The organism is Acidilobus sp. 7A (genome assembly GCF_003431325.1).
Lineage (GTDB): Archaea > Thermoproteota > Thermoprotei_A > Sulfolobales > Acidilobaceae > Acidilobus.
Map to the genome: position 1 here is coordinate 920,333 of NZ_CP010515.1, position 230,686 is coordinate 1,151,018.

The window sequence follows — 230,686 nt, forward strand, 5'->3', positions numbered from 1 at the left end:
CAGCTTATGATCACCCTCGCGCCCAGGGACCTCCGCCTCGCCCGCAGGGCCCCATTTATGGCGCTCCCCATGCGTAAGATTCCTGGCACTTCTGTCTCTGCGGGCTGAGGCCGAGGTTTAGAGGCTCATGCCGAAAAGCGAAGAAAAAGGGTTTCACTAAGGCGCTTAGGCGCCCCTTTGGCCTTCAGGCTATGAGGTCACGTTTATAAGTATCAGCGCCTTGGGCAGGGTGAAGCTCTGGCCGCCGATGGTATACACGGGTGTCAGGTTGCTGAAGTATACGTAAACGTAATAATTCGGGAGGGAGTTGGTTATTGTAATAGTGTTTACGGTCACTGCCACCGAGTTGCTCTGGTACTGGAAGGCGCCGAGGAGCGCCCCTATCACCTCTAAGACAGCGCCTGCCGCCTGTCCCCCTGGCAGCACCATAAGGCCCGTACCTATAATCGACGCTATGGCAGAGCCCAGGTCAAGGCCTATGCCCAGGGGCGACTCGCCCCCGTTAACGGAGAGGTCCACGTAGGATTTATAGAGTGACGTGTTAGGGTTCACCGTAGCGTAATACGTCAGCTTCGTGGCGTAGTCCTCCCATATGACTGGCGCTGGCGTGTTGGGGAGCGGGCACGTGGCGCCACCCCCACCACCCCCAGGGGGGTGCGCAATGAGGTCGCCTGAGAGCCCAGGGGGGTCGCCTGGGTCCTGCATGAGGGCCTGCTGCTCGATGGCCCACTCGCTCAGGTTAACGCACGGGTCGTAGGCCATCCAATAATAGATCACGGGGGCCACTGCGCTGCTGTTCTCCACCGCCTTAAACTCCGTCAGCTGGAGGCCGAGGTACCAGCTCACTGGCGTGTTGGAAAGAATCAGAGGCAGCAAGTACGCCGTCCAGTTGACCAGCGCCACCTGGCCAACCATGTAGAGCTGGATTATGTCAGGCCCTTTCTCATTTTGCAATGGGATATAGGCCGTTGTGCCGTTACCTTCTGCGACCTCTCCTTCAGTCGTGAACGTGAACGTGGTCCCCAGCTGCGGGGAAAGCTGGCTGACGGCCTGGAACAGGTTCCCCGTCTCCTCATAATCGTCCGTAGCGGCGTCGAACGCGCTGCCAGCTATCATGAGGCCGTTTATAGTGAACTGCTTGATCTTTTCAGAGGCCACCGTTATATCTATGGTCACAGTTGGACTGGTATAGCCTTCGCTAACACTGCTGGGCTGCCCCAGGGCCACTGCGAGGCTTATGGGGGCCATGCTCTCGTTGTTGGGGTACCAAGCAATGACGTGGGGTACCAGTAAGAGATCGATAGGCATATAGCAGATGGGGCAAGCGTATGGCGGGCGCGTGGATGAGGTTGTGGTTATATTAGTTAGCGTGGTGGTGACCGTCGTCGTTGTGGTCTGCTCTGGCGACGCCTTAGCGAGGCCCCTCACGGCCACCCCAGCGCCCCGCCGCTGGCCTTCACGAGGGTCCTGAAGGGGCTGCCCACCACCACGTCTATCACTGCCCCGCTGCCGCTGAGCGGGAGGCTCAGGTTAAGGGGCTGGAAGGAGGGCTGTGTCAAAAGCTCAACGCTGCCGTTGGGCAGGGCTATGGGGTATGAGACCCAAATTGTTATCGAGGGCTCAAAGGAGAATATGGCCGCTTTGCCGTATGTGCTTATCCAGTCCTCGGCCCAGCCGACCAGCCCGCTCAGGTCTATCACGGCCTGGGCCCCAGTCCCGTTGAAGACAGGGATGAACTCAGTCCCGCTAGGCGTCGGGGCCCAGGCCCACACTGAGAACGAGGCGTTGGTGAGCTGGGTCGAATCCCCGTCGCTCCCTATAACGTATGCCCTTATTATGATTCTCCCCCTGTGGAACAGGCCAGGCACCAGGTAGGACAGCCCAGCGAGCAGGGAGGCCGATACAACGATGACGAGGACGAGGGCCAGGGCCCTGGCCGCCCTCAAGAATGCCGCACCTCGAGCTAGTTTCTGTGCGAAAAGGGTTAATTATAGTTTTGCGGCCCTCTAAGTCAAGGCGCGTCCTGGCCTTCAACTGGCAAGGCGCCTCGAGCGAGCAGCCATCGTTTTCCACAAGCTTGTGGAAAACGGCGCCCCAGCCCCTTAGGCCAGCCAGGACCTCCTCAGCGAGCCTGACCTCTGTGTAGTGAAGGATGTAGTCGAGGGACCTGTGGCCAGTTATCTTGGCGACTATTGAGGGCGACACGCCCCTCTTCAGAAGGTACGAAACGAAGGCGTACCTCAGGCGTGAGTGTTAAAGCCGTAGGCCCTGCAGCAGTACACCTTGACGGCTGCCTTTGGGTTCCTGAGGGCTGAGAGCGCGGCGCAGGCCTAGTGGATCGCACGAGCAACGACGCCAGGGCCTCAGCAGCCTCTCCAAGAGGGCCCTCCACAATTAGTTGATAATATAATACTATAAAAGAACTTCATTGATGTGAAAATGATTCAGCCCAGTTCCTGCCGCTCATGTGGCCTACCAGGAGGGTCACGAAGCCCGCCATGCCGTTGTCGCCGAGCCTGTCGAGCAGCCATCTCAGCCTCTCGAGCTGCTGACTTAAGTCGCCGCTGGCGCTCACGAAGTCCTGGCCAGCGAACAGCCTCACCGCCCTCGCCCCTATGGACTTCACGGCTCTTATGTCCAGTACGGCCCCCTCGTCCCAGCCCCTCCACATCCTCACGTTAGTCTTCCTTGGCCAGCATTTGACCCCGAGGGGGAACTTGAAGGAGCCGTCAGTAAGCGCCAGGCCTCCCCTGGCCTCAGTCCTCAAGGCCTTCCCCAGGGACGTGGGAGCCCCAGCGTAAAACACCTCCTTGGGCTACGCGTAGCGAATGCCAAGCTCGTCTACAACGGCGTCGAGCTCCCTGGTGAAGCCGCTGAGCTGCAGCACGGGCACCACTGCGGCCCCGTTGACGGCCCTGGGCAGGTCCTCCCTGAGCACCACAAGAGCCGGCAGGAGCCTCCTGGGTGGCCTTGGAAGGCCCAGGGAGCCCCACAGGGCCATGAGCCTCCTGACCCTCTCCGCGTGCCTTGAGGCGGCCTCGGCTACCCTTGAGGGGGAGCTGGACCTGTATGACCACCTCTTGCAGTCAACTACAACGCCGTAGTCGCTGGCCAGGCCAAGGACGTCGACCTCCAGCCCTCCCCTGCCCGGCACCCTCAGGTTCCTCCACACCCTGAGACCTGCCTCCCCCAGGGCCTCGGCCACCAGGCCCTCGAAGTCCCTCCAGCTCAGCAGCCTCGAGACGACCTCCGGGTCTGCCCCGAGCCTTATGGCGGAGGCCGCCAGCAGTGCCCTGTTGGTGGGGCACGCCAGGCCGCCCTCGAGCCTAAGGCCCCCCAGGGCCTCAAGGCCATCAATGTAGCCCCTGGCGACCTCGACCCCTAGGCCCGCGCCTGAAAGAAGCTCCTGGAGGGTCACGCAGCCGTTGGAGTTGAGCAGGGCAACAGCGAGGTCAGTGGCAGGCCCCAGCAAGCATCAGCCCCGCGACGCCGTTAAAGTCCAGCCCTTATAGCCATAGCCCTCGCTGGGGCATCAGCTCGTTGCAAGGCGATGCCTTCATGGGAGGCCCCCCACCAGCTTTTCCAGTGCCTCAGGCCCCATGGCCCTCAGGGTCGCCCTTATCACAGCCCTCAGGGCCTCGACCGGCCTCTTCATGGAGAAGTCCCTGAGGCCACCCTCGTACCACTCATAGCTTAAGCCCCTGACCAAGACCACGGGTATTGACTCGCTTGTCTGTCTGGCCAGGAGGGCCGCGGAGGCGCAGACCTCGTTAGCTATGTGGTCAACGCCGCCGTACTTCGGCACCCCGTTCCTGTCGGGCTTTCCGAAGCCCCTGTCCACAGGCCTTATGCCGTAGGAGCCTATGGCCCTGTCCATTGAGGCGCCGGCTATGCTGACCTCCGTGTCGCAGAGCACCACGGCCACTCTGACGCCGCACCTGGAGGCTATGTTACTGGAGAGCTCCCTGGCCTCGGCGTCTGGGTCAGGGGGCGGCACGGCGTAGAGGCCCCCAGGCACGTTGGAGGCGTCGATGCCGGCGTCTGTCCATATCATTCCAGACCGCCTCACTATGAAGAGGTACGGGAACCTCTCGAGGGCCATCCTGGCGGCCTCAGCATCATAAGCTACGTCCTCAAGCCTCAGCGTCCCAGTGTCGTAGAGCTCCTTCACAGGTAGAACCCCTAGGACCTCGTCGCTCTGGCTGAGCACCAGCTCAACCCACCTTGGATCCATGCCTAGGGCCGAGGCCACCCTGAGGGACCTCTCGGTCGGCCTCACGGAGCTTATGTCGACCAGGTAGCCCTTTGCCTTTGAGACCACCTTGCTGGCCACAGCCACGACGTCGCGCTCCTGTAGCCTCGCGGAGGAGCATATGAGCGACGCCAGGTCGTCGCCCCTCCTTACCTCGGGCAGCTCGACCCCTATGAGGGAGACCTCCCTCAACCAGGCCACCGGGCCCGCAGTCCCTGGGAACAATTAAGGCGTTCAGCGTTCGGCTGAGGCGTTGCAATTTTAGGAGCAGCGCAGGCCGAGCGCTACGAGCCCAGCGGCCCAGCGCAGACAAATCATGGCGGCGTTATTATGGCGCAGCCAAAGCCGTGTCCGAGCAGTGTAAGTATGGTGCTTCAGGCCATGAGTCTGCCTATTAGTGCTGCAATCCTTATTACTCTAGCGACCCCCGTTTGCCCAGGTGAGAGGTTGAGCTTCGCCGAGGGCGACATAATAATTACCACAGCTAATGATATACCTGGCCGCAGGGTCGTTAAGGTCCTCGGCGTGGCCCTGGGCATAACTGTGAGGTCAAGGGGGCTCGGGGGCAACCTGCTCGCAAGCCTGAGGTCGCTGGTGGGGGGCGAGATCAAGGAGTACACGGAGATGTCGGAGCAGGCCAGGGTGCAGGCAATACAGAGGATGGCCGAGCACGCAAAGAAGCTCGGCGCCAACGCAGTCATAGCCTTTAGGCTGGACTCCAACGAGATAGGCGAGACCATGGACGAGATAATAGCCTACGGCACCGCTGTGCTGACGGCTCCCAGCCCTGAAGGGTGAAGCCTCCTCCTTGGGGTGAAGTCCTTAGGCTTTCTTTCTCTTTACCCTGGCTTTCTTACCTGAGCCTCCTCGCGGCCTCCCTGTACACAGGGTCGAGGAACTCGTAGCCCTTAACTATGCTCAGCCTCTCAAGGGTCCTCAGGACGTTGTCGAGGACGCTCGATGACACCGTGGCCCCCTCGCCCTCCTCAAAGCACCTCTTAAGCGACGACCACGAGTCCCTGCCCTCCGCTATGCATTTGAGGGCCAGCCTGTACCTCCTGCCGGCTGAGGGCGAGGCCCTAGACTTCTCCTCTACTAGGTTCTCCAGCTCCCTCAGGGCGACCCCTATGGCCCTCTCCCTGACCTCCTCAAGGCTCCTCGCGGCCAGGTACTGGTTGCCAGCGAAGGTGAGCCAGCCAGGGATGCCGTCGAAGAGCCTCACCATCTCGTCAATAACTTCCTCGTCGACCTTGAGCTTGGCCTCCTCGAAGCCCCTCCTGAGGAACTCTGCTGACTGCTCCTCGCTGAACCTGCCCAGCTGGACCTCGTGGTAGTACCTGCCGTAGAGGGGGGAGGACGGGTCGTCAACGCCTATGAGCTCGTGGAGGAGCCCGACCTCCGAGCCTGTGAGCACGAAGGTGAGGTTCCTGTCGTAGTCGTAGGCGTGGGCCAGGGCCTCCCTGAGCTCAGCCCCCATGGGACCCCTAAGCCTCTGGGCCTCGTCTATGGCCACTATCAGCCTCCTCCTGTTGAGGGCGTCAAATAGCTCTGCCAGGCTTATGTAGTCCCTTCCCCTCCAGCTTATCTCTACGTAGTTGCCCATTATGTTAACGCCCCTGATCCCCTTAAGGACGTCGGCGAGCCTAGACAGCCTTGAGGAGAGGGCCTTGGACAGGAGGGAGTAGAGATCCCTCCTGCCGTAGTTGGCCTTGAGCTCCCTCGCGTCAATTAAAATGTAGTCGTGCCCCAGCTCGTTAAGGGCCACGAGGAGGAGCGAGGTCTTGCCTATCCTCCTCACGCCGCTCAGCACTAAGAGCGGCCTGTTGACGTTGTCCATTATTGCCGCCAGCTCGGCCTCCCTGTCGAAGAGGTCCTCCCTCCTCTCCTTGGGTCTCTCGTCAAAGAGCATGCTTCTGCCCCAGAAGTTAACTTCTGCCCCAGAACCTTAAATACGCTTAGACATCAAAAGTCTCGGTATGAGGGGAGGGCCCTTGGAGGTCAGCTCGGAGTCCCTCCCAAAGGGCCTGTCGGTTGGGAGCCCGTAGATGAACCCATTTTGCGGGCACCCGCAAAACTAAGGCTTTCCGGCCGCCACTCATAAACGGCCTTCATGGAGGTGCTTTGTTAACTCCCCGGTTAACGCCTGACAGGCAGCTCAGCGCAGCAGGTCACCTTTAATTCCGCCCTTGCACTCGCCACTTGATGTAACTTGTTGAGCGGCGAGCTCGCTGCCCTGGGGGCCGCGGTGATATGGGCCTACGCCAGCGTCGCCTACAGGCCGTTCGTGGAGCGCCACGGGGCCGTCAGGGTTAACGTGATGAGGACGCTCTACGCCGCCATAGCTTCGGCGGTGCCTGCCGTGATACTTGGCATAATGAGGCCGGCCTCCCTCTGGGCCCTGGCGAGCGGGGCCCTGAGCCTCGGCGCGGGCGACACCATGTACCTGGCCTCCATAGGCTCCGTTGGGGTCTCCGTGGCCGCCCCGGTCTCCTACACCTTCATAATAATGGCCGAGGTCATGGCGTTAGCGGTGGGCGAGAGGCCGACCCTCCCGCTGCTCCTCGGCGGCATACTGGTGGTTGTAGGCGTCGCGCTCATCAGCAGGGGGCCCATGGGGAGGCTGAGGCCCTCAGGCGTCGCCCTGGCGCTTGGCGCCGCTGTGGCCTGGGCCTCCGGCTGGGTCATGATAAGGGTCGCTGACGTGGGCGGCCTGAGCCCCGTCTCAACAGCCTTCCTCAGGGTGAGCGCCGCCCTTGCAATACTTGCAGCTGTTAGTGCCGTCAGGGGAGGAGGGCTGAGGGGCACCCTAAAGGGCACCGTGAGGACCAGGCTGCCCATAGTGGCGGCCGCCGACCTCGCGGGCGGCTCCGCGCTGTTCGCCCTTGCAATAGGCGTGACGGGCGTCGACAGATCCATGGTCATAGTGGGCTCCATGCCCCTAATAGCGCAGGCGATAGCCTGGGCCTCAGGCTCTGAGAGGCCGTCGGCCTTTGAGGTGGCGGGGGCCGCCCTCGTGACGTTAGCGGTGGCCCTGGCCTTTGCATGAGAGCATCGAGGTCAAAGTCCTGGTCGACCCTAAGGGCACCACTGACTCAGAGGAACACGACAGGGTCATTAGGGAGAGAGGGCTTACAGGCGCACGGTGTCGGCATGCCTGGTGGCGCTAAGGGGATTAGAGGTTATCAGAGGTGCACGGTTAGACGTGCAGAGGCGCTACGGCGATCCAACGGCGCTGTTAACATGGCAGCTTCTCGGCCCTGGGCCTCTTTCATTTAAATATAAATACCACTATTTTACCTCCCCTCTAGTGGTCCTCATTTGAATATGCCTGGAAGGAAACTTGTGGGCCTGGCGGCCCTCGCCCTGGCACTCATCGTCGTCCTGTCCTTCGCGGCGTCGCCTACAGGCGGGCTCCGTCCTACGCGGTCTTCCCGCCGGTTCACGGCAAGCACGTGGCTAAGGGCGCTTACATAGACCCATACCTCTGCTACACATCGCCGCCAGCCCCGACTGGCATAGATGACTTCGGCCTCTACAACTACACCTCTGCACCCCTACGGGGGAAGATCTTACTATATTAACCATGCGTCCTTAAAGGCTTCCGCAGGTCACCTCGCCGTCAACTATCGACGCCACAACCTTCAGCTCCTTGTCAAGGACTATCACGTCGCCTCTCATGTTAGCCCTCAGCTCCCCGACCCTCTCCCTCACGTGGGCCCCTATGGATATAGCTGGGTTCTGGGTCGCAGCCCCCACGGCATCAGATAGGTTGATTCCAACCCTATACAAGTTGGCCATACCTATTTCCAGCGTGGAGGCGCTTCCGGCCAGCGTGCCAGAGCCCCTAATCCATACAGCCCCGCCTTTCGAAACCACGTCGATGCCCCAGAACGAGTACTCGCCCTCGGGCAGCCCAGCGGCTGGCGTGGCGTCTGAAACTAGGACTAGCCTGCGAGGTCCAATAACCCTGTACGCTAGGAGCACCGCCTCAGGAGAGACGTGAATCAAGTCGCCTATGAGCTCGACGTAGGCGTCGCTGAGAAGCGCGGCGCCCACGGCCCCCGGCTCCCTGTGGTGGAAGGGCCTCATGGCGTCAAAGAGGTGCGTGAACTTGGTGGCCCCGGCCCTGAGGGCCTCCATGGCCTGAGAGAATGTGGCATCAGTGTGACCCAGCTGTACGGTGACCCCACTTGACGACAACAGCCTTACGGCGTCCATGGCTCCTGGCAGCTCAGGCGCTATAGTAACCTCCCTTATCACGTCCCCGCATGCGGCCAACAGCCCCCTGAGCTCCTCAAGCTTTGGAGTCCTAAGGTTTTCCGCGAGGTGGGCGCCGCGCCTTAGAGGGCTTATGTAAGGCCCCTCAAGGTGAATCCCCAGGGCCCTCGCCGTACCCCTTGACCTGGACTTCATGAAGCTGGCCAGGGCCCTGCAGGCCCTCTTTATGTCCTCAGGCGGAAGGCTCACGGTGGTCGGCACAAAGGACGTTACGCCCCTGCACGCGAGAAACCTGGCCATCCCCTCTAGGTCCCTTGAGGTCAGGCTCATAACGTCGTAGCCGCCGGCGCCATGTATATGTACGTCCACAAGGCCTGGGGACACCAGGCGGCCCCTTACATTAATGTCGTCAGGTCCCTGCTCCGTTGGCTCAGGGCCAACATCAATTATCACGCCGTCGACTATCCTCACAAAGCCATCAGGTATCACCTCGCGCGGAGCTATTACTACTGCGTGCCTCAGGGTTAAGCTGCCCATGGATGAGGCCTCCTTATGGTTTCCACGGGCTATAAATACCCTTTATAGTTTCCACGGGCTATAATATTTGGTGGAAGCTTGGGAGGAATATTTGCATTCGCCTGCAGGTCCCAGAGGGACGGCTCAGCGATATTTGAGGGGCTGAGGAGGTTAACCTACAGGGGCTATGATAGCGTCGGTGTTGCGTTTCTTGATGGTAAGATTGAAGTTAAGAAAGCTATGGGCTCCGCTGACAGGAACCCTGGGCTCTTCTCGTTCACCTCACGCGTGGCCGTGGGCCATACAAGGTATGCCACCAGGGGATGGCCAACACTTGAGAACGCCCACCCGATACTTGACTGCACGGGCAGCGTGGCCGTAGTGATGGACGGGGTCATAGATAACTATGAGCAGCTCCGTTCCTCCTTGATCTCCAGGGGGCACAAGCTCGTCACCACCACTGACACAGAGGTCATATCCCACCTACTTGAGGAGGGCAAGGGGCCCAGAGATCTCCTGGCCACGCTTCGCGGCACGTTCTCGGCAGCCTATGTGAGGTCAGGTGACGAGAGGGTTTGGTTCATACAGGACGGCCAGCCCCTGGTGATAGGCAAGGGACAGGAGTGCCTATACCTGGCCAGCGACCTTCCCAGCCTCTACGGCTTCGCCGACGAGGCTGTAATAGTGCCTGAGGGCTCCTACGGCTACATCTCGGCCTCAGGTGAGTTCTCCATCTTCAGCGCGGAGGGAAGCCCATTACAGCAGCTCACCTCCAAGAGGGTTAAGTACGAGCCAGGATCCCTTGACAGGGCCGGCTACCCGCACTACATGCTTAAGGAGATCTATGAGATACCTGAGGCCCTCGAGAGGACCACGCACTCGCTGATGGATAAGTACCTAAGGCTCTCAGGCATGATACTTTACGGCGCCAGGAGAACCTTCATAATAGGCAACGGCACCAGCCTTCACGCAGGCATGGTGTCGGCCTACTACTTCTCGTCGCTCGGGGGCATGAGTATAGAGGTTGTCAGCGCCGCGGAGTTCCCCTACTACGCCCTTGACAACGTCGGCACGGGCACGGTTGTGCTGGCCGTCAGCCAGAGCGGCGAGACCAGCGACGTCATAAGGAGCATTAAGATGGCTAAGCAGAGGGGGGCCGTAATAGTTGGAGTTACTAACGTTTTGGGCTCAAGGCTTGCGCTAGAGTCCAACGTCTACCTTCCAATAGGCGCCGGACCGGAGCTCGCGGTGCCGGCCACCAAGACATTCACGTCAACACTAGCAGCCCTTATGCTTCTGGCAGCACATGTCGGTCTCACCGCAGGCAAGCTTTCTCAGGCAGAGCTTAACGAGCTTTACGACGACATAAGGTCCTTCTCCAAGTCCCTCGCCGAGAGCCTGCCAACGGTGGACGCGGCCGCATCAAAAATAGCAGGGGAGCTCAGGGACTCCAGGGACGCCTATGTTGTGAGCAGCGGCATAACTTACCCTGTGGCCCTGGAGGGGGCGCTTAAGCTCAAGGAGGCAGCCATGCTTCACGCCGAAGGGGTTCAGCTCGGTGAGCTCAGGCATGGCCCTATGGTACTGACAAGGGACAACTACCCAATAATAGTAATTAAGCCCAGGGAGGAGGCGGCTGAGGAGCTCTACTCAAGGGTCATGTCAGAGCTGAGGGCTAGAGAGGCCAAGGTAATAGAAGTCTCGGACTCACCGCAGGCGTCACTGCAAGCTACCCGCGCAACTAGGCCAGAGCTTTACCCAATAGCCGCAGTCGTGCCGCTTCAGCTCCTCGCGTACAGGGTGGGCTTTGAGAGGGGACTGCCGATAGACTTGCCGCCCGGCTTAGCCAAGGCCATAACCACGTGAACAGCCAGCTGTACACATCTTATTGTCAATCTATGGCCGGGTGCAGGTTCCCGTCGCCTATGTGGCCGCCTAGCGACGACGTTATGCCGTACTTTGAGTCAAGCGACCTCAGGGCCCTTATTGCATCAGGCACCCTGGAGGGCGGCACCACTATGTCCTCGATGAAGAGCTGGAAGGCGCGTTCAATGGCTTTCCCGCGCGCCATGGTCATTAGGGCGTTTTAACTACGCCTTTGTCCTGCCAAAGCTACGGCATATATAATATAAATATACGTGCGTGTATACATGTCAGGCTTTTTAGCTCAAGTCTGTGGTTCAGAGGTGTGACTAAGATGGGTTCAAGGTCTTTGAGCTCGGCGACCTTAGCGGCCATAGTTATAGTTATAGTGGTTGTCGCTGCTGTCGGGGGTTACTTGGCATTCGTGTCGACGAGACGCCACGTGACTACGACCACGCCTACCGTGACCACACCTATCACAACCACGTCATCTAACACAACGACAACCTCGATCACTACCATAAACTTCTACACGTGGTGGGCCACAGCGGGGAAGATAGCGTTGAATCACGTCATCAACGCCTTCGAGGCGGCCTACCCGCAGTACGTGATAAGCCCCGAGATCATACCTGGTGCTTCAGGCACCAACGCTAAGTTCGTCGTGCTCGGCATGATGGCCGCTGGTAAGCCGCCTGCAGCCTTTCAGACTGACACGGGCCCCACGATAGTCTCCTACGTGCTAGCCGCCCCCAACGGGGTCAGGAGCTTCGTTAACTTCACGCCAATAATGATGAGCATGCACGGCCTCTGGGACAACGTGATACCTGCGCTCGTTGAGGCCAGCGCCTACAACGGGACCATGCCCTCCGCGCCCATAGACCTCGAGAGGGGGGCCCTGCTGTTCATTAACATAAAGGTGCTCAGGGAGTACAACCTGCCGCTGCCAACCAACATGAGCACGCTGGTCTACGACACGGTTCAGCTGGCGCAGCACGGAGTGACGCCCTGGATGGTCCCAGGCGCTGACGGCGGCTGGGACCAGCTGGAGCTGTGGAACTGCATATACCTCTCGCTGCTGGCCCAGAGCTTCGGGCCCGTGGGAGGGGCCAGGGTATACCTTGAGACAATGTACGGCGTGGTCAACCTTAACAACTCAACCATACAGAGCATAATAAATGAGACGGACAACATGTTCCTCAACTTCACCTCATATGACTACACAGGCTGGCAGAGCCTCACGTGGACCCAGGGCCTCAGCGACCTGATAGAGGGCAAGGCGGCCTTCCAGGCCAACGGTAACTGGGTGCCGCCCTACGCCTACGACTATGACAACACTACCATATACCCTGCGGTTGAGCCATACATAAGCTGGCCAAACGTTACTGTGGTGGCTGAGCCCTTCCCAGGCACGCAGGAAGTCTACGCGATAGCCATAGGGTCCATAGGTGTGCCCGCGGGCTTCCCGACGACTCAGACGGGGATGACGTTCGCCGAGTTCTTCATGTCATACCAGGGGCAGGTGACCTGGGGCACCTGGAAGGCAGCGCCCATGTATAAGAATGCCACCTCACCAGAGTGGTGGTCTTTTGCACCCTCCAGGTACGTCGACTGGGAGCAGGCAATATCAACGCCGTCGGACCAGTTCGTCTGGTGGATGCCAGACGGGGGAACCTTCGCAGACGTCTTCGGCACCTGGATATCGCAGCTCCTGGCCCTCCAGGAGGTGGGGAAGTCCTACATACCAGTCTACAACAGCCAGTTCGCCTCAATGATGCACGAGGAGTGCAGCGAGTGGTACGCCGCAGCGAAGGTAGGCCTCGGCTACCTTGGCCTCTCGGGCAGGCCGCTCGACGGCTACTACCCACCCTGGGTCATAGCGTCCACAAACTCGGTAAACATGAGCTACGTGTGTCCAGCGTACTCCTTGCCGTGAGGAAGCATAATTTCGAGACCCCTTCTCTTTTATTTTTTAATATTATCTTCTATTACCTTTCATCTTTTTTTCCTCCATTATTACTACCTTCCCCTAGGGCTCCACGTCGCTGCCCCTGCCCATAAAATGATGGGCCTGGCCCTCGGCACGGCTGACCCTGAGGTCTATTATGAGCACGTCGACCTGGCCCAAGGCTTCCAGGGCCAGTGAGCCGGCTAAAAGGCCCAGGCCCATAACCTAGCTGGAGCTGGGAGCCTTGCAGGAGGCCGACGAGAAGCAGATGCTCAGGCAGAGAATATGGGACCTCATGGAGAGGACCAACGTGGCCTCGTTTCCAAGACCTGTCCACGGCAGGATACCAAACTTCGTAGGCGCCAGGAGGGCCGCGGAGCGCCTTGCGTCCACAGAGGAGTTCGCGAGGGCCAGGGTCGTCAAGGTTAACCCAGACTCCCCTCAGAGGCCTGTCAGGGAGCTGGCCCTGAGGGCCGGCAAGCTAGTGCTCGTGCCCACGCCGAGGCTCAGGGGCCAGTTCTACCTTCTTGACCCATCCATAGTGGACCCAGAGTACGCTTCCTCAATAAGCGGCTTCACCAGGGTAGGCGAGAGGGTAGATGTGGAGTCCGCGCCTAACATAGACCTCGTGGTCGTCGGCTCTGTGGCCGTCTCGCCCAGCGGCTTCAGGGTGGGCAAGGGCGAGGGCTACAGCGAGCTCGAGTACGCAATGCTGAGGGAGATGGGGAAGATAGGTGACTCCACGCCCGTGGCCACGACAGTGCACGACGTCCAGGTGGTCAGCGAGGTCCCCCATATACCCTACGACGTGCCAGTAGATATAATTGCTACGCCCACGAGGCTGATAAGGGTCTCACCCAGGCAGCAAAAGCCTCAAGGGCTGCTCATGGAGTACCTCAGCGACAAAAAGGTGCAGGAGACCCCCTACCTCATGGCCTACCTCCAGAGGACAGGAAGGTGGCCAAGGACATAGTTGGTAGGGAATAAGGAGCTGGCTGCCGCTGGTGGCGGCCGCGGACCTGGCGGCGGGTCAGCCCTCTTCGCCTTGGCCATAGGGGTGGCCGGCGTCTACAGGTCCATGGTAGTTGTAGGCTCTATGCCGCTCATGGCGCAGGGAATCGCCTGGGCCGCCGGCTCCGAGAGGCCATCAGCCCTCGAGGTGGCCGGGGCCGTGCTCGTGACCGCTGGCGTGGCGATGGCGTTCGCCTGAGCCCACCCTAGGGCGAGGGGGTGCCAGGGGGCAGCGCCTAGGCCAAAGAGCTTAGGAGACTCGCGGGATCAGTGCCTTCTCAGGGCCACTATGACGACGGCAACTATGGCGACTACAGCTACCACAGCGTCAACCCCAACAGCGAGGAGGAAGAGGGAGCCGACCACAGCGCAGCCAACTCTATGCAAGCTCTCGCCACCGTTCAGCCCACTAAACAACTGTATACATTTAGCTAGACATTATTGACAGAAAAGGTTACTAGGCTGGCCACGCGCTTGTCTAAGGCACGGTCAACGGCGCCAGCCCCCGGGCGCTTAACCCCTGGGGCTGAGCAGCTGCTCGAGGGCTGCCTCAGCCGGCGGCTTCCTAGGGCTAACCCTTGGCAGCGGGAGCTCCAGCATCCTGTTGACGTAGTAGGCCGCAGTAAGCATGTCCCTGGCCCACACAGTGAAGGCGGCCCCAGGGCTGAGCCAGGAGAAGCCGTAGGGGTGGAGGACCCTCGAGAGGTTTGAGTAGAGCTCCATGGGCCCGGTCGGCTCGAGGCCAGCCAGGTGGCTTGCCAGGAAGACCAGGGCGCTGGCCTTTATCATTGGCAGCGTGAAGTACCTCGCCTCCCTGTTGCAGAGGGCGCACCTTATCGCTGACCCCCTCTTCCTCCTCCTGCTGTCAAGCGTGGCCCTCAGGTACTTCTTAGCCAGGGGCAGCTCCTCTATTGGCTTCGAGTACTGGGGCCACCTGAGGTGCTGCTCGCACACAGGCCTGCCGGCCAGAAAGATGGCGTCGCCCTCAAGGCTCTTCCTGCCGGTGTACTTCTTGACCCTGCCCAGGGCCTCCGGGCCGCTCCTAACAATGTAGCCCTCGTCCACCATGACGTGCCAGGCCCTCTCCCTCACGGCCCTCAGGTAGAGGTCAGTGGTCCTGGACGCTATGACGCACAGGGACCCCCTCTCGAGGAAGAACCTGACGGCGACCTCAGCCGGGTAGAGGGCCCCCTTCTCAGCGTTGGTTAGGCCCACGTCTATGGCGAACCTCATGTCGTCACCAAGCCTCAGGCCCGACGCCAGCTCCCCCTCCCTGCCCATGGCCTCCCTCACGGCCTGCCTGAAGGCGTCGTCTGCTGGCGGCGCCCTGTCGGCGACCTCGACCGTGCCCTCCTTGAGCCTGAGGAACTCCAGGAGCTCCTGGCTGAGCTGGAGCGCCGTCATACCTTGAGCACCCGTTTGTCCCTAGGCGCTCACCCTCATTAGTTTATGATCACTCGTCGCGCCCAGGGACCTCCGCCTCGCCCGCAGGGCCCTTGGGCGTCGACGGCCCTCCTCTGGTAGTCCCTCAGGGGCAGTGATGTCCTAGCCGGCTGGGGGAAGGGGAGGGGCCTGAGGACCCTGTCCTCTACCCTGAGGCCCGATGACCTGAGGTACTCTAGAATCTCCCTGTGTACTTGTAGGGGAGGCCCACGTAGAGGCCCAGCCTCTGGCTCAGAGGTAGGGGTCCTCGAGGGCGTCCTGGGCGACCCAGGCTCGCCCCTCTACGGCAGGGCCTACGCCGAGGTCAAAACCAGGAGGCTGAGCGACCGGGAGTCCCTGGAGTTCCTCAGGAGGGGGTTCAGGGAGGTTGGCGTGAGCGTCCCAGAGGCTGAGCTTGAGGAGGCAGTGAGGGAGCTAGACGGGGTCGTGGGGTGGCTGACGTACTACGGCTACGAGAGGTCAATGGGGGGAAGGACCTTGAAGAAGTCGTCGGGGAGGCCGTGGCCCTCTCGCGGGGCGCAGCTAACAAAATTATCGTTGAGGCGAGGCCCAGCCGGGCCGGAAAAAGGTGTGAGGTGAGGGTCCCAGGCGAGACCCTTGAGCTCAGCCGCTTACTAGGTACGCGCTGAAGTTGTTGGCCAGGGCGCCCAGCCGCTCGCCCCCAGCGTCGGCGTGGGCACCCCGTTGACCAGGGCGTCGTGGACTTTGTAGTCCTCTCAGAGGTGTCGGGGCCGAAGGCGTAGAGATGGCATCGGCGTCAGCTTGCCGGGGGATCTCACGTAGTAGAGGCGAAGTCAGTTATGCCAGTCGGGGCGGGCGGCGAGGTTTGGTGGCTATATGAATTGACGTAAGCGCCTTGGCCACGTGCTTTCCGTGAACCGGCGGGAAGGCAGCGTGGGCGGCGCCTGGCCCGCGGCCGTCACGGCGAAGGAAAGGACGACGAGGAGGCCAGGGCGATGACCGCCAGTCCCACTAGTGACCTTCCGACATTATTCATACAAAGACCACTATGAGGAGAAGCAAAGAGAATGGTATTTAACTATAGTGGGCCGTGGGGACCAGGGAGCGACAACATCAACTAACAGGCCCGTTGGACCGCTAGACCCTTCAAGGCGTCTAAGCCTAGGTCGCTTGGCGATGGCCCTTTAGTTCTGGCTCTGCGAGCTGCCTAGGCCGTTTTTTGGCCGGCCCCCTACTGAGGGCCGGGAATCAGCTTGAGGCTCAGGACCGCCGAGACGCTGTCGCTCGCCGCCAGGTTCTACAGGAGGTACCTCTGGAACTGGGACGTCACGGCTGGCTTCCTGGCCGCCCTGGTGGCGTTCGCCCTCAGGGCATACGCCTCGGGCTCGCTGATACCGCTCTCAATAACTGACATAGTGAATTACCTCGAGCAGGGCAATGGCCACGGGCTGAGGAGGGCCATACTCATGCTAGCGGCCTCTGCTGTCATATTTAGCTCAACGGAGTGGCTCTTCAGGCCCTTCTGGGCCTCAATAGCGAGGGGCATAGCTAACATAAAGGCCAGGCTCATATCAGGCGCGCCCAGGGGCCAGGACCCCTCCGACCTCGTGGGCAGGCTGGCCAGTGACGTTGACTTCGTCATGTGGAACGTAGGGGGAATGTACACCACCTTCGTGCCCAACCTGCTCACGGCCCTAGTGGCGACTGCCACGGTCTGGCAGTTCTCCGAGCCCATGGGCGTGGTCACCGTGGCAACCCTCCCGCTCTCCCTGCTCATACTTGAGCCCTACCTGGCTGGAGTTGAGAGGGCCAGGACTGTTGAGAGGAGGTACTACAGCGAGCTGGTGCACAGGCTAGAGGAGAGGCTGAGGGGCACGGCATCAGACGAGGACTTCGTCAGGTCAGTCAGGATGTGGGAGAAGGGCATGGTAGGGCAGGTCCACTACGACAGGTTCTACTGGTCCCTCTCCCTGCTCTACGGCTACGCCCTCCCCGCCGCCCTGGCGGTTATGGGCGTCAGCGAGGTGAGGGCTGGGAGGCTCTCAATAGGCGCCCTGGCGGCGCCCTCTACGCCCTCTTCAACGTCTTCCCGCCCCTGGTCAACGCCCTGTGGGGCCTGTGCGTGTTGGGCCAGAGCGTGGTGCCCATGAGGAGGATAATGGAGATGTCCGAGGGGCGGCAGGAGGTAAAGGCGGCCGTCCTCTGAAGGCCTTTACGTTTAGGTGTATATCCACGGCGCAGTGGTGTTAGCATAAGTATCTTATACCGCCCGAAAAGGTAAAAGCTGATACTAAAAGATAAATATCTCTATATCTCTATCAATGATATATCTGGGACATTAGCTATGTACAGGGCCGTGAGGAGGACGCCATACGCGGTAATAGTGATAGTGCTCGTAATTGCCCTAGTTATGGTACCCTTCGCCGCCAGGATAAACAAGGCCGTGAACACGAGCGAGACCAGCCTGCTGCCTAAGAACGTGGAGAGCATAGAGGTCATGAACATAGTCGACAGCTCCACGAACGCCAGCAGGCAGACGAACGTCATATATATAATATCGGGGGTCCCCGTGAACGCCACGACCTTCTACAGGCTCAACTCGACGCTTGTGAACGTCCTTGACAAGCACAACGCCTCTAACGCCATCTCCTGGATCGGCGTGCTGAACTCGGCCTACTACGTTATACTCAACAGGTCAGGGTACATGCTCAACTCAAGCCTGGAGCTGGCGAACGGCATAAAGGGGATGTGGGAGGGCGTCGAGAACCTCTCAGCTAAGCTTAGCGGCCTGCAGGGGGGCATATTCAGGCTCTCGCAGCTGCTGAGGAACGCCGACTACGTGTACTCTAATTACTACGCGATGGGCAGCAACCTTTCTGTTACCATGGCGGGGGCCAGGCAGCAGCTCACGGAGCTTGGCAACGCCACTGCCGGCCTCTCTAACTACTACGCCGCGCTCTACTTCAACGTCATGAGGACGGAGTTCCTCCTCCAGAACGCCACGAGCGCCTACGAGACCCATAACCTGACCCCAGCTGACATTGAGGTAGTGATAGAGGGCTCGCCGCAGATAGACAACATAAGCTCCCCGACCCCCCAACTTGTCGAGTTCGTGTACTACAGCGTCCTCAGGAGCGGCGGGCCGGGAAGCTTTGACAACGTGCTGGCCTCTAACTTGACCTACGAGCTGCTCTCAAGGGAGCTCAACGGCACCAGCTCGATGACGGCCCTGCTTAACCTCTACCGCGCGGCCTTCAACAACGTGAGCTCCAGGTACCCCGACCTGATCTATGTCCTCTACAGGAGCCCCGGCATACAGGGCCAGTACCAGCTGCTTGGCTACGTTGTCAACATCTCCAGGGGGGCGGCTGAGCTGACCTTTGTGGACGCAGTGAGGGGCCAGGTCACGAGCCAGAGGGAGCTTGAGCTGCTGCTGCCGGTGGCATACGCCTACGCGAGTAGCGGCTTCAACTCCTCAGCGCTGGTCGCCGCCATGTATAACGTCACGGCTGAGGCGCTGGCATCGTACAGGGTCCCGGAGCCTGTGGCAGAGAACCTGTCCTACTACATAGTGAGCGGCAGCCTCAGCAGGGAGGTCGCAGCGGTCGACGCTGTGAAGACCCTGCTCCTCTACGCGCCAGAGGGCGCGCTGGCCAACTACTCGCAGGTCCTGAGGGGCCTGCCTGAAGTGCTGTTGGAGTACGACCCCAGCGCGGACGGCTCCCTCTACAGCAACTCCACCTACGCCAACGTTGTAGCGTCAGGCGTCCTCGGCTCTGCCCTGAACGTGACTGACAGGCAGGTGCTGCTGGAGCTCGCTGAGAACCGCAGCCCCACCTCCGTCGCAGTCCAGGTCATAAATGGGACCCTGAACTCAACCGTCGCGAGGGAGCTCCTTAATGAGGTGGCAATGCATGAGCCGATAGACAACTACAGCCAGCTGCTGTCCCTCATGCCTTCAATGCTCTCAGACCTGCTGGGCAGGTACGGGCTGCCCTCAAACCTGACGGGGCTGGTGGTCAACTCCACCATGAATGTGCTCACAGGTACCTCAAGCTACTCGACTCAGCTTAGCTACGTCAGCGGGAGGCTGCTCAACGACTCCATCAATAACATAACTGACAAGGTCGTCGGGACGCTGGTTCAGAACAACAGGGAAGGCTTCCTCATCATGGTGCCAAACAACCTCTCGTACGCTGAGGTGAAAGGCCTCGAGGGGGACCTGTCCAGCGCCCTCGCCGCCCTGGGCTACAGCGACGCCAAGGTTATGGCTACGGGCGACCAGGTGCTTAACTACGAGCTCTCCAACTCCTCAATGAGAAGCATATCGGAGAGCGACACTATAAGCACCGTGCTGATCCTGGTGATACTGGCCATAGTGCTTGAGAGCCTCGTAGCGGTGCTCCTGCCCTTCACAGGCATAGGCCTCGGCCTCGTCATAGCGCTCGGGACGGCCTACCTGCTGGCCAGGGGGGACGTGATAACCCTGAACTCCATAAGCAGGACCATAATGTACGAGGCGGGCCTGGGCCTCGGCGTTGACTACTCAACGCTCATATCAAGGAGGTTCAGGGAGGAGTTCCAGAGGCTCAGGGACTCAAGGGCTGCCGCCGAGGCCGCCCTCAGGAGGAGCTGGAGGGCAGTCCTGAGCGGCGGCCTGACGGCCGCTATAGGCTTCGGGGCCATGTCAATTGCCCACAACTTCCCGTTCCTGGCGAGCCTCGGCGAGGCCATACCCATAGCCATACTTATAACGATGACAGTCAGCCTGACCGTGATCCCAGCCCTCCTTGCAATGGTGGGCGGCAGCAGGGTTGTCTGGTGGCCCTCAAGGCTGGTCAAGGCAAACGGGAACAGCAGCAGGCCGGCGGGCAGGCGCTATGAGGGCCTCGTGAGGCGCGGCGCCGTGGCCCTGGCGATAGTCGTAGTCCTCCTCGTGCCGGCGGCCTACGTCTATGCAACCTTCAGGGGCAGCTACGACTTCACCCTTATGATGCCGCAGAGCGCGCAGGGCGTCACAGCGCTTCACTACATCACGAACAACTACAAGGCCGGCCTCATGTACCCTGACTACGTTGTAGCTCCAAACGTGACAACCCTTGAGCAGATAAATCAGTCAATATCAAGGTTGAGCTGCGTCGCCTCAACACAGCTGCTTAACAGCTCAAAGCCTATACTCGAGGTGACACTCTCGGTCTACCCGCTGGGCAGGCAGGCCATAGCGTGCACGGAGGCCATAAGGGGCGCCGCCAAGAGCGTCTCGCCCCAGGCCATGGTGGGCGGCATGCCAGCCATCAACCTTGACCTGAAAAACCTGGTCTACCACGACTTCTACGACCTTGTCTACCCAATAGCCATAGTCCTCATGTTCGTCGTGCTGGCGGCCTTCTACGAGAGCATACCGATGGCCTTAACGGCGCTGGCGAGCGTCGTGTTCTCGGCAATATTTGGGACAGCGCTGACCGTTACAGCCTATGAGGCCATGGGCATAACCCTGCCCTGGTACCTGCCCATAGTGGTGTTCACGGCAATCCTTGGCGTTGGCATGGACTACAACAGCTTCATGGTAAACAGGATGAGGGAGGAGTGCGAGAGGAGCTGCAGCAGGGAGGCGGTGCTCAACGCCATGGGCAGCACGAGCGTGCTCGTGGTGGGCCTGTCTGTAATAATGACAGGCGCCTTCTCAGGCCTGCTGGCCTTCTCGGCCCCAGGCTTCAGGGGGATGGGGCTGGCGCTGATGTTCGGCGTCCTGCTGGCGGGCCTAATGGCCTCCCTGATATTCACGCCGCTTGTGGTTGCACTGATGGGCAGGTACGCCTGGTGGCCCAAGAGGATGAGGAGCAGCGGCCAGTGACTCGTCCTTACCCTGCTTTACCTCATTTTACTTTATCTCACACGTTCTGTCCCTAGGTACTTTTTGACGCCTTTCGCGGCGGCTTTGCAGAGGGCTCTCGAGGTAATAGTGGCGGGCTTCACCGTTCTTTCGAGGCCTGCTGGCCTGCGAGCTTTTAGACTCCAGCCTACGTTATGCTAAAGCGTGCAGAGGTACCAGGACGGCAGAGGCAGGCCGAGAGGAGCCGTGAACGCCGCCAATAACCTGTTCGGAGGAGGCTTCCACCAGCACGAGGGAAGGCCTACAAGCGTCTCCAGGAACATGCCTCCAGGAAGGCGGCTGACGTCACAAGGCTCCTCTACGAGGCGGGCCTCAGAATATCGGCTGACGTAATGACTGAGACGCCAATAATGGTCGGCTGTGGACTGATGTGACGCCCCTGACCCCAGGCTCAGAGGGGCTGGCATCCGCTACTGCAGAGACGCTTAAGGCGAGCGGCCGCAGGCCGCCGTCCTAAGAAGGCACGGCGTCGTGACCTACCCCGCCCACGTGGTCGAGAGACTTGGCAGAGACTCCCGACAACCTCCCTTGCCGCTATGAACATGGTCAGCTATGTGACCCTGTGAGAGGCGGCGCTCAAAGCCTTGGGGGTCAGCCGATGGGCGCCTCGTCAAGGAGATCGCCGCAAGGAGGCTTGAGGTCTATGTAGTCGCGCCCAAGTATCAGGTCAGCGACGCTGGTAAGTCCAACTCCCGTACGGTCAGGGCTAAAAGGGTCGAAGTTGAGGGCGCGAGGCTTGTGCTAAGGGACTGAATGCGACGGCTGCCTCTCTGAGCTGGCCAGGGGTCCCCTGCCTAAGGCCATGTTATAGTGCAGGTGGCAGTGACGCCGTCGGTAGTTGAGACGACAACAGCCACGGGGGTCCCGGGCGCTGGCGCCTGGGAGGGGCTGCAGCCGCTGAAGCTCAAGTCCTTTACGCCGCCTGGCGGTATCGATATGGGCGCCGGAGGCGAGTATGAGCATATGACTGAGGCGTTTGAGGCGAACTCGACTGCTATGTAGTTAATTGAGGCCGAGACGTCGCCTATGTTCTCGACAGCGGCGCCGACCCTGTAAGGCCCGGCACCGGTGACGTTGGCCTCCAGGACCTCAACCCTTGTGTGAAGGGCACCCGAAGTGGTGTGAAGCCTCCCTATGAGGCCCACGAGCCAGGCGTAGATGAGGGCGGCGATCGCTATGGCCACTATTATCAGTATGAGGACTGCCACCACCTCCGCCACTGACCTCCTTGAGCCCCTCAAGCGCCTCATCTCACTTAATAAATTAAATACCTAAGTTAATAAGTTGATGCTTCCAGTGCTAAGGGTGCGAGGCCTCCTAGGTCGACAGTCATAGCGCCTCTGCACGGCTAACAGCGGTCTCTAGTCGCGTCTAGTCCTTTAACGTAGGAAGGCCTAGGCAAAAACATGAGCTTTTGAGCCGACTACCTCCTCAGTGAGCAGCCGCGAGGAGGGGGACGCCTGGCGAGGCCCCCGCGCCGTGGCTGGGAGGCATGCTCCCTAACCTAGGCGCAGGGAGAAAGCAGGGGCGTGAGGCCCTCGCGAGGCCCTTAGGTCCTATCGTCTGGAGAGCGGAGCGCGTAAAGCTCTTCTGTAACCACACTAGCTTGGTGGAGCTGTTGGAGGCTGAGAGGAGGGAGAGGGAGCCTTTCTACTTTAAGTCCTATGACAGGGTCATAGGGGTCGCCCACGACGTCAAGGAGCTGGCTAGCGAGATGGAGAGGCTCGCTAAGGAGGACCCAGCCGCGCTGGAGTACCACCTCAGGGAGGGCCACATAGTGGCGTGGCTAAACTACATAGGTGAGGCGAGGCTCGCCGAGGCCCTGAAGGGGGTCAGCGAGCCAAGGGAGGCGCTGAGCAGGGTCAAGGACTTCCTGACGCCGGGGGGCCAGGGGCCCTCGGGGGAGGGAGGGCAGGCGCAGGGGCCTCAGGCGTTCATGGGGCCTGGGCCCCGCGGCCGGAAAGGCCGCAGGGCGCGGAGGCAGGGCTAAGCTTAGCAGCCCTGAAGCGCTAAAGGGCCTCGAAGACGCACTATGGGAGGGCCCTTAGCGTAAATAATAGGGGAACCCGGCCCTGCACAGGCGACGCCTGAAGCCAGCTCACAGCCCGTCGTAGCTAATTCCTTTAGCATGGTGTTAGCCACCTCGTAGATCCCCCTCTAACCACGGACTTCAGGGAGGCCTCCTCTAGTTCCTGCCCTCAGGGAGGTGCCTGAAAGTCCTCGGCCATTATCTTCCTGCCCTCCCTCCACAGTTAATGAGGTGGAGGACTCGAAGTTCATCCCCTCACAGAGCGGGGTTTCAGAAGAGGCTGGCCTGAAGGTCTATGACTTCCCAAGGCCTTGGAGTTGCCTCTTTTACGGATGCCATTACGTTATAGGGCCGAACGAGCAGAGCGCGTCCTTATTATACAGGGTGTTATTTCTATACGCCCTAGCTGGACAGCCTCCCTGACATAACGAGGAGATCCTGCACGCGCTGCACTCCCTTATCTTTTCCCACCTCCTTTCCCTGAAAATCTTAAAGCCGTTTTCCCATATGTCCTTTAGGCTGTCCCTTCTCACGTTGCCTTCCCTAAAGCTTTCCAACATCAGTAGCTCACAGCCGTAGACGTCGCCATTTGAGTCTATAACCAGTCTTGACCTCCCCGCAGGACAAGAGTAATAGTTATCGCCGTTTACCCCCTTCCTTATAAGCGACCCGTAAACACCCTTTAAGTCATCTAGGTAAAACCTGAAGCCGTTAACTGTTATGGTTATGTCTTTCTCGTTCATACTTAATTTCTTTAATTCTTTATAAACAGCTACTGCTGAGCTCCTTGACAGCATTACGCTGTTTACCTTCGCCCTTCCAAACTCCTGCACGGGGCTGAAGTTTATAGTCTTCACGCCGAGGCTCTTGGCTAGCTTGACCATGTCACCTATGTAGTCCTTGTTGAGCTCCGTTATTACATAACTTATAGTGGTTTTAACCCCTTCCTCTAAGAGGCTTCTGACCCCGTTGATGGCCTTTTGAAATGACCCAGCGCCCCTTATCGCGCTGTTTATCCTCTCGTTCGGGCCGTCAACGCTCACCTGGACCTCGTTGATCCCTGACTCCTTCAGCTTCCCTGCAACCTCCTGATTTACTAAGGTGCCATTGGTACTCATGGCGGTGTAGACGTTTAATGACGCGGAGTGCGAGATGATGTCGAACACGTCACTTCTTAACAGGGGCTCACCGCCCAGGATGTAAATTACCTCAATGCCTAACGACTTTAGCTGGTCTATGACGTTAAGCCACTCATGGGTCCTAAGCTCGTCCTTTAGGGGCTTGCCCGCGGAGATGTAGCAGTGGATGCAGCTGAGGTTACATGCCCTGGTGACGTACAGCGTCGCCTGAATTAGCTTTTTACTAATGATCTTATTGCTGTCAGTAGATAAATGGGTTAAGGGCGTCGCTGGGCATTCCATTAGGAAGGCCAGCTCGTCAAACGTTAGTCTCAGCACAGTATACGCCAAAGGAGAAAGCTGGTCTAATGGAGGGCTTTATCCATTTCTTTAGTACCTTCTTGCCGTGCCGTCCAAGTCCGCCCGTAACATCGATCTCCAAGCCGAGGTCCTTGGGGATGAGCTTGTGGCTCTACTAGCCTACGAAGAACCGCTGCTCTCTCATAGTTAATCTCGTTTAGAGGACTTGGCAGAGGCGTCTGCCAGCCCTCTGGGCTTCCTTTCGATGCCTAAAGGGGGCCTTCCTCAGCTAGGCGCTTCCGTGAATCGATTATCTCATCGGCGTTGCCCACCATTTCAAGCCCCTTCATGCTGGGCCCACAGGAGGCGATCTCGGGCCCACCGACCCGGGGGCTGGGCCTAGCTTCGCGCGCTCCCAGAGCGTGAGCAGTAGGAGGAAGAGCACCGCCGGTATCGTGTAGAGCATCAGGGCCCTGAACCCTGTGTACCTAAGGGCAAGGCCCCCGACGAGCGGCATGGCTATCTGCATGGCCATCATTGTTGACGTGAAGTAGCTGTTCGCCCTGTTCCTCTCCTCCTCAGGGAAGGAGCGGCTTATGGAGATCATGGCCAGCGGCATGCCCAGCCCATGAGGTACGCCCAGCACGGAGAATGCGACCACGTAGAGCAGCAGGCTCCTGCTGATTGCTACGAGCGTCAGCCCGGCCAGCGAGATCGACATCATCGTGATCACGTAAGGGATCAGCCTGCCTATGGGCCTGGTCAGCAGGAGGACCCTCGTCAGGAACGACGCAGTGAAGAAGGCAGCGAATATCAGCGTTACGAGCCAGTAGGGCGCGTGGAACGCCTCCCTGACGAATATCCCGCCGAAGGTGAGCAGCACGGCCGTCGGCGCGCTGTACACGAGGAACGTGTAAATTCCGATCCTGAAGCCCACCCTTGACCACACAGAGGGACCCTTTCCCCTGTCCTCCCTGCGTTTACCAGGCTCCCTCGGGAACCTCACAAGGGGGGACAGCGCCGCCACAATTATGCCGAGCGGCGTGAAGAAGAGGAAAGACAGCCTCAGGGGGAAGTGCGCCAGGACCAGGGACTCCAGGGCAGGGCCCGCTATCAGGCTGATGGCCAGTGCGAGCGTGTAGGCCGCTATGACCCTCTCCCTGAGCCTCTGGTCAGGGAAGAGCTGGGCAGCCGTCATTATGTTCGGGAAGATGAACCCATAGCTGACCCCCGCAAGCGAGACGTAGGCCAGGACAGACACCCTGTTTGAGAAGGTGAAAGTGAAGAGGCTGAGCGCGTAAAGTGCGCTGAACAGGATGAAGAGGCGCCTGCGGGCTGTGACGCTCACCCTGCTGTTAACGAGCGCGGCCATGAGGGCGGAGGCGGACATGGTGGCCATGAGCAGGCCGACCTCGAGCTGTGTGTACGTCAGGTCGAACTTCGCGAGGAGCGGGACAGTGGTCTGCAGCACGTTGTTACTTGCCCTCACCGAAAACGTCAAAGTGACTATGATGGCCACTGCCTGTGCCAGGCCCGCGGCGGAGCTGACCTTTTCCCTGTCCATCAACAAAAAAACACCTCAGGTCCTAGGGCGGAGGGCCCTCACGCTGACTTTACTGCTTTACTCAGCTCGCGCTGTGGCCTCAGCGGCAGCTCTGCCAGGAGGAAGGCGACGGTGACCACCTCGAGCATCAGGAACGCGCCAGCGAACCCAAACCCTCCGTCAGAGGCCAGCAGCCCAACGGCGGGCATCACGGCTGACATTATCATCATGGCTGAGCTGAAGAACGACGTGGCTGAGGCTATCTGGCCGGACTTGAAGGCGGTGTTGGCGACCTGGAGGCCGAGGGGCCACACTATCCCGTCAGGTATGCCAGCCAGCGCGAAAGCCAGGTAGTAGAGCGCGTGCACGTAGTAGCTGAGGTACAGGAACAGGCCAGCCGCCGCGGCGAAGGCAAGCGCAGCCACGAAGTACGGGTACTTGTTCTGTATAGGGGACCTCAGCCTTACGTAGAGCCTGGTCACCACGTCACCCACGAACATGGCTGCCAGCAGGTAGAAGACCGTGGTGGGAGAGAAGCCTATGCTCGACCCATACTTCACGGCGAACGACATCAGGGCGAAGAAGGGCATCGTGTAGCCCAGCGCCGCCACGAAGGCCCAGTTGAACTGCCTGTTCCTGAAGAGCGATGATATGGACCCCCTCTCCTCGCCCTTCCTCTCCATGTACTTGAGGGCATACCTGCCCCTGAGGGCCAGCACAAACGGCACAGCCGCGAAGGCCAGTATGGCGAACATCGTGAACAGCCTGATTATGCCAAGCCCGAGCAGCAGCCCCGTCGTGAAGGGTGCCACTATAAGGGCCAGCGCTACCCAGAAGGAGAACGCCGCCTGCTCTATCTGCCTCCTGCCGGGCTCAAGTGATGCCATCCCTGCCATTGTCATGAAGGAGTCCATCACAACCCCAGTGATGAAGCCGTCAACTGTCATGAGGGCGTACGCGGGCCCCACGCCCCTTATTATCGCGTAGAGCGGCATGGTTGAGCCCAGGGCCACAAGGGCTATCACCTCGGCCGTCCTGAGCTGGCTGGGCCTGAGCCTGTGCATTAGGAACGCCGACGCTGCAAAGGCCAAAGTGAACAGCGCGAACCCTACTCCCACCTCAAATGGGTCCATGCCAAAGGCAGCGCCTATCTCCTCTATGGTGGTCTGGTAGAACTGCAGCAGGAACCTGCCCAGGAACGCCGCGACTATTATGAGCCACTCGGCCCCGCTTATCAGGCCGAAGTCCAGCCCCAGCTTCCTCAGCCCCTGGGGCTGGGCCGGTGACCCAACCTCACGACCCACTCTCACTCACCGCCTGCGCTGGTGCGGCCAGAGTGTATAAACTTACCGACTGGTCAGTCAGTCCAACCAGTCGGTCAGTCTGACTGGTCAGTGTCTTTATAAGGCCCTGTGGTAACTTCAGGCTGGGTGGCCGAGGACGCCCAGGGACACGGAGAAGAAGATACTTGAAGCCGCCATGAGGGTCTTCGCCGAGAAGGGCTACGACGCGGCCAGCGTCGACGAGATAGCGGCGGAGAGCGGGGTGAGCAAGGGGACCGTATTCATGTACTTCAGGAGGAAGGACGCCCTGGTGGAGCGAGTGGCCCTTGCCTCCCTGCCCTTCAGCGAGGTCGAGAGGGTCCTCAGGAAGGAATATAACAACCCTGAGGACCTGCTTTGCGAGGTGGGGATGGCCTTCCTCAACAAGTACAGGTCTAAGGAGCTCAGGTCCCTGCTTATCATGACCATGGCGAAGAAGGACCAGTATAGCGTGGTGGGCAGGCGGCTCAGGGAGCTCTGCCTCACCACTATGGACAGGCTCTTCGAGAGGGTCGAGGCCATGATAGGGAGGAAAATACCTCAGCCCCTGAGGAGGGCCTTCTTCGGCTCGCTCCTCTGCTACGTGATGTGGTGGAACTACAACGAGGTGTCCCCGGAGGCCTACTGCCGTGAGCTGGTGAAGGGCCTCCTGGCGGCCGCGAGGGCCTGAAGGGTTTTTGACGCCTCCCCTCTTCGCAGAAGCCTAGCGTAGGAATGTTTAGGGCCAGGTCATTGTGCTGAGGCCCCTCCAGGGCCTTCTAAGGAGCAACCGCTTAGGCCTGACGACATAGCTGCAGGCGGCCTTGAAGGCCTGGGCTATTGACGCCCCTAGCGCTTGGCGCTGTAAAGGTCGACAGTCAGCGCTGTAGTTGAGTTGCGATCCTGCTGCAGATGATGTGGACAGAGACCACCGCCTTAGCCTTATGACCTCCTCAAGCGGCCTCAGGGTCCTCGCTACCCTCCTCATCGTCTATGTCGCCTCAGACGCCTGCTCACGCCAGGCCCTCGCCTCAGGTCGTTGAGGGCCCTTAGGCAAGCGTAAAGCTAACCTACACCTCCTCAGCCTCCTCCCCTGCTGCCTGCGAGGGCCTTCCCAGCCAGCGAAGTCGTGGAGTCCTTTAAGCCTCCCTAAGGGCCTTTAGGGGGTTTAGGCTTCATTGGGCTTGATATAGCTTGATATCAAGCCCTCCTCCCTTGGCTTCACAGCCCTCAGGGCCCCTTTCATCGGGGCCCATATCACAGGGCTCCGCCCCCTCAGGGCAACCCCGACCCACAGCTCCCCCTTCGTCTCATCAGGGTCATAGCTGTGGGGAAATCCCCGCATCCTGAGGTACCTCCTGTATATGCTGATTGCGGTGACAACTTATAAACTCATATGAAAGTTGAAACAGCTACGTAGGGCGCCCTCCGTTAAGGAGCTGCCTCACGCGTCAGGCGCTGGCCTGACCTGAGCTAGTTTTGTAAAAGATCCTGATAAAGAGAATTTAATTTTAGACTCACCTAAAACTCGGGTGATGGATGGCGTGAGGTACCTCAGGGGCCTTTGGCCCCTCCTCCTGGTGGCCGTCCTCCTGGCCCCAGCGGTTGCCCTGGCCCAGTACGGCTACGGCTCCTCCGGCACGTCCCAGGTGATAGTTAACGAGACAAACGTCACGCTGCCTCCCGGCGGCTCCATAACCCTCTCGTTCGAGGTCAAGCTGGTGAGCGGCACCACGTGGGGGACGCAGGTGCAGGTATCAACGTCGTCAAGCTACATAAGCGCCTCGGCGTCGCCGTCCTCAGGGGACCCGACGTTCAGCGGCAAGCTGACGATAAAGGTCTCGCCGTCAGCCCCGCCCGGCACCTATGAGGTCAACGTGAGTGCCACCGGCGACGACCCCTCAGAGGCCCCGGCCGTGATATACGTTGTCGTGGAGTCCACCACAACTACGACGACAACGAGCACGCCTACGACCGCGACGACTACCGCTACTACAGCAACGCCCGTTAGCACCACTACCTCTCAGCCGCCCTCAACAGTTACAACGACAGTAACTAAGACAACAACGACTACCGTCAGCTCGGGCGTCGGCGCCGCGCCGCTGGCAGCCTTCATGGCTGTCGTCATAATATCAGTTGCCCTGGTGGTTGGCCTAGGGGCCCTGGGCGTCAGGAGGGCAGGCCCTGCCGTCGCCATAGCTACCGTGGTGCCCTCAGCCTACCTGCTCGCCTACGACGGGGCCCTCAGGACGATGGCCCCGCTGCACTACTACATGCTGGCCGCCTACGCAGCCTTTAACGTCGTGGTGGGCGCGGCGGCCCTCCTGAGGCCCGTGAAGCCCATCCACATTGCCATAGCCGCTATCTCAGGGCTCATGGTCCTGGCGATGATACTCGACGCCGTCCTCGGCCTGCCCCTGAGCTCCGTCCACCTCTCCGCCGTAGGCGCCATAGACTACTTCTTCGGGATGGGCGCCGCGCCCCTCTCCTCCCTTGGCATAACCCTGTCCTTCACCTCGCTGATGCTGCTCTCGGCGGGCGCCTCCGGGGCCTCAATTAAGGCGCTGAGGGGCTGAGGGAGACCTTCTAACATCAACTGCTTTTTTGTCCTGTGGCAGCCCTTAAGGGCCTTCCTGCTAGGCGCCTCCGTGAATTGAGATTATCTCGTCGGCGTTGCCCACCATCTCCAGCTCCCTCCCCTCAACGTACAGCCTGTGGTACTGCTTGGCGACGGTGTCGTAGAGCGCGTCCCCGGTCCTCGAGGCGAGGACCTCAAGCATTATTGCCGCGGTCATGTGGCCGAGGAGCCTCAGGAACTCCTTGGAGTTGAACTCCGCCTCGCCCGGGGACAGCGCAGCGGGCCTAGGCCCTTCCCAGCGCCTGGTCTATTGCCTTAGTCCTGAAGGCGCTGAGGACTGCCCAGTAGTGGAAGGCAAGCGTCACGACTACTGCTATCACTGTGTCCCACGGGAACGGTATGAGGCCGCGCGGCCCGAACACCCCGTAGTAGGAGAGCGCCGTTATCACTATGACGTAGGCCGGCAGCCACAGGCCCGCCCTGAGCTCTGTCCTCAGGGGTTCCGCGCCCAGCCCGTAAGCAATGGCCACGCTGCCGTAGGCCGTGGCGGCGGTCACGGCGACGTAGGCCCAGAGGGCCGCGTCGTCAGGCCTGCCGAGGCCCCCCGTGGCGGCGTAGAGGTACGCGAAGGCCAGGGAGGCCGCTGCCGCCTCGCCCAGGCCTGCCAGGAACGAGGGCCCCAGGCCCGCCTTAAGCCTCCTGTGGGCGTAGTAGCCGAAGTAGATGGGCAGCCCGGCGAGGACGACGATGGAGAGCTCTGAGACCACGCGGAAGCCTGACCAGTAGACTATCAGTGAGGCGGCCGCCGTGGCCGCTGGGGCCAGCACCGACATGGCGCTTAGCCTGAAGGGCCTGTTGAGGTCAGGGGCCACCCGCCTCAGCGCGTGCGCCGTGACGCCCCCGACCACAACGTAGGAGAGCACCCTGGCGGCCGTCGAGAAGGCCACTATGGACTGCCACGTGGGGAAGGGCAGCAGGTAGAGGGCGCCAACTAAGAACATCATGAGGAGCGACCACTTAGGCACCCTCGTATCGCTCAGCTCGAGGAACCGCCCCGGCAGGTAGCCGTTGGCAGCCATGCCGTAGAGGGCCCTCACCGCGCCGCCCGTCGACACGAAGCCGGCGCCGGCCTGCGAGAGGACCGCGCCGACCATTATGACGGCAAGCCACGTAGTTATGAAGGCGACCATGCCCGGGACTACGTACTTAAGGGACTCGAAGAGCTGGAGCAGGGGCGCCTTCGAGATGGACTTCCTAAGGGCAGACCAGGCGCCCTCGTTAACTCCTATGACGTTCCAGTGTATGGCCCCTATGAAGGCCACCTGGAGCAGGACGTACATGGACATGGCTATCAGTATGGCCATGATAACGGCGAAGGGCACGTCCCTGCTTGGGTCCTTGCCCTCACCCCCGTACTCTATGGCCTGCCTGAAGCCCAGGTAGGCGAACGCGACCCCAGCGGAGGGTATCGCGTAGAAGACGGCCGCCCAGCCTGTGTAGGGGGCGGTGCCGCCCGTGGGCACGAAGCCCCCTCCAGCCGTGAAGTTGGAGGGGACGAAGGCGAGGGCTATCATGGCCGCGGCCGTAAGCGTGAGTACTGCGAGCTTCAGCCAGCCGATCCAGTAGACTGTCTCACCCACGACGGCAACGCCCACGTAGTTGATGTAGACGAAGAGCGCCAGGAACAGGTAGGCCACGAGGTAGCCCAGGGGGGTTAGCTTGCCGGTAGTAGCGTTGTAAAGCTGCGGGAAGAAGAAGGAGAGGTACCGCGTGGCTGTAAGGGCCCCAGCTGAGGGCACGGCGACCTTGGAGAGCAGGTAGGCCCACGCCGTGATGAAGCCGACGAACCCGCCGAAGGCGTAGTGTGGGTACCTAACGAGGCCCCCTGACTTAGGTATTGCCGAGGCTACCTCAGCGTTGGTGAAGGCTATGAGTAGCACGAGGGCGCCCGCTATTAGCCACGCCAGCAGGGCAGCGCCCCCTGCGTATGAGGCGGCGTAGAGGGGGGCGAAGAGCCAGCTGGCCCCTATGGCCTCGCCCATTGAGATGAAGAGGAGGTGCCTCCTGTCCAGCGCCCTCCTCAGCTCCCCGTCAGCCTTAAGGCCCAGGTCCTCAGCCATGGGTTAGGCCCCGCTGACAGCCATAACAGTAAACTAAAATATCATGTTTAATAATTATCTGATAATTACATAATTATCGTGTAATTATGTATTATTATAAGACGCGTCCCCCAAGGGGGCTGACGGTGTCCCAAACTATTAGTGGCGCTCGCGATGTAAACCCCCAGTTTACAGCGCGGGCATTGCCGTAGTTATCCGTCGCGGCCAGCGCTCACTGCCAAGGACCCTCTAACTAACTTAAAGCGAGGCAAGTAAATTTAAAAGTGGCAAGGATCACCACCACTTAATGGTTGTGGAGAAAGGTGGACCCTATGAGCGACGGTGCCCTTGAGAGGGTCCGCGCCTGGGCTAACGTTATAAGGGTCAAGTTCTTTGCGGCCGGCATACCGCCCGTGATCCTCGGCTTCGCCCTGGCCTACTACCTTGAAGGGTTGTTCAGCCCGCTCCTCTTCGCGCTCACAATGCTTGGCATAATAGCAGCCATGATAGGGTCCTACACCTTCAACGAGTACTTTGACTTCAGGAGCGGCGTCGACCTCGTAGTTGATGAGATGCACGTGACCCCCTTCAACTCCGGCAGCAGGGTCCTGCCATCAGGTCTGCTGAACCCGGAGAGGGTCTTCCAGGCGGGCCTGGCCGCCGCAGCGGCAACGGCCGCCGTGGGGCTCTACCTGGCCTTGGCCAGGGGGTCGCTGGTACTCCTCCTAACGGCCGTGGGGCTCGTGGCGGCCCTCGGCTATACGGCGCCTCCCCTCAAGTTCGCCTACCGGGGCCTCGGCGAGCTCATGATAGGGCTGAGCTTCGGCCCCCTGATAACGCTGGGCAGCTACCTCGTCCAGACGGGGCGCTTGGGGGTTACTGCAGTCCTGGCGTCGCTGGTCCCGGGCCTCCTGATCACGGCGGTCATCTGGATAAACGAGTTCCCTGACTACGAGGCCGACAGGGCCGTGGGCAAGAGGAACATGGTGGCGAGGCTCGGCAAGAGGAGGGCCTTGCTGGTCTATCCCTGGCTCTTCGCCCTGGGCTACGCTGTCGTCGTGGCAGGGGTCGCCCTGAGGCTCTTCCCCGTCTACGCCCTGCTCGCCCTGCTCACGACCCCCATGGCTGTGAGGGCGGTCGCGAACGCCAGGAGGAACATGGACAGCCCTAAGGGGCTGGTCCCGTCAATGAGCGGAACTATAGCGGTCTTCGTGCTGTCAACGCTCCTCCTGTCTCTCGGCCTCGCGATGGCGAGGTGGATCTAATGGGGGTTAAGGAGCCCCACGTGAGGCCCTTCTACGATCCCCCCTCGCTTGTGCTGAGGCAGGTAGCGAGCCTCATGGCCTTTAAGAGGCTGACCGGCTGGCCTGGCCTTGACAGGTGGCTCCCTAAGGCAGGGCTCATGCTGAGGACCGCTGCTGGGGCCCTCGGCTTCGGCTGCTTCGGCATGCCAATTCACCCGGTCTACGAGGTGACCGCCGCCTGCAACCTGAGGTGCATACACTGTCACGCCAGGGGAGGAAGGCCCCTCCCTGACGAGCTCGACACGGAGGGGGCGAAGGACGTCATAAGGAAGCTCGCTGAGGTGCCGGAGTTCCGCACCCTCGTCTTCAGTGGAGGGGAGCCCCTGGTGAGGCCTGACATATATGAGCTCATAGCCTACGCCAAGAGGCTCGGCTTCAGCGTCCTAATAGCCACCAACGCCACGCTCATAACTAAGGCCGTCGCGAGGAGGCTGAGGGACCTCGGGGTAGAGGGGATAGCGGCGAGCATTGACTTTGTGGACCCCAGGCAGCACGACCAGTACCGCGGCGTCCCGGGGGCCTTCAAAAGGGCCCTGGAGGGGATAGAGAACGCGGCCGACGAGGGGCTCTACATTCACATAAACATAACGCTCTCGAAGCTTAACCTCAACCAGCTGGAGGACCTGATAAGGCTCGCCGACAGGCTCGGCGCCTACGTGGTCTTCCTCTACCAGCTGCTGCCAGCGGGGAGGGGCGAGGCCCTGAGGAAGCTGCTGCTCAGCCGCGAGGAGCTCCTCCAGGTGATGGAGAGGGTTAAGAGGATACAGAGGGAGGTAAAGCCGGTCATCATACCGGTGGGGCTGCCGGAGTACTTTGCCTACCTGGTGAAGGACTCCCCAGCGCTGAGGGTGTACTCCAACTTCCTCAGGGGGTGCAGCGCGGGCGGCGGGATGTTCTACGTAAAGCCGAACGGCGACGTCTGGCCGTGCGCTTTCGTGCCCATAAAGGCGGGGAACCTGCGCAGCCAGTCAGCACTGGAGATATGGAGGAATAGCCCCGTCTTCAGGGCGCTCAGGGACAGGGACAACCTGAAGGGGCCCTGCTCCACCTGCAGGTTCAGGGACGTCTGCGGCGGCTGCAGGGCGAGGGCGTTTGCGCTGACCGGCGACCTGTTCGCCTCAGACCCCATGTGCCCCCTCGTGAACGTCAGGGCTGAGGAGGCCGCGCAGGGCAGAGCGGCTGCCGCCATCGGCCCATAGCAAGGCGAGTCCATGGCCGTGTCAGGTGCGCCAGCTGAGGGGTGGGCTCTGGGCCGACGTCCTCCGTCGCTCGCCCATGAAGAGGCCTACCAGCTGCCTAAGGGGGCCGCGCCTGCGAAGCCCTGGGCGAGGCTCAGCGCCCTGTCCATAACTTTAAGGGGCCCCCAATACCTTCCCCTAATACCTTTGCCCTGGTGCAGACCTCCATTTGAATACCGTGGATATATGGTTATGTATGGATAAGGGAACAAAGGCACTTTAGGTACTCAGGGGTTTAGGCACTTAGGGGGATTCGGGGGAAATAGGAGTCCGAGGGGAAAAGCCCTGGCATAGATGTGGAAGTGAGCGCACATGGTAGTCCTTTCTCAACAGCTGCTGGCCGCGCCGCTCTCACAGCCGAAGTCAGCTACTGCCAGCTTGGGCCAGCTGCCTGACCCTCTCAGGCGGTATGTAGATGAGGTCCTTGGGGCACCTGACCGCGCCAGGGACGTTGCCGCGAAGATGCTGGCCGACGAGGAGACCATGCTGTACTTGTCAGTGGTCTCTATGGCGGCCGTGGCCCTGACCCCCGAAGAGCTGTCAGAACAGCTTAGGCTTTACCAGGAGAGGTTCAGGGACTTGGGGGTTGACGTAACCGAGTCCCTGGAGGTCATAGAGGAGCACGATATGTGGAAGCTCAAGCAGTTCAGGGAGAACCTAGCGAGGTACGCCTCCGCCATGGCTTACTTTGTGCGGGAGTACCCTGAGGACGCTCATGAGTACCTGGTGACCTACCTATCCACTTTCCTCCTCCTCATGGCTGCCCTTGAGGCCAGGTCGCCCGAGGAGCTAGTGAGCGTCGGCAGGGCCCTTAACAAGGTGGCCGAGGACCTGGAGGCCTTCACGCTGACCTTCAGGCTCATTGTTGAGGGCTCTGAGAGCGAGCGGCAGGGCGTTGTAGGCGTCATAAGGGGCCCCGATGACCTGAAGAGGGTCCTGAGTTGAGCGCATATAAGCACGAGGCGGTAGTGCGTGAAAGCTTCGAGAAGACCTTCAGGAAGCTTGAGGACGAGGTCAAGGAGAGGGTAAGGAAGAGGGTCGAGGAGCTCCTGCAGGGGCAGGCCTTCTGGAAGCCCCTCAGGGGACCATTGAGGGGGCTTAAGGCGACGAGGGTAGGGAAGTGGAGGATCATATTCTCTGACAAGAAGCCCTGCGTGATAGACCTACTTTACCTAAGTCCCAGGGAGACGGCCTATGAGCGACTGTGACCAGTGAGGGGGCCAGCCAATGAGGGGAGCCCTCCGCTCAAGTTTAAGTGGGAACCTGTTGACAGGGCTGACTATGACAGGTACGCAGGAGGGCTAACGCTGACCGCTATGGTAGGCGCCCTCTCACGGCAGCTGGCCAGGGCGAAGGGCATAAACCGGACCTCTAGGGGTTCAAGGACTCCCTGCGGAGGACGCCTCGGCGCTCCTCAGAGGGCCCTGTCAACCTCACAGCCTTGAGGCCGCCAGCCTGTAGACGGGGTCAGCTATTGTGTACTCGCCGTTCACCTCCTCAACAACTCCAAGCTTTACAAGGGTCCCTATGAGCTGGGACACCGTGGCTGGGTTCAGGCCCCTGCCCTCGTGGTCCTCAAGCCTCCTCCTTATGGCCGCCCAGGGGCCCTGCCCTCCGCGAGGGCCCTCAGTATCACCGCGTACCTCGGGCTCCTGAGCGATGAGATGAGGTTCCTGAGCTCCTCCAGGGCGAGCGATGAGGCCGCCCTAATAACGTCATCGAGGTCCCTCAGGCCGCCGGTTACGTAGAGGTGCCCGAAGTAGGTGAGCCAGCCTATTATGCCGTCGAAGGCGTCAACCGCTTTCTCCATGAGGTCCCCTGGGCACCTCACGCCTGCCTCGCTGAACCCCCTCTCAAGGAAGTCGAGGGCCTCGTCAGGGCTCAGCCTCCTGGTTCTCACCTCCCGGAACGCCCTGCCGAAGAGGGGGGCCCGCGGGTCCTCGAGGCCAAGGAAGTCGTAGAGGAGGCCGAACTGGGAGCCTGTGAGGACAAGCCTTACGTTGGGCAGGCCGTCGTAGGCGTAGGCGAACAGCCTGTCGAACCTCAGCCAGTTAGCCTTCCTGAGCTCCTGGGCCTCGTCAACTGCTACCACTATGGGCTCGCCCAGGTCGTTAAGCCTGGTGAAGAGGTCCGGGAGGCTCAGCCTCCCCCTCCCCCTGAAGGTCACCCTGACGCTTGGTGGGCCCAGGGAGACCTCGAGGCCGCCCAGGCCCCTGAGGGCCTCCCTCAGCCTGTCGGCAAGGGAGGGCTCCCTCCTGAGTAGGTCCTCGAGGGACCTGGCGAAGACCTCAGCTATGTCCCTGTAGCCCGCGTAGAGGCTTAGCCTAACGTCAACGTAGAGGTGGGTAATGCCGGCCTCGCCCAGGGCCACCCTTAGGAGGGACGTCTTGCCGGTCCTCCTGAGGCCGGTGACCAGGGTGAGCCTCTCGGCCCTCAGGGCGCTTACCAGCACTGAGAGCTCGCAGTCAAGTCGTAGAGGTCCTCCCTCCTCGTCTTTGGCTCAGGACTGAATAACATTAGGGTACCCCAAACATTTTGGGGTACCCCAAGCGTGACAGGCTTTCGCCTCCTCTGCCGCGTGTAAGGCCAGCTAATGTTGACGTGTAGATCACAGGCTTTAGGAAGGACCTAACTTAGGGCTCAGGCGCTAGGGGAAGTGATGAAGGCCCTCACCTTAAAGTCCTTTGGGCTCCAGGCCGACGCCTCAGGTCTTCCACGCAAATTTGCGTAGAAAAGCTGATATCGCTGAGGTCATAGTTCTCAGGGCCACATAGTCTCACTCCATAAGCTTACTCGTCAAGGTTCACGGCCTCACGCCCGCAGCCCCTGCTGCGGAAAACGTGTCTGCCCTCCCTCTCCGCGTTAACGTCATGGACCCTTTTCCACCTCTTCTCGAACTCGTCGGGCGTCACGCAGTTCACCTCGCGCTGGCCCTCGTCGCCTATGTATACTATGCAGATAATGTGCCGGTACCGTCTGCTATCAAGGTACTGCACCTCATTCTCAGTGAACGATATGCTCATGCACAGCCTCTCGTCCCACCTGCCCTTTGGCACCCTCCTGCCCTTCACCTCCACCGTATATCGCTCGCAGTCCTTGGAGACGACCATGTCGTAGGGCCCGGGCCCCCTCCTGTACTTCATAACTACAGAATAGCCCATCTTCACTAGGTATTCCGTTGCGAGCCGCGCAGCCGTCATCTCCACCTCTTCACTTAAGGGTGAACGCTCGCCGCGGCCCAGCTGGGGCTCGCTGCGCAGGGCTTCAGCTCGGGCGACTGCCCCTGCCCGCAGACCTTGTAGACGGCCTCCGCCAGCTCCTTGGCGTAGGGCGCCGCCTCCTTGAACTCTGGGGAACCCCTTATCACGGCCTCAAGGGCCACCTTGTCAGCGATGTCAAACCTGCCATGATCACGCAGGTACCTGCAGGCGTACCTCATGACAGCCACTAACTGAGGCCAGGGGACCTTTGAGTCCTTGAGCAGGCACTCAACCTGCGTGGCGACCTCGTAGGCCTCTTCTGAGGGAGAACGCTCATAGTCTGCCACAGGCGGTCATACTTTACAGGGGCTGAGCGCGTCTAAAACGTTAAAGTAAGGCAAGATAATTCCTTAGAGCGTCCCTATCACATTATGAGGCAGGGGCTGAAGGCCGCGGACGTCAATCTCTAGAGTTTTGAGAGCGGAAGAAATAATAGGGCCCTTGGCCGCCAATTTAACGTGGAGACGTTGACTAGCAGAAGGAAGCGCTCCCCCTTTGATAACTACAGGCTTAAGATCTCTACGAGAATCTATGAGCCTGAGCTCCTCAGGGACTTCAAGGAGATAGTGGACAGCACTGTGAGCAGTCCTGATGAGTATAAGAAGCTTCTGGAGTTCTACACCGAGTACAGGCTAGAGGGGCGCCCGGAAGACCAGGCTATTTCAGAGGCGCTCCGCAGACTTGAAAGGTACAGGGAGCGGACCTCAAGCCTCAGGGGCTCCTGGAGGTCCCCGCTCTACGAGCGCGTTGAGGAGCGCCTCAGGTCCTACCTTGAGTGGGTGGGCTTTCTAGGGCTGATAGCGAGCCCAACTGCAAAGCTGGCCAGACATATAGCTAAGTACGGGCTAGGGGGCGACTGCGACGCCATAGCCAAGCTGGCCATAGCCAAGGGGCTTGAAGGCTTCGCAATCACTATAAGGACCCAGGACGGCAGGGAGGTCAAGGTCCCCCTGTCGGCCGCCTTCGTTAAGTTCTTCTGCCGCGACAAGGCCCGTGAGGCCTATGAGAAGGCGCTGAAGGACGTCTACGGCAAGGAGGTCGACGCCTCTGAAATCTTCGCTGCCCTGCCTAACCCCTGGTGAGCCCAGCATAATCGACGAGGTCGCCAGGGCTAAGGGCTGGGCAAAGGCCTCAGGGGTTGAGAGCGCGGCCCTAGGTCACCAGGCCTCGTCCTCATAGCCACTACAGGCCTTTGACAGGTCCTTTAACACGACATCCAGGCACTGCTCAAGCTGCTGCTTGAGAATATCATTCAGACGCGTCTCTGCCAGCTTAACTGCTTGTGACAGGCACTTCTGCACCTCACCTGGATCAGCTTTGGATCTCTGCCCTAAGCAACTCTCGCACGCCTTCACCACGTACTCCTTCAAATCATCGGGGAGGTCTACGCAGGCCTTAGACTCCGTCAGGATCTTCATTGCCTTCTCTTTGATCTTCTTCATCATTTCCTCCTCCCAATTCTCAAACTCTACAGCCATCCTCTTTCCCACAGGCCTTTTAACGTCCAGAGTTTTTAAGACGTAACGCTACCACCAGGTCATTTTTAGGTAGCGCAGATGGACGCTCTCTCCATCACCTCATCCCCTTATCCTTGTCCTAAGTCCGTCATAGGAGACCCCTCTATGCCGCTGAACTTCACCGTGCGCCATAGGTTCAAATGCTAGGACCTCCGTCAGCTTCGTACTCTTTATGGTAAAGGAGCGTCATCTCGTCATTTACATTAGGCTACCTGCCCCTTTTAAAGAAAGGGCCTCTCAACGCGAGTTCGCGTTAGCGCATGCTCTCGGGATTTTGCCTATGAGCGTCATGAAGCCATCCTAAAGCTTAAGTTAAAATGTATGGGGCTAGGTATTAACTACGCCAAGAGGGTTACAAGTGCAGAGTTTTCAGAGTATTACCCCCTGTAGGAGAGGAGCGCAAGAGCGTAGCACTTGATAAGGTCTAAATAAGATATATTAAACGTTTTAAAGAGCATAAAGAGGAGGTACAAATTTTGTGAAAGTGACCAGCCAAAGCCTTAAAAAGCTTGGCCAAAGAATTTATAGATACATTGTAAATCAAAAGAAAGCGTTTATCGCTCTTGTTATTGCTCTTGCTTTTATTATATGTTTTATTATATGTTCTTCTTACTTATTCTATGCAGCGTGGTACCTTTACTTAATATTTAAGTACTTAATATTCAAGGTCTTTCCCTTATTATGGCATCAGCAGCTTGGCTTGGCTTTGGTTATTTTAGTAACTTTTGTAGCATTAATATCATATCCGCTTGTACCGCCATCACAAGAGTCACAGCCATCTAAGCGTAAAGAAGGATCAAATTATTGAAAATATCTTAAAAATTGCACTTATTTCGATTTTAATACTTCTTTTATTATTTTTAATAGATTTTTACATTATTCCTCTGATAGAAGGGGGATCAATATCAGCAGTCCCTAAGCCTCCGTATTGCCAAGGCCTAATTTATAAAAATGCCTCTAATGGCAGCGCTTCGGTCAGTTTACATGCGGCTGCAAAATCTGGTGAAAATGCGTCGCTAGGAACCGCGATACTAGCATTCTACGCATCATCTGCCGTCTTTGCAGCAGGAATCGGTACAACTATAGTTCTGTTCCTCTTATATTTCTGGTCTTCAGCATTAGCTTCATTAAATAATTCCATAGATTTCGCCTGTCATAGAGAAGCAATACTAGGAATTAAAGACTTTCTAAAAACCTCCTTATACATTATCGGTTCCTTTGGTGTCAACTTTATGCTGTCGTACCCTGTTGTATTGTTTGCTCTCGCAACATCAATTATAAGTTCTAACCTGCAGTTCGTGACCCTTTATCTAACAATAGTCGCTGCGCTTCTTACCTTCATAACAGAAATGCCGCTGCGAAGATATAGCTATGAAGATGATAAGAACTTATGGAATGCAGTATATAGTGGCCTCTTTTATATAAGCATATTTTCATTATTAGTGTTCGTAGCTATGGCCTCTAGCACGCAATACCTTTTATGTCTTCCTGGATTTAGTTCAAGGAGCTTCGAGATTTTATTGACCCTTGCTTCAATAGTTGGCGCGATACCGTTTGCTTATGCATTATCGACAGCATACCACTACTATCTGTGTCAGCTGGCTAAGCATAAAGAAGAGTTCTTCAGGCTACAATTAATTGTGGCGATTCTAACGATGATACCATTCTTCCTCCTCTTGTCATTCTTCCGATAATATGATTCCTCCCCCTGCCATAAGTGATATGTCTTCACAACAGTTGTCTCAATAGCCTTTCAGCTCTATTGATCATGACAATATGAGCAGACTCAAGATAGCGTAGACTTTCTATGATCAATGGCCTTAAAGACCCCTTACAAAACGCTCTTTTCCATAGGCCAGTTTATTGTGAGATCACCACATACAAAGGCGTCATTAACGTCATCAGGTAAAAGCTTACTTGTTGCACTCGTTTTGAGATCCAACTATTGATAATGAGAACAGGCTAGCCAGGATCTCATGGTGACCTTTGCGCTTTCCCTCAACCAATGCTGACCTCAGGTGATGTCATTATTAACTCTTCCAATCAAATCAAGGCTGCAATCGCGTAAGACCTTAACACCAAACTGACGACTGACCTCATTAACCGTCTTCTCAGGTCTTCAATTTGGGCTCTATCTTACTTAGGTGCTTTCGATAGCCAGCGGTACACACTTTCCATAACGTTAATAGCCTGAAGCTTAGCTCTAGCTGTAAATGTGACGGACGTTAACGGTAATACAGAGAAGGGCGTGGAAAATGAGCTAAAGAAGCTATCAGATAATTTCTACAAGGCTGGAAGACAGCGCCTTCACACGCTGATACTAGCGATCGTTAGCTTAACAGTATCAGCTCTGTCCAGTTCTTCTCCATCCCGTGCGCTTAATGCGCTTACACAATTTACGTCGTTCGTCTTACTTTTCTATGCCTTTCTACATGGGCTCAATGTTGACACTAGTTTGATCTCTATTCTTCACGACGCAGTGCTCCTTAACTTGAAGAGGGGCGTTACTGTAAAAGCCCTAGGGAGCTCCAATGAGCAAACGTCAACCCCTTCACGCCAGCCCGGTAGCACTTTATCAAACAGGCTTGCGAGGCTGACCAGGGACCCGGATTTAATCTTACGATTATTTTTGGCCTCTTACATAATAGAGTTTATCGGACTCTTTAACATAATATTCAACTTAATAACTAGAGTTTCAGGTCTCTCCATACAATTACAGCCTCTCTTGAGCGCCTTCTCTATGATCGTACCGATCTCTGCATCAATACTTCTGGGCCTGAGCCAGTGGAGCGTGAGCACGGCGGTCAGAGGCTCGCTGGAATCCAGCTGCACATCTGCATGGCTTGAGATGCTTAAGGAAGTTAGAGTGCTCCTATTCGCGACCTTTATGAGCATTCTATTTATATATGTATATTCATTTTACCTGATACCTATGTCGCTAACCCCCAGCACGAGAGCTAGCTATATATTAGGAGACTCGTTTTACTTTGGTTCAGGACTAGGCTTACTGGCGTCTCTCGCGTTTCTGCTGATGTTACTAACGTTAATTAGAGACTTTATACACCTCGTATGCTCACGGGAACAAACACAGGAAAATAAAGGGTAAATTAGGGGAACGGCGACATTTATAACACACGGTGAGGGATCATACGCCGCATAAGGCAGAGGGGAGGCGTGAGCCCAAGCCGTGGGCCGCAGGCCTGCTTAAGCTCAGCATAATCCTCTTCGCAATGATACCCTTCTACTTCTTCATGAGCGGCTTCTTCACAACCTATATGGCTACGGGCGCCGCGCGGGAGATAGGCGTCTGCATGCCCGATGTGCTCCTAGTCCTGCTAGTGCTCACTGTCGTGGCCCTTGGAAGCCTAGGCGGCGGCCTCAGGGGCTTTCATGAGAGGGGCTGGCTTGGTCTGGCTGGCGGAGGGCTCATAGCTACTGCCATGTCGCTTATCCTCCTTGACGCCTCGGAGGGCAGGGCTGCGACGTAACGCTCTTCAAGGTCGCCCTCCTGGTGGCCGCCCTGGGCTTCACGCTCCTGGGCCTGAGCCTCTTCAGGCTCGGCGTCCTCCTCCTAAGCCCTCTCCTCATAGCCGGGGGCCTCATGATGACCGTGCCCTTCCTGGTGACCTTCATACCCGCCGTCTACGATGGCTTCGCTAAGGCGCCGGGGCACCCCCTGGCGGCAATAGCTGGGCTCCTGCTCAGCTCCACGAATATAGCTGCAACGGGCTTTCTGATGTTCCTGTGGGACTCGCTAGGCCTCGTCTTCAGCTACACGGGCCTCACGAGGCTTAGGAGGAGAAGGGTCCTGGTCAAGGTTGTGGTCAAGAAGTGATAGCTGTCATAAGGCACTTCTCCTAAGCGAATCCTTAAGCGCTGGCTTAGGACGTAAGCAGGGCCCTTCGCACGGGACAGGTCATCTTAGCTCTGATCTTTGACAACTGATGAGCGCTCCTTCCTCGGCCTGAGGGGTCACTAGATAGGACTAAGCCCTTAATGGCGAAAGGGCTAAAAATCGCGGGAAGCTCATAAAGTTCGGTAAGACCTTGGCCTTAGGCCAACCCTCAGGCTGGTTCATCTACAGGCCTCCCTTCAACGGATTCGATGACCTCAGGAAGGTCGTGGACTGGCTTAAGGGCCTTAAGGGGACGCCGTACATCTGCGTCTTCCCAGGGTCCCCTGAGCACTGGTACTGGTCCCTGAGGTACTCGCTTGAGGGGGAGCCCGGCTACGTCCTGTGGGGCGACAAGGCTACCGAGGGGAAAGGGTCCCTAGACGACGTTTTCGGCTTTCCCTTCAAGAACCTTGTTCAAGCTTACGAGGAAGGTCACCTCAAAATAGAGAAGAGTGTCATCAAAGGTCTGAAGGAGGACCTAGGCCAGGTGAAGCCTGCGATAGGCCTCTTCTATGCGGCGGATATCTCTCAGTACCTCGGCTTTGGCCTTGTAACCGACGTAACGCTTGACGCCTACAGGAACTTCAGGGGCTGGAGCGAGGACAAGGGCGCCTGGCTCCTGAGGTGGAGGACGAGGGTCCTCTGGCTCGATAGCGTTGTTGAGGACCTGCTCAGGAGGACCAGCAACTATAAGGACTTTGAGAATGGGCTAAAGGACAGGCTAAAGAAAGACAACCTTAAGCTCGCTGAGGACCTTAGCAACTTGCGTTTCAAGAGGGAAAATCTGTGCTTCAAAAAAGAGGAAATCAGCGAGGAGGCATGGGGTAAGCTCAGACAAATAATCAGTGATAGCAGAGAGGTTGAGAGGATCGTTAAGCTTTACAGCGAGGTAGTGCAGTCGCCTCCTATTGTACGGGTCCCTGGGCCTGCTGTTAAGCGTGAGGGGTGCACCCCAAGGGCCCTGGACGCCAGCTCATACAACAAGGCCATGGATGAGGTCAGGAAGGAGCTTTACCTCGATGATGGCACTGCCAAGAGGTTCGTTGCGGCCGCCTCGCTTGGCAACGTGCTCCTGGTGGGCCCGCCCGGCGTCGGCAAGACCAGCCTGGCCATCCGCTTCGCCAAGGCGCTCACGGGCTGCGACCCCATGGTTAAGGTCGCCAACGCCCTCTGGTTCAGGAGGGACGTGATAGGCGGCGAGACGTTAGAGAACGGCAATGTAGGGTGGAGGTCAGGCTTCATAATAGAGGCCTACAACAGGACCGCGGAGGCCCTTGAGAGGCTGGGCAACAGGGACTTCCTGGTGTTCCTTGTAATTGATGAGCTCAACAGGGCTGACGTGGACAAGGCCTTCGGCGACTTCTTCGCCATGTTCCTATCGCCGTACCCTGAGGAGTGGCACGTACCTGAGGAGCTGGTCGATGAGGTAAGGGCGTACAGCCACAGGGACAAGGAGGCTGAGGACTTCCTAAACCACTATGGAAAGCACGGGGATGAGCCCCTCAGGCACATAAGGATAGTGGCAACCATGAACCTAGCCGACGTCAGGAACCTCTTCATGGTCGGCGAGGCCCTCACCAGGAGGTTCACGGTGATAGAGGTGCTCTGCCCAGGAGGCGATAAGGACCTGGACAAACTGTTGAGTGATGGCCTAGAGGAGCTGGGCAAGGCCCTGCCAGGCCTTAAGGACAGAATAAAGTCGCTAGTGTCCTGCGTCCGCGGGAAGGTTAATGATAAGGGGCTCTGCATACCGCCAAGCGCTGTCAAGGCGGCCCTGAAGCTCCTCTCGAAGGACTACAGCATGAACCCAGGAGGAGTCAGCTCGGACTCCGTCCTAAAGGACTTCGCTGGCTACCTGCAGCTCTCCATGGGCCTAGTGATCGGTGAGGAGAGGAAGAATACGCTTAGGAACACCGTAAATGAGTGCCTTGGGCAGGGCAGGCAACAGATATGAAGTCCAGGGATCTGAAGAAGAGGATAAGGTACATGGCCAGGATGGTGGCCAGGAGCTACCTTAGAGGCCTGCCGAGCTCTGAGGCCGTCCTTGACAGGCTACTTAAAAAGGCCGGCAAGACATATGAGGTGGAAGAGCTTACAAGGGCCTACCTCACGGCGTGGCTTGCCAGGGTCGCGGCCAGCGACCTGAAGAGTGTTGTTGAGGACGCCAGGAGGGACAGGCTGCTCTACAGACAGTTCCAGGTGGTCTATGACAGCACCTCCTGGGGACCCATTGATGTGGCCAGGACCATAGCAGTTTACCCAGGGGGCCTCCAGGCCTCCATGACTTACGTGCCGGCCTTCAGTTCCCCTGAGCTGATACTGCTCGGGGAGATAGTCAGCAGGTCCCTGAGGGTCCTTGACGAAGTGATGCAGGGGCTGAGGGTGCTGGCTCAGGCTGAAGGAGAGGACCCCCTCCTGAAGGAGCTAAACGGCGCCGTGAGGAGGCTTGAAGGAGCGGTTGACAGGCTGAGGGCGGAGGCTGAGGGCCTCCAGGGGTATCCGGTGCCGCTGAGCGATGAAGAGCTCAGGGCAGAGTGGGAGAGGCTGAGCCCCTACGCCCCCCGCTGGCTCTCAAGGGCCTGGGACGCCTACAGGCTGCTTAAGTACTTGAGGGAGGGCATACGGGTGGCCCAGCCGCCGCTCAGGGGCGGCAGGTACCTCCTGGTGATGCTTGCCTGGAGGCTCTACGAGCTCTACGTGGCCGGGATAGTGCTTGAGGCCCTTGGAGAGCTGGGCTACAGCGTGAAGAAGGTTGAAGTCAACAGGTTCGTACTTACGAGGGACAATGAAGCGGTTGAGCTCCTGCTCAACAGCGACATGGAGGGGTCAAGGCTGTTAAGCGTTGACAGCGATAAGGAGACGGCCAAGAAGGCGAGGGGGAGGCCTGACATAAGCCTGTGGAAGATTAAGGACAGGGAGCGCGAGAGGCTGCTTGTCATCGAGTGCAAGTTCTCGGACAGCCCCCCTTACCTCACGGCGGGCAGGTTCAAGGCCATGGCCTACCTATACGAGTACGGCGCCCAGGCGGGCGCCCTCGTCTTCCCTGAGCTTAACGAGAACAGAGCCTATGACAATGAGGACGAGGGGACCAGGGGCCTCTGGAGGAGCTTAACGAAGGAGGGCGGGCTTCTCTGTATGAGCCTCAGGGATGGCACGGGCCAGGCCCTTTACCTCCTTAGGGTTGACCCGGCCGAGGGAAATGATGCCGAGGAGGCCTGGGAGGAGGCGAAGAGGAGGGTCATGACGGTCCTTGGGGGGTTCCTCAGGCCAGCGTCTAAGCCTTGTACGGGCCAAACCGCCTTTGAGGAGGCTCTGGGCCTCACTGGCTAGACCCTACCAACCTGGACCTCGTTAACTCCCCAGTTAACAACAACTTAGGCCTCTGGCAGCACGAGGCCACAGGACCTTGAGGCCGAGAGCAAGGGAAAGAGGTCGGAGTTCGTGATAAGGGTCAGGCCGAGGCCGAAGGCCAAGGCCCCTCAGACCTGATGCCCTACCTAAACCTTTGACGTAGGTTGCCCTATTGCTCTCAGCGGGCCGGTTGAGCCCTACAGCTTCATATTTCCACGCAAATTTGTGTGGAAGCAACTGGCACGTAGCTTTGCAATAGGGTCTATAAGGCAAAGGTCGTCGTGAATCAGCTGTACGAGCTGGATTAATTAAAATGTGTGAGCAGCCAAGGATACGAAGGGTGTCCTTGGGTAAATCTCTCATCGCAACAACGCTAGGTCTAACTGCTGTGACGTCACGAGCTTTTTAGTTTCAGCCTTCAGAACTTAAGGACCGTCCTCGATTGCTTAGTAATTTTAATTTACTAAAACTTTAACATTTCTTAGGCTTACATCGAGAACATCGTGACCGAGAACAGCACATATAGTTACTTTGAGTAGGCCTTTTCAAAAGGCTTGGCCAATCGCGCCAGGTAGTCAATCACCGCCGCGGTCTGTCTGCATAAATATATGGCGTCTGCCATGGTTGGGTTAAATGCAGCGGATGGTTCTTCTCCAGTGTGCGGCTGTTCATGAATGAACTTACTCATAATACAGTACAGTTTTTCAACGATATTATAAACTTTTTCTAGGATCTCAGCATAGACTTTCTTTGTATCTTCATCATACTTGTTGAGTATGTAGTCCCTTATATGTTCCTCATGCTCCTTACTCTTGTTAGCGTCTTCGGGATTGCTGGTCTCCTTCCATCTCTTCTTGATGACATCCAATGCCTTTCTGCAATTCATCACAGCGCCATCAGGATTTAATCGTTCAAGCTCCTCAAAAGCGTTCTTGAGGTCTTTAACCGCGGTCTCTAGCGGCCCTGCGCTCTCCAAGGCGTTAATCTCGAGCGCTATTCTAATTTCCTCAAAATATTTGGCTTCTTTAAGTATTTTTGCAACATCATCAGGTTTCAAAACTATGTATGGAGAGCCTTTTTCTGCTTTGATAACAATGGGTTGAGTTTCTAGCAATAAAGGTGTTATCATTTGTGAATGAAACGCTATGGCGTGAGGCATCGGTTGTGGGATCCTATCAGAGGTCATAAGTTCTACATGCAGAGCCGGCTGGGCCTGCTCCTTCCTGTTTGTAGCTATTTCCATAAGTGCGTCAAGGATCCTCTTATTAATGGGTATCTGAAGTTCGACTCCTTTGTAGTCACAATGGGCCCTAGAAATATCGGGAGAATATTCAGGACAACAATCTTTTGGCACCATTAGCCAGTAAAGCTCACCTTTATAGACATTACTCAAGAAAGGATCGCACCTCCTATCTTCGAGATACTTACAGAGCGACACGTTATAGACGAGCTTAGGTATTACTATAAACTGTAGCTGTTGATAGTCAGATGGTGATAGCCTAACGTCGATGCTCAGATCGAAGGTCAAAACAAGGGTATCATCCATAACATGGTGGCTCTTGTACGTAGCTACGATCATTGCTTGCTCTGAGCCCGGCATAAAGCCAACCAATTATTATAGATTTTAGCCTTTTAATAAAGTTTTCGCTTTAACGGAATTGAGAGCGTGCTTGGTGAGGATATCCTATAAGGCCTTTACATACATCCTTTACACGACTTTATCTCAGGTCCTTAAGTGAAGCGTATCGGTTACATAGCAAAGGTCCTCTAAACTATGGTTAAAGGTGTGAATAGAGGTGGCTAGGCTTCTTAAAGACGCAGCAAGCCCTCCTTTGCTGATAGAATTCCATCAAGTTTCCAGGATCCCATAGCTATTAAATTTCCAGAGCCGTTGTTTATTCCTTAGCCCTCAATACGTCTCTCGCGACTTTGTCCACCAGCGAGGCTACAGCATCTACGTCCTTTTCCTCTATGGTGTTGTCCCACAGCCTTATGAACATGCCTTTGCCAAGGCACCTTATCCATGATAATATACGGTAGGGATAGGCACGGCGTCTGCTCAAGGGGAGGCGAGACGTGGCACAGGGATTTAGCTGCCTGCTACAACCTCCTCCTGAGGGCCCTAGGGCGCCTGGGGGCGTCAGCCCTGGCCTGGGCCCTCCTCCCTCGCCTTCCTCTCCGCGTACTCCCTGAGCTTGGGGTAGAGGGCGCAGAGCTTTGAGATGGCCTCAGCCAGGGCGTAGGCCTTCCTTGAGGGCAGGCTGCCGCCCCCCATCTGCTCCTCTATGGCCCTGGCTATTTCCACTATGTAATTAGCTGCCCTCGCCCCCTCAAGCTCACTTATAAGGCCCTTGAGCTGCAGGCCCAGGTCAGCGTGCTGGCCCACAACATAGGTGTACTCCTTGGCGCCTAAGTAGCACTGCTTTGTCCTTTTCCTGCCGTTCTCCTCAATTTCGTGGACGGCGTAGTAGTAGACGTGGCCCCTTATCACGCGCTGCCCAACCCAGTCTATGGGCCTCCCGCACCTTGGGCACCTGTCCCCAGGCCTGAGGCCCTCCACACCCACGGCCCGCCCACCCCACGCCACGGGGGCCAGCCCTGCCTTTTATGACTTCTTGAAAATTTACAAGATGGCTTGGGACAGCCGTGGCGTGGTCGTAGGGGTAGCGCGAGGGCGTGGCAATCGGCTGGGCTCGGGGCTGGCTGACGTGGCAGGTAAGATTACAGCGCTTGGGGGGCACCTTGAGGGGGCGCCGCGCACAATACTAGTAATAGGATACACAGGGGCGGGCAACCCACGGCATCAGCTTGACCATCTTGTAAATTTACGAGACTGACGTTAGGGCGCACGGCCGCGGGGGGTGCGAGGAGGGAGCCTGCCTGCAGGGCGTGGGTGGACTAGGTAGATGAAAAAGACATGGAAAAGGACCGGCCCAGAGGCCCCTAGGGGCCTCACTGGCCTGACTGCTGGCCCGTGAGCTTCTGGAGCATGAGGTAGATCTTGTTGCCTATCACCGACGAGCTCGGTATCAGCACCACCGTGCCGTCCTGCTTCCTCACCTTGGTGAACAGGGAAGTTACGTCCTCAACTATGCCGTCCTCTCCCAGTATGTTGACGTGGTCGCCTACCTTGAAGGGCCTTGCGCCCATCAGGAATATGCCGGCCACCGCCTGCCCCGCGACCTGCTGCATGGCGAAGCCCACCACTATGCCCAGGAAGCCGCCTATGGTCAGGCCGCCAATGCCTCCGACCGCCGCTCCGACCACTGCCGCTATTATTGCAATTATGCCTATGATCCTCATCATGTTCTTGAAGGCAACAGCCGTCGGATGGTCGTACTTGCCCCTCATGGTCCAGTATATGAAGTCGGCGAATGAGTTAACTATGTACCAGCCGAAGGCCAGGACCAGTATGGCGTTGACGTACTTTAAGTAGGCAATGACGTGAAACCGCGACATGAGGAACTGCAGGGCTGCAGCGACGATGACGTAGACGACTATGTAGACGATCATCTTAGTTAGGGCCCCTCCTGCCCTCTTGCCCGCCTCAAGAGGGGTCACTGCCCCCTCCTGCTGCTGTTGCTGCGCCGCCATAGCTCATCATATAATGTAAATGCTGGGGCTAAATTTAAATGTTGCTATTTTATTACAAAAATAATTATTAGAAGGCGCGATCACTTAACATTTTTAATAATTAAAAGTTTCTAAACACTAAGGCGAAGGGGGACGCGGTGCCCTTATACGCCCTGCCGTGGAACTCTATTGGGAGCACTGTAAGGCCTGAGGCAAGCGCGAGCCAGCTGAGGCCAGAGGAGGGTCAGCCCCCACGGGCCCCTGGGCTTGGACCTCTGTGGAGGGCGGCGTGGCCTCAGCCGCTCCCTCGCCAACGCAGGTCACGTCGCAGCACGGACGTGGACGTAAGTTCCCTGACCTAGCAAAGACTTATTAGTGTAGAATGTGGAAAGCGATGTATACAGGGACGACGCCTTGCTGGAGGCCATAGACCTCGTTAAGTCCTTCGGCAGGATGAGGGCCGTCGACGGCTTCTCCATGAACATAGAGCCTGGGACAGTTAAGGCCCTTATAGGCCCCAACGGGGCCGGGAAGACCACTTTCATTAACCTGGTAACCGGCGTGCTGAGCCCTGACTCGGGCAGGATCAGGGTGGACAGGAGGTGCCTGCTCAGGCTGGCCCCCTACGAGAGGGCCAGGGCCGGGGTGGCCAGGACCTACCAGATACCGAAGCCCTACCCCAACCTGACGGTGCTGGAGAACGTGCTGGTCTCAGCCTACTTCGCAGGGGGCCTGAGGGGCGAGGAGGCCGTCAGCGCGGCCGAGGAGGCGCTGAGGTTCGTCGGGATATCATCATTGGCTGACAAGCTGGCGTCCGAGCTCAACGCGGAGCAGCAGAAGCTCGTGGACTTCGCGAGGGCCCTGGCCTCAAGGCCCAAGTACGTGCTAATTGACGAGATAGGCGCCGGCCTCGGCCCCGAGGAGCTTGAGGGCCTGGCCTCCAGGATCAGGAACCTGGCCAAGCAGGGGATGGGGGTCCTCTACGTTGGACACATAATGAAGATGGTCAGTTCCGTGGCGGACTGGGTTGTCGTCATGAACGAGGGCAGGAAGGTCGCCGAGGGGACCTATGATGATATAGCCTCAAATGAGGAGGTCATAAAGATCTACCTCGGTGAGAGGCATGCCTGACCCGCTCCTCGAGGTTAAGGGCCTCTACGCGGGCTACGGCAGCCTAATAGTAGTCAGGGACGTCAGCTTCAGCGTCAATGAGGGCTCCACGACGCTGATACTGGGACTTAACGGCGCCGGCAAGACCACTACGCTTAAGGCCATAGCTGGCATAGTGAGGCCCGCGAGGGGCTCGGTGCTCTTCAGCGGAAAGAACATAACTAGCTGGCCGCCTCACGCGAGGGCGAGGGAGGGCATAGTCATGATCACTGACAGCCCCGTCTTCTTCAACATGAGCGTGGCCGATAACATAAAGCTGGCCGCCTCGCCTAGGCACTACAGGGACCCGGGGGAGGCGGTGAAGGAGGCCCTTAGCTACTTCCCCGACCTGGCTAGGCTGGTCAACCTGAAGGCCTCGGCCCTCTCAGGGGGGCAGAGGAAGATGCTGGCGATGGCTATGGCCATGGTGGCGAGGCCGAGGCTCCTGCTGCTGGACGAGCCCTCCACGGGCCTCTCGCCGGTCATGGTCATGAAGGTGATATCATATGTGAGGAAGCTCAAGGAGATGGGCATAACCATCCTCCTGGCGGAGCAGAACCCGTCATTTATAGAGCTGGCGGACCACGTGATGGTTATGGAGATGGGGAGGGTCAAGCTCTACGGCGCCGCCGAGGAGGTAGGAAAGCTGGAGGAGGTCAGGAGGACCTTCTTCCAGGTGACCTAGGGCAGCCTGGCCTTGGCCCTCCTGTTCAAAAGGTCCACCAGGCCGTTGGGCATCAACAGTATGAGCGCTATCAGTATCGCCCCGAAGACCAAGGGGAGGTAGTTAGAGTAGACCGACACGTTTATGAAGTTATATATCACGTTGAGGACGAGGGTCCCGATGAGGGGGCCCGTGAGGGTCCCCGCCCCGCCAAATATGGCGTAAGCTATGACATATACGTTGAAGGAGACGGAGAACACGGTGTCGGGGTAGAAGAAGGTCACGTACCAGCCGTTCATGGCCCCCGCCAGGGCCGCCATGAGCGCGCTCAGGACCCACGCGATGCCCCTCAGCCGCGGCACGTTAACCCCGTCGAGGGCGGCCGTTATCACGCTGCCCCTTATGGCCCTGAGGCCCAGCCCATACCTGCTGAACTTTATCGCCGCCGTGACAGCGACAAAGGCCAGGAGAAGGGCGAGCGTGATGTAGTACGTCAGAGTCGGGTCGTAGATGGGGGCCAGCGACGCCCCCTCGCCCGCGCCCGTCCAGTGGGCCAGGAGCGAGGAGTCCACAAGGTAGTAGACCCCCATGAGGGCCGCCAGGGTCGCTATGGCGAAGTAGTGCGACCTCAGCCTGAAGAGGGGCAGGAGGACCACGGCGAGGCCAAGGGTTATCGCTACTGCGAAGAGGAAGCTCAGGGCCTCCCCCATCCCCAGCCTCAGGCCTATGTAGACGCCGTAGGCCCCGAGGCCGTAGAAGACGCTGTAGCCGAAGGGCAGGTAGCCAGTCATCCCATATATGAGGTTAATGCCGTAGGCTAACAGCATGAAGATCATGGTCGTGAAGAAGAAGGGCCTGTTCGGGTAAGCCAGGGGGCCCAGGAGGAAGATCGCCGCCGTGACCGCCAGCAGCACGGCCAGCTGTATGAGCCTCCTCGTGCTGAGGCCCACAGGGGGCTCCCTCGACATGACTTTACACCTCCCTCTCCGGCTTGCCCAGGATGCCGCCAGGCTTGGCGACTATTATAGCGAGGAGGGCGAAGAACACTATGGGGTAGGCCAGGTAGGGAAGGAAGACCTGCAGCAGCTGGTAGGCGACGCCGAAGACCAGCCCGCCCACCACTGAGCTGAGGGGGTCGCCGAGGGCGCCTATTATGACTATAACGAAGGCCAGGACTGTGATGAACGTGCCCTCTGCAGGGTAGATGTAGCCGATCACGTAGGGAGCGAGCACGCCGGCCATGCCGGCCAGGGCGAAGCCGAAGGCGAAGGCCATGAGGGTCACGAGCCTTGAGTTGATGCCGAGGGCCAGGGCCTGCTCCTTGTTCTGCATTATCGCCCTGGTGGCCCTGCCCATCCTAGTCATCTGCAGGTAATAGTAAGTTACGCCGAGCATGGCCGCTGACAGGGCCGTCATAACCAAGAAGGCCTTCGGCACTCCGTGGCCAAGCACGTAGAAGGTCCCTGAGACGAGGGCGGAGAAGGGCAGCGACGTCGGGTAGTAGCCAAAGGCCAGCGTGGCGGCGGACTCTATTATCATGGAGAGCCCAAAGAAGGCGATGAAGGAGAACATCTCTGGGTCGGAGCTGACCTCCAGCTTAGGCACGAACAGGTAGTAGACGCCTACCCCGAGCACGAAGAAGAGGGGAAAGGCCACGACGAAGGCCGCCAGGGCGCTCAGGTGGGCTGAGGAGAACATGGTGAGGGCGAGGTAGCCGCCGAGGACTATCAGGTCGCCGTGCGCTATGTTAATCATCCTGACCACGCCGAAGACCATGTTGAGCCCCAGCGCCATGAAGGCGTAGAAGACCCCCTCCAGGAGGCCCACGACGAGGGCGTAAACTGTAAGTGAAAGGGCAGCGCTCAGCCCCTCACACCTCCACTTTTCGGCCACCAAGCCTCCGCGCTAGTATTTTAACCCTTAATAACTTTGCCTACATTATGTTGCTCTATTATGGCTGCAGCATTATATACAGTTTTGCATTCCACATTTTTAGACTCCACTTATAGTAGGACTATCCGCGAGGTCTAAGGCTTGAGGGCTAGGAGGTCTATCTCAACTGTTGCCCTGGCGACCATCATAATTGTGGTGGTAGTGGTAGCGGCGGTCGGAGGCTACATGGCTTACGTCTCGACAAGGCATCACGTTACTACCACGACTACAACCACGCCCACGACGACTACTACAACAACGTCTACAACTACGTCTACATCAACAATCACTCCCACGACAACGACGTCTGCACCTACGTATATAACGATCGGCGTGGTCTACGACTCCACAGGCTCCTACGCTACATCCTCTATGCCTGAGTACGAAGGGTTAGAGCTCTGGGCCAACTGGGTCAACAGCCACGGAGGGATCTACGTTAAGGAGTACGGCAAGAACCTAACAGTTAAGATCATAGCCCTCGACGCCGGGAGCAACTCGCAGACGGCCCTCAGCGACTACGAGCAGCTGGTAGATGTTGACCACGTCGATATACTTGTGGCCGACTTCGGCTCGGTCATGACGGCGCCGGGCGTGAGCTTCACCAACTCCAGCCACGTGCTGTTCTGGGACGTGACGGGCAGCTCCTTCGCCTTCTTCGTTAACAACAACTACATAGTGCTCACGAGCCTGCCCGTCTCGCCCTACTTCATCCTCTACGTGCCTGGCTTCCTGCACACGCTCGGCATACACAACGTGGCCGTCATATATGACGAAAACGACTTCAACGCCTACCAGTCATACTTCCTGGCGCCTGGCCTTAAGTCGTATGGGATCAACGTGATCTACAACACCAGCGTACCGACCTCGACGTCTGACTACTCGAGCATAATCGCGACCCTTGAGACCCTTCACCCGCAGGCAGTCTTAGAGCTCGGCTACCCGACCAACGACATAGCCTTCCTGAACCAGCTGGCCAGCGCGCACGCCTGCTTCCCGCTGGTCCTGACGAACTTCCCAGGCCAGCTGCTGCCGACCTTCCTCAGCCAGGTGGGAGCTAACATGAACGGCACGTTCACCCTGGCCTACCCGCCCATAGTTAGCTACACGCCGCAGCTCGCGGCGAAGCTCGGGCTCAAGTGGTGGGGGCCGACCTATGAGGAGTTCGCCTCCCTTTGGGAGAGCACCTACCACACCCCGCCGAACTTCCTGGCCATAGCGGGCTTCAACGCAGGGCTCATAATAGAGGGCGCCATAATTAACGCCGGCTCGCTCAGCCCGTCAGCGCTGAAGGCCGCGGTCCTTAGCAACTTAAGCGGGAAGGTCATGACCATTGACGGCATATTCAACGTGACCTCCAACGGGATGCAGGTCGGCGAGAACCCGATACCGGCGCAGGTCTGGGTCTGGCCCAACGGCACCACCACCGTCAACCTGCTCTACCCGTCATCGTATAAGAATGGGACAGCTGTATACCCCGCCCCATGTCCGCCTTAATATAACTTAAGATCTTAATTTCTTTTTAATTTTTTATTTTATTTCTTTATAATACATACTCGACTACCTTCTCAACGACCTCTATTAGTTCCCAGCAATCCCAGCAGTGCGTCTAAGGGGTTCAGCTCTCATACAGGTTCACGTTGCCTTACGGTCATAGCCTCATCCCTGTTCCCCCGCGCCCCGCTCGGGATTTCATCGGGCTTGGGGGCGCTCAGGGCCACCCCAGGGGCCCCACATCTTGAGTGCTCGGTTACGTACCTCCTGTTGTATATGCTGATTGCGGTGACAACTTATAAAACTATATGAAAGTTGAAACAGTTACGTAGGGCGCTGAGCGCAGGTTCTCAGGAGGGTGAGAGCCGAAGTCAGGAGGCCCCTGAGGGGTTGACGTCATAAGCGATGCCCACGACGCCCGTAGAGGCTCCCAGGGTAAGGTCGACTTTGAACTGCCAACAACCAGCTTTCACCGATGGCTGTGCTCCCGGCCATAGAGGTCGTCAGGCCGGGCTTCAGAGAGGGCGTTAGTTGCCCTCTCTGGTAGTAACACTTTACAATTAGTATTTAGATGCTATTAAAGTCTATTTTATTTAAGAATATATTAAATTAATATCGACCCTTAAAAGCGACTTCACAATACTGTTCATTAGACCCTTTTAGATGGGTGGGACGTCTATGGGAAGTGATCAGGGACCTGAGGAGAGGGGTTCTAGGTTCAGGGACGCCTTCAAGGACCTGGGCGAAGTATTCCGCATGTTCTACATAGAGACGGTGCCCTCCTACGGCAACAGCTTCTGGTTCCAGATAGGCTTCTACGTAATGGTGCTGGCCATAGTGCTCGCCGTCACGGGGGCAATAATGATGTTCTTCGGCCCCTACTGGTGGAACTACAGCGTGGCCGGCATGTACGTGAGCCAGATACACTTCTGGGCAGCTGAGATACTGGTCACGCTGCTCTTCGTTCACGCGTTTGTCAACTTCTCGACCAAGGCATACGCTAAGAGGAAGGACATGTGGGTCCTCGGCGTTATAATGCTCTTCTTAGTTTTGCTGGAGTACGCCTTCGGCATAGGCCTCAACAACAACATAGTGTCCCAGTACAACGACAAGAGCGGGGCCGGCCTCTGGAACGCCCTCGGCGTGGGCTGGTTCGTCAACCCTGAGAACTTCGGGGCCGTCCTGGGCTGGCACACCATAATCGTGCCCGGCGTGCTGATGCTCCTGGCAGGGGCCCACTTCATGCTCACCTGGAGGAGGGGCCTTGCGAGGCCCCACAGGCCTGAGATAAGGTACTCCATGGTTAAGGCTAACCACAGGAAGATGTTCATAGGGGCCGGCGTCCTGGTGGTAGTAGTGGTCGCCATGGGCCTCGTCCTTGGGCCCCTGTGGGCCTACCCCTTCATACCGGCGCTCAACGCCCAGTGGGCAGCCCAGCACTACCCTGACCTCTTCGCGGCCACGCTGTTGCAGGAGTACAACTACACCTCCGGCACCGCGACCTACGCTAAGTACACGGTGTTCGGCTACGTAAACCCCTACAGCTACAAATGGGACAACATAACCTACGTCAACACGAGGGAGGTCTACGTCGTGAAGCCTTACGAGATGCTGATCAACATGACCAACGGCACCAACTACCTGGCCGAGTTCCAGGCCGAGCCAAGCTCCGTGCAGTTGGCTCAGCTGAATGCCGCCTACAAATACTTCAGTAACAACGGCTCCATAACGGCCGCGCTCCACAACGCCTCAAACCCAATAGAGGTCGTGGCCGCCCAGCTGACCCTCATGGCCCAGTCAGGGCTCTACGACGGGGCCCTCACCCAGGAGACCTGGGACCACAGCAGCCTTAACCAGCTCTACGAGATAAGGCTCATCACCGACACTGGGCTACTGCACACTATAGAGGGCTTCAAGTACCACCTGCACGAGTACTTCATGGGCATGATAAAGTTCAACGTGGAGCCGTGGCAGATAGGCAGCTACTGGCTGGCCCCCTACGACGCCCTGGAGGCCTGGGGAGATCACATACCGTGGTGGCACACGCTCTACAACGCGTCCGTGGCCCTAGCGTTCTTCATAATAGTTCTGTTGCTGCCATGGATACCTGGCCTGAGGAACCTGCCTGACTACCTGAGGCTCTACAAGATATTCTGGAACAGGTACACCATACCTGAGATGAGGAAGCAGGAGGCCAGGAAGGGCAGGTAACTCCTTAGCGGTGTGAGCTTTTTTCTTTCCCATGTTATCACTATTATGGGCTCCTCCTAGGCTGCAGGAGGGCCCTAGGGAGGCCCTGCCGCTGCTCGTGACGGGAAATTCAAATAAGGCCTCATCACAACACGCGGCGTAGGTGCGGTCCTGTGAAGGTACACCGCGAGTGAGGACGTACGTGCCTGGCCTTGACGAGATACTCTACGGCGGCATACCGGAGAGGAGCGCGGTGCTGATCTCAGGCGGCCCCGGCACGGGGAAGTCGATACTGGGCAAGCAGTTCCTCTACAACGGGCTCACCAGGGGCGAGCCCTGCGTCTTCGTGGCCCTGGAGGAGCACCCCGCTGCTACAAGGAGGAGCTTCAGGCACTTCGGCTGGGACGTAGACAGGTACGAGAGGGAGGGCAGGTGCGCCATAGTTGACGCCTTCACCGCCGGCGTGGGGGGCGGCGGCCCAGAGGGAGAGGTACCTGGTGAAGGACGCCGACAACGTCCACGAGCTGATAGACGTCCTGAGGCAGGCCATAAAAGACACGGGGGCGCAGAGGATAACATTGACTCGATGAGCACCCTCTACCTGACCAAGCCGGCGGTGGCCAGGTCAATAGTCATGATGCTCAAGAGGGTCATAGCGGGCCTCGGGGCCACGGCCATGTTCGTCAGCCAGGTCTCTGTGGGCGAGAGGGGCTTCGGGGGGCCAGGGGTTGAGCACGCCGTTGACGGCATAATAAGGCTCGACCTGGACGAGGTTGAGGGGAAGCTCTACAGGTCCATAGTCGTCTGGAAGATGAGGGACGCCAAGATAAGCATGGTGAGGCACCCCATGGACGTAACGGACGAGGGGGTCGTGGTCCAGTGGGACAAGTACCTCAGGGTCACGGGCGTCTCGGTTAGCGTGCAGCCGCTGCCGAAGGAGGAGGTCGAGGAGATGAGGAGGGCCGTGGAGGAGGCAGAGAAAGAGGTCAGGAAGGCCGCGGCGGCCGAGGAGGAAGAGGGGTGAGGCCTTCAAGGGCCCTTTCGCTGGGCGCTGAGGGCCTGAGCGCGGGACCCCTCGCATATAGTGAAGTTATTTAAGGTCCAAGGCCCCGTCATCGGCGGGCTCGGCTTGAGGCTGCTGCTAATAAGTGACGCCCACGGCAACCCTTACGCCCTTAAGGCTGTACTTGAGGCGGAGAGGTACGACGAGGTCCTGTTCCTGGGCGACGCGGTAGACTACGGACCCAGGCCGGCCGAGGTCATAGATCTACTGAGGTCAGCCGGCGCTAGGATGGTGATGGGGAACCACGACAACGCCGTCGCCTTCGGCGTGGACTGCATGTGCGGCGAGGAGACCCACTGGGTGAGCGTCTTCTTCAGGGCCAACTACACCGTTAAGCTCGTCAGCCCTGAGCAGGTTGCCCACCTGAGGTCGCTGCAGGAGAGGGTAACCCTTGACCTCGGCCCCATGGGCAAGGCGCTGGCGGTCCACGGCTCCCCCTCCAGCCCCCTCTACGGCTACCTGTACCCATGGCTTGACGACGAGTCGCTGAGGAAGGCGCTGACGAGGAGCGTGAGGCTCTCAGGGGGCCAGGGCGGCGGCGACCTTGCCTATGATGTCTACCTCGTGGGGCACACCCACTACCAGTTCGCCAGGAGGGTATACGGCAGGCTGCTCGTGAACCCTGGGAGCGTAGGGCAGCCGAGGGACGGCGACCCCAGGGCCGCCTACGCGGTGATAGACACTGACAGGGAGGGCGTGGAGCTCAGGAGGCTTAAGTATGACGCCGAGAGGGTCGTTAAGGAGCTTGAGGCCCTCGGCGTGCCCGAGCCCTACCTGGGCGCCCTCAAGGTCATGTTCCTCGAGGGCGTCACGCCGAGGAGGCCTCCAGGAGTCCAGGGCTGAGGGCCTGGTCGCTCGGGGGCTCTGTAACTGTTACCACCGATATGGGCAAAGGCTGTAATAATTAATGCTTGCCGATGTGTTAGCCCTTAGTTACGTCTTAAGACTGATCGCAGGTCTACTCCTAGCTGGGCCTCGTGAGTGACGGCGGTCTTAGCCCCTTCTTTATAGTAGGGCCGCTCGCTTCCAGGGGTTTAGGCTTCATTGGGCTTGATATAGCTTGATATCAAGCCCTCTTCCCTTGGCTTCACAGCCCTCAGGGCCCCTTTCATAGGCCCTCCTGGCCTCCTCATGACGCCCAGCGCTCTCCAGGCATATCGCCAGTCCATGCCACGCGCCAGGGTTCTCGCCATCGCATGAATTAATGTACGCCTCGTAAAGGACCTTGCCGACGTCATACCTCATTAGGCAGATGGAGGCCTCAGCGATCTTGTAGAGGCTCCTGCACGCCGCGTCAGAGCTCGTCATGCCGAAGCCCACAGGGTACAGGCTTAACGCGTGACCTAATTTAAAGGTTAGCCGCAAGGGGCGCAGCGCGAGAAAGTACGCAGGTTAAGGCGCGTTAGCCCCCTCGGCTTGTTGAATACTACTTCTTCTACTACGCAGGCACTAGAGCCCAGAGGGCCAGCTGATATCGCTTGCGAGCGACCTAAAGCCCTAGATATTAATTAAAATAATAATTAAGAAAAATATTAATTTAATAAAGCATGTGGGCTACGGGGCCCTGGCCGTAGCTGGCCTTGGGACCCTCACGCTCGCAGACAGGCTCTCAAGGCCCCTCATCCTTACGTCGTAGCCCCTCAGCCTCCACCAGACGGCCCCGGCCAGCCCGAGGCCCTGGAAAGCCATGCCGTAGACAACGAAGGCCCACTCGGGGAACGAGGCTGTCAGGTAGGTCGAGGCCGTGTAGGCGCTCATGGCTATGGCCCTGACGGACCCTATCAGGAAGGCCCTCCTCTGCGTTGGGAAGAGGAGGGGCTCGTGTATCGTCCTAACCCACCAGGTGAAGGTAACGAAGAAGAGGTTGGCGAACGTGAGGCCGTAGAAGAGGGGCGCCGAGCGGAGGCCCAGCAGGACGTAGGCCAGCACGGGGGCGAAGCTGAGGAGGGCCAGGGAGAAGGAGAGGATCGTGAAGTCCCTTAAGTCGAGCCTGTCAACGAAGAGGGCGGCCGCGGCCGCGGCCGAGGCGCCCAGGTTCGCGAAGAACATGACCAGGTAGAGGGCGCCTCCCGTGAAGTAGTAGTCAGCCAGCACGAAGGCCATGAGGCCCCAGGTCAGGTAGTTCGCGAGGGACCAGAGGGTCAGGACGGTGAACCTCCCCCCGAGGCCCACCCTTGGGCTCTCACTGACGACCTGCACCTGCTCCAGCTCCCTCCCGACCCTCTCGGCCTCGCCCTCGGCCTCCCTCGTCCTCCCGTGGGCCATGAGCCACCTGACGGACTCGGGCATGAGGAGCCTCAGGACTATGGCGGCGGCAAGGCCTACAATAGCCATGGCTGCGACGGCCAGGGCGTCAAGGACGTAGGAGTTCCTATATGAGTAGACCGCGTAAGCTAGGGCGGCGGCAGCGGCAGCACCTATGTTCTCAAAGTTGGGCGAGAGTATGAGGGTCTTCTCCCTGTGCTTCACAGGCGAGAGCTCGGCCAGGAGGGCCAGGCCTATCGGGACCTCTCCCTCGACCCCGAACAGGGAGAGGCCATAGGCAAAGAGGAACGTGACCATCTGGGCCAGCCCCTTGGGGACCAGGAGCAGGTCAAGTACAATTATCAGGCTGCCGACTCCGTAGAGGCTCATGGTTATTAAGTAGGTCCTCTTCCTGCCCAAGATCCTGTCGGAGAGCCAGGAGAGCAGCAGGTCGCCTATGAGCGGCGTCGCCGCGACGACAACTATGTACGCCACGCTCTCGTACTCGGGTAGAAGGCGTAGCCCAGGGCGTTTATGATGCCCCACAGGAAGAAGCCTATGGACGTTGAGGCGAATATCAGCCAGTGGGCCCCGCCCCACTTGGCCCTGTCAACCCTCGATATGAGGTCGGCCTGCGCGGCGCATCCCTTAAAGAACAGTTGTTATCCAAGATATTTAAGGGCTTTAGAATGCTCACCTGTGGGACAACGAAGGACGCCTCATAGACTGGTACGCGCGTTGCCTTAAAGACGCCAGCTTCTCTCAGCAGCTTCATTAATAGCCTTGAAATGTTAAAAGGCTGTCGATGGAATGGTTCACTTAGGCGCGCCGCGTGGCGATGCTCTGTCTGCTCAGGCACGGGGAGTCGCTGTGGAACGAGGAGGACAGGTTCACGGGCTGGGTCGACGTGCCCTTAACCGAGAGGGGGAGGCAGGAGGCCCTCAGGGCGGGGCTGCTGCTAAGGGGCTACAGGTTTGACGTCGCTTACACGAGCATCCTTCAGAGGGCCGTTGAGACCCTGGAGCTAGTGCTGCTCGCCATGGGCTACAGGGTGCCGGTGATAAGGGACTGGCACCTGAACGAGAGGAGCTACGGGGACCTGCAGGGGCTGAACAAGGAGGAGGCGGCCAAGGTCTACGGGGAGGAGCAGGTGAGGACGTGGAGGAGGAGCTATAAGGCCGTGCCCCCTAACGGCGAGAGCCTTGAGATGACGCAGAAGAGAGTCGTCCCCTTCTTCAGGAACACGGTAATGCTTGACCTGAGGGACGGCAAGAACGTGCTCGTGGTAGCCCACGGGAACAGCCTGAGGGCCCTCGTGATGTACCTGGAGGACATACCTGAGGACGCCATTCCGACCGTGGAGATACCGACGGGGCAGCCAATTATTTATGAAGTTGAACTTGAAAAGGACAAATTAGTTATAAAGTCTAGGAAAGTCTTATCATGATTAGCTTGGTAAGGCGTATTGGCTCTAAGCTCCATGTACCTTGTACGAAGACTTGGCTCAAGAGGTCAGCTCTGGAGGCTTGGGAGGTCCTCTATCCTCCCGTAGTCTATGAAGAGCAGCACGCCAGGTATAACGCCAGAAAATATCAGGGCCACTATGGCCCAGCCAAGCGAGTTGAGCGACTTCAGGGCGGCGATGTCGCCCTCCTTTGCCGCCGAGCACATCTTCGAGGTGCGGCCTATCACCGGAAGGTCTATTATCATGGATATTATCATAAAGGCGACTGTGAGGCCCAGCGTCAGGCCTGCGGCGCTGTGCTTGGGGATCACCGCGGCTAAGGGGCCCCAAACGTTTATGGCCACGATATCGCCCAACAGCTCAGGACGGCGAAGATCAGGGCGACCAGGACCATGGTCCTTATCGAGCCCAGGGACCTTTCGGCATAGCCCTCCGGGTCGGGTGCGATATGGCCTCGTAGACGTCCTCGGGCAACCGCCCACCCGCTCAGTCTCTTTAAGGGGCTCGTCAAAGATAAGCCCTTCTGACGAGGCCCCTAAGCACGCTGAGGCCCCACGTGACGAGGCGCCTTGCCAGTTGAAGGCCAGGGCGCGCCTTGACTTAGAGGCCGCAAAACTATAATTAACCCTTTTCGCACAGAAACTAGCTCGAGGTGCGGCATTCTTGAGGGCGGCCAGGGCCCTGGCCCTCGTCCTCATCATCGTTGTATCGGCCTCCCTGCTCGCTGGGCTGTCCTACCTGGTGCCTGGCCTGTTCCACAGGGGGAGAATCATAATAAGGGCATACGCTATGGGGAGCGACGGGGACCTGACCCAGCTGACCAACGCCTCCTTCTCGGTCTGGGCCTGGGCGCCGACGCCCAACGGGACAGAGTTCATCCCAGTCTTCAACGGCACTGGGCCCAGGCCGTGATAGACCTGACCGAGCTGGTCGGCTGGGCCGAGGACTGGGTGCACGCTTATGGCAAAGCAGCCATAAGGTCCTTTAAGCCATCGATAACCATCTGGGTCTCTTACCCCATACCACTGCCCAACGGCAGCGTAGAGCTTGTGACCCAGCCCTCCTTCCAGCCCCTTAACCTGAGCCTCCCGCTGAGCGGCAGCGGGAGCATAACAGTGAACGTTATGGTGAGTCACCCCTTCAGGACGCTGCTGAACCCTGGCGAGGGAGCTGGGGTAGCTGTGAGGGGCCTCGCTAAGGCGTCGCCAGAGCAGACCACAACGACGACGGTCACCACCACCACAATAACTAATAGAACAGAGACCATCATATGCGGGATCGGGTGCGCCGTTTGGTACCTGGTACCTCACGTAATTGCTTGGTACCCCAACAACGAGAGCACGGCCCCCATAAGCCTCGCCATTGCCTTGGCGCAGCCCAGTTCTGTTAGTAGTGGAGTCTCCGTAGACTTGGGCATACTTATATCGGTGGCCTCTGATCAGGTCAAACAGTTCACTATAAACGGTCTCATGATAGCTGGCGCCGCATTCGAGGCAGCTATGAAGGACGCTGAGGCTGGGGACCTGTTCCAGGCTATCAGCCAGCTTTCCCCAGTGCTGGGGACCACGTTCACATTCACGACTAAGGGAGAGGTCATAGAATCTAACACCACAGAGGCCACCACCTCACCACCAGATTATGACGACATAGGCCAGCTCTACATGGTTGGCCAGGTTGCGCTGGTCAACTGGACAGAGTATGTCACTGTCTGGGGCTTCGGTGAAACCAAGCCGACGGGGAACTGGTACCTCGGCCTCCAGCTGACGGAGTTTAAGGCAGTGGAGAACAACGGCGCAGTGGCCCCCGTGATCTATTCTTGGTCGGCCTACGACCCGTGCGTTAACCTGAACGAGTGGGCCAACGAGCAGCAGGTCCTCATGCAGGACCCAGGCGACTTCTTTGGGCTTGGCATGAACTCCACGTGCCCGCTCCCCAACACGCCAGCGCCCGTCATATGGCAGGACTACGCCGCGAAGCTGACGTATTACACTAATGTGAGCCCTTACAACACGCATTTCGAGATATACTACGTGGACCTCTCCGTTAACGGGGGCGAGTCGCCCCTGGGCATAGGCCTTGACGCGGGCTCGGCCATAGCGTCGATTATAGGAACGGCCCTTATGACGCAGCCAGAGACAGCGGCAGCAGGCGCTGTTTTAGAGGTGATAGGGGCGCTCCTCGGCGCCTTCCAGTACCAGAGCAACTCGGTGGCAGAGACCGCAAACTATATTGTGATATATAACCACCTCCCATATTACGTTAGCGTATACTACAGCAACCTGACACCCGCGTATACCGTCAGCGGCCAGAGCTTCACCCTGCCCAAGGAGCTGATACTTATAAACGTGACCTCATAGCCTGAAGGCTAAAGGGGCGCCTAAGCGCCTTAGTAAAGGCCTTTTTACTTCTCCTTTTTAGCATGAGCTTCTAAACCTCGTGACAAAACGAAAGGAAGCCCTCACCCTTTAGGGCGGGGAGGAGGTCAGGATCTTATGAGAAGGGCGGCTGAGCTGGCGGGCGTCAGGAGGGGAGGGGCAGCCTAGGAGCTGAGCCTCCTGGCCAAGTACAGCTCCACTATCAGGAAGGCCACGAAAGAGCTGGCGGCCGCGTAGTAGTAGGCGTAGGAGTAGCCCAGCTGGTAGAGGAGGCCCATGACGGCGTTGGCTATGAATATGCCGAGGCTCCTGCCGAGGGTCAGGAGGCCCATGCTCGTCCCCATAGCCTCCTCGGGGGCGAGCCTTGAGACTATGGTGGGCTCAAAGGTCTCAGTGGCCCCCACCGCTATGCCAAGGAGGAAGGCGGCCGGGTAGATGCCGATGATGCCAAGGGGCGAGAGGAGGGCGAAGCCCAGGGCCGCGAGGGCGCCCAGGAGGTAGCCGTAGTAGGCGAGGCCCTTGACCTCCCTGAGCCCTGACCTTCCGAAGACGTAGCCGAAGGCCGAGGAGGCGGCGAGGAAGACGCCGTAGCTGAGCACCGCCAGGTAGTCCTTGTGTGTGAACTCAGCAGTCGTCAGGACTGGGAAGCCGAAGCTGTACTGGGTGAAGCCAAAGAAGAGCGTGGAGACAACTACAGCCATAAGGCCCCTCCCCAGCCCCGCCCTCAGCCCCCAGCCTTGCCCGGCCCGACTGCCCTCCCGGCCTTAACGGAGGCCAGCACGAGCGTCGACACCACGAGCGGTATGGCCGTTATCAGGAGGAGGTACTCGACGGGGAACCTGAAGTATAGGAGCAAAGCGGTGTAGGCTATAGCTAAGGTGGCCCCACCTATGTCAAGGGCGTGGAGGGTGCCGAAGGCCTCAGACCTCTCCGAGGGGTCCGTGACCTCTGCCACCATTGCCCTCCTCGGGGGGCTCCTCAGGTTCCTGAAGAACCAGCCGACCGTGAAGGTCAGCATGGCCTGCCACCAGTACCTTGAGAAGCCCAGGAACGAGACGAACACTATCAGGGCGTTGCCTATGACAGCAACCCTCCACCTGCCGTACCTGTCGCTGAGCACGCCCCCGAGGAAGGCCATGAGGCTGCCGACGCCGTAGTTTATGGCCTCAGCGACCCCGTAGAGCCAGTAGGGGGCGCCGAGCATGATCTTGAAGATCAGGGGGAACATGACCACTGCCGCCTGGTAGCCCAGGTCCGCGAAGAAGGCTGAGAACGATATCTTGAGCACCTCGCCTCGGTTCCTCAACATAGATCCCTGGCCCTCATGTAAGGACCCTACTTTAAGGCTTTCGACTTGAGGGGCAGCGCAGGCCGTCAATGAAGGCAGGATCCCAGCGCTTACAGTTGCATGACCTTGCCTGCAGTTGTCCCCAGCTACTCATTGACTGCGCCTGCTCGCGCGCCCATAGGTCTTTCCGTTTGTCCCTAAGCCCTCGCCTCAATCATTTTACCTTCGTTCATGATCGAGCGCAGGGACCTCTACCTCTTACCGTGGGGGCCCGCTGCCCCCGCGGCGTCATGGGCGGCCGTCAAGCCCAACGGCATGGGGCCCCCATCTAAGGCCCTCATCACTCTATCGCCCTCACCCTTGGGGCATCGCACCCATGGGTGAGGGGTCCTTCGTGGTATCTGCTACAGACAGACGAATATAGAAGGGTTTCCATTAATATGAAAAAGAACTCAGCCCTGCCCAGAGGGAGACACGCATAAGCTCGTTGAAAACAAGGGCTTCGTGAAAGCCTGGCACAGGGGCTTTTTGCTGCACGCGCTGATTAACAGGGGGCCCCACTTGCTCACCGACGACCTGAGGAGGATGGCCGACCCCATATGGGAGGAGATATTCAGGCACCCGTTCCTAGTTGAGCTCTACGCGGGGAGGCTGCCGCCCGAGAAGTTCAGGTACTACCTCCTGCAGGACTACAGCTACATTATAAACCTGACCAGGGCCCTGGCCCTTGCAGCTGCCAAGGCCCCAAGCCCTCAGCTAATGAAGGAGGCCCTAGCCCTGGCCCACAGCGAGATAACAGAGGAGATGGCCTCCTATGAGTCCCTCCTCATGGAGCTCGGCCTAAGCGTTGAGGAGGCCGCCAGGGGCGAGCCGAACAGCGTCAACGCTGGCTACTCCTCCTTCATGCTCTCAACCTGCTCCCTTGAGGGCTTTTACCACTGCATGGCGGCGCTCCTGCCCTGCTTCTGGAGCTACGCCGAGATAGCCGAGAGGCACAGGGCTGAGCTGGAGTCGAACCCCGTGCCTCTGTACAGGAGGTGGGCCTCCGAGTACCTCACCGAGGGCTATAGGTCCCTTGTGAGCAGGCTGAGGGAGGTAATCGACTCGTCCGGGCTCAGGGCCGATGAGCTCTGGCCGTACTTCAGGAGGGCTTCCCTCTACGAGCTCGAGTTCTGGGAGGCAGCATATAAGGGCCGTTAAGTCCCAAGGCCTGAGCTGAGGCCGTGATGGATGATATATTGCTATTTAGAGGCAACTCTTCATCGCCGCGGCTTAGTCTCTATGCCCAGGGCGAATATCAGGGCGCCAGCAGCTAGCAGGGCCGCGGCATACGTTGACAGGGCAGCGCCGAAGGAGACGAAGACGGGTAGCAGAGGGCCCACTATCATGCCAACCCTTGACATCGAGCCGCTGCTCCCCATGCCCGTGCCCCTCAGGTCAGAGGGGAAGGACTCGGGCGTGTAGGCGTATATGAGGCCCCAGCGCCACCCCAAGGTCCATGGAAATGCCGTTTTTCACCGACACATTTCTGTGTTTCAGGTAGACGTATAAGACCACTGGCGTGGTTATAACGTCAACCAGCAGGCCCGTCCCGATGGAATCTTGAAAGGAGAGCCCCATCATGCTCAGCACGGGCACGACCATGGCCACTCCGCTGCTACCGCTGATCCCCGTGAGGGCGCCTACTGTAACCCCCGTCACTAGGAGGACCATGATTGTGCGGAGGGAGAGCATAGGCGGTCGCTGGAAAGCGGTTCTCTGCACTTTTAAAATAACCTAACACTTCAAAAGGCCCCCTAAGCGCTTTGAGGAGATAGGCGGGCTCCCTGAATGGGAAGACCTACGATTCTGACCTCCTTCTCGCCCTTTAGGATTTACGAGCAACCCGATGGAGAACCATTGATGAGATTAACCAGGGGCGATGAGGTGCTCTATCTCGTTAGCGTCCAGGTACGCCAGGTATTTACGCCATAGGTAATCAAGGGCCTCATCACCGCCTCGTAAAACCCTGCCCTCATCAATCACAGTCTTGACTATGGCCAGCGGCGCACTATCGAGATCGACTAGGTCTATTAAATCCTCGTGAACGCCCAACGCCTCGGCCAGATCGACGATCAATAGACCTAACTCAAGGGCGTTATTGGGTCTCCTCTCAAAGACAACAGCTATGTCATAATCCCTACCAGCACCAGCCCTGGCCCTTGAACCAAAGAGGAACGCGTACTTGACACCGTGCTTAACGAAGACGCTGCCTAAGGCATCACTGCCTGTGCCAGGGCTTGGGTCATTATCAACCACGTCCCTCAGCTTATTGAGTGCGGCAGGTAACTTATCGATCATTTCTCTAAACGTCTCCATCTCTATCGAAACGTCGATTTCCACATAGCCGTGAACCAGTAGGTTCCTAAAGCCTGCTAAACCCACAAGAAACCTACCAAACTCCTCACCTAGGTTAAGCTTCCTAGAGAGCCAAAGGGCCAATTCGCGGTAGGTCTCAGGCTTCCTACCAATCTCATTGACGGCAAGCATCGCCGCTAAGTCCAGCAGCGACTGAATAACCAGTTGCCCTAACCTTTCGAGTGAAAACCTGTCGCCACCGCTCAAGACCCTGTTTTGAAACTCCCTAAAGTAGTACTCGACGAACTCATGCTGTCTTCTCAACCTCACAATTAAACGCCTATTGATCAAAAATAATAAGCAGCACTAAATAATTTCACCTACGCACCTCTAACTTGCTCCTCACAAACCGCGTTGTAATAGGCTTCCGGCGCCAGTATTATCCATGAGTAACAGCTCTGCCCTGCACACGGAATGGGAAAGCCGGATGTGGTGGGATCGGAGGGGCTTGAACCTGCCTACGGGTCTGAGCCCGCCGCTCTAAAACCTGGCTGAGCTACGGGCCCACCGCATGTTGTGAATGCCTTCCGGGCTTTTAAATGCTTGAGGCCTCCAACAACATTATAGGCCTCCTGGGGACCATATATGCAGGCTGATGAGGAGACAACATTCCCGCTGCGAGCCCGACCGCGAAGCCGTGAAGAGGCTTCACGGCCTGAGGCCCTAGGGCAGAACTTTGGCGCAGAGGCCGGCGGCCGGTTAGCATAGGCCGAGGTTGCAGTACATTATTCCTCATAAACGAGGCCGCCGTGAAGATGGGGAAGCCCTGGGTCTACGCAGGGGTCAACGGGTAGTACGGCACGGTCATGTTCATAAGCCCAAGGAAGGACCATGCCTTAGGTGCTTCATGAGCCCAGAGATGGCCCATGACACGTCCTGTGGCACAATCCCAACTATCGGGACCATGACTATCATGACTGGTTCGTGGCTGCAGGGCTCGCGCTCAGGTACCTGGCCGGCGACGAGCCGGAGCCAGGGGAGCTGATACTGATCGACGGGCGGCTCATGAACATAGAGAAGATATCCGTTAGGAGAGACCCTCAATGCCCCCGTCTGCGGGTCGGCAGGTTCGAGATGCTCCCAAGGAGGCCCTCCTACGGTGTTGTCAGGCTTTGTGGCTCCAATGCGTTCAAGGTAAGGCTTGACAGGCCGATCAACCTAGAGGAGACCGTGAGGGCGCTTGAGAGGACTAATGAGCTGGTTATGGCAAGGCCTGGCTGGGCGAGGGTTCTGACCAAGGAGGGGGCCTCCGTGACCATAGTAGGCAGGCTGGTCATTATAGAGAACGCTAAGGACGAGACGGCCGCTGCACAGGTCTACAACAAGCTTATGAGGGCGGTAGGCCTGTCCAGCATGTGAAGGCCCATGTGGAGGCTTACATGCCCGAGGTGTGGGTTTAAGGGGGAGGAGGGCAGGTATTACCCCTTCTGCCCTAGGTGCGGGGGAGCCCTGGAGCTGGAGGGTGAGCTGCCTAAGTATGGGAGGCTGCTGGGCGAGGGGAACACACCTCTCGTCTACAGGAGGACCAGGCTTGGCGTCCTCGGCTTCAAGCTCGAGTACCTGAACCCCTCGGGGAGCTTTAAGGACAGGGGGACCTCGGTCAGCCTCCAGCTGGCAAGGGACCTGGGGTACAGGTGCGTTGTTGAGGACTCGAGCGGCAACTCAGGCATCTCGACCGCCACATACGCAGCCTACCTAGGCCTTGAGGCCACTATAGCGGTGCCCGCCTCCGCCCCCCAGGGCAAGAAGGAGGTACTGAGGTCGCTTGGAGCCAACGTCGTTGAGTTGCCCACAAGGGAGGAGGCCGCCAGGTTCGCCGAGGGCCTCTCATCAAGGTGCTTCTATGTGTCCCACTCAAGAAGCGCCGTCTTCCTTGAGGGCGTGAAGTCCGCCGGCCAGGAGCTGCCCGAGGACGTGAGGTCAGTTATAGTGCCCTCGGCCAGCTTCTCCCTGCTGCTTGGAATACGGAGAGGCGCAAGGGGCAGGGTGAGGCTTTACGCTGTTCAGGGCTCCTCTAATCCCTCCCTAGCCAAGTACCTGAAGCCATTAGCCGTAGGCAGGTCCTTAGAGTCAAGGCTAGCTGACGGCCTAGCCCTTAGGGACGCCCCCAGGGCCCCCGAGGCCGCTAAGGCTGTAAGCGAGAGCGGGGGCGGCCTCGTTGTTGTCTCCGACCCTGAGATAGCTGAGGCTACAAAGGAGCTCTGGAGGATGGGCTTCATGGCAGAGCCCACCTCGGCGACTGCCTACGCTGCAGCAAGGCTGCTCAGAGAAGCAGGGGTTGACGTTGAGGGGGCTGTGCTGATGCTGACGGGCAATGGCCTGAAGCTTTACGACCTTGTCTCCAAGCTGTGACGCACCTCCTCCTGAGCTCCTCAACGCAGGCCCTGAAGGCATCAGGTCCCACAGACCTCTCAGCGCAGGAGTCTCTGCAGACCTCGACAACGTGCTCCCTGACGAAGGGGTCACACCCTATCTGCGAGCCCAAAGACCTCTCACCCGACTATCTTGTCCATGGAATCTAGCTGCCTAGCAACGCCATCGAGTTTGAGCCTAAGGAGCGTCGACCTCCTTATGTAGCCCGTCCTCTTGTCCCACCCGAAGGTGTCGTATGCCTCGTCGATCAGCCCCTTGGGGTTCTCGACATTCAGGCCCTTGGCCGGCCCTGAGAGTATGGGCCTCACCATACACTTCGGGAGCCTGTCGTGCTCCCTGGTAAACCCTTCCTTAATGTTGAAGGCCTTCTTCAGCTGCCACTCCTCTCACCGGCCTCCAGTATCTCCTGGGGGCTCGTCTGGATCCCGTGAGCGTGGTGTAGAGCTTTGCCAGCCTCCTGGGGCTCAGGACGCCGCTCTCCGGGGCCGCTGAGTAGAAGATGCGGTAGCCCAGGCTGTTGAAGGCCTCACCGTAGGAAGCTAACACCTTGAGGCTACACCCTTGCCGAGACAGGGTTAGCAAGGGCGTTAGGGAGGGGCCACGGGAGGCCGAAGCCCTATAGGTCAGTATCGAAGCTATCACAAGCTGAGGCCCTGACGCTATCCTGGTAAGTTCCGTAACAGGGCACTCGCCTTCACAGCCCACTCTTAAAGAGGCGCCCGAGACGTTAACCTCTACTTCCTTCCAGTCATGTTGACCCTGACGCCGTTGACCTCAGTTATGTAATGCTTCAGCTTGGAGTTCAGCAGGGGCCAGGGAGACGTCCTTTGACGCCTTGCCCCAGGCAAGCGCTAAGGAGGCCATGTCTGACGCGATCCTTGCATCAAACGTGAGCCCTCTGGCCTTAGCGCTGGCCTCCTCAACCATCACGGCCGAGACGTTGGCCTCTGAGGCAAGCGACGTCAGGAGGGCCGCGGCGACCCTCCCTATCGAGTCCCCCTTCATGACGCCGCTGCCGCTCGTGCCCGCCGCTATCACCAGGTCGCTCTCATAGGGCTCGTACACTATTGGCAGTCCGTCAAAGCTCATGTCGTAATGTTCGGCCCACGCGGCGTCAGGGTACCTGAGCTGGAACTGGGGCAGGTAAGTGCCCAGGACCGGGATTATGCCGTATGTATAGAACCTCTCCTCAGGCTGCGAGCTCTCCTCCAGCGCGAACGGCCTGCCCAGCTCGTCAGACATGCCGACCCAGAAGGTGTTCTCAAGGGGGTTAGGCCTCACGTAGACCCCTTCGGGAGGATTGTAAAGGGCATGACGCCAAGGTCGTTGAGGCCGCTAGCCCTCAGCAGGGAGCCCAGCTGTCCCTCGGCCTTAATTACGAACAGCTGCCTCTTCTTGGGCCTGCTGAAGGAGTCGAGCCCCACGGGGTTCAGCAGCCCGGGGCTCCAGGCCCCGAGGGCTGACACAACCTTCTTACGGGCCTCCACCTCCCTGCCGTCCGCAAGCCTGATGCCCCTGACCCTTAGGTCCTCCCATGGGAACGGCTCCCCCTCTATCCCCAGGGGGCTCCTCGGCCAGACCACGAACTCCCTGACCCTGGCCCCTAACGCGAACTCGACGCCCATCGACTTAAGCTTAAGGTAATAATAGTCAACGAGCTTCTCTACATCTAAAACGCCGGCCTCCCTGAAGAGGTAACCGCCCTCAACGTCGCTTACGCCCAGCATCTCGGCCTCCTCTGACCCGCTGAGAGAAACCCTCATGTCGAGCGACTTCTCAAGCCTGTCCTGGCTTACCTCCTCAACCTCGACCCCCTCGCTCGCCGCGACCTTCACCTCCTCTTGATCGTCGACTTAGTCCTGCCGTCAACTACGAAGAGGTAGCCCACCTTCAGGGCCGCCAAGTTAAGGCCCTCCGACTGAACCTCGAGGTAGAAACTTATGGCGCCCTTCGCCAGCCTGAGGTTAGTCCTGTTCGTGAAGGCCGCGGCGCTCTTGGCCGTGTCGCCAGCGCCCACGCTGTCCTCCTTGTCTATCACAAGCACCGTGGAGCCAGGGTCCATCTGCTTTATGTGATAGGCTGTGGCCAGGCCAACTATGCCAGCGCCAACCACCATGTAGTCGTACATGGCGCCTCTCAGACATACGAGGCCAGGGAGCTCATTATAGGTTCTATAAAGCGTCTCTAATACTGCAATAACTAATAATCGTTGTTTAAAGTCTTCCTGGCATTACTGAATTTACAAAGGTAGACCGGAAAAAATAAAACTCTTAGAAGATGTTATGTAGGCCGGCGCTACTACATGAGCGCAGTCGAGTTTCCTAGCAAAGAGTGGGCAGAAATTTTCTGCAAGAAAATAAACGAAAATTCTAATTATAAAAACGCCGCCAGGGGTTGGGAATGGCCCTTAGTGTTTAAAGTGACCCAGCTGCCAGACGATTTACTAAGGAAATACCCGAGCGGGAACATAGGGATAAAGGCAAACTTATCTGAAGGCCAGTGCTATGGCGTCGAATTTTACGAAGACGCTAGCAAAGCCACGGCGGATTTTATATTATCGGCCTCCTTTGAGAGCTGGATGAAAATATTAAGAGGTGAACTAAACCCTGTCACCGCTATCCTGCAAGGGAAATTAAAGTTGGAGAAAGGGTCTATGACGACCCTTATGAGATTCACTACGGCTGCCGTTGAGCTGGTGAAGTCGGCACAGGAGGCGTCAAAATAATTTTAATAAATTTTATTTAATATGTTTTTTATATCCTCGTAGCTTGCTGGCCTTGGGTTAAACGGCAGGTCTGCGTCCTTTAACGCCAGTTCCACTATATCATCTATTCTCGACCTGTAGGCCTCCTCGCTAATTCCAATGTCCCTTAAGTGCGTCGTCTGGCCTACCTTGCTGTACAGGTCCAGCAGGTGCTCCTTTAAGTCCCTCCTTTCCTCAAACTTGTCCACCTTCTCTAATATGTCCTTTAACATGTCATATTTTTCTTTGGCAGCCTTATCCTCATAGTTGAACTCGACGACATATGGCATGACTATCGCCACGGCAAGCCCATGGGGTATGTTAAAGATCGAGCCTAAGGGATGGGCTATTGCATGTGTCAAACCGACGCCGGAGTTTGAAAATGCTATGCCTGAAATTGTACTTGCTAGGTGCAGGTTACTTAACGCCTCATCTCTGTCTTTATCCGAGAGCGCCTTGGGTAAATGCTTGAAGAACATCCTTGCAGACTGAATGGCTAAGCCGTCTGACAGAGGGTTCGAATTTACGGCTACCAGCCCCTCAATATCGTTAGCTAATCCGTCTATCGCGGTTATAATCAACTGTTTCGTAGGTAGTGTTTTTAGAAATTCTATATCTAAGATGGACTCATATGGAACTAGCTCGTAGTTGCCCGTCGCATACTTAACCTCCTTGTTGTCCTCCTTTATCTTTAGAACAAATGCAAAGCTCGCGTCGCTTCCAGTCCCTGGGGTCGTTGGAACCGCGACCAAGAGGGGTTTCTTGTTCTCGAGATGCAAAGAAACGAAGGGGGAAATGTCTTCGCTCTTAACGTCGGGCCTTAGGATTTTAACCCTTGCAAGCTTTGAGGCGTCTATTACGCTCCCTCCTCCGACGGCTACTATTAAGTCTGGGATGTCATTATTTATGAATTTCACTATCTCGTCAGCTATTTCTATACTAGGCTCCTTAGGGATGTTGAAAAAGACTCTTACCCTTATGCCTTTTTTCTCTAATTCATTAACTAATTTAATAAATGCCTGCGTTCCTTTGATGACTTCGTCGGTTAATATCAGGAAATTCTTTGCGTCATGCATTTCAGACAGGTTCAGCAGTTCGTCTACGGCGCCTTCGTTATAACTTATTCTCCTAGGAAACGCGTAAGGCATGTCGGCCACCCCCCTACGAAGGCATCTCTACGCCCTCAAGCCATATGCCGGCTAATATTTCAAAGTGAGGAGGAATAGCGTTGCCGTCTGTGATGACGTTGATGACCGAGGTTTTCCCTGACTCCACCGACCTCGCTAGCGCGTCCTTGAAGTCCTTAGGCTCTGTTACGTATTCTCCGTGACCTCCTAGCGCCTCAGCTATAAGGTCGTACCTGATGTCCGAGAAGTCAACGCCGACGTACCTCTTGCCGTAATATAATGTCTGTCCAGCCTTAATCATACCCCATGCCTTATCATTTAAAACTATACAGGTGACCTGCAGCCCTAGCCTTACGGCCGTTTCTATTTCCATGACGTGAAATCCGAAGGCGCCGTCCCCTGATATGCAGTAGACCTGCTTATCGGGGTGCGCCAGCTTCGCAGCGATGGCAAAGGATATCCCAGACCCCAAGTGGCCTGAGTCGCCACTGGCGGTACTAAATATGGTTCTTGGAACATGTACTCTGTGCAGGTAAATGGTCCAGACGGTTGTATTTCCACCATCTATGATGGCAATGGCGTCCTTAGGGAAGAACTCCCTCGTCTCCCTTATTACCCTTAGCGGATGTATAGGTACGCTGTCAGAATACGACAGGTCCTCCATTTGCCTTAGGTACTCCTGTTCCATCTGCTTATATCTTGCTAAGGCCTCGGGGTAGTCCTTTCTTGGCGGGGTGTACTTCTTAAGGGCTTCTAGTAGCTGCTTAAGGACGACCTTTAAGTCTCCAATGATGCCCACGTCCACGTGCCTGTTCAAACCTATGTCGTCTCCTGTAATGTCTATATGGATTGTCTTTTGGTTTGGCCACTCACCCCATGCAGGAGGCTTCCCCCAAAAGTCTAGGTCTGCAAGCCTTGAGCCAGCAATCAGAACGACGTCAGCTTCAGACTGAGCGGCTAAGGCGCCTGGCAGGCCTGGCAGAAGCAGGGACGGGTAGTCCTCAGATACGCTTCCTCTGCCTCCTACCGATGTAGTAACTATGGCTTTTAGGTAATCTATGAGCTCTAACGCCTCATTAGTAGCGTCTGACCTTAGGACTCCGCCACCCAAGTGAATTAGAGGTAGCTTGGCTTTAGCTAATAACTTAGCGGCGGCGTCTATATCTGCAGGGTTGCCTGCTGGACCGTTAACCGCTCTATAACTTTCTGGGCTATACAGTTTAACCTCATCCTCGTCCCCTGTTTGATATAAAACGTCAACAGCGACATCTAAGTGAACAGGGCCAGGCCTCCCTGTTAAGGCTTTTCTAAAAGCTGTTTCCAGCAGTTCAACTATCCTACTCCAGTGAGCGATATACGCGTTCCACTTTGTAATTGGTTTAAATAAATTGATTTGATCCAAGGCTTGCATAGAGCCGTGATCCGGGTAAGACCTCCACGACTGGTTCTGTGCTGTTATAATTATCATGGGTATCCCCTCTGCATAGGCTGGATAAACCCCTCCTACTAGGTTGGCCGCTCCTGGACCTACAGTCGCGATCACTACCCCTGGCTTTCCAGTAACCCTTGCGTAGCCGTCAGCAGCGTGCGCGGCAGCGGCCTCGTGATGAAACGTGATGAACTTTATTTTATCATCGTTGTAGAAGGCGTCCAGCAGCGGATATAGTTGGTCTCCAGGTACGCCAAACACGTATTTAACGCCCTCATCAACTAGAAAACGCTTAATAACTTCCCCACCAGTTATTTTCCTACCCAAAAACCTCTCCCCAATATTTAATATTTAATGGTTCCTCATTTATTAATCTTCGCCTCTTGCTCAGCTCTCAAGAACATATAGCGCTTTCACACCATCCTGCGGGAGGGCCTCAGGGGAAGGCGTCAGCTCTTCACCTCACGCCTCACCTGGTCCTCGCGCCGCCAGGAGGGATCAAGTCCTTTAGCTCATCAAGGCCTGCCTCACCTCAGTGTAAACTGGGGAGTTAACACGTGGACAAGGCATCGACACCCTTTTACTTAGGTTAAAGCCCGCAGCAGATAGGACGCCCCTTACCTTCGCCCCAGGCCCTCTCGTTAAGGAGCTTACGGTCAACAGCGGCTGGCGACAAGGTCGAAGCTGCTCAGAAGGTACGTACCGTTAGGCCGAGGCCGTCAGTCCCTGGATGTCAACAAAGGCCCACACTTATAACCATGCTGAAAAGTTTATAACTGTGCTGAAAACTCAATAAAGACAGGTGAGCTTTTGGCTAGCGCCTCAGGTCAAGCGCCCTCCCCTGAGGTAGAGAGGTCCCTTGGCTCAATAAGGACCATGGTCCTGGTGGCCCTGATCTTCGCCATCCTGGCCCTGATTGGCGAGATCGTGGCCCTAGGCCTTGTGGGCTTCGCAGGCGCTGTGATCTCCAAGCAGGGCATCGTAAGCCCGGTGGCGAGCGCTGAGCTGGGCCTCATAGGCTTCCTTTCGGTGATATTCCTGATAATAGACGTTGTGGTGGTACGCTGCGCCTGGAAGATGTACTCGGCCGTACAGAACGGCGACATCGCTGCCCTGAAGTCGCTCAACTCGCTTGGCTGGGCCATAGTGGCCCTGATATTTTCTGGCGTTATACCTGGTGTGTTGCTCCTCATAGCCCACGGGAGGATAGAGGATCTCCCAAGCCCTCAGGTGTAATCCCTTAGGTCAAAGATTTTTCTCACTAGGTGACTCAGGATCTAGGGCCCTTACGCCTTAACTAAGATAGCAACATTAGGTTAGGCACGTCCTACTAGATTGAGGAGCGACCTTCGGCTGCCAGGCTAGGTTTGACCATAGGCTGATCGCTTACAGGCGGTTATCTCTAGCCTCTTAGGGCGGAAGCCTTAATAGTTTTGCTGGCTCAACTTTAGTTGAGCCGGCTTGACTGCAAAGGTAGAGGTCGGGAGGAAGGGCTACATAATAATTCCTAAGAGCATAAGGGAGCTGATTGGGATAAAGGAGGGGGACGTGCTGACCTTGACCGTTGAGAATGGAAGGATAGTGCTGGAGCCGGAGAGGAGGGTCAGCCTGCCTGAGGTGGCTAGGAGGCTCAGGGAGCACGAGGAGAAAGTGAGAAAGTACGCTAAGGAGGCCAGGCTGGGCGACCTCGCTGGCGTGAGCCTAGAGGATGAGTTCGAGTGATATTCGTGGACGCTAACTTCCTAATTTATCTCAACCTCGGCGTGAAGGAGATCGAGGGCTATTACCTGAAGCTCCTGTCAGAGGAGTCCCTCGCCACCAACCCGCTTGTCCTGGACGAGGTAATTTATGTCTCTAAGAAAAAGTACGGCGTTAGGCTTGAGGACACCTTAGACTTCCTAGATAACGTTGTGCTGCCAAACTCTGTAGTCCTTCCACTAACGATTAATGAGTACAGGAGGGCCAGGGAGGTCATGTTAAAGTACTCGCTAAACCCCTCCGACGCGCTCCACGTGGCTGTGATGCTGAACAACTCCATAAGGAGGATCCTGAGCGAGGACACGGACTTCGACAGGGTTAAGGAGGTTGAGAGGGTCTGGCTGGGCTGACCTCATCCCCACCCTGAAGGGCAAGGCCCTTTTCGGCCATTGTGAGGTCGCCGCAACCTCATGGAGTTAACCCCTCGGCAGACTTAAGTGCCCCCTTAATGGGGCTTTTCCCTTGCCAAGCGCGTTAACTCCCCGGTTAACAAGGGCCCTCGGCGCCTGCGCAACCCTTCACCTGGTCAGTACATCATGCACGAGCCTAGCAAGCTCCTCACTGCACTCCCTGGGGGGTTTGCTGACGCAGAGCCTCAGCGCCTCCCCCACGCTCACCGCGTCCCTGCTCTCGCGCACGTTGTGGGTCCTTATGGCGTCGGCCCCCATGAGCACGGATATGGCCTCAGCGCTGAGCGAGGCGAAGAGCCTGTCCTCAGGCGGAGCGGGCCTGCGCATCAGCCTCTCAAGGAAGGACTTCCTCGAGACGCCCACGAGCACTGGGAGCCCGAGCTCGCTCCTTATCCTCTGTATGCCTGTTATTAGTATGGAGTCCCAGGAGTACCACGGGTACGCCTCGTCGCCGTGCCTTAGGTCGCCCCGAACCGGCTCGCCGCCCGTGATTACCGGGTCGAGGCTCAGGGGCCCGAAGCCGACCCCTGGGTCAACCACTACCCTCTCAGGGCCTATGCCTGCCCTCTCGGCGACCTCAAGGCTCTCCCTGAGGGCCCCTATCACCCTGTCGAGCGGGCTCAGCCCCCTCCTCGGCTCCCTCTCCCTGGCGACAACTATGACGGAGGCCCCGCTGTCGGCGACGACCTTAGCCATAGCTGGGTCCCCCTTGAGGCCAGTGACGTCATTAATTACATCGGCTCCCAGCCTCAGGCACTCCTCCGCGACCCTGGCCCTGAAGGTGTCAACTGAGATCACCAGGTCAGGGTGGGAGTCCCTGATGGCCTTTATGGCGGGCCTCAGCCTGCCCAGCTCCTCCTCGGCGCTCACAAGCGTCCTGTTGTACGGAGCCGTCGACATGCCCCCCAGGTCAACCACGTCGGCCCCGTCCCTCACCATGGACTCCACGGTCCTCAGGACGTCATCAACCGTGGCCCTCACTGAGCCCCTGTAGAAGGACTCCGGGCTGAGGTTTATGACGCCCATTATCCTCACGGGCTCGCCGTCGCCCACCCAGACCCTGCCGAGCCTTGACCTCAAGGCAGCCCCCGCTGACCAGGACTAAGGGCGCTTTTGAGGATGCGTTAACTCCCGGTTAACACTCACTCCAGCTCCTCCGTCCTGAGCCTGCTCGTCACCCTGACCCCGGAGATCCTCACAACGCCATGGACCGCCAGCATAACTGCAAGGTTAACGGCGAGCCCGAGGAAGCCGGCGTAGACGTCGTACATCCAGGGCAGCAGGGACGACGAGAAGCGCACCGTGAACAGGCCGTAGGTGGTCACGGCCGTGCCGGCAGCCCAGCCGACGGCCACGCTGTACTTGTCAAGGCTGTACCAATACATGGAGATTATGATGGCTGGCAGCGTCTGCAACAGCCAGGCGTAGGCGAAGGTCAGCAGGTAGAATATCAGGCCACTGGCCGCCGGCGTCAGGGCGAAGGCGAGGGAGGCAGCTATAAGGATGAACACTGAGACCCTGCCCCAGAGGACCTGCTGCGGCTCGCTGGCCCCCCTGTTTATGAACTGGAGGTAGATGTTCCTGGTGACCAGGTTGGCCGCGCCCAGGCTCTGCAGGGCCGCTGGGACCATGCTGCCTATTACTATCCCCGCGAACGCCAGGGCTGTGAATGTGCTGTTAAAGTAGGCGTAGAGGACCGACGGGAAGGCCAGGCTTGAGACCTTGCTGGGCACGAGGCCCTTGGCGAGGGCCACGAGGCCCATTATTGCTAGGAAAACTAGCCAGACCTGATAGAGGGGCAGGAAGACGGAGTTCCTCCTTATGACATCCTCGCTCCTGGAGCTCAGCAGCCCGGTGAGCAGGTTGGGGAAGAGGAGCCACGATATGCCGCTGGCAAGGGCCAGGGTCATGTAGCCCACCATCAGGTTGCCCGATATGAGGTAGTGGGAGGGGCCAACCTCGGCGAAGATGGGGCCGAAGCCGCTGAACTTAACGCCCAGGTACACCACGACCGTGATTATGACTGCCCAGAGTATGGCGTCCTTGACCAGCGAGGCCAGGGCCGGCCCCCTGAGGCCGCTGACGGCCACGAAGGCCGCCACCAGCAGGTAGGCTATTATGAAGCTCGGCAGCACCGGGAACCCCATGGCTTCAAGAACGTACCTTATGCCCACCACCTGGAGCGCTATGTAGGGGAGCATGGCAATTATGCCCGTCAGGGATATGAGCAGGGAGAGGACCTCGCTGTCGAACCTGTCCCTGACGTAGTCCCCAGCAGTTATGTAGCCGCGGCGCCTGGAGATCCTGTAGAGCTTCGTGGCGACTATGTAGAGGAACGGGTAGGAGATGGAGCCGTAGGCCACAGCGTAGAGTATGAAGCCGCCAGTGGAGAATGCGGCCCCAGGTATTGATATCAGCGAGTAGGCCGTGTATATGTCGGCCCCCATCAGGAACCAGACTATGAAGGCGCCGAACCTCCTGCCGCCTATGCCCCACTCCGATATCCTGCTGAGGTCTGCTGCCCTCCATCTGCTGCCCAGGAACGCCACTACTACGGTGAGGCCCACGACGACAAAGAAGAGGGCGTAGTCGACGGGCCTGAACATCAGCTCCCACCCCTCCTGTCTATGAGCCTGTAGACCACGTACGTCAGGGCGGGCTGGATGAAGACCCAGGCCGTGAGGTACCACCAGGCGAAGGGCCAGCCGCCGAGCTCAGGCTGCGGCCTGTTGTAGAGCGGGGCTGCGAGGACTATGAAGGCCCAGGGAACCACTATCAGGAGGAGCACCTTCGCGAGGTCCCTTCCCCTGAGTCCCATGATTAAGCCCCTCTTCAGGGGACCCTACACAGTTGTTCTAACTAATAAATTAAACTGATCTTAGAAAGTTGAGGGAACTTTTAAATATTTATTGGGTGTGCGAGTCAGGCCGGCGGATGACGTGAGGGCTGAGGAGCTGGCCCAGCTGACCTCGGAGCTCGTGAGGGCAAAGGGCGTCAACCCGCCCGGCGACGTGACCGAGGTGGCGGGCGTGATAAGGGAGTGGCTCAGCGAGCGCGGCTTCAGCCCGGAGGTCAAGGAGTACGAGAGGGGGAAGCCGAACGTGATAGCCAGGGCGGGGAGCGGGAGGCCAACTCTGATACTCAACGGGCACACGGACGTCGTGCCCCCTGGCGACGAGTCCAGGTGGAGGTACCCGCCGTTCTCAGGCAAGGTGGTCGACGGCAGGGTGTTCGGCAGGGGGGCGGCGGACATGAAGGGTGGCCTGGCCGTGCTCATGGCTGTCTTCGCCGAGCTCGGGCCAGCGGTCGAGAGGGAGGGCTCGGGCTCCCTCGTGCTCGCGGCCACGGCTGACGAGGAGGTTGGAGGGGGAGCCGGCGTCAAGGCACTCGTAGAGGACGGCGCCCTGGCTGGGGACGCGGCCATAGTCGCTGAGCCCACGGGCTTCGACACTATATGCATAGGCGAGAAGGGCCTCTGCCAGGTCAGGCTCGTCGCCAGGGGGGTGCCGGCCCACGGGAGCCTGCCGCTGCTCGGCGACAACGCAATACTTAAGCTTATCAGGGCCGTGGGGAGGGCCCAGGAGGTCGTTGAGGAGCTCAACAGGGACCTGAGGCCGCCCGATGAGCTCAGGGACGCGCTGAGGGACTCCGCCAGGGCCTACATGGAGGGGGCCAGGGCGCCGGGGCTCGGCGAGGAGGACTTCACCAGGGCCATGGGCTCCATATCGTTCAACCCGGGCGTGATAAGGGGAGGGTCCAAGATAAACGTGGTGCCAGACCTTGCAGAGCTGGAGCTTGACATGAGGCTGCCCCCAGGCTCCTCGCCAGGCCAAGTCATAGGGAGGCTGAGGGAGGCCCTCAGTGGGCTGGCAGAGGTTGAGGCAATAGACACCAGCGAGCCAAACTACACGCCGCCCGGCGAGGCAATAGTTAGGCTCGTGGGCGAGGGGGTGGAGGCCCTGGGCGCCAGGCCGAGGCACATAATAATGACTGGGGCCACGGACGGGAGGCACCTCAGGGCCAGGGGAGTACCCACGGTGATCTACGGGCCGGGGAGGCTGACTGTGGCCCACTCCTACAACGAGTACGTTGAGGTTAGCGACCTGGCCAACACCTATGCCGTGATAAGGGGCGCCGCAGCCAGGTACCTCGGGCTCAGGCTGGCCCCCTAGGCGAGGAGGGACGAGAGCGGCACCGGCATCGCTACCCTCTTGGCTATGGTTATGTGCCTCGTCGACCTGGGCGGCAGCAGCTCCCCGCTTTCGGCGGCGCTGAGCACGAGCTCCCTTGTGGGCCTAGGCGGCACGACTATGAGGCCCCTGAGGGCCCCTGGGCTCGCCGAGACCCTCCTGAGCTCAAAGCCGTCGGCCTCGAACTCCCTCACGTCATAGTACGACTTAAGGCCCTCAAGCCTTACAACGACGCTGCCGTCTTGCCTTCCCCTCACGCTCACGGGGGCAAGCCTCTTTATTGCGGAGAGCGCCTCGTCGCTCAGCTCGTACTCCCTGGCCCACCCTGCCACCTCAACCTGGGAGTAGTCAACCGCTATAACGGGCGCAAGGGAGGCGCCCAGCCTTCTCAGGGCCTCCAGCCTGTGGGCGCCGTCTATCAGCGTCATGGTTGCGGCGTCAACTATGAGGGGCCTGTGGACCACCCTCCCCCTCGCAATGCCTTCCATTACCTCCTTGACGTGGCCCTCGAGGAAGAGCTCGTGGGGCCTTATCGAGGCTACCTCGACGAGGCCTATGTACGCCCTAAGCGGGGCAAAGGCTCATCCGCTCCACCGCCCCTGCCTCATGACAGCAGGGAAAAAAGCTTTGATAATGCATGGACGCCGATAGAAGCCCTTAAAAACCCTGCCGGCCAGCTGACCTTGGCCCCTTCCCGCATAGCGGGAGGGGTCGCGTAGCAGAAGGGAGTGTGCAAGGTGTCTGGAGGTAACGAGTCCCCTCGCAAGGTTTCTAACCTTCGCGAGGGAGAGGACAACGTGGACATAAAGGTCCGTGTTATAAGTGCTGAGCCGCCCAAGACAATACACACGCAGCGCGGCGACAGGACAATAAGCGAGGCCATAGTAGGCGACGAGACAGGCAGGGTGAAGCTGACGGCGTGGGGCCAGCAGGCCGGCAAGCTGCAGGAGGGAGACGCCGTTGAGCTCAAGGGCGCCTGGACCACAAGCTTCAGGGGCCAGGTGCAGCTCAACATAGGCGGCAGAGGGACGATACAGAAGATAGACGACGGCGAGGTGCCTAAGGCGGAGGAGATACCGGAGAGCACGCCCAAGGCCTCCTCCGACTACAGGCCCCCTAGGAGGGGAGGTGGGAGGAGGTTCGGCCGCCGCAGCTTCGGCGGGGGCGGGAGGTCCTACGGAGGCGGTGGCGGCGGGGAGGAGGGCGAAGAGGAGAGCGAGGGCGGAGGGGAAGAGGAGGAGTTCTAAGCTCAAACTTAACGTAACTTAGCTTTTTTACTTCCTACCCTTTTCCACACTCGTGGGAAAAGCCTTGACGTTAAGTGGCCTTGTTGGAAACACGTTCCTTGAGAAGGGGAGCCCTGCGACAGTCCTCTACGCGGCGGAGCCCGGAGTTGTCTATGTCGTGGACCCAGGCCAGGGCGAGGACAGGCCCAGGGCGCTGAGGAGGGACCTGGAGAGGCTCTCCGCGAGGAAAGTGATGGTCCTTGTCACCCACTACCACAGCGACCACCTGCAGGCCCTGGGGGACCTAACAGTTGACGAGGTGGCAATGAGCAAGGCCGACGCCCCAGTTGCTAGGAACCCTGAGCTCAGGGTCGTGATGACCTTCGGCTACCCCGTTAACCCCGAGGACAGCCTCCTGGCGTTCCACGGCCCTCCCATAAGGGTTGACGTGGAGGTTGAGGGGGACAGCTACGGTCCCCTTAAGCTGGTCAGGCTGCCGGGCCACACGGACGGCCAGCTGGGGGTCATAACGCCCGACGGCGTCCTCTACGCGGCGGACTCTATTTTCGGGGACAGGGTGCTTGAGAAGTACGGCGTGCCCTACCACAGGATGCCGTGCGCCGCAGAGGCAAGCCTTAAGACTATAGAGGGCCTTGAGGGCAGGGCTGAGATCATCGTTCCATCGCACGGCCCCGTGCTCAAGGCCTCGGAGGCCGGGCCCATGATAGAGGCCAACATTAGGAGGATCGAGGAGGCGGGCGAGGTGGTCGCCGAGGCGGCCTCAAGGGGCTCCTCCCTCAGCGACATAGTCTCAGCCCTTCTCAACAGGTTCAAGTACTCCCAGCTGGCGCCTGACGTTGTTATGTTGCTTGAGGCCACAGTAAAGGGCTACATAAGGTGCATGAGGGACGAGGGGTCCCTTGACGTTGAGGTTGGCCCCTCAGGCCTCGTCTTCAGGTCTAGGCGGGCAGCCTCACCCTGAAGGCCGCCACCCTGACGCTCCCGGCGGGCCCCTCAGGCTCCTTCAAGCCCTCTACCTCGGCCTGAAGGCCCTTGGACTCCATTATGTACTTCAGGTCCTCTATCCAGTCGTAGAGGCCGCACGTCTCGCAGTAGGTGCCATCAAACTTTATGTAATAGACGTCGCCCCTCCTAGTCACAATCCTTGCGACCGCCTCAGGTGCCCTGTACCTGTTGTACTCCCTTATGGACTCCCTTACCGCCTCCTTCGCCTCCATCTTAACACCTCGGCCTGAGGCCCTCCAGGGCCCTCCTGGCCGCGGAGGCCGGGTCAGCCGCCTTAGTTATAGCTGAGCCTATAATTATAATGTCAGCCCCGGCCTCCGCGACGCCGGCCACGTCCTCAGGCTTTATGCCCCCAGCCACGGCAACTGGTCCCCTGAAGAGCTCCTTGGCCCTCCTGACCACGTCCTTCGCCTGGGCGGCCGTTATGCCCAGGGCCCTCTGGACGTCTATGCCTATGTGTATCAGCGCCACGTGGGCCCCGGCCCTCCTGGCCTTCTCAACCCAGGGGCCGAGGTCCGTGAAGCCCATGAGGTCTGCGTACACGTCCCTCCCAGCGGCCTCGGCCTCCCTGACGGCCTCCCTTATCGTCTCCTCGCTGCTCGCGGCGAGGACGCTCATGGCGTCGGCCCCGTGCTCGAACGCCAGCCTCGCCTCAAGTCCCCCCACGTCCATGGTCTTGGTGTCAGCCATCACGAGGTGGCGGCCGGGTATTGACCTGAGCACGTCTACGGCCTTCATGCCCTCAGCCTTTATCAGCGGCGTGCCGGCCTCAAGTATAACGGCGGGCCCAAGGGCCGTGAGCGAGCCCACCCTCACGGCGTCCCTCAGGTCTGTGAAGTCAAGGGCCACCTGGAGCAGGCGGCCGCACTCGCCGATCCTCTCAACGAGGCTTCCCATAGAGCTAGCCCAAGCTGCTAAGGCTGCCTAGTAATAATAGTGTTACGGCTGACGCCCGCCCTTATAGTGGATGAGGCCCCGCCCCTTGCACGTAGAATTTAAGGTATTACCGCGCCTTAACAGGGAGGAGGCCGGGGCCCGGTTGCTGATAGCCCACATGTCAGACGTCCACCTGGGCGCCAGGAAGTACGGCGAGAGGGCAATATATGACGACGTCTTCAGGGCCTTCGAGGAGTCCCTGGAGGCCGTGGCGAGGGAGCACGCGGAGGCCCTAGTGCTCGCCGGCGACGTCTTCGACTCGCCTCACCCGGACAACAACACGCTTGTCACAGCGGTCAGGATGCTCAAGTCGTTCACCTCGAGGGGAATTAAGGTGGTCGCGGCGCACGGCGAGCACGACACGCCGGGCAGGAGGGAGGCGAGCGCCCTCTCAATAATGTCCGAGGCCATAGAGGGCTTCACTGCACCGAGCCTGCTGGGGGCAAACGTCAGCCAGCCCCAGCAGGTGGTCGACATCATGACGGTTAGGCTGGGGGGCGCCGCCTTCCTGGTCTACCCCTTCTTCAAGGTCAGCGTTGAGGAGAGGAGGAAGCACTACAGCGACCTGAGGCCCTTCTACGACGCGGCAGCAAGGAGGCTCAGGGGCGACGGGATTAAGGCCGTCTTCGTGGCCCACATACCGGTTGACCCCGTATTCAGGTTCCCCTCCGAGACCGTTACCTCCGTCAACTCGTTCCCAAGGGTGAACTACGTTGCCCTGGGGCACATACACTCGAGGACCATAGGCAAGGTTGAGCTTGTAGACGGCGCCCTCTGGTACGCCTACCCGGGCTCCATCTACCCGCTGGACCTCGAGGAGGCGAGGCTGAGCCACAGGAGGGGGCCCCTCCTCATTGACCTATCGGGAGACGAGGCGTCCGTGCAGGAGGTGCCCGTGCAGGTCAGGGAGCACTTCGTCGTGCCTGTCACCGTGAAGGAGCCCAACTCGGCCTACTACGACATGAAGGCGGCCCTCAGCAAGGTGAGTGGCCAGGGGGGAGGGCCTGAGCCCCTGGTTCACCTTGAGGTCACAGCTATGCCGGGCGTGCCCACGAGGCTCATCGCGGCTGAGGCCAGCAGGCTCAGCAGGGAGCTTAACATGATAATAATACCCCACGTCAGGAGGGCCGAGGAGGAAGAGGGGGATGCCAGGGAGCTCAGGCGCGAGGAGGGGAGAATTGACGTAGTGAAGCTGATGCAGGAGATAGTTGAGAACGACGAGTTCACGGCCAGGGCAGTCCTTGAGCTTGCGGCCGCGGCCGCTGAGGGCGACGAGGAGTCCGTGGACTCGACCCTTGAGAAGCTGGCCTCGTGGCAGAGGTCCCTTGACATACTTAGGAGGCTGAGCTCGCAGTGACGCTGACCATAAGCAGGCTGACGCTTAGGAACTTCCTGAGCCACAGGGGCACCACAGTAGAGCTGCCAAGGGGCAGCATAGCCATAGTCGGGGAGAACGGCGCCGGGAAGTCAAGCATGTTTGAGGCGATCTACTTCGCCCTGACGACCTCGGGCTGGAGGGGCAAGCTCGCTAACCTGGTGAGCGTGGGCTCCAGCTCAGCCATGGTTGAGCTCACGCTCAAGGACGACTCCGGCCAGGAGGCTGTCGCAGCTGCCACAGTTGAGAGGCGCAGGGACTCGGCCACCTCGTCGTACAGGCTCAAGGTGAACGGGAAGCTCGTGGCCAGCGCTGCCTCGGCCTACAGGGAGGAGGTGGCCAAGCTTCTGGGCCTCGCGGGCGTGAGCGACTACAGGGGCTTCATAGAGTCGGCCGTTATAATAAGGCAGGGGGGACTTGAGGAGATAGCCTCAGTCCTTGCCCGCGAGGACAGCAAGAGGCTCAGGGAGCTGGTGGAGACCGCCATAGGCATCCCTCAGCTCAGGGCGGCGGTTGACAACATAAGGTCGCACTCCATAAGGGCCGTGAGGAGCGACGGGAGCGTCATAGCCTCCTTTGAGGTAGGGCCAAGGAGGAGGAACGACCTGGCCCTCACGCTGCAGGGCGTGAGGAAGCAGAGGCAGGACAGGCTTGCGGAGCTGAGGGACGCCGAGGCAAGGGCCAAGGAGCTTGAGGCGCAGCTGAGGGAGGCCGAGGCCCAGGTCAAGGGCCTTGAGGCCGAGGTCGACAGCCTCTGCGGCCCCGTGGGGGCGCTGCCGGAGCTTGAGGCGCAGCTGAGGGAGGTGGAGGGGCAGCTGAGCTCAAGGACTTCGGAGCTGAAGGAGCTTGAGGAGAGCGAGAGGGAGCTCGAGTCCAGGATTGCAAGGGCTGAGGACGCTAAGGCCGTTGCCTCGCTTGAGCCCAAGGTGAGGGAGGTTGACGCGCTGAACTCCCAGCTGGCCTCGCTCTACGGCGAGCTGGCATCGCTGAGGCCGGCCGTTGAGGCCCTTGACGACCTTAAGCAGCACGAGGGCGACTACAGGCGCTACCTTGACCTGACGTCAGAGCTCGACGAGCTTAAGAGGAAGGAGGTTGAGCTGACAGCAGCGATCAGGGGCGCCGAGTCGGCGGAGGCCCAGGCCCGCTCGCTCATGGAGCAGGCGAAGGCCGTCGCGAGGAGGCTCGGCTCTGCCCTCGGCCTCAGCCTTGAGCCTACGCAGGAGGCCCTGAGATCCGCCCAGGAGGCCGTTAACAGGCTGAGCGACGAGCTTGAGGGGCTCCGCAGGAGGGCCCAGGAGCTCCAGGGCAGGCTCGGCTCCATCAGGCAGGCCAGGGGACAGCTTAATGACATAACGAGGGTCCTGGCCTCGGGCTCCGAGGCCAGGTGTCCGGTCTGCGGCAGCCCCCTGTCGCCTGGCAGGAGGGAGGAGCTGAGGAGGCACTACGAGGAGGAGGCTAAGAGGCTTAACGAGGAGGAGGAGGAAGTCAACAGGGAGCTTAAGGAGCTTGAGGCCAGGGCGACTGAGCTCGAGGGGGGGCTCAGGGGGGCCCAGACGGCCCTGGGACAGCTGGCCCAGCTTCTCGAGTCCCTCGCCAAGGTGCAGCGGCAGGACGTCAGCGGCCTCAGGGCGCAGCTGAAGGAGATCGTTGAAAGGGAGGAGGAGCTTAAGGAGGAGGCCAAGGGACTTGAGAGGGGCTACTCAGCCTACGTCTCGGCGGCCGACAGGCTCTCAAAGCTTAAGGTGAGGCCCGAGGAGGCTGAAGCAGTGAGGAGGCGCTTCTCAGAGCTCTCAGCCAAGCTTAAGGAGGCGACCGAGGCCAGGGACTCGGCCCTCAGGGAGCTCATCCAGGCGGTCAACGCGAAGAGCTACGACGAGGCCAGGAGGGCCGTTGAGGAGGCCGTCAGGACGGCCGCGGAGCTGCCGTCCCTTAAGGAGCAGCTCAGCATGGTGAGGTCAAGGATGGAGGCCGCGTCCTCTGAGGTTAAGTCGCTCGAGGCCAGGGCCTCTGAGGTTAGGGCGAGGCTTGATTCCCTGAGGTCGCAGGCCGCCATGTGCGACGCCAGGAGGAGGGCGCTGCAGGAGGCCAGGGAGCGCCACACCAAGCTCGCCGCAGAGGCGGCCTCAGCAAAGTCAAGGGCTGAGCAGCTGAGGAAGGACGCGGACAGGGCCTATGAGGACGAGCAGGCGCTCTCCGCGGCGCTTGACAGGCTCGACGCGGCCCTGGGGGCCCTCAGCGCCATAGAGAGGCTCGAGAAGACCCTCTACAGGAGGGCGCTCGTCAGCCTTGAGAATGAGATGAACGACGTGTTCAGGGTCTTTGGCCTCGACTACGCCAGGGTGGAGGTCAGGGAGACCGAGGACGCGTTCTACTTCACCGTCGTGGACAGGGAGGGCAGGGAGAGGCCCATAGCCGGCCTGAGCGGGGGCGAGCAGATAGTGATAGCCCTGGCCTACGTGCTGGCACTCAACAGGGTGATGCACTCAAGCATAGGCTTCCTTCTCCTTGACGAGCCAACTGACATGCTTGACGACGAGAGGAGGAGGGCCCTCGTCGATGTCCTTGGTAGGCTGACCGAGGAGGGAGGGCTGCAGCAGCTCATAGTGATAACCCACCACACGGACCTAGTTGACAACGTCGACAAGGTGTGCACGGTGGAGAAGGGCCCCGACGGCTTCTCAAGGGTGAGGTGCGAGGAGGGATGAGCGTAGTAGCTTACGCGCTTGAGCTGAGGGACCTGATAAGGTCGCTGATAGACGTGAGGCCTGAGCCCTGCGAGTTCAACTGGCTCCCGCCGCCAGAGCCCAGGGGGCCCGTTGCCTACTCCGTTGAGGACGGCGGCCAGGGCGACAGGAAGCTCAGGACATACACCGTGTTTGCCCTGAAGGCCTGGGGGGCGGGCTTCGTTGACGGCGAGGCCCCGAGGAGCTTCCAGGAGGGCTTCGTTGGCGTTGTAGTGCCCCAGGGCCTTGAGCAGGGCCAGAGGATGAGGCGCTACAGGCAGGTCCTCGAGCTCGAGGTGGCCCTCAAAAGCATGGTGCCGGGGGGCCTCGCGCTCTTCGACGGCACGCCCCCCATGAGGTGGGGCAGGGTGGGCGCTAAGGCCACGTGGGAGGAGAGCCTTGAGGCCGCCGCCAAGCACATCATTAAGCACAGGGGTGCGCTTGAGGGCCTCACGAAGGGCACGTGCTCCACGCCAGACGTAGACTGCCTGGCCGAGGTCCTTGAGGGGGCCACGAGGAGGCCCCTGAGCGCCAGGGCGCTTATGAGGCTCGCCAGGGAGGGGGCCCTTGGGATAGGCAACTCGCTCAGGGACTACTACCCGATACTTGCGCTTGAGAGCCTTGAGAGGCTCCTGCTCTTCAGGAGGGTCATAGAGGCCGCCTGGTCGAGGGGCTCAACCCCCGTCTTCGTAGTGAAGACCAGCAGGTCGACGAGCTTCTGCGGCGGCAGCCTCCCGGACGTCCACCTGGTTGAGGCCACCCTGAGGGCCAGGGGGAGCTTTGAGCCGGGCTACGCTGTGGCCAACGTCTACAACAGCGTCTACGACTACTTTGGCCTCAGCAAGAGGGAGCGCAGCATGTACCCAGACGTCGGCGGCCTCAGGGACTTCTACGAGAACAGGCTGGCGGTCGCCAGCGCCTTCGTGAGGCTCAGGGCAGGGGGCTTCATCTTCAAGGTCGAGGTGCTCTACGACCGCTCCGCGGGCGCCGGTGACCCAGCGGGGCTGCTCAGGGAAGTGGTCTCAAGGCTCTCCTCGCTGCCCTTAACCTCCGAGGGCTACCCGCTGCCGCTGGTGGTAGCAGACTCAAACTCAAGGGTCGCCAGGGCGGAGATGGAGGCGGCCATGAGGGCCCTGGGCCTCGACCTCACGCCCGAGAGCAGGAGCATGTTGAGGGTTTAGGGTGATATATGATGAGCGATTGCGCGTCAGGCAGGAGGCTCGGGTGGATAGTGGGGGAGAGCACGCCCAGGAACAGCCAGGTTCTCTTCGCCGATGACAAGGACAGGCTGCCGCGCGTAGGCACTTACGTGCTCGCCGACTCGCCGGACGGCTGCCTCTTCGGCATACTTGAGTTCATATCGTCAGGCAACAAGCTGTTGTCAGAGGACGTCACGAGCCCTGAGTCCGTTGACGGCCTCGTGCAGCTCATAAGGCAGAGCCCGGGCGTCTCGCCCACGTACGTCAAGGGCACGGTGAGGTGGCTAAGCTACGAGGGCACGCTCACCGAGGGCGAGGTCTCCCTGCCCAAGGTCCCCCCGAGGCCAGGCACGGAGGTCTACGAGGCCCCCAAGGAGACGCTTGAGAAGGTGTTCAAGGGCGAGAGCAGGGAGGGGGGCTGGGTCAGACTGGGCTCCCTGGTCAGCGACTCAGATATAACCTACAGCGTCAGCGTCAACAAGCTGACGAGGCACCTCGCGGTTCTGGCCGTCACGGGCGGCGGCAAGAGCAACACTGTCTGCGTGCTGGCCCGCAGCCTTGTCAAGGAGCTCAACGCCACCGTTGTCATATTCGACATGCACGGCGAGTATGGCGACCTGGGGCTCGAGGACAAGGCGAACTACATGAGGTCGCCGGCCATACAGCCCGCCATGTTGACCTTCGGCGAGCTGGTGGAGCTCACTGGGATGCCTGAGAACGCCACGAACCAGCTCAGGGTGCTCAGGCAGGCCTGGGAGGACGTCATGGAGAAGTACCAGGCCGGCAAGGTGAGCCCCAACGAGATAATGGGGACCCTCCGCAAGACAGTTGAGCTCATGGGGGAGGGGAAGGGAGGGGACCCGGCCGTAGGGGTGCTCAACAGGCTCAGCGACCTTGAGGACTACTACGGTGACATACTTGACAGCGGCGTGCCTATGAGGCTCGAGGAGGTCATTAAGCCTAACATGCTCAACGTTTTCGACCTGAGCGAGCTCGACGAGCGCGGCGCTGACGCCGTAGTGAGCCACTACCTCAGGAGGCTGCTGCTCGAGAGGAAGAGGTGGAAGCGCAGCAACGGCAGTGAAGGCTACCCGACGCCTGTTATAGTAATCATAGAGGAGGCGCACGTGCTCATACCAGCCAGGGACTCCACCCTCACCAAGTACTGGGCCGCCAGGATAGCCAGGGAGGGGAGGAAGTTCGGCATAGGGCTTGTCATAGTGAGCCAGAGGCCTAGGAACGTGGACCCGGACGTGCTGAGCCAGACCAACAACAAGATAATACTGAAGATGGTGGAGCCGCAGGACATAAAGTACGTGCAGGAGGCCAGCGAGGAGCTGAGCGAAGACCTGGCCAACATGCTGCCGAGCCTCAACCCTGGCGAGGCGGTGGTCATAGGCAGCATGGTCAAGCTGCCCGCAGTCGTTAAGATCGACCTCTGCAAGTGCGGCGACAGGAGCTGCAAGAAGGGCGGAGGGGACCTGGACCTAGTCAAGGAGTGGGCGGCGAGGAAGCCCGGCGGGGGCTCAGGGGAGTGGCTCGGTGAGCTGACTTAATGGCTGAGATCTTCTCCTTCACCCCATGCAGGTGCCTAGTGCTGGCCCCCTGGGAGAGCCTCGAGGCTTCAAGGGCTGAGGGCGGCAGGGTCAGCGTCAACATCGGCCTTGACGAGGCCGAGGCCAGGAGGGGCGAAGACTCCGTAACTCTTGAGTGCTGCGGCGTCTCGGCCAAGGTTCCCCTTGAGGTCCTAAGGAGACACTCCTCCAGGAGGTCAGCCCTTGCTGTGAGCGATGATGGCTACTATGAGGTTGAGCTGAGGCTCCCCAGCTCCTACTACAAGCTGGTCCCCCTGCCCGGGACGGCGCCGACCCTTGAGATAAACGGCATCCACATGCACAGGGTCAAGGACGTTAAGCCCATTGAGGACTCCGCCCTGAAGGTCAGGCTGGCTGGAGTTAAGCGGGGCGACAGGGTGCTTGAGGTTGGCACGGGCCTCGGCTACACCGCTATAGAGTCAGCCAGGAGGGGGGCCCGCGTCACAACTGTTGAGGCCAGCGAGGCGGTTCTCTGGGTGGCCGAGAGGAACCCGTGGAGCCGCGGCCTCGCCGACAGCAACATAGCGATAGTCCTGGGGGACGCCTGCGAGGCCCTCAAGGAGATGACGGGCGCCTTCGACGTGGTGATCCACGACCCTCCCAGGCTAACCCAGGGCACCGGCTGCCTGTACTCAAGGGATTTCTACAGGGAGCTCTACAGGCTCCTGAGGCCCGGGGGTAGGATATTCCACTACACCGGGGAGCCCGGGAGGACAAGGGGGAGGAGCCTGGGCCCAAGGGTCGTGGGGAAGCTTAGGGCTGTGGGCTTCGTGGGGCTCAGGTACGTTGACAAGGCTATGGGGGTCGTTGGGGTGAGGCCTTAGACGGCCTTGAACTTCTCAGTCCAGACCTCATAGGCCTTAAGCATCCTCTCGTCCACGCTCGGCTTTCTGCTCCTCATGGCCTCCTCGAAGTCAGCCGCTGTGACGGGCCTCAGGCCGCCCTCCCTGTTCTCAAAGTACTCCCTAACGGCCCTCATGTAGGCGTCCTGTACCAGGTCCTTTATGTCGCTGCCCGAGTACCCCTCAAGCCTCTTTGCCAGCTCATCTATGTCAACCTTGGCCCCTGCCGGGAGCTTTGAGAGGAGCGTCTCAAGGAGCCTCTTCCTGGCCGCAAGGTCAGGGAGCCCAACGTATACCCTCTTCTGGAACCTCCTTATGAAGGGCTCGTCGAGGTCCCAGGGCTTGTTTGTAGCCGCTATAACGTAGACGTGAAGCCTCTCCCCCTTGTCCTGGAGGCCGTCCATCTCCTTGAGGAACTGGTTCCTGACCCTGACCTCGCCCCCTACCTCGTTCGAGTGCACGCCGAAGAGGGCGTCCACCTCGTCTATAAATATTATCACGGGTACGCCAGACCTGGCCCTCTCCCTGGCGTAGTCGAAGAGCTTCTTGACGTTCTTCTCGCCCTCGCCCAGCCACTTGCTCATTATGCTGGCAGCGTCGGCGTAGAGGAACTCCCCTGACACCTCGTTGGCCACAGCTGCCGCGAGCATGGTCTTCCCAGTGCCCGGGGGGCCGTAGAGCAGAATGCCCCTAGGCCAGCCCAGGGGAAAGAGCTCGGGCTTCACCACGGGGTAAATTATGGCCTCCCTTATGGCCCTCTTGGCGTCTTCCAGGCCAGCTATGTCGTCAAATGTCACCTTGGGCCTCTCCCTGAGCACGAACTCAGGCGGCTCGCTGCCGTCGTTAACTTCGCCCTTGAGGTCGACCTTGACTAGATCATCGCCCTCGCTGAGGGGCTGCGTCCCCTTGACCTCCACGTACTTAAGCCTTGACTTGACGTCGCTGTACATCCTCCTGTAGACGCCTATCAGGGGATGGTCCGGGTAGTTCCTCAGTATCTCCTCGAGGGCGTCCAGCGCCCTCCTGTACTTGTCTGCGGCGGCCGCGTAGTCCTTCTCCTTCTCGGCGGCAAGCCCCTCCTCTATCTTCTTCTTGGCAAGCGCCTCCAGCATCTGCACTGGGCTCCCTGACACCTTAGCTCAGCCCCCGGCCTGGGCTATTGCGTTAACCAATATTAGGGTGAGAGCCTAGGCCCTCTGCCCTAGGCCCTCGACCTTCAGCACCCCCTTGGCCTCAAGCCTGGCTAGCATGTCCCTGACAGCGGCTGGGGAGACGCCGAGCTCCTCAGCGACCTTAGACACCCTTATCACTCCCCCTGAGGCCTTGATGTACTCTATCAGCTTCGCCTCAAGCTCCTCAGGGCTAACAGCCCTGGGGACCTGCGGCGTGAGCTTCTCGGTCTCGGCCTGCGCCTCAGCCATGGCCTCAGATATGGCCTTCTTAACGTCGTCGTCGAGCAGCGCCAGGCTCCTGCCCTCGGGCAGGACAGAGCTGAGCACGTTGACCTTCCTTATCACGTTCTCCGTTGACTCAAACACTGAGGCAAGGGACGCCGTGGCGTCCGGGGCAAGCCCTGATAGGTAGTTGCTTATGGCGCCCATGGCGTAGTGGAGCGGCGCGAGGGCCTTGGTTATGGCCTCCATGGTCCTGGCGTCCTTTATCCTCTCTATGGCTATGCCTATCAGGTGGCCGTAGCTTGCGACCAGCTTGTAGACCCTCTTCTTTATCACCAGCTCGGAGGCGTTGATCTCTATGCTCTCGTTGTCGTGGGCCCTTATGGCGCCTACGAGCTTCGTGTGGTACTCGTTTATCTCGCCGAGGAGCTTGAGCTTGTACCTGTCAACCTCTGACTTAACTATGTTAAGCTGGGCCAGTATGTCGTCATAGTTTATGCCCTCCTGCTGGCCAAGGATGTCAACGCCCTCAGCCTCACCCCTCCCCCAGCTGAAGGCCCTTCTTAGCACGTCTGTGAACCCTGGCATTCGCCCAACCTCCTTAGAGTTCCTAAGGCGCTGCAGGGTGTTAGCTCCTGAGGGTAAGTATTACTGCTGTGAGTCCGCCGGGCTAACAGCTCACTCTTTTAAATTCGCCAGCCGCGAGGTGACAGGGAAGACTCATGTCACTCTACATGATAGAGCAGGGGACGGCGGTAGGGCTGAGGGCCAAGGACGGCGTCGTGCTTGCAACGGACAAGAGGATGGCCTACGGCTCCTTCGTCATGAGCAGGAACGCCAAGAAGGTGTTCCTGGTGAACAGGAGGGCAGGCATAGCAATGAGCGGCCTCTACGCCGACATGGGGGCGATACAGAGGTACCTCGCGGCCGAGAGCAGGTACTACGAGCTGAGCTCTGAGGTCACCATGAGCCTCTACTCAGTGGCGAAGCTGCTCTCAGGCATGCTGTACTCATATAAGATGCTGCCCTTCATAATAGAGGCCCTAGTAGGCGGCATAGACAGGGACGGGCAGCCCAAGATCTACACGCTGGACTCGCTGGGCTCGGTCTCGGAGGACAAATACATGGCCGTCGGCAGCGGCGCCACCACAGCCTTGGGCTACCTGGAGGACCAGTACAGGGACGACCTGCCAGTGGATCAGGCCGAGCAGGTAGCGATAAACGCTCTCAGGATATCGATGGAGAGGGACGCCTCGACGGGCGACGGCATAGACGTGCTCACGATCCCGGTCAACGGGGAGCCGAGGGAGAGGAGCCTAAGGCTGAGGGTTGTTGAGGAGAGCTGAGTGGGAGGAGTCCTGCAGGGGGGTCAGGGGAAGCGTAAGCTATAGCAGGGCGAGGGAGGCCCAGCTCAGGCTCAGGGAGCTCCTAAGGCTTGACTACGAGCCGCCCGAGCCCAAGGTAATAGCTGCGGTCGACGCTGCCTACTGGGGTCAGGGCGGCATCTACGGCGTCGCGGCCGTCCTAGTTATTGACCTCCTGGGGCGCTCGGCGAGCCTCTACTACTCCTACGGCCCCGTCTGCGTCCCTTACATACCGGGCCTGCTGGCCTTCAGGGAGATGGAGGTCATGGCCCCCGCCCTGGTGAGGGCCAGGCGCCGCGGTTTCGACGTGATACTAGTTGACGGCCACGGCGTAGCCCACCCGAGGGGCCTTGGCATAGCGTCCCACGTGGGCGTGGCCCTCAGGGCGCCGAGCGTCGGCGTGGCCAAGGGGCGCCTCTACGGCGAGGAGGGGCCGTGCGCCTACGGCGCCTGCCTCTACGCTGATGGTAAACCTGTCGGGGCGGTCCTCACGTCTCCGACAGGGTCTAAGGTGTATGTAAGCCCCGGCAACATGGTGACGCTTGACTACAGCGTCAGGCTGGCGAGCTCGCTGATGGCCAGGGGCCTTAGGCTGCCATACCCCCTGCAGCTGGCCGACGCTGCCACCAAGGACCTGAGGGATCAGCTGAGGGGCGAGTCGCCCAGGGGGGTGACGGTTGAAGAGGTCGAGCTTAACCATAGGTCGCTTAAGGGGTTCAAAAACCTCTACTCCCTGCTCGGCCTGGTCCCCATCAGCCCGTGGCTGGGACCTCCCTGATTATGGCGCCCTTCCTCAGGCCGTTGTGCTTAACCGTTATCGAGACCCCGTCCTGGGAGTGCCTTATCAGCAGCTCCTCGTCTATAATGGTCCTGCCGCACACTGGGCACTTGTAGTACCTCGTCACCTTCACCTCAACGCCGTCTGATTTTGAGGTCCTCTCAGTCCTTGAGTAAAAGTTCATGGGGACCTTGCACTTGGGGCAGAGCACCTCTATCTCAGTTCCTGCTGCGCCCATATTTTGTCACCGCCTTTGTCCTTTGCCTCTCATGCAACGCACGCTTGTGCGGGATTTTATCCCTAAGCCCGTTGCGCCTTCTTTCCGTTAGCACATAGCTTCCGCCCAGCGTTTTTAAGGATTGCACGCGCATAGCTTCCTGGGAGGTAGCTTGAGCCAGCAGCCCGTTGACCCAGATGAAGTTGACGACTCCCTTGGGGAGCAGCTGGTGAGGATAGCCAGGTCGAGCGTTGAGCACTACTTCTCCAACAGGGCCCTCATGCCAACGCCTCAGGGCCTCAGCCCAGTGCTCCTCAGGCCTGGGGCCGCCTTCGTGACCATAGAGACCTACGAGGGCGAGGGCTCAAGGAGCCTGAGGGGCTGCATAGGCTTCATAGAGCCGGTGAAGCCCCTGGTGAGGTCTGTCATAGAGGTCGCCGTTGAGGCCGCCTTCAACGACCCAAGGTTCACCCCCATGGAGGTAAACGAGCTCGACAACGTCACATTCGAGGTCTCAGTGCTATCAAAGCTTGAGGAGGCCCCGAGGACGCCAGAGGGCCGCAAGGCCTTCGTGACCATAGGCAGGGACGGCCTTGTGGTTGAGAGGGGCTTCTACAGGGGGCTGCTCCTGCCCGAGGTGCCGGTTGAGAACCTGTGGGACGTCGAGACCTTCCTCTCGGAGACCTGCATAAAGGCGGGCCTCTGGCCCGACTGCTGGTACGACGAGAAGGTCAAGGTCTACAGGTTTAGGACCGCCGCGTGGCTTGAGGAGAGGCCAAAGGGGAGGGTCGTGAGGAGGGACCTGGCAGAGGAGTACAGGAAGCTCCTTGAGAGCAGGGGCCTGGCGGCACAGAGCACTTAAACTTTCGGCGTCTCCGCATTAAGGGGGCGGCCAAGTTGAGCGTAAAGGAGAAGCTTCAGAACCACGTGGCGGCCTGGAAGAGGATACTGTTGCTCTCCAGGAAGCCCGACGAGGAGGAGTTTGGGCTACTGACGAGGCTGACCCTGTTAGGCGTCGTGTTGGTCGGAGCCATAGCTTACGTCGTTCACCTGATATACGTTCTCCTGCTGAGCTGAGGTGTTACCATGGAGTCGCAGCAGCCCGACCAGGGGACAGCTGAGGGGCGCAGCAGGTTCTACGCCATATACGTGACAGGCGGCTACGAGGAGAGGGTTGTGGCGGTCCTAGCCGAGAGGGCCAGGACCCTTCAGCTCGACGTCAGGAGCTTAGTCTACTCCCCGGACCTCAAGGGCGTCGTCTTCGTGGAGGTTGGAGACGTTAAGGACCTCTACTATGTAATAAGGGGTGTTAGGAACATAAAGAGGAGGAGGCCCACGGCCGTTAACGTTGATGATATACTGAAGCTCATCAGGCCTCCGGTCGCCGCGGCCCCAGTGGCCAAGGGAGACACGATACAGGTCATAGGCGGCCCGTTCAAGGGCATGATGGGCAGGATAGTGGATGTCAGGAAGGGCGAGGTCGACGTCAACCTGCTTGAGGGCGACTCGAAGATACTAGTGACCATACCGATAGACCAGGTCAAGCCCCTGAGCAAGGAGGAGCGGCAGGGTCAAAGTTAACATTATAAGTTTCGCAGCCCCCAGGCCTTAGGATCATAACAGATGGAGGGCAGCCATGGGCAGGAGGACATAGCTGAGAGGGCTGAAAGGTACATAAAGAACCTCAGGGAGGCGCTTAGGCAGGCCAGCGAGAGGCTTGAGCAGCTTAAGGGTAAGCTACCCATAGACGCGGGCAGGCTCCTTGAGAACGCCTCAGCGTACGCCAGCGACGCGGAGTACTACCTGGCCAAGGGGGACGCCGCAACAGCCCTGGTCTCGGCCTCCTACGCGGAGGGCCTGCTCGACTCGCTTAGGTTCCTCGGCCTGCTTGACGTGAGCTGGCCCAGGTCCGTTGACGACGAGAGGAGGGTCGTGGTGGCGGGCACCTTTGACATAGTTCACCCTGGGCACCTGCAGCTCCTCAGCTTCGCCTCAAGGCTGGGCAAGCTGTATGTAATAGTGGCGCGTGACAACAACGCGTCGAGGGACAAGGGGAGGCCAACGCTACTCGACGAGCAGTCCAGGCTCCAGATCATAAGCTCCATCAGGTTCGTCTACAGGGCCGTGCTGGGCGACGAGAAGGACTACCTTAAGCCCATAGAGGAGATAAGGCCCGACTACATAGTGCTCGGCCCTGACCAGGCCATGGATGAGGGCTGGCTGGCCAGCGAGGTCGAGAGGAGGACCGGCAAGAGGCCCACCGTGATAAGGTTTGACTCAAAGAGGGAGTTCTCGGGCGGCCTGAGGGGCTCAAGCGACATAATTAGGAGGGCCTGCAAGGTGGCCGCTCAGCTTGACCCTAAGCCCTAGAGCGGCGGGCCGCTATGACGTCAAGCTCAACCTGGGCCCCGGCGGGCAGGTCGCTCACAAACACGGTGGTCCTCGCAGGGTAGGAGCCCTTGAAGTACTCTGAGTACACCGCGTTGAAGTCTTGGAACCTCGAGGGGTCCTTTAGGTACGCAGTCACCTTGAGCACATCGTCAAGGCTTGAGCCCCCTGCCTCCAGTATGGCCTCCACGTTCTCTATGACCCTCCTGACCTGCTCCTTGAAGTCGTCGCTAACTATTTTCCCCGTGGATGGGTCTATGGGCACCTGACCTGAGACAAATACCAGGTCACAACACACTGTGGCCTGGCTGTAGGGCCCTATGGGCCTCGGGGCCCTCTCGGTGAACAGGATCTCCTTCAAGCGGGCTCGCCGCGCTCAGCGGCCAGGCCCGACATAAAAAGCCTCAGGCGGTCGCCGTCTTAGTAGCCCTCCTCGAGAGCGCCCTGTAGAGCTCCTCGACCTCAGATATGTCAGACCTGCCGAGGCCGTAGCTCTGGGCCGCGCGGAGCACCTCGCTGACCTCTACAAGGACTGGCGTGAAGCTGGAGCCGAGCTCCTTGAGCGCCTTCAGCGTCTCGTCGGCGACGTAGCTCCCGAGCTCCAGCGAGAAGAGCTCCTTGTAGCTGCCCTTTAGCATGAGCGGCAGCCTCGACCTCAGCTGGGCTGAGTCTGCGCCGCCCATGGAGAGGGCCTTTACTACGTCGTCATAGGGCAGGCCGAGGTTCCTCAGGGCGCTGGCGACCTCGGCGAGGATGACAGTGTTTGCCATGATGATCATTGTGCTCACGAGCTTAAGGGCCACTGCGTTGTCATCGCTGCCCACGTAAATGTGCTGACCCATGTCGTCAAGTAGGGGCCTGGCGCGCTCGTAGCTCTCCCTGTCCCCGCCAACGTAGAGCACCAGGGTGCCGGCCTCTGCGTTGGCTGGCCCTCCCTCCATCATGGCAGTTATGTACCTGAGCCCCAGGTCGTCGGCGAGGGACTTGGCCTTCCTTGACTCGTCAAGGCCGACCGTTGTCAGGTTGACTATGACGCCCTCAAAGCCCTTGAGATGGGGCAGCGCGGCCAGGAGCTCCTGCCCGCCAGGGAGGGAGAGGAGGACAAAATCACCGTCAACGGCGTCAGCCGGGCTGCCAAGGGCCTTGAAGTTGTTCAAGTCCTTGAGGTAGGAGTACGAGGAGGCGGCGACGTCGTAGCCCCAGACCTCGTGCCCCCTTGAGGCCAGCCTCCTGGCTATGCCCCTTCCCATCCTTCCAAGCCCTATGACTGAGACCCTGCTCAAGGGTTCACCGGATGGGACTGAAGCGCCCTGAGAATAAAAGCAAAGTACATGAACTCCACGTAACCCGCGAAGGCGCAGAAGGCAAGGGGTGGTAGCGGGGGGTGGATTTGAACCACCGACCTCGGGGTTATGAGCCCCGCGGGCTACCAGGCTGCCCTACCCCGCTGCTCCGCCCCGCTTCCCCTTGCCACAGCCTACGACAACTATACAGCTTATAAGCTTATTCCATTTATTCCACAGGAATAACATCAAGGCAGGGGAGACTGTGAAGGCCAGGGCAGCTGTGCTGAGGGAGTTCGGGAGGCCCTTTGAGCTGACTGACATCGACGTGAGCCCGGGGGAGGGCGACGTCGTGGTGGAGGTGAGGTCAACTGGGATCTGCGGCAGGGACCTGGTCGTCTGGCGCGGCGGCTTCAGGAACCTGAGGCCTCCTCTGGTGCTTGGCCATGAGGTCTTCGGGGTCCTCAACGGGGAGCCAGTCGCCGTCTACCCTGCGGACCCTGCTTCCAAGGAGTTCCTGCCCCTGGGTGAGAGCAGGCCCGGGGGCTACGCCGAGCTCATGGCGGCGCCAAGGGAGAACATAATAAGGCTGCCGGACGACGACTTTTACAAGTACGCCGCCGCTGCCTGCGGCGTCGCCACGTTCATACACGCGGCCAGGCTCGCCGGGGTCAGGCGGGGCGACAGGGTGCTCGTCACGGGGGCCACGGGAGGCGTTGGAATTCACGGCGTCCAGTACCTCTCCAGGGTCCTGGGGGCCAAGGTATACGGGCTGGCCAGGTCAGCTGAGAAGGCCAGGGTCCTCGAGGGGCTGGGCGTCAGGGCCTTCACGGACCTCGGGTTCTACCGCTCTGAGGGCAGGGTGGACTTCGTCTTTGAGGTCGTCGGCGGCCCAACAATGAATGACAGCATGCTGACCCTCAGGGACGGCGGCGTCATGGTGCTCGTCGGAAATGTGACGGGGGAGCCCATAACAATAGCGAGGCCCGCGCTGCTAATTATGAGAGAGCTCAGGGTAACCGGCACTGCCGCCTACAGCAGGGGGGAGTTTGAGGAGGCCATAAGGCTCATAGGGGAGGGCGTCATAAAGCCCTTCTTCAGGGCCTACAAGCTGGAGCAGGTGAACGATGCGTACTCCGACATAATGAGCGGCAGGGTCCTGGGCAGGGCGGTGCTTAAGCCTTAGGCAGCGAAGAGAGACTCCTCCATGACGTACTTCCTCCTCGAGACCTCCAGCATGTGCCTCGTGAAGAGCAGGGCGAATAACACTACAACTAGGCCGAACAGCGTTGAGGCCCAGGCCGCCAGCGCTATGTTGCCCTCGTCTGTGGCGACGTCAAGTATCTTAATGATGCCGTGCGTCACCTGGAGCGTTCTGTCGCCTATTATGTCGGGCCAGTACTCCCCTATCATGAGGCCTCCCCAGGCGCTGTCTATCGTTGACGTCAGCCCAGTGACTATGTAGGGCATGGTGCCAGGCAGCAGCACCTTGCGGAGCCTCGTGAAGAACCCCATGCGGAGGTTGTCCATGAGCTCCACGACCTCCTGCGGCATCGCCTTAAGGCCCATCCAGTAGGCGTAGAATATGTAGTAGAAGGTGCTCACGAAGCCAAGGAAGAGGACGTAGAGCTCGTTCGTGAGGCCGCCGAGGGCCCTGTAGAGGGCCGCTGAGGTGGCCAGGAACAGCAGCGGGAAGTAGACGGGGGCCGGCAGGGCGGAGAAGGCCTGTATTAGGGGCACGAGGACGGCCTCGGCCCTCCTGTGGGTGACGAGGTAGTAGCCGATGAAAACGGCGAAGGCGAACGCCACTAGGGTTATGACGACCACCCTGGCGTAGTCGTAGGCGAGGCCCACCACTATGGGCCAGGTCTGCGACAGCAGGTACCTCCACGTGCCGGCCCTCACGGAGATTATCGTGGTCACGGCACCGTAAAGTATAAGCGCCAGTAGCGCCGCCCCGACGGCCCTGAGGGCCCAGTCGAGCGCCCTCTCGCTCAGCTGGGCCCTCTCCACCCTCCTCAGGGGCACGGCCCTCACGGCGGGGCGGCGGAGGGCATCTCCCACGGCCCTCAGGGGCCTGGCGGTCGCCACGTAGAACCTGCTCAGGGCCCTCCACCTGCCCCTGGCGCCGCGGCGGGTCAGCTCCATTGGCGTGTCGATGCCGTACTTGGCGGCGGCCCAGTTGGCGAACCTCCTGAGGCCAAGCACTACACCAGCCACTAAGACGGCCAGGGCGACGAGCGAGTAGTAGACGTAGGTGTAGAGGCCCTCCGAGGTGAACTCGGCTATGAGGGACCCTATGCCAAACACGTGGTACGACGTGGCGCCTATGCTGAAGACCTCGCTCACAGTTATGTAGAAGTAGGCGTCGGCGAAGCTTGGAAGCAGGTTGGCCGCTATGCGGGGTATGGAGAACGGTATGTAGAGCTTCCTCATCTTGGAGAAAAAGCCGTAGCGGACGTTCTCCACGACCTCAAGCATGGGCAGGGGGACGGTCTTGAAGGCCTGATATATGCCCATCCATATGTTCCAGACCACTGCCGTGAAGACAAGGAAGTCCACAGCAAGCTCAACGCCCAGGTAACCGCCTATCCTGTCAACGAAGAATACGAGGACCACCGGAAAGAACGATATCACTGGCACGGACTCGAGGACCTCGCTTACGCTCACGTAGGCCGACTCAAAGGCCCTGCTCCTTATAGCCAGGTAGCCCAGGAGCCAGCCGCTCACTATAGAGATGCCTATAGTAAGGAAGACCCTGCCGGTGGTGGCGAGCAGCGCCAGGACAATGATGATGGACACAGCGTCATTGGCCACAGTCACACCCCTACCCTCCAGCTATGTAGTCATAGAGCAGGTCCGTGTAGTTGGTGAACTCGGGGTCCCTCTGGTTCCTGGGCCTCGGCAGGTTTACCTTGACCTTGGCCGTTATTGTTGCGGGCCTGCCGCTCAGCACGTAGATCACGTCGCCGAGCTCAACGGCCTCCACCAGGTTATGAGTTATCATCACTACCCCCTTGAGGCTCGTGTTGACGTTAAATAACATATTATATATGTCCTTCCTCAGCGACTCCGCCGTCAGCTCGTCAAGGTGCGAGAAGGGCTCGTCCATGAGGAGAACCAGGGGGTCCGCCGCCAGCGCCCTGGCTATTGCTACCCTCTGCCTCATGCCGCCGCTGAGCTGCTTTGGGTAGAAGTTCTCGAAGCCCCTGAGGCCCACCACATCTATCAGCTGGAGGGACACCTGCCTGGCCACGTCCTTAGGGAGGCCTCTCACCTCGGCCCCCATCATGACGTTGTCCAGCACCGTCATCCATGGGAACGTAACTATGGACTGGTGAACCATCATTATCCTCGGGCTCGGCCCCGTGACCTCCTCGCCCATCAACAGCACCCTCCCCTCCGTGGGCCTCATGAAGCCGCCGAGTATGCGAAGGAGCGTGGACTTGCCTGCCCCTGAGGGCCCCACTATTACCACAAATGAGTTCTCGCTAACCTCAAGGTTCACGTGATCAAGTACCTTGTAGTCGCCGTAGGAGAAGGAGATGTCCTGGGCCTCTAGAATGGGGCCGCCCGCAGACCTAGCAGCCTCGGCGGTCGCTAGTGCCGTTCTTCCAATGCCTTCACCCCGTCCGAGGGAGCAAAACTCTCCAGGGCTATTATGTCTTTAGTTAATTTACTGGCGCTCAAATGGTGGGCATCAGCTGGCCTGGAGCCCGCTGGCCCTGAAGGAGGGCCTCAGGGCTGTGAGCCCATGTAGGCTGACACGGCGCTCGCAAAGGCGTTGTAGAGGTCCTCCTCTATAGCTACTAGGACGACCTTGTAGGGTGGGGGGCCGTTGGCGTCTATGAACTTCTTGATCTCGTCAACCATGGCATTGGCTGCAACTGCGAGGGGCACCCCGCCGACGCCCGTCCCCATGCCTGGGAACGCGACGCTGTTCACATTAAGCTGCCTGGCCACCTTTAGGGCCGCCCTAGTCGCTAGCCTCACGTTGACCTCATCTGTTGGCGATGCTGGCTCCCTCATGGTAGGCGCATGAATGACGTACTTCGCCTTCAGCTTCCCGGCCGAGGTCGCCACCGCGTCCCCTATGTCAACGGGGGCCTTAGACGTGGCCTCCTCCTCTATTGACCTGCCCCCCCTTCTCCTTATGGCCCCTGCCACGCCGCCCCCCATTATCATGTATGAGTTGGCCGGGTTCACTATGGCGTCCTCTTCCTCCTCGGTTATGTCACTCATCTTAACAACGACCATAACTTGGCCGTACTTAACAGCCAACAAGGGCGACGCCCGCGAAAAATTGACCCTAAAGGTAGTTAAGGTTAACCCTGGGGCTGGCCCTGGGGCTGGCTGCCCTCCAGCTCCTCCAGCCTGTCCCTTGCCCCGCTTTTGATCTCCTCAAGGTGCTCGAGCACGTCGTAGAGGCCGTTGAGCTGTGTCGGCATGAAGGAGACGCGCCCCTTCAGCGCGGCGTACTCCTCGGCCGTCAGCGTGTCACCCTTAACTATTATTGCCTTGGCGCCGAGCTCTACGAGACCCTCTATAGCGGCCTCGCTCCCCGTCTCGGGGGCCGGGTTCTCATACTGCTCAACAACCTTCTGCTCCTCATCTATAATGCCAAGGACCTCTGCCTTGGCAAGGGGCTGGAGGACGAAGTCCTGGCCCCCGTAGAATATCGCTATCCTCAAGGCTCACATCTCAGCTGGCACGTGAGGGCCGGCGTTTTTATGCTCAGATGCTGACCTAGCCGTTGGCTTGGCCCTTGAAGTCTGGGAACTCCACGCTTAGGACCTCGCAGAGGTCCCTGGCCCTCCTGGCCCCAAACCTTGATACCTCCTCGTCGCTGTAGCTCATGGGCACGTCGCCCCTCACAAGGTATATGTCGCGGATGCCGGCCCTCCAGAAGGCCTCAACGTCATTGATGGTGTCGCCGACCCCGAAGGCCTCGGTTGGCCTGAGGCCGGCTACCGAGAGGGCCCTGACCACGGGCTCAGGGTCAGGCTTGCCCCTCTCCACGTCATCGCTTGTTATAAGCACGTCGGGCCTCACCCCTATGACATCAAGCACCAGGGAGGCGGCGAACCTGGATGCTGAAGTCACCACCACTACCTTGCCCCCTGAGCGCCTAACTGCTGACACTACTTCAAGGGCGCACGGCATGGGCTTGGCCTTCTCCTTAACTATGCTTGAGAAGTGTGAGTTCTTCACCCTCGTCAGCTCTTCAGGGCTGACGCTTGATCCCGGCTCGCCGAGGGAGGCCAGTATGATCTGGGCTATCTCGGAGGCCCTCCTGCCCAGCAGGAGCCTCTCGTCAAAGGTGACGCCGCCAAGGCCCAGGTCGCGCAGCGCCGCCAGCCATGCGGTGAAGTGGGCTGAGGCCGTGCTAGCCAGCGTGCCGTCAAGGTCGAAGACTCCTGACTTTCTCATGGCGCCCGGCAGAGTAGTGGGCAGGCCCCTAATATCGCCTCATGGACCCTTGCTTAAGCAAATAAAAGGCCCTCACGACAGTAAAGAGCTGGGCCGGGGTGGCCGAGCGGTCCAAGGCGACGGGCTCGAGACCCGTTACCCGAAAGGGTGCGTGGGTTCAAATCCCACCCCCGGCGCCATGAGGGGCTAGGAGGCCCTGACCTTGACCATTACCTCTGCCTTTACGACAACCCTTTGGCGCCTAGGTAATAACCTTAAAACGCCTAACACAGCCCAGGGCTGATGGGGCCGTAGTCCAGCTTGGTAAGATGCGAGGCTTGGGCCCTCGTGATCCCGGGTTCAAATCCCGGCGGCCCCACCACGTTTAACAGGTCCTCCCGGCCTAACCGTTCATCCCTAGACGCTCATTCTCATCAGTTTATATTCACTCGTCGCGCCCAGGGACCTCCACCTCTTGCCGCGGGCCCGCTGCCCCCGCGGCGTTATGGACGGCTGTCAGACCCAACGGCATGGGGCCCCATCTACGGCGGCCCGGCCTCATAGCCCTCGCCCTTGGGTATCGCCTCCATCAGGCGAGGGGTCACCCGTGGGGCCTGTCAAAATGATGGATTATTAAAAGGATTTCTACCGATGCGAAAAATGGTTCAGCCCTGCCATGCTAATATAACAGTATAAAAACGCCCTGCTCCCGACCTAAGCTGATGTGGTAAGCTTGAACCTGAAGTTACTAATCGTGGTCATAGTTATTGTAGTAGCTGTGGCCGTTGGCGGCACCTACGCGGTGCTCCTAAGGCACACAAGAACCACAACAACAACGTCGCTAAGCCAGCTCTTCAGCGAGAGGCCCGGGGAGCTGAACAGCAGTGAGCTCTCATCGATGCTTGGCGGCAACTGGACCATGCTCACCAACGCCTCCTTCGTTGCCGTGGTCAAACAGAGCGAGGGCAAGCTCTATGTTGAGTACATAAACGGCACCAGCAAGACCCTTAACCTCACGAGCGGGCTTGAAATGGTTGGCCCAACTGGTCAGGCCAACGGGGGCTACCCGCTGTGGGTGGCGGGCTACTTCTACTACTACAAGGCGTCCCCGAACGCAACTTACGTGCTTGGCATAGAGGTTTTCAGGGCGACTAACTCGACTCAGGCCAACTGGACCCTGTCGGCCGTGGAGAACTACTACAAGGTCCCGCCCAGCACCCTGGACGGCCTCACGTATGTTGAGCTGAGGCCCTACGCGCCGCTCTCCAACATTACCTTCGTCTACGCCTCCTACAGGTCAACGTACATTATCGTGGTTATGTCCTCCACGAACGCCAGCGAGGGCAGCATAGCGCAGGTGGCTATGGCCTCCGCTAGGAACCTGCCGTGAAGGGGTTCAGCTCCTACATGGGTTCATTGTTTTACAGTAATCGCCTCACCCCTGTTCCCCCGCGTCCCGCTCGGGGCCTCATCGGGCCTGGGGCGCTCAGGGTTACCTGGGGCCCCAAGCCCTGAGTAGCCTCAGGGGCTGGCGGCCCTTCACCCCCTCACAGGGGATCCCGCCGATGAGCATATGCGGTATAATGAACCTTAAAACTATGTGAAACCCGAAACAGTTGCAGAGCGGACCAGCTTTAGCCTCGGCCAGCTAAAGCCTAGCCGAGAGGTGCCGCGCGTGGGGGAGGAGAAGAGGGAACTGTACAACAGCATAGTCGAGGCTGTGAGGAGCTGCAGGGCCTGCCCCCTTCACAGGCTGAGGACCAACGCCGTGCCGGGCGAGGGGAACCTTGAAGCTAAGGTGATGTTTGTGGGTGAGGCCCCCGGAAGGAGCGAGGACGAGCAGGGCAGGCCCTTCGTGGGCGCTGCGGGACAGCTCCTCAACGAGCTCCTCCTGAGGGCCGGCCTGAGGAGGGAGAACGTCTACATAACCAACGTCGTCAAGTGTCGCCCCCCTAACAACAGGACCCCCACAGAGGAGGAGGTGGCTGCCTGCGTCGGCTTCCTCAGGCAGGAGATAGCCCTCGTGAGGCCTAAGGTGATAGTCGCCCTCGGCAACACCGCTGGGTCTACAATAATGGGCCTCGCCGGGAGGCAGTGGAGGGGGGTCACGGCCGAGAGGGGCAGGAAGGCTAAGGTCACCGTCGAGGGCGTAGAGGTCATAGTCGTGCCAACTTACCACCCGGCCGCGGCGCTCTACAGGCCTGACCTGAAGGAGCTCCTGGCCGATGACATAGCCGAGGCCGCCAGGGAGGCCTCAGCGCAGGGCACCAGGAGGACCCTGCTCGACTTCATGGGCGGCTGACAGAGGCCACGTACTTCTTGTAGGACCACAGAGAGGCCGCGGCCACCGCCGTGGCCCCTAGGGCCATCGCGGCCAGCACGAGGGCGGCGGTAAGCACGGGGCTCTGGCCCGCCACCTGCTGCTGGGTCGCGGGGGCACCGCCGTAGCTGATGGCGCCCAGGTACCACGCTAGCTCGTCTATCACGGCCGTCTCCATGATGTAGATCGCGTCCTGGGGGTCCGTGGGCAGCAGCGTCTCCGCGTAGCTCATGTAGGAGCTGTCCAGGGAGCTGCCCAGGCCCCTCATGGAGAGGGCAGAGCCCAGCAGGGAGTACTCGGCCTCAAGCTCCCTGACGTAGGGGCCCACCACTGCCGGGTTTGAGAAGTTGCCGCTCTCGATGAATATTATGTTGAGCGCGTTGGTCAGGGCGTCCTCATAGACGCCTATGGAGGCCACGTAGTAGCCCTGGGAGAGCAGCTGGTCGCCCTCCTTAACAAGGAAGTTCAGGTCGCCCTCCATTGACTGGAGTGCCTGGGCCTCGGCTATGTCACCTATGCTCTCGAACTGCTGGACGTAGTAGTTTATCAGTGAGTCGGCGTAGTTTATGGCAGTGTCAGTGAAGGACCCCAGCGCCTCAGCGGTTGATGACACGAGGCCTGGGGAGAGCAGCGGCCCTAGTCCCCTGGTCGCGTTGGCTGCCACGACCCAGCCCACGGCGCTCTCTATCCTAGCCTTGGCGACCCCCAGGTAGTAGGCGGGCACGTAGGCCAGGCTTATGTTAATGCCCTGCGAGGCGCTCGACGCGTAGCCCGCGTAGTAGAGCGAGTCGGCCAGCCTGGCGAAGGCCGTGGCCAGCAACTCCTCATAGGCCAGGCCGTAGGAGGCGTTTGAGTAGTTCGTGAGCCGCGAGAGCGCGCTGGTGGCCTCAGAGGCCACCTCGTTGGCCTGGCCTGAGAAGAAGCCCTGGAGTGACCCGCCCGACGCGTAGACCCTGTAGGCCCATACCGTGTAGTTTGCCGCCAGGGCGTCTATGTACGCTGTGAAGGCGTAGCTTGCGGCCGCGTAGGGTATGGAAGTCAGGTACCTCTGGGCCAGCTCCAGGTCCTGTTGGCTGTTGTTAACAAAGCTCTCGACCTCGCCGCTGACAGGCGCCGGGAGGCCCTGGAGGCCGAGGCTGCCTATTACGGCCCTGCTCGAGTTTATGAAGCCGTCAGCCACCTCCTCCATGGCTGAGTTGAATGGCGGCAGGGGCTGCACGCTCAGGCTGACGTTGAACCTGTAGGCCTTCAGTACCTTCGCTAGGGCGCTCACTATGCCTGCCACCGGCACCTGCTCGCTGTCGTTGCACAGCACAATGCCGCCCAGGTTGCCTACGGGGTAGACTATGCCAAGCCCGTCCTCCTGGGCGGCCTCGCACTTGTAGGACAGCCCGCCTATGGGGCCTGAGAGGCCTGATGGCGAGGCCGCGCCAGTTATAGCGTAGTCGTGGAGGTACGTGCTGTTAAGTCCTGTTGCCAGCGAATAAACTGCGAGAAGGACGCCGAAGCTGCCGCTGGGCCCCGATATCTGGCCGCTCACATTTATATGGACGTTTAGGTTGTAGTACCTCCAGTCGAGACCAGCGTACGTCATGGCCACCATGAAGGCCGTCTCAATGCTGTAAAGCGTCGAAGGCTGAGCCGGGCCGCTGTTGTCCGTGACGGTGACCTTGCCGGTCCCGGGGTATGAGAGCGTGACCGTGGCGTTTGTGACGACCCCGGAGGTGCCCTCGACGGCGGGCAGCAATATCCACGCGCTCCTACTCCACGACGACACTGGCTGGGCCCTGGAGGGCCTCGCGAGGGCTGAGGCCGCGACAAGCGACGCTATAACCATGATGACTAGCAGGAGGGCCAGGCCCCTGCGTCCGCTCATCCTTGGTCTTCCCCAGCTCCTGCCCCCTGCAAGACTTTTAAGCTAAGATAGGAACGCGCCTAAACCTTGGCCTTGCGGCCTCCAGCTCTATTATTTAAAAAGGTTAGGCGCCAGGGAAGGCGAGGGTAGGCTATGGGCGGCAGGAAGCAGACTAAGATGAAGGAGGCATCCGTGGACGAGAAGGCCAGCACAACAAAGGAGCTCAGGATAGCGCCCGTTCAGGTGATAACTAAGGACAAGGTTATGCAGAACCAGAAGCTCATGTCCTTGGTGTACCTGGTCAGCAGGCTCGGGCCCCTTCACGAGAGGACCCTTCACATGGTCGTCAACGAGGTCCAGACCAAGGGGTTTGACATGGGCTACCGCTTCTCCAAGATAGGCGAGGACCCCTACAGCCCCTCGCTTAAGAACGACATAGTCGCGCTCCTCTACGTAGGCTTCCTTGAGGCTGAGCCCAGGTACAAGAAGCTTGCCGTGAGCTCAGCGGGCAAGGAGGCCCTGGAGAAGGCCGGCGTCCCCAAGGGCCTTCAGGACGTGGTTGAGGGCTCCGTGCAAGAGCTGAAGGCTAAGGGCTCCATGATGGACGCCAGGATAGACGTGGAAATTAAGAAGGGCATTGGCGGGGGGCGCCGCCCCTCGAGGTCACCCCTGGGAATCTAGTCTGAGGAGCCCCTCAGCCGTGCTTTAACCAGGGACTACAGCCCTCAGGCGACAGCCCTATTCTCCGCGAGGCATGGACGCCAGGCTACAGGGGCTGCCACAGTCGTACGCCTAAGCAAGCTGGGGAGGCGCTTATAGAGTGTAAGGCCCAAGCGGAGCTTCTAACGCCCCAATTACCTGCATGTCCTAAGAGGTCGCGGTGCAGCCCTTGCACAGCTATGTCCACCTGCTTGGCAAGGAGACTAGGAGGAGGATAATAGAGCTCCTGGCATCTGAGAGGGGCGTCAGGAGGCTCGCAGACGAGCTTGGGGTCACCCCCGCGGCCATAAGCAAGTACCTCAGGGGCGAGACGCACCCCTCGGACAAGGTGGTCGAGAGGGCCATAGAGGTAGCCAGCGCCGAGGAGGCGCTCGAGATATCTAAGATTGTCTCCTCGGAGCTCGTGGAGGGCATAGATGACTTCATAGGCTGGTCCATGGAGAAGGGGGTCGTGGACCCCAGGCTCTCGGTGAGGCTCTCAGAGGTCATAGCCAAGGTCGGCCTCGCCTCCCTCTCCTCCAGGAGGCCAGTGGAGCAGGATAGCAGCGCGGCGCCCCTGCACGACTAACCGTTACTCCTTTAATCCCATTAGCGCCGCTAGGCAGGCCTAAGATCTGCCGTTAACCGTAAGCGCGGGGGGCGCCGCAGCAAAGTCGATGAGCAGTCGCGGGCGAAGGGGCGCCCAGTGGAGGCATCCCTGTATCGTGACTGGGAAGCCCGCTCCCTGCCTAGGCGCAGGGAGAAAGCAGGGGCGTGAGGCCTTAGCGCTGGCGGCCATGAAAAGGACCGCCCACGTAGCTGTTTCAACTTTCATATAGGTTTACAAGTTGTCACCGCAATCAGCATATACAGGAGGTACGTGTCTGTGCACTCAAGATGTGGGGCCCTGGGGTGGCCTGAACGCCCCAAGCCGATGAAAGCCGAGCGGGGTGCGGGGGAACAGGGATGAGGCGATGACAGTAAGGCAACATGAACCTATATGAGAGCTGAACCCCAGTCACTATGAGGTTGAGCCCTCGAGCGCTAGTCCTTAGGCAGCGAGTACGTCGACCTGAGGCCCAGAACCATAAAGGTCTCAGAGGCCTCGATCAGCCACCCAGCTAGGGCCCTGAGCAGCCTCTCTGCTGCAACCTCCTTAGGCTGGCCGAGGGCCCTTGAGGCCACGTCAAGGTCAACCCTCTCTCTGAACCTAGTAATGAGAGCGTCCATGAGTTCCAGCAGAGTCATTGAGGGAGACGACTTGACAAGCGTCTCGACGAACTTGAAGTCGTCCTCGCTCAGCATGGACTTCTCCACAAGGTCCTCCCTGCCCTCCTCCCTGGCCCTCTGCCAGTAGAGGAAGAGGGGGGCGTAGTCGTCAATCAGCTTCCCGGTGGCGAACGGGGGCAGCCTGCTCAAGCCTGCGCCCCCTCACGCTCATCACCTCAAGCCTGGGCCCTCCCCCGACCCCCTTGACGACCTCAAGCTCCGGCCGGGCCTCTCCACGTCGCCGCGCCAGATCGAGAGCATGACATCTATCGGGTCGAGGGGCACGTTTGAGCCTGGGAGCCAGTAGTGCATGGGTATAACCACGGGGGCGCCGACAGCCTTTGCCCACTCTATGGCGCCCGCCTGGCTGACAGTTGTCACGTCGCCGGCCGGCACCATTATGACGTCAACCTTCCCGAAGGGCCTCACCAGGTCCTCCGTGGGCGCAACCCCCACGTCCCCCATGTGGAGCACCCTCACGCCGTCGGCCTCCACCAGGTAGGCCGCGGTCCAGCCGTACCTCGAGCCGTCCTGGGCGTCGTGGGGGAGCCTGACCCCGGCCACCCTGAAGGGGCCAAACGTGAACGTGCCCTCCCTCCAGAGGGCCACCCCCTTGGTCCTGGGTCCCCTGGCGACATCGACGGCGTTGTGGTCGTAGTGGTCATGCGTGACAAGTATGTAGTCAGCGTCGGCCTCGCACCTGGGAAGCCCGAGGCTGTCGCCGTCGTGGGGGTCTACGGCGAGCCTGACGCCGCCAGGGCCTGTTATTATGAAGTAAGACTGGCCGCACCAGCTGACCCTCAAGGGCGCTCCTGCCCCAGCCGTGCCCTGCGGCCCTATTATTGTTAGGGCAGCCCTTTCAAAGTTTTTATATTTCAGACTCTGAAAGGAGAGCGGTGCGCCAGTTTGCTTCACGTCAGGTTCAGGGGGATTGTAGTAGGCACGATGGATGACGTCAACTTCTGGGGGAAGAGGGTGTTGGTGAGGGTCGACGTAAACAGCCCCATGAAGGGAGGGAAGCTGCTCGACGCCAGCAGGGTTGAGGCCCACGCGAGGACGATAAGGGAGCTGCACGAGGCCGGGGCCAAGGTCGTCATAATGGCCCACCAGGGCAGGCCAGGAGGGGACGACTTCGACCACCTGGAGCAGCACGCCAAGGCCCTCGAGCCCCTCGTGGGGGCCCCAGTGGACTTCGTCAGGGACGTCAGCGGCCCCGAGGCGCTCAGGAGGATAGACTCCCTTGAGGACGGGGAGCTGCTGATGCTTGACAACGTCAGGCTGCTTGCGGAGGAGAACGTGCAGGCGGAGCCCGAGGCCCTCGTTAGAACCCTCCTCGTCAGGGAGCTGGCCCCCCACTTTGACATCTACGTGGGGGACGCCTTTGCAGCGGCCCACAGGTCGCAGCCCAGCATAGTCGGCTTCCCCTACGTGCTGCCCTCCGTTGCGGGCAGAGTGATGGAGGCGGAGCTCAGGGGGCTCTCTAAGGTCCTCGACGTGAGCCCCAGGTCGTTCTTCGTAGGCGGCTCGAAGGTCGACGACGTCGTCAAGGTGATGCCGAGCCTCACAGCCAAGGGCACAGTGATGACCGGGGGCCTCGTGGCACTGGCCTTCTCAAAGGCCTACGGCATGAACCTCGGGCCGGCGGAGAACATAGTTAAGTCCATGGGGGCCGAGGTCATGGAGGGGGCGAGGAAGGCCATAGAGAAGGGCAAGGTCATGGTGCCCGTTGACTACGTTGTGGAGAGGCCCGACGGCGAGGTCGACGTTGAGGAGGTGGGGCAGGAGCTCAGCGGCGTGCCCAAGGACATAGGCCCCTCCACGATAGCCATGTACAGGGACGTCATAGACGCCTCTGACGCGGTCATATTCAAGGGCACGGCGGGCGTCGTGGAGGACCCGAGGTTCAGGAGGGGCACCGTCTCCCTCCTTGAGGCCGCCCTGGGCTCGGGGGCATTCGTGCTCGTGGGCGGAGGGCACGCAAACGCGGCCCTCTCGTGGGTCGAGGAGGGCCTAAGGAAGGCGGTGGGCTACACTAGCACCGCTGGAGGGGCCATGCTCTACCTGGCGGCAGGCCTCAAGATGCCCGGCGTCGAGGCCCTGGCGTACTCCTACTCAAGGTTCATAGCCAGGGGAGGCTGGCCTTGAGGTCCAGGGCCGCCGTTGGGGTCAACGGCTTCGGAACCATAGGCAGGAGGGTCGCCTGGGCCGCCTCTCAGCAGAGGGACATGGAGGTAGTTGGCGTAGTAAAGACCAAGCCTGACTACGCGGCTATGCAGGCGGCCTCCGCTGGCCTGCCGCTCTACGTGCCTGGCGAGAGGGAGGCCGAGGCGTTCAGGAGGGCGGGGCTTGAGGTCAGGGGCGCGCTGAGGGACCTCCTTAAGGAGGTTGACGTCATAGTAGACGCTACCCCCGACGGGGTTGGGGCCACGTACGCCAAGGCCTACTCGGAGGCCGGGGTCAGGGCAATATTCCAGGGAGGGGAGGAGGCGAGCGTGGCCAAGGTCTCCTTCAGCGCCCTCTGCAACTACGACGAGGCTGTGGGCAAGGAGAGTGTCAGGGTAGTCTCGTGCAACACCACCGGGCTCCTGAGGTCGATATGCGCGTTAAACTCGGCCATTGGGGTTAAGTCCGTTAACGCCTTCCTCGTGAGGAGGGCGGCTGACCTCCAGGAGGTCAAGAGGGGACCTGTGAACGCCATCGTGCTAAACCCCGCCAGGGTGCCGAGCCACCACGCCGGCGACGTAAGGAGCGTGCTGCCGTGGCTTGAGATAAGCACCGCCGCAGTGGTGGTGCCGACGACGCTCATGCACGTGCACTATGTCAACGTTAGGCTCAGGGGGGCCGCCACAAGGGAGGAGGTGATAGAGGCCCTCAGGGCGTCGCCCAGGGTGCTCGTGGTGAGCTCCTCGAGGTCCGGGGTTGAGAGCACCGCCCAGCTGATAGACGCGGCAAGGCACGTGAGGCCGAGGGGGGACATACCTGAGCTTGTCGTCTTCGAGGAGAGCGTCAGCGTGAGGGGCGAGGAGGCATCATTCATACAGGCCGTCCACCAGGAGTCCATAGTGGTGCCTGAGAACGTCGACGCTATAAGGGCCTCCCTGGGGATGGCGGACGCCGAGGAGTCAGTGAGGGCCACCAACGAGGCCCTGGGCATAGGGAGGCTGCCGGGCCTCGCGGGCAGCCCATCAGCGAAGGGCTAAAGTGAGCGCGTCAGCGCGCTGCTCGCCTCTCGCAGTTACAAAACTATGAGAGCCTCCAGCAGGTGACTGCGGCCCCGTTACCGTTTTATCAGAACGTGAAGGGCTGTAGCCAGGCGGAGGCGTCCTGCTGCTGGCGTCGCGGCCTTGACTGTAGGAGCGACTGAGCTCCAACAGCGCAAAGTTGGTATTACGTGGAGGCTGCATAGGTATTACAAGCCCTTTCGTTCCATTATGAGGTCCGTGTTACTGCCAGCGATATCTAAATTAGTTTCCATTACCAATACAGCACCTTAGGTGTACAGCGTGGCGAGGTCCAGGAGGAGGGCCATCTCAGACATTGTTGCCGTCGTGATGCTGATAATAATTGCAATAGCCGCAGCGGTGCTGATCTACGCCTGGATGAGCGGCCTCATAGGGGGCGTGCACACGTCTAACAGCGGCCTCTACACCAAGATAGAGGTCGTGGGGGCAAGCATAACCAATACCAGCAGTCCATATTACACGCTTTCTGCAACCGTGGACAACATAGGCAGCATTAGCGCGACTATCAACTACCTGGCAGTTGAGTTCGCCACCAACTCCTCGGTGATATGCAGCTATCCTGGCGCGATGTCATTGACATCGCCATCGTCATCGCCTGTCACAATCCCACCAGGCACCACGCACTCCTTCAGTGGCAGTTGTACCTGAAGTAGCAGGATGCCAGCACCAGGAACCCCTGTGGTAGTTGTGGTCTCAACCACCAACGGCGTCACGGCAACCTACCAGACCACGTGGCCGTGACGAGGCCTTAGAGACCCCTTTATTGTAGTGAAAAAGAAAGCCTTTTTTCTTCCCTTTGCTTTACGTTCAGCCCTAAAGCTAATTGCCCCCTTTAAGCTTTACGTGTATCTCGTAGCTGATGAGTGAAGTGGCCGCGGCCACTATGTCGAGCAGGGAGCCGAGGTTCCAGCCCCTTGACCTCCACGCCCTGTCAAGCTCCTCGGCGCCAAGGAGCGAGGCCTCCGCCATAGCTATCAGCGAGGCCCTGGCCCCCCTCGACCTCGCCAGCAGCGAGTCAGGCGTTGATGAGGCCAGCCAGAGGAAGGCCCCTGATATGGCCTCCTCTATGCCCTCAGTGAGGCGCCCCCTCATGAGCTCGTAGGCCCTGAGCGTGAGCCTGTAGCCGTTAACCGCCTCCTGGGACACCAGGTCGTCCACTAGTCCTAGAACTTCCCCAAGCCCCACGCTCGGCGCCCCCTGGCTCACGTCAGGCAGCGGGCCCCAGTACCTGCCCAGGTGGGAGGGCGCAAGCGCCGCCAGCGCCCTGTAGTAGGCCGCCGACGCCCTCGGCGTCGACCTCCTCACGAGCTCGCTTGCCCTCTCGCAGAGGGCCCTCACCCCAGGCCTCCCGGGGGAGGCGGCTGCGAGTGGAACTATGAGGAGGGCCTGCCCGAGGCCCACGTTTGTCCTGAGCCCCAGGCCCCTCACTGCGTCAAGGTAGGCCTCCAGGCCGTCCGCTATGGGGTCCTCGGAGCCCTCAGCAGCCGATACGCATGCCCTTATTGCCCCCCTCTCGACGGCCTCGTGGTGTAAGGCGAAGTCAAATATGCCTTTGTCGGCCTGCCCCTGCACCCTTGTAACTGCCCCAGGCTTCGGGTGCGCCAGGGGCTCAAGGAGGGCCCCAAGGGAGAGGGCTGAGCCCAGCGCCACGCACTCATAGGCCTGAGAGGGCGTCACCAAGCCCCATCCCCTGGGTCAGCTCCCTTATCGCGCCCCACGGCCCCAGCTTCCTCCTCATCACCTCCAGCAGGTCCAGGAGCATGAGCTGCTCCTCCGACTCAGGCCCACATCCCCTGGCCCCCTCAAACAGGTTCACGGCCTCCTCAGGGGTCATGTTGTGGAACAGCACGAGGTAGCCTGAGACCACGGTGCCCGTCCTGCCGCAGCCGGCGTAGCAGTGCACGTAGACCCTCCTGCCCTGGCCTAAAAGCCTTGCAATTGCAGCTATGGCCCCTGCCGTGTTTCCTATTGGCTCGACCTCCATGTCCCTTATCGGGTAGACCTCCCTTGAGGCCCCGCTAGCCTCGGCGGGGCAGGAGGGCTCAAGCGTTATTATCGCGTCGACGCTTATGCCATAATCGTCAAGGTCGACGCAGCCGGGGCCGGCGTAGAGCCCCTTTATCACCTCAGCCGGCTCATCCCTCATGTCATTCACCTGCCAGCCCAGCTAGCTCCTTGGCCCTCTCAAATATGGCCCTCAGGCCCTCAATGGTCAGCGTCCCGGTGTTCACGTTCCTTGGGCTCGGGTGGTAGCTAGCTATGAGCCACCTGCCGTCGGGCAGCCTGTACTCAGCCCCATGCTTGAACTCAGGCCTGACGTTGAAAATTCTGCAGAGCTGCTCAAACGCCAGCCTGCCGAGGGCCACGAAGACCTTGGCGTTCGGGAGCAGTGATATCTCCTCCCTCAGGTATGGGAAGCAGTTCTCCACCTCCTCCCTTAGGGGCCTGTTGTCGGGCGGGGCGCAGTGAAGGGCTGCAGTTATGTAAACGTGGTATACCTGAAGGCCGTCGTCCCTGCTCACGCTGACGGGCCTATTCGCGAGCCCAGCCTCGTAGAGGGCCCTGAAGAAGTTGTTGCCAGACTGGTCCCCCGTGAACATCCTGCCCGTCCTGTTGCCGCCGTGAGGCGCGGGCGCCATCCCAACGATCACTATTGGGGCCAGGGGGTCGCCGAGGCTTGGGACCGGCCTTGACCAGTAGGCCTGGCCCCTGAACCTCCTGGGCGGGTTGAGGCCTACCTTGACGTCGAACTCCCTAAGCCTTGGACACCTGTTGCACGCCAGTATCTCCTCCTGCAGCTCCCTGAGCCTCCTCAGCCTCTCATCAGTTGCCTGCAAGCCGCCCCTTCCCAGGGCGTGATGCCCAGGAGGCCTTTAAGCTTGGTCTGTCTAGCGCCGAGTGACGGCACGCGCCACCGTGAGGTCTTAGCAGGGGCCGTCGCCGCCCTCCCCTACCTCGGCATAAGCCATCTCCTTCACATCACTCGTGCTCATCTCGGCCAGGGCCATGAGAGGCTAACCTTAATTTTTGGGCCTCAGCCCCCCGCCTAGGGTTTAAGTTGGAGAGGGGCAGCGGCATACTGCTTCACGTCACGTCGCTCCCAGGCTCCCCCCTGGTGGGGGACCTGGGGCCATCAGCACATGAGTTCCTGGAGCTCCTTAGGGAGGCCGGGCAGAGGTACTGGCAGGTGCTGCCGCTGAGCCCAACGGCGCCTGAGCACGACAACTCCCCCTACAGCGGCCTCTCTGCGTTCGCTGGCAGCCCGCTCATGGTGAGCCCCCAGCTGCTTGCTGAAGAGGGCCTGCTGACAAAGGAGGAGGTGGCCTCCATCCCGCAGGGGCCCAGGGGGCGTGTCGACTACCCCCTTGCGTACCAGCACAGGAGGAGGCTCCTTGAGCTCGCCCTCTCAAGGTTTAAGCCGACGGGGGACTACGACAGGTTCGTGGACTCAAACTCCTGGTGGCTCAGCGACTACGCCCTCTACGCCTCCCTCAGGGAGCACTTCAACGGCTCAGACTGGGGCTCCTGGCCCGAGGGACTGAGGAGGAGGGACAGGAAGGAGCTCGAGGCCTGGGGGCAGAAGCTGAAGTCAAGAGTCGAGCTGGAGCTCTTCACGCAGTACGAGTTCTTCTCCCAGTGGTCGAGGCTCAGGGCCCACGCCAGGAGGCTCGGCATAAGGATAATAGGCGACATACCTATCTACGTCAGCTACGACAGCGCCGACGCGTGGGCGAACCCGCGCATCTTCAAGCTAAACAGGGACCTGAGGCCGGCCTTTGTCTCCGGTGTGCCGCCCGACTACTTCAGCAGGACCGGCCAGCTCTGGAACACCCCCGTCTACGACTGGGAGGAGCTCAGGAGGGAGAGGTACTCGTGGTGGGTTAAGAGGATGGCCCACGCCTCAAGGCTGTTCGACGCAGTTAGGCTAGACCACTTCAGGGGCTTCGCGGCCTACTGGGAGGTGCCTGCAGGCGAGAGGACCGCCGTGAGGGGCAGGTGGGCCAGGGGGCCCGGCGAGGACCTCTTCAGGGCAATAATGGCGGCGGCCCCGAGGCTCCAGCTCATAGCCGAGGACCTGGGGCTCATAACGCCTGACGTGGTGAGGCTGAGGGAGAGGCTCGGGATACCCGGCCTCAAGGTGCTTCAGTTCGCCTGGGACGGCAGCCCAAACAACCCTTACCTGCCCCACAACTACGCCAGGAACTTCATAGTCTACACGGGGACGCACGACAACAACACCATAGTGGGCTGGTTCTTCCACGAGGCCAGCCCGAGGGCCAGGGCGCAGGCGCTGAGGTACATGGGGCTGAACTCTGCCAGGGACATAAACTGGGCCTTCATAAGGCTGGCCATGATGAGCGTGGCTGACGTCTCCATTTTCCCTGCACAGGACGTGCTGGGCCTCGGGCCTGAGGCCAGGATGAACACCCCTGGAACTGTCAGCAACAACTGGCTCTGGAGGCTTGACTCCCTCGAGGGCCTGTGGAGGACTGCCAGCAGGCTGAGGGACATGACGAGGTCGTACGGCCGCTGACCTTACTCGCCAGGGAGCGCCGCCCTCATTAAGGTGCTTCCTGCCGCGAGACCTGGTCAGCTATGGCCGCGCCTCAGCGCTCTGCGCGGCCCCTAAGGAGCCTCCTCCTGTGGAGCCTCGCCGCGAGGCCCACCACTATCCGGTAGACTATCACTAGGAGCGTCACCCCAATGATAATATATGCGACAGCGTACATGCCAAGTGACGAGGCGACGGCGCCCGCGGCAAACAGTGCCCCCACAGCAAGCCTTGCGCTCAGCTCCCTCCTGAGGTCAGCCCTGGCCGAGGCAGGGAGCGACGGGTCCCTGACGGCCTCCAGCACTATGCCGGACCAGGCAAAGGCCATGGCCGAAAGCACGCCAGCTATGTAGATCGGGTTCCCGCTCCTCAGGACCACGGGCAGCACTGATATGAGCACAAGGACTATCACGTCGAGCGCCGGGAACCCCTCCCCTCGGGGCGGGTAGCTGAGCCTCTCAACTACGTAACGCCACCAGAACCACACGACGACCACGTTTACAACTATGAAGTTGAATATGGACTCCCACGTTATGCTTGAGGCCTGAAGGGACTCTGCGTTGAAGGCAAGGGCTATGGCCACTATCATTGTCGAGAGCTCTAGCACCAGCATGTTGGTCGTTAGCCTTGACTCCCCGCTCACATGACCTCCCCCTTGAGGGGCCAGCGGCCTGAAGCTTTGCCTGCAGAACATGGCCTCGCACGAGAGCCTGTAATCACAGCCCTTAGCTCAGCCGGTTCGCTACCGCTCATCGGCCACCACTCAGGCTGTCAGGACGCCTCTTAAGGACGTCCCCGCCTCTAAAGCCCGGCCTCGTATGAAAGCCTTATCGCCTCCAGGTAGTCCTCGGGCCTGCCAATGCTGACCCACCTCCTCCTGAGCTCCAGGGCCCTCACGTCGCCCCCCTCCTCTATGAGCCTCTGCAGGCCCTCGACCAGCTCAAGCTCCTCGCCCTCGCCTTTCGAGGCCTTCACCCCCTCAAGGGCCCTGAAGATCCTCGGGGACATAACGTAGACCGCGGCCATAGCGAGGCCGCTTGGGGGCCTGGCGGGCTTCTCAACAACCCCCCTGACCCCGTAAACCATGTAGCCCTTGAACTCGCCCTGGGAGGAGGGCTCAATGACCCCGTACCTCGTAGGGTCCTCGACCCTGTGAACGAATAGCACAGCGTCAGGCCCTCGGCCTCAAAGAGCTCAACGCCTGCCCTGTAGTCCTCCAGCGGCAGGATATTATCGTCAGCGTTGAGCACGAATGGGCCGGTGACGGAGCTCCTGGCCAGGAGGACGGCGTTGCCGTAGCCCCTCATCTCGGCGTCCAGCACTAGCCTGAGCCTCAGCCTAGGCGGCCCCCTGCTGCTCAGGTAGTCGAGTATTAGTGAGGAGTTCTTGCTGAAGACGATAGTCGCCGGGTCAAGGCTCAGGGCCTCGAACCTCTCGAGTATGAAGTCTATGAAGGGCTTGACGTACCTCCTTCTGTCGCTGTTAAAGCTGAAGAGGGGCAGCAGCGGCTTGGGCAGGACGTAGGTTATGCTCCTCATCCTTGTGCCCTTTCCGCCCGTTACTATTACTCCCTCCAAGGTCATTTCCATGCCCTGGCGGAGGATCCATGGAAGTTAAATTAAGCGTTGTGGACGCGGAGTCCATCAAAGGTTTTTACCTCCAGGGCTTTCAAGACGTGGCCAAAGGACATGGAGACGAAGAGAGTAATGATACTGGGCATAGATGGCTACCTAGGCTGGCCCCTGGCGCTGAGGATGCTGAGGAAGGGCCATATAGTCTACGGCATAGACGACCTGAGCACCCGCTACAACGCCGCCCTGGCCGGCGAGGGGTCAGCGTTCCCCCTGCCTGAGCCCAAGGAGAGGGAGGCGTACCTGAGGGAGCTGGGCGACCTGCAGGCCTTCCAGGTCGCTGACATAACGCAGCCAGGCGTCCTCAGGGAGGCCGTGGAGAGGTTCAGGCCCGACGCTGTAGTTCACTTCGCCGAGCAGAGGGCGGCCCCCTTCTCAATGATGGACGAGGAGAGGGCTGTCTACACGATGTACAACAACATCATAGGGACCATCAGGCTTATCTACGCCCTGAGGGACAGGCCCGAGGTCCACGTACTTAAGATGGGCACCATGGGCGAGTTCGGCACCCCAAACTACGACATACCCGAGGCGGCCTACGTGGAGTTCACGTACAAGGGCAAGAGCGACCTTATGCCTGTGCCCAAGTTCGCAGGCTCCTGGTACCACTGGACGAAGGTCCATGACACGCACAACCTGCTGTTCGCCAACAGGGTCTGGGGCCTCACGGTGACAGACGTGAACCAGGGGCCCGTCTACGGCACCAGGACCTCAGACATGCTGATGGGTGGCAGCGTTGAGGACCCCGAGGCCCAGGTCGACGAGAGGCTGAGGACAAGGATTGACATAGGTGACGCCTTCGGGACCGTCATCAACAAGAACATAGCCAGGGCCCTGGTGAGCATGGCCCTCTACAGGAAGGAGGGCAGGAAGCTGCCGCTCTACCAGTACGGCAAGGCCAGGCAGGTGAGGGGCTTCATAAGCCTTGAGGACAGCGTTGAAGCCCTTGAGATACTCATCAACAACCCGCCCAGGGAGGGCGAGTTCAGGGCCGTAAACCAGTTCCGCGAGCTCCTCACCACGGGCGAGATAATATTTGCCATCAGGGACTACATCCAGAGCGCCTACAACTATGAGATACCCATAGAGTGGATAGAGGACCCCAGGGTTGAGAAGGAGGAGCACTACTACAACCCTGAGATAAAGGTGCTCCCGTCCCTCGGCTTCAGGCCCAAGCACACCTTCAGGCAGCTGCTCCCCTCAATGGTTGAGGACATGAGGAGGTACCTTGACAGGCTCCTTGCCTTCAGGGACGTGGTGGGCGAGGTCAGGATAGGGTGGAGGACTGGTATAGGTTACTCTAAGAGGGTCCTGAAGAGGGAGGAGTGAGATCGAGCTGGTGGGCCCGGCCGGACTTGAACCGGCGACCTCCGCCGTGTCAGGGCGGCGTCCTAACCAATCTAGACTACGGGCCCGCCAAGCAGAGCTCTTTCGCCTAGATTTTTAAGCTCTCTGCCTGAGCAGCCGTCAATAGTAAGATATAAGATATTTCGGTTATCTTAAGGTCTCTGGCGGCTGCCGTTGGAGTACAAGTGGAAGGCTCTCTCGGTGACCAGCGTCGGCTCCCTGATGTCAGCCATAGACAGCACTGTGGTGCTCCTGGCCCTCGTGCCCATAGCCGAGGACCTGCACGCCGACTACGTCACCATAGTCTGGATGGTCATCGCATACCTGCTCGCCAACACGTCCCTGGTGCTGACGTTCGGCAGGATAGGGGACACCTACGGCAGGAAGAGGGTCTACAACCTCGGGTTCGTCGTCTTCAGCGTAGGCTCCCTCCTCTCAGCCCTGTCGCAGAGCGGCCTAGAGCTGGTCATGTTCAGGGCCATACAGGGCGTAGGCTCCGCGATGATGGTCTCGAACTCACTCGCAATAATATCGGAGGCGTTCCCGGTCAACGAGAGGGGCAGGGCGCTGGGCATAAACTCCATAGTTTGGGCCACGGGGAACATACTGGGCATAATACTTGGCGGCCTCATAATAACGTTCACATCGTGGAGGTGGATATTCCTGATAAACGTGCCCATAGGAGCCTTCGGCACGCTGTGGGCCTACGTGACCCTCAGGGAGTCCAAGTTCAGGAGGGCGGGGGAGAGCTTTGACGTGCCGGCGGCGGTGCTCTTCACGACTGGCGTACTGGCCCTCCAGCTCGGCGTGACCTTCGGCCTCCTCAGGGGCTGGGCCGACCCGTACACGCTGGCCTCCTTCATAGCGACGCCTCCACTGCTCGCGGCCTTCGCGCTCTGGGAGCTCTACAGGGCAGACAACCCAATAGTTGACCTCAGGATGTTCACTACCAACAGGATGTTCTCGGCGTCAATATTCACAGCCACAGTGCAGAGCCTTGCCATGTTCTCTGTGAACTTCCTGCTGCTGTTCTACCTTGAGGGCATATTCGGCCTCCCGGTGCTCACGGCGTCATACCTTATAATACCTATGGCCACGGTCAACATGATCTCAGGCCCCATAGGGGGCAGGCTCACCGACAGGTACGGCCCGAGGCCCGTGGCCACGGCCGGCCTCATAATACAGGGCGTCGCCCTCTACCTCTTAGCGTCTATGACGACCAAGACCCCGCTGTGGTGGGTCGCGGCCGTTGAGGGCATATATGGCCTTGGAGGGGGCCTCTTCTGGCCCTCAAACACAACAGCAGTGATATCGTCAGCGCCCAGGGAGAGGTACGGCGTGGCCTCAGGCACGCTGACGACCTTCAGGAACACGGGCATGATCCTCAGCTTCGCCGTCTCACTGACGTCAGTCGCGGCCGCCCTGCCGGCCTACTACGTCTATAGGCTGTTTGTCGGCACTATGAGCGGAAACCTGCCGCCCCACCTGATGGTCAGCTACCTCGGCGCCCAGGCATTCGCCTACCACGTCTCGCTCGGCCTGCTGGCCGTCGCAACCGTGCTATCGGCCCTGAGGCCCTCAGGCGCACTGTCTAAACACACGGGGCCTCAAATAGCGACGCCGCGCATAGCTAGGGCTAACGACGAGGGCAGCTGAGCCAGGCGAAATACAAGTAATAAGTAGTTTTAACTCTTGGGGGCCCTCAAAGTCCGGTGCCCCGGTTGCAGGTAAGAAGGCCAGCCCACGCCGGCAGCTTTTACCCGGCTGAAAGGGACGAGCTTGTCAAGTCTATAGAGTCCAGCTTCCTCCACAGCATTGGCCCTGGGAGTCTGCCAAGCGCCCCGCAGTCGAGGAGCAGGGCGAGCGTCGGCTACCTAGTGCCCCACGCTGGCTACATGTACAGCGGCCCTGTGGCTGCCCACAGCTACTACTCGCTCGCAGGCGAGGGGGCCCCAAAGGTTATCGTGGTGGCAGGCCCCAACCACACGGGCCTCGGCGAGGCCGCCTCCCTCTGGCGGGGCGACGCCTGGGAGACGCCCCTCGGCACTGTTGAGGTTGACAGCGAGGTCGAGAAGCTGATAATATCTAACACCAGGTACTTCACCTTCGACAATGAGGCCCACGCCTACGAGCACTCCGTTGAGGTCCAGGTGCCGTTCCTGCAGTACATCTTCGGGTCAAACTTTAAGCTGGTGCCCATAGTTATAAAGCTCCAGAACCCGGAGGTCTCGAAGGACCTCGCTGACGCCCTGGTCAAGATAGTCAGGGAGAACGGGGTGGACCTGGTGTTCATAGCCAGCAGTGACATGAACCACTATGAGCCCCACGACATTACCATAGCAAAGGACAACGAGGCCCTCAGGTACGTTGAGTCCCTCGACCCGGAGGGCCTCTTCAGGGTACTTGAGACTGATAACATAACCATGTGCGGGCCCGGGCCAGCCATGACGCTCCTCTACATGGGCAAAGCCATGGGCGCCCAGAGGGCAGTGATACTGAAGCACGCCACGTCGGGCGACGTCACAGGGGAGAAGGACTGGGTCGTGGGTTACGCGTCGGCAAGGGTCCCCCTGCCCTAGGGTGCGCGCCTTGAGGCTCTCCCTCAGGCTGCCAGTCATATTAATTGGCCTGCCCATGGAGGGCGTTGAGAACCCCTACCTTGTGGCGCCTGGCGACAAGGTCAGGGTTGAGGCGGAGTACAGCGAGTGCGACTCCCGGGGGCTCAGGGCCGAGGGGCTGCAGCAGGACGTCGCTGAGAGGCTGGGCGAGTTCTGGAGGAAGCTCATGGATGGCCTGGGCATGGGGGGCTGCGCTAACCTCAGGGTCGATGGCATGCCGCCCAGGTGGCCCGCCTCAGGCGTGTACGCTGCCATGAGCTCAGCCCTGCTCTACCTCACGGCCAGGTCCCACGCGGACACGCTTGACGAGCTTGAGATAGTTGAGATGGGCAGGATGTCAGACCCGTGGGGCGAGGGCTCCCTGTGGTGGCAGGGGGCGCTGGACGCCATGAGGTACTCCGCCGCCACAGGGAAGGCGGTCGCCTACAGGAACGACGAGGAGAGCGTCGAGCTCTCCGACGAGGGCGTTAGGGCTGAGCTGATGTCTGTGTCAGCTGTTGGAGGAGGGGCCGGCAGGCAGGAGCTGGGCGAGAGCCTCTTCGACGCCGTGGTTCACATGGTGGGCCAGGCGGTCCTAGACGCCTCAGACGCCATAAGGTCGGGCTCCCACGTCAGGCCTGAGGCGCTCAGGAGGGCCAGGGTGCAGAACGCGACCGCCTACCTGGTTTACGGAGTGGCGCCTCCCCAGGAGGGCAGCTGCGTCTGGTCCCCGGGGCTCCCAGGGCAGCTTCAGCTGGTCTGCATAACCGGCTAGGCACTTATTTTCAGGGCCCCCGCTGAGCCGAGGGCGAGTATGGCCTGCAGGGTTGCCGTCGTCAAGCTGGGAGGCTCGGCCATAACGGACAAGTCGACGCCTGAGACCGTTAGGTGGGACGTCCTTGAGAGCGCCTCCTCGCAGCTGGCCCGCTTCGCATCAGGCGGCGGGAGGCTGGCCGTGGTCCATGGAGGCGGCAGCTTCGGCCACTACATAGTGAGCGACCTGCTGTCAAGGCGCGGTAGGCTCGGCCCCGCCGAGGTCTCGGCCGTGCAGAGGGAGATGTTGCTCCTCGCCATGGCGGTCCTTGACGGCCTGACGTCGAAGGGGGTCCCGGCCAGCCTTCACGCCGCCCACAGCATGTGCACTGACGAGAGGGTCTGCGACCTGACACCCATGGTAAGGGACCTGGAGGGGGGCCTCGTGCCCCTCACCTACGGCGACGCCGTGCTCACTGGCAGGGGAGGCGTGGTCGTGAGCGGCGACACTATAGCGGCCCTCATGGCTTCCAAGGTTAAGGCGGACTGCCTGATATACGTCTCCGACGTCGAGGGCGTCATAGGCGTTGACGGGAAGACTATGAGGAGGGTTAGCCCCAGGGACCTCATAGCGAGCCTGGAGGGAGGCGGGGTCGACGTGACGGGCGGCATGAGGAGGAAGATAGCAGAGGCGGCCTCAGCCGGGGTGCCTAACACGAGGGTAGTGAGGTGGGACAGGCTCCTCGACGCCCTCAGCGGGGCCGACGTGGGGACGCTTGTGGTGCCCTAGGGCTTCCTGACAACTGCGTCACTAAGCCCAACCCACCTGAGCGAGTAGCCCATGGCCTGAAGGGCCTCCTGGACCCACGGGCCGTACTTTGAGGCCAGCTGGGACAGCCTGGCCCCCTCAAGCCTCTCTGATGAGAGCGCCCTGAGCAGGCCCTCCCTGACGAAGTAGCTCCTTAGCTTAACGTAGCCGGGGGCTGCACCGCTGAAGCCTCTCACGTCGTCCGCGCTGACGCCGTAGGCCTTGGCAACGTCCTCGAAGCTCACGTAGTCGCCGCTGAGCCTCAGCTCCCCCGGGAGGCCAGCTGAAGGCCTCCCAAGGGTCCTCTTAAGCCACTCATAGATGGGCGCCACGTTGACCCTCTCCCTGTAGGTGACCACGTCATGGCCTGTCAGCCTGAAGGCGTCGACGCCCAGCGTCTCGTTAACGACCAGGAGGACGCGCTCCTTAAGGCCTGAGAGCTTCCTAAGCTTGTTGTTCACGTACTCCCTCGTCCAGAAGCCCACGACCTCTATGTAGGCCCTCGAACCTCCGACTCTGACCCCGAAGTCAGGTATCATGATCTCCCCGTCCGCCGTGACCAGGGGCTCCGGCTCCCTCAGCACCTCCCAGCCGTTGTCCTTGGCCAGCAGCGCCAGCTTCCTGTAGAGGTCCTCCTCTACGGAGCTGTCAAAGGCCTGGGCCTCCCTGCGCTGCTCCCTGGGCATCTCAGCGTCGCCGTCCCTCACCTCAACCACGATGAGCCTCCTGCCCCTGCCGACGGCCACCTGCGCCCTCAGGGCCCAGGCGCTGCTCCTGAGCAGCACCGGCACGAGCCTCGCGACCAGCCTTCCGTACCTCTCTGTCATCTTGACCAGCGACACTGGGCCGTAGACGTCAACCTGAAGGGGCCTGGACCTGGCTAAGTACATGAGGCCGAGCGACTTGACGGACCTAAGCAGCTCCTTCCAGTTGTCGCTGACCTCAAGTGTGACGCTGTAGGACCTGAGCAGGAGGCCCTCAAGCTCCTCCCTGTTGTACTCCGCCAGCAGCGACCTAGGGTCCACGCCAGGGGCCTTAACTATAACCCTCTCTATGTCAAGGTCTGAGTACATGAACCTCTCGGCGTCGACCCCGAGCTCTGCCGAGACGGTCTTAAGCCTCGCCCTCCTCTCCTCGTCGTTAAGGGCTGGGCCGCCGGCGAAGAGCCTCTGCCTTATGAGCCCAGGGCTGACCGGGGAGGCCTCCTCGAGCTCCACGTGCCTCAGCGCCACCTCAAGGGCGCCGTCCACGAGCTTGTGATCGTAGATTTTCCTCAGGGGCTTCAGCTCCTCCAGGACCTCGCCGAGCCTCAGGCCTGGCCTGAGCCTCTTTATCACCTCTGAGAACACGGGCAGGTCCTCGTCCCTTGCAAATATCAGCCTCCCCCTGTTGCCCCTAACTACAACCCTGACAAGGTCAGACCTCAGCACCCTCCCTTCTCCTCCTGCTTATCCTGCCGTCCACAGTGCCCCTGGTCACGAGCTCTATGAGCAGGGCCCTCTTGCCCTCCGCGGGCCTCAGCACCCTGCCTAGCCTCTGGACGAACTGCCTCGGCGTGCCGTAGCCGCCCACTATTACTGCGACGCCAGCGTCAGGCACATCAACGCCCTCGTCGAAGACGCTCGAGGCTACTATCACCCTGTAGTCGCCCCTCCTGAACATCTCAAGCACCTTGGCCCTCTCCTCCTTGGGCGTCTTATAGGTCACGGCAGGCACGAGGAACTCCCTTGATATGGCATACGCCATCTCCGTGTCCCTCGTGAATACTAGCACCTTCCTGTCAGAGTACTCCCTCAGCAGCTCCCTGAGGGCCTCAAGCTTGGCCCTTGAGTTTACCGCAAGCCTCACGGACTCGTACCAGGCCTCTACGGCGTCCTTAGCCACCGGGTCCCTGGCAGCGAGCGAGAGGAGCCTGTGGAAGTCGTCAAGTGACCTCAGCCTCAGGCCGAGCCTCCCAAGGTCTCCCCTGAGCCTCCGCCTCAGCTCCTCATACCTTGCTCTCTCGTCATCCGTTAAGCTCACGTAGACCCTCTTGACGTCGTAGTCCGCCAGGTACTTGCCCCTCAGCTCGGCCGGGGACACCCTTATGACTATGGGCCCCACGAGGTCGGGGAGCAGGGAGTGTCTGCCGTCCTCCCTCTCAGGGGTCGCCGTGAGGCCAAGCCTGTAGGGCGCTGCAAGGACCTGTGCGACCTCCATGTAGCCCGGGGAGGGCAGGTGGTGAACCTCGTCAAACACGGCAAGGACGAACCTGTTGCCAAGCTCCTCAGCCCTGCTGTAGGCGCTGTCGTAGGTTGAGACGGTTATGCCCCTGACCTCGTCCTCCCCGCCGCCCAGGACGCCTGGGGTGACGCCAAGGTGCTTTGCTATGGCCCTGCTCCACTGCCACAGGAGGTCTATGGTTGGCACAAGGACTATTGTGGCCCCCGCGACCTCCCTTATGGCCTCAAGGGCTATGATTGTCTTGCCGGCCCCCGTCGGAATCACCACGACCCCCCTTCTACCGGCCCTCCTCCAGGCCTCCAGCGCCCTCCTCTGGTAGTCCCTGAGCTTCAGCTCCTCGCCCCTGCCGAGCTGGAGCGGCAGGGGGCTGATGACCTCGTCCTCTACGCTGATGCCCGACTCCCTGAAGTAGGCCAGCACGTCAGCGTACCTGTAGGGGAGGCCAACGTAGGCCCTGAGCCTCTCCTCATACCTCAGCCCGGGGGCATAGGCGTCACTCAGCAGCAGCCCCTTCCTGTAGGCCAGCCGCAACGCTCCTGCACGACCAACCATCATCTCTGATACATCTAACCCCAGGCCTTTAAGGAGCCCTTAGTGGACCTCCAGCTCGCCAGCTATGGGCTCCTCCTCTACCGGCATCCCGTTGACGGCCAGCCTCGTCATTATGTCGCCCGAGGCCTCCTCCATCTGTCCTATGGCCTCAGGGTATATGACGCCCGTGCCCTTAACCTTGCCCTCCAGCACCGCCAGGGCGCTGAAGCCCAGGACGCTGCCGGTTACCTTTGACATCGCTGTCACGCCCTCCTCCGCCCTCGTGACCTGCGTGAACCTAATGCCCTCGCCGGCCTTGCCGCGGACCTCGACGACCAGCACCACTATGTCCTTTAGGCTGACCCTCATTGACCATATAAGGGAGGCCAGGACCTCGTCAGCCATGACCTCGTACTCGCCGACGTGAATGGGCCTGTGCTCGAAAAGGCCCAGCTTCTTCAGGCCCCTGACGAAGTTCACGTGCCCTGGCCACCTGAGGGTGTACTCAGCCAGGAAGGAGGCGCCAGAGTAGCTCCTTAGGAGGGTCCTGAGGCCGTCGGTGGGGAAGTACTCGAGCTCGCCGACGCCGGGGACGTAGATGGTGCCGGTGGGCCCTGAGAGCGGGTCGAAGGAGACCAGCTTGCCGTCAACTACGGCCCTGGCGGGCCTCCTGTACTCATCTATTAAGTCTGATATGCTCCAGCTCGGCACGAGGCCAAGGGGCGGGTCGGGCCTCTCACTTATGCCTCCCACGTATATCCTCGCCTGACTCACGCCGCCCAGCTTCCTGTCAGCTATGCCGACAAGCATGTTTGAGAGCCCGGGGGCTACGCCCGCGTCGACGACTACCATGGTACCCGCCTTGGAGGCCGCCTTGCCGAGCTCCTCCGGGTCCTCGGGGAAGAAGGAGACGTCAACTATGTTAACGCCGAGGCCCACGAGGCCCTGGAGCGCCTTATACGCTATGCTCCCAGGCAGGGCCGTCACAAGGAGGTCGACGTCCCCCACGGCCTTCTTTACGTCCTCAGGCGACGTGGCGTCCGCCGTCGCGTAGCGTATCTTAAGCCTCTCCGAGGTCCGCGCCAGCTGCTCCCTTGCCCTGTCAACTAGTATGACGTCGTGTCCCTCGTTCTTAATTACAGTTGCAGCCACTGAGCCCACTCCGCCAGCGCCTATCACTGCGACCTTTGCCAAGGCTTAGCACCTGGTGAGGCTGTCACTACGGCATATTTAAAGTTGCACCCATCATGTGGGCTTAGCACAACAAGCCTAGGGCCTCACGGTTGGCCTCAGGCTAGGCAGTTCCGATTAACATCACTGCTCGGCAGACCCTCTTGTCCTCACAGCCTGAGGCCCTCACAGCAGTGAGCCAGGGAAGTTAAAGCTAACACCTTTACGGGGCGCATATGCCCTTTGATTGGGCTCTGCTGCCGGCCAAATGACGGTATACACCTATAAGCCCTGGAGCACATCAGTACGCCTGAGGAGCCTTGGAGGACGCGCTCTTAAGGCTCCTCTCCAGGGTTGTGGAGCTCGAGGGCAGGGCTCCAGAGAGCATAGCTGACGGCTCCATGGAGGAGGCCCTCAGGGAGCTCGCTGAGGCCCTAAGGGATAGGGAGGAGGGGGGCCAGCAGGTTGTGAGAAGGCCTTACGTGGGCGTGAGCACAGAGGTGAGGCTCCTCAGCGAGATGGCCCTGGCCCTCAGGCTCAGGATGCTGCAGACGGGGAGGCAGAACGTGAGCGGGCTGAGCTACTTCTACCACAGGCTCGACGAGGTGATCTCCAGCCTCATGGACAACGGCGTGGGCAGAGCAAAAGCTGAGAAGTTACAATAATTCCTTTTTAGATAGCGCGCCTCTGACGTCCTGGAACCGACTTGCAGGAGCTGGCGCTGGAGCTGCTAGGCCTCTCGCTGATGCTGCTGGTAGGCGAGGTGCTGGGGGACCTCACGGAGAGGCATGGGTACGGCAGGCTGACCGGCGTCATGCTTGGAGGCCTAATAATGGGGCCCTTCGCCCTCGGGGGCCTGATCAACGACCTCTTCAAGGTCAAGCTGATCTACCTAGGAAGCGACATCATGTTCCTCTCAGAGCTCTCCGTGATATTCCTAGTCTTCGCATCAGGGCTAGAACATGGCGTAGCCCCTCTTAGGAGGGCTGGGGCCTGGGGAGTCATGGGGGCTACCATGGGGGCCCTGGCGCCCTTCCTCTTAACCCTCGGGGCCAGGGGGCTCCTGGGTCTAGACCTTAACGCATCCCTTATCGTGGGCACGGCCGTTGCACCCACGAGCCTCGCGGCCGTCTCAGGCCTCATAATGGAGGAGGGCGGGGGCGGCAGGTGGACCGACATGCTTATCTCGGCGTCAGCAATGGACGACGTAGTGTCCCTCATACTGCTCTCCGTGGCCCTTGGCCTCTCTCAGACCAAGTTCGTGGGGGCCCTCGGCATGGTCAGGGTGGTGGTCTTCTACAGCGTGTCCTGGGCCATAATCTTCTTCCTCTCGGTTAAGTTAGTCCCTATCATAGTGTCAAGGGTGAGCAGGAGGTACCTGTTCGAGTTCTCGCTCGTAATGCTCTTCGGCATAATAGCAGTCATGGAGGCCCTCGGCTTCTCCCCTATAATAGCCGCCTTCATAGCGGGCGTCTCCTTAGCGGAGTTCTCAGGCTCCTCAGCCCTGCAGGAGTACTCCAGGTCCCTCCTGCTCGTCTTTGGCTCCATATTCTTTGTGGTGGTTGGGGCCGAGGTTAACCTAACGGCTGTTGGCCTCCTGGGGCTCCTGACGGCGGTGGCTCTCACGGCACTGGCGCTTCTCGGCAAGTTCATAGGCGTCTTCCCGTTCTCCTACGCCTTCACTAGGAGGCACGACGAGGCCACCGCGGTCTCGCTTGGCATGGAGTCGAGGGGCGAGGTGGGGCTGTCGGTCGCGCTTACAGCCCTCCAGGCGGGCATAATAGACGAGAGGTGCTACGGCTCCCTCACGGTAGCCCTGATACTTACAACCATCATAGGGGTCGCCGCCTTCAGCTACTACATAAGGGCGAGGAGGGCACTCACTTACCCTGCCCCTGCTGTCCCTCCTGCTTCTTCTCCTCGCTGACCACCAGGTCCTTGACGCCCATGAGGCCTACCGGCGACATGGGCCCTGAGGTAGGCGGCCCTGCGATTGGCAGGTTGGCTGGTATGAAGACTAGCATGTTCTTGCCCTCCATGCCAAGCTCGTATATCATGTTCATCCACCTCAGCATGAAGGCCCTGTCGTTGTTGACGTAGAGGTTGGCAGCCTCCACCATCTTCTGGGCCGCCTCGTACTCGGCCTGAGCGAGGGTCACCCTGGCCCTCCTCTCCCTCTCCGCCTGGGCCTGCCTTGACATGGCCTGGACCAGGTCGGGCGGTATCTCAACGTTCCTTATCTCGACAGAGGTCACCTTGACGCCCCAGGTCTCGGTCTTGCTGTCAATTATGTTCCTCGCGAGTGCGGCCACCTTGTCCCTCTCGGCCAGGAGCTCATCAAGCATGGTCTGGCCTATGACCTCCCTCAGGGTCGTCTCAGCCGCGAGCCTCGTGGCGACGTTGTAGTCCTCAACCTTCAGGACCACCTTCTCCAGGTCCACGGGCTGGTAGTACATAACGGCGTCAACTATGACCGGCACGTTGTCCTTGGTCAGGCTCTGCTCCGTCCTGAATGATATGGCCTGCAGCCTCGTTGATATCCTCATGGGCACCTTCCCTATTATTGGGGGCACGTATATTATGCCCGGCCCCTTGAGCCCGGCGAACCTGCCGAGCACCAGGACGGGCAGCCTCTCCCACTCATTCACGACCTTTATGCCGCTGAGGAGTATGATGGCTATGATAAGGACTATAAAGGCTATAATTATGTCAAGCGCTAAGCCCACTTAAGCCACCTGAGTTTTTAATGGTTTTGTGGGGGTTTAAATAGGCATTAGCTAAGAGGGCTTCTAGCAAACGTGTGCTTTCAGCGCTGATCTAGAGCTAAACTAGCACCTACTGTGGTCCACAGGGGCACGGGGGCTCAGATGCAATAGACCTAAAACATCATAGTGTAGCCCTGGGTCGGGTTGATACTAAATAAGGCCACGGCCTGCTAAAGGCCCTAGGGACGCCCTGTGAAGCTTGATGAGAGGCTGCAGCTCCTTGGCATTGACGCCCTGCTTAGGCCCGTTAAAGTCATGATACTCAGCGACTGCAGAGTGCCGCTGCCCGAGGGCCCCCTGCAGGCGAAGAAGGGGGACGAGGTCGAGGTGCCGAGGTGGATAGCCGAGGTGCTAGTAAGCCAGGGGCTCGCAAAGTACAAGGAGGAGGTGAACGTGAACTACGTCAACATGTACCACTACAAGGAGAGGAGGTCCACCACAGGCTCTCAGCTGGCCCAGCTTCCCCCTGACTTCTACGTATCCGTGGGGGAGTTCATCAGGTCCCTGGAGGAGGAGATAAAGAGGTCGCCCTCCCACATGTTAATAAACGACAAGGACATGAGCGAGAAGAACGTTATTGAGCTGTCCGAGACCAGGCTGTCCAAGATAATAAGGCTGGCCCAGACGGACATGGGGGACGAGGAGGTGCCCAAGATGACGCCCGAGGAGGCGCTTGTATACTCACAGCTGAAGACAACTGTGAGCGCATGGAAAAAGTATATAGAGTCCTTGATGGGATCGCAGGCCCCTCCCCCCTGAGGCGTCCGCCAAGTGCCTAAAACCTAAGGGGCCTGCCCTTGATCTGACCTCCTCCCCGCCCTGAAGGGCGAGGGCTCCCTTAGGGCGGCTCATAGGTTCGCGGCTTACCGCCCTCACCTTCATCACATCATGGCTGGCGGGCGCATATGCGCCCACCCCGCTCCGCTCGTCCAGCGGCAGGCCGCGGGCCGGGCCTTCGGCCCTTTACCCCTACCCCTCGCTGGGAGTTGCCTCCTCCCCTCCCGCTCCCAGGGGCTCGGGGATATGTGGGGCCCTGTTGGGGCATCCCCTTGCGGGGACACTATTTGTTCACGCAACTTTAAGTGCTCAGATGTTTTATGCCTTACCCGCCCCTTCAGGGGCGAGGCTTGCCTCTCACTTTTGTCATAGGCTCAGCGGCTGCGTCACCAGAACTATGACAAGGCCTTGCACGTTAAGTGCCGTCCTCAGGCGGTCGCATTAAACTATTCACAGGGCAGCGCGCTAGGGCAGCCAACCTACTCTTAAGGCCTGGATGATAAATCATAATGTAACGGTGCAGAGAGGCGGGGCAGGTGAGCGCTGCTGAGCAGGAACAGCTAAGCATAGGTGAGCGGTTTAAGGACTTCGTGAAGAACTTCAGGACGGCAGAGGAAGGACTGAAGTACGTGGACAGGCTCCACAGGATGATAAATTTAGACATGACCAGCCTCATAGTCGACTTCAGGGACCTGTACAGGTACAACACGGAGCTCGCCAACATGCTCATTGATGAGCCCAAGAAGGTGCTCAAGGAGTTCGACCAGGCCCTCCTTGAGCTGGTCGAGAGCGAGAGCCCCGAGTTCGCCAAGAGCAAGGGCAAGTTCCACGTGAGGGTGCAGGGCCTCTTTGACACGACCAAGATAAGGGACATAAAGACTATCTACATGAACAAGCTGGTCCAAGTTGACGGCATAATAACTAGGATGAAGCCCGTGAGGAGCAGAATGATAAAGGCCGTCTACAGGCATGAAAAGGAGGGCTGCAACGCGGAGTTCCAGTGGCCCTATGACGAGGACGAGGTCCTCGAGGACAGGATAGAGAAGCCCACCCAGTGCCCGGTCTGCGGCGAGTCCGGCGGCAGGTTCGTGCTCCTGAGGGACAAGTCAATCTATGTGGACTGGCAGGAGATAACCCTGCAGGAGAGGCCCGAGGAGGTCCCAGGGGGCCAGATGCCGAGGAGCATAACCGTTGAGCTTACAGAGGACCTTGTCGACATAGCCAGGCCCGGTGACGTGGTTACAGTCGTCGGCATTGTAAAGCCCAGCCCGGTAGCCGGGAACGACAAGGTGCCGTACTTTGAGCTGAAGGTCGAGGCCATCAGCATAGCTGTGTCCGAGAAGGCGCTCGAGGAGGTGGCAATAACAAGGGAGGACGAGGAGAAGATCAGGGAGATGGCCAAGGACCCGTGGATAAGGGAGAAGGTAATAGCCAGCGTGGCCCCCACGATATACGGCCACTGGGACCTCAAGGAGGCCATAGCACTTCAGCTCTTCGGCGGCACACCCAAGGTAACCCCAGACGGCACCAGGATAAGGGGTGACATACACGTGCTCTTCGTTGGCGACCCTGGCGTCGCCAAGAGCCAGCTGCTCCAGTCGGCCTCCAGGATAGCCCCCAGGTCAGTTTACACTAGCGGCAAGGGCTCAACGGCGGCAGGGCTGACGGCCGCGGTGCTGAAGGACCCAAAGACCAGCGAGTACTTCCTTGAGGCGGGGGCCCTCGTGCTAGCTGACGGCGGCCTTGCAATCATAGACGAGTTCGACAAGATGAGGCCTGAGGACAGGGTCTCAATACATGAGGCTATGGAGCAGCAGACCGTCAGCATATCAAAGGCTGGCATAGTGGCGAGGCTGAACGCGAGGGCCAGCGTCCTCGCTGCGGGCAACCCAAGGTACGGCCTCTACGACCCGCAGAGGAGCTTCATAGACAACGTGAACCTGCCGCCCACCGTGCTCTCCAGGTTCGACCTGATATTTGTAGTCAAGGACCTCATAGCTATGGAGCACGACAAGAGGCTCGCGAGGTACATACTTGACGTCCACAGCGACCTTGCAAAGTACGTGCCCGAGATAGACCCCCAGCTGCTGAAGAAGTACATAATCTACGCCAAGAGGTACTCAAGGCCAAAGCTCACCGAGGAGGCCAAGTCAATAATAGAGTCGTTCTTCGTCACCATGAGGTCCTCCGCCTCAAAGTACGGCGGCGAGGGCCAGGTGCCCGTGCCCGTGACCGCAAGGCAGCTCGAGGCCCTCGTCAGGCTCTCGGAGGCCCATGCCAGGATGGCGCTTAAGGACAGGGTTGAGGCAGAGGACGCCGAGGAGGCCGTGAGGCTTATGCTCTCGTTCCTGGGCAGCGTGGGCTTTGACGTTGAGTCAGGAGTCATAGACTACTCAATGATAGCGACGGGCGCGAGCTTCCACACTAGGAAGCTGATGAGCGTCATAGTGGACACCATAAAGAGGCTGAGGGAGGACGGGAGGCCCTGCGTTAAGCTTGACGACATAGTTAAGGAGGTGGCGGCCCAGGCCAAGGCGCCCAACGACAAGGTCGAGGAGACCATAAAGGCAATGAACAGGAATGGCCAGATAGCGGAGATAAGGTCGAACTGCTTCAAAGAAGTCTAGCCGTGAGGGAAGTTGAAGTCAGAGGTAGCGCAGAAGCTAATGCAGATGCTGGGCTTCAAGGAGCTCTACCCTCCGCAGAAGGCTGCAGTTGAGGCAGGCGTTGAGGAGGGCCAGAGCCTCCTCGTGTCGTCACCGACAGCTTCAGGCAAGACATTCATAGCGATGACTGCCCTCGCGTCTGCAGCCATGAGGGGGCTCAAGGCGTTCTACACCTCGCCCCTGAGGAGCATAGCCATGGAGAAGTACAGGCAGTTCAGGGAGGTCCTCCCAAAGCTCAGCCTGAGGGTTGGGATAAGCATAGGTGACCTCAACGTAAACGATGAGGCTGTCATAAAGAGGAGCGACGTGGTGATAACCACCTATGAGAAGCTTGACTCGATTATCAGGAACAGCCCCTCACTCGTAGGCGAGATAGGGGCCCTTGTCGTTGATGAGATACACTACGTTGATGATGACAAGAGAGGGCCTGTCATCGAGACCCTGCTGTCAAAGGTCATGTATAAGTCAAAGGGCGTCCAGGTGGTGGCCCTGAGCGCCACCGTCTCGAACGTTGACGAGATTGCCAGGTGGCTTAACGCCAAGCTTGTAGCCTCTGACTGGAGGCCCGTGCCCCTCAGCGAGGGGGTCTACAAGGACGGCGTGATACACTTCGCTGATGGAAGCAAGAGGAAGGTGGAGGAGGTCAGCGTAAACCCTAGCATAAACCTAGTAGTTGACGAGAGCAAGCAGGGAGGCCAGACGCTGGTCTTCGCTCAGTCCAGGAGGAGGGCCATGCAGCTCGCCAAGGCGGCCTCAAAGCTGCCCAAGGGGCTCCTCAGCTTCGACCAGAGAAAGGCAAGGGAGTACGCCGCTAAGATGATGTCTACCGAGGGACCAAGGCTGCTGAGGGAGGAGCTGGCGGGGCTCATCTCCCTGGGCGTCTCCTACCACCACGCAGGGCTCTCAAACGAGCAGAGGACTATAATTGAGGACGCCTTCAGGGAGGGGGCCCTGGCGGCTATATTTGCAACACCAACCCTCGCAGCTGGCGTCAACCTGCCGGCCAGGAGGGTTGTTATAGCAGAGGTCGACAGGTACGACGAGACCCAGGGGGTTCCAAGGGATATCAAGGTCTTTGAGTACAAGCAGTTCGCCGGCAGGGCGGGCAGGCCAGGCCTTGACCCCTACGGGGAGGCCATAATAGTGGCGTCGAGGCCCAGGAGCGTGAAGGAACTGATGGAGGAGTACATAAAGGCCAAGCCGGAGAGGCTTGAGAGTAGGCTCTACGGCGTCCGCGGCCTCAGGCACTCCGCCCTGGGGGCAATAGCGTCAGGCGTGGCTAACGACTTCAGCTCCCTGCTCGAGCTGCACAGGAGGACCCTCTACTACATTCAGAGGGGCGAGGAGAGGCTCCAGCAGCTGCTCAGGATGTCAATCGACGACCTGGTGGCCTGGGGACTCGTAACCGAGGCTGACGGGAAGCTAAGGGCCACGGAGCTCGGCGACGCCGTCTCGAGGACGTACCTGGACCCGGCAAGCGTGCCTAAGCTGCGCAAGCTCATTAAGAGGGTCCGCAACAAGTTCACCACGGAGGCCCTCCTCTACATAATATCATCAATGCCGGACATGAACCCGCTCCCCCTCAGGAGCTCCGAGGCAGAGAAGATAATGGACATAGCCATAGAGCGCGTGCCCATGATTATAGACATCGTTGACTGGGACGACCCTGACAGCGTTGCGGCCCTGAAGACAACGCTGGCGCTGCTTGACTGGGTGGAGGAGATCTCCGACGACAAGATAGCCGAGACCTATGACGTCGGCCCGGGCGACGTGGCCTCAGTAATAGACACAGCCAAGTGGATAGCGAACTCCCTCGCCGACATAGCCCCAGCGGCCGGGCTGCCCGAGGACGTTGGTGGCCAGCTGAGGGTGCTGGCGAGGCGCATAGAGAGTGGCGTCAGGCCGGAGCTGCTGCCGCTCGTGGAGATACCAGGCATAGGCAGGGTCAGGGCAAGGAGGCTCTACAGCGCCGGCTTCAAGACGCTTGAGTCGCTGGCCTCGGCCTCACCCCAGCAGCTGCTCAGGGTCCCGGGCCTTGGGCCGGCCACCGTGGCATCTATACTTGAGTTCTTCGGCAGGAAGGATGAGGCTGCCTCCCTAAAGGGAGGGAGGGAAGAGGGCGTAGGCCTTGACAGGTTCGCGTGATGCGGGCCCGCCGGGACTTGAACCCGGGACCTCCAGCTCCGCAGGCTGGCGCCCTGATCCTGGCTGGGCTACGGGCCCCCGCCACCTTTAGCCCCAGGGAGCGTTAAAATAAGGGTTCTTGAGGGGGCCCACGCACGCTTTTAACTCTCTAGCCAGGTCCCCTATGCGGGTGCTAAAGTAAATGGCAAGCCAGCCGGAGAGGACGAACACGTTTAAGGTCATGAACGAGTACCTGAACGCCAGCGTGTACGTCAAGCTTAAGGGAGGAGAGGGCGTCAAGGGTATATTGAAGAGCTTCGACCAGCACCTGAACCTGGTGTTGGAGAACGCCGAGGAGCTCACAGAGAAGGGATCGCGCAGCCTCGGCACAGTGCTTGTCAGGGGCGACAGCATAGTAGCCATAAGCCCGGTGAAGTGAGTGGTGAGATGAGATGGTGAAGGGCACAGCGTCCTTCGGCAAGATGGGAAGAGGTCAAACTCACATAGTCTGCAGGAGGTGCGGGAGGAGGGCCTTCAACGTAGCCAAGGGCTACTGCGCCGCCTGCGGCTACGGAAGGAGCAAGAGGATAAGGAGGTACTCCTGGCAGAACAAGAAGGTCAACAGGGTAAGGATAGTTTGAGCAATAACCTTCAAACCGCGTGATCTCAGAATAAGCATCACGCATGCGCGCTAATTATTAAACCGCCTTAACGAAGCTGAGCTGTGGCTATGCTCAAGGCTTGACGCTATTGCCTTTACAACCTAAGCAGGGTCAGCGTCGAGGGCCCCAGTCGGCATTTTATGACGACTAAGAGTTGGTGTCCCTTAAGCGTCAGCGCTTAATTTGTTGTGCCTGCCCAGGCTACTCGGTGCGCGTGTTGGAGACAAGGTGGGACCTAAACAGGAGAAAGCTGAGGGACCTGCTTGAAAAGGAGTCAATAGACGCCCTCCTGCTGCTCGGGGCGCCCAACATAACCTACGCCACAGGCATAAGGGAGCCAACAGGCGCCATGCTGATGACCAGGGACTGCGGCGACGCTATACTCACCTCGGTCCTTGACTACAACAGGGTCTCCTCGATGGCCCCTAAGGACGTGACCGTCAGGGCCTTCTACAGGAGGTCTGGCGAGGCGGCTGTTGGAATGGCCATGGTGCCCCAGAGCGACCTGGTGAGCGGTGGCCTCGCGGACGCCCTGAAGCAGGTCCTGGGGGGCTGCAACGCCAAGTCAGTGGGCGCTGACCTCCAGTGGGCGGACTACAGCTCCTTCACCATGGCCCAGTCGCTTCAGGCCAAGGACGTCAGCGGCTCAATAGCTAAGGTCAGGTCAATAAAGGATGACTGGGAGGTCCAGGCTATACTTGACTCTATAGAAGCCGCCGAGAGGGCCTTCAGGGAGGCCATAGAGCTCCTCGACTCAAACCCGTCCGAGGCGGAGGTCGCGGGCGCCTTCTACTCGTCCCTCATGAGGCAGGGCGCCTGGGGCGAGTCGTTCCCCATAATAGTGGCCTTCTACGACCACACCGCGCTGCCCCACCACAACCCGACCCCCGTGAGGCTTCAGAGGCCTGGGCCAGTGCTGCTCGACTTTGGGGCCAGCATGTACGGATATGCGAGCGACACCACCAGGACCATGTGGCACGGCGAGGGAGGGGCGGAGTTCAAAAGGCTAATAGAGCTTGTCGCTGAGGCCCAGGCCGAGGCCGTGGACCAGATAGCCCCTGGCGTTGAGGCCAGGAGCCCTGACCTAGCTTCGCGCAGGGTCCTTGCTAAGGAGGGTCTTGACAAGTTCTACAATCACGGCCTCGGACACGGCGTCGGCGTTGAGGTCCACGAGACGCCCTACCTGGGCCCCGCGTCAACAGATGTGCTTGAGAAGAACATGGTTGTCACAGTCGAGCCGGCTTCTACATACCTGGGGTCCACGGCGTCAGGGTTGAGGACATGGTGCTGGTTACCGCGAAGGGGGCAAGGCTCATCACGAGGCTCTCAAGGATAATAGGCTAGGCAGTTATACTCTTTGCAATGCTTTCTACCTTCCGCACGACGTCCGGCCCCATCGGCGAGCCGGTCAGCCTCTCCGTCAGTCTGCAGAAGCCGCACTCGTCGCCGCTGGCTGGCATGCCGCAGTAGCGGCACCTGTTGGGTGGCGACGCGGGCCTCGGGTATGAGGACAAGCCCTTGGCGAGCGCCCTGGCGCTTGAGATGAGCATGCTGGGGCTCTCGGCCTCTATCCTGTTGAGGGACTCCTTTATTGCCTCCTCAACAGTTGACCTCGTCTTAAACGGGCACTCAATGTCAACGTGGTTGACGCCGTAGACCTTGACGAAGGCCCTGGTCTCGTCCTCGTATATGTCGTAGAGCGGCCTGACCCTCTTGACTGCTGAGCCCTCGGACTCGCTCACGGGCCCCAGCTTAGTTATGTTGTCAAGCCTCTGCTGGAGGAAGTTCTTGACGGCGTAGGTCATGAGGTCGTTCATGTGATGCCCAGTCGCTATGGCCGAGGCCCCCATTGACGCTGCCAGAGCGTTGAGCAGGTACCTCTTCACTAGGCCGCAGACACTGCACGCAGGCCTGCGGCTGCGCCTTATTACCTCAGGCATGTACATTCCGAGTACCTCCTTGAGGTCTATTGTGACACACCTTATGTTGCGGGCCCTTGAGCAGGCGGCCTTAAAGGCCTCAAGTGACCTATCGGAGAACTCGCCCATGCCGAGCACTATGTGAACAGCTACGACGTTTACCTTAAGCTCTGGGGCTATCTCATCAAGGAGGCTCATAAGGGCTACGCTGTCCTTGCCGCCTGAGACCGCCAGGAGCAGGGTGTCGCCGTCCTTTACCATGTTGTACTTGAGCAGGTTCCCCTTGACCCTCTCCTTCAGGTACTCCTTAAAGTGGGCGTCGCAGAGCCAGGCGTTTGCGTAGTTAAGCCTTATCCTGGCGGGCGCGCCGCACTTGACGCACTTGGCCCTGGGCTCATCAAAGACCTTGACGGCTGGCGCCTCAAGCAACATGGCTCGCCTTAGAGCAACGGGGCCTAAAGGTCCTATAAGGGTTGCTAAAAACTGTTACGTTCCTGCCGGTGGCTGCTGGGCCGCCGCCTCGGCCTCGGCGAGCCTCGCGTGCCTCCTTAGGACGTACCAGGCATATATGAGTATGGCTCCACCTACCAGGCAGAGGAGCACCGTGTAGAGGTTGCCATTAAAGCCCGCAAGTATATAGAGTATGCCAAGCATTAGGGAGCTCATGGAGGCCCTGTAGTACTGGCCTCTGACGTCAGGCCTGTACACGTAGAGCCACGTGAGCACACCGAGGATTGCCATGAAGGCACCTATGCCTATTATGACCTCTGAAGCCTGCCTTATCTTTGCCTGCACCTGCGGTATGGTATAGTTGTACCCCTCCTCGTGGGACATATTATAGAGGGCCCTGGTCAGGTTGGAGTTCGGGTTAGACGAGGCCGAGAGCAGAGTGGCGGCGTAAGCTATGGTCACTACGCCGCTCAGAAGCACGAGGAAAATGGCTATTACTATTAGGAAGAGCGCTGGGCGACCCCTAGGAGCGCCTTGGCTCAAGCTTATTCCCTTGTCACCCTTCGCTGCTGAGCTCTTTTATAGAAACATGCACACGAAGCGATCGCAGCAAAACAGCCGCTCCGCTGTCAAGCTACCTTGCAGACTTTTAGCCGCGCCTAGGAGTAAAAGGCCTTGGTCCGATGACAGGCGCTCACTGGCTGACCTGGAAGGGATGAGGAGCAACGGGTCTGCGAGGACTTTATGAGCAGCACGTGAGCTCAGCTTTAAAGGCAGCTGAGTTAGGTCAGCCGGGGGACCAGGTGCCAGGCAAGTTTTCAACGAGGTATAAGCTCTCCAAGAAGGCCGTCAGGGAGCTCATGCAGGAGGTCTCGTCAAGCCTGGGCAACCCTCCCATGAACTGGGAGGACGTCGAGGAGGCCAAGGCAGAGGAGTACACTGTTTACTTCGACTCAGGCATGCCATGCCTGGCGAGGGTTAACGGAGCCCTGATACCAACGCTCCAGTGCCTTCTGAAGAGGGGCTTCTCATGGCTACCCTACGTAGTGGTTGACAGGGGTGCCACGCAGGCCCTGGGAAGGGGGGCTGACCTCATGGCCCCAGGCATAAGGAGGGTCTCGGGGAGCTTCAAGGAGGGCGCGATCGTCGCTATAGTGGATGAGCAGAGCAACGTCCCCGTGTGCGTGGGGAGGGCGCTTAAGGACAGCAACACCATAGACTCCATGGCGAAGGAGAAGGCTAAAGGCAAGGTCATTGAGAACGTCCACTACCCTGGCGACGGGCTCTGGAAGCTCATATCCTAACTCTTGGCCTTCCTCACGCACAGGTAGTACTTGGTCTCAGGCTTGAGGCCAAGGGGAGGCGTGAACTTGTAGAGTATCCCCCAGAGCGAGAGCAGGCTGTAGCCGGCCCCCTCGTCAACCACGAGGTAGCCGTGGCCGCAGAAGTCGTACGAGTCCAGGTCGCTTGGCTTCGCCTCGTCTATGATGAGCTCAAGTCTGTCGCCGACGTTCACTGTGTAGAGATTCTCTATAACGTCGAACACCACCGTCTTGCCGTCTCCCTCAGCCCTAGCTATTTTGACGCCCTCCAGCTTAGAGGGCTGCAGGTCCTTGACGTCAAGGCTCATGCTTATCATTCTGCTTCCCCTTAGGTGCTGGGGGCCTCATATTAAAAACTCAGCTAAGGCCTTTAGGGCTTGTCATGTGCTGGCCTCAGGAAGGCCCTCAGGGCTGACCTTCACGGCGTGCGTCTTAAGCGGCCGCCTGATTTCCTGTTGAACTCATAGCTTCCCTCAGGCATAACTATCGGAGGGAAGGCCATGCATATGTCGCCTAGGCAGCCGGGCATTGCCATGTATTTAAGCACCAGTGTTGGCACTGTCAGCAGCTGGAACGACCCTCACGTAGAGGCCCTCCCTGCCCACTATGAGCACCTCTGCCCCCTCGCCTATCTCAACGTTGCTCACCGCTGACCACAGCTCGTTGCCGACTCTGACTACACCTGACCTGGGCGGCCTTATGGCGATTACTACCCTGCCCCTCTTGCCAACCAGCGTCTCTGAGGGGGGTCTCATGGGGGTCACGTTCTCCAGAGCCTTAACTGCAATAATGATGACATCCACTATGGCAAGTACAGCGCCAGAGAACAGCTCTATGACGTCATTATTTAGGGCGCCGGCGACGAGCAGGTACGCCGACACAGCCGCCAGGGCTATAACTAGCGTGATGCTCCCCACGCCCCACCTCAGCCTTGAGAAGAAGCCAACCCTCGCCAATCCCTGTCACAGCCTCGCTTTTAGCTTTCGGATCTCCCACAATAGGTGGTGGCACTGTTGAAGCTAAAACTCTTGCTAGGCCTGCTGTTAGTGACGCTTGCAGCCTTTATAGCAGCCGCGCCCCTGACCCACGCCTCCTCCGGCCAGTCGAGCGGGCAGGTCGTCATGGTCAACTTTGACGTGACTGTAGACCTCGGGTCCTCAACTATGGTGCAGAGGGCCGTGACCACAGCAGAGCTAACCCACGCCAAGGCCATAGTCATAGTTATGAACACCCCTGGGGGCTACCTAAGCGACATGTTGAATATCGTGAACTACATCGAGCAGGCCCAGGCTGACGGCATACCAGTATACACCTACGTGCCCCCTGACGGCATGGCGGCCTCGGCGGGTAGCTACATAGCCATGGCCACCAACAGTATAATCATGGCCAATGGGACCTTCATAGGGCCCTCGACGCCCATAGTCGTCGGGGGCACGCCGCTCGAACAGAACCACACGGAGGACGCCATGATAGCCTTCATGGAGGGACTTGCCAGCAGGTGGGGCAGAAACGCGACGGCAGTAGAGATAATGGTTGTGTCTGACAAGGCCTTCACAGCACAGCAGGCCCTGCAGTATCACATTATAAATGGCGTCGCTAACAGCCTGCAGCAGGCTATGGAGGACTGGGGCATAGCCAACTACACCCAGGTGTGGGTCTCAGAGAACCTCTACGAGCAGTTCCTCAGCGTCCTCACCAACCCCACGGTTGACGGTATACTCATGACGCTGGGCTTCTTCCTCATACTCATAGACCTCTACCACCCGACCCTCGCGCTCTCAGCGGTCGGCGTGGTTGCAATAGTGCTGGGCCTGGTCGGGGCCGAGGTAGTTGGGGCGTCCATCATAGGCATCACCCTGATACTTATCGGGGCCGCTATCATGCTGCTCGAGGTGAAGATGGGGCACGGCTTCGCCATGATTGCTGGGGCGGCAGTGGCAGCCCTGGGCGTTTACCTCCTAGCGCTTAACATACCTTATATTACGACGAGTGCCCCGACGGCGCCTAAGTACGTGCTGGCTGACGTCTCCATAGCTGTTGTGGGCGCTGTCCTAGGCCTTTACATAAGGTGGATAGCGGCGCCCATGAAGAGGAGGAAGCCCATGGCTGGCCCTGAGAGCCTGATAGGCGACGTGGGGGTTGCCTTGACAGACCTAAGCCCGGCGGGCGAGGTGAAGGTCCAGGGCATAGTGTGGAAGGCCAGGGCAGCCTCCGGGAACATAAAGGCTGGCGAGCAGGTCAGAGTTGTCAGAGTTGAGGGGCTAACCCTGATAGTGGAGGGTGCCTCAGGCGAAAGCCAGCCTAGGTGAGGCCCTCCAAGCGGCAAGCCACCTTTTTACCCTGCGCCCCTAGAGAACTTACAAGGGCGTTAACGTGAGCTCAGTAATTGAGGAGCTCCTCTGGACTGAGAAGTACAGGCCCAGGAGCCTCAAGGACATTGTCAATCAGAAAGACATAGTGGAGCGCCTTCAGAAGTTTGTGGCAGAGAAGAACATGCCTCACTTGCTCTTCGCTGGCCCTCCAGGGACTGGAAAGACCACTGCCGCCCACGCATTAGCCCATGACCTCTACGGCGAGGGCTACACGCAGTTCATGCTGGAGCTCAACGCCAGCGACGAGAGGGGCATAGACACGATAAGGGAGAAGGTGAAGGAGTTCGCCAGGAGCAGGACGCCCCCAGACATACCGTTCAAGATAGTGCTGCTGGATGAGGCCGACAACATGACTGCCGACGCCCAGCAGGCCCTGAGGAGGCTCATGGAGCTCTACAGCGCCAACACGAGGTTCATACTTGCAGCCAACTACCCCTCAAAGATAATAGACCCTATACAGAGCAGGTGCGCCTTCTTCAGGTTCACCCCGCTAAACAAGGAGGATGTGGTCAGCAGGCTTAAGTACATAGCTGACAACGAGAAGGTTAAATATGTTGAGGACGCCCTTGAGGCCATCTATGACATCTCTGAGGGCGACATGAGGAAGGCCATAAACATACTGCAGACCGCGGCGTCCCTCGGCAAGGTGGACGTCGACTCAGTCTACAAGGTCGTCGGCATGGCGAGGCCCAAGGATATAAAGGAGATGGTGGAGACCGCCCTTAAGGGTAACTTCACTGGGGCGAGGGAGCTCCTCAGGAAGGTCATGATAGAGTACGGCCTCAGCGGCGAGGACGTGGTGAGGCAGATACACCGCGAGCTCTTTAGCAACGACATAAACATACCTGAGGAGCTGAGGGTCATGATAGCCGACTACCTCGGCGAGGTCCACTACAGGATAGTTGAGGGCAGCGATGATGATATCCAGCTCAGCGCCTTCCTGGCGTGGCTGGCGATGATGAGCAAGCGCCTGGGGGCGTCCACGGCTTGAGCCTCCAGCGGACCCCCTGGATCATAAAGTACAGGCCGAAGAGTGTTGATGAGGTAGTTGACCAGGAGGAGGCTAAGAGCCAGTTCCTGACATGGATAGAGGCCTGGCTCAGGGGGAGGCTCCCTGAGAAGAGGGCGGCCCTCCTCTACGGCCCCCCTGGGGTTGGCAAGACGAGCCTCGTTGAGGCCGTGGCACATGACTACAAGCTTGAGGTGCTGGAGCTCAACGCCAGCGACTACAGGAGGGCAGAGGACATAAGGAAGACCGTGGGCGTGGCGGCCTACAGGAGGTCCCTGACGGGCAGGCTCATGCTGATACTCATGGATGAGGTCGACGGAATAAGCGCTAAGGGCGACGCTGGCGGGCTCGAGGAGCTGCTGAGGATCATACCCAACACTATGAACCCCGTGGTGCTCACCGCAAACGACCCCTGGAAGGACCAGCTGAGGCCCCTGAGGGAGTTCGTGCTCATGATAGAGTTCAAGAACTTGTCAACAGGCAACGTCGTCTCCCTGCTGCAGCGCATATGCGACGCTGAGCACGTAGAGTGCGACCGCGAGGCCCTGAGGTACATAGCTGAGAAGAACATGGGGGACGTGAGGGCGTGCGTGAACGACCTTGAGGCGGTTGCCGAGGGCTACGGCAGGGTGACCATGGACCTGGCGAGGGCGCTTGTAAGGGGCAGGGACAAGAGCCTCGACCTGTGGAGGACCCTAAACGACGTGTTCTACGCCAAGGCAGGCTGGATGGCCAAGAAGGCCGTCTCAAACTCAGAGGAGGACTACGAGACCCTAATGGCCTGGCTCAACGACAACATACCAAATAAGTACGCCGAGCCTGAGGACGCCTTCAGGGCCTGGGACGCCCTCTCAAGGGCCAGCCTCTTCCTGGCAAGGGCCAAGTCAGGGAGCTGGGACTTCCTGTCCTACATGTTCGACCTGATGGGCCCAGGGGTCGCCATGGCAAGGCAGGTGGAGCAGTCGCCCCAGAGGAGCAGGTACCAGTATCCCTCAAAGATCACGCTCATGGCCAAGCTCAGGGACATCAGGGCCCTGAGAGACTCGATAGCTGAGAAGGTTTCCTCAAGGCTTCACGTGTCGACTTCCACCTTCAAGGAGGACGTGCTGCCGTACCTATTCATAATCTTCAGGCAGGGCGACGTCAACATGGCGGGAGGCCTCGTGGTTGGCTACAACCTGACCGAGGGCGAGGTCCGTTACCTGGCTGGGGCGAGGGCCAGCGATATCATAAAGGCTGCTGAGGGCGTTAGACGCCAGCTGGCTAAGGAGGCCGAGAGGGCAGCTGCAGAGGCTCCAAGGCGTGAGGCCGAGGAGGCTGAAAAGAAGCAGGCCGCAAAGAGGGAGGGGCAGGTCACGCTAGACAAGTACTTCGGCGGCGGCCTGGGCCAGGCCGGACAGCCTGAGAAGGGGAGGAGGGCAAGGGGCTGAACCCTTTTTCACGTTAATAGAAAACCCTTTACAGTATTACGTCCGCAACAGGCTAAGTGAATGACCCCTCGCCTGATGGGGCAATGCCCCAGGGGCGAGGGGACGGGCTGCCGTAGATGGGGGCCCCACGCCGCTGGTCCTGGCGGCCGCACATGAGCCCACAGGGATCCCAAGGGCCCTGTGGGCGAGGCAGAGGTCCTGCGCTCGATCAAGAATAAGCAGATGATAGAGGTGAGGGCGTAGGGACAAACGGCTCTAAGCTTCAATTTTATCCACTATGTAGACTCTGTGCAGCTTCTTGTAGAACGCCACCCTGCTGTTAACGAAGTCAAGCAACTCCTTCTCGGTGACGCTTGAGCCGGGCCTCAGTACCACCTTTGCCACAGGCCTCTCTCCTACCGAGGGGTCCTTCTCGCCGTAGACGTAAGCCTGCTCAACGGCGGGGTGCCTCCTGAGCACCTCCTCCAGGTCCCTCGGGAATATGGGGTAGGCCTTGTACTTAATCATCCTCTTCCTGACCCCCCTGAAGTAGAACAGTCCCCTCTCGTCAAATGACATCAGGTCCCCCGTCCTGAGCCAGCCGTCAAAGAAGGCCCTCTTAGTGTCCTCGGGGTCCTCGTAGGCCTCCATGAGCCACGGCGCCTTAGCGAGGAGCTCGCCCACCTCGCCCTGCCCCCGCTCCTCACTGGGATTGTCGGGGTTGACCACCTTAACGTCGACGCCCGCTATGGGCGCCCCCACAGTGCCCTTGACTTCCCAGACCGAGGTGGGCTGGTAGGTCAACACCCAGGACTCAGTCATGCCGTAGAACTGAACTAGCGGGGCCCCAAAGACGCTGTGGAAGCCGTCCTGAGTCTCAGGCCTGAGAGGGGCTCCCCCTGACAGGCCGAGCCTGACGCCGGGAGGGGCGCCGAGCCTCCTAGCCGCCTCCACAAGGGAGTCGTGCATGGTAGGCGCCCCTGCTATGTAGCTGATTCCGTAGGCCTTGATTGCCTTGAGCGCCGTGACCTCGTCCCACCTCTGCATCATAACTACGGCGCCCCCGAGGTAGAGGGGCGTCAGCGTGCTGACCTGGAGCCCCAGGACGTGCGTCATTGGGGCCACCACCAGCGACACGGGCCTGAAGTCAAGCTTCATTGAGACTCCAAGGGCCTTGACTGTGGTCGAGAGGGCCGCGTGAGTGTGGTAGACCTGCATGGTGCGCCCTGCTATACCTGCGTAGTACATTATGACGGACCTCGAGGTCCCCTCGACGTCGTCACCATAAACCTCGTTCTCCCTCATCGCCTCGCCCATAGTGTGTACCTTAACTTCGCCCTCCCTGGGCTGGCCGTCGACCACTAGGACTTCCTTTAAGCCCGCCTTAGCCATGGTCGAGTGCTCCCTCTCGTAGAACTGCTGCGAGACGACCCCAACCTCTACGCCCCTGCCCTCAAGCTGGTAGTATAGGTCCTCCGATATGGTCAGGGGGTCCACAAGGGTCGCTATGGCACCCGCCCTCCAGATGCCTATGAGGGCAGCTAGGGCCTCAACCCTGTTCTGGGAGGCGAAGAGCACCTGGCTGCCTGGCTTGACGCCGAGTGACCTCAGGAGGCCGGCCACCTTGGCTGATGCTAGCCTTAGGCCTCCCCAGGTGTAGCAGGCGCCGCTCTCAAGCTGTATAGCAGCGCAGACCCCCTCCCTGCTGGCCCAGGCCTCATCAAGGAGTGAGAAGACTGGCCTTGTCTCAGGCTCCAGCTCCGGCAGGCCGCCGAACAGCTTAGCCCATACCCTTTCCACTCTTATTCCCACTAAAATATGTCCAGTTGACCAGAAGCTTAAGCTTCGGAGACATAGCCCGTCTAAGCGCCTAGGCGTATATACTAGCATCTGCGTCAAAAAGGTGGGACCTCCTTTGAGGGAGCTCAGGATAACCAAGGTTTCCTCGTTTACCGTTCAGGCGAACTTCCAGTGGACCTTTGTGAGGGTCTACGCAGGCGACCTCTACGGCACCGGCGAGGCGGGGCCGACGCCGGGCGCCTCGGCGATAGCTGAGGCGCTGGGCAAGGTGATAGTCGGGGAGGACGCGCTCAAGGTTAACAGGGTCCTCCAGAAGCTCAGGTGGGCCACGCTGTACGCTGGGACCTCGGCGTACCACATAATATCAGCCATAGACATGGCCCTTTACGACCTCATAGGCAAGTACCTCAACGTGCCCGTCTACGCCCTCCTGGGCGGTGACAGGACGGAGGTGCCGGTCTACGTTGACGCCCACGGGGGCAAGGGGCTGGAGGCCATGGACTCCACCCTCATGCCAGTCGAGCCCTCCTGGGCAGCCCAGGCCAACGTGGAGAGGGAGAGGATAAAGGAGCCGACGCCGGTCCACGGCAGGCTGACGGCTGAGCAGTGGAACCCCGACTACAGCCCCGAGGGCTACGCCTCGAGGGCTAAGGAGCTCAAGGCCGAGGGCTGGAGGGCCATAAAGTTCGACCTCGACGTCCCAACGCCCTACTCTGACCCCCTCAGGCTCAGGAGCGGCAGGCTCAGTCAGGCGGAGGTACAGTACCTGGCCTCCCTGGCATCAGCTGTTAGGGAGGCGGTGGGCTATGACGTTGACATAATGTTTGACCTGCACTGGCGCTACGACGTGAGCACAGGCGTAGCGCTCTGCAGGGCCCTTGAGCCAGTGAGGCCCAGGTGGGTCGAGGACCCGACGCCTGCTGTCACCACGCTCACTAACTTTGACGAGCTGAGGCTGATTACCTCCCAGTGCCCTGTTCCAATAGAGGTCGGAGAGAACCTTTACACCTCGTACCAGTTCAAGGACCTCATAGGGACTGGCATCATGGTCTGGGCCCCCGACCCAGCCAAGGCTGGGGGCATAACGGAGCTGAGGAGGATAGAGGAGCTGGCATCCCTCTACGACATAGAGGTCTCACCCCATAACATAGGCTCCCCAATAGCAACCGTGGCTGCCGCCCACGCGGCCTCCGTGGGCAACACCTTCGGGGCCCTTGAGTTCCACGGCCACGACCTGCCCTTCTGGAACGACCTAGTCAAGAGTAAGAAGAGGGTCATAGACGTAGGCAGGGGCGCCATAGTCCTCGGCGACGAACCGGGCCTCGGAGTTGAGCTCGACGAGGAGGTAGCAAGGAGGCTGTGGCCAGGCTTTGAGCTCTAACCCTCTGAGACTGAACAGTTTTTGATGTTGATGCCCAACCGGTAGGCTAAGGACTGCGTTTACTTAATCTTCGACGCGGAGAGGCCCGTCAGCCAGTCTGGGCTCGACTCCTCCGTGAACAGGACCAGAAGCCTGGCCACGCCCTCAAGGTCTGAGAGCTTCAGAACCTCGGAGGGCGAGTGAACGTACCTTGTCGGGACTGAGACCACGGCAGCCGGTATGCCCTCCTTAGTGAGGGCTATGGCAGAGGCGTCCTCGAAGCCTGAGGGCCCAAAGGATTCGGAGAGAGAGCCCTGAGCAGGCTCAGAAGGTAATCCTTTTGCGTGAAGTTGCCCTTCAAGGCCTTCCCCCATTAACGCGGTGATCAAGAGTTTAATAACCTACCAAGCTCGCCAATCTGAAATGACGGCCTCATAAAGCTAGGCCTGCCTGAAGCAAAATGAGAGGAGCGTCAAAGGAGCCCCTTTATTATATGATAAAGCTAAGCCCCGAGGCGTTTTAAGCCTGGCTGGTCCCCTACGTTAGCGGCGGCGGATGAGGACCCTGGCATATCTTGACCTTAGTGAAGATTTCGAACCCCCGACCTGACGCCGCCCTTTAGAATTAAGCCGAAGGGGCCCGGGCCGGGATTTGAACCCGGGACCTCCGGGTCCACAGCCCGGCGCTCTAGCCAGCTGAGCTACCCGGGCCACCAGGGCCCTTAGTCATCGGCGTTCGCCTCAGGCCGGGCCCCTCCGCAGCTTCCTGTGTTGCCAGGCTTTATTTAGCGTTACCGCGGCGAATTGCAACCTAAAGCTAAGATAAAAGGCCTTGCCTCACCCTGCTAGGTAGGTGTGGTAGGTGCCAGAGGTCCCCCTTAAGAGGGTTGACAAGAACACGTGGCTGATAGACAGGGGCTTCAAGGGCTGCATGAGGGTCCCCGCAATAATATATGCCGACGACCTGCTGGTCCAGAAGATGCAGCAGGACATGACGCTCCTACAGGCGGCCAACGTAGCCTGCCTGCAGGGTGTCCAGAGGTACAGCATAGTCATGCCTGACGGCCACCAGGGCTACGGGTTCCCAATAGGTGGCGTGGCCGCCATGGACATAGAGGAGAACGGCGTCATAAGCCCTGGGGGCGTCGGGTACGACATAAACTGCGGGGTCCGCCTGATAAGGACTGACCTCACGGCGAACGACGTGAGGCCGAGGATAAAGGACCTCGTGAACGCAATATACGACAACGTGCCCAGCGGCCTCGGCAGCACAGGAAAGCTTAGGCTGAGCTTTCAGGAGCTCAACAGGGTCCTCGACGAGGGCGTCAGGTGGGCCGTGGAGAAGGGCTACGGCTGGGAGGAGGACGTAGAGAGAATAGAGGAGCGCGGCAGCTGGAAGTTGGCGGACTCAAGCAAGGTAAGCGACACTGCCAGGAGGAGGGGGGCAGCCGAGCTCGGCACCCTGGGCAGCGGCAACCACTTCCTTGAGGTCCAGGTAGTTGACAAGGTCTACGACGAGAGGCTCGCCAAGGCCTTCGGGCTCTTTGAGGGCCAGGTAACGGTGATGATACACACGGGCAGCAGGGGGCTCGGGCACCAGGTGGCGAGCGACTACCTTCAGATAATGGAGAGGGCCATGAGAAAGTACAACACGGTGCCGCCAGACAGGGAGCTGGCCAGCATACCTTACAACACGCCTGAGGCCCAGGACTACGTCAGGGCCATGGCGGCGGGGGCGAACTACGCCTGGACAAACAGGCAGATAATAACTCACTGGGTGAGGCAGAGCTTCCAGCAGGTCTTCAAGGTGGACCCCGAGAAGCTTGGAATGCACCTTGTCTACGACGTGGCCCATAACATAGCTAAGATAGAGGAGTACGACATTGACGGGAAGAGGAGGAAGGTTGTCGTTCACAGGAAGGGCGCCACGAGGGCCTTCCCGCCAGGGAGCCCTGAGATACCTGCAGCGTACAGGGAGTACGGGCAGCCTGTGCTCATACCTGGCAGCATGGGCACCGCCAGCTACGTGCTCGCAGGCGTCGACACTGGCGTTAAGACGTGGTTCACGGCACCGCACGGGGCAGGGAGGTGGATGAGCAGGTCCGGGGCCAAGAGGGAGAAGACCTACAAGGACGTTGTACAGGAGATGGAGAGCAAGGGCATATACCTGAAGGCCAGCAACGTGGCCACCGTCATTGAGGAGATGCCTGAGGCCTACAAGGACGTTGACAGGGTGGCGCAGGTGGCACACGAGGTGGGCATAGGTAAGCTCGTCGCCAGGCTGAGACCCATAGGCGTGACCAAGGGCTGAGCTGTAGAAAGTGTTTTTACTTTCCGCTAATAAGCCGCAGCTGGTGGAGCCGTGAAGGGAGGCCTCCTCAAGGGCCTTGCGACGTTCCTGATACTGGCGGAGCTCGCCGACAGGCCGAAGTGCGGCTACGAGATAGGCAAGGAGATCTCTAAGAAGGTGGGCGGCAAGCTGCCGCCGGGCTACGTGTACGTGATGCTTGGGACCCTTGAGAGAAAGGGGCTTGTGGAGAGCGAGAGGTCGGCCGGCAGGAAGAAGGAGTACAGGCTGACCGAGAGCGGCGTCAGGTTCCTCATAGAGCATGAGGAGCACATAAAGAGACTCATAGAGCTGCTCTCGGAGGTCCAGGGCGTTGTTAAGGGGCTGAAGGAGACGGAGCTTCAGGCGGAGGGCCCAGCGACCCGCTGAGCTGAGGACCCCTTGCCCTCAACTATTTCAACGAACTTCCTGGCTATGTCGAGGAACGCCTTAGTGGCCTCGGAGTCAGGGTACTCAAGGAAGAACGGCACCCCCTCATCGTTTGCCTCCCTTATGTGCGGGTCGAGGGGTATCTGGCCGAGGAACGGTATGTTGAACTGCTTGGCTATCTCCTCCGCGGCCCCCTTGCCGAATATGTATTGAACGCTGCCGTCAGGGCACTTGAAGTAGCTCATGTTCTCAACTATTCCAAGCAGGGGCACGTTGAGCTTCTCAGCGAAGGCCGCGGCCTTCTTAACAATCATCTTTGAGACCTCGCTCGGTATTGTCACCAGCAGGAAGCCCGTGAGCCCTGGGATGGTCTGGGCTATGGTAAGCTGCTCGTCGCCCGTTCCAGGTGGCAGATCTATGAGTAGGTACTGGGCCCCCTCCCAGTCGGTGTATGCCAACAGCTGCCTTATTGCGCTGGTCTTTAGGGCACCTCTCCAGATCACTGGGGAGTCCTCGCTTGGCAGCATGAGGCCCACTGAAACAAGCCTGACACCATAAACGTTTGCGGCTGGAATTATGCTGCCATCTTCCCTAGCCAAAAGTCCCTTCACGTTCTTGAGCCCGAGCATCATAGGCATGCTGGGGCCGTGGAAGTCAGCGTCAAGGACCCCCACAACCTTCCCCATCGTTGCCAGCGCCATAGCCAGGTTTGCAGTCACAAAGGACTTGCCGACTCCTCCTTTGCTGCTCAGTATGGCGACCTTGTACGGTATCTCCTTCGTTCTCTGCACTACAAGCTTCTGCTCCTCCTGCATCTGCCTCATCCTCTCAGCTACCTCCTTGTAGCTCTGCCCCCCGGCTGGGGCCGAGGACTGCGAGGACTTCTGCGGTAACGACATCCTAAGGCCCTTCTTCTCCTCGTCGCTGGGCTCGCTCAACTAAGTTCCCCGTGATCTACAGGCTGAGGCGGTAATTAAAGGTTAGTAACAAAAATCTTCCGATAAAAAGATGATGGACGAGAAAAAAGCTACAGCAAGTGCATTCACAGCTTTCCTATGCTGTCAGGTATCCTTATGTGCAGCACCTGGCTGCCCTCTCCCTTGTTAGCAGCTATTATGTCAAACTCCGTCGGCCCTGCTGGGTGCTCGTAGAGGTACTTGAGGTTCATAAAGGCGTTGTAGATGTGCACCACGTCCTTGCCCAGCCTATCGTCGTGGACTGATATGTACTCAACAATGCCGTCGGGGTTTATTATCACTGTACCTCTCCTAGTCATTCCAGTGGCCGGGTTAAGGAAGCCGTAGGTCGCCGATATCTGCTTGCTTATGTCGTCCACCAGCGGGAACTTGACGCCCTTGACCCTTGGGCTAGTCTCAACCCACACCTTGTGCGAGTAGACGCTGTCGGTGCTAATGGCCAGGATCTCGGCGTTGTTGGCCTTGAACTTGTCGTAGTAGGCCTGGAAGGCCTCCAGGTCTGTGGCGCACACGAACGTGAAGTCGCCAGGGTGGAAGGTTAGTATGACCCACTTGCCCTTAAGGTCATGAAGGCTTATGGTGCCTACCTTGTTCTCTGCAGGGAAGTAAGCCCTTGCAGTGAAGTCCGGCGCTGGAGATCCAACCTCTATCATGTTCTCACGCACTTAACCAGGTGGTTCTTCCTATTTAAAAATGTTTCTACTAAGAATAACTATCAGAAGCCTTATATAGAGCCACGTAATAGTAAATAACTATAATCTATGCTTTTAATAACTGAATGCTGTTAAGCATAATAGCTACGAACTTAGATATCAGCTTTAGCCCTTAAGTCCGAGGGCCTCTAGCTGACCTTAAAGTACGCAAGGACTGCGTCATAGAGGGCCCTGTAAGCAATCTCCAGGTCCTTCACCTTCACGTACTCGTTGTACGAGTGTGCCAGGAACGGCTCCCCTGGGCCGTAAACTACCGTCGGAACTCCAGCGTACCTCAAGTAGCGGCCATCTGTGGCTCCTGTCTCTATGCGGTACCTGGGCCTGGCGCCTACGACCTTCTCAACGGCCTGTGCCACCACCTTCACTATATCGCTGTTAGGGTCGGTGAAGTTAGGCTCGCTGCTTCCTATTACCTTAATTTCAAAGTCCTGGCTGTGCAGGTTAACCTCGAGAGAGTCCAAAACCATCTCAGCTAGGGCGTCGCAGGCGCTGTGGCTCCCGTTATGCTTAACGCCCGGCGGCAGCCTGAGGTCCACCTCTATGTCGCACCTGTCCGGTACCACGTTAACCTTCGTGCCGCACCTCATGACTCCAGGGTTGAATGTAACCCTCTTGAGCACGTACTCGGCCTCCTCGCGCGATATCTTAAGTTGCCTCTTGTTAGCCTCGTCAACTAGAACGTCGACGGAGCTGTTAAGCAACTCCTCAAGCTCCTTGGGCAGCTCCAGCTTGGAGTTGTAGATGCCTATAACCTGTGAGACTATCTCCAGGGCGTCCCCTGCCTTAAGTATAGCGTTGTCGCCAAGTATTGGCATGCTGCCGTGGGCCGACCTGCCCTTCACCACGAGCCTCAGCTGGCAGAGGCCCTTTTCGCCCATCGAAATTGTGTCGACGCCCGAGGGCTCAGCTATTATAGCGGCGTTGCCCTTAACGAGCCCGCTCCTGACCAGGCCGCCCAGCCCTTTCTCGCCTCCAACCTCCTCGTCGGCGCTGGCCACCAGCATCAGGCTCCCGGCCCCCCTGTCCTCTATGAGCTTAGCGACGTCAGAGAACAGGGCAGTTATGACCGCAAGCCCTCCCTTCATGTCCGTGGCCCCCCTGCCGTACACCCTGCCCTCCTTTATCTCTCCTGAGAACGGCTTGGCCTCTGTCCACTTGTCCTCGTCCCCAGCTGGCACCACGTCCATGTGTCCGTTAAGTATGAGCGTAGGCGAGCTGCTGCCAACCTTAACTAATAGGTTAGGCTTCCCCTCCTCTAGCTCCACCGTATCAGGTGTGAAGCCCTGGAGCTGAAGGTAGTCCACCAGGAAGTTAACGAACTCCCTCGTGTTGCCTGGGGGGTTTGAGGTGTCTATCTTTATCATGTCTGAGGCCAGCTTGGCAAGCCTTTGGCCTAAGTTCTCCTCGCTCACGCTTGACCCTAGCGTGTATAGCCGTGAAGGGTTAATTTGCGTTGATTTAAAATATGTGGGAGCACCATAGGAGAAAAGCGGGCAGAAAGAAGCTCATATGAGGCCTAGCTTCGCCGCCACGTCGGAGGCCTTGTACTCCTTAGAGAGCGTCACGTAGGCCTTCTTCTCACCTGTGGGCGTTATCAGGGTGTTAACTGATTCTACCTTTACCCCAAACGAGACCTCGACGGCCCTCTTTATTTCGTGCTTGTTAGCGCTCCTGGCGACTATTAGGACCAGCGTGTTGTTCTCCTCTATTAGCTTCATAGCCTTCTCGCTCATCACTGGCCTTATTATGATCTCCCTGGAGCTCAAGCCTGCTCACCTCTGACCTTGAACCTCTGTGCAAGCGCCTCCAGCGAGTTGCTTGTTATAACAGTGAGCCTGCCAGGCTCGCCGCCAGGCGCAAGTTCCAGGACGCTCACTAGCTGCGGCTCCACCACGTCAACGCCTGGGAACGACCTCACAGCCCTGGCGAACGGTGAGTCTACGTCGTCAACTATGAAGAGCACGCTAACGGGCGTCACGTACCTCCTGCCGCGCATTTTGCCCTTTCCAGCCCTTACCCTGGTGCCCTCGGCGGCCCTCTCTACGTCGCTGTAAACCCCCACCTTCTTCAGGAGCCCCCTGGCGTCTGAGGCCCTCTTCACGGCCTCCAGCACGGCTGAGTCTATAACCACAGGCGTCGCCTTGGCTTCAAACACGTGCCCCCTGTCCCTGACCATCTCAGGCACGGCAGTTGCAGCAAGCGCGCTCATGGTGCCCATGAGCCTCTCTTTTCTGTTAACGTCCTCCCTTATGTTCTCCTTCACCGTCAGGGGGAAGGCCCTCCTTCCTCCCCTAACGAAGGGGGCGAGCCTGGCCCTCGTTGACCCCTTGACCCTCGGCACCCTGGCCAGGCCGTGGTGTATGCCGAGGCTGACCGCGGTGGTCCTCTTACCAGCCATGGGGTCCCTGCTCTTCGGCTGGAGGGACGCGGTGAACTCACTCATGAAGACCCTGTGTATTAGGTCGCGCCTGATTGGCACCCTGAAGACGTCAGGCAGCTGGACCTCACCTGCCTCCTTGCCCTCTACGTCGTATCTGGGCACCGTTATTGGCGGGCTCATGTAGAGCAGGAAGCCTAGGCCTACCTCCTTCATGTCTTCACACCCCCTGCTTGCTCTGGAGGCTCACAAACGTTATCGTGGGCTTGACGACTCCAAGCTTCATATACCACCTGGGCGGCCTGACAGGGTACCTCATCACTATGGGCCTCTTCGCGACGCCGGGTATTGTGCCCTCAAGGACTACTATGGTGCTCCTTGGTATGCCGTAGCGGAGGAAGCCGCCAGCCGGCGTGTACGCAGCCCAGTTGTCAGTTATGTCAAGTATTCTCTTGTTGTACTCAGTCCTCCTGTGGAACCCTAGCTGTCCTGGGTTGGGTATCTCCCACCATGTCCCCTTGCCGTGGCTCCTGGCTCCAACGCCCCTTGCCCCCTTCCTGTGTTTGTGCCACCTGGGCAGAACCTTGACGCCGAACCTCTTCACGTCACCCTGGAAGCCCTTGCCCTTGGTGACAGTTATGACGTCAACCATAAGGCCGGGCTGGAAGACCTCGCCAACGCTCACGGTCTTCCCAAGTATAGAGGAGGCATAGTCGAAGGCCGCCTTAACGTTGCCGCCTGGGGAGGCGACCTTCACCTCAAGCAGGTCGGGGGCCTTCTTGCTCAGGCCGCCAGTAAGCGTGGGCTGCGTCGCCACTAGGACCCTTACCTCCTTAAGGTCGTCGAGCGAGGACTCGAGCTTCTTAAACATTGCCTGGGTGTCGAAGGCGCCAAGGGTGCTTATCCTCCTCTCAAGCCCAAGCTCTAGAGGGGGCCTGATCCAGGCCTCGCCAACGGTGTAAAGGCCAACGTTCTCGTCATAGCTGTAGCCCCTCACAGCAAGCACGTAAACTGGGGGTGCCTCGACGACAGTTATTGGCCTGAAGACCTCCTTGCCGAGCGTTGGAGAGCCCTGCCTGTTGTCAATGATGAATGCGTGCGTCATCCCAACCTTGTAGCCTATGAAGCCCAGCAGCGTCGGCTTCTGCACGCTGACCTCAGGCCAAGTGCTCACGCTAGGCACGAACTCTGAGGAGCGCTTCCTCGGCATGAACCCTAGGCTGCCGCGTCTTGGCGCTGACTTTTTACGATGCCCCACTCCTTAGCACCTCTACACCGACCTCTGTACATGGGGTTAGGTTAAAAAGCTAGCCGCTCAGGACAATGACTTAAGGTTAAGCCTTGCCTAAGGCAGGCTAGTCAGGCTAATAAGCCCTCCGGCACAACAAGCTGTAGGAGCTTGAATTTGGTCAGCAGGAGAGCCTTCGCTGAAGCTATGAAGTTACTGCTAGCAAACGACCTGAAGTTCACAGTCATAGGAGGTGCTGTGATTGCTCTAGCCACGGGGGCTGACGACATGGGCGAGGACGTAGACCTCTTCGCCGAGTCCCCAAACGTGATCAACGAGGAGGACGCCTACAGGTCGATAGCTGATTCAAACTCGTGGGACTACGGCCAGACATGGCTTGGGACGCCGAGGATAACAGTTATAGTTGGCGATGAGGAGGTCCCTGTAGAGTTCTATGATAACCTCTACGACTTCTATGTGCCAGAGGACTTCATATCGAGCGCCAGGAAGGTCGAGGTGGAGGGGGTGAGAGTGAAGGCGATAGGGGTCGAGCAGTACCTCGTCCTGAAGGCCAGGGCCGGCAGGAAGGAGGACGAGGAGGCCCTGAAGAACATAGGGGAGAGCGTGAAGAGGGGCAGACTTAAGGTTGAAGCCTCCAAGGTCCTCCAGCTGGCCAGCGAGTTTGACGAGGGCCAAGTTATAGTGAGAAGGCTGCGGGAGTACAAAATAATATAGACCCTGAGATGGTGTTTAGGTTTCATAGGGCTCGATATCATTTATTGGGCCCTCCGCCTTGGCCTCACGGCCCTCAGGGCCCCTTTCATGGGGCCCATTTCACGGGGCTCCGCCCCCTCAGGGCAACCCAGACCCACGGCTCCCCCTTCGTCTCATCAGGGTCACAGCTGTGACTCCTGGAAAAGCTTAGAGTTAATATGCACCCAGCGCCTCTGCACGCGGCGAGACCGAATGAGAAGGCTAGCCAAGATAATGATCACCATGGGTCCCTCAACATCTGACTACGCGGTAGTGAAGAAGATGATGGCAGCTGGAGCTGACGGCTTCAGGATAAACATGAGCCACGGCGATGAGAAGCAGTGGTCGTCCTTCATAGAGCTGGTCGACAAGGCCTCACAGGAGCTGGGGGTCTCAGCAACAAAGGTAGCCGACCTTGAGGGCCCAAGGGTGAGGCTTGGGGAGTTCCAGGGCATTGACGTGACTCCAGGGCAACAGCTTAGGTTCAAGTTCGCGGGCTCCCAGGGCGACGGCATACCTGTGGACAACAGGGCGTTCTTCACGTCAGTGGAGAGGGGCGACAGGGTCCTTGTAGATGATGGCAAGGTCGTGCTATCCGTGGAGGACGTCGAGAGGGACGCAGCGACCCTAAGAGTAATTAGCGGCCAGAGGCTTGAACCAAGGAAGGGCGTCGTTATATCAGGCAAGGAGTATGACCTGCCGCCTGTCACTGAGAAGGACCTTAATGACATAAAGTTCATAGCGGCCAACAGCTTTGACTACGTAATGGCTAGCTTTGTCAGGAGCGCAAGGCACGTTGAGGTCATAAGGAGGGCCCTCGAGGACGCGGGGGCCAAGAACGTCAGGCTGCTGGCTAAGATAGAGACGCCGAGCGGCGTCAACAACATAGACTCCATACTTGACGTTGTTGATGGCATCATAGTTGCCAGGGGCGACCTGGGCATGCACTTCCCCCTCGAGGACATACCTGTGATACAGAGGAGAATAATAGAGGCCGCCAGGAGAAAGCTGAAGCCCGTAATACTCGCCACTGAGATCTTCATGAGCATGATAGAGAGGCCCCTGCCCACCAGGGGCGAGATATCTGACGTCTACGCCGGCATAGAGGAGGGCGTTGATGGCTTCCTCGTGACCTCTGAGACCTCTATAGGCAGATACCCAGTCGATGTCGTCTCGTGGCTGAGCAGAGTTATCGAGGAGGCTAACAAGAACGTCAGGCCCAGGAGGGTTGACCAGCCCCTCTTAAGTCTTGAGACCAAGGTGTCAAAGGGGGTTGTTGAGATGGCCCAGAACGTGGGCGCCTCAGTTGTAGTCTATGCGCATGACTTTGACGTGGCTAGGCTGATATCCGCCTTCAGGCCTAGCACGCAGATCTACGTGGGTGTCCCGACGCCGCAGCTGGCGAGGCAGCTCTCCCTGATCTGGGGGGTCAGCCCCGTCATAGTAGGCGCTGTTGAGAGCGAGGATCAGGGGCTGGAGCTGACGGAGAAGGAGCTAAAGTCCAGCGGCGTCGTGGGTCCGGGAAGCCTTCTAGTGGAGCTGTCCTGGACGCCAGACAGGTCAACAGCCGTAGTTAAGGTAAAGCAGCTGCTCTAAATCGCAGGCCTTCAGGCCTTCTTCGTGAGCATGAAGACGCCGTCCTTTACCGTGAGGACGCCCTTGGAGGTGAGCCTCTCAAGGGCAAGCCTCCAGTAGCTGCCGAAGTCCTCCGGGCGAACGCCATACCACTCCACGAAGAGCTCCTTTAGCCTCCCCTCCGTGAGCCCGCCCCTCGCCCTCTCGTCCTCCCTGAACACCCTCTCTATGAACTGCGTCAGGTCCTCGAGCCTCGTCCAGGGGTACTGGAACCAGGCCCAGTCCTTAACCTCAAGGTGGTAGTAGTCAGGCTTGAACTTGGCCACAGGACTTATCCACTGCAGGGCCGCAGTCCTGGCCTCCTCAGGCCTCCACTCCCTCGTTATGAAGTCCTTCGCCAGGGCCAGGGTGTCCCCGGTGTCAACTATATCGTCAACCACGAGCACCTTGAGGCCCTTGGCATCGAGCGCATAGGCGTTTCTTATTATCGCCTTCTGGGAGGCCCTAGCAGCCTCCGTCCAGTGCTGGCTCTGAAGGCTGACCAGGTCGCTCACCCCCAGGTAGTCACAGAGCAGCCTGGCAGGCACATAGCCTCCCCTGGCGACCGCAACTATTACGTCAGGCATCCACCCAGACTCCTCAATCTTCCTTGCGAGCTCCATGCTCCACTCGACCACGTCGTCCCAGGAGACGAGCTTCGTGACTACTTTGGGCACAGTTATCCCCACTGCCCCCAAGTCTCAACATTTAAAAATATATCGCGGGAAAAGCGCGATCGCCTAGGGAAACTCTATGGGAAGGGTAGTAGCTGTAGACATAGGCGCCACTAACCTGAGGGTCGCCGTCTTTGAGAACGACAAGCTGATATCACACAGCAGGACCCAGACCCCAAGGGCAGGTCCCCAGGACCTCATAAATGCCATAGCTCACCTCATAAGGGGGCTGGCGGGCGGCGAGGACTTTGACTCAATAGGGGTTGCCTCGATAGGTCCCCTTGACCTTAAGAGCGGCGTGGTGCTCTGGGCTCCCAACCTCGGCTATGGCAACGTAAGCCTCAGGGACTCCCTGGGCAGGGAGTTCAGGAGGCCCGTCTACCTCACAAACGACGCCCTCGCTGGGGCCTGGGCTGAAAAAGTGCTCGGCTCAGGGAAAGACGTTGACGACCTGGCCTACGTCACCATGAGCACAGGCCTCGGCGTGGGAGCGGTCGTTGACGGCAATCTCGTTGTTGGCAGAAGGGGGAACGCCCACGAGCTTGGTCATGCCGTTGTAAACTTCGAGTCTAGCCTAAGGTGCGGCTGCGGGGGCCTCGGGCACTGGGAGGCCTACGTAGGGGGCAGGAACATACCGAGGACTGCCCAGCACGTGGCGTCCCTCTGGAAGGGAGACCGCACCAGGGCCTATGAGCTAGCAGCCCAGGGATCGCTGAGCCCTGAGCTCCTCTACTCCATGGCCAGGCAGGGCGACGAATTCGCAAAGTACGTGGTCAGCTACATCAACAGGGTCCACGCGGCTGGCATGTCAACGCTCGTGACAGCGTACGACCCGGAGGTCATATTCGTGGGCGGCAGCATTTTCCTCTACAATGAGGACCTAATAAAGCCTGAGCTCGTAGAGTACATGAAGGAGTACGTAGGGGTCTTTGGCGTGCCGAGGATAGAGAGGTGCACCTTTGGTGACGACCAGGTGCTATATGGGGCCGCGGCCACGGCCATAAATCCTCCCCGCGCTATAGCTAAGTATGCTTATAGGCCGTGAGCAGCAATGGTTAAAATTAAGCCCTGTTTAGCTGGATAGGGTATCCAGGCTTGGACAATGATCTTAAGAAAGCCTCAGTCCCAGCCTACATGGTATTTGCCCAGTCACTCAGCTCCATAGCTCCCCTGAGCTCGACCGCCGCCCTCCTGACGATTGTCATGTCACAGTCCCTGGCCTCCGCCCCCCTGGCGACCATAATAGGGGTAGTCATATACGGCCTCTGGGTCGCCATAGGGTACAGCTACTCAAAGGCCGTCGCCTCCTACGGCGGCACCTATGAGTTTGCGAGGAGGTCAGCGGGGGAGGGGGTGGCCAGGGCCGTTGGGTGGAGCTACTGGCTAAGCTACATGATCTACCTCTCGGCCATATCATCATACCTGGCTGGCGCCGTACTTCCAATGCTGATCCCAGCCCCGCGCTGGGCCATCGCCCTGATAGCCCTTGGGGTGCCCGCGGTCGTGACAGGTCTTGTAATAACCGGGACCACCGCTCCTCTTACTGTGACCATGTTCACATCAGTCGCTGAGGTGGCCATGATAACCTACGTGGGCGTTGATGTTCTCTCGAGGGTTGGCCTTAGGCCCCTGACGCTCAGCGTCAGCACCTCTGAGCTCCTGGCAGGCTCTGTTGCAGCGGCCTTTACTATGGCAGGCGGAGGCGCCTCCTTCTTCATGGGGTATGAGGCGAGGAACGGCGCCAGGGACGTGAGCAAGTCGTTCCTTGCAGCGTTCCTGGTCGGCGCATCAGTCATAGCCTTTGCGTCATACTATGAGGTTGCGGCTGTGGGCCTTACTAATAGCGGGGTCTCATCACTACTTGAGATCACCCGGTTCCCCGGCCTCTGGGTTGCTGAGAGGTTCGCGGGCAAGTGGGCTACGTATCTTTACCTGGCGCTCACGCTTAGCAGCCTCGTGGGCACGCTGACCGCGGCCTCCATGGCGGTGCAGAGGCTCACCCACGCACTGACTGGTGTGAGGCTCAGAGGGTCAGCTTTGATCAGCCTTGCAGCGGTGCTTGCTGTGAACTCGCTGGGCATCGTGATGGGCCCTCTCAACGTTTACTTCTACTCAGTGCTCGTCTCACTGGCGGCACTCTTCATCTCACACTCTATAATATCCTCTCTCTACGTGTCGTTCTCAAGGAGGCAGCTGGGCAGCGTCGGCCCTGGAAGGGTGGCGCTGGCCGCTGGGGGCGTAGTGGTTATGATGATGGGCCTCTACTTTGAGGTCCTCTCGCTTGGGGCGCAGGCGGCCGCCGTGGGCCTGGCACCGACGCTGTTAGCCCTTATAGCTGGGGGCGCGAGCGGCCGCGTCGCTAGGGCTTTACATAGGCGTAGCCCTCCCGCTCAAGCTCCACTATCTTCTTAACACCAGAGTCCACGACCTCTACTCCGTCTACCAGGTCCTCCCTCCTTATGCCCAGGGTCCTCAGGGATATGGAGCAGACGTAAAACTTCACGCCCATGCTCATAAGCTCGTTTATCTGCTCCCTGGTGAAGTCGTCCAGAGAGCCCTTCATAATTGCCAAGGGCCCCCTGACGTTAAAGACAAACGCCACCTCGGCGTTCCTCTCGCCCACGCTGTCAAGCAGGTTGTAGGCGTTCCTCAGGGCTACCATGAGCTTGTCCCTTGAGTCCTCGTCAACGTGCATCACAGCCCTGTACGCCCCTCCCACTTTCTAACACCAGGCTAGGCCTGGTCCATGAGACTTTAAAGCTCTGGGCGCCCTGGGCCTCATAAAGCGTTTAACTTTATTGATTACCTGGCCCAGCTAGGAAGGGCCTTGGACAACGCGTGCTCAACCTGCGCCTACTGGAGACCTCACGTGGTTTACCCATTTGTTGGCCTCTGCACCGCCTGGGGAAAAATAACAATGGATGACGATAGCTGTGAGAAGCACGCAGAGTTAAAGCTTGACCCCAAGTCATTCTACTGGGTCCCTGAGCTCCGCACGAGGGTCACTGGCGAAGAGGCCCAGCTCCTTGTTAAAAATGGCGTAAAGGTCTACGTCGCTGCCTACGTAGACCCTGACGTGAGGGAGGAGATATACGGCGCCTTCTAACGGTTAAGCCGTTTTTATGCTTAACCTATGTTTGCTTAATAAGTTCTGGTGCCGCCACACCAGCCTGGGCGTCAGGTGACATGGAGAGTAGCAATACCGTAGACTTAGATGTCATTATAGGCGGCCCACAGGGCGGCGGCATTGAGTCGTCGGGCCAGATGATGCTCAGGGTCTTTATGATTAAGGGCTATGACGTCTTTGGCATAAGGGAGTACCACAGCGACATAATGGGAGCGCACAGTTACTACAACGTAAGGGTGAAGGCGATAAAGCCCAGGAGCGTCAGGCTCCCGGTTGACGCTCTGCTGGCTCTCGACGCTGAGGCAATTTTCACGCACTACAATGAACTCAAGGAGGGCAGCTTCCTGATATACGACGTGGATTCCACTCAGACAAGGATAGAAAAGATAGCGCCGATGGAGCCCGAGGTCAAGGAGAGGGTCATAGAGGACCTCAAGTCAAAGGGCGTAGAGCCCGTGGCATCCGAGCTCGTAAAGTACCTCTCTAAGAGCGGCGTGAAAACTATAGGGCTTCCCCTGAAGGACCTCCTTAAGGCCACGGCAGACAGGCTTAAGACGACGGTCGTGAGCGTTTCAAAAAGCGTTAATACAATGACCATAACTGCCCTGGCGACGGTGCTCGGTATAGACATCAAGGCCGTCGAGAGGTCCATAGAGCTGTACTTCGCTGGCAGGAAGAGCATTGTAGATTCTAACGTTGAGGCCGCTAGGGTCACCTTTGATTACGTTAAGAACAACTTTGGCCTTGGCAAGGAGATACCGGACGGCCCTCACAGGGGCAAGGTCAGAATGATAGCTACAGGTAACGACATAGTTGCTATGGCTAAGATCGTGGGCGGCGTCAGCCTTGAGACGTACTACCCCATAACGCCAAGCCAGGACGAGGCCTTCTATATGGAGTCTCACAGGGTCTTCGACCTAGACGAGGAGGCCAGCAAGGCCCTTGGAAACAACAAGATGAGCGCGCTGACGTTGCAGGCAGAGGACGAGCTAGCCGCCCTCAACATGGCAATAGGCGGCGCCATAGCGGGCGCCAGGGTTGCGACCACGACTAGCGGCCCAGGCCTCTCGCTTATGAATGAGGCCATAAGCTTTGCCGTCATCACCGAGACCCCTGTGGTTATAAGCGACTGGATGAGGACCGGACCATCAACCGGGATAGCGACTAGGCAGGGCCAGCAGGACCTGCTCCACGCGATATTTGCAGGCCACGGCGAGGCGCTGCCGAAGATAGTCATAGCAAGCGGCGATCATATTGAAGCCTACTATGACACTATCAAAGCCCTCAACTGGGCGGAGGAGTTCCAGGTGCCAGTCATACACCTGCTTGACAAGTACATGGCTGCCAGCATGATGAGTTTTGACAGGGAGGACGTGGACCCATACAAGGTGCCCCTTACCAGGGGGCTCTACGTGACCTCGCCTGGGCAGAACTACAAGAGGTATGAGATAACCGACACTGGTGTAAGCCCGAGGGCGCCGCTCGGCACCACAAGGTTCCTTGTGAGTAGCCTCGAGCACAATGAGTACGGCGTTGTGACCGAGGACCCAGTCACTAGGGAGAGGATGATGCTGAAGAGAATAAAGAAGATGGAAACCATAGAGAAGGGCATCCCGGACTCTGAGAAGGCGGTGCTTCACGGTGACCCGGACGCGAAGATAACTATAGTCTCCTGGGGCTCCACCAAGGGGCCCATTCTCGACGCCATGGAGAGGCTCAAGACTGACGGGCTGCGCGTCAGGTTCCTGCAGATAAAGACGTTCCTGCCGTTCCCCAAGGACGTGGTAAAGGGCATCATAAGCTCCTCAGACGACGTGATAGCAGTTGAGAACAACGCCTTCGGCCAGATGGTGATGGCCATAAGAATGTTCACGGGCCTTGACATAAAGAAGAGAGTGGCCAAGCTCAACAGCAGGAGCCTCATGGAGCAGGAGGTTTACAATGGAGTTAAGAAGGCGCTTGGAATGAAGGAGGGCCTGGTGGTGGTGAGCGATGGCTCGTAACTGGATGGACTACAAGACTGACGCCTGGGTCCAGTGGTGCCCCGCCTGCGGCAACTTCGGCATACTTACAGCAATGCAGAGGGCGCTGGCGGAGCTTGACCTGCCGAACGAGAAGGTCACCATAGTCTCAGGCATAGGCTGCTCCAGTAGGATGCCATACTACGTAAAGACCGCCAACGTGCACACACTTCACGGCAGGCCAATACCAGTGGCCCAGGGGATAAAGCTGGCTAACCCAGACCAGGTGGTCATAGTCGCCTCTGGCGACGGCGACCTGCTGGGCATAGGGGCCGGCCACTTCGTCGCGGTGGGCAGAAGGAACATAGACATAAAGGTGCTGCTGCACGACAACGCAGTCTACGGCCTCACCAAGGGCCAGGCCTCGCCGACGCTGCCGCTTTATGCTAAGACCAAGAGCCTTGGCCAGCCAAACGTGCAGGGCGCTGTCAACCCGCTCATGCTGGCATTCGCGAGCGGTTACACCTTCATAGCCAGGGCCTATGCTTATCACATAGACCAGCTGAAGGATATGATAAAGGCTGCCATAAGGCACAAGGGCACCTCCCTGATAGACATACTTCAGCCGTGCCCGACCTACAACGACATAATGACAAAGGAGTGGTATGAGAAGAGGATCTACTACCTAGACAAGGAAGACCCAAGCTGGGACCCGAACGTTGAGAAGCCAGAGGACATGAAGAAGCTGCCAAAGATAATTGAGAAGATGCTTGAGTGGGACTCCAGGATACCTCTGGGCATATTCTACAGAAACACCATGATCGAACCATTCGATGTTAGGATAGAGAAGATAATGCCAGGCTACCTGCAGATGCCACCAGCCAAGAGGCCAGTCGAGGTTAACAAGAGGGCCCTTACAAACCCGTTTGACGCCTTCAAGGACAGGCTGGTTCCAACGTGACAGCTCATCTTCACACGTTCATCTTAATTGTTTTACGTCATTTGTTACCAGGCATAAAGAGCCCTCTAATCTCATCCGCTGGGCCTGCCGCCAGTGGCCTCGTGAGCGGCTGCTGAGCCCAGCTTCACGGAGGCTCGTCTGAGGAGGCCTTGGCGGCTTTTCTTTATATAAAAAGGATCTTCCACCCTAGGGCTTTTAGATAATGCCATAAAATCGCACGAACTGCTAGCGCAGCCAAGCATTAACTTTTAAGGAAATATGAAAAGCTATTTAGAGCGCTGAACACCTTCGTAAGGCGAGAGGCTTGTTGAGGAACCCGAAGGTCAAGGGCTCTAGGGCTGAAAACGAGCTGGCGGACACGCTGTGGGAGAGGGGGTTCGCCGTAGTCAGGGGACCCTCTAGCGGGGGAGGCTCAAGGAGGCGCTTCCAGCCAGACCTCGTGGCAATAAAGGACGGCAGGGTTGTCGTGATTGAGGTCAAGTCAAGGTCCGACGAGGGCCCCCTTTACATAAGCGCTGAGCAGGTCATGGGTCTATCGGAGTTCGCCAAGAGATCTGGCGGCATAGCGCTGCTGGCCTTCAGGCTAAGGGGCGGCGAGTGGAGGTTCCACAGCATAGACGAGCTCGTTCCCACAGGGGCCAGCTTCAGGCTCGACGACCCCGCCTCAGGCATGAAGCTCAGGGACGTTGAGGAGCTCCTGGAGAGGAGGCACAGGGACATAACTTCGTATTTTAAAAAAGAACCTTAATTCGACAAGGCTTGACCTGTTAGATACAACTGACCTCTAACTCTCTTAACTGGGTTCCTGTCACCGTAAGAGCTGGCGGAGGTAAGCGGTTTTGTCTAAGCAGGTTGAGTGTCAGTATGATGAAGGACCCCTGGGAAGGAGGATCGTAGTTCCTAAGGGCCTGGACAACGTCATAGTTGACACCACAAATATAAGCGGCGTTGACCCCACTGGCAAGGCTACCATATACCGCGGCTACACAATCGATGACATAGGCGCCAACGCGGACTTCTACGAGGCGGCCTTCCTGATACACTATGGCCACCTGCCTAACAAGAAAGAGTACGACGAGTATAGGAAGAAGCTCGACAGCTACAGGGCCGAGATACCTGAGAAGCTTATAGATGCACTCAAGGTGGTTCCGAGCACCCACCCAATGTACTACGCCCAGTACGCCTACAACCTCCTGGGCCAGTTCTACGCTCCCGAGTGGCCCCAGAAGGCCTCCTTCGAGTTCCTTGAGGAACACGCCATGAGGCTCATAGCCCTGACGCCGTTCATATTCGCTGCCGCCTGGCACCTGCCAAGGGATGGGGAGCTCTACAGGCCCGATCCAAGCCTGCCACACGCCAAGGACGCCCTGAGGATGATACTTGGAAGGATGCCAAGCGACCTTGAGGCCAGGGCCTTTGAGGCCACGCTGGTCCTCTACATGGACCACGGCTTCAACGCAAGCACCTTCACAGTAAGGGTTGCCGCGAGCACGCTCACCGATATTTACAGCGCAGTGGCCGCTGGCGTGGCGTCGCTCAAGGGACCCCTGCACGGCGGTGCCAATGAGCAGGCCATGAAGATGCTCCTCGAGGCCCAGGCACAGGCGCAGGCCAAGGGCATACCGCTTGAGGACTACATAGAGCAGTACATCAAGGACAGGCTAGCAAGGAAGGAGCTGATAATGGGCTTTGGCCACAGGGTCTACAAGATTCACGACCCGAGGACCGATGTAGCTAAGAAGTTCGTGGCCCAGCTGCCTAACGGTGACATGTGGGTCAAGGTCCTCGCCAAGTCAGAGGAGGTCATGAAGAGGGAGAAGAACCTGCCGGCCAACATAGACCTCTACACAGGAGTCCTCTACTACCAGCTTGGCATACCAATACCGATGTACACGCCAATATTCGCCATGGGCAGGATAGTTGGCTGGACCGCGCACTACATAGAGCAGTTCATGAACAACAAACTAATAAGGCCTGACGAGAAGTACGTTGGGCCCACGGACCTCAAGTACGCACCCATTGGTGAGAGGAAGTAATTTTCTTTCTCCTAAAATGTTTTTATTAAATTTTTTATTAATAGTTTTCTAGTATCTTCAGGCTGACGAACATACCTGCGCTGACGAACACCACCGTTATGCCCAACAGTATTACCCAGTCCTCAACTATGTTAAAGCTATGTAGACCCAGCAGGTTGTACCTGACTATGTCGACAGTGTACGTTATTGGGTTAAACCTGGCTATGTCCTGTAGCCACCACGGCATCTGCCTTAGCGGGAAGAGGGCTGGCGAGGCGAACATCAGGGGCAGGTTTACCAGGTTGACTATGGAGAACATGACTTCTTGGTTGTCAACTGAGAAGCCTATGGCCTCAAACACGCTTATGAAGGACATGCTGAGCAGGGCTATCGCTACTCCGGCCTCTACAAAGTTAAGGACGTTGAAGTCGAGGCTGAAGCCGAGGGCTATTGCTATCACTAGGAGCACTGTCTCGTAGAAGAAAGACCTTATGAGCGTGGCTATCATCTTAGCGAAGAATATGCTTGACCTAGGGGCTGGGGTCATCCTGAGCCTGTTCATGCTGCCCAGCCTCTTCTCAAACACTATGTTCACGCCCCCGAAGACTGACTGGAAGAAGGCGAAGACCACGAACATGCCTGTGGCCAGGTAGGAGAAGTAGTCGGTGGTCCCGAACAGCTTGAGTAGCGTCTGGTCGATGTACTGCTTAACTATAATCGGATTGGCTGCCTGCAGGCCGGCAGCCGAGAACATGTTGACAAAGTTCAGGCTTTTTCCAAACAGGGCGAGCCATGCCACGGGGGTTATAAGGGATATAAAGAACGTCCCCCTCCTGCCCACCCACTTCTTGAGCTCCCTCTCGACGAGCACGCCCGTCTCCCTTATCATGATCTCACCGCCCTCATGAGCCTCCTGAACTTGAAGGCGTCGAACGACTCCTCCTCCCTGAGCCCGTGGCCCGTCAACTCCAGGAACACCTCCTCCAGGTTAGGCCTCACGACCCTCAGTTCAGTGACGTCAAAGTTGGAGAGCAGCTTTATGAGCTGGGGCATGGCATCCGCGGAGGACTCCACCTTAATGACAACATACCCATTCATCTCCTTCACGTCGTTGAAGTCCTTCGAGAGCGCCTCGATGGCCTTTGTTGTCTCGGCATCACTCTTGAGCTTAACGTAGATCCTGTCGCCCTTAACCTTAGCCTTCAGGTCCTCCGGCGTCCCCTCAGCCACTATGTGGCCGTGATCTATTATGGCCACCCTGTCAGAGAGCTCCTCAGCCTCCTCCATGTAGTGCGTCGTCAGTATAACCGTGACCCCCTCCTTCTTGAGCTCCCTTACAAGGTCCCATATGTGCCTCCTGCTCTGCACGTCGAGCCCTACTGTGGGCTCGTCCAGGAAGACAACCTTTGGGTTGTGCACTATGCTCATGGCTATCTCAAGCCTCCTCCTCATGCCGCCGCTGTAGTACATCACCCTCCTCTTGGCGGCGTCCTCAAGCTCCATGAACTTTATGGCCTCCCAGGCCCTCTCCTCCGCCTCCTTGCCACTGTAACCATGGAGCCTTGCCATCAGGAGCACGTTGTCAAGGCCTGTGAGCTCGTCGTCTGCTGTGAGGTCCTGCGGCACGACACCTATGACCTTCCTCACCTTGGTCCTCTCCCTCACTACGCTGTAGCCCTCGACTAGGGCGTCCCCCTCTGTGGGCATCCTGAGTGTCGCAAGCATTGATATAGTCGTTGTCTTGCCGGCCCCGTTGGGGCCGAGCAGGGAGTAGATCTCGCCCCTCATCACCTTGAAGTTTATGTGGTCCACGGCGAGCAGGCTACCATACCTCTTCGTCAGGTTCCTGACGTCTATGCTTATGTCTGGCGTGGGCATCACCTACAGGGGCTGATATATCTAACAGCTTTATATATTTTCGTTCTATATTACTTACGATAATGACCTTGCAGTAAACAGCTCGTTACGAAGGCTTCTGAGACCGTTAAGTTGCAACGTAAAGGAAGGGGATGGTCACAGCGTTCGCGATGGCCAGCGACGCCGCCTCCAGCAGCAGGCCGTCAGGGAGGGCCAGGCCTGCCAAGGGGAACGTCCAGAGGCTGGCAGCCATGTTGACCATGTTTATTACTGCCAGCGACGTGGCGCTGCGGCCCCTCCCGTAAGTGTCGACCGTGTAGGCGTAGTAAGCGCTGAAGGCGACGTCGACCAGGAGGCCGTTTATAAACGAGGCTGCTAGGAAGAGCTCGTAGGACCTGGTGTATATCAGAAGGTAGCTCAGCGATGATATGAGGAGCAGGAGGGCCACGGCGCGCCTGCTGAAGGACCACGACCTGGGAAGCCATGCGAGCGAGAAGCCTCCTACGGCAGCGCCCGCAAACATCAGGAGCGTGAGGGAGCCAGAGGAGTACGGCGAGGCCCCAAAGTAGAGCTTCGCTATGGACGGGAGGAAGAAGCCGAAGGCGTAGGACGCCCCGAAGCTGCCGGCGCCCGCCACGCCTATCAGCAGGAGCCCCCTCCACGATATGGTCCCATCTGCTACAGGCGCGGGGCGGCCGTTGAACTTTATGAAGGCAGCAGAAAGCGCCACCATCACTATTCCCAGGAGGCCCGCCAGGAGGGTTCCGAGCCTCCAGCCGAGGACCCCATCTACAAGCCCCCAGGCGAGCGCCATGAGGCCGCCTATGTTAAAGGCCGAGTTGAAGAGGCCCATGAGCGCCGCTGAGGAGGCCCCGCTGACGCTCACCAGGACGAAGCCGGCTGGGGCGAAGAAGAGGCCCGTGCCCAGGCCAGCTAAGAGCCTGAGGCCCACCGCTTCCCAGACGCCGTTAGCGAAGTACATGAGCATGTCGGAGAGCGAGAGCACCAGGAGACCCAGAATAAACGTGTTCCTGGCCCCTATCCTGGCCGAGAGTGCCACGCTGACCAGCTGGGTTGATGCTGCCCCAGCTATGAAGGCCAGGGGCAAAATGCCAGAGACCCACGCGGGGGCCCTGTACTCCGTAAGTATCTGCAACATGGCTGGCGCCAGCACGTACCACTGCATCGAGTAGATGACCCTCGTCACCAGGAGCGTTGCCTCCTGCCTCAAGGCCTGCCCGCTCGCAGGTTCAAGAGGTCTGAATATCAACTTTTAAAATAATAGCATTGCTTTCACATAATACTAGTATTGACGCTAAGTGTTTTTATCTGCAAACTTGAGAAAATACTATGGCGCAGGCCTTATGAAATACACGAGGCTTGCTGGCTACTCGGTCTTCGTTGGAGCGGCCCAGTTCCTCATACTCATGATAGTGGCTGAGGCAATATACCCCGGCTACAGTGTCTCCCAGAACTACATAAGCGACCTGGGCAACCCAAGGCTGGCGCCCTCAACGCCTCACGCGACCATATTCAACACATCTATAATACTGCTTGGGCTCCTCCTAATAATCGGCGGCTCCATCCTTGCGTACAAGGAGAGGGGAGTTACCGGTAGGCTTCTAGGCGTCCTGGTGGCCATCTCAGGCTTGGGGGCCGCCGGCGTCGGCTTCTTCCCTGAGGGCTCCCCCTATGACCTGCACGTCATTTCATCCCTCATAGTGTTCCTCTTCGCCTCCCTGGCCTCTTACCCGGCGTCCCTCTACAGGGGCCACAGGAGCCCGCTGTGGGGGGCCCTGGGCACTATAGGCCTAGTGGCGCTGGCCCTATACATAGCCAAAGACTACATGAGCCTCGGCTGGGGCGGCATGGAGAGGATGATAGTCTACCCCAACCTTATGTGGGCCCTCGGGTTCTCAGGGTCTCTCATGACGAACTGACGTTAGAAGCCCACCATATTAAGCCCGCCTCTCGCAGAGGCTGCACATGAATGGGAGTAAAAGATTGAGAAGTAAAAGGGCACCGTTTTTCACGGTAGGCATGGATGACGTTAAAGGAGTCCTTTTACTTCAGAGCTTCGACAGAATCATAGGCGTCGCCAAGAATGAGGAGCTCCTAATGGAGATGAAGAGGCTCTCGGCCGAGGGATCCAAAGGCCCTCCAGTGCCACGTGGAGCAGGGCCACATGAGGGCATGACTCAGCTGCATAGGCAGGGACAGCCCGGCCTCCCTGCTGGAGGGCGTTAAGGGCGCCGTGAGCCTGCTTGACGAGGCCGTGACTGCCTGGGACCCTGGGCTACCCAACATGCGGCCTCGAGTTCAGGTGCATCTACCCGCGGGGCAGGGCGCTAAGCCCTAGACGGTACCCAGGGCCAAGAGGGCACCAGCGCTGTATAACCTATAGGCCTTCCTCCATTTAGAAACATTTTTAGCCTAGGAGGGCACGTATAATGTTAGTGAGAGCTTGCCCTCAGCGTCACTTGACGAGGCCACAAGAGCTTCGCTAGAGCTAGCTCGTCTGGCAATGATAGACTCAAGGCTGGCCTCAAGGGAGGGGCTGAGCGACGCAGCCAGGGCCCTTCAGGCGCTCTCTGAAAACGCCATGGTTATAGCTAAGTACCTGACGAGCGGCAGCATAAGCGCCGTGATCTCAAGGCTGGAGAGCAGTGACATGAGGGAGCTGCTGGCCTACGCCTCGCCAAGGACAGCCGAGGCCTATGAGAGTCTAAGGTACTACCTCACTTACCTCCAGGGGCTGCGCAGCAGCTCGCGTTAAAGCCCCCCTCTAAAATCCTTTCCCACTGTACTGCGACACACAAAACTTTTAGCCCAGGTACCAGGTATCTGGTGCGCGCTTGCCAGAGGGCACGGACATAATAAGGGCTCAGTATTACAATGACCCATTCCAGGCTGTTGTTCCACCCGTGTACCTGAGCGCTGCCTTCGGCTACGTAAGCGACGAGCTGGCAGTTAAGGACGACAGGGGGCGCGTTGTCAGGTACTCAAGGGAGGTTAACCCAACCCTCAGGCCCCTGGAGAGGGCTGTGGCCTCGCTCGAGGGCGCCGATGACGCCTTAGCCTTCAACTCCGGCATGAGCGCCATATCAACGGCTGTCCTGGCCCTTGCCAAGGGTGGCCTGAAGGTACTGATAACCATGGAGCTCTACAGTTTGACAAAAGCGAGAGGCAAGCCTCGCCCCTGGAAGGGGTGGGGTAAGGCATAAAATTCCTGAGCACTTAAAGTTGCGTGAAACATAGTGTCCCCGCAAGGGGATGCCCCAATAGGGGCCCACATATCCCCGAGTCCCTGGGACCCAGAGGATGGGGGCAACTCCCAGCGAGGGGTAGGGGTAAAGGGCCGAAGGCCCGGCCCGCGGCCTGCCGCTGGATGAGCGGAGCGGGGTGGGCGCGTACCGCGCCCACTAGCCATGAGGTGATGAAGGTGAAAGCGATAAGCCGCAAACCAGTAAGCCGCCCTAAGGGAGCCCTTGCTCTTTAGGGCTGGGAGGAGGTCAGGAGGGTCTACCCGTCCACGGAGAGCCTCGTGGAGGCCCTCACGAGCTCTAAGTACGACCTGGCCTTCATGGAAGTCATGTCAAACCCAACCCTGAAGGTGATAGACGTCCGTGAGGTCACCCGCGCCGCCGCGGAGGCCGGCACGCAGCTTATAGTTGATAACACCTTCACTACGCCGCTGCTCGTGAAGCCCATTAAGGCTGGGGCCTCCGCCGTCGTGCACAGCAGCACGAAGTATCTAGCCGGTCACAATGACGTAACTGGCGGGGTCGTGGCGACCAGTAAGAGCCTGAGCGGGAGGCTGTTGGAGTGGAGGAGCAAGCTGGGCACGGTCCAGCAGCCCCTAGAGGCATACCTAGCCTACCGCGGCCTCAAGACACTGCCCCTCAGGCTTGAGAAGGAGAGCAGAACTGCCACGGCCCTAGCTGAGTTCCTGCACGACAACAGCAATGTTGTGCAGGTCCACTACCCTGGACTAAGCGACGACCCCTACCACCTCCTAGCGTCAAGGCTGTTCGAGAGGCCGCTCTACGGCGGCGTGCTCTCATTTAAGGTGAGGGGAGGAAGGTATGACACTATCAGGTTTGTCAGGGGCCTAAGGCTGGCCAGGGTGGCCCCAAGCCTCGGCGGCACAGAGACGCTCGTCACGCTGCCGGCCCTGACGGCGTCAAGCCACATGCAGCCCGAGGAGAGGAGGACGCTTGGAATAGACGACTCCCTGATACGCATCTCCGTAGGCCTTGAGGACCCTGAGGACCTAGTGGAGGACTTTGCAAGGGCCCTCAGCTGCTCAGCTAGGAGCCGCCGCCGGGACTTGAACCCGGGACCTCTGCCTTACCAGGGCAGCGCTCTACCGGCTGAGCTACGGCGGCGCGGGCCCGTTCAGGGGGCCCAGACTTTCCCTTGCTAAAGCTAGTTTTAACCCTTATGCCCGGTTGACGAGGTAGCAGCGCCGCTGACTCTTGTGCACGCGTCGTAGGGACCGGTACAAAGCCTTATAAATGCACACCTAACATTAAGAACTCTAGGCGAGTGTGCACATGAGTGCTATTAGCTGGGTCAACTGGCTGCTCAACCCACCAGCCGGGCTGTCGCTAGGCATGATAATACTGATCTCCTACGTGCTCGGCCTCCTGCACGGGGCCACCCCGGACGAGCACACGTGGCCAATAACCTTCAGCTATGCAGTGGGCAGCTACAGCACAAGGAGGGGCATGAAGGCCGGCTTCCTGTTCTCACTAGGCTTCACGCTTCAGAGGGCCCTGCTAACCACTCTGGGGTTCCTTGGATTGGCCTACTTCTATCAGAAGTACAACCTGGATGGTCCAGTTTACATAGTTGTCGGCATAGTGATGGCCATAGCTGGCTCCTACGTGCTCAAGGGAAAGTACGTTCACCTTGAGTTCGACAGGCTGCTGGGCAGCAGGACGCACTCGAAGGAGGCGGAGAGGAGGAGCATCTATGACCAGCTGAAGGACGTGCCCCTCAGGATGACAATAGTGCACGGCCTCATCGCTGGCTTCGGGTTCGGGGCCTACGCCACGATCATAACCTTCATACTAGCGCCCAGGGTTGGCTCAATACTTTACGCCCCCCTGCCAGGCGTCATGTTTGGCCTTGGAACTATGACCATGCAGATAATATTCGGGGCCCTGTTCGCCAACATAGCTAGACTCAAGGGCCTCGGCGAGGGTGACATAAAGAAGCTGGGGGCTGCCACTGCAGGCAGGACCCTGTACTACGGCGGCATAGCGTTCGTGCTGATAGGCGCCCTCGTGGTCGCTATACCAGCTATTGACAGCTTTGCGATAAGCACGGGCAACCCCATACCTAACCTTAACGCTATTGACATAGGGTTCCTGCTCGTGCTCATAGTGGTCGGAGGCATAGGAATAGCGAGCATTATAAAGTCCTACAGGGACATAAGGTCCTTGAAGTCCGCCGGACCCACTAAGACGGCCGCATAACCCTTACACAGCCAAAAATTTCTATGTATTCTCTAGCAGTTAAAAGCTAAACTTATATTATAAGCCTACAGCAAGACTATTAACCACTTTCGCTAATCGCTTAGCACAAATAAAGAGTCAGGTGTTATAGTTGACTATCGAGAGAAACCCTAAGCCTGAGCCCCAGGAGCTAGTTCAAGCCTCCAGGGCAGCTCTTGGCCTTGAAGACCTTGACATCGTGATAAGGAGGGCGGAGGTGGTTGACGTCTGGGGCAGAAGGACCATGAGGGCTGACGTGGGCATAAAGGGAAGAATAATAGCGTGTGTCGGCGAGTGCAGGTCGCGCGCTAGGAAAGAGGTTAACGCTGATGGCCTCTACCTAGCCCCAGGTTTCATGGATGCCCACATGCACCTTGAAAGCACCTTCCTGGGCCCCTACGAGTTCTCTAAGGAGCTCGTGAGGCACGGCACCACCGCTGCCTTCGTGGACATACATGAGGTCGGCAACGTTCTCGGCATCAAGGGAGTTTACGCCGTGGCTGAGGCCTTCAGAGGCACGGCGCTTAAGGTGTTCCTTCTGGCTCCCCCCAACGTGCCCCCCTCCAGGAGGGTTGACGACATTGGGGGTGCCAGGATAAGCTACGACGAGGTCACGGAGGCCGCCCTCAGGCTCTCAGGCGTAGGCGAGGTCATGGACTTACAGTCAATAGTAGAGGGCGACGATGAGCTTATGGAGTTCGTGACGAGGATTTCCACCTCAACCATAGTGCAGGGCCATATGGCCGGCCTCAGCAGCGCCGAGCTGAACGCGTATGTGAGCCTTGGCATAAGGAACGACCACGAGGTCACCACTAGGGAGGAGCTGCTTGAGAGGCTGTCTAAGGGCGTCTACCCATTCGTCAGGTTTGGCTCAAGCTGGAGGGACCTTGACAGGGTGAGCGACCTCGTCTCCCGCTACTCGCCGCTCATCCCCCTCGTTGCTGATGATATACATGCCCTGCACCTGGTCAGGGAGGGGCACCTGGACAGGGCTGTCAGAAGGGCAATAGAGCTCGGCGTCGACCCGCTGGACGCCGTAAGGGCGGTCACCCTGGCCCCGGCCCTGGCCTATGGCCTTGAGCCATGGCTTGGGTCCGTCGCCCCTGGCAGGTTTGCCGACCTGGTCCTGCTGAGCTCCATGGATGCCAGGCTTAGGGTTGTGCAGACCTTCATAAATGGCTCAGCGGTGGCCTGCAGAGCTCAGATAATACCTGAGGAGCTCAAGGCCAGCAGCGTTGACATCAACTTTATGCCGTCACTTGATCTTAAGGTGCCCATGGAGCGCGGCGTCGTCGAGGCTAAGGTTATTGAGCTCGTCAACGGCTCAAGCCTAACTAAGGAGTCCCTGGAGGCCGTAACCGTGGAGGGCTGGAGGATCAGGCCTAAGGGAAACCTGTCTGAGGTCCACGTCATTAACAGGTACGGGAAGCCCTGGGAGGGCTCCGGCCTCCTAGGCCTTCGTGTCGAGGGCGCCATAGCCTCATCGGTTGCCCACGACACGCATAATATTGTGATAGTTGGGACCGAGAGAAGCTCTATGGAGGCCGCCCTGGAGGCCGTGAAGAGGGGAGGCGGCGGCATAGCCTTCGCGCTTCGCGGCGAGGTCAAGGCACTCCTGCCGCTCCCAATAGCTGGACTCATGAGCGACCTGAGCTCTGAGGAGGTCGCCTCGAGGCTTGAGGGCGTCACCTCTGAGCTGAGCAGGGCGTGCAGCTGCGACGGTGACCTCCTGCTGAACCAGCTGCAGCTCCTGACGCTCCCTGTGATACCTGAGCTCAGGGTCACTGACAGGGGGCTCTACAGCGTCACCAGGAGGTCCTACGTGCCCCTGCTGGAGGTGCGCTGAGGTGTCGTGGAGCCCCTCACTTGAGCACGACACGGTGCTGGTGATAAGCTTCGGCGGCCAGTACGCCCACATGATATCTAGGAGGGTCAGGGACCTTGGCGTCTACAGCGAGGTGCTGCCCTACACGCTGGCAAGCGAGGAGGCTGTTAAGTCAAGGAAGCCCAAGGCTGTGATACTCTCAGGGGGGCCCAGTAGCGTCTACGAGCTCGACGCCCCGACCGTGGGGGACTGGGTGCTGAGACTTGACGTCCCCGTGCTCGGCATCTGCTACGGCCACCAGCTGATAGCTAAGCTGAGCGGGGGCTCCGTTGAGAGGGGTGTCGGGGAGTACGGCAGAACGAGGGTAGCCCTGGCCGAGAGGGACCCCATATTTGACGGCTGGGGCGACGAGGAGGACGTCTGGATGAGCCACTCCGACTACGTCGCCTCCGTGGGCCCCAGGGGCAGGGTGCTGGCCAGGTCCAAGGAGACGGGCTACGTAGCGGCCATGAAGGTCGGCGACAGGGTCTACGGGGCCCAGTTCCACCCCGAGGTGAGGCACACGGAGAAGGGGCTGAAGCTCATAGCCAATTTCCTCTTCAGGGTCGCCGGCGCCAGGCCCACGTGGAGGGTCGAGGACCTCGCCGAGAGGCTTATAGACGACGTCAGGTCCAGGGTGCCGCCGGGCGAGAAGGCCATAATAGCCGTCAGCGGCGGCGTCGACTCAACTACTGCCGCAGTCATAGCCAGGAGGGCGCTCGGCGACAGGGCGGTGACAGTGTTCATCAACCATGGCCTGCTGAGGGAGGGGGAGGCTGATGAAGTCCTCAGCTCCCTGAGATCCCTGGGCCTTGACCCAATTTACATAGACGCCTCCCAGCGCTTCCTGGGCGCCCTCAGAGGCGTCTCGGACCCTGAGCAGAAGAGGCTCGTAGTGGGCAGGGTGTTCGCTGAGGTATTTGAGGAGGTCGCCAGGTCCGACCCGTCAATAAGGTGGCTCGTGCAGGGGACGACGTACCCTGACGTGATAGAGAGCGGGGCCGAGGTTGGAGCCGACAGGATAAAGAGCCACCACAACGTCGGCGGGCTGCCGGAGAAGCTGGGCCTGAAGGTAATAGAGCCCCTCAGGTACCTCTACAAGGACGAGGTCAGGAGGCTCGGGCTGTCCCTCGGCGTTCCAGAGGGCATAGTGCTCAGGCACCCGTTCCCTGGGCCTGGGCTGGCGGTCAGGATAATTGGGGAGGTCACTGAGGAGAAGCTTGCTACAGTCAGGAGGGCCTCTAGAATAGTTGAGGAGGAGCTGAGGAGGACAGGGCTCTATGACAAGGTGTGGCAGGCCTTCGCTGTGGTGGGCGACGACAGGTGGGTCGGAGTCAAGGGGGACAGGAGGGCGTTCGGCTACATAGTGACTGTAAGGGTCGTTGAGAGTGAGGACGGCATGACTGCGGACTGGGTCAGGCTTCCCTATGAGGTGCTACAGCGCATAGCGTCGAGGATTACCTCAGAGCTGCCCCAGGTGACCATGGTCACCTACGCCATAACCACCAAGCCGCCGTCAACCATAGAGCCTGTCTAAGAGTTTTAAGCACATCATGGCCCGGCAAGCTCAGGTGAGCGGCATGGGCTTCCTCGGGAAGCTGCAGGGCGCCGAGAGGCTCTTCACGTTTGACGACGTTTACATAGTGCCCGGCAGGGCGCCGCTGGACCCAAGCAAGGTTGACGTCAGCACCAGGTTCAGCAGGCGCGTGAGGCTGCTGATACCGATATCCTCTTCACCCATGGACACCGTGACGGAGTACGAGATGGCTGTAGCCATGTCGCTCATGGGCGGCATAGGGGTCATTCACAGGAACATGCCCAGGGAGCAGCAGGCTGAGATAGCCAGCAGGGTGAAGAGCGCCCCGCCTGTGCCTACGTCGCGCATATATGTTGCCCCTGAGGATGACTGCGATAAGGCGTACGACTACCTCAGGTCCCTAGGCCTCAGGGACGCCCCCGTGGTGTCCCAGGACGGCAAGCTGGTCGGCCACGTCAGGGTCAGCTCCCTGAGGGGCTGCGGGGGAGGGCGCGTGGCACAGGTGATGGAGGCCCCGAGGCCGTTTGAGGTCAGGCGCCTTGAGGAGGCCCTGAGCTTCCTTGAGTCAGGCGGCTCTGACACTCTGCCCCTGGTGGCCGCGGGCTCCTACGTGGGTACACTCACCTTCGACTCCTCCCTGGACAGGGTTACGCCGTCGCTGGACAGCGAGGGCAGGCTGCTCGTGGCGGCCGCAGTCTCCCCCTTTGACCTTGAGAGGGCCAGGCTCCTCGACAAGTACGTGGACGCGCTGGTGACGGACGTGGCCCACTTCCACAACGACGAAGCCATGGCTGCCGCTAAGGCTATGGGCAGGGAGGTCTCAGCTGACCTCGTCGTTGGCAACGTTGGCACCAGGGAGGCGGCAGTTGACGCCCTGACCATAGTTGAGAGGGTGGACGGGCTCAGGGTTGGCATAGCTGGGGGCTCAATATGTACCACCTCAAGCGTCGGCGGCGCCTACGCCCCGGCCCTGTGGGCGGTTGCCGCCGTCAGGGACGCCCTGGACGAGCACGGGGCCAGCGACATACCTGTGATAGCAGACGGCGGCATAAGGTCGTCAGGCGACATAGTCAAGGCCCTGGCCGCTGGGGCCTCGAGCGTGATGCTCGGCTACATGCTCGCCGGGACAGACGAGGCGTCAGCGCCGCTGATAAGGATCGGGGAGGCGGCCTACAAGCCCTACAGGGGGATGGCCAGCAAGGGGGCCATGGAGAGGAGGTTTGCAGTGGACAGGTACACGAGGGCCTCAAAGAGGGTAGCTGAGGGGGTAGAGGGCGTCGTGCCCTACAGAGGCTCAGTGATGTCGGTGCTCGCCGACCTCGTGGAGGGGGTCAAGGCAGGTCTTGGGTACGCCGGGGCCTCAAACATAAGGGAGCTCTGGGAGAGGGCCAGGTTCGGGGTGGCAGTCCCAAAGCAGGTGCCGGGGGAGCTCTTCAGGACTGGCCAGTGAGCTACCTCTCCACGAGCCTCCCATCCCTGTAGAGGTTGTACCTGGTCACCTCAAAGGCGACCGTGTCCCCGACGTTGTAGGGCTCACGGCTGAGCAGGATTATTGAGGACTCGCCGTAGTCGCACATGAGGTACCTGAGCTCCCCGACCACCTCAAGCGAGTAGACCTGGCACTTGAGGTTGCCCCTGCCAACCTCTATCCACTCCGGCCTGAAGCCCACTTCAAACCCCTCCTTGCCGACAATTTCGCCCGGCAGGAAGTTCATTGGGTGGTCGCCTATGAACTGGGCGACCCACTTGGTCGTGGGCCTCTCGTAGAGCTCAAGTGGGGTTCCAACCTGCTCGAAGACACCGTTGTGAAGCACAGCTATCCTGGTCGCCATGCTCATGGCCTCCTTCTGGTCGTGGGTGACGTAGACGAAGGTCTTCTTCAGCTCCATGTGTATCCTCTTCAGCTCCCCCCTGGCTATAGCCCTCATCCTGGCGTCAAGGTTGCTCAGGGGCTCGTCCAGCAGGAAGAAAGCCGGATCTCTAACTATGGCCCTAGCCAGGGCCACCCTCTGCTGCTGGCCCCCGCTTATCTGCGTCACGTTCTTATATAGTATGTCCGTTATGTTAAGAAGCTTGGCCACCTGCTGGACCCTCCTCTCAATCTCGTCCTTAGGGTAGTGTCTCATCTTGAGTGGGAACGCTATGTTATCATGCACGTTCATGTTCGGGTAGAGGGCGTAGCTCTGGAAAACCATCGCTATGTTCCTCTTCTCCGGCGGCAGGTTCGTAATGTCCTTGCCGTCGACTATGATCTTGCCGCTGTCAGGCCTCTCTATGCCTGCTATCACCTTAAGCAGCGTCGACTTACCAGCGCCGCTGGGGCCCAGCACAACGAAGAACTCGCCGTCCTCTATCTTCTGCGTTATGCCGTTAAGCACAACTGTGCTCCCGTACCTCTTAGTTATGTTGACAAGCTCAATCGTCATCAGGCCGCCCCCTTGAGGCCACCAGAGATGTACTGTCCCTTGAGGTACCTCTGGAGGCCATAAGTTAATATTATTACCGGCACGGTGAAGACGACAGAGAAGGCGGCGCCGGCCAACAGGTTTCCCCTGGTGATGTCCGTGTAGATTGTCACGGGGAGCGTAGAGTGATAGGGCATCAGGAGTATGGCGTAGGTGAACTCGTCCCATGAGAACATCCATGATATTAAGTAGGCTGCCGCTATCCCGGGCGCCGAGTTTGGAAGGAGCACGTAGCGGAGCCTGTTGAACAAGTTCGCCCCATCTATCATGGCCTGGTGCTCCAGGTCCCTCGGTACGGCTGAGAAGGTGCCCTGAAGTATCAGGGTGGCCAGCGGCAGGGTCACCAGGGTCTGGGCTAGGGCCAGGCCCACCACCGTCTCGTAGAGCCCCGCCCTGATGAACTGCACGGCTATCGGTATGCCTATAATCACCCCTGGCATTATGTTTGTCAGCAGTATCAGCACGAGCACAGGGTAGGAGAGCCTGGAGGGCAACCTGCTGAGCCCGTAGCCCGCTGGTATCGCGAGGGCCAGAGTTATGAGGCCCACCAGCGTCGCCGTCTCAACGCTCTTCAGGAATGGGTCTATGAAGGCGGTGCCGCTGAGCGCGGCAACCAGGTTGGCCAGGGTCAGCTCCTTAGGCACTAGGGGCGGGTAGGTAGATATTAGCGTATACTTGGGCGGCTGGAAAGCTATGAGTATCAGTATGTAGAGCGGGAACAGGAAGAGGGCGGAGAGCAGCCCAGCAGCCACGTATATTAGGGCCCTTGACGCCCTCACCTTCCCCTCACCCTAAGTATGAGCACCAGGAAGGCAAGTATGAACACCAGGAGTATCGTGGCGGCGGCCAGTGAGGGTCCAACGGCTGGGAAGCTCGTCGTATAGAGCTCATAGGTTAGGGTCGTCAGGAGCGGCGGGTGGTAGCCTATGAGTATCAGCGGCAGGGCGAATATGTTGAACTCCTGTACGCCCCTAATTATTAGGGCTATCGCTATGAACTCCCTCAGGTTTGGCAGAGTAACGTAGAAGAACCTCCTTATGGGCCCAGCGCCGTCCACGGCAGCCGCATAGTAGAGGTCCTGGGGTATCGCTGTCATGCCTGCCAACAGTATGAGGGCAACTATGGGCGTGTTCTTCCAGGCGTCGGAGAGTATGACGACCAGGAGGGACATGGCGTCGTTAGCGTACCAGTTTATTCCCCTAAGCCCGAACAGGTGGAGTATTGAGTTCGCGTAGCCGCCTGTCACCTCGAATATGAAGCTGAAGGTCACAGCTGCGACGACAGTGGCCACACCCATGGGTGTTATCATTATCGTGGAGACGGCCCTCTTGCCCTTGAACTCCTTCGTGAGGAGGCTGGCCACCGCGAGTGCTAGGGCCAGCTGCACGACCAGGGCGCCCACGGTGACTATTATGGTGTCAACTACGGCTTCGCCTAAGCCCACGGACTCGAGGAACCTGTAATAGTAGAGAGAGAACCTGCCGTTAGGAAGCACAAAGCTGGAGTAAACAGCCCTAAAGGCTGGGTACACCACGAAAAAGGCTATGTACGCTAGAGCTGGGACTACTAGAAGAAAAAATCTAAGCTCGTCGCGCCTCATTCAGGACCCCTCATCTGGCCTAAGGCACGTAGAGCGGCGCGAAGTAGCCCTCCTCGTACTCCTGCGCCACGGTGACATTGTAGGTGGTCTTAAGGTAGTTGTACATCTGCTGGTTGTAATAGCTCAGTATGCTCGGTATCTGGCTGTAGGGCGCGTGGTCGACTATTATCTTAGTGAAGGCCTCATCGGCCAGGGTGTTCCACTCGGTCTGCCACGCTACTGGCAGCCTGAAGAACGGGTACTTGAGCGCCTGCTCCAGGGCGGTGTAGATGCCGCTTATGTTTGAGGGCAGGTTCTGGTACGCCAGCTCGTTCACGGCCGGCCAGCTGAGTAGCTCTATGAACTGCCTCTGGACCTGTGGCGACAGCAGGAACTGGGCGAACTCCAGGAGCGTTTGTATGTGCGTTGCTGTCTTAGGTATGGCCAGCACATCACCCCCCACCAGGTGGTCGTTGTTGACTGGCCCTGAGGGGCCTGGGTAGAAGCTTATGTTGTTCTGGGCGCCGGCTGGCACTATGTAGGTCGACCATATGTAGGGCCACTGGTAGTCCAGTATGAAGTAGGCGCCTTCCAGCAGCCCCTTGTAGCTGCCCCAGTAGCCGTGTATGTACTCAGGCGCGAAGTACTGCGAGAGGTTGTAGAGGAACTCGAAAGCGTAGACGTCGCCAGAGTCGTTGAAGAGCAGCGGGTTGCCGCCCGCCTGGACCATCCACTGGTAGAGCTCTGTTGCCGTGCTGGCGCCGCCGTGGCCCTGGAACATCACTGGCTTAATGCCAGTCTTGTTGTATATCAGCTCGGCGTCGTAGAGCAGCTCGCTCCAGTTCTGGGGGGAGGGTATGCCGAGCTTCTTGAAGAGCGTGGCGTTGTAGAAGACCAGGGGCACGTTGGCCCTCAGCGGCACGAAGTATATGGCGTGGAACACGTGGGTCTCGTACTCAACTATCGACTTCATAGAAGGTATAAGCGAAACGTTTGACAGCAGCTCGTTCACGTAGGGCGTCAGGTTCAGCAGGTAGCCGCCGTATATCAGCTCCCCTATCACCATGTTGTCCTCGCCTATTATCACGGGCTCCCTCTTGTTGGCCTGGACCAGCGCCTCCACGTCACTAGCTATCTCGCTGGCGCTGGCGTCTATGTAGTCAATCTTTACGTTAGGGTGCGTCTTCTCGAACTCGGGCAGAATCTTGGTCTCAAAGACCTGGGCCTCTGTCGGTGATAGGTCGTCATAATAAGTAATCGTGATCACCTTTGTGGGGTGGTAAGTGGCCACGAAGACGCCAGCGACTACGGCAACTATGACCACCACAATTATTACGGCCAAGACCGTGGTTGAGACAGACCTCCGACTACCTTTATCCCTAGTTGCATGCATACAGAAACACCTCGCCGCCCACTGGTTCCTTTTCTCTGCACAAAGGGTTTAAATTCGCATTTGCCCCACTAATTTCTACTCAAAACAGTAAAGCTTGAGCGTCAGGTTAGCGTTAAATAGGCCAAGGGCCCAGACATGCGGTGCTAGGTCTGGGCTGGCCCGTAGACCTCTCATCCGGCCTCCTTCTGACCCTCGCCAGCTTCGCCGCCCTCAGGGACTCACTAGAGGCCCTTGGCTTCAAGTTAAGGCTCAGCGCTGGCGCCCTAGGCTCCGTGATAACGCCCGTGCTGACCTCCATGCCCAAGCTTATGGTGGTCCTCTGCTCAATTGCAGCGTACGGGAGGGCTGGCGGCTACGACGTGACCGAGGGCACGGTGATAGGGAGCCCTTTTGTAGTGTCAGCGCTCGCGCTGTCGGCTCTCATACTCGTGACCGGCGCTGTCAGAGGACGCCGCTCAGGGGCGACGGGTCCCTCGTGAGGTCCTTCATGGCGTTCGCGGCAATATTCCCAAGCGTCGCGCTGCCCTCCCTGCTCTACGACCTCAGGGTCAAGTACGCTGTGGCGCTGCCTGCTGGCCGCGCTCTATGTAATCTTCGCGATATTACAAGTCGGCTCGGGCGGAGGGCTCGAGGAGGGAGGCCGTGGGAGCAGGTCGCTTAAAGTCACGGCCGCGCAGCTGGCCCTCTCGGCCGCAGGCATCTACGTGGGCTCAGGGCTGCTCGTGGGCGAGGTCCTGGGCCTCTCCGAGCTCGTCAGCGCGTCGCCCCTTGAGGTCTCCATACTGATAGTCCCAGCCGCCACGGCTCTGCCAGAGTCCATAGTGGCGCTTCTCTGGGAGCTCAGGGGCGCGCGAGCTTGCAGTAAGGGCCCTCATGGGCGAGACTCTGTTGTACGCCACCGTATACCCCCTGCGATAGGCATTATTGCTGCGCCATGGAGGCTTGACCTCCCAGCCCTAGAGGCTGTAGCGGGCACCGAGGCCGCCGTCCTGGCAGCGTCACTGAAGCTGTCCAGGGGCGGCCTCAGCTGGAGGACCGCGGCGGTCGGCCTGAGCGGGCTCGTTATCTACACACTTCTCCTGTGCTGACCTCATCGAGGGCATAAGGGCAGGTCTTGGGTACGCCGGGGCCTCAAACATAAGGGAGCTCTGGGAGAGGGCCAGGTTCGGGGTGGCAGTCCCAAAGCAGGTGCGGGGGAGCTCTTCAGGGTGGGCCAATAACCTACTTCTCAGCAGGTTTCCCGTCCTTGTAAAGGTTATACCTAGTGACCTCGAAGGGCACGGTGTCACCCACGTTGTAGGGCTCGCGGCTGAGGAGCGTGGGCGAGAACTGGCCGCAGCCGCACGTGAGGTGCCTCAGCCCGCCCACAACCCCTATTGAGTCCACATGGCACCTCGAGTTACCGCTGGTATGCTTTATGCCAGCATGGAGTTAAATCGCATATGCCCACAATATTTTATTATTAAAACTTAAAAAGCGTACAGGAAGAACACGCAACTACTATTACCATTTTAAGCCTGAAAGCTTCGATGGATGCCTTTTTAGACTACAGGGTCCTTGATCAGAGAGGTGCCAAGGCTGAGCTGGCAGCTAAACGTCGCTGCGGGTTTCCTGCTGACGCTGCTATCTTCCGCAGCCTTAGGCGACGCCCTTGAGGGCCTGGGCTCTGAGCTTAGGCTCAGCTCTGGGGCCCTGGGCTCGGTCGTAACGCCTCTCATGACGTCGCTTCCTGAGCTCGTCGTGGTGCTATACTCCCTCATCATATATGGCGCCAAAGGCTACGGCGTCGCCGAGGGCACGGTCATAGGGGAGCCCTTCATAATTTCATCACTGATGCTTCCAGCCCTCATAATCCTGGCGACATTGATGAGGAGGGCGCCCCTCAGGGGCCACCAGTCCCTTGTACAGCCCTTCGCTGTCTTTGCCGCATTCTTCCCCAGCGTCGTCCTCCCCTCAATAATCTACGATTTAAGAGTTAAGTATGCCGTGGCGATCTTCCTGGCCGTCATATACGCTCTCTTCATGATGAGGCAGGCCAACTCAGGGGGTGAGCTTGAAAGGGTCTCTGAGCCCCTGCTCAGCAGGCGGCTCGGCCGCGCTGGTATAGCGATGCAGCTGACCCTCTCAGTCCTCGGCATCTACTTCGGCTCTGAGCTCCTGGTGCAGGGGGTCCTGGAGGTCTCAAGGGCTGTTGGCATTCAGCCGCTTGAGGTCTCCATACTCCTAGTCCCAATGGCGACGGCGCTGCCCGAGTCTGGCGTAGCATTCGCGTGGGAGCTCAGGGGCCACGACGAGCTTGCCGTGAGGGCCATGGTAGGGGAGATAGTGCTCTATGCCACCGTGTACCCAGCGCTAGGAATTATTGCGGCCCCCTGGAGGCTTGACCTACCAGCGGTTGAGGCAGTCATAGGTGCGGAAGCGGCTGCCCTGACGGCCGCTCTGGAGCTCTCAAGGAAGGGGCTCAGCTGGAGGACGGCACTTGTGGGCCTCGGCGGCCTGGCTCTTTACATTGCCATGCTAAGCGCGGGCGCCCACGGCTAGGCTTACAACTGAAAGCCTCGCCCTTTAGGGCGGGGAGGAGGTCAGATTAAGCTGCGCAAGATAGTGAGCTAAGGCTGACCTACACTTGTTGAGGGCTGCCGGCGGGCCTTAGGCCGTTCTGCCTCGTATAATCACATGAGCTGAGCTGCCTGAGGCTCACTGTCACGGGCTGTCCAGGGCTCACCTTGCCCCACAGCTTGAGCGGCCTGATCTCAATGGCCTCCCCAACGGGCTTGACTGTGAACACAAAGTCGTAGAACCTCGCCAGGGGTAGGTCGAAGACGTTGTCCGTCGGCCACAGGTATATGTGGAACGTGAGGACCCTGTTAGCGCCCATAAATGAGAGGCAGTCATAAGCGAGCTTTGTGTAGTCCTCCCTGCCGAAGAGCTCCATGAGGACGCTGTTGCCCTCCTCAATAACGACGTCGGGCCTGAACTCCTCAATGCCTCTAAACGCCACGCTCAGGAGCTCTCCCACGCTGTATGAGGAAGGCTCATAGGCGGGCAGCGCCAGCCTGTTGCCGTAGTCCTCCACGTGACAGGCCTCTATCATGTCCCTCAGGGTCGATGGGCCGTGAATAAAAGACTTTACCATGACTTTCAGGCCCGAGTTTAGGGCTGGGCTGGCAAGCAGCCACGCGGTCAACTTCAGGGGGTCCACGGAGGGCTCGACGTCTATGAGCACGTTGGCACCCTCTGGCAGCCTGAAGCCTAATAGGGAGAAGCTCCTGGCAGGGCTAGCGCCGCTCGGCATAGATGAGATGTCAGGCGGCACGGCAATTTCTAGCCCCCTTGACGTTACTGCTATGGGGAACTCCGAGCGCTTTATGTTAGTCCCCCTCATCTTCCTTATCTCGGCGTACCTCTCGAGCTTGTTCTTGACGACCCTGTACTTGAGAACTATCACGCCGTCAGCTATGAACTCCTCAGGGCCTATTGGAGACGCCTCAGCCCCAAACGGCAGCTCAGCTATAAGCAAGGAGGTCGCCCCCCTCCTCTTGAGGCCAAGGTAGAGGGCTGAGTGCATGATCTCCCTGGCCCTCGGGGGGTCCCTGGCGAGCTGCTCAACAGCTGTGACGCTGTCAAGCACTACCCTCTTCGCCCCCATGGAGTCCACCTGGGAGAGCACGTCCTCAATAACGTCGCCTAGGGCCTCTGGGTCGCTGACGCTGAGGGCCTCGTAGTACTTGAAGGCGCCCCTCCCCTCAAGCGGCCTGAAGTCCATGCCGAAGGAGGCGGCGTTGTCGATGAAGTCGTCCCTCGGCTCCACGAAGCTGACGTATAGAGAGGGCTCCCCCGACGCTGCGCCTGCGTAGGCGAACTGGGAGGCCAGCGTGGTCTTCCCTGCCCCAGGGTAGCCAGCCACGAGGATTATTGAGCCCCTCCTTATGTTACCAGCAACCCTTGACCATGCGGCTATAGGTATTGTTATCCAGTCAGCGCTTGTGCTCTCCATAAGCTACACCTTGGCGTGCGTCATATCATTATGTGTGAGAAGCGGAGCTCCTATAAATAAACTTCTTCAATAATAACACTCGCTATCTCAAAGCCCCTCTACGAAAACCTTCAGCGTTCCGCGTAGGTCGCATTACTTGAGCCTTGACTTCAAGTCCTCTATTATGCGCCTCACCTTGTCCTCGCTGTCCTCCTCCTGAAGTAGCTCAGGCAGCACATAAGCTACTGCCTCCTCTAGGGAGCCACCCTTGAGCTTGACCTGAGACCTCTTTATGGATGCCACCGTGGGCTTCAGAGCTCCCCCGCCCTTTATGAGGACCCCGCCCTGCAGCGGCGTCACTATTATCACGCCCACCTCCTCCCCGTTGAGGTTGAGCGAGTAGAGCACGTCCCCATCTATTGACGTGCCAAGCTTGACGAGGGAGTACCTGGGCAGCGCCGATATGCTCTCAGCGTTAGCTAGGACCTCCTTCAGCGCCGGCCCCAGCTCCTCATCCCTGAGCCTCCTGAAGACCTCCACTGTCATGGTATCCCATCTCCAGACGACCTCCTTAGACGAGTCGTCCACGTCAAAGTCTATCCTGACCCTCACCACGTCGCCCTTGTCGAGCCTCAGCCTTCTGACCAGGAGCTCGTAGAGCACCCTGTTGAGCATGGCTGAGGAGTAGGCAACCTTCCTTGACCACTCCTTGTCCTGCTTCACCCTGTCCCTTAGGAGCGCGAAGAGGGCCCTTCGAACCTTCAGGGCGTAGGCGCCAACTATTGTAAACCCCGTGCTGAGGCGAGGCATACGGGCACCCCCGCAATGCTATATAAAATATCCTTACCAAGTCAAAAATGAGAGATGAGAAATAATATATATTTTGCTCCTTTTCTTTCTTTTTTGTTCGCAAAAGGGCCTTTCTTAATGGTGGTTTCGAGGTTTACGTAACTATTGTATTAGTTCCTCGACGTGCTGGTGATGCCGGCGATTACGCGTGGAGGCGCGGCCTTAACGGGTTCAAGTGTTTACTGATACCGTCAGGTGCCGTTGGCGGAGAAACGCCTAGGCCTCCAGTATCTGAAGCACCAATTTATCTTTTGAGAGAATACTAGCCAGGTCCGCCATGAAGGAGCCCACGACGTCGGGCCCCACCACTCTTGGGTCTACAGTAAGCGTGACCCACGCTATGTTAGCTGTGACAGTCCTATCCCTGGCCTCGTCATAGATGAGCCCCTTCCTGATCCTGCCTATTGCAACCGATGACGCTATACCTGGCAGGCTGATGCCGGATATGGCGTCTATCCCCATCACGCCGAGGTTTACAAGGAGGAACGTGGCCTTTGAGTAGTCGGTGCCCTCCTTGGCCGACCTCACCTCTAAGGACAGCTGCTCAACGGGCTTCCTGTTTACATCATCGACAACTATAACAGTGGTCCTTCCCTTCTCCCTGTATATTGGAAGAGCCGCGTTGACGTTCTCATACGTTATAACTATGTCCTGGTCAACCCTGGAGTTAAGCTCATTATATTGAGGCCTTGAGAGCAGGTTGCCCATGATTTTAAGCAGAATAACTGTTGGCGTGAACCTCTGAAGCGGCATCCTTCTGCTGAGCTCCTCCCTAGCTTTAATCATACCGTCAAATGACATAAGCCTCGAGAGGCTAAGCCTGGGGCCCACCTCGTGTAATGTCATAGACGCAGCGAAGAACTCGTCAGGGCCCGTTAACCTCCTCTGGGTGGGCATTTCGCTTCTCCACTATCGCAAGGGCCCCCAGGTAAATATCTGTTCAAAAGGCGTTACACTGGTCATAGGATAGCGTTACGCCGAGCGCGTCATCCTGTGGAGCCTTTATAAAGTTCTCCCACGCCAAGTCACTGGGTGCCACGTTTGCAGTCAGTAAGGCCCGACACTAAGTTCTTCACCATAGGGATGGCGCTGGCAGTTGTGGCGAGCTTAGTGGGCTTCGCAATGTCCTACGTTATAATCTTTTACATAAGGTCCCCGACTGCCATGAACTACCTGAGAGAGGCCCTTACGCAAAGGGTCCCAAACATGAGCCAGTCTCAGCTAAACGAGACTCTGGCAGAGGTCGTCTCTATAGCGAGGGGCCTCGGCTATTACCTGCTTGGGGTCAGCGTCATAGGGCTGGCCCTGGGCCTTGCAACGCTGGCGCCCAGGAGCATGACATTGAACACGAACTTCGGCGGTGCCTCCTCCGCGTCGTTAGCGATCGGAGTTGTACTGATAATAATTGGGGTCATGGCTATAATAGATATCATTCAGCTGGTGCTTTATGTTGCCGCAGGCGCTATGGTTCTGCATGAGCGCACGCTCATAAGGAGGGCTGAGGCGCTGGCCGCCGCTCAGCCGCCAGGCAGCACAAACAGCACCGCTTGATTTCATGCAAACTCTAACGCCGTTCCGACGAGTATCAAGGCGCCAAGCAGGTAGGAGTAAACCGCCGTCTCAAAGTCCAGCTTCTCTAGCCTTCTGTCCAGGGACTCCTTGAACAGCTTAACTGCATAGGCCGCTGAGGCCAAGGAGATGAGCGAGAGCGGTGGGAATATGCCTACGAAAGCCAGCAGCGCCGCTATTGCCAGCGAAGTTAAGAGTACGGCGGCATAGTAGGCGGCGGACAGCCTTGGACCCAGGATCTGCGCCAGGGTCCTTGCGCCGAGCGAGCGGTCCCTGTCAATGTCCCTCCAGTAGTTCGCGAAGAGGACGCCTTCGGTGGCAACAACCACTGGCAGGCCCACCAGGAAGCCTTCTGGAAGGAGCCTCCCGCTGGCGACGTAGAAGCCGGCCCCTGAGAGGATAACCATAGACAAGGGGTAGGCCAGGTCGCCAAGGGCCTTGTACTTAAAGCCTATGCGGGGGTCGCTGTAGCCGTAGCCAAAGAATATGCCTATTGCACCAAACGCTATGGCCAAGGGCCTGCCCAGTGCTGCCACCGCGACCCCAAGCGAGAGTCCTGCGAGGCCCACAGCGATGGCGTCCCTCTTAAGGTCGCAGGGCCTAACTATGCCGTTAAGTATGGGGTGAACCCTAACAGGGCTAGGCGCTGAGTCAAAGCCAAGCTTGAAGTCGAAGTAGTCATTGAACATGTTAACCATTGTGTGCACCAGGGCCTCCCCGGCAAGGCCCAGGCCTACAAGGAGATAGTTAACTTCCAGGCCCAGCCTGGCCGCGGCGACCACGCCGAGCATGTAAATTAATGCCGAGAACGCCACAGTCCAAGGCCTGGTAGACTTTATGTACTCTAACAGGCTCGCCACGGTCTTAGCCCTAGTTGCAAGCGCCGAAACTGCTAATTAAGGTAGAATATATGTGGGACCCTTGGTTAGAGTCTTTTTAATATAAGGGAAACCCAAATGGTCAAGGAGGTTGCCTTGAGGTCTGAGGACTTAGCCGCAGCGCTCTCATGAATTTTCCATCCAATGGTCATGACAGCTGCGATGCTCTTAGCCGCCGGCCCGGTTCTATGCTATGGGTCGTTGGGGCTGAACCCTTTTCACGTCAATAGAAAATCCTTATTATGTCCATAACGGGCTGAGTGGATGACCCCTCGCCTGATGGGGGCGATGCCCCAGGGGCGAGGGGGGCCGTGGCTGCCATAGATGCCCCCGCCATTGGGCCCGACAGCCGCCCATAAGCCCACGTCGATAACCCGTGAGGCACGGGCGAGGTGGGAGTCCCTGCGCTCGATCGTGAATACATAAAATGATTGGGGTGAGAGGGTAGTGACAAACGGCTGCTCTCCCTGGTTGATATAATACAGCTGATACTTTATGCGGTGGCCAGGGCGCTCGTGCTTCACCAGAGGACCGTCCTAAGGAGAGCCGCGGCGCTGAGCTCCGCTCTCAATACAACGGCTGACTGCGTCGTCCAGCAGCGGGAGGACCCCAAGGGCGTAAGGCTGACCTCCTCCCCGCCCTGAAGGGTGAGGCTTTTTAGTTGCAAATAAGCGCAGGAACGCCACATCCCATGGTCTCCTTGCAATGAAGTAGTCTCATGACTTCGTTGCCCCTTGTTTTAGATTAAAGCCCACGTTCGAAGATCTCCTATATATATTTTCTAATTAAAAGGGAAACTAAACAACGCCCAGCCCCACGGCTAAGCCTTTAAGTTACAGCTTCGCCCAAGTGGCGCAGAGGCAGACTTGACGTGAGGATAGCGGCTAAGGTCGTTTCATGGTGCCTTCACCCGGCCGTCATCACGGCGCTGCTATTCCTTGTCATAGGGTTCTCTAATAATGACCCTTTAGCAGACGTGATTGTTCCCATCGTGACTTACTCAGTTATACCCATAGCGGCCCTCCTCATGGCCAGAGGCCTTGAAGTAGTCAGGTCAGCCGACCAGCCCAGCATCAGGGAGAGGGCACCCCTTCTGCTAACGGCTGAGCTATCATATGTAGCTGGGCTCCTCCTGACGCTGGCCCTAGGACTTCCTATGCTCATCGCCTTCATTGAGGCGGCGTACCTCGCAAACTCCCTTATCATAATACTCATAACCCTGCTCCTGCGATTTAAGATAAGCCTCCACGTCTCAACGGCGTCAGCAATAGCGACAGCCCTAACTTACCTCTATGGGGCCAGGCTGGCCGCCTTCTTCTTAATACCGCTTACGCTGAGCTGGGCCAGGCTGGAGCTCAAGGCTCACACCACGGCTCAGGTCTTAGCGGCCTGGGCCTTTGCGCCCATAACCCTGGCACAGCTCCTCCTGTACCACGCAACGCTTGGCCTGAGGCCTTAGCCCGCGACTAATTATTGGCTCCAGGCACCAGTACAGCCGGGAGGCGCTGGTGGCCAAGCCAATTTACGGCAACGGCTTCTTTCACATAGCCCCAGGCACCATATTCTACACCATAGTTTTCGAGTACACCGATGAGGATGAAGAGTACTACAACATGACCGTCAGGGGCGACATAGAGCGCGAGGAGGATAGGCTTAAGGCCGAGATGCAGAGAATTCTCGACAATGAAAAGGTCGTCATAAACGGCTCCTACGTTAAGGCCTCAGTAATCTCAGCCAAGGCTGAGGTCAGGGGGCTGAGGAGGCTGTCCTCGGCCGCCTTTTTCATCGAAATGAGGTACAGGCCCATGAGCGGCGTCAACACCTATGAGAACATCTATGAAAGTGAGGTCGCAGAATATGACTACACAGTCTACTGGCTGGCACCTCCGGGGGCAGGATTAAGAGCTACGACATAAGCGGTGACGCGAGCCTCTCAGAGGACGGCAGGCTGCTTACGATCAAGGTGAGGGCTGGGACCAGGGTCAAGGGCTATGAGAGCCTCTCGTTTGAGCTGGGTTAGGACACGCCTAGCTAAGGGATAAATACCTGGAAAACAGTTGTTTTCAATTGGTGAGAGCTTGAGGCCCGCCCTTATAATTGTTGATATGTTAAACGACTTCATAGACGGCGCGCTCGCCACCCCTGAGGCCAAATCTACAGTGAGCCCCGCCAGGAGGGTCCTCGAGGTCTTCAGGTCGAACGGGTGGCCAGTGGTATACGTCAACGACGCCCACTACCCGACTGACATAGAGATGCCGCTCTGGGGCCCCCACGCGATGAAGGGCACAAGGGGCGCCGAGGTCTACAGCGGGCTCGCCCCGAGGCAGGGCGAGTACGTCATAGAGAAGCACACCTACAGCGGCTTCTACGGCACCGCGCTTGACCACGTACTCAGATCCCTCGGCGTAGACACGGTGGTCCTGGTAGGCCTTGACGCAGACATATGCGTCAGGCACACGGCGGCCGACGCCTTCTTCAGGGGCTACAAGGTTGTAGTAGTCAGGGACGCCGTTGCCGCAAGGATTGACAAGGACTGGGAGACCTACTATAAGAAGGTGTACGGCGCGGCGGTGCTCGACAGCGATGAAGTAGAAAGCTACCTCAAGGCTTCTCAGTCGAGCACTGCTAGGTAGCCAACAGATGATGCCATAGCTATGGAAGCCATGAGGGCCCACCCATAGGAGATCCCAAGGGAGTAGGCTGCGGCGGCAAAGAGCGCAGAGGCCAGGTTTCTTCCTACACTGTTAGCTATACCATAAAGGCCCATGTGAGATCCCCTGGATCTGGGGGAGCTGAGCTCGGCTGCGACGGCCGACGAGACCGGCATCACTATCATTTCGCCTAAGGTAATTAAAGCTATGTCAATCGCAGCAGCCGCGACATCGTTAATCATCGGCATGAGACCATAGCCTAGGCCGTAGATGGCCATCCCTACTGCAAGGGATTTAGCTGGACTGTGCGCGCTGACCCGCTTGGCTATTGCATCCTGTAGCAGGACGACCATGAGGCCGTTTATAGCAAGCAACGCTCCAGAGTAGCTCGTGCTTATCCTCAGGAACCCCGAGAGGTACTGCACCAGCGGGTAGCCCATGAGGCCTGCTATTATAAAGCTCATGAAGGTGAGCGCCAGGAACTTAATCATGACTGCTGTGGGCCTTTCGAAGGCAACTGTGGGCTCGCCTCTCGGCGGCTCCCTGAGGCCCCAGAGGGCTGCAAGGGAGGTGGCCAGCGCCGCGGACGTTACGGCAAGAAGCCACCTAAAGCCTATGAGCGCGTAGAGCTCCCCGCCTACACCTATACCGATGGCCCATCCAAGGTTAGAGCCGACCCTGAACCTCCCGTAGGCCTTCACAAGGCTTGAGTGCTCACTGAAGTAGTCCCCTAGGATTGCCATGCTGGCCACTGAGTAGGCGCTAGAGAAGAAGGACTGAGCTAGAAGCAGGGCCTCCACAGCGGCTGCCCTCCATAGGAGGGCCGCCGACGCGAGGCCCAAGGACGCTAGGAGCCCACTAACAGTCATAGTTCTCAATCTTCCTGCCCTGTCGCTCACGTAGCCGCCAACCACCTGGCCCAGGGCGCTGACGGCTGCAAGCATCGCGTAAAACTCAGAGACCATGGCCAGGGGCTCCCTGAAGTCAAGGTTAAGGGCCAGCCCGGCGAAGGGCATCGTTATAGAGAAGCCCAGCACCCTTAGGGCGCCTATAATAGCCAGCCTGTCCTCAGGCCTCAACCCCTGCGCTTGACCTCCTCAGTTTAATCTCATCAGCTCCGAAGAACCTCCTGTAAAGGTATATGTTAGTCGCCATAGTTACGGCGTAGGCCATGAAGGGCACGGCGTAGAGGGGCATGATGCCGAGCAGCGACGCGTCCTGGAGGTAAAAGAATGGGGAACCAATAAAGGTGCCTATTGATGATAAGAGAAGCCTTGAGCCCTGGTTGTAGCCTGAGACCCTCCCCCTCTCCTCAGGTGGGGTGAGCTCTAGGAGGAAGGACTGCTGCACCGGTATCGCTATCACCCTCAGCGTAGGGTACGCCAGGTAAAGGCCCACGGCGGCCCAGAAGCTGCCGGCAAAGGGAAACGCAAGCATTAATGGTATGCTGAGCCCCCTGGTTATGTATATGCTCCTTAGGAAGCCCAGGGTCTTCTCGAGCTTCGGCGCTAATAGCATAGAGAACGTGGCCATCAGTGAGGCCGCAGTGGTTACCTCGCCGACCAAGTACCTTGGGGCATCATAGACATAGATGAATATGGGCACTATAAACGGCACTGTGAGGCCATTGGTGAGGCCGTTAAGCATCCCGGTCACTGAAAACTTAAAGGCGTTGACCTTGGACTTCATGCTTAAGCTCCTGGCCCTCACGTCTGGAAGCCTAAGCGGTGATATGAGCAGCATTGAGGCGGCGCTTATGACTGTGGCCAGGAGGAGCTCCTCCCTATAGTTAAACATGCCGCCGATCAGCGTCCCCGCCGCGGCAGTGATGCTGCCTATAAAGAACAGCAGTGATATAAACTTTGTTCTATTGTCCCTGTGCGTCAGGTCAGCCATTATGGCGTTCTGAACGGGCCCCACGACCCCTCCAACGCCTCCCGCCCCCATGGATCCAGTCGCTGATATGCCTCCAAGTATTGCAGCGGCGAAGGCTGTGGCCAAGTCGAATTTAATAAGCATAACTATGGGGGTTAGCACCAGAAGGGCTGAGGAGATGTAGAGCGAGGCCTTTCTTCCAAGTATGTCAGCCATGTAGCCGACGACTACTGAGAGCGCCGCAGTTACAAGCCCCGCCACAGCGTACATGATGCCAAGTTCAAAGAGGCTCCCGTGAAGGAGCTCGCGCACCATATAAGGGAACACTATGAAGAGTATCCCAGCTGCGACGCTCCTCACGGACCTCAGCGCGCTCAGGTATGTCAGTGACCTGACAGGCTCCCTCATCTGGTAGCCCCCAAGTGTAGCTTTTACATATATTTCCGTTAGAAATGTTCGGCCTTTAAATTTGTTCTCTGAAAGCGACGTGGGTGAAGTGAATGGACAGGGACCTCAGGAGGCTTGAGGACATAGACGTCTCAAACTATAACGTTAGACGGGAGCAGTACGCAGTTATTTTCCCCTTAACAGTGATGCCAAGGGAGTCTGTCTACAGCGTCTACCTGGAGGCCCAGAAGAGGGCCATGCAAGCCGGCATAGCCTTCCTGGGCTGGGTGCCTACGGGGAAGCTGATCGTCAGGCAGCTGAGGCCGCAGGACCTTGGCCTCCCCGGGCCGGACTGGAGGTTCAAGGTTAGGGCTGGCAGGGTCGAGTTGCTCAGCTACAGGCTGAGGCGGGATCAGGCCCTAGTTATTTTTGGCTTCTATAACCAGTCCCAGAGCCCAAAGGTGTTTCAGCTTGAGGTCATGAAGGGGGACGAGAGGAGGCTCATAGTCGTGTTACAGGATCTATACACCAAGGGCTATGATCCAATAGGCATCCTAGCTGAGTTTGAGGTCTTTAGGCCAGGCGAGGAGATCAGGGTGGTGGGCCTCTCGCTGGGTGACGGCGATGAGGAGCTCGGCATAATGGGTTATGTAGTTGAGCCCGAGGGCAGGATAAGGAGGACGAACGTTCCCTAAGGCGTAAATTTTCCTCAGGTCCCTCCACGTGCGGGCCGCGTTGGAGATGGAGTGTCCAGGCTTCATAAGTCAACCTGAGGTCTGGAGCGTTGAGGACGTGAGGGCCTATGATATCAACACCGCGTGGCTCGGCCTTCCTCTGCTCCTGCTAATGGAGAACGCGGGCAGGTCTGTGGCAGACGCCGTTGAGTGCGCACTGGGCGACGTCAGAGGCAAGGAGGTTGTAGTCTACGCTGGCAGAGGAGGGAACGGGGGTGATGCCATAGTTGCCGCCAGGCACCTGGCCCTGAGGGGGGCTGACGTCACGGTTTACCTGCTCTATGACCCTAAGCTGGTGGAGCACAGGGACGCGCTTCTGAACCTCCAGAACCTGCAGAGGCTCAGGTCAGTGAAGATAGTACACCTCGACGACCAAAGGGACTACAGACCACAGGACGTTGATGTCCTGATAGACGGGATACTTGGGGTTGGCGTCAAGGGTAAGCTGAGGGAGCCCATAGCCAGCGCACTGGCGGCCTTCAACGCCTCAAAGGGTCTCAGGGTCGCAGTTGACATACCCACAGGCCTTGACCCTGATACAGGTAAGGCTGTAGAGGGAACGGCCAGGGTAGACATAACTGTAACCATGGGTGGCCTTAAGCCTGGGCTACTGGCCGAGGAGGCGAAACCGTATGTCGGGCAGGTGCTTGTGGCTGACATAGGCACACCCAGGGACGCATACGTCTTCGCAGGGCCTGGCGACGTCGCGGCCAGGGTCCCGAGGAGGCCGAGGGACGCCTACAAAGGGGGCAACGGCAAGGTGCTCAGCGTGGGCGGCTCCTACCACTACTTCGGGGCCCCCTTCTACATGGCCTCAGCGGCCCTCTACGCCGGGGCGGACCTCTCCTTCCTGGCGGCCCCGGAGGATGTCGCTAAGTCAGCGGCGTCCTCAAACCCCGGTATAATACCGGTGCCGCTCAAGGGCGAGGTAATAGCGACTGAACACGTCAAGGCGCTTGTGGAGGAGGCAAAGCACGTGGACGCCGTGGCCATAGGCCCAGGGCTTGGCACGGCAGAGGAGACAAAGGAGGCCGTAGCTCAGCTGCTTGAGGCCCTGAGGGGCAAGCCTGTAGTTATAGACGCCGATGCCCTGAAGGTTGTTGCAGAGAGGAGGATTAAGCTTTGGCCTGAGGCCGTTCTGACGCCGCACAGGGGCGAGGCCAAGATGCTGACGGGCCACGACGGCGAGCCGCAGGACCTGGCAACCGAGATAGCCAAGACCTATGGGGCGACAGTGATAGTCAAGGCCCCCAAGCCCCCTGGCGATGTCATATGCAACCCTGAGGGCAGGTGCAGGTTTAACCTGACCGGCCACCCAGCGATGGCAGTTGGGGGCACGGGCGACGTCCTGACAGGCATAACTGCCGGCTTCCTGGCCAGGAGGGCGGCCCTCTCCAAGGACCCTGAGCCCATGAACATAGCGGCGGCCGCTGCCTGGACCTCAGGCAGGGCGGGGGAGATAGCTGTTGAGGAGAAGGGGGACAACATAACGGCCATTGACGTGCTTAACAAGGTCCAGGCCGCCATAAGGGAGGCCTACTCTCTCCTCTCGGGCGGAGGCTAGCCTTATTTAGGAGCTGTGTGAGAAGCTCATGGGTAAGGCTGCTTGCTGATAAAGTGCAGGAACGGCCTCTACGTCAGTATCGGCGCCTGCAGCGGCGTTAAGGGCGTCAAAGTTGATGCGCACTGCATAGTTTACCTAAGGCCGGCAGAGGGCGGCGTCAAGCCGCTGACCTCAGCCGGCCAGTCCGTTTCGAGTGTGCAGGGCTCAAGGTCAAGGTGGATATATGCCACGGCAGCAGCTCTCTTGGACGCAGTGTTGGCCTTACTCCTCTTTCAAATTAAGAACTCGGCTGAGGCGCCATACCTGGCGGCGGCCATAGCGGCTCTGACCGCTGGCCTCGCTATATTCAGGGTCAAGACATCGCCCAGGAGGCGACGCACTACTGCAATGACTTCGATCTTTACGAGCAGGGATGAGCTGTGCATGGCTGAGGGTGTCGAGTTCGTAACCATAACGTCGGCCGAGCTCCTCCTCAGCGACTCCACAGGCAACGTGAAGCAAGTCAGGGTGTCGCTGGCCAACGGGGTCAGGGCAACCATCTACCTTACTGACAAGGAGCTCGAGGAGCTCAGGTCAGGCAACGTGCTGAGCCCCACGCCCACCTACTGACCTCAGCCAGGCCAGCCCTTGAATTAAAAAGTTGCTTAAGGCCTCTGCAGCTTTAGAAGACCCCGTGCAGGAGGCCGCCGTCAACTGGCACGGCAGCGCCGTTCACGTAGCTTGCCCTCTCGCTCAGGAGGAACTCGACTACCTCGCCCACCTCCTCCGGCTTGCCTATCCTGCCCAGGGGAACGTCAGCCATCTCTATCTTGAGCTCCTCCTCGTAGTTTATGCCCTTTGCCCTGGCCCTGCTCTCTATGACCTGCCTTGACCTGTCGGTCTCTATATTGCCTGGCAGAACCATGTTGACTCTTATGCCGTACTTGCCGAGCTCCCTGGCCAGGGTCCTGGTGAGGCCTGCCAGGGATATCCTTATCACGTTGCTGAGGGCCAGCACCTCAACCGGCTCCCTTATGGCAAAGCTAGAGACTATCACTATGCCGCCCCCGCTGGCCTTTAGGTGCGGCAGGGACTCCTGCACAAGCCACACGGCGCTCAGCAGGAGCTGCCTCACGCCAAGCTCCCAGTCTGCCTGGCTCAGCTCCTCAAACCTGCCAGGCCTGGGCGGAGGCGCTATGAATACCAGGCCGTCAAGGCCACCCATGGCATTCACGGCCTCTGAGACCAGCCTTGTAACGCCCTCACGGGTCGTTATGTCAGCAGTGACGCCGTGGACTTTCCCCAGCGCTGAGAGCTGGTCAATGGCCCTCCTCACGTGCTCCTCGCTGCTGCCGTTAATTGTCACCTCGTGCCCCCTGGAGAGCATAACCTTAGCGACGCCGAAGCCTATGCCCCTGCTCGAGGCAGTTATTAAGGCTCTCACGCCAGACCACCGGCAAGGAGAGGGGTCAGCCAGATAATTAAGCGCAAGGCCCGATGATGTTATTAGGACGCCGATAGGTGAGGACCCACTGCAGCACTGAGGGCTCGGCTGGCCTCGCGTTGCCCTTGAGGTATGGCGCTGCCAATTACACATAACCCACCTGCTGAGGCTGTTGCGCAGGGGCATGCCACCCGACAGCTTCCATGTTGTGGCTCTTGGCGAATCCCAGCAGCTCGTCCAGGTCCTCCATAAGCTGCGACTTGTATGCGCTCAGCACCAAGTACTCGACCCTGGAGTCCTCATCGTCTTTGCCCCTCAGCTCCTGGAGCCTGGCGTCGACGGTGCCCACCTCGTCCAGTATGTGCGCCACCTCGTCCCTGAGGAGCCTCTCCACGTGCGCGTCTATTACCTCCAACACGGACACCACAGCAATATCGCTCAAGGAGGCTTATACCCAATTACGGCAAGTAATACAAAAAACTATCATTTGCGTTCTATCTGAATGTAAAATGTTGTTATTTCATTTGCCTGGCTCCTCTGGGTAGTAGCTTATGAGCTCGACTCTTGTGCCGTCAGGCTTATACACGTATATCTTGCCTGGCTCCTCGTTAAGGGTCAGCTTATGATGGCCGTCACAGTATGGCTTGTTCTGGGAGAGGCCGCAGGCACACAAGTGGAGCTCCTTTCCATTATCAAGCTTTACAATGTAGGGGTGATTCCTCTCATGAAGCACTATCCTTGCCATTTTCGCTCACAGCTTGTAGGGAGGTTTATTAGTTAAAAAGACTTTTTAATATAGAACCCATCTGGGCCCCTTTATCAACTTCCTATCCACTTAAAGCCGTAGGCCTCATAGGCTGCCTTGAGCTCATCCCCTGAGCTCACGAGGACCCTGTACGCTTCCCTGGCCCCCTCACTGGCACCGGCGAGAAGCGCGAAGGCCAGCCTTCCCCTGAGCTCCGGCTGTGGCACCACGTAGTTGAAGCCCCAGTACTTGGCCTCGGATATCCACATAACGCCGGCGTCAACAGCGTTGCCGTAAAGCATCGGCGGTATCTCCCTGTGATGAACCCTTGTTATAAAGGAGCGCGATGCCAAGTATTCGTAAGATCCGCAGGAGCCCTGTATGACGTCCCTGACCTGGGCCCCTATGCCCTCCGTTATGGGGTTAGGTATGGCAAGCCTTGGAATCTCCTTGATGTCACACCATGAGCTGACGCTTGGCCTAGCTTCCCTGTAGGCCAACACTATAGTGTCCTCAACGTAATCGTACCTCTCCTCAACCTGCAGGCCGTCCAGGAGGGCTGGGGGCAACGACACTACCTGAGGCCTGGCAGAGAAGGTAAGCGTCCCCACCCTCAGCGGGGCTCCGAGCGCCCTCTGCCTCACTATTCCAGGCGGTATCGTCTCTACGTAAGCCCTTATGCCGTTCCTCAGTAGGATGTCAATGATCTTGTTGACTAGGAACCACTGGTTGCCAGCGAAAGACATGGAGACGCCGTCAGTATAGCCATGTATGTCGGAGAGAGAGTCATAAGGAGGCAGCGTGAGTTCCACGGCCTCCATGGTTGGTCATAGGTGTCCTGTGACCTTTTAGCAAAAGAGCTTTCGCTTATACTCTAGCTAAACTACTTCAAGCGTCACCTCCTCAGGCAGGCCGCTGGATAAAACCCATGCCCTTACACTGCTCCTTGAAGCTATTATCCACGGTAGCGGCCATAGTCTCATGCCCTCTAGGTCCATCTGACTCGGCGCCGCGTCCCCGTCTGGATGAGTGTGGTAAAGTGCTACAACGTCTATGTGAAGGTTCTCGGCGGCTTTGTAGGCCGCCACTATGTCGAGAGGGTTGGCCAGGAACTCAACCGGCGACCTGAGCAGGTTCTCAGCAGGCATGAGCGCTATTATCCTGTTGCCGATGCCTAGGCACAGGCCGCTCTCCTCCTGGAGACCCCTAGCTAGCCTTAGTAGGTGCTCAAGGAGCCCCCTGCCTATTATAAGCTCCTGAGGGCTCAGCTCAACCTCACCAGCTTGGCAGCCATAGTATCTGTGTCCACGAGGGCCATCGTTGGGCCGCCCAGGAAGGAAGCCAGCGGGCCCGGGTTTAGGATCAGCACCCCCTTCACGTACGTGAGCTCGGCCTGGTGGGTGTGGCCGTAGAGGACAGCGTCGTACCTGCCTGACTCGGCGAGAGCATGAGCTATCTCAACGGTCCCCTCAGCCGGCCCGTGGCCGTGCATCAGGAGCAGCCTCCTCCCCCCAGCGCTTATGACTCTCGGCCACCTGCCTATGTTACCGTCCATCGACCTGGCCACCTCACCCAGCATCTCGAACTCCCCGTCATTGTTGCCAAAGACGGCCTCAACCCTCGCGCCGGCCTGGCCAAGCTCCTTAAGGGTGAACGGCGATATTATGTCGCCGAGGTGTATTATCATCTTCACACCAAGGGACTTAGCCCTGAAGGCTGCCAGCCTGACAGAGTTGACGTCATCGTGTGAGTCACTAACAACGGCGACTAACAAGGCGCTGCCCCTACCGGAGGACGCTGCTGGCCCTTATTTCGCTCACGGCAGCCTCACCGGGGCTAACGTTATGAGGCTCAGTATGAGTAGCAGCGTCGCCAGCTCCACGGCCGCTGATGCGTCACGGCCTGCCTTGCCCGCGAGGCCGGTAAGCGCGTCCCTGAGCATCTGTCCCCCGTCGCTCTCTATGCCAAAGCCTGGCAGCGGGAAGGCGAAGGGGGCGGCGTTTATCAGGGCCAGGCCCATGTTAACTACGTATAGGGCCGTTGTGAGCTCGACCAGCCACCCCATTTTATAGACAGGCGTCACCTCAATGCCCAGGTGGCTGACGCCAACAGGCTTGAAGACGGCAATAGACCTCTCGACGCCCCTGTACAGGACCGTTAGCGTCACGTTGACGGCAGTGGCGTTGTTCTCAGCCCCAACGGACTTAAGCACCTGAAGGCCCTGCGTCAGGGTCCTCACGGGGATTCCGTCTATAGCTGCTATCTTCATGCCAGGGACCAGGCCGGCCGCGTAGGCCGGGCTGTTAGGGCTCACGGACACTATGGTCATGCCAGAGGCCAGCAATGGTGTCACTGCTGCAAGCACATAACCGAAGAGGAAGCCAAGAGCCACATTAGATGCTATGCCGGCCGCGTATATCATAACCCTTGACCTCAGCGGGGCCGACTTCAGAAGCCCCTCCTCTGGCTCCACGAAGGCCGCTGGCACGAAGGCCATCAACAGGAAGCCTGCGTCCTTGACCGGGACCCCAAGGGCCCTCGAGACTACAGCGTGAGAGAGCTCGTGAACTACTACCGCGACCCCTATAGCTATGAGTATGAACATGAACTCGCCTAAGCTGACGGTGACGCCAGGTATAATTGGGACGAAGCCCTCCTGTGCCGCCTGGCTGGAGCCAACCACGTACCTCTGAAGAAAGAGGGTGCCGCTGACAAAGTAGAAGTATGCCATTGCGAAGGCCGCTGCCGCCAAAGAGGCGACGCCGTAGACCTTTGCAAGCTTTGCCTTAGCCCCAGGCGGCAGGGGGCCTCTGGCGTAGCCCAGCCTGTAGATCAGTAGGAACGGGTAGAGCGTCAGCCCCTTGACGCTCCTGCGCCTCAGTAAAATGTAGACGAGAAGCCAAGCAGCTATGAAGGCCGTGGCTGCAGCCGTGAGGCCTAAGTAGCTCATCTCCAGCTCCTCAGGTACTTCACCTGCTCCGGCGTGAGTTCATCTATATTTATGTCCATAGTCCTCAGCTTGAGCCTGGCGACCTCCTGGTCCTGCTCAAGCGGCACGTCATAGACCTTCGGCTGCAGTCTGCCCCTGTTGTTAACGTGGTAGAGCACCGCCAGCGCCTGGTTGGCAAAGCTCATATCCATGACCTCGCTCGGGTGACCCTCGGCGGCGACCAGGTTGACAAGGCGGCCCTCCGCAAGCAAATAGACCCTCCTGCCGTTTGTGAGCGTGTACTCCACCGTGTTGGGCCTTATCTCCCTCTTTGACTTAGCTATGGACTCAAGGTCCTGCACGCTCACCTCGACGTTGAAGTGGCCGGCGTTTGCAAGAATGGCGCCGTCCTTCATGACAAGTATGTGCTCCCTCCTCACCACGTTTATGTCGCCCGTGGCAGTTATGAATACGTCACCTATGGGCGCGGCCTCGGCCATACTCATAACGTCGAAGCCGTCCATCAGCGCCTCGAGGGCCCTGATGGGGTCAACCTCAGTGACTATGACCCTGGCTCCCATGCCTCTGGCCCTCATTGCTATGCCCCTCCCCACCCAGCCGTAGCCCGCCACCACGACCCTCTTGCCTGCCAGGAGCACGTTGGTGGCCCTCAGTATGCCGTCTATGGTGCTCTGCCCCGTCCCGTACCTGTTGTCGAAGAGGTACTTGGTGAGGGCGTTGTTGACCGCTACAACAGGGTAGAGGAGCCTGCCGCTGGCCTCAAGGGCCTTCAGCCTTATGACCCCGGTGGTAGTCTCCTCGTTGCCACCTATCACATTTTTGCCGACGCTCGGCATCTCCTCGTGTATGGTCACGTGCAAGTCAGCCCCGTCGTCTACCACTATGTCTGGCGAGGCCCTGGCGGCGTCGCGTATTGCGCCAAAGTACTCCTGCTCGTTCATGCCCCTCCAGGCCTTAACCGTTACTCCCCCCTCTGCAATCGCCGCCGCCACGTCGTCCTGGGTGGACAGGGGGTTGCTCGGGGCAAGGAATATCTCCGCCCCCCATGCCCTTAAGGTCTCTATCAGGACGGCGGTCTCCTTGGTCACATGAAGCGCCGCGGAGATCCTGTAGCCCTTTAATGGCCTGGAGTCCTGGTACTTCTTCCTCAGCTCCATGAGGACAGGCATGTGGGCCTCGGCCCACTCTATCTTAAGCCTCCCCTCCTTTGAAAGCGAGAGGTCCTTGACCTTAGCCTCCACTGAGCTTCCCCCGCAGGAAAAGCTGCCTCACGTTAAAATATGCGCGGGGGCCGCAACCGCTCAGCGGGTGAACGGCTCCTTACCAGCGTAGACTGCCAGCGGGCCGAGGGAGTCTTCTATCTCCAGGAGCCTGTTGTACTTGGCCAGCCTCTCGCTCCTCGCTGGGGCCCCTGTCTTTATGAGTCCCGCCCCGACTGCCACGGCCAGGTCAGCTATGAATGGGTCCTCCGTGTCGCCGCTCCTGTGGCTTATCACTGGCCTTACGCCGGCGTTCCTGGCCATCCTCACATAGTCCAGGGTCTCGGTCAGCGTGCCCACCTGGTTCACCTTGACCAGGGCCCCGTTGGTTGCCTTAGCCTCTATGCCCCTCTTCAGGTACTTGACGTTAGTGGCGTAGAGGTCATCGCCAACTATGAGGACCCTCGAGCCAAGCTTAGCCGTTATCTCTGTGAAGTGCTGAAGGTCGTCCTCATGGAACGGGTCCTCGAGGTAAGCTATGCTGAACTCGTCAACTAGCTGGGAGTAGAGCTCCAGCAGCTCCCCGGGCTCGTATAGCTTGCCGTCGACCCTGTAAGCCTTCTTCTCAGGATCGTAGAACTCAGAGGAGGCGGCGTCAAGGCCTAGGAGGAAGTCAGAGCCCAGCTCGTAGCCGGCTGACTTTATAGCTGCCCTGAGGGCCTCAAGGGCCTCCCTGACCTCCTTCATAGGCGGGGCGTAGCCGCCCTCGTCACCCACGTTGGTTGAAGTCTTGCCATACTTGTCCGTCAGGTAGGACTTGAGCGACTTGTAGACCTCAACTGCCATCCTCATGGCCTCTGCAAACGAGGCGGCGCCAGCGGGTATCATTATAAACTCCTGGAACGCCAGGTCATTGCCAGCGTGGACGCCGCCGTTTATCACGTTCATGAGCGGCGTCGGAAGCACCTTGGCCCCAGGGCCACCCAGGTACTCGTAGAGCTCAACGCCAGAGGAAGCGGCCGCAGCCTTCGCCACTGCTATGCTTGTGGCAGTGGTCACGTTGCCCCCGAGCCTCGACTTGTTGGGGGTGCCGTCAATCTCTATCATAACGCCGTCTATAAGGGCCTGCCTCCTTGAGTCAAGCCCTATGAGCCTTGGGGAGAGCAGCGTGTTGACATTTGAGAGCGCCTGTCCAACCCCCATGCCGCCCCAGCCCCTGCCCCCGTCCCTCTTCTCAATGGCCTCCTTGGTGCTCTTGCTGGCCCCGCTGGGCGCTATCCCAACCCCGACGCCACCCTTTGTCTTCACTATCACCTTAACAGTTGGGTTGCCCCTGGAGTCAAGCGCCAGGACGCCGTGAACATATGATATTATAAAGTCCTCATCCCCTGCCACGCCTCTCACCGCAGTAAGGGGAAACCGGTGACATTAAAAATAACGAGGCCTTATACCTAGGCTAAGTTAATGTGACATCGTAAACGTGAAGACTTTCACAGTTTGGTCTTCCAGGGCGCCAAGGACTATTAATTGGTTGAAGACTTGCAGGGAGGCCTCCCGAGAGCATCAGGTATTTTAGCATGCTGTCCACAGGAGAGGCTGGGACGAGACTTGCCAAGGAAGTCAAAGGATAAGTCGAACGATCCCTTCACGTGCCCCGTGTGCGGTGTCAGGGTGTCGGCTCCAGAGAGGACGTGGACCCTGGTCTCCCCGATACCCGATAGGGAGGGAAGAGTAACGATAACTATCATGGGGGCCTTTAGGTGCCCCAACGGTCACACCTGGAAGGCTGTCATAAAGAAGTTCAAGAGCGGCGAGGAAGCCCAGGGTGAGGTGGAGCAGCCAGCCGAGAAGGAGGAGGGCGAGGTCATAACACTTGACATTTCCGACATCCAGAACTTCAACGATGAGGAACCACGCGACGAGGAAGAGGAGGGCTGAGCCAGCGGTCTGCTGTCCTTTTCCGACGTTCAAGTAACCCTTTCCTTCAAGTCAGGCCCTCGCTGAGCGCCATCAAAACTCTTGCATGTGATTACGTTGAAATTGATCTGTTCGGGTATCAACAACACTTATAACTTATTAAGGCGAAGGAGGCTGCACTGGCGGTGGTCGTACTGGCCACGCTATTAGTCCTGGTGACAGCCCCGAAGGGTGATGGAAATAGGATAGCTTCCGAGCTGCTAAAGGAGAGGGTCGCAGCCTGCGTTAACGTTGTAAGCGGCGTTCGTAGCTCTTATTGGTGGGAGAACAGGATAGAGGAGGCCGACGAGGACCTGCTTCTCATAAAGACCGCCGAGGCCGTCTACCCAAGGCTTGAGGAAGTCATAAGAAGGGTGCACCCTTACAAGGTCCCTGAGGTGCTTGCGCTGAGGGTTGAGAGGGGCCTGGCAGAATACATTTCCTGGGTTGAAGGCTCAGTTTCGCCGAGGTCCCAGGAATCCAAGGCTTGAGCTAAGTCTCCTGTGACCTTATAGCTATCAAAGCGCCAAACCATAAACGACTAGGCCGGCACGGGGGCAACGGTGACCGCATGTCAAGGAGAGGCCTGCAGCTGGTGGAAGCTACAATAGTCGACCACGTTGCAAGGATAGCGAGCGGCCTCGAGAGCCCTGACAGCGTTGACCTTAGCATGCTGTCTGGCCACTACACGGAGGCCGTGAGGCTCGTGGGGCTCAGGCTCAGGAAGGTTAAGGATGGAGTCCTCGTGTGTGCCCTCTGCGACGAGCGCAGGGGCACGTTCACTCCTCGGGGGTATTACTTTCATCTTGTTCGCTCTCACTACCCTGAGATTCTTGATCTTGTGAGACGGGAGGCCTCAAGGATAGCAGGAGCCTCGAGAGCCTCGGGCCCCTTATGACCCTCACGCCGTCCTCCAGCTGAAGGACCACGTACTCTACGTCATCTTCAGCCTTCAGCGGGCCGTCGAAGACGTACGTGTCTGGGGGCGCGTCGTACCACTCAAGCGAGCTCAGGTTAAGCCTGGCCATGCCCTCGGACTGAACAGAGGACAGAGTGCCTGTCCTTATGACCGCAAGCCTAAGGAGCTTCTTGGGCGTGTGACTAAGTTGCCTGGTGGCGGTCCTGTCCCTGACGCCCTCCCCTATTACATACTTGGTCTCAGGCGACTCGCCAGTTATTATGGCGAAGTCCCCCTTCCTCTCCCTCATAAGCCTTTCAGCCTCGCTGAGCATTGCATCTAGCACGGGCCCCTTGACGTCCATTACATCATCAGCCACTGGATTCATGACCTCAAGCTCTACAGGTCCTATGGTCAGCGTCCTCCTCTTGAACCACCTCACCTGGAGCTTTGTCATTGGTCTCCCTCGCTAATTAGTGGCTTCAAAGTATTTAATAGGTATCAGCGTGCTTTTACAACTGTTAAATACATCAGTTATTCCTTTCTGTATCTTCATCCCTTATAATTTCTAACAGTACTAATTTATAAATGGTGTCCAGGGCTATGTCGAACGAGCCCCCAGCGCTTGGGCTTAAGCAGGAGATGTACATAATAAAGGGCGAGAGCGCCTTCACCTACCTCCCCATAATCAGGGAGCTCGAGACCAGGGGCGTTAAAGTCATAAGCTTTGGCATAGGCCAGCCTGACTTTCCAACGCCTGCCCACATAAGGGAGGCCGCCAAGGACGCCCTTGACCAGGGCTTCACCGGCTACACGGAGACAGCGGGCATACCTGAGCTCAGGGAGGCCATAGCTGACTACCTGAACAGCAGGTACGGCTCTGACGTCAAGCCTGATGAGATCATAGTGACCACTGGGACCAAGACTGCCATATTCATGGCTGGCGCGGCCTACCTGAGGCCAGGCGACGAGGCCATAGTTATAGAGCCGGCCTACTACGCCTACTCCCAGATAACCAAGTTCTTTGGAGCAAAGCCTAAGGTCGTCACCATGGACTTTGAGCCTGGGAAGGGCTTCAGCCTGGACCTCGGCAAGGTTGAGGACGCCGTAACTGATAGGACAAGGCTCCTCTTCCTCAACAACCCTAACAACCCGACAGGCCTTGTCCTGGGTCGTAAGCAGGTCGAGGAGCTGATGGACGTCGCTGCCAGGAAGGGAGTTGTGGTCGTAGCTGACGAGATTTACGATAACTTCGTATATGATGGTGACTTCGGGAGCACTATAAGTCACGCGGGCTGGAGGGACAACCTGATCTACATAAATGGCTTCTCCAAGACCTTCTCAATGACCGGCTGGAGGCTTGGCTACATAGTGGCCAGACGTGAGGTCGTCAACAGAATGCTGGACCTCGCCGTGTCAGTGTACAGCTGCGCCACCAGCATAGCCCAGAAGGCCGGCGTAGCCGCCCTGAGGGGCGACTGGTCGCCCGTGAGGTCAATGATAGACGAGTTTAAGAGGAGGAGGGATGCAATCTACAGCCTCCTTAAGGACGTCCCCGGCTTCGAGGCCTATAAGCCCCAGGGAGCCTTCTACATGTTCCCCAGGGTCTCAGGCCTTCTCAAGGCCGCTGGATTTAACACCACAGAGGAGCTCGTCAACAAGCTCCTCTACGAGAAGGGAGTTCTCGTGCTACCTGGAAACACCTTCTCCGAGAGCATGGGCAGGAACTTCGTTAGATTCAGCTTCGCCACGTCGCTTGATAACATAGTTGAGGGCGTGAAGAGGATAGCGGAGTTTGCAGATAAAGTCATGAGGAGGTAGGATCACCCCAGCTATATTAAGGGGCTGTTTCTCTATTGACTAAAAGCCAGAAATTCTTATTATTTAGCTTTATGGGGGCTAAGGGGGCGAAAGTCCCCTCCGTGAGGTGGGGGTGGATAGCCCCCATAGAAAAGTTCTTATATCAAAAGAAATAGACATGTGCAGGCCTCTGGCTGTAAGGGCTGAGGCCGCGCCCTCGGGACTGGGGAACTTACGCCTGCGGAGGGCGGCCCTCCGTAACCCCTCTTCCGCGCGGGCGCCACAGGGCGGCTCCGCCCGATGGAGCCTCCGCTGTGGGTGAGGGGATCGAGGCCGCCCTGGGAGGCAGGAAGTCATCACCGCGAGGTGGGGGTGCCCCGCCCGTGAGGGCGGGGCAGTTCACCTACAACGGACCCTCTGAGGTCTTACAAGTGGCTGTTAAGATCGAAGCCCTTCTTAAGAAACGTTAATAACCCCATGAGGGCCTTAGATCTCATAGGTGCGACGTTGCATAGACGAGGCAAGGCCGCAGTTATCGGCGGCGGCCTCTCAGGTCTCTGGCTCTCTTATGAGCTCGCCCGAAGGGGCTACAGTGTAACCCTCTACGAAGCTAACTCCATAGGCTACGGGGCCTCGTCAAGGGCCGCCGGGATAATCTCGCTGCAGCTACCGGCCTTTCTGCTGAAGTACGCCGCGGACGGCTTCAGGGCCTACCTTGAAGCCGGCCTGGAGCGAGTGGTGAGGAGCCTCTGGATCCCTAGACAGGACGAGCTGCACTGCATAAAGTGCATCACCTCGTTCCTCAGCTCCGAGGGTATATATGCCGAGCTCATGAAGTTGGAGGAGGTAAGCGAGAAGCTCAGCGGCCTGGCCGGCGATGGTGACGAGCCGGTAGTAATGATGGATCAGGGCATGGCAAGCCCAGGCGACGCCATAAATTTCCTTATAAGGGCTCTCTCAATGATGGACTTTAGCGTAAAGTATGGCCCTGTCTTGAGGAAGGGCAATAGGCTCCTCCACGAGGGCCTCCCGATAGAGGCTGACCTGACGTTCGTGGCCGCCGGCCCCTGGACCCCGCTGCTGGTGAACGTCAATGGCAACCTTAAGATCTACAGGTGCGCCGCCCACAGCGTGAAGGGGGACGTCCCTGACATCATAGTTGAGGATGACATAAATGGCTTCTACATTGTCCCTGAGTCGAGAGACCAGGCGATAATAGGGGGGTGGGACTCCGAGCTCACGAGGCCGGAGGACGGCTTTAGGTTGAGCAGCCCCGAGGCCTACGAGGTGTTAGAGCTTGTTGCGACGAGGCTTCCAAGAGCTGAGAGCTTCTACCCAGTCTCGTCGTGGGCCGCCCCCTGCGTCTCCGGCGCTGACGGGCTGCCAGTAGTTGGCAAGCTTGATGAGGTCTACGTCCTCACAGGCCTTAATGGGGCAGGCCTCACACTGTCCCCAGGACTCTCAAGGCTGCTTGTTGACATAGCAGAGGGGATAGCCAAGGAGGACGAGAGGCTGTCGCCGTCAAGGCTCCTCAAGGGAAGGCTAAGCGGGCCCGAGGAGCCCTTTGACAGGCTGTGCGATTAACACGGATTAAAAATTCTAATTTATTAATTATAAAGAGCCTACGGCGAGAGCGTCACTTCATCGCCGATGCTGACCTTCAGCTGCTGTGAGGCGTTGCCCTGGTTTATTGCAAGCTCCATAAACCCAAAGCTGTTTATGTAGATTACAGCGTCGCCAGGCTTGACGTCGCCAAAGGTCCTTCCAACGTTAAACGCGTACTGGGCCCCCCTGACGGTCACCGTGACCCTGCCCCTCGGAAGCCTGTAGTCCCTCTGAGTGAGGCCAAGGGCCACGTTGCCGAAGCCGTCTATGTAAACGACCCTAGTGCGCGTGAGGCCGTTCAAGCGAGCGGCATACCTGAGCCTAAGCGACGTGAGTGACCTTATGTCAGCAGGGGAGGCAAACTTGACGGGATCAACGCCTTTAGCTATGAGGGCTGCGGCCGGCGCGAAGACGTCCCTGCCGTGAAACGTGTACGAGAGCGGCGCGTAGGAGAAGGCCCTAATGCCGGCCAGCGAGCGGACCCTGGAGTAGTCTATGGCGTACATTTCCCTTATGCCGTCCTCAGCAGCAGCCTCATATATGACGCCGTTGTCAGGGGCTACAAAGTAGTAGTTGTTGGTCCTCACAACGACAGCCCTCCTCCTGGTGCCCACGCCGGGGTCTACCACTACCATTATGACGGAGCCCTGGGGGAGCCACCTGTAGGAGGAGTATGTTATGTAGCTGCCAGCTAATATTGAGAACTTAGGCACCTTGTTATCTATCCTCACGACGCTCACGGAGGGGTCTATTGACTTAATGATGGACTCCACAATGCCGTCGTAGACAGAGTCCCCAAAGTCAGTTATGAGACCAATAAGCCCAGGCAGTCCAGGTCACCTGTGTAGCTCACGCGAAGAAGAGCATTAATACTGTCATCTTGTAAAATTTAAAATAAAAACATTAAAACAAATAATTAGACTCTGAGGTACCCTATGGTAACGGCGATTATAATTGCGACTATCACTAGCGCAACAATAGCCCACACGTAGTAGCTACTGGGGGCGCTATGGCTGCTTGAGGTGTTCTGGAGTGTGCTCGTTGCGCTGTTAGCAATGTGCACAAGACTTGGGTTGAAGGTCAGCTGGTTTGCCTCAAAGGTCGACGAACCTATCAGTAGACCATAACTGCTCACAGGCACGACATAGCTGCCCAGCTGCGAGACGTTGAGCGGAGCGTAGAGGTAAACCGTGACCTGTGACCCTGGTTTCACGTAAATGTCATTCACAACAGCTATGTCAACGCCCGGGCGCAGGGTGACCTCGGCACTAGCGTTGGCTGTGCCATTGTCTACTACCACTATAACGTGAACTGGCACGCGGAGTGGGAGGCCTAGGCTGTCGTTAATGAAAACAGCCGCAGTGTTGTTACCTGGGTGCGAGACGATGCCGCTTGGAACTATGAGCGACATCTGGAACCTCACGTAGCCCACTATGGCGCTGTCATAGACTATGGGCTGCGCAGAGAACCACTGCGGCCCGTTGTTGGGCGGCCCCGCCTGCCACGTCCAGTCGCTGCCCTCGCTGACGTAGAGCCAGTTCCACATGGTGTAGTACATGTAGAGTGGGTTGGCCTCAGGGGCGCCGTTCACAGTAACGTATGCCGGCATACCCGTCATGGCCTCAAAGGCAGCTACGCTGGCGTTAGGGGCGTGGGCAAAGGAGAGGGGGACTATTGGCGATATAGGCATGCCGAGCAGGTTAGAGAAAGCCACCAGGTACTCCCTGGCTAGGCTCACGTTGTCCCATATGCGGACCTTCCCCACGTAGCCGTTGTTCCAGTTGTTGAGGTTCGTTGCCCAGCTCTCCTCCGGCAGGTTTGTGAGCACGGCAGCCACAGGGTGAGTGGCTATGGCCTGGTTCACCGTCTGGGTGACGAGCCAGCCCTCGCCCTCAGCCTCCGAAAGCGCCTGGTAGATGGCGTAGAGGTCCTCTCCTGAGAGCGGCATCGGGTTGAATATTATCGGATTCTCGCCGTCAAGGGCAATTACAACTACGGCATCTGGGTGCTCAATGTAAACCTTGGCCAGGTAATCTATGAGCTCCTGCTGTGTCAGTTGAGGTGACTGGCTGAAGAAGAGGAAGCCGAACATGTTAGAGAGGTTAGTGTCCCTGAACAGCACGTAGATCCTCTGGCCGATGGAGTTCTGGACAACATAGACGCCGTAGGGCCCGTTGCTAAGGTTACCTGAGACAACGGTGAGTGCAGGGGCCATCTGGACGAAGGCCTGGTAGTCAAGGACAGTCTCATTTATGCCCGCGTCAGCGTAGAGCCACAGCAGGCCCATGTTGAAGGCCATCTCTGGGGTCCAGACGCCGTTGGCGTTGACACCAAACATGTACTTAGTCATGTTCTTGCCCATGAGGAGCTGGGCCAGTAGGTCTGACTGCCAGCCGTTGTCATACTCTATTGCCATGAGCGGGTGGTAGAACGGGACAGTGAGGACCTGAAGTCTGCCCTCCTGGACGAGCTTCCTGTAGAGGGCTATGGTCTCCTTAGTGGCGTTTATGTCATGGGTCACGTTCACGCCTGTCGTTAGGAAGGTCGGGCTGCTCTGGTGCAGGAACGCCTCCCACTGGTACAGGAGAACTGGCGTGAAGTCTATGGTCACGTTCAGGTTGGGGAATTCGTTAAGGAGCATGGCCTGGAGCTCGTAGGCGCCGACCAGCTGCCCGTTCCACTCCATGTCCTGGCCTGTGTGTATTTGCACCCACGGCTGGCCCCAGGTTCCGTTTGGCTCGAGGTAGAGGGGCTGGTGCATGTTCCAGACTATGACGACGCTCACGGGCTTCCTGTTTGTTGTATTGAGGATTATGAGCTGAGGCAGCGAGGTGTTCTGCCAGAGGCCCGACGCGCCCACGAGGAAGTAAACGTTATAGAACCCCATGGAGAAGTTAGCCGGGAACTCTATCGATATGTTTGAGTAGCCGGAGGGTATTGTCAGCGTTGAGTTATAGACTGTCTTGGTGCCGACCACCAGGGCTACATCATAACTGGCCGAGGACCCCTCGTTCTGGACAGTCACGTTGACCCCCACTTGCTGGCCTACAAGGTAAACTAGCTGGCTGTAGTGGACTGCGACAACGTGGACAGTTGTGTAGACGTCCTGTATGGCGAAGTTGGCGCTCGAGCTCACGTTGCTGTTGTGTATCCACCAGCCCGTAGTGTTGTCGTGGTAGACCCACTGCACCCACTGTCCAGGCGTGAAGGGCCCTATAATTGCTGTGTAGTTGCCCCAGAGCGGGTTATACTGCATAACGCTGATGTTGTTGCCCGACCCTCCAGCCGTCGTATGCCAGGGCAGGCCGGTCTGGGGGCCCGTGGTGAGGCCCCACCAGAGCAACATTGTGTCAGGGGGCCTGCCTATTGCTGTTATAACTATTGAGCCGTTGGGAAGCACCCAGGCCTTAGTGTAGCCTATTACGTTCATGGGAGGGTTGATTATCACGTTCCAGTTCCAGAACGCGTGGTTGTCGTAGTTTATCCACTGGCTCCCGTTGACGTTGAAGACGTAGGCCACCCAGGTGCCATTCTTGAAGGGCCCTATGGTCGCCTCAAAGGCGCCTGTGGAGCTGCTGTACGTCATAGGCGTCTCCATGTTGCCCGAGGTGCCATTTGTCGTGTACCACGGCCCCTGCGGGTAAGGCTCTACGCCCCACCACAGGAGAACCTTTGATGAAGGCGGGACGCCGTAGAGGTAGACCGTTAGGTAGCCCGTCGACGTAACCGTGAAGTTCGAGTAGACCTCCGGGCTGCCCTGGGCCTTAGCCCTCAGCGGCGCCAAGATGCCTGTCAGGGGCGCAAGGACCGCTATTAATATTAGAAGCAGCAAAAGAGTCGAGGATGCCCCTTTTGAGATCCTCACGCTTTCACCTCGGGTGCAAGGGTTACGTTAGCTATATATAAAGACTATAAGCAATGCCGCTTCGGGCGCACTACTAAGTCTTTTGTAGGACGATGCCTGGCCTCTGACCTACCTCCCAGCCCGGAAGAGGCAAGAGTTTCCCTTCTAGGGCAGGTGAAGCCCTAAAGGAGCGAGGCCCCCTTGATCCTGGCAGTAAATGGCTTGTTAAGGTCCCCCGAGAGGCTTATTGACGCCTCAGGAAGCACAGTCCTTAGCACATCAATGACAGTCCTGGCGTGAAGGGTCAGCGAGGCTCCTCCGAGCTCGCTGGTCCCGCCTGCAAGAGCGGCGTAGATTAACAGCATGTCTGAGGCGTGTCTATCTAGCGCCATGCCTGTTGAGAGGTCCTCCAGCAGCGACCTCGCGGCCTCCCTTCCTACCTCCTCGGCCGGCTTCCCCCTCTCGCCCAGCGCGTCGCCGCCTAGGACAGAGCTCTCCGTCACGGCCCACACTAGTATGCCGCTCCCAGGCCCCAGGTGGGGGTCTTTAGCGCTCTCGTAACTCTCAGTCATTATGTTCACTGGCGACCCCAGCCTTTTCAGGAGCTCAGCTGCGGCCGACGCCTGCCTCTGGGCGACGTGAGCCGGCAGCCTGACGCAGTGACTAAGGCCCTCCACCCTGATGACCTTCCCAGAACTCACGAGGCTGACGGGCCTCAGGGGGCCCTCCTTCCTAAGCGTGACCACCACCTCACCCCCTCCCCTTGGGTAGTGCCCCCTCCTCAGCAGCCTGATGTCAAGGCTTATGTTGAACTTGGCCAGGAGCGGCGCCAGGACGAACCTGTAGTAGTCTATGGGCGGGGCCTTAGGCACGTCAGTCCCTCCCCTGACCCTAGCTGTGGCCTCGCCGGCCGCAGCCATGACAGGCATTATTGCCTGAAGGAGCAGCGTGACGCTGCCAGCTGTGCCTATGTCGAAGAAGTAGCTGCCGCCTGTAGGCCTCCCAGGATAGAACGTGACCTCCGTGGAGCCCAGGCTCAGCCCCTCCACCTTACCCCTTGAGATCTCAGCTACGGCCTTGACTGAGGTCATGTGCTGGCGCTGAAGCCCAGGCCTCTGCCTCTTGACCCTTATGTTATAGACCTTCACGGGCCTTTCAAGGACTGCTGCCACCGCTAAGGCCGTCCTGAGGACCTGGCCTCCCCCTTCGCCGACGCTCCCGTCGACCTCTATGACGTTCAACTCGCTCACCTAGGGGAAGCCTCTCGGTAAGCGTAGATAAGGCCCTTAAAGGCTCCTCACCTAAGTTAAAGGTCATAGGGGACCTGCAAACGCGCGCTGACTTAAGCCTATTACGAACCTCAGCCAATAAGGGCAGGGGACCCCGTTGAAGGTGCTAGTAGCTGGCCTGACGCCAAGGGACACAGGTAAGACTACGCTGGCGGCCAGCCTTGTAGCTCAGCTGATAAGGGAGGGGTTCACGGTGGCGCCCTCAAAGCCCCTCGGCGCAACCGACCTCTGGGGCTCGCCTAGGGCGCTCGCGTACACGCGCAGCCTTCACATACTGGCGACTGGGGACGGGTACACGCTCTTCAAGGCAGCTGGGGAGAGGCTGCCCCTTGAGGTCGTGAACCCTGTCGGGGCGCTCCTCGTACCGACGCCGAGGTCCCTGTACTCGAGCAGGACGGCTTATGAGATGTCGCTGGCCCAGCCCCACGGCAGGGCTGCGCTCATCCGGGTAACCTCATGCGTCAGCAGCAGCGCCAGCGTCCACATGGTTAACGTTGACGCGCTCTCAAAGACCTCTAAGCTCGTCGAGAACGAAGTACAGGACATAGTTGCCTACCTCTCCCCTCCGCCCGTGCAGGTGGACGAGCGCGTTGCAACGGGCATATTCACGGGCTCGGCCAGCGAGGCGGCTGACAGCTGCATACTCCTCGAGGAGAGGTCAAGCGACGTAGTGGTTATAGAGTCTAATAGCGACGTGGCCGCGCCCACGCCTGCGTCCGCCGCGCCGGACCTGGTTGTACTGGTGTCGCCCGGGGAGGCCTACATAGTTGACGGCAGGAGGTACAGGAACGCCATGGAGGTCCTGATGCTCAGCGGGAAGCCGTGGGTCTCTAAAGCATCGGAGCTCTTCGACCTGACGGGCTCCATGAGCCGGGTGGAGCTGCCTATACTGGAGGACCCTGAGGAGGGCTATGGGCCTGAGGTAACGGAGCCTATAGTTGACGCGATTAAGAGCAATGCAGCCGCCAAGAGCGCCTGAGCCGCTTTATGTAAGGGCGCGAGCACTAATAGCCCTCGCAACATATGGAGAAGGGCGCGCTTGTTCGAACTAGCACGGCATCCAATCCTTAGGCTAAACTATGTAGCGATATACAGCGTATCAGCGCGCTTAAAGTTCGTAGCGCGCTTGCCAATTCTCTACAAATAGAAAGTTTAAATAGTTCTGCTCTCTTATAATAGAAAAGTGGGAAGGAGCTATGTTGTTCATGGACATACTTGACATACAGCTCCAGGTGCTGGCCTGGGGTCTCCTGGCCGGCGCCGCCTGGGTCCTGCTGAAGTATGGGATGCCGAGAGGGGAGACGGAGAAGCTTGACAAGGGCTTCGGCTACGCCTTCTTCACGATAGGCCTCTACGCCTTCGTAACCGGCCTCTGGGCGACCTTCGTGTGGCCGCTGCCCAGCAGCTACAATATTGTGCTCTCCGACCCCTACGCGCTCTTTGGCATAGCCTACCTGGCCCTCGGCCTCGCCCTGATCTACGGGGCAGGCCTTGAGGGCATCATGTACATGATAGCATTCCTCTCGCTGTCGGTCTTCATCTACGGCGCTGACATTTATCACTACGGCATGACTAGCGAGCCCGCCGCAGCGGCAGCAATGTACATAATAATCGCCCTGGCAGCCCTCCTGAGCCCCTTGCTGGCCTACAGGAGGACCTCCAGGTGGTTCGCCTACATTGAGGTAGTGCTCCTCATACTAGGGGCCCTCCTAGCGGCCTACATTGGGGCCTCGGCAACTTTCGAGCACACTGCTGACTGGATGAAGTGGGTGCCCTTCTACGGATGAGCGCGTTTGCGCCAAACCTTATCTTAGACTTTTTAAAACTTCTTTTTTCGTCTAAGGTGATGGGCCTTGGGTGAGATTCCCACAGAGGATGGGGTCTACCTCTTTGAGCCAGGGAGAGGGTGGCTTAAGCTGGCCACTCTCTTAACGCCATCCTCCCTGAAGAATGGAATCAGCATGATATACTTTAAGAACAACTGGTGCGTCCCCTGCAGAGTGCTTGACCTGAAGATGCCAGATATCATTAGGATGTACTCGTGCAAGGCGTCACTTTACGTGGTAACCTGCAAGTGGTTCACGTCGCTCTGCCTAGACACCGTAGCTAGAAGGGCCTTCCAGGCATTTAAGGTAACAGACTCGCCTACGCTCTGGTGGGCCATTGTTTCCGGGGGCAGAATAGTTAAGGAGGTTCGCATAGCCGGCGTGCCCTCGATCGCGGAGCTGAGGAAGTACGTGAGCGACAACCTAGGCATCAGGCCCTGCAGGGCGTCCTCTAGGTCGCAAGCACGTGAGTCTTAAAGCCCGACAACTCATTATAATTAAAGCGCATGAACGTTCACAATAAAAGCCTGCCCGCCTAGCTCCGACAGGGCGGCGGGTGAAGTTAGTTGTGCCCGGAGGAAGCCCCACGGGGCGATGACGCTCTCCGGGGTATCAGACGCCGCCTCGATGAGGTCATAAAGGCCCTGCCCCAGGAGAGGGGCGTCTACGCTCTCTGCTTCAGGCTTGATAGGGAAGTTAACATTACTAACAGGAGTGGCAAGGTAATAGCCTCGGTTGGCCCGGGCCTAGTACTTTACGTGGGGAGCGCAGGCGGCCCTGGGGGGCTGAGGGCCAGGCTCTCAAGGCATTTGATGGGCGCCTCAAGGTGCTGGTGGCACGTGGACTGCGTTTCGGGCGCCGCCAGTTCCGTTAAGTTTGTGTTTTACGTCACCGGCAGCTCTGGGGTCGAGAGTGAGGACTCGCTGGCGAGGAGGCTGGCAGGCCTGAGCTCCCTTAGGCCCATAGGCCGCGTCGGGGCCACGGACGCCAGCGAACCCCACATGTTCATATGTCATGACGAGGATTCAGTTATCGCAGCCCTGATGCCCTTGGGCAAGCTCATAAGACTACGGGGGCGCAGTGCCGAAGCATGATGAGGCCCGGCGCCTAGTCATGCCTCGCCCTGCGGCCTGCTTTTTACTTTCCCCTGCCCTGAGGCGCAGGGCCGCAGGGCTTGAAGGTTAAGGCTGTAATCTTTGACGTTGACGGCGTCCTCACGGAGGTGAAGAGCAGCTGGGGGTTCGTCCACGAGGCCCTCGGCGTCGCTGATAAGGCTAAGAAATACGCCGAGATGTTCAAGAAAGGTGAGATAAGCTACCAGGACTGGCTTAGGCTTGACACGGGTCTCTGGGTAGAGGCTACCAACGGACAGATAACGAGGTGGGACCTTGAGAGAGTGCTCTCAAGGATTCCCCTGAGGTCCTGCATTAAGGACGTCTCAGTTTGCATTCATAGGATGGGCAAGAGGATAGCACTGCTGAGCGGCGGCATAGACCTCCTCGTAGCCAGGGTCGCCGACGCAATAGGAGCTGACCTCTGGACGGCCAACATGTTGAGCTTCGACTCAAGGTGGAGGCTTGTACCTGGAGGAGTGGCTGCTGTGGGCGTTAACAAGGGCAGGGCGATAAAGCTTCTCGCCGGCGAGCTCGGCGTCAGGCTTGAGGAGGTCCTCTACGTGGGCGACTCCGAGTGGGACTCCGAGGCCATGAAGCTCGTGGGCTTCCCGGTGGCCTTAGGCGACGACGAGTCCCTGAGCGGGGTGGCCAAGTATAGGATAAAGAGGCTCTCAGAGGTCTGCGACCTGCTGAGAAAAATAGAGATAGGGGAAGCCTAGCTGACCTCCTCCCCGCCCTGAGGGGCGAGGCTTGCCGTTCACTTTGTCACTGGCCCTTGAGGGCCTTAAGGTCGGCGTGCCTTATGTAGCCAACAAGCACGTCCGTGTACTCGGTAGTTGATATTGGCGTTATGCCCCCCATCTCCCTTGCCAGGTCGTAGGTCACCTGCTTGTGGGCTATCGCCTGCCTGACGGCGTACTCCACGAGCAGCCTCACCTCAGACCATCCGACAAAGTCGCTGAGCAGGTACATGCCGCTCAGTATCTCAGCCGTTGGGTTTATCACGTTCTTGCCGGCGTACTTGGGGGCGCTGCCGTGGACGGGCTCAGCCACGGCGACGCCGTCGCCCATATCAAGGCCTGCAGCCATGCCTATGCCGCCCACTAAGGCGTTGGCCTCGTCGCTTATGTAGTCGCCGTTCAGGTTAGGTGTCACTATAACGTTGTAGTCGCCTGGCCTAGTTATTATCTGCTGCATCATGTTGTCGGCTATCCTGTCGTTCACTATTATCTTGCCCTCAGGGGTCTTGCCGCCGTACTTTGTGTTAACCTCGTCCTCGGTAACAACGTAGTCCCTGAACTCCGAAAGTATGAGGTCATAGGCCCACTGCCTGAAGGCGCCCTCCGTGTACTTCATTATGTTGCCCTTGTGCATTATTGTGACGTGCTTGTAGCCGTTCCTTATGGCCCACTCCATGGCTCTCCTGACGTGCCTCTGCGTCCTCCACTTTGATATGGGCTTTATGCCTATGCCCGTGTCGGGGGTCAGCTCGATGCCAAGCTCCTTCTTGAGGAAGTCCCTGAGCTTCTGGGCCTCAGCACTGTCGAACTGCCACTCTATGCCGGCGTAGACGTCCTCCGTGTTCTCCCTGAATATCACCCAGTCTATCTTCTCTGGGTGGCAGTGGGGAGTTGGCTGGCCGTACCACTTCACGGGCCTCACGTTAGAGTAGAGGTCAAGCACCATCCTCAGCGTCACGTTAAGGCTCCTGAAGCCGCCGCCCACGGGGGTGGTCAGGGGTCCCTTCAGGTTGACGCGGGCCATCTTAAACGCCTGAAGAGTGCCATCGGGCAAGAGGGAGTTGCACTCCTTCTGCGCCTCCTCGCCGGCCGTGACCTCCCACCAGACTATCCTCCTTGAGCCGCCGTAGGCCTTATCAACCGCAGCGTCGAGAACCCTCTTGGCGCTCTCTACGATCTCAGGCCCTATGCCATCGCCCTTGAAGTAGGCCACTATCAGGTTGTCAGGCACTATCAGCTTCCCGTTCTCAAACTTGGCCAGCCGCCCCTCTGAAGGAGGCTTAACCTCGTCGGCCGTACATGGGTGAGACACCATGAATGGTCCCAGTGAGGAGTATGTATGGGTCTTTAAAAACGTTCAATGACAGCCTATTACGTCAAGCCTAAGATTTCCCTTAGTGTCTTGTCGTAGGGTTTTCTGGCGACGCCCTTCTCTGTTATAATGCCGCTCACGAGCTCCGGTGGCGTCACGTCGAAAGCCGGGTTCCAGGCCTCCACGTCCTCAACCGTTATGGCAAGACGCCCCAGGACGGTCTTGACCTCGTCAGGGGACCTCTCCTCTATTGTTATTGACTCCTCCCCCATGACGGGCTGTATAGTGCTTGTGGGCGCGGCGACGTAGAACTCCTTCCCGTTAGCGTTAGCCGCAAGGGCTAGGTTGTAGGTTCCTATCTTGTTAGCCACGTGGCCGGTTAGCGTTATCCGGTCTGCCCCAACTATGGCGAGGTCCGCCATCCTCCTCCTGAACAGGAGGCCTGAGGCGCCGTCAACTATGAGTGTTACAGGTATGCCGTCCTTCTTAAGCTCCCATATCGTAAGCCTAGCTCCCTGGAGCAGGGGCCTCGTCTCATCGGCGTAGACCTTAATGCTCTTGCCCTCGTGCCAGGCGTACCTTATCACGCCGAGTGCCGTGCCGAAGCCGGCGGTGGCAAGGGAGCCCGTGTTACAGTGCGTCACTATCCTATCCCCGTTATCTATTAGCTTGGCCCCGTTTCTGCCCATGCTCACGTTGTTTTCTATGTCCTCCACATAGATCGTGAAGGCCTCCCTTGTAGCGGCCTCTCTTATAGCGTCGACTTCATTCTCCGCCTCAAAGGCCCTCTGGGCCGCTCCCCAGACCCTGTCAAGGGCCCAGAAGAGGTTGTAGGCCGTGGGCCTTGTGGTTGCCAGGACGCCGTAGGCCTCCTTGAGCTCGTTCATAAGGTCCTCGGCCCTCTTTGCCTTGGAGTGCACAGCCGCTAAAGTCATGCCGAAGGCCGCCGTGACCCCTATCGCTGGGGCGCCCCTGATCTCCATGTCCTTTATTGCCTGAGCCACCCTCCTATAGTCCTTGGTCCTCACATAGACCTCGTTCCAGGGTAGCTGCCTCGTGTCTATCCACACGAACTCATTTGAGCTGAGGTCATAGTATAGAGGCTTAATTGTAAGGAACTCCTTGAGCTTGTCCAGTCTTGAGAGTAGGTCCTCTAGCAAGTTCTCGCCCAGTGACTCCGGATTTATTAGAAAGTTAATAACTGTGACAAGTTAGAATTGATCAGGCGTGAGCCTTGGGACTAAAGGATGACGTCATAAGGTGGCTGAAGGAGGAGGAGATAGACTCAGAGGAGGTGCCCGTGCCCCCTGGCGCGCCAGTTGAGTGGGCCCTTAACGCCACCGTGAAGGCGCCCCTCAAGGTTATGATAGGCGTGCAGAAGCCAAAGACTAAGGTTGACAGGCTTGTACTAAGCATGATAGTAAAGGTGGCAGAGCAGCACAGGTCAGCCCTCATGTCGATGAGTGAGAAGGAGAGGGCTAAACTCATGAACAGGCTGCTGTCAAACGTAACGTCCCTCTGTCCCTCCTGCATAATAGTGTTTCAGCCCCAGCTCGACATACCCGACACCATAGTTGTCAGCAAAGTGATATATGATGACGACATAGGACCCATGAGCTTAGGTGAGAGCGTCAGGACGCTCGTAAACGAGTACGCAATAATAGTCAGCTTCTTCAACTCTGAGGTAGCCAAGGCGGACCAGGGCCCCAGCACGGTTATGCACATGTGAGGTGCTGGACTTGGTCAGGCTTAGGCCTCTGGCCGTGCTGGCATCCTCGAGGTGCCTGAGCGCCGCGGCGTCCCTGGAGAGCGCGCCCTTTGAGGCCGACCCAGAGGTAGCCAGGGCTGTTGAGGAGGCCTACAAGTCACTTAAGTCCTGGGCCCCCCCAGCAGGCTGGGACGCCACTAGGCTGTCCCTCTGGTATGCGGCCGTCTACGGGGGGCTTGTCCTAGTCTACACCTGCGGTCCTGTGACCCCAATATCTAGGGTTACGGTGGCCACGGGCATTAGTATCATGCCGAGCGACGCCCCCAGGAGACTCGAGGACATGCAGCTGCTATCGGCCTGGGCCAAGCTGTGGGCTGGCGACGAGCTTGGCGGCCTGAGGGAGCTTGAGGGGGGCCTTAGCTACCCTGCTGGGTTCAGGTGGAAGGTTGGCGGTGACATCAAGGTATCAGTTAGAGGCATAATATACTAATACTAATAGCGTGTACGCGTCACTTGGCCACCGCGCTCTCAGGCAGGTCGCTTAGGACCTTAACGTATGCCCTGCCCCTGTTGCTCCTTATCCAGTCGAGGGACCTCGTGGCCAGCTCTGCGGCCTTCCTTGGCGTCCTTGATACGCCGACGCCGACCTTTACCCTGTCAACCTTTGAAAGCCTCGTGGCCAGCTCCTCGTAATTTGCGACAGGCATCACGACAAGTATGTTGTCACCGCCGAGGTACTGCGCTATGCCGCCGTAGGGCTTGGCCTCCCTTGACACCTCACCCAGGAGCTCCTGAACCCTGTGGAACGCCTCAAGGGGGTCAGTCCTCTCCGTTAGCCCAGTGACGTCATCAAGGTCCACGTGGCCGAGCACCGAGAGCTCTTCGTCACACTCAGGCTCGTTTACAGCGCTGCCTCTGAGGGACGCGAACGCAGCTGAGACAGCTGCAGCGGGACTTTCAGCCGCCGCAGTTGAGCCCCTCACCTCAACAGGGGAGACGGCCCTCACGGAGTCGACTATATAATCTATGTCACCGTTAGAGAGGCCGCTGCTCAGCACCAGGAGGAAGTCGTACCTCAGGGGTATTGCAAGGCCCCCCCTTGACGCTGCTACCTCCTGGGCCCTCCTGTAGAGCTCGGACTGCCCCTCCTGTATCCTCCACTCTCTGTCGCTCCCGAGCAGCTCCGTCCACCGCCTGTAGTTAGCGAGCTCCAAGAGCGTGACCTTCACGCAGGCCCTGCTCAAAGTCACTCCACCACTATCGTCTGGCCTGCTGCGTACTTGAGGCCAGGTATTTGTCTCTGCCTCCTTACGAGCTTCACGGCCGCCTCAACGGCCCTCCTGGAGTACTCCTCTATCCTCTCCGCCGCCTGGGCCCTCGATGCGCCGGGCCCTATGATGCCCAGCGTGACGGGCTTGCCGTACTGGAGCGAAAGGTCGACCAGGGCCCTAGCCGCCTGGTTAGCTATTAGCTCGTCATGCTTTGTCTGCCCCTGTATGACAGCGCCTATGACAGCTACGGCATCTATAAAGTCGAGCCTTATCACCTGGGCCACGCCAAAGGGAGCGTCATAAAAGCCTGGCACGTGAAAGACCACTGGGACCTCCACGTCCAGGAACTTTGCGTGACTCAGCGCCTTCTCCTCCATCAGCCTAGTTATGTCATAGTTAAACTCCGCGACCACGAGCGCCAACCTGACCGGCTGCTCAGGCACCCTTGACCCCCTGGCTCCTCGGCGCGACCAAATAAAAAGGCTAAGACCTTCACTGGGCGGGGCCTGCCTCTGGGCCAGCTCAGAGGCCCACGGCCCTCCTGAAGAACTCGTTGGCCCTCGCCAGTCTGTCGATGGCCTCCTCCAGCGGCTCGTCAGGGGGCACCTCGACCTTAATGAACGTGCCAGTCCTTCCTACCTCCCTCCTCCTGCCGAGAACCCTCAGCCTCTCGCTGACAGTGCCGAGGTCGACCCCAAGGAGCCTCGCGACCTCAGCCTCGTGTCCGCTGACCGGGTACTCGACATGGCCGTCACCTGTCGGCACTATAAGCTTCAGCTCCTTGTTGACCCCTGGCACCCTGGCGCCCCTCTCAAGGCCTGCCATGTCAAGCTTGCCTCCCCACGTGTAGAAGTCGGCCTCCCTGGGCCTCAGCCTGCCGAGGGGGAAGCTGACGGTGACCTCAAGATCTGGGTCGAGGTAAATGTAGGCCTTGGGCACGTAGCTTGGAGTGGCCTGAACTATCTCCTTAGCGTAAGCCCTGAGGCCAGCCATGTTGAGTCTCATCTCAGCCAGGTAAGGGGGGACCTGGTCAAGCACTATGACATCAACGTCGCTCTCCCTCCTGACGTCCCCCCTCGCCACGCTGCCGTAGACGTAAGCGTTAAGGCCCGTTAGGGCCCTGAGGACTCTCCTAGCCTTCTGCCTCTTCTCATCAAGAATTCTCCACCTGGTCTCGTCGTAGATTACCCTGAAGCCCTGGGGCAGGCGCGCGCCCTCAGCCATAGCGTAGTCGTGCCAGCTTTAGGCCCTGCTGGCCACTGGGCACTCGCTATGAGGCTAGTTTAAAAAGCGCCCTCGGCCCCGGCGCTGCGATATCTAGGAGTAAACTATCCAGTACTCCTGGTCGTCGCATACAAGGAGGTAGAGGCCGGGGCCCTGGAGGCCCTGCAGGGGGCCGCTGACGGCAGTCGGCCTGCCGAGCGTGAGCTGGCCGTAACTTATGTTGACCTGGTAGAGCACGCCGGGGCAGGGCAGGCTCACGATGGCCCCGGGTATCACGGCGACCACGGGCCCCTCCTGCGGCTCGCCATTAACGTAGATCAGCCCGTCGTGGAGAGGCGGCGAGACCATGATTACTGAGTAGCCGCTCCCGTTGACCTCCAGGGCATAGGCGAGCGGCTGAGGCGTCACGTTGGTTGCAGCCCACGCGGCGCCCTCGTAGCCGTTCCCCTGGTCCTTGAAGGAGTACCTAAGGTAGGAGGTGACAGGCATTAGGGGCACGGGCGGCGATGAGACCTCCACGCGGCTCGCCTGAAGCAGGAAGGCCCCGCTGCCGGCCCCCTCCGTTGAGACGCCGAGGCTTGTGTAGAAGGTCAGCGTGAACGGCTGCTCATAAGCGACGACGGCGTTTGCTGCAGCTGCCCTAGTGGTCATCTGCTGGCCCGCCAGGCTGACCACGCGGAAGGAGAGGGGCGCCGGGACCGTTACGTTGACGCTCGCGGGCCCCCGCACAGCGCAGAAGGTCAGGTTGAGCTCCCCCACCAACCTTAGGTACGCCTGTGTCGGCGCCCCCCATGCCACGAGGGGCAGGCGGTACGCGAGGACAACAGGCCCCGGGGTGACGCCGCGGCCTGTGGTCGACGAGCTAAAGTTGTAGTAATAGTAGAGGTTGTAGTTTTTCCATGCCGCGCCAGTTGGGCTCACTGACCATGATGACGTGAAGTTCCCCTGGTAGCCCAGGGCGGCTGCCGCGAAGGCCTCTGATGGCCCAGTCGCCCCCAGGGCCTCGTAGCCGCTGAGGCTCACGGAGCCGCTGTAGTTAACTATAAGGCCTGGCCCGCTGAAGACCACGCCTATAGACCCTCCTCCTGGGCCCTCGTAGGCTGCCACCTCGACCCTGTGGCCCGACAGCTCTATGTAGCCAAGAGGGGTCAAGGTGAACTGGCTGCCCCCTGCCAGGGTTCCGCTCATCATATAGCCGTCTACCCACACTGACGCGCTGAGCGTGCCGCCCGGCGTCCCATTTATAAGTACCTTCGCCTCCGCCGATCCTAAGCACGACGTCTCGTTGCCGCCACCAACGAGCCCGGAGATGTATATAGCGTCGAGGCTCGCTGGGTAGGAGTCCGGGCCAAAGTTGAACTGAGTCCCCGTCCCTGAGGCAACAGATACCTGGCCCCCCTCGCTGGCCTGCGGCTGGGCGCAGGTGGGGTCCGTGTACTTGAACATGGCCCCGCTTGACGTCACTACATAGATGGTCGCGTTGCCGCAGGCGTAGTTGCCCGGCAGGGGTATTAGCGTTGGCGAGGACGCCACAGCGCCGACCTTCTCGATTATAGCGTCACCGTTAACCTCAATGACGGCATATGAAATGTTTATTGGGGTCGTCGGCAGGACCTCCATGTAGAGCCTCGAGCCGTTCAGGACCAGGTTCACCTTGGGCGGCGAGGCCTCCTGCGCGGCCCTCTCGAAGAGCTGCGCTGAGGCCTTCTCCGAGTAGCTTATGACCTCGGAGCCCATCCTGACAAGGGATATGGCCGCCAGAAGGACAACCATGAGCACTATGAACGCGCCTATGACCTCGCTCAGCGACCTCCTAGGCTTCACGCATGCCACCAGCAGTTAAGCAAGTTAAGAAGGCGGCCCTCCCCCTGGCGAAAGTGAAGGTAGGATGAGAGGAAAGGTTGGGCTCATTGTAAACCCCATAGCAGGCATGGGGGGAAGGGCTGGACTGAAGGGGACAGACGGCGAAGCGTATGAGAAGGCCATAGCCCTTGGGGCTAAGCCTGTGTCCCCGCTAAGGGCTAGGGAGTTCATCAGGTCGCTGCGCTCCCGCATAAGCCTGGTGACGCCTGAGGGCATAATGGGGGAGGACGAGGCACTAGCA

231 protein-coding genes, 7 tRNA genes and 4 pseudogenes (1 of these 242 only partly in view) are annotated in these 230,686 nt (G+C 59.0%); 124 read left to right on the forward strand and 118 right to left on the reverse strand.

What is annotated here, in order from left to right; genetic code table 11:
• Positions 1-189: 189 nt before the first annotated feature.
• The 5 genes from SE86_RS04590 to SE86_RS04615 form a co-directional block, all read right to left on the reverse strand.
• Positions 190-1,428 carry a hypothetical protein gene (locus SE86_RS04590; RefSeq protein WP_158543123.1) on the reverse strand — a complete coding sequence of 413 codons (1,239 nt, stop codon included), beginning with the start codon at positions 1,426-1,428 and terminating at the stop codon, positions 190-192.
• Complete coding sequence (locus SE86_RS04595; RefSeq protein WP_148666773.1) at positions 1,425-1,946, reverse strand: hypothetical protein; 522 nt, start codon at positions 1,944-1,946, stop codon at positions 1,425-1,427. The genes SE86_RS04590 and SE86_RS04595 overlap by 4 nt, the downstream gene beginning before the upstream one ends.
• A 479-nt stretch (positions 1,947-2,425) precedes the next feature.
• On the reverse strand, positions 2,426-2,767 hold the full coding sequence (locus SE86_RS04605) for a hypothetical protein (RefSeq protein ID WP_148666774.1): 342 nt from the start codon (positions 2,765-2,767) through the stop codon (positions 2,426-2,428).
• Positions 2,768-2,815: 48 nt separating this feature from the next.
• A complete protein-coding gene (locus tag SE86_RS04610; protein WP_117354478.1) occupies positions 2,816-3,472 on the reverse strand; it encodes a restriction endonuclease in 657 nt (218 codons plus the stop codon).
• Between the two features lie 84 nt (positions 3,473-3,556).
• Entirely contained in the window at positions 3,557-4,444 is an 888-nt protein-coding gene (locus SE86_RS04615) for a coenzyme F420-0:L-glutamate ligase (RefSeq protein WP_158543124.1), read from the reverse strand.
• A gap of 255 nt (positions 4,445-4,699) precedes the next feature.
• Between SE86_RS04615 and SE86_RS04620 the strand changes: the two genes are divergently transcribed.
• Positions 4,700-5,050, forward strand: coding sequence for a heavy metal-binding domain-containing protein (locus tag SE86_RS04620; RefSeq protein WP_117354480.1), 351 nt, complete (start codon positions 4,700-4,702; stop codon positions 5,048-5,050).
• Positions 5,051-5,105: 55 nt separating this feature from the next.
• Here the strand turns inward: SE86_RS04620 and SE86_RS04625 are convergent, their stop codons facing one another.
• Entirely contained in the window at positions 5,106-6,161 is a 1,056-nt protein-coding gene (locus SE86_RS04625; protein ID WP_117354481.1) for an ATP-binding protein, read from the reverse strand.
• A 303-nt stretch (positions 6,162-6,464) separates the two neighbouring features.
• Here SE86_RS04625 and SE86_RS04630 point away from each other — a divergent pair, with 303 nt between their 5' ends.
• Entirely contained in the window at positions 6,465-7,298 is an 834-nt protein-coding gene (locus SE86_RS04630) for a DMT family transporter (protein WP_158543125.1), read from the forward strand.
• 406 nt (positions 7,299-7,704) lie between these two features.
• Entirely contained in the window at positions 7,705-7,833 is a 129-nt protein-coding gene (locus SE86_RS08205; RefSeq protein ID WP_236747317.1) for a thermopsin, read from the forward strand.
• Positions 7,834-7,843: 10 nt separating this feature from the next.
• On the opposite strand, the gene nagA is transcribed toward SE86_RS08205, so the two are convergent.
• Complete coding sequence (gene nagA / locus SE86_RS04635; protein ID WP_117354483.1) at positions 7,844-9,007, reverse strand: N-acetylglucosamine-6-phosphate deacetylase; 1,164 nt, start codon at positions 9,005-9,007, stop codon at positions 7,844-7,846.
• 78 nt (positions 9,008-9,085) lie between these two features.
• Between nagA and glmS the strand changes: the two genes are divergently transcribed.
• On the forward strand, positions 9,086-10,852 hold the full coding sequence (glmS, locus tag SE86_RS04640; RefSeq protein WP_117354484.1) for a glutamine--fructose-6-phosphate transaminase (isomerizing): 1,767 nt from the start codon (positions 9,086-9,088) through the stop codon (positions 10,850-10,852).
• Between the two features lie 25 nt (positions 10,853-10,877).
• Here glmS and SE86_RS04645 read toward each other — a convergent pair whose 3' ends face one another.
• Entirely contained in the window at positions 10,878-11,057 is a 180-nt protein-coding gene (locus tag SE86_RS04645) for an FAD-linked oxidase C-terminal domain-containing protein (protein WP_211096484.1), read from the reverse strand.
• Positions 11,058-11,183: 126 nt separating this feature from the next.
• Here SE86_RS04645 and glcS point away from each other — a divergent pair, with 126 nt between their 5' ends.
• From glcS to SE86_RS04660, 3 genes are all read left to right on the forward strand, one after another.
• Positions 11,184-12,782 (forward strand): glucose ABC transporter substrate-binding protein GlcS, encoded by a 1,599-nt coding sequence (glcS, locus tag SE86_RS04650; RefSeq protein ID WP_211096485.1) that lies wholly within the window; start codon positions 11,184-11,186, stop codon positions 12,780-12,782.
• A gap of 280 nt (positions 12,783-13,062) precedes the next feature.
• Positions 13,063-13,767 (forward strand): 5-formyltetrahydrofolate cyclo-ligase, encoded by a 705-nt coding sequence (locus SE86_RS04655; RefSeq protein WP_117355128.1) that lies wholly within the window; start codon positions 13,063-13,065, stop codon positions 13,765-13,767.
• Positions 13,768-14,004 (forward strand): hypothetical protein, encoded by a 237-nt coding sequence (locus SE86_RS04660; protein WP_117354486.1) that lies wholly within the window; start codon positions 13,768-13,770, stop codon positions 14,002-14,004.
• Between the two features lie 314 nt (positions 14,005-14,318).
• On the opposite strand, the gene SE86_RS04665 is transcribed toward SE86_RS04660, so the two are convergent.
• Positions 14,319-15,209, reverse strand: a complete 891-nt coding sequence (locus tag SE86_RS04665) for a hypothetical protein (protein ID WP_117354487.1) — start codon at positions 15,207-15,209, stop codon at positions 14,319-14,321.
• A 411-nt stretch (positions 15,210-15,620) separates the two neighbouring features.
• Between SE86_RS04665 and SE86_RS04670 the strand changes: the two genes are divergently transcribed.
• The 3 genes from SE86_RS04670 to SE86_RS04680 all read left to right on the forward strand — a co-directional run bounded on the left by SE86_RS04670 (position 15,621) and on the right by SE86_RS04680 (position 21,063).
• A complete protein-coding gene (locus SE86_RS04670; protein WP_117354488.1) occupies positions 15,621-15,827 on the forward strand; it encodes a hypothetical protein in 207 nt (68 codons plus the stop codon).
• A gap of 635 nt (positions 15,828-16,462) precedes the next feature.
• Positions 16,463-17,359: an ABC transporter ATP-binding protein gene (locus SE86_RS04675; RefSeq protein ID WP_211096487.1), complete on the forward strand. Its 897-nt coding sequence runs from the start codon at positions 16,463-16,465 to the stop codon at positions 17,357-17,359.
• A gap of 206 nt (positions 17,360-17,565) precedes the next feature.
• On the forward strand, positions 17,566-21,063 hold the full coding sequence (locus SE86_RS04680) for an MMPL family transporter (RefSeq protein ID WP_211096488.1): 3,498 nt from the start codon (positions 17,566-17,568) through the stop codon (positions 21,061-21,063).
• Positions 21,064-21,896: 833 nt separating this feature from the next.
• Here the strand turns inward: SE86_RS04680 and SE86_RS04690 are convergent.
• Positions 21,897-22,343, reverse strand: a complete 447-nt coding sequence (locus SE86_RS04690) for a hypothetical protein (protein ID WP_117354491.1) — start codon at positions 22,341-22,343, stop codon at positions 21,897-21,899.
• A 377-nt stretch (positions 22,344-22,720) separates the two neighbouring features.
• Here SE86_RS04690 and SE86_RS04695 point away from each other — a divergent pair, with 377 nt between their 5' ends.
• The gene (locus SE86_RS04695; protein ID WP_211096489.1) at positions 22,721-23,092 is read left to right on the forward strand and encodes a hypothetical protein; all 372 of its coding nucleotides are present in this window, start codon (positions 22,721-22,723) and stop codon (positions 23,090-23,092) included.
• A 377-nt stretch (positions 23,093-23,469) separates the two neighbouring features.
• Here SE86_RS04695 and SE86_RS04700 read toward each other — a convergent pair whose 3' ends face one another.
• The 3 genes from SE86_RS04700 to SE86_RS04710 form a co-directional block, all read right to left on the reverse strand.
• Positions 23,470-24,588 (reverse strand): radical SAM protein, encoded by a 1,119-nt coding sequence (locus tag SE86_RS04700; RefSeq protein WP_211096490.1) that lies wholly within the window; start codon positions 24,586-24,588, stop codon positions 23,470-23,472.
• A 307-nt stretch (positions 24,589-24,895) separates the two neighbouring features.
• Positions 24,896-26,113, reverse strand: a complete 1,218-nt coding sequence (locus SE86_RS04705; protein ID WP_236747362.1) for an MFS transporter — start codon at positions 26,111-26,113, stop codon at positions 24,896-24,898.
• Between the two features lie 38 nt (positions 26,114-26,151).
• Positions 26,152-27,396, reverse strand: a complete 1,245-nt coding sequence (locus SE86_RS04710; RefSeq protein ID WP_117354493.1) for an MFS transporter — start codon at positions 27,394-27,396, stop codon at positions 26,152-26,154.
• Positions 27,397-27,556: 160 nt separating this feature from the next.
• Between SE86_RS04710 and SE86_RS04715 the strand changes: the two genes are divergently transcribed.
• Positions 27,557-28,084: a TetR/AcrR family transcriptional regulator gene (locus SE86_RS04715; protein ID WP_257791324.1), complete on the forward strand. Its 528-nt coding sequence runs from the start codon at positions 27,557-27,559 to the stop codon at positions 28,082-28,084.
• A gap of 477 nt (positions 28,085-28,561) precedes the next feature.
• On the opposite strand, the gene SE86_RS08000 is transcribed toward SE86_RS04715, so the two are convergent.
• Positions 28,562-28,738, reverse strand: coding sequence for a hypothetical protein (locus SE86_RS08000; protein ID WP_158543126.1), 177 nt, complete (start codon positions 28,736-28,738; stop codon positions 28,562-28,564).
• 199 nt (positions 28,739-28,937) lie between these two features.
• Here SE86_RS08000 and SE86_RS04725 point away from each other — a divergent pair, with 199 nt between their 5' ends.
• Positions 28,938-29,969 carry a hypothetical protein gene (locus SE86_RS04725; RefSeq protein ID WP_148666776.1) on the forward strand — a complete coding sequence of 344 codons (1,032 nt, stop codon included), beginning with the start codon at positions 28,938-28,940 and terminating at the stop codon, positions 29,967-29,969.
• Positions 29,970-30,029: 60 nt separating this feature from the next.
• Here SE86_RS04725 and SE86_RS08005 read toward each other — a convergent pair whose 3' ends face one another.
• Together SE86_RS08005 and SE86_RS04730 are read right to left on the reverse strand one after the other, a co-directional pair.
• A complete protein-coding gene (locus SE86_RS08005) occupies positions 30,030-30,188 on the reverse strand; it encodes a hypothetical protein (protein WP_158543127.1) in 159 nt (52 codons plus the stop codon).
• 67 nt (positions 30,189-30,255) lie between these two features.
• Positions 30,256-32,091 (reverse strand): APC family permease, encoded by a 1,836-nt coding sequence (locus SE86_RS04730; protein ID WP_117354497.1) that lies wholly within the window; start codon positions 32,089-32,091, stop codon positions 30,256-30,258.
• Between the two features lie 311 nt (positions 32,092-32,402).
• Here SE86_RS04730 and SE86_RS04735 point away from each other — a divergent pair, with 311 nt between their 5' ends.
• The 4 genes from SE86_RS04735 to SE86_RS04750 all read left to right on the forward strand — a co-directional run bounded on the left by SE86_RS04735 (position 32,403) and on the right by SE86_RS04750 (position 35,820).
• Positions 32,403-33,335, forward strand: coding sequence for a prenyltransferase (locus SE86_RS04735; protein ID WP_117354498.1), 933 nt, complete (start codon positions 32,403-32,405; stop codon positions 33,333-33,335).
• Entirely contained in the window at positions 33,335-34,573 is a 1,239-nt protein-coding gene (locus tag SE86_RS04740) for a radical SAM protein (RefSeq protein WP_117354499.1), read from the forward strand. Before SE86_RS04735 ends, SE86_RS04740 begins: the two co-directional genes overlap by 1 nt.
• Before the next feature lie 351 nt (positions 34,574-34,924).
• On the forward strand, positions 34,925-35,557 hold the full coding sequence (locus tag SE86_RS04745; RefSeq protein WP_117354500.1) for a hypothetical protein: 633 nt from the start codon (positions 34,925-34,927) through the stop codon (positions 35,555-35,557).
• Positions 35,554-35,820 carry a hypothetical protein gene (locus SE86_RS04750; RefSeq protein WP_117354501.1) on the forward strand — a complete coding sequence of 89 codons (267 nt, stop codon included), beginning with the start codon at positions 35,554-35,556 and terminating at the stop codon, positions 35,818-35,820. Before SE86_RS04745 ends, SE86_RS04750 begins: the two co-directional genes overlap by 4 nt.
• 380 nt (positions 35,821-36,200) lie before the next feature.
• Here the strand turns inward: SE86_RS04750 and SE86_RS04760 are convergent, their stop codons facing one another.
• The 3 genes from SE86_RS04760 to SE86_RS04770 all read right to left on the reverse strand — a co-directional run bounded on the left by SE86_RS04760 (position 36,201) and on the right by SE86_RS04770 (position 38,159).
• On the reverse strand, positions 36,201-37,064 hold the full coding sequence (locus SE86_RS04760) for an ATP-binding protein (RefSeq protein WP_211096491.1): 864 nt from the start codon (positions 37,062-37,064) through the stop codon (positions 36,201-36,203).
• A 337-nt stretch (positions 37,065-37,401) separates the two neighbouring features.
• On the reverse strand, positions 37,402-37,812 hold the full coding sequence (locus SE86_RS04765) for a hypothetical protein (RefSeq protein WP_148666777.1): 411 nt from the start codon (positions 37,810-37,812) through the stop codon (positions 37,402-37,404).
• Between the two features lie 14 nt (positions 37,813-37,826).
• Positions 37,827-38,159 carry a hypothetical protein gene (locus tag SE86_RS04770; protein ID WP_117354504.1) on the reverse strand — a complete coding sequence of 111 codons (333 nt, stop codon included), beginning with the start codon at positions 38,157-38,159 and terminating at the stop codon, positions 37,827-37,829.
• Between the two features lie 180 nt (positions 38,160-38,339).
• Here SE86_RS04770 and SE86_RS04775 point away from each other — a divergent pair, with 180 nt between their 5' ends.
• Positions 38,340-38,954 carry a hypothetical protein gene (locus SE86_RS04775; protein ID WP_117354505.1) on the forward strand — a complete coding sequence of 205 codons (615 nt, stop codon included), beginning with the start codon at positions 38,340-38,342 and terminating at the stop codon, positions 38,952-38,954.
• 75 nt (positions 38,955-39,029) lie between these two features.
• Here SE86_RS04775 and SE86_RS04780 read toward each other — a convergent pair whose 3' ends face one another.
• Positions 39,030-39,350, reverse strand: coding sequence for a hypothetical protein (locus SE86_RS04780; RefSeq protein WP_158543128.1), 321 nt, complete (start codon positions 39,348-39,350; stop codon positions 39,030-39,032).
• 788 nt (positions 39,351-40,138) lie between these two features.
• On the opposite strand from SE86_RS04780, the gene SE86_RS07905 reads away from it, so the two are divergent.
• The 6 genes from SE86_RS07905 to SE86_RS04810 all read left to right on the forward strand — a co-directional run bounded on the left by SE86_RS07905 (position 40,139) and on the right by SE86_RS04810 (position 46,614).
• On the forward strand, positions 40,139-41,083 hold the full coding sequence (locus tag SE86_RS07905) for a hypothetical protein (protein ID WP_148666779.1): 945 nt from the start codon (positions 40,139-40,141) through the stop codon (positions 41,081-41,083).
• Between the two features lie 521 nt (positions 41,084-41,604).
• Entirely contained in the window at positions 41,605-42,495 is an 891-nt protein-coding gene (locus SE86_RS04790; protein ID WP_117354508.1) for a hypothetical protein, read from the forward strand.
• Between the two features lie 31 nt (positions 42,496-42,526).
• On the forward strand, positions 42,527-42,877 hold the full coding sequence (locus SE86_RS04795) for a hypothetical protein (RefSeq protein WP_117354509.1): 351 nt from the start codon (positions 42,527-42,529) through the stop codon (positions 42,875-42,877).
• Between the two features lie 23 nt (positions 42,878-42,900).
• Positions 42,901-43,224, forward strand: a complete 324-nt coding sequence (locus SE86_RS04800) for a hypothetical protein (protein WP_117354510.1) — start codon at positions 42,901-42,903, stop codon at positions 43,222-43,224.
• 211 nt (positions 43,225-43,435) lie between these two features.
• A complete protein-coding gene (locus tag SE86_RS04805; RefSeq protein WP_117354511.1) occupies positions 43,436-45,238 on the forward strand; it encodes an AAA family ATPase in 1,803 nt (600 codons plus the stop codon).
• Entirely contained in the window at positions 45,235-46,614 is a 1,380-nt protein-coding gene (locus SE86_RS04810; RefSeq protein WP_117354512.1) for a hypothetical protein, read from the forward strand. The genes SE86_RS04805 and SE86_RS04810 overlap by 4 nt, the downstream gene beginning before the upstream one ends.
• Positions 46,615-47,161: 547 nt before the next feature.
• Here SE86_RS04810 and SE86_RS04815 read toward each other — a convergent pair.
• From SE86_RS04815 to SE86_RS04825, 3 genes are all read right to left on the reverse strand, one after another.
• A complete protein-coding gene (locus SE86_RS04815) occupies positions 47,162-48,235 on the reverse strand; it encodes a hypothetical protein (RefSeq protein WP_148666780.1) in 1,074 nt (357 codons plus the stop codon).
• 540 nt (positions 48,236-48,775) lie between these two features.
• Complete coding sequence (locus tag SE86_RS04820; protein ID WP_117354514.1) at positions 48,776-49,201, reverse strand: hypothetical protein; 426 nt, start codon at positions 49,199-49,201, stop codon at positions 48,776-48,778.
• 386 nt (positions 49,202-49,587) lie between these two features.
• Positions 49,588-50,229: a mechanosensitive ion channel domain-containing protein gene (locus SE86_RS04825; RefSeq protein ID WP_117354515.1), complete on the reverse strand. Its 642-nt coding sequence runs from the start codon at positions 50,227-50,229 to the stop codon at positions 49,588-49,590.
• Positions 50,230-50,592: 363 nt separating this feature from the next.
• Between SE86_RS04825 and SE86_RS04830 the strand changes: the two genes are divergently transcribed.
• Together SE86_RS04830 and SE86_RS04835 are read left to right on the forward strand one after the other, a co-directional pair.
• Positions 50,593-51,339: an ABC transporter ATP-binding protein gene (locus SE86_RS04830; RefSeq protein ID WP_211096492.1), complete on the forward strand. Its 747-nt coding sequence runs from the start codon at positions 50,593-50,595 to the stop codon at positions 51,337-51,339.
• Positions 51,332-52,042, forward strand: a complete 711-nt coding sequence (locus tag SE86_RS04835; protein WP_117354517.1) for an ATP-binding cassette domain-containing protein — start codon at positions 51,332-51,334, stop codon at positions 52,040-52,042. The genes SE86_RS04830 and SE86_RS04835 overlap by 8 nt, the downstream gene beginning before the upstream one ends.
• Here SE86_RS04835 and SE86_RS04840 read toward each other — a convergent pair.
• Positions 52,039-52,989 carry a branched-chain amino acid ABC transporter permease gene (locus SE86_RS04840; protein ID WP_117354518.1) on the reverse strand — a complete coding sequence of 317 codons (951 nt, stop codon included), beginning with the start codon at positions 52,987-52,989 and terminating at the stop codon, positions 52,039-52,041. The two genes, SE86_RS04835 and SE86_RS04840, sit on opposite strands and share 4 nt — an antisense overlap.
• 4 nt (positions 52,990-52,993) lie before the next feature.
• Positions 52,994-53,914: a branched-chain amino acid ABC transporter permease gene (locus tag SE86_RS04845; protein ID WP_236747363.1), complete on the reverse strand. Its 921-nt coding sequence runs from the start codon at positions 53,912-53,914 to the stop codon at positions 52,994-52,996.
• 141 nt (positions 53,915-54,055) lie between these two features.
• On the opposite strand from SE86_RS04845, the gene SE86_RS04850 reads away from it, so the two are divergent.
• From SE86_RS04850 to SE86_RS04865, 4 genes are all read left to right on the forward strand, one after another.
• Complete coding sequence (locus SE86_RS04850) at positions 54,056-55,447, forward strand: ABC transporter substrate-binding protein (RefSeq protein ID WP_211096494.1); 1,392 nt, start codon at positions 54,056-54,058, stop codon at positions 55,445-55,447.
• A gap of 675 nt (positions 55,448-56,122) precedes the next feature.
• On the forward strand, positions 56,123-57,655 hold the full coding sequence (locus SE86_RS04855; protein ID WP_158543129.1) for a cytochrome b N-terminal domain-containing protein: 1,533 nt from the start codon (positions 56,123-56,125) through the stop codon (positions 57,653-57,655).
• A gap of 169 nt (positions 57,656-57,824) precedes the next feature.
• The gene (locus SE86_RS04860; RefSeq protein WP_158543130.1) at positions 57,825-58,658 is read left to right on the forward strand and encodes a KaiC domain-containing protein; all 834 of its coding nucleotides are present in this window, start codon (positions 57,825-57,827) and stop codon (positions 58,656-58,658) included.
• A gap of 105 nt (positions 58,659-58,763) precedes the next feature.
• Positions 58,764-59,540, forward strand: a complete 777-nt coding sequence (locus SE86_RS04865) for a metallophosphoesterase family protein (protein ID WP_117354521.1) — start codon at positions 58,764-58,766, stop codon at positions 59,538-59,540.
• A gap of 198 nt (positions 59,541-59,738) precedes the next feature.
• Here SE86_RS04865 and SE86_RS04870 read toward each other — a convergent pair whose 3' ends face one another.
• Positions 59,739-60,005 carry a hypothetical protein gene (locus SE86_RS04870; protein ID WP_148666781.1) on the reverse strand — a complete coding sequence of 89 codons (267 nt, stop codon included), beginning with the start codon at positions 60,003-60,005 and terminating at the stop codon, positions 59,739-59,741.
• A 246-nt stretch (positions 60,006-60,251) separates the two neighbouring features.
• Entirely contained in the window at positions 60,252-61,436 is a 1,185-nt protein-coding gene (locus tag SE86_RS04875; protein ID WP_158543131.1) for an MFS transporter, read from the reverse strand.
• Between the two features lie 337 nt (positions 61,437-61,773).
• Here SE86_RS04875 and SE86_RS04880 point away from each other — a divergent pair, with 337 nt between their 5' ends.
• A complete protein-coding gene (locus tag SE86_RS04880) occupies positions 61,774-62,388 on the forward strand; it encodes a 2,3-diphosphoglycerate-dependent phosphoglycerate mutase (RefSeq protein ID WP_117354524.1) in 615 nt (204 codons plus the stop codon).
• A gap of 65 nt (positions 62,389-62,453) precedes the next feature.
• Here SE86_RS04880 and SE86_RS04885 read toward each other — a convergent pair whose 3' ends face one another.
• Positions 62,454-62,762 (reverse strand): hypothetical protein, encoded by a 309-nt coding sequence (locus SE86_RS04885; RefSeq protein ID WP_117354525.1) that lies wholly within the window; start codon positions 62,760-62,762, stop codon positions 62,454-62,456.
• A 307-nt stretch (positions 62,763-63,069) separates the two neighbouring features.
• On the opposite strand from SE86_RS04885, the gene SE86_RS04890 reads away from it, so the two are divergent.
• Both SE86_RS04890 and SE86_RS04895 read left to right on the forward strand, forming a co-directional pair.
• Positions 63,070-63,318, forward strand: a complete 249-nt coding sequence (locus tag SE86_RS04890) for a hypothetical protein (protein WP_117354526.1) — start codon at positions 63,070-63,072, stop codon at positions 63,316-63,318.
• Positions 63,315-64,763: a hypothetical protein gene (locus tag SE86_RS04895; RefSeq protein ID WP_117354527.1), complete on the forward strand. Its 1,449-nt coding sequence runs from the start codon at positions 63,315-63,317 to the stop codon at positions 64,761-64,763. Before SE86_RS04890 ends, SE86_RS04895 begins: the two co-directional genes overlap by 4 nt.
• 182 nt (positions 64,764-64,945) lie before the next feature.
• Here the strand turns inward: SE86_RS04895 and SE86_RS08350 are convergent.
• Positions 64,946-66,090, reverse strand: a pseudogene (locus SE86_RS08350) (MFS transporter).
• 540 nt (positions 66,091-66,630) lie between these two features.
• On the opposite strand from SE86_RS08350, the gene SE86_RS04905 reads away from it, so the two are divergent.
• Entirely contained in the window at positions 66,631-67,269 is a 639-nt protein-coding gene (locus tag SE86_RS04905) for a TenA family protein (protein ID WP_117355132.1), read from the forward strand.
• Between the two features lie 59 nt (positions 67,270-67,328).
• On the opposite strand, the gene SE86_RS04910 is transcribed toward SE86_RS04905, so the two are convergent.
• The 3 genes from SE86_RS04910 to SE86_RS04920 form a co-directional block, all read right to left on the reverse strand.
• Positions 67,329-67,562 (reverse strand): hypothetical protein, encoded by a 234-nt coding sequence (locus SE86_RS04910; protein WP_179948716.1) that lies wholly within the window; start codon positions 67,560-67,562, stop codon positions 67,329-67,331.
• Positions 67,507-67,803: a TSUP family transporter gene (locus SE86_RS08215; protein WP_117355133.1), complete on the reverse strand. Its 297-nt coding sequence runs from the start codon at positions 67,801-67,803 to the stop codon at positions 67,507-67,509. The genes SE86_RS04910 and SE86_RS08215 overlap by 56 nt, the downstream gene beginning before the upstream one ends.
• 174 nt (positions 67,804-67,977) lie before the next feature.
• Positions 67,978-68,736, reverse strand: a complete 759-nt coding sequence (locus SE86_RS04920) for a HepT-like ribonuclease domain-containing protein (RefSeq protein ID WP_211096497.1) — start codon at positions 68,734-68,736, stop codon at positions 67,978-67,980.
• A 654-nt stretch (positions 68,737-69,390) separates the two neighbouring features.
• On the opposite strand from SE86_RS04920, the gene SE86_RS04925 reads away from it, so the two are divergent.
• Together SE86_RS04925 and SE86_RS04930 are read left to right on the forward strand one after the other, a co-directional pair.
• On the forward strand, positions 69,391-69,825 hold the full coding sequence (locus SE86_RS04925; protein WP_117354528.1) for a hypothetical protein: 435 nt from the start codon (positions 69,391-69,393) through the stop codon (positions 69,823-69,825).
• A gap of 6 nt (positions 69,826-69,831) precedes the next feature.
• On the forward strand, positions 69,832-70,818 hold the full coding sequence (locus tag SE86_RS04930; RefSeq protein WP_117354529.1) for a pyridoxal-phosphate dependent enzyme: 987 nt from the start codon (positions 69,832-69,834) through the stop codon (positions 70,816-70,818).
• 140 nt (positions 70,819-70,958) lie between these two features.
• Here SE86_RS04930 and SE86_RS04935 read toward each other — a convergent pair whose 3' ends face one another.
• From SE86_RS04935 to SE86_RS08250, 4 genes are all read right to left on the reverse strand, one after another.
• Positions 70,959-71,213 (reverse strand): aldehyde ferredoxin oxidoreductase C-terminal domain-containing protein, encoded by a 255-nt coding sequence (locus SE86_RS04935; protein WP_117354530.1) that lies wholly within the window; start codon positions 71,211-71,213, stop codon positions 70,959-70,961.
• 400 nt (positions 71,214-71,613) lie between these two features.
• The gene (locus SE86_RS08240) at positions 71,614-72,120 is read right to left on the reverse strand and encodes an FAD-dependent oxidoreductase (RefSeq protein WP_117354532.1); all 507 of its coding nucleotides are present in this window, start codon (positions 72,118-72,120) and stop codon (positions 71,614-71,616) included.
• Positions 72,117-72,674: an FAD-dependent oxidoreductase gene (locus tag SE86_RS08245; protein ID WP_117354533.1), complete on the reverse strand. Its 558-nt coding sequence runs from the start codon at positions 72,672-72,674 to the stop codon at positions 72,117-72,119. The genes SE86_RS08240 and SE86_RS08245 overlap by 4 nt, the downstream gene beginning before the upstream one ends.
• The gene (locus SE86_RS08250) at positions 72,671-72,967 is read right to left on the reverse strand and encodes an FAD-dependent oxidoreductase (protein WP_117354534.1); all 297 of its coding nucleotides are present in this window, start codon (positions 72,965-72,967) and stop codon (positions 72,671-72,673) included. The genes SE86_RS08245 and SE86_RS08250 overlap by 4 nt, the downstream gene beginning before the upstream one ends.
• Positions 72,968-73,141: 174 nt before the next feature.
• Between SE86_RS08250 and SE86_RS04960 the strand changes: the two genes are divergently transcribed.
• On the forward strand, positions 73,142-73,564 hold the full coding sequence (locus SE86_RS04960) for an SCP2 sterol-binding domain-containing protein (RefSeq protein WP_117354535.1): 423 nt from the start codon (positions 73,142-73,144) through the stop codon (positions 73,562-73,564).
• 2 nt (positions 73,565-73,566) lie between these two features.
• Here the strand turns inward: SE86_RS04960 and SE86_RS04965 are convergent, their stop codons facing one another.
• Together SE86_RS04965 and SE86_RS04970 are read right to left on the reverse strand one after the other, a co-directional pair.
• Entirely contained in the window at positions 73,567-74,730 is a 1,164-nt protein-coding gene (locus SE86_RS04965) for an iron-containing alcohol dehydrogenase (protein ID WP_148666783.1), read from the reverse strand.
• Positions 74,731-74,743: 13 nt separating this feature from the next.
• Positions 74,744-76,465, reverse strand: coding sequence for a thiamine pyrophosphate-binding protein (locus SE86_RS04970; RefSeq protein WP_117354537.1), 1,722 nt, complete (start codon positions 76,463-76,465; stop codon positions 74,744-74,746).
• A 483-nt stretch (positions 76,466-76,948) separates the two neighbouring features.
• Between SE86_RS04970 and SE86_RS04975 the strand changes: the two genes are divergently transcribed.
• From SE86_RS04975 to SE86_RS04985, 3 genes are all read left to right on the forward strand, one after another.
• Positions 76,949-77,374, forward strand: a complete 426-nt coding sequence (locus SE86_RS04975) for a hypothetical protein (RefSeq protein ID WP_211096498.1) — start codon at positions 76,949-76,951, stop codon at positions 77,372-77,374.
• Positions 77,375-77,599: 225 nt separating this feature from the next.
• Entirely contained in the window at positions 77,600-77,860 is a 261-nt protein-coding gene (locus tag SE86_RS04980) for an AbrB/MazE/SpoVT family DNA-binding domain-containing protein (protein ID WP_117354538.1), read from the forward strand.
• Complete coding sequence (locus tag SE86_RS04985) at positions 77,857-78,246, forward strand: type II toxin-antitoxin system VapC family toxin (protein ID WP_117354539.1); 390 nt, start codon at positions 77,857-77,859, stop codon at positions 78,244-78,246. Before SE86_RS04980 ends, SE86_RS04985 begins: the two co-directional genes overlap by 4 nt.
• A 168-nt stretch (positions 78,247-78,414) precedes the next feature.
• Here SE86_RS04985 and folP read toward each other — a convergent pair whose 3' ends face one another.
• The 3 genes from folP to SE86_RS05000 all read right to left on the reverse strand — a co-directional run bounded on the left by folP (position 78,415) and on the right by SE86_RS05000 (position 81,124).
• Positions 78,415-79,386 carry a dihydropteroate synthase gene (folP, locus tag SE86_RS04990; protein WP_211096499.1) on the reverse strand — a complete coding sequence of 324 codons (972 nt, stop codon included), beginning with the start codon at positions 79,384-79,386 and terminating at the stop codon, positions 78,415-78,417.
• 62 nt (positions 79,387-79,448) lie between these two features.
• On the reverse strand, positions 79,449-80,912 hold the full coding sequence (locus SE86_RS04995; RefSeq protein WP_211096500.1) for a hypothetical protein: 1,464 nt from the start codon (positions 80,910-80,912) through the stop codon (positions 79,449-79,451).
• Positions 80,912-81,124 (reverse strand): DUF3311 domain-containing protein, encoded by a 213-nt coding sequence (locus SE86_RS05000; RefSeq protein ID WP_117354540.1) that lies wholly within the window; start codon positions 81,122-81,124, stop codon positions 80,912-80,914. The genes SE86_RS04995 and SE86_RS05000 overlap by 1 nt, the downstream gene beginning before the upstream one ends.
• Positions 81,125-81,245: 121 nt before the next feature.
• On the opposite strand from SE86_RS05000, the gene SE86_RS05005 reads away from it, so the two are divergent.
• Positions 81,246-82,478, forward strand: a complete 1,233-nt coding sequence (locus SE86_RS05005; protein WP_211096501.1) for a M20 family metallopeptidase — start codon at positions 81,246-81,248, stop codon at positions 82,476-82,478.
• Here SE86_RS05005 and SE86_RS05010 read toward each other — a convergent pair.
• Complete coding sequence (locus SE86_RS05010) at positions 82,475-83,053, reverse strand: ParB N-terminal domain-containing protein (protein ID WP_342755371.1); 579 nt, start codon at positions 83,051-83,053, stop codon at positions 82,475-82,477. The two genes, SE86_RS05005 and SE86_RS05010, sit on opposite strands and share 4 nt — an antisense overlap.
• Before the next feature lie 180 nt (positions 83,054-83,233).
• Between SE86_RS05010 and SE86_RS05015 the strand changes: the two genes are divergently transcribed.
• Together SE86_RS05015 and SE86_RS05020 are read left to right on the forward strand one after the other, a co-directional pair.
• Entirely contained in the window at positions 83,234-83,743 is a 510-nt protein-coding gene (locus tag SE86_RS05015) for an OB-fold nucleic acid binding domain-containing protein (RefSeq protein ID WP_117355138.1), read from the forward strand.
• A 64-nt stretch (positions 83,744-83,807) separates the two neighbouring features.
• Positions 83,808-84,704, forward strand: coding sequence for an MBL fold metallo-hydrolase (locus tag SE86_RS05020; protein ID WP_158543132.1), 897 nt, complete (start codon positions 83,808-83,810; stop codon positions 84,702-84,704).
• Here the strand turns inward: SE86_RS05020 and SE86_RS05025 are convergent.
• Together SE86_RS05025 and SE86_RS05030 are read right to left on the reverse strand one after the other, a co-directional pair.
• Positions 84,682-84,960 (reverse strand): hypothetical protein, encoded by a 279-nt coding sequence (locus tag SE86_RS05025; RefSeq protein ID WP_117354544.1) that lies wholly within the window; start codon positions 84,958-84,960, stop codon positions 84,682-84,684. The two genes, SE86_RS05020 and SE86_RS05025, sit on opposite strands and share 23 nt — an antisense overlap.
• A 1-nt stretch (position 84,961) precedes the next feature.
• The gene (locus tag SE86_RS05030) at positions 84,962-85,645 is read right to left on the reverse strand and encodes an orotidine 5'-phosphate decarboxylase / HUMPS family protein (protein WP_117354545.1); all 684 of its coding nucleotides are present in this window, start codon (positions 85,643-85,645) and stop codon (positions 84,962-84,964) included.
• A 142-nt stretch (positions 85,646-85,787) separates the two neighbouring features.
• On the opposite strand from SE86_RS05030, the gene SE86_RS05035 reads away from it, so the two are divergent.
• From SE86_RS05035 to SE86_RS05055, 5 genes are read left to right on the forward strand one after another with little or no spacing between them, the layout of a single operon-like run.
• A complete protein-coding gene (locus SE86_RS05035; protein WP_158543133.1) occupies positions 85,788-87,041 on the forward strand; it encodes an exonuclease SbcCD subunit D in 1,254 nt (417 codons plus the stop codon).
• Positions 87,038-89,764, forward strand: coding sequence for an SMC family ATPase (locus SE86_RS05040; RefSeq protein WP_117354547.1), 2,727 nt, complete (start codon positions 87,038-87,040; stop codon positions 89,762-89,764). The genes SE86_RS05035 and SE86_RS05040 overlap by 4 nt, the downstream gene beginning before the upstream one ends.
• Positions 89,761-90,963 (forward strand): DNA double-strand break repair nuclease NurA, encoded by a 1,203-nt coding sequence (locus SE86_RS05045; RefSeq protein WP_117354548.1) that lies wholly within the window; start codon positions 89,761-89,763, stop codon positions 90,961-90,963. The genes SE86_RS05040 and SE86_RS05045 overlap by 4 nt, the downstream gene beginning before the upstream one ends.
• Positions 90,964-90,974: 11 nt before the next feature.
• Positions 90,975-92,537 (forward strand): ATP-binding protein, encoded by a 1,563-nt coding sequence (locus tag SE86_RS05050; protein WP_211096502.1) that lies wholly within the window; start codon positions 90,975-90,977, stop codon positions 92,535-92,537.
• Positions 92,537-93,400: a methyltransferase domain-containing protein gene (locus SE86_RS05055; protein WP_117354550.1), complete on the forward strand. Its 864-nt coding sequence runs from the start codon at positions 92,537-92,539 to the stop codon at positions 93,398-93,400. Before SE86_RS05050 ends, SE86_RS05055 begins: the two co-directional genes overlap by 1 nt.
• Here SE86_RS05055 and SE86_RS05060 read toward each other — a convergent pair.
• The gene (locus SE86_RS05060; protein WP_117354551.1) at positions 93,397-94,551 is read right to left on the reverse strand and encodes an ATP-binding protein; all 1,155 of its coding nucleotides are present in this window, start codon (positions 94,549-94,551) and stop codon (positions 93,397-93,399) included. The genes SE86_RS05055 and SE86_RS05060 overlap by 4 nt on opposite strands.
• A 54-nt stretch (positions 94,552-94,605) precedes the next feature.
• Positions 94,606-95,400, reverse strand: a complete 795-nt coding sequence (locus SE86_RS05065; RefSeq protein WP_117354552.1) for a winged helix-turn-helix transcriptional regulator — start codon at positions 95,398-95,400, stop codon at positions 94,606-94,608.
• A 134-nt stretch (positions 95,401-95,534) separates the two neighbouring features.
• Between SE86_RS05065 and SE86_RS05070 the strand changes: the two genes are divergently transcribed.
• Complete coding sequence (locus SE86_RS05070; RefSeq protein WP_117354553.1) at positions 95,535-96,158, forward strand: proteasome subunit beta; 624 nt, start codon at positions 95,535-95,537, stop codon at positions 96,156-96,158.
• Complete coding sequence (locus tag SE86_RS05075) at positions 96,145-96,954, forward strand: endonuclease V (RefSeq protein WP_158543134.1); 810 nt, start codon at positions 96,145-96,147, stop codon at positions 96,952-96,954. The genes SE86_RS05070 and SE86_RS05075 overlap by 14 nt, the downstream gene beginning before the upstream one ends.
• Here the strand turns inward: SE86_RS05075 and SE86_RS05080 are convergent.
• Positions 96,929-97,192: a hypothetical protein gene (locus SE86_RS05080; protein ID WP_117354555.1), complete on the reverse strand. Its 264-nt coding sequence runs from the start codon at positions 97,190-97,192 to the stop codon at positions 96,929-96,931. The genes SE86_RS05075 and SE86_RS05080 overlap by 26 nt on opposite strands.
• Positions 97,193-97,343: 151 nt before the next feature.
• On the opposite strand from SE86_RS05080, the gene amrA reads away from it, so the two are divergent.
• From amrA to SE86_RS05100, 4 genes are read left to right on the forward strand one after another with little or no spacing between them, the layout of a single operon-like run.
• The gene (amrA, locus tag SE86_RS05085) at positions 97,344-98,033 is read left to right on the forward strand and encodes an AmmeMemoRadiSam system protein A (protein ID WP_117354556.1); all 690 of its coding nucleotides are present in this window, start codon (positions 97,344-97,346) and stop codon (positions 98,031-98,033) included.
• A gap of 35 nt (positions 98,034-98,068) precedes the next feature.
• Positions 98,069-98,248 carry a protein translocase SEC61 complex subunit gamma gene (locus SE86_RS05090; RefSeq protein ID WP_023427058.1) on the forward strand — a complete coding sequence of 60 codons (180 nt, stop codon included), beginning with the start codon at positions 98,069-98,071 and terminating at the stop codon, positions 98,246-98,248.
• A 9-nt stretch (positions 98,249-98,257) separates the two neighbouring features.
• Positions 98,258-98,752, forward strand: a complete 495-nt coding sequence (locus SE86_RS05095) for a transcription elongation factor Spt5 (RefSeq protein ID WP_117354557.1) — start codon at positions 98,258-98,260, stop codon at positions 98,750-98,752.
• A gap of 42 nt (positions 98,753-98,794) precedes the next feature.
• Positions 98,795-99,541 (forward strand): DUF357 domain-containing protein, encoded by a 747-nt coding sequence (locus SE86_RS05100; RefSeq protein ID WP_117354558.1) that lies wholly within the window; start codon positions 98,795-98,797, stop codon positions 99,539-99,541.
• Here SE86_RS05100 and SE86_RS05105 read toward each other — a convergent pair.
• The 3 genes from SE86_RS05105 to SE86_RS05115 all read right to left on the reverse strand — a co-directional run bounded on the left by SE86_RS05105 (position 99,531) and on the right by SE86_RS05115 (position 101,008).
• Positions 99,531-99,920 carry a Rid family detoxifying hydrolase gene (locus SE86_RS05105; protein WP_023427062.1) on the reverse strand — a complete coding sequence of 130 codons (390 nt, stop codon included), beginning with the start codon at positions 99,918-99,920 and terminating at the stop codon, positions 99,531-99,533. The two genes, SE86_RS05100 and SE86_RS05105, sit on opposite strands and share 11 nt — an antisense overlap.
• Positions 99,921-99,963: 43 nt before the next feature.
• Positions 99,964-100,842 carry an NAD(P)-dependent oxidoreductase gene (locus tag SE86_RS05110; RefSeq protein WP_117354559.1) on the reverse strand — a complete coding sequence of 293 codons (879 nt, stop codon included), beginning with the start codon at positions 100,840-100,842 and terminating at the stop codon, positions 99,964-99,966.
• An 89-nt stretch (positions 100,843-100,931) separates the two neighbouring features.
• Positions 100,932-101,008, reverse strand: a tRNA-Met gene (locus tag SE86_RS05115).
• A 99-nt stretch (positions 101,009-101,107) separates the two neighbouring features.
• On the opposite strand from SE86_RS05115, the gene SE86_RS05120 reads away from it, so the two are divergent.
• Positions 101,108-102,028, forward strand: coding sequence for a zinc-binding dehydrogenase (locus SE86_RS05120; protein ID WP_117354560.1), 921 nt, complete (start codon positions 101,108-101,110; stop codon positions 102,026-102,028).
• Here the strand turns inward: SE86_RS05120 and SE86_RS05125 are convergent.
• The 5 genes from SE86_RS05125 to SE86_RS05145 all read right to left on the reverse strand — a co-directional run bounded on the left by SE86_RS05125 (position 102,025) and on the right by SE86_RS05145 (position 106,272).
• Positions 102,025-103,665: an ABC transporter permease subunit gene (locus tag SE86_RS05125; RefSeq protein WP_117354561.1), complete on the reverse strand. Its 1,641-nt coding sequence runs from the start codon at positions 103,663-103,665 to the stop codon at positions 102,025-102,027. The two genes, SE86_RS05120 and SE86_RS05125, sit on opposite strands and share 4 nt — an antisense overlap.
• Positions 103,666-103,669: 4 nt before the next feature.
• Positions 103,670-104,350, reverse strand: a complete 681-nt coding sequence (locus SE86_RS05130; protein WP_117354562.1) for an ABC transporter ATP-binding protein — start codon at positions 104,348-104,350, stop codon at positions 103,670-103,672.
• Positions 104,351-104,580: 230 nt separating this feature from the next.
• Entirely contained in the window at positions 104,581-105,126 is a 546-nt protein-coding gene (locus SE86_RS05135) for a macro domain-containing protein (protein WP_117354563.1), read from the reverse strand.
• Positions 105,127-105,167: 41 nt separating this feature from the next.
• A complete protein-coding gene (locus SE86_RS05140; RefSeq protein WP_117354564.1) occupies positions 105,168-105,533 on the reverse strand; it encodes a hypothetical protein in 366 nt (121 codons plus the stop codon).
• Positions 105,534-105,588: 55 nt separating this feature from the next.
• On the reverse strand, positions 105,589-106,272 hold the full coding sequence (locus tag SE86_RS05145; RefSeq protein WP_117354565.1) for an HAD family phosphatase: 684 nt from the start codon (positions 106,270-106,272) through the stop codon (positions 105,589-105,591).
• A 92-nt stretch (positions 106,273-106,364) separates the two neighbouring features.
• On the opposite strand from SE86_RS05145, the gene SE86_RS05150 reads away from it, so the two are divergent.
• The 4 genes from SE86_RS05150 (at position 106,365) to udg (ending at position 108,553) form a co-directional block, all read left to right on the forward strand.
• Positions 106,365-106,451 (forward strand) — tRNA-Ser (locus SE86_RS05150).
• A gap of 105 nt (positions 106,452-106,556) precedes the next feature.
• Positions 106,557-106,633 (forward strand) — tRNA-Pro (locus tag SE86_RS05155).
• 351 nt (positions 106,634-106,984) lie between these two features.
• Positions 106,985-107,641 (forward strand): hypothetical protein, encoded by a 657-nt coding sequence (locus tag SE86_RS05160; RefSeq protein ID WP_117354566.1) that lies wholly within the window; start codon positions 106,985-106,987, stop codon positions 107,639-107,641.
• 285 nt (positions 107,642-107,926) lie between these two features.
• Entirely contained in the window at positions 107,927-108,553 is a 627-nt protein-coding gene (gene udg, locus SE86_RS05165; protein ID WP_211096504.1) for a type-4 uracil-DNA glycosylase, read from the forward strand.
• Here the strand turns inward: udg and SE86_RS05170 are convergent.
• Complete coding sequence (locus SE86_RS05170; protein WP_117354568.1) at positions 108,540-110,447, reverse strand: S16 family serine protease; 1,908 nt, start codon at positions 110,445-110,447, stop codon at positions 108,540-108,542. The two genes, udg and SE86_RS05170, sit on opposite strands and share 14 nt — an antisense overlap.
• Before the next feature lie 132 nt (positions 110,448-110,579).
• Here SE86_RS05170 and SE86_RS05175 point away from each other — a divergent pair, with 132 nt between their 5' ends.
• Together SE86_RS05175 and SE86_RS05180 are read left to right on the forward strand one after the other, a co-directional pair.
• Positions 110,580-111,107, forward strand: a complete 528-nt coding sequence (locus SE86_RS05175; protein WP_117354569.1) for a hypothetical protein — start codon at positions 110,580-110,582, stop codon at positions 111,105-111,107.
• Between the two features lie 199 nt (positions 111,108-111,306).
• Positions 111,307-111,714, forward strand: a complete 408-nt coding sequence (locus SE86_RS05180) for a helix-turn-helix domain-containing protein (protein ID WP_236747318.1) — start codon at positions 111,307-111,309, stop codon at positions 111,712-111,714.
• Positions 111,715-112,169: 455 nt separating this feature from the next.
• Here SE86_RS05180 and SE86_RS05185 read toward each other — a convergent pair whose 3' ends face one another.
• Together SE86_RS05185 and SE86_RS05190 are read right to left on the reverse strand one after the other, a co-directional pair.
• Positions 112,170-112,544, reverse strand: a complete 375-nt coding sequence (locus SE86_RS05185; RefSeq protein WP_117354570.1) for a hypothetical protein — start codon at positions 112,542-112,544, stop codon at positions 112,170-112,172.
• A gap of 21 nt (positions 112,545-112,565) precedes the next feature.
• Positions 112,566-113,198 (reverse strand): MBL fold metallo-hydrolase, encoded by a 633-nt coding sequence (locus SE86_RS05190; RefSeq protein ID WP_158543135.1) that lies wholly within the window; start codon positions 113,196-113,198, stop codon positions 112,566-112,568.
• Positions 113,199-113,300: 102 nt separating this feature from the next.
• Here SE86_RS05190 and pgk point away from each other — a divergent pair, with 102 nt between their 5' ends.
• The 3 genes from pgk to SE86_RS05205 all read left to right on the forward strand — a co-directional run bounded on the left by pgk (position 113,301) and on the right by SE86_RS05205 (position 116,284).
• Positions 113,301-114,539 carry a phosphoglycerate kinase gene (pgk, locus tag SE86_RS05195; protein WP_117354571.1) on the forward strand — a complete coding sequence of 413 codons (1,239 nt, stop codon included), beginning with the start codon at positions 113,301-113,303 and terminating at the stop codon, positions 114,537-114,539.
• A complete protein-coding gene (locus SE86_RS05200; protein ID WP_117354572.1) occupies positions 114,530-115,594 on the forward strand; it encodes a type II glyceraldehyde-3-phosphate dehydrogenase in 1,065 nt (354 codons plus the stop codon). The genes pgk and SE86_RS05200 overlap by 10 nt, the downstream gene beginning before the upstream one ends.
• A gap of 303 nt (positions 115,595-115,897) precedes the next feature.
• The gene (locus SE86_RS05205) at positions 115,898-116,284 is read left to right on the forward strand and encodes a hypothetical protein (protein WP_117354573.1); all 387 of its coding nucleotides are present in this window, start codon (positions 115,898-115,900) and stop codon (positions 116,282-116,284) included.
• Positions 116,285-116,455: 171 nt separating this feature from the next.
• Here SE86_RS05205 and SE86_RS05210 read toward each other — a convergent pair whose 3' ends face one another.
• From SE86_RS05210 to SE86_RS05220, 3 genes are read right to left on the reverse strand one after another with little or no spacing between them, the layout of a single operon-like run.
• On the reverse strand, positions 116,456-117,313 hold the full coding sequence (locus SE86_RS05210) for a triphosphoribosyl-dephospho-CoA synthase (protein ID WP_236747366.1): 858 nt from the start codon (positions 117,311-117,313) through the stop codon (positions 116,456-116,458).
• The gene (locus tag SE86_RS05215) at positions 117,291-117,782 is read right to left on the reverse strand and encodes a dual specificity protein phosphatase family protein (protein WP_148666785.1); all 492 of its coding nucleotides are present in this window, start codon (positions 117,780-117,782) and stop codon (positions 117,291-117,293) included. Before SE86_RS05215 ends, SE86_RS05210 begins: the two co-directional genes overlap by 23 nt.
• A gap of 1 nt (position 117,783) precedes the next feature.
• Positions 117,784-118,473, reverse strand: coding sequence for a uracil-DNA glycosylase (locus tag SE86_RS05220; protein WP_236747319.1), 690 nt, complete (start codon positions 118,471-118,473; stop codon positions 117,784-117,786).
• A gap of 215 nt (positions 118,474-118,688) precedes the next feature.
• Between SE86_RS05220 and malQ the strand changes: the two are divergent.
• A pseudogene (malQ, locus tag SE86_RS05225) lies at positions 118,689-120,170 on the forward strand (4-alpha-glucanotransferase); the annotation flags it as partial.
• 73 nt (positions 120,171-120,243) lie between these two features.
• Here the strand turns inward: malQ and SE86_RS05230 are convergent.
• Positions 120,244-120,831: a hypothetical protein gene (locus SE86_RS05230; RefSeq protein WP_148666786.1), complete on the reverse strand. Its 588-nt coding sequence runs from the start codon at positions 120,829-120,831 to the stop codon at positions 120,244-120,246.
• A 158-nt stretch (positions 120,832-120,989) separates the two neighbouring features.
• Positions 120,990-121,777 (reverse strand): annotated as a pseudogene (locus SE86_RS08355) (sugar phosphate nucleotidyltransferase).
• A gap of 99 nt (positions 121,778-121,876) precedes the next feature.
• Here SE86_RS08355 and SE86_RS05245 point away from each other — a divergent pair.
• Positions 121,877-123,148, forward strand: coding sequence for an NAD-dependent epimerase/dehydratase family protein (locus SE86_RS05245; RefSeq protein WP_117355141.1), 1,272 nt, complete (start codon positions 121,877-121,879; stop codon positions 123,146-123,148).
• An 8-nt stretch (positions 123,149-123,156) separates the two neighbouring features.
• Here SE86_RS05245 and SE86_RS05250 read toward each other — a convergent pair.
• Positions 123,157-123,234, reverse strand: a tRNA-Val gene (locus SE86_RS05250).
• 106 nt (positions 123,235-123,340) lie between these two features.
• Here SE86_RS05250 and SE86_RS05255 point away from each other — a divergent pair.
• The 4 genes from SE86_RS05255 (at position 123,341) to SE86_RS05270 (ending at position 127,306) form a co-directional block, all read left to right on the forward strand.
• Positions 123,341-124,822, forward strand: coding sequence for an MFS transporter (locus tag SE86_RS05255; protein WP_211096507.1), 1,482 nt, complete (start codon positions 123,341-123,343; stop codon positions 124,820-124,822).
• Between the two features lie 65 nt (positions 124,823-124,887).
• Entirely contained in the window at positions 124,888-125,745 is an 858-nt protein-coding gene (gene amrB / locus SE86_RS05260) for an AmmeMemoRadiSam system protein B (RefSeq protein WP_117354581.1), read from the forward strand.
• Positions 125,746-125,755: 10 nt separating this feature from the next.
• A complete protein-coding gene (locus SE86_RS05265; RefSeq protein WP_117354582.1) occupies positions 125,756-126,538 on the forward strand; it encodes a hypothetical protein in 783 nt (260 codons plus the stop codon).
• A 39-nt stretch (positions 126,539-126,577) separates the two neighbouring features.
• Positions 126,578-127,306, forward strand: a complete 729-nt coding sequence (locus tag SE86_RS05270) for an isopentenyl phosphate kinase (RefSeq protein ID WP_117354583.1) — start codon at positions 126,578-126,580, stop codon at positions 127,304-127,306.
• Here SE86_RS05270 and SE86_RS05275 read toward each other — a convergent pair.
• Genes SE86_RS05275 through SE86_RS05285 form a run of 3 tightly spaced genes read right to left on the reverse strand, consistent with a single transcriptional unit; the run spans position 127,303 to position 131,272 of the window.
• Positions 127,303-128,754, reverse strand: a complete 1,452-nt coding sequence (locus SE86_RS05275; RefSeq protein WP_117354584.1) for a DUF790 family protein — start codon at positions 128,752-128,754, stop codon at positions 127,303-127,305. The genes SE86_RS05270 and SE86_RS05275 overlap by 4 nt on opposite strands.
• A complete protein-coding gene (locus SE86_RS05280; RefSeq protein WP_117355143.1) occupies positions 128,741-130,099 on the reverse strand; it encodes a DEAD/DEAH box helicase family protein in 1,359 nt (452 codons plus the stop codon). The genes SE86_RS05275 and SE86_RS05280 overlap by 14 nt, the downstream gene beginning before the upstream one ends.
• Positions 130,100-130,138: 39 nt before the next feature.
• Positions 130,139-131,272 (reverse strand): saccharopine dehydrogenase C-terminal domain-containing protein, encoded by a 1,134-nt coding sequence (locus SE86_RS05285; RefSeq protein WP_211096509.1) that lies wholly within the window; start codon positions 131,270-131,272, stop codon positions 130,139-130,141.
• A gap of 296 nt (positions 131,273-131,568) precedes the next feature.
• Here SE86_RS05285 and SE86_RS05290 point away from each other — a divergent pair, with 296 nt between their 5' ends.
• Both SE86_RS05290 and SE86_RS05295 read left to right on the forward strand, forming a co-directional pair.
• Positions 131,569-131,913, forward strand: a complete 345-nt coding sequence (locus SE86_RS05290; protein ID WP_117354585.1) for a hypothetical protein — start codon at positions 131,569-131,571, stop codon at positions 131,911-131,913.
• A gap of 41 nt (positions 131,914-131,954) precedes the next feature.
• Positions 131,955-133,175 carry a cation:proton antiporter gene (locus SE86_RS05295; RefSeq protein ID WP_117354586.1) on the forward strand — a complete coding sequence of 407 codons (1,221 nt, stop codon included), beginning with the start codon at positions 131,955-131,957 and terminating at the stop codon, positions 133,173-133,175.
• Here SE86_RS05295 and SE86_RS05300 read toward each other — a convergent pair.
• Positions 133,129-133,974, reverse strand: coding sequence for an SPFH domain-containing protein (locus SE86_RS05300; protein ID WP_117354587.1), 846 nt, complete (start codon positions 133,972-133,974; stop codon positions 133,129-133,131). The genes SE86_RS05295 and SE86_RS05300 overlap by 47 nt on opposite strands.
• Before the next feature lie 231 nt (positions 133,975-134,205).
• Between SE86_RS05300 and SE86_RS05305 the strand changes: the two genes are divergently transcribed.
• The 3 genes from SE86_RS05305 (at position 134,206) to SE86_RS05315 (ending at position 139,601) form a co-directional block, all read left to right on the forward strand.
• Entirely contained in the window at positions 134,206-134,772 is a 567-nt protein-coding gene (locus tag SE86_RS05305; protein ID WP_117354588.1) for a DNA replication complex GINS family protein, read from the forward strand.
• 554 nt (positions 134,773-135,326) lie between these two features.
• Positions 135,327-137,417, forward strand: coding sequence for a minichromosome maintenance protein MCM (locus SE86_RS05310; protein ID WP_117354589.1), 2,091 nt, complete (start codon positions 135,327-135,329; stop codon positions 137,415-137,417).
• 12 nt (positions 137,418-137,429) lie between these two features.
• Positions 137,430-139,601 (forward strand): DEAD/DEAH box helicase, encoded by a 2,172-nt coding sequence (locus SE86_RS05315; RefSeq protein WP_117354590.1) that lies wholly within the window; start codon positions 137,430-137,432, stop codon positions 139,599-139,601.
• A gap of 2 nt (positions 139,602-139,603) precedes the next feature.
• On the opposite strand, the gene SE86_RS05320 is transcribed toward SE86_RS05315, so the two are convergent.
• Positions 139,604-139,679 (reverse strand) — tRNA-Arg (locus SE86_RS05320).
• Positions 139,680-139,782: 103 nt separating this feature from the next.
• On the opposite strand from SE86_RS05320, the gene SE86_RS05325 reads away from it, so the two are divergent.
• The 3 genes from SE86_RS05325 to SE86_RS05335 all read left to right on the forward strand — a co-directional run bounded on the left by SE86_RS05325 (position 139,783) and on the right by SE86_RS05335 (position 141,578).
• Positions 139,783-140,019: an LSm family protein gene (locus SE86_RS05325; RefSeq protein ID WP_117354591.1), complete on the forward strand. Its 237-nt coding sequence runs from the start codon at positions 139,783-139,785 to the stop codon at positions 140,017-140,019.
• Positions 140,020-140,032: 13 nt separating this feature from the next.
• Positions 140,033-140,221 carry a 50S ribosomal protein L37e gene (locus tag SE86_RS05330; RefSeq protein ID WP_117354592.1) on the forward strand — a complete coding sequence of 63 codons (189 nt, stop codon included), beginning with the start codon at positions 140,033-140,035 and terminating at the stop codon, positions 140,219-140,221.
• 238 nt (positions 140,222-140,459) lie between these two features.
• Positions 140,460-141,578, forward strand: a complete 1,119-nt coding sequence (locus SE86_RS05335) for a Xaa-Pro peptidase family protein (RefSeq protein ID WP_211096510.1) — start codon at positions 140,460-140,462, stop codon at positions 141,576-141,578.
• Positions 141,579-141,582: 4 nt separating this feature from the next.
• Here SE86_RS05335 and SE86_RS05340 read toward each other — a convergent pair whose 3' ends face one another.
• Both SE86_RS05340 and SE86_RS05345 read right to left on the reverse strand, forming a co-directional pair.
• The gene (locus tag SE86_RS05340) at positions 141,583-142,590 is read right to left on the reverse strand and encodes an ATP-binding protein (RefSeq protein ID WP_158543137.1); all 1,008 of its coding nucleotides are present in this window, start codon (positions 142,588-142,590) and stop codon (positions 141,583-141,585) included.
• Between the two features lie 57 nt (positions 142,591-142,647).
• Positions 142,648-143,154 carry a hypothetical protein gene (locus SE86_RS05345; protein WP_117354594.1) on the reverse strand — a complete coding sequence of 169 codons (507 nt, stop codon included), beginning with the start codon at positions 143,152-143,154 and terminating at the stop codon, positions 142,648-142,650.
• Between the two features lie 260 nt (positions 143,155-143,414).
• On the opposite strand from SE86_RS05345, the gene SE86_RS05350 reads away from it, so the two are divergent.
• Positions 143,415-143,915 (forward strand): DUF1947 domain-containing protein, encoded by a 501-nt coding sequence (locus tag SE86_RS05350; RefSeq protein WP_211096511.1) that lies wholly within the window; start codon positions 143,415-143,417, stop codon positions 143,913-143,915.
• On the opposite strand, the gene SE86_RS05355 is transcribed toward SE86_RS05350, so the two are convergent.
• Complete coding sequence (locus SE86_RS05355; protein ID WP_023428469.1) at positions 143,912-144,250, reverse strand: DNA-directed RNA polymerase subunit G; 339 nt, start codon at positions 144,248-144,250, stop codon at positions 143,912-143,914. The genes SE86_RS05350 and SE86_RS05355 overlap by 4 nt on opposite strands.
• A 222-nt stretch (positions 144,251-144,472) precedes the next feature.
• Complete coding sequence (locus tag SE86_RS05360; protein ID WP_117354596.1) at positions 144,473-144,889, reverse strand: NfeD family protein; 417 nt, start codon at positions 144,887-144,889, stop codon at positions 144,473-144,475.
• Positions 144,890-144,946: 57 nt separating this feature from the next.
• Between SE86_RS05360 and SE86_RS05365 the strand changes: the two genes are divergently transcribed.
• From SE86_RS05365 to SE86_RS05375, 3 genes are all read left to right on the forward strand, one after another.
• Positions 144,947-146,242, forward strand: coding sequence for a nodulation protein NfeD (locus tag SE86_RS05365; protein WP_117354597.1), 1,296 nt, complete (start codon positions 144,947-144,949; stop codon positions 146,240-146,242).
• A 64-nt stretch (positions 146,243-146,306) separates the two neighbouring features.
• Positions 146,307-147,296, forward strand: coding sequence for a replication factor C small subunit (locus SE86_RS05370; RefSeq protein WP_117354598.1), 990 nt, complete (start codon positions 146,307-146,309; stop codon positions 147,294-147,296).
• Positions 147,293-148,744, forward strand: coding sequence for a replication factor C large subunit (locus tag SE86_RS05375; RefSeq protein ID WP_117354599.1), 1,452 nt, complete (start codon positions 147,293-147,295; stop codon positions 148,742-148,744). The genes SE86_RS05370 and SE86_RS05375 overlap by 4 nt, the downstream gene beginning before the upstream one ends.
• Positions 148,745-148,999: 255 nt before the next feature.
• On the opposite strand, the gene SE86_RS05380 is transcribed toward SE86_RS05375, so the two are convergent.
• Positions 149,000-150,523, reverse strand: coding sequence for a class I adenylate-forming enzyme family protein (locus SE86_RS05380; protein ID WP_117355145.1), 1,524 nt, complete (start codon positions 150,521-150,523; stop codon positions 149,000-149,002).
• 115 nt (positions 150,524-150,638) lie between these two features.
• Between SE86_RS05380 and SE86_RS05385 the strand changes: the two genes are divergently transcribed.
• Positions 150,639-151,904 carry a mandelate racemase/muconate lactonizing enzyme family protein gene (locus tag SE86_RS05385; protein ID WP_117354600.1) on the forward strand — a complete coding sequence of 422 codons (1,266 nt, stop codon included), beginning with the start codon at positions 150,639-150,641 and terminating at the stop codon, positions 151,902-151,904.
• Between the two features lie 59 nt (positions 151,905-151,963).
• Here SE86_RS05385 and SE86_RS05390 read toward each other — a convergent pair whose 3' ends face one another.
• Positions 151,964-152,272, reverse strand: coding sequence for a hypothetical protein (locus SE86_RS05390; RefSeq protein ID WP_211096512.1), 309 nt, complete (start codon positions 152,270-152,272; stop codon positions 151,964-151,966).
• A gap of 247 nt (positions 152,273-152,519) precedes the next feature.
• Positions 152,520-152,593, reverse strand: a tRNA-His gene (locus tag SE86_RS05395).
• 220 nt (positions 152,594-152,813) lie between these two features.
• On the opposite strand from SE86_RS05395, the gene SE86_RS05400 reads away from it, so the two are divergent.
• Entirely contained in the window at positions 152,814-154,193 is a 1,380-nt protein-coding gene (locus SE86_RS05400) for an RtcB family protein (protein WP_117355146.1), read from the forward strand.
• Between the two features lie 51 nt (positions 154,194-154,244).
• Complete coding sequence (locus SE86_RS05405; RefSeq protein WP_117354602.1) at positions 154,245-154,598, forward strand: PadR family transcriptional regulator; 354 nt, start codon at positions 154,245-154,247, stop codon at positions 154,596-154,598.
• Here the strand turns inward: SE86_RS05405 and SE86_RS05410 are convergent.
• The 6 genes from SE86_RS05410 to SE86_RS05435 form a co-directional block, all read right to left on the reverse strand.
• A complete protein-coding gene (locus tag SE86_RS05410) occupies positions 154,571-155,536 on the reverse strand; it encodes an Mrp/NBP35 family ATP-binding protein (protein WP_117354603.1) in 966 nt (321 codons plus the stop codon). The two genes, SE86_RS05405 and SE86_RS05410, sit on opposite strands and share 28 nt — an antisense overlap.
• 104 nt (positions 155,537-155,640) lie before the next feature.
• The gene (locus tag SE86_RS05415; RefSeq protein ID WP_117354604.1) at positions 155,641-156,228 is read right to left on the reverse strand and encodes a peroxiredoxin; all 588 of its coding nucleotides are present in this window, start codon (positions 156,226-156,228) and stop codon (positions 155,641-155,643) included.
• A 188-nt stretch (positions 156,229-156,416) separates the two neighbouring features.
• Positions 156,417-157,700, reverse strand: a complete 1,284-nt coding sequence (locus SE86_RS05420; RefSeq protein WP_211096513.1) for a M20 family metallopeptidase — start codon at positions 157,698-157,700, stop codon at positions 156,417-156,419.
• Between the two features lie 93 nt (positions 157,701-157,793).
• Positions 157,794-158,054, reverse strand: a complete 261-nt coding sequence (locus SE86_RS05425) for a 50S ribosomal protein L23 (RefSeq protein WP_117354605.1) — start codon at positions 158,052-158,054, stop codon at positions 157,794-157,796.
• Positions 158,051-158,881, reverse strand: a complete 831-nt coding sequence (rpl4p, locus tag SE86_RS05430; protein ID WP_117354606.1) for a 50S ribosomal protein L4 — start codon at positions 158,879-158,881, stop codon at positions 158,051-158,053. The genes SE86_RS05425 and rpl4p overlap by 4 nt, the downstream gene beginning before the upstream one ends.
• A gap of 4 nt (positions 158,882-158,885) precedes the next feature.
• Positions 158,886-159,923, reverse strand: coding sequence for a 50S ribosomal protein L3 (locus SE86_RS05435; protein ID WP_117354607.1), 1,038 nt, complete (start codon positions 159,921-159,923; stop codon positions 158,886-158,888).
• 147 nt (positions 159,924-160,070) lie between these two features.
• On the opposite strand from SE86_RS05435, the gene SE86_RS05440 reads away from it, so the two are divergent.
• Both SE86_RS05440 and pyk read left to right on the forward strand, forming a co-directional pair.
• Positions 160,071-160,628, forward strand: a complete 558-nt coding sequence (locus tag SE86_RS05440; protein ID WP_117354608.1) for a nucleotidyltransferase — start codon at positions 160,071-160,073, stop codon at positions 160,626-160,628.
• Between the two features lie 231 nt (positions 160,629-160,859).
• On the forward strand, positions 160,860-162,242 hold the full coding sequence (gene pyk / locus SE86_RS05445; RefSeq protein ID WP_117354609.1) for a pyruvate kinase: 1,383 nt from the start codon (positions 160,860-160,862) through the stop codon (positions 162,240-162,242).
• Between the two features lie 11 nt (positions 162,243-162,253).
• Here pyk and SE86_RS05450 read toward each other — a convergent pair whose 3' ends face one another.
• Complete coding sequence (locus SE86_RS05450) at positions 162,254-162,937, reverse strand: phosphoribosyltransferase (protein WP_117355148.1); 684 nt, start codon at positions 162,935-162,937, stop codon at positions 162,254-162,256.
• Between the two features lie 76 nt (positions 162,938-163,013).
• On the opposite strand from SE86_RS05450, the gene SE86_RS05455 reads away from it, so the two are divergent.
• Together SE86_RS05455 and SE86_RS05460 are read left to right on the forward strand one after the other, a co-directional pair.
• Positions 163,014-163,979, forward strand: a complete 966-nt coding sequence (locus tag SE86_RS05455; protein ID WP_117354610.1) for an ROK family protein — start codon at positions 163,014-163,016, stop codon at positions 163,977-163,979.
• 50 nt (positions 163,980-164,029) lie between these two features.
• Positions 164,030-165,346 (forward strand): APC family permease, encoded by a 1,317-nt coding sequence (locus SE86_RS05460; protein ID WP_117354611.1) that lies wholly within the window; start codon positions 164,030-164,032, stop codon positions 165,344-165,346.
• On the opposite strand, the gene SE86_RS05465 is transcribed toward SE86_RS05460, so the two are convergent.
• Positions 165,294-165,653 carry a DsrE family protein gene (locus SE86_RS05465; RefSeq protein WP_117354612.1) on the reverse strand — a complete coding sequence of 120 codons (360 nt, stop codon included), beginning with the start codon at positions 165,651-165,653 and terminating at the stop codon, positions 165,294-165,296. The genes SE86_RS05460 and SE86_RS05465 overlap by 53 nt on opposite strands.
• A 108-nt stretch (positions 165,654-165,761) precedes the next feature.
• On the opposite strand from SE86_RS05465, the gene SE86_RS05470 reads away from it, so the two are divergent.
• The 5 genes from SE86_RS05470 to SE86_RS05490 all read left to right on the forward strand — a co-directional run bounded on the left by SE86_RS05470 (position 165,762) and on the right by SE86_RS05490 (position 171,019).
• Positions 165,762-166,040, forward strand: coding sequence for a hypothetical protein (locus SE86_RS05470; RefSeq protein ID WP_117354613.1), 279 nt, complete (start codon positions 165,762-165,764; stop codon positions 166,038-166,040).
• Positions 166,041-166,120: 80 nt separating this feature from the next.
• Positions 166,121-168,064, forward strand: a complete 1,944-nt coding sequence (locus SE86_RS05475) for a 2-oxoacid:ferredoxin oxidoreductase subunit alpha (protein WP_117354614.1) — start codon at positions 166,121-166,123, stop codon at positions 168,062-168,064.
• Positions 168,054-168,983, forward strand: coding sequence for a 2-oxoacid:ferredoxin oxidoreductase subunit beta (locus SE86_RS05480; RefSeq protein WP_174221339.1), 930 nt, complete (start codon positions 168,054-168,056; stop codon positions 168,981-168,983). Before SE86_RS05475 ends, SE86_RS05480 begins: the two co-directional genes overlap by 11 nt.
• Before the next feature lie 304 nt (positions 168,984-169,287).
• Positions 169,288-169,731: a Holliday junction resolvase Hjc gene (hjc, locus tag SE86_RS05485; protein ID WP_117354616.1), complete on the forward strand. Its 444-nt coding sequence runs from the start codon at positions 169,288-169,290 to the stop codon at positions 169,729-169,731.
• 91 nt (positions 169,732-169,822) lie between these two features.
• The gene (locus tag SE86_RS05490) at positions 169,823-171,019 is read left to right on the forward strand and encodes a citrate/2-methylcitrate synthase (RefSeq protein WP_117354617.1); all 1,197 of its coding nucleotides are present in this window, start codon (positions 169,823-169,825) and stop codon (positions 171,017-171,019) included.
• Between the two features lie 37 nt (positions 171,020-171,056).
• Here SE86_RS05490 and SE86_RS05495 read toward each other — a convergent pair whose 3' ends face one another.
• From SE86_RS05495 to SE86_RS05505, 3 genes are all read right to left on the reverse strand, one after another.
• Positions 171,057-171,887 carry an ABC transporter permease gene (locus SE86_RS05495; protein ID WP_117354618.1) on the reverse strand — a complete coding sequence of 277 codons (831 nt, stop codon included), beginning with the start codon at positions 171,885-171,887 and terminating at the stop codon, positions 171,057-171,059.
• The gene (locus SE86_RS05500; RefSeq protein WP_174221340.1) at positions 171,884-172,876 is read right to left on the reverse strand and encodes an ATP-binding cassette domain-containing protein; all 993 of its coding nucleotides are present in this window, start codon (positions 172,874-172,876) and stop codon (positions 171,884-171,886) included. Before SE86_RS05500 ends, SE86_RS05495 begins: the two co-directional genes overlap by 4 nt.
• A 106-nt stretch (positions 172,877-172,982) precedes the next feature.
• Positions 172,983-174,086, reverse strand: coding sequence for an MFS transporter (locus SE86_RS05505; protein ID WP_117354620.1), 1,104 nt, complete (start codon positions 174,084-174,086; stop codon positions 172,983-172,985).
• 133 nt (positions 174,087-174,219) lie between these two features.
• Here SE86_RS05505 and SE86_RS05510 point away from each other — a divergent pair, with 133 nt between their 5' ends.
• The 4 genes and pseudogenes from SE86_RS05510 to SE86_RS05535 all read left to right on the forward strand — a co-directional run.
• Positions 174,220-174,795, forward strand: coding sequence for a DUF998 domain-containing protein (locus SE86_RS05510; RefSeq protein ID WP_117354621.1), 576 nt, complete (start codon positions 174,220-174,222; stop codon positions 174,793-174,795).
• Positions 174,796-175,319: 524 nt separating this feature from the next.
• Complete coding sequence (locus SE86_RS05520) at positions 175,320-175,631, forward strand: hypothetical protein (protein WP_117354623.1); 312 nt, start codon at positions 175,320-175,322, stop codon at positions 175,629-175,631.
• A 79-nt stretch (positions 175,632-175,710) separates the two neighbouring features.
• Positions 175,711-176,079 carry a PLP-dependent transferase gene (locus SE86_RS05525; RefSeq protein ID WP_117354624.1) on the forward strand — a complete coding sequence of 123 codons (369 nt, stop codon included), beginning with the start codon at positions 175,711-175,713 and terminating at the stop codon, positions 176,077-176,079.
• Between the two features lie 320 nt (positions 176,080-176,399).
• Positions 176,400-177,095, forward strand: a pseudogene (locus tag SE86_RS05535) (PLP-dependent transferase); the annotation flags it as partial.
• A 75-nt stretch (positions 177,096-177,170) separates the two neighbouring features.
• Here the strand turns inward: SE86_RS05535 and SE86_RS05540 are convergent.
• Positions 177,171-177,243: transfer RNA gene (locus SE86_RS05540), tRNA-Thr, on the reverse strand.
• Between the two features lie 177 nt (positions 177,244-177,420).
• Here SE86_RS05540 and SE86_RS05545 point away from each other — a divergent pair.
• The 4 genes from SE86_RS05545 (at position 177,421) to SE86_RS05560 (ending at position 183,207) form a co-directional block, all read left to right on the forward strand.
• On the forward strand, positions 177,421-178,338 hold the full coding sequence (locus tag SE86_RS05545) for a hypothetical protein (protein WP_117355149.1): 918 nt from the start codon (positions 177,421-177,423) through the stop codon (positions 178,336-178,338).
• A gap of 130 nt (positions 178,339-178,468) precedes the next feature.
• A complete protein-coding gene (locus tag SE86_RS05550; RefSeq protein ID WP_117354626.1) occupies positions 178,469-180,202 on the forward strand; it encodes an adenine deaminase C-terminal domain-containing protein in 1,734 nt (577 codons plus the stop codon).
• Between the two features lies 1 nt (position 180,203).
• Positions 180,204-181,757, forward strand: a complete 1,554-nt coding sequence (gene guaA, locus SE86_RS05555) for a glutamine-hydrolyzing GMP synthase (RefSeq protein ID WP_117354627.1) — start codon at positions 180,204-180,206, stop codon at positions 181,755-181,757.
• Positions 181,758-181,800: 43 nt separating this feature from the next.
• Positions 181,801-183,207 (forward strand): IMP dehydrogenase, encoded by a 1,407-nt coding sequence (locus SE86_RS05560; RefSeq protein ID WP_117354628.1) that lies wholly within the window; start codon positions 181,801-181,803, stop codon positions 183,205-183,207.
• A 1-nt stretch (position 183,208) separates the two neighbouring features.
• Here SE86_RS05560 and SE86_RS05565 read toward each other — a convergent pair whose 3' ends face one another.
• Genes SE86_RS05565 through SE86_RS05580 form a run of 4 tightly spaced genes read right to left on the reverse strand, consistent with a single transcriptional unit; the run spans position 183,209 to position 187,194 of the window.
• Entirely contained in the window at positions 183,209-184,183 is a 975-nt protein-coding gene (locus SE86_RS05565) for an ABC transporter ATP-binding protein (protein WP_117354629.1), read from the reverse strand.
• The gene (locus SE86_RS05570) at positions 184,183-185,001 is read right to left on the reverse strand and encodes a carbohydrate ABC transporter permease (RefSeq protein WP_211096514.1); all 819 of its coding nucleotides are present in this window, start codon (positions 184,999-185,001) and stop codon (positions 184,183-184,185) included. Before SE86_RS05570 ends, SE86_RS05565 begins: the two co-directional genes overlap by 1 nt.
• Positions 184,998-185,822: a sugar ABC transporter permease gene (locus SE86_RS05575; protein ID WP_117354630.1), complete on the reverse strand. Its 825-nt coding sequence runs from the start codon at positions 185,820-185,822 to the stop codon at positions 184,998-185,000. The genes SE86_RS05570 and SE86_RS05575 overlap by 4 nt, the downstream gene beginning before the upstream one ends.
• A gap of 19 nt (positions 185,823-185,841) precedes the next feature.
• Positions 185,842-187,194, reverse strand: a complete 1,353-nt coding sequence (locus tag SE86_RS05580) for an ABC transporter substrate-binding protein (RefSeq protein WP_117354631.1) — start codon at positions 187,192-187,194, stop codon at positions 185,842-185,844.
• A gap of 140 nt (positions 187,195-187,334) precedes the next feature.
• Between SE86_RS05580 and SE86_RS05585 the strand changes: the two genes are divergently transcribed.
• Together SE86_RS05585 and SE86_RS05595 are read left to right on the forward strand one after the other, a co-directional pair.
• Positions 187,335-187,673, forward strand: a complete 339-nt coding sequence (locus SE86_RS05585; protein WP_117354632.1) for a hypothetical protein — start codon at positions 187,335-187,337, stop codon at positions 187,671-187,673.
• A gap of 225 nt (positions 187,674-187,898) precedes the next feature.
• Positions 187,899-188,282 carry a hypothetical protein gene (locus SE86_RS05595; RefSeq protein ID WP_117354634.1) on the forward strand — a complete coding sequence of 128 codons (384 nt, stop codon included), beginning with the start codon at positions 187,899-187,901 and terminating at the stop codon, positions 188,280-188,282.
• Between the two features lie 133 nt (positions 188,283-188,415).
• Here the strand turns inward: SE86_RS05595 and SE86_RS08010 are convergent, their stop codons facing one another.
• A complete protein-coding gene (locus tag SE86_RS08010; RefSeq protein ID WP_158543138.1) occupies positions 188,416-188,580 on the reverse strand; it encodes a hypothetical protein in 165 nt (54 codons plus the stop codon).
• Positions 188,581-188,763: 183 nt separating this feature from the next.
• Between SE86_RS08010 and SE86_RS05600 the strand changes: the two genes are divergently transcribed.
• The gene (locus tag SE86_RS05600) at positions 188,764-189,735 is read left to right on the forward strand and encodes a hypothetical protein (protein WP_211096515.1); all 972 of its coding nucleotides are present in this window, start codon (positions 188,764-188,766) and stop codon (positions 189,733-189,735) included.
• Positions 189,736-189,814: 79 nt separating this feature from the next.
• On the opposite strand, the gene SE86_RS05605 is transcribed toward SE86_RS05600, so the two are convergent.
• The 3 genes from SE86_RS05605 to SE86_RS05615 all read right to left on the reverse strand — a co-directional run bounded on the left by SE86_RS05605 (position 189,815) and on the right by SE86_RS05615 (position 192,916).
• Entirely contained in the window at positions 189,815-191,191 is a 1,377-nt protein-coding gene (locus SE86_RS05605) for an ATPase domain-containing protein (RefSeq protein ID WP_117354636.1), read from the reverse strand.
• 132 nt (positions 191,192-191,323) lie between these two features.
• On the reverse strand, positions 191,324-191,980 hold the full coding sequence (locus SE86_RS05610) for a DUF2258 domain-containing protein (RefSeq protein WP_117354637.1): 657 nt from the start codon (positions 191,978-191,980) through the stop codon (positions 191,324-191,326).
• A 255-nt stretch (positions 191,981-192,235) separates the two neighbouring features.
• On the reverse strand, positions 192,236-192,916 hold the full coding sequence (locus tag SE86_RS05615) for a 2-oxo acid dehydrogenase subunit E2 (RefSeq protein ID WP_117354638.1): 681 nt from the start codon (positions 192,914-192,916) through the stop codon (positions 192,236-192,238).
• Positions 192,917-193,060: 144 nt separating this feature from the next.
• On the opposite strand from SE86_RS05615, the gene SE86_RS05620 reads away from it, so the two are divergent.
• Positions 193,061-193,570, forward strand: coding sequence for a hypothetical protein (locus SE86_RS05620; RefSeq protein ID WP_117354639.1), 510 nt, complete (start codon positions 193,061-193,063; stop codon positions 193,568-193,570).
• A 2-nt stretch (positions 193,571-193,572) separates the two neighbouring features.
• On the opposite strand, the gene SE86_RS05625 is transcribed toward SE86_RS05620, so the two are convergent.
• On the reverse strand, positions 193,573-194,448 hold the full coding sequence (locus SE86_RS05625) for a prenyltransferase (RefSeq protein WP_117354640.1): 876 nt from the start codon (positions 194,446-194,448) through the stop codon (positions 193,573-193,575).
• Positions 194,449-195,337: 889 nt separating this feature from the next.
• Here SE86_RS05625 and SE86_RS05630 point away from each other — a divergent pair.
• The 3 genes from SE86_RS05630 to SE86_RS05640 all read left to right on the forward strand — a co-directional run bounded on the left by SE86_RS05630 (position 195,338) and on the right by SE86_RS05640 (position 197,099).
• A complete protein-coding gene (locus SE86_RS05630) occupies positions 195,338-195,925 on the forward strand; it encodes a hypothetical protein (RefSeq protein WP_117354641.1) in 588 nt (195 codons plus the stop codon).
• Positions 195,926-195,974: 49 nt separating this feature from the next.
• Complete coding sequence (locus SE86_RS05635) at positions 195,975-196,382, forward strand: hypothetical protein (protein ID WP_117354642.1); 408 nt, start codon at positions 195,975-195,977, stop codon at positions 196,380-196,382.
• A 162-nt stretch (positions 196,383-196,544) separates the two neighbouring features.
• Complete coding sequence (locus tag SE86_RS05640; protein ID WP_174221342.1) at positions 196,545-197,099, forward strand: isochorismatase family cysteine hydrolase; 555 nt, start codon at positions 196,545-196,547, stop codon at positions 197,097-197,099.
• Here SE86_RS05640 and SE86_RS05645 read toward each other — a convergent pair.
• Both SE86_RS05645 and SE86_RS05650 read right to left on the reverse strand, forming a co-directional pair.
• Entirely contained in the window at positions 197,078-198,196 is a 1,119-nt protein-coding gene (locus SE86_RS05645) for an MFS transporter (RefSeq protein WP_117354643.1), read from the reverse strand. The two genes, SE86_RS05640 and SE86_RS05645, sit on opposite strands and share 22 nt — an antisense overlap.
• On the reverse strand, positions 198,186-199,400 hold the full coding sequence (locus tag SE86_RS05650; RefSeq protein WP_117354644.1) for an MFS transporter: 1,215 nt from the start codon (positions 199,398-199,400) through the stop codon (positions 198,186-198,188). The genes SE86_RS05645 and SE86_RS05650 overlap by 11 nt, the downstream gene beginning before the upstream one ends.
• 92 nt (positions 199,401-199,492) lie before the next feature.
• Here SE86_RS05650 and SE86_RS05655 point away from each other — a divergent pair, with 92 nt between their 5' ends.
• Genes SE86_RS05655 through SE86_RS05665 form a run of 3 tightly spaced genes read left to right on the forward strand, consistent with a single transcriptional unit; the run spans position 199,493 to position 202,286 of the window.
• Positions 199,493-200,074: a hypothetical protein gene (locus SE86_RS05655; RefSeq protein ID WP_117354645.1), complete on the forward strand. Its 582-nt coding sequence runs from the start codon at positions 199,493-199,495 to the stop codon at positions 200,072-200,074.
• Positions 200,075-200,120: 46 nt separating this feature from the next.
• Positions 200,121-201,677, forward strand: coding sequence for an NAD(P)H-hydrate dehydratase (locus tag SE86_RS05660; protein ID WP_236747367.1), 1,557 nt, complete (start codon positions 200,121-200,123; stop codon positions 201,675-201,677).
• Between the two features lie 42 nt (positions 201,678-201,719).
• Positions 201,720-202,286: a hypothetical protein gene (locus SE86_RS05665; protein WP_117354647.1), complete on the forward strand. Its 567-nt coding sequence runs from the start codon at positions 201,720-201,722 to the stop codon at positions 202,284-202,286.
• A gap of 52 nt (positions 202,287-202,338) precedes the next feature.
• Here SE86_RS05665 and SE86_RS05670 read toward each other — a convergent pair whose 3' ends face one another.
• The 9 genes from SE86_RS05670 to eno form a co-directional block, all read right to left on the reverse strand.
• Positions 202,339-203,100 carry an SDR family oxidoreductase gene (locus SE86_RS05670; RefSeq protein WP_211096516.1) on the reverse strand — a complete coding sequence of 254 codons (762 nt, stop codon included), beginning with the start codon at positions 203,098-203,100 and terminating at the stop codon, positions 202,339-202,341.
• A gap of 145 nt (positions 203,101-203,245) precedes the next feature.
• Positions 203,246-203,515, reverse strand: coding sequence for a hypothetical protein (locus SE86_RS05675; protein ID WP_117354648.1), 270 nt, complete (start codon positions 203,513-203,515; stop codon positions 203,246-203,248).
• Between the two features lie 105 nt (positions 203,516-203,620).
• Positions 203,621-203,845 (reverse strand): CDGSH iron-sulfur domain-containing protein, encoded by a 225-nt coding sequence (locus SE86_RS05680; protein ID WP_117354649.1) that lies wholly within the window; start codon positions 203,843-203,845, stop codon positions 203,621-203,623.
• 74 nt (positions 203,846-203,919) lie between these two features.
• Positions 203,920-204,666: a substrate-binding domain-containing protein gene (locus SE86_RS05685; RefSeq protein ID WP_117354650.1), complete on the reverse strand. Its 747-nt coding sequence runs from the start codon at positions 204,664-204,666 to the stop codon at positions 203,920-203,922.
• A 57-nt stretch (positions 204,667-204,723) separates the two neighbouring features.
• On the reverse strand, positions 204,724-205,113 hold the full coding sequence (locus SE86_RS05690; RefSeq protein ID WP_117354651.1) for a M67 family metallopeptidase: 390 nt from the start codon (positions 205,111-205,113) through the stop codon (positions 204,724-204,726).
• Positions 205,110-205,619, reverse strand: a complete 510-nt coding sequence (locus SE86_RS05695) for a metallophosphoesterase (protein WP_117354652.1) — start codon at positions 205,617-205,619, stop codon at positions 205,110-205,112. Before SE86_RS05695 ends, SE86_RS05690 begins: the two co-directional genes overlap by 4 nt.
• A gap of 42 nt (positions 205,620-205,661) precedes the next feature.
• Positions 205,662-206,795, reverse strand: coding sequence for a site-2 protease family protein (locus SE86_RS05700; protein WP_117354653.1), 1,134 nt, complete (start codon positions 206,793-206,795; stop codon positions 205,662-205,664).
• Positions 206,792-208,036: an adenosylhomocysteinase gene (gene ahcY, locus SE86_RS05705; RefSeq protein WP_117354654.1), complete on the reverse strand. Its 1,245-nt coding sequence runs from the start codon at positions 208,034-208,036 to the stop codon at positions 206,792-206,794. Before ahcY ends, SE86_RS05700 begins: the two co-directional genes overlap by 4 nt.
• 60 nt (positions 208,037-208,096) lie before the next feature.
• On the reverse strand, positions 208,097-209,389 hold the full coding sequence (gene eno, locus SE86_RS05710; RefSeq protein ID WP_117354655.1) for a phosphopyruvate hydratase: 1,293 nt from the start codon (positions 209,387-209,389) through the stop codon (positions 208,097-208,099).
• 213 nt (positions 209,390-209,602) lie between these two features.
• On the opposite strand from eno, the gene SE86_RS05715 reads away from it, so the two are divergent.
• Complete coding sequence (locus SE86_RS05715) at positions 209,603-209,932, forward strand: chromatin protein Cren7 (protein WP_117354656.1); 330 nt, start codon at positions 209,603-209,605, stop codon at positions 209,930-209,932.
• A gap of 164 nt (positions 209,933-210,096) precedes the next feature.
• Positions 210,097-210,441, forward strand: a complete 345-nt coding sequence (cutA, locus tag SE86_RS05720) for a divalent-cation tolerance protein CutA (RefSeq protein ID WP_211096517.1) — start codon at positions 210,097-210,099, stop codon at positions 210,439-210,441.
• Positions 210,442-210,729: 288 nt separating this feature from the next.
• Here cutA and SE86_RS05725 read toward each other — a convergent pair whose 3' ends face one another.
• A complete protein-coding gene (locus tag SE86_RS05725; RefSeq protein ID WP_117354657.1) occupies positions 210,730-211,305 on the reverse strand; it encodes a hypothetical protein in 576 nt (191 codons plus the stop codon).
• Between the two features lie 146 nt (positions 211,306-211,451).
• Between SE86_RS05725 and SE86_RS05730 the strand changes: the two genes are divergently transcribed.
• Both SE86_RS05730 and SE86_RS05735 read left to right on the forward strand, forming a co-directional pair.
• Positions 211,452-212,669 (forward strand): pyridoxal phosphate-dependent aminotransferase, encoded by a 1,218-nt coding sequence (locus SE86_RS05730; protein WP_117354658.1) that lies wholly within the window; start codon positions 211,452-211,454, stop codon positions 212,667-212,669.
• Between the two features lie 486 nt (positions 212,670-213,155).
• Entirely contained in the window at positions 213,156-214,232 is a 1,077-nt protein-coding gene (locus SE86_RS05735; protein ID WP_158543140.1) for an FAD-binding oxidoreductase, read from the forward strand.
• Positions 214,233-214,270: 38 nt separating this feature from the next.
• Here SE86_RS05735 and SE86_RS05740 read toward each other — a convergent pair whose 3' ends face one another.
• The 3 genes from SE86_RS05740 to rtcA all read right to left on the reverse strand — a co-directional run bounded on the left by SE86_RS05740 (position 214,271) and on the right by rtcA (position 219,338).
• Positions 214,271-215,083, reverse strand: coding sequence for an SAM-dependent chlorinase/fluorinase (locus SE86_RS05740; RefSeq protein WP_117354660.1), 813 nt, complete (start codon positions 215,081-215,083; stop codon positions 214,271-214,273).
• A gap of 86 nt (positions 215,084-215,169) precedes the next feature.
• Positions 215,170-218,118, reverse strand: a complete 2,949-nt coding sequence (locus SE86_RS05745; protein WP_158543141.1) for a glycoside hydrolase family 57 protein — start codon at positions 218,116-218,118, stop codon at positions 215,170-215,172.
• A gap of 161 nt (positions 218,119-218,279) precedes the next feature.
• Positions 218,280-219,338, reverse strand: coding sequence for an RNA 3'-terminal phosphate cyclase (rtcA, locus tag SE86_RS05750; protein ID WP_117354662.1), 1,059 nt, complete (start codon positions 219,336-219,338; stop codon positions 218,280-218,282).
• Positions 219,339-219,483: 145 nt separating this feature from the next.
• Here rtcA and SE86_RS05755 point away from each other — a divergent pair, with 145 nt between their 5' ends.
• The 5 genes from SE86_RS05755 to SE86_RS05775 all read left to right on the forward strand — a co-directional run bounded on the left by SE86_RS05755 (position 219,484) and on the right by SE86_RS05775 (position 223,046).
• Positions 219,484-220,365 (forward strand): hypothetical protein, encoded by an 882-nt coding sequence (locus SE86_RS05755; protein WP_117354663.1) that lies wholly within the window; start codon positions 219,484-219,486, stop codon positions 220,363-220,365.
• Between the two features lie 217 nt (positions 220,366-220,582).
• The gene (locus SE86_RS05760; RefSeq protein WP_211096518.1) at positions 220,583-221,173 is read left to right on the forward strand and encodes a DUF981 domain-containing protein; all 591 of its coding nucleotides are present in this window, start codon (positions 220,583-220,585) and stop codon (positions 221,171-221,173) included.
• A 66-nt stretch (positions 221,174-221,239) separates the two neighbouring features.
• Positions 221,240-221,689: a hypothetical protein gene (locus tag SE86_RS05765; protein ID WP_117354664.1), complete on the forward strand. Its 450-nt coding sequence runs from the start codon at positions 221,240-221,242 to the stop codon at positions 221,687-221,689.
• Positions 221,690-221,778: 89 nt separating this feature from the next.
• Entirely contained in the window at positions 221,779-222,306 is a 528-nt protein-coding gene (locus tag SE86_RS05770) for a DUF123 domain-containing protein (protein WP_117354665.1), read from the forward strand.
• An 80-nt stretch (positions 222,307-222,386) separates the two neighbouring features.
• A complete protein-coding gene (locus tag SE86_RS05775) occupies positions 222,387-223,046 on the forward strand; it encodes an HAD-IB family phosphatase (RefSeq protein ID WP_117354666.1) in 660 nt (219 codons plus the stop codon).
• 46 nt (positions 223,047-223,092) lie between these two features.
• Here SE86_RS05775 and SE86_RS05780 read toward each other — a convergent pair whose 3' ends face one another.
• Entirely contained in the window at positions 223,093-224,382 is a 1,290-nt protein-coding gene (locus SE86_RS05780; RefSeq protein WP_117354667.1) for an NADP-dependent isocitrate dehydrogenase, read from the reverse strand.
• Between the two features lie 56 nt (positions 224,383-224,438).
• Positions 224,439-225,539, reverse strand: a complete 1,101-nt coding sequence (gene mtnA, locus SE86_RS05785; RefSeq protein WP_117354668.1) for an S-methyl-5-thioribose-1-phosphate isomerase — start codon at positions 225,537-225,539, stop codon at positions 224,439-224,441.
• 74 nt (positions 225,540-225,613) lie between these two features.
• Here mtnA and SE86_RS05790 point away from each other — a divergent pair, with 74 nt between their 5' ends.
• Together SE86_RS05790 and SE86_RS05795 are read left to right on the forward strand one after the other, a co-directional pair.
• Positions 225,614-226,108 (forward strand): DUF2299 domain-containing protein, encoded by a 495-nt coding sequence (locus SE86_RS05790; protein ID WP_117354669.1) that lies wholly within the window; start codon positions 225,614-225,616, stop codon positions 226,106-226,108.
• A 10-nt stretch (positions 226,109-226,118) separates the two neighbouring features.
• The gene (locus SE86_RS05795; protein WP_117354670.1) at positions 226,119-226,577 is read left to right on the forward strand and encodes a hypothetical protein; all 459 of its coding nucleotides are present in this window, start codon (positions 226,119-226,121) and stop codon (positions 226,575-226,577) included.
• Positions 226,578-226,596: 19 nt separating this feature from the next.
• Here SE86_RS05795 and SE86_RS05800 read toward each other — a convergent pair whose 3' ends face one another.
• From SE86_RS05800 to SE86_RS05815, 4 genes are all read right to left on the reverse strand, one after another.
• Positions 226,597-227,331, reverse strand: coding sequence for a GTP cyclohydrolase IIa (locus SE86_RS05800; RefSeq protein ID WP_158543142.1), 735 nt, complete (start codon positions 227,329-227,331; stop codon positions 226,597-226,599).
• 2 nt (positions 227,332-227,333) lie between these two features.
• Positions 227,334-227,801 carry a 6,7-dimethyl-8-ribityllumazine synthase gene (gene ribH, locus SE86_RS05805; protein WP_117354672.1) on the reverse strand — a complete coding sequence of 156 codons (468 nt, stop codon included), beginning with the start codon at positions 227,799-227,801 and terminating at the stop codon, positions 227,334-227,336.
• A 79-nt stretch (positions 227,802-227,880) separates the two neighbouring features.
• Positions 227,881-228,582, reverse strand: a complete 702-nt coding sequence (locus tag SE86_RS05810) for a nucleotidyltransferase domain-containing protein (protein ID WP_023428484.1) — start codon at positions 228,580-228,582, stop codon at positions 227,881-227,883.
• Between the two features lie 93 nt (positions 228,583-228,675).
• Positions 228,676-230,406: a hypothetical protein gene (locus SE86_RS05815; RefSeq protein ID WP_117354673.1), complete on the reverse strand. Its 1,731-nt coding sequence runs from the start codon at positions 230,404-230,406 to the stop codon at positions 228,676-228,678.
• A 64-nt stretch (positions 230,407-230,470) separates the two neighbouring features.
• Between SE86_RS05815 and SE86_RS05820 the strand changes: the two genes are divergently transcribed.
• Positions 230,471-230,686, forward strand: partial view of an ATP-NAD kinase family protein gene (locus SE86_RS05820; RefSeq protein WP_117354674.1) — the 5' end (the start) only. It continues 879 nt past the right edge of the window; 216 of the gene's 1,095 nt are visible here — the first part of the coding sequence; the start codon lies at positions 230,471-230,473; its stop codon lies beyond the right edge, outside the window.

What these genes read in the sequence shown, in the direction of transcription:
- SE86_RS04625 (WP_117354481.1), bottom strand. Translation starts at nt 6,161, where the DNA reads ATGCTCTTTGACGAGAGACCCAAGGAGAGGAGGGAGGACCTCTTCGAC.
- nagA (WP_117354483.1), bottom strand. Translation starts at nt 9,007, where the DNA reads ATGGGCAGCTTAACCCTGAGGCACGCAGTAGTAATAGCTCCGCGCGAG.
- SE86_RS04645 (WP_211096484.1), bottom strand. Translation starts at nt 11,057, where the DNA reads ATGGCGCGCGGGAAAGCCATTGAACGCGCCTTCCAGCTCTTCATCGAG.
- glcS (WP_211096485.1), top strand. Translation starts at nt 11,184, where the DNA reads ATGGGTTCAAGGTCTTTGAGCTCGGCGACCTTAGCGGCCATAGTTATA.
- SE86_RS04655 (WP_117355128.1), top strand. Translation starts at nt 13,063, where the DNA reads ATGCTCAGGCAGAGAATATGGGACCTCATGGAGAGGACCAACGTGGCC.
- SE86_RS04665 (WP_117354487.1), bottom strand. Translation starts at nt 15,209, where the DNA reads ATGACGGCGCTCCAGCTCAGCCAGGAGCTCCTGGAGTTCCTCAGGCTC.
- SE86_RS04705 (WP_236747362.1), bottom strand. Translation starts at nt 26,113, where the DNA reads ATGGACAGGGAAAAGGTCAGCTCCGCCGCGGGCCTGGCACAGGCAGTG.
- SE86_RS08000 (WP_158543126.1), bottom strand. Translation starts at nt 28,738, where the DNA reads ATGCGGGGATTTCCCCACAGCTATGACCCTGATGAGACGAAGGGGGAG.
- SE86_RS08005 (WP_158543127.1), bottom strand. Translation starts at nt 30,188, where the DNA reads ATGACCGCGGCAATAATGCTTGAGGTCCTCGCCTCGAGGACCGGGGAC.
- SE86_RS04730 (WP_117354497.1), bottom strand. Translation starts at nt 32,091, where the DNA reads ATGGCTGAGGACCTGGGCCTTAAGGCTGACGGGGAGCTGAGGAGGGCG.
- SE86_RS04735 (WP_117354498.1), top strand. Translation starts at nt 32,403, where the DNA reads ATGAGCGACGGTGCCCTTGAGAGGGTCCGCGCCTGGGCTAACGTTATA.
- SE86_RS04740 (WP_117354499.1), top strand. Translation starts at nt 33,335, where the DNA reads ATGGGGGTTAAGGAGCCCCACGTGAGGCCCTTCTACGATCCCCCCTCG.
- SE86_RS04745 (WP_117354500.1), top strand. Translation starts at nt 34,925, where the DNA reads ATGGTAGTCCTTTCTCAACAGCTGCTGGCCGCGCCGCTCTCACAGCCG.
- SE86_RS04765 (WP_148666777.1), bottom strand. Translation starts at nt 37,812, where the DNA reads ATGACGGCTGCGCGGCTCGCAACGGAATACCTAGTGAAGATGGGCTAT.
- SE86_RS04780 (WP_158543128.1), bottom strand. Translation starts at nt 39,350, where the DNA reads ATGGCTGTAGAGTTTGAGAATTGGGAGGAGGAAATGATGAAGAAGATC.
- SE86_RS04810 (WP_117354512.1), top strand. Translation starts at nt 45,235, where the DNA reads ATGAAGTCCAGGGATCTGAAGAAGAGGATAAGGTACATGGCCAGGATG.
- SE86_RS04815 (WP_148666780.1), bottom strand. Translation starts at nt 48,235, where the DNA reads ATGCCGGGCTCAGAGCAAGCAATGATCGTAGCTACGTACAAGAGCCAC.
- SE86_RS04825 (WP_117354515.1), bottom strand. Translation starts at nt 50,229, where the DNA reads ATGGCGGCGCAGCAACAGCAGCAGGAGGGGGCAGTGACCCCTCTTGAG.
- SE86_RS04835 (WP_117354517.1), top strand. Translation starts at nt 51,332, where the DNA reads ATGCCTGACCCGCTCCTCGAGGTTAAGGGCCTCTACGCGGGCTACGGC.
- SE86_RS04840 (WP_117354518.1), bottom strand. Translation starts at nt 52,989, where the DNA reads ATGTCGAGGGAGCCCCCTGTGGGCCTCAGCACGAGGAGGCTCATACAG.
- SE86_RS04855 (WP_158543129.1), top strand. Translation starts at nt 56,123, where the DNA reads ATGGGAAGTGATCAGGGACCTGAGGAGAGGGGTTCTAGGTTCAGGGAC.
- SE86_RS04870 (WP_148666781.1), bottom strand. Translation starts at nt 60,005, where the DNA reads ATGACGAGCTCTGACGCGGCGTGCAGGAGCCTCTACAAGATCGCTGAG.
- SE86_RS08215 (WP_117355133.1), bottom strand. Translation starts at nt 67,803, where the DNA reads ATGCTCTCCCTCCGCACAATCATGGTCCTCCTAGTGACGGGGGTTACA.
- SE86_RS04930 (WP_117354529.1), top strand. Translation starts at nt 69,832, where the DNA reads ATGTGGAGGCTTACATGCCCGAGGTGTGGGTTTAAGGGGGAGGAGGGC.
- SE86_RS08250 (WP_117354534.1), bottom strand. Translation starts at nt 72,967, where the DNA reads ATGTACGACTACATGGTGGTTGGCGCTGGCATAGTTGGCCTGGCCACA.
- SE86_RS04960 (WP_117354535.1), top strand. Translation starts at nt 73,142, where the DNA reads ATGAGCGCAGTCGAGTTTCCTAGCAAAGAGTGGGCAGAAATTTTCTGC.
- SE86_RS04965 (WP_148666783.1), bottom strand. Translation starts at nt 74,730, where the DNA reads ATGCCTTACGCGTTTCCTAGGAGAATAAGTTATAACGAAGGCGCCGTA.
- SE86_RS04995 (WP_211096500.1), bottom strand. Translation starts at nt 80,912, where the DNA reads ATGTTCAGGCCCGTCGACTACGCCCTCTTCTTTGTCGTCGTGGGCCTC.
- SE86_RS05000 (WP_117354540.1), bottom strand. Translation starts at nt 81,124, where the DNA reads ATGGGACTCAGGGGAAGGGACCTCGCGAAGGTGCTCCTCCTGATAGTG.
- SE86_RS05025 (WP_117354544.1), bottom strand. Translation starts at nt 84,960, where the DNA reads ATGGAGGCGAAGGAGGCGGTAAGGGAGTCCATAAGGGAGTACAACAGG.
- SE86_RS05030 (WP_117354545.1), bottom strand. Translation starts at nt 85,645, where the DNA reads ATGGGAAGCCTCGTTGAGAGGATCGGCGAGTGCGGCCGCCTGCTCCAG.
- SE86_RS05045 (WP_117354548.1), top strand. Translation starts at nt 89,761, where the DNA reads ATGAGCGTAGTAGCTTACGCGCTTGAGCTGAGGGACCTGATAAGGTCG.
- SE86_RS05050 (WP_211096502.1), top strand. Translation starts at nt 90,975, where the DNA reads ATGAGCGATTGCGCGTCAGGCAGGAGGCTCGGGTGGATAGTGGGGGAG.
- SE86_RS05055 (WP_117354550.1), top strand. Translation starts at nt 92,537, where the DNA reads ATGGCTGAGATCTTCTCCTTCACCCCATGCAGGTGCCTAGTGCTGGCC.
- SE86_RS05065 (WP_117354552.1), bottom strand. Translation starts at nt 95,400, where the DNA reads ATGCCAGGGTTCACAGACGTGCTAAGAAGGGCCTTCAGCTGGGGGAGG.
- SE86_RS05070 (WP_117354553.1), top strand. Translation starts at nt 95,535, where the DNA reads ATGTCACTCTACATGATAGAGCAGGGGACGGCGGTAGGGCTGAGGGCC.
- SE86_RS05080 (WP_117354555.1), bottom strand. Translation starts at nt 97,192, where the DNA reads ATGGGCGCAGCAGGAACTGAGATAGAGGTGCTCTGCCCCAAGTGCAAG.
- SE86_RS05095 (WP_117354557.1), top strand. Translation starts at nt 98,258, where the DNA reads ATGGAGTCGCAGCAGCCCGACCAGGGGACAGCTGAGGGGCGCAGCAGG.
- SE86_RS05100 (WP_117354558.1), top strand. Translation starts at nt 98,795, where the DNA reads ATGGAGGGCAGCCATGGGCAGGAGGACATAGCTGAGAGGGCTGAAAGG.
- SE86_RS05145 (WP_117354565.1), bottom strand. Translation starts at nt 106,272, where the DNA reads ATGAGAAAGTCAGGAGTCTTCGACCTTGACGGCACGCTGGCTAGCACG.
- SE86_RS05170 (WP_117354568.1), bottom strand. Translation starts at nt 110,447, where the DNA reads ATGAGCGGACGCAGGGGCCTGGCCCTCCTGCTAGTCATCATGGTTATA.
- SE86_RS05175 (WP_117354569.1), top strand. Translation starts at nt 110,580, where the DNA reads ATGGGCGGCAGGAAGCAGACTAAGATGAAGGAGGCATCCGTGGACGAG.
- SE86_RS05215 (WP_148666785.1), bottom strand. Translation starts at nt 117,782, where the DNA reads ATGAGGGATGAGCCGGCTGAGGTGATAAAGGGGCTCTACGCCGGCCCC.
- SE86_RS05245 (WP_117355141.1), top strand. Translation starts at nt 121,877, where the DNA reads ATGGAGACGAAGAGAGTAATGATACTGGGCATAGATGGCTACCTAGGC.
- SE86_RS05270 (WP_117354583.1), top strand. Translation starts at nt 126,578, where the DNA reads ATGGCCTGCAGGGTTGCCGTCGTCAAGCTGGGAGGCTCGGCCATAACG.
- SE86_RS05280 (WP_117355143.1), bottom strand. Translation starts at nt 130,099, where the DNA reads ATGGTTGGTCGTGCAGGAGCGTTGCGGCTGGCCTACAGGAAGGGGCTG.
- SE86_RS05325 (WP_117354591.1), top strand. Translation starts at nt 139,783, where the DNA reads ATGGCAAGCCAGCCGGAGAGGACGAACACGTTTAAGGTCATGAACGAG.
- SE86_RS05330 (WP_117354592.1), top strand. Translation starts at nt 140,033, where the DNA reads ATGGTGAAGGGCACAGCGTCCTTCGGCAAGATGGGAAGAGGTCAAACT.
- SE86_RS05355 (WP_023428469.1), bottom strand. Translation starts at nt 144,250, where the DNA reads ATGATAAGCATGAGCCTTGACGTCAAGGACCTGCAGCCCTCTAAGCTG.
- SE86_RS05400 (WP_117355146.1), top strand. Translation starts at nt 152,814, where the DNA reads ATGAGGGTCCCCGCAATAATATATGCCGACGACCTGCTGGTCCAGAAG.
- SE86_RS05415 (WP_117354604.1), bottom strand. Translation starts at nt 156,228, where the DNA reads ATGATAGAGGTTGGATCTCCAGCGCCGGACTTCACTGCAAGGGCTTAC.
- rpl4p (WP_117354606.1), bottom strand. Translation starts at nt 158,881, where the DNA reads ATGAAGGAGGTAGGCCTAGGCTTCCTGCTCTACATGAGCCCGCCAATA.
- pyk (WP_117354609.1), top strand. Translation starts at nt 160,860, where the DNA reads ATGAGAAGGCTAGCCAAGATAATGATCACCATGGGTCCCTCAACATCT.
- SE86_RS05455 (WP_117354610.1), top strand. Translation starts at nt 163,014, where the DNA reads ATGGGAAGGGTAGTAGCTGTAGACATAGGCGCCACTAACCTGAGGGTC.
- SE86_RS05475 (WP_117354614.1), top strand. Translation starts at nt 166,121, where the DNA reads ATGGAGAGTAGCAATACCGTAGACTTAGATGTCATTATAGGCGGCCCA.
- SE86_RS05480 (WP_174221339.1), top strand. Translation starts at nt 168,054, where the DNA reads ATGGCTCGTAACTGGATGGACTACAAGACTGACGCCTGGGTCCAGTGG.
- SE86_RS05495 (WP_117354618.1), bottom strand. Translation starts at nt 171,887, where the DNA reads ATGATAAGGGAGACGGGCGTGCTCGTCGAGAGGGAGCTCAAGAAGTGG.
- SE86_RS05500 (WP_174221340.1), bottom strand. Translation starts at nt 172,876, where the DNA reads ATGCCCACGCCAGACATAAGCATAGACGTCAGGAACCTGACGAAGAGG.
- SE86_RS05510 (WP_117354621.1), top strand. Translation starts at nt 174,220, where the DNA reads ATGAAATACACGAGGCTTGCTGGCTACTCGGTCTTCGTTGGAGCGGCC.
- SE86_RS05560 (WP_117354628.1), top strand. Translation starts at nt 181,801, where the DNA reads ATGGGCTTCCTCGGGAAGCTGCAGGGCGCCGAGAGGCTCTTCACGTTT.
- SE86_RS05565 (WP_117354629.1), bottom strand. Translation starts at nt 184,183, where the DNA reads ATGACGATTGAGCTTGTCAACATAACTAAGAGGTACGGGAGCACAGTT.
- SE86_RS05575 (WP_117354630.1), bottom strand. Translation starts at nt 185,822, where the DNA reads ATGAGGCGCGACGAGCTTAGATTTTTTCTTCTAGTAGTCCCAGCTCTA.
- SE86_RS05580 (WP_117354631.1), bottom strand. Translation starts at nt 187,194, where the DNA reads ATGCATGCAACTAGGGATAAAGGTAGTCGGAGGTCTGTCTCAACCACG.
- SE86_RS05605 (WP_117354636.1), bottom strand. Translation starts at nt 191,191, where the DNA reads ATGGAGAGCACAAGCGCTGACTGGATAACAATACCTATAGCCGCATGG.
- SE86_RS05610 (WP_117354637.1), bottom strand. Translation starts at nt 191,980, where the DNA reads ATGCCTCGCCTCAGCACGGGGTTTACAATAGTTGGCGCCTACGCCCTG.
- SE86_RS05615 (WP_117354638.1), bottom strand. Translation starts at nt 192,916, where the DNA reads ATGCCCACCCAGAGGAGGTTAACGGGCCCTGACGAGTTCTTCGCTGCG.
- SE86_RS05650 (WP_117354644.1), bottom strand. Translation starts at nt 199,400, where the DNA reads ATGAGGGAGCCTGTCAGGTCACTGACATACCTGAGCGCGCTGAGGTCC.
- SE86_RS05655 (WP_117354645.1), top strand. Translation starts at nt 199,493, where the DNA reads ATGGACAGGGACCTCAGGAGGCTTGAGGACATAGACGTCTCAAACTAT.
- SE86_RS05660 (WP_236747367.1), top strand. Translation starts at nt 200,121, where the DNA reads ATGGAGTGTCCAGGCTTCATAAGTCAACCTGAGGTCTGGAGCGTTGAG.
- SE86_RS05680 (WP_117354649.1), bottom strand. Translation starts at nt 203,845, where the DNA reads ATGGCAAGGATAGTGCTTCATGAGAGGAATCACCCCTACATTGTAAAG.
- SE86_RS05685 (WP_117354650.1), bottom strand. Translation starts at nt 204,666, where the DNA reads ATGGAGGCCGTGGAACTCACGCTGCCTCCTTATGACTCTCTCTCCGAC.
- SE86_RS05700 (WP_117354653.1), bottom strand. Translation starts at nt 206,795, where the DNA reads ATGAGCTACTTAGGCCTCACGGCTGCAGCCACGGCCTTCATAGCTGCT.
- SE86_RS05725 (WP_117354657.1), bottom strand. Translation starts at nt 211,305, where the DNA reads ATGACAAAGCTCCAGGTGAGGTGGTTCAAGAGGAGGACGCTGACCATA.
- SE86_RS05730 (WP_117354658.1), top strand. Translation starts at nt 211,452, where the DNA reads ATGTCGAACGAGCCCCCAGCGCTTGGGCTTAAGCAGGAGATGTACATA.
- SE86_RS05760 (WP_211096518.1), top strand. Translation starts at nt 220,583, where the DNA reads ATGTTGTTCATGGACATACTTGACATACAGCTCCAGGTGCTGGCCTGG.
- SE86_RS05780 (WP_117354667.1), bottom strand. Translation starts at nt 224,382, where the DNA reads ATGGTGTCTCACCCATGTACGGCCGACGAGGTTAAGCCTCCTTCAGAG.
- SE86_RS05810 (WP_023428484.1), bottom strand. Translation starts at nt 228,582, where the DNA reads ATGGCTGAGGGCGCGCGCCTGCCCCAGGGCTTCAGGGTAATCTACGAC.